General features: G+C 73.5%; 192 protein-coding genes, 1 tRNA gene and 1 pseudogene (2 of these 194 only partly in view). 100 read left to right on the top strand and 94 right to left on the bottom strand.

The window, feature by feature from the left end; translation table 11 throughout:
* The 3 genes from AB0Q96_RS24275 to AB0Q96_RS24265 form a co-directional block, all read right to left on the bottom strand.
* Nucleotides 1-181, bottom strand: the 5' portion of a protein-coding gene (locus tag AB0Q96_RS24275) for a hypothetical protein (protein WP_365328785.1). It extends 230 nt beyond the left edge of the window; 181 of the gene's 411 nt are visible here — the first part of the coding sequence; the start codon lies at nt 179-181; its stop codon lies beyond the left edge, outside the window.
* 101 nt (nt 182-282) lie between these two features.
* Nucleotides 283-666, bottom strand: coding sequence for a VOC family protein (locus tag AB0Q96_RS24270; RefSeq protein ID WP_365328784.1), 384 nt, complete (start codon nt 664-666; stop codon nt 283-285).
* Nucleotides 667-777: 111 nt separating this feature from the next.
* Nucleotides 778-1,746: an SMP-30/gluconolactonase/LRE family protein gene (locus AB0Q96_RS24265; protein WP_365328782.1), complete on the bottom strand. Its 969-nt coding sequence runs from the start codon at nt 1,744-1,746 to the stop codon at nt 778-780.
* A 101-nt stretch (nt 1,747-1,847) separates the two neighbouring features.
* On the opposite strand from AB0Q96_RS24265, the gene AB0Q96_RS24260 reads away from it, so the two are divergent.
* Complete coding sequence (locus AB0Q96_RS24260) at nt 1,848-2,297, top strand: Lrp/AsnC family transcriptional regulator (RefSeq protein ID WP_365328780.1); 450 nt, start codon at nt 1,848-1,850, stop codon at nt 2,295-2,297.
* A 76-nt stretch (nt 2,298-2,373) separates the two neighbouring features.
* On the opposite strand, the gene AB0Q96_RS24255 is transcribed toward AB0Q96_RS24260, so the two are convergent.
* The gene (locus AB0Q96_RS24255) at nt 2,374-3,699 is read right to left on the bottom strand and encodes a nitric oxide synthase oxygenase (RefSeq protein WP_365328778.1); all 1,326 of its coding nucleotides are present in this window, start codon (nt 3,697-3,699) and stop codon (nt 2,374-2,376) included.
* A 213-nt stretch (nt 3,700-3,912) separates the two neighbouring features.
* On the opposite strand from AB0Q96_RS24255, the gene AB0Q96_RS24250 reads away from it, so the two are divergent.
* Together AB0Q96_RS24250 and AB0Q96_RS24245 are read left to right on the top strand one after the other, a co-directional pair.
* Complete coding sequence (locus AB0Q96_RS24250) at nt 3,913-5,181, top strand: phospholipase D-like domain-containing protein (RefSeq protein ID WP_365328776.1); 1,269 nt, start codon at nt 3,913-3,915, stop codon at nt 5,179-5,181.
* 79 nt (nt 5,182-5,260) lie between these two features.
* A complete protein-coding gene (locus AB0Q96_RS24245; protein WP_365328774.1) occupies nt 5,261-5,665 on the top strand; it encodes a type II toxin-antitoxin system PemK/MazF family toxin in 405 nt (134 codons plus the stop codon).
* On the opposite strand, the gene AB0Q96_RS24240 is transcribed toward AB0Q96_RS24245, so the two are convergent.
* The 6 genes from AB0Q96_RS24240 to AB0Q96_RS24215 all read right to left on the bottom strand — a co-directional run bounded on the left by AB0Q96_RS24240 (nt 5,662) and on the right by AB0Q96_RS24215 (nt 14,142).
* Nucleotides 5,662-7,641: an ABC transporter ATP-binding protein gene (locus AB0Q96_RS24240; protein ID WP_365328772.1), complete on the bottom strand. Its 1,980-nt coding sequence runs from the start codon at nt 7,639-7,641 to the stop codon at nt 5,662-5,664. The genes AB0Q96_RS24245 and AB0Q96_RS24240 overlap by 4 nt on opposite strands.
* Nucleotides 7,642-7,797: 156 nt before the next feature.
* Entirely contained in the window at nt 7,798-9,537 is a 1,740-nt protein-coding gene (locus AB0Q96_RS24235; RefSeq protein ID WP_365328770.1) for an alpha/beta hydrolase, read from the bottom strand.
* Nucleotides 9,538-9,661: 124 nt separating this feature from the next.
* Nucleotides 9,662-10,912, bottom strand: coding sequence for a HAMP domain-containing sensor histidine kinase (locus tag AB0Q96_RS24230; RefSeq protein ID WP_365328768.1), 1,251 nt, complete (start codon nt 10,910-10,912; stop codon nt 9,662-9,664).
* A gap of 113 nt (nt 10,913-11,025) precedes the next feature.
* Nucleotides 11,026-11,700, bottom strand: coding sequence for a response regulator transcription factor (locus AB0Q96_RS24225; RefSeq protein WP_365328766.1), 675 nt, complete (start codon nt 11,698-11,700; stop codon nt 11,026-11,028).
* Between the two features lie 10 nt (nt 11,701-11,710).
* Nucleotides 11,711-12,259 (bottom strand): NUDIX domain-containing protein, encoded by a 549-nt coding sequence (locus AB0Q96_RS24220; RefSeq protein ID WP_365328764.1) that lies wholly within the window; start codon nt 12,257-12,259, stop codon nt 11,711-11,713.
* Nucleotides 12,256-14,142, bottom strand: coding sequence for an ABC transporter ATP-binding protein (locus tag AB0Q96_RS24215; protein WP_365328864.1), 1,887 nt, complete (start codon nt 14,140-14,142; stop codon nt 12,256-12,258). The genes AB0Q96_RS24220 and AB0Q96_RS24215 overlap by 4 nt, the downstream gene beginning before the upstream one ends.
* A 436-nt stretch (nt 14,143-14,578) precedes the next feature.
* Between AB0Q96_RS24215 and AB0Q96_RS24210 the strand changes: the two genes are divergently transcribed.
* Nucleotides 14,579-15,997: an amidase gene (locus AB0Q96_RS24210; RefSeq protein WP_365328762.1), complete on the top strand. Its 1,419-nt coding sequence runs from the start codon at nt 14,579-14,581 to the stop codon at nt 15,995-15,997.
* Nucleotides 15,998-16,158: 161 nt separating this feature from the next.
* Entirely contained in the window at nt 16,159-17,241 is a 1,083-nt protein-coding gene (locus AB0Q96_RS24205; RefSeq protein ID WP_365328760.1) for a chitinase, read from the top strand.
* 269 nt (nt 17,242-17,510) lie between these two features.
* Here AB0Q96_RS24205 and AB0Q96_RS24200 read toward each other — a convergent pair whose 3' ends face one another.
* Both AB0Q96_RS24200 and AB0Q96_RS24195 read right to left on the bottom strand, forming a co-directional pair.
* Complete coding sequence (locus AB0Q96_RS24200) at nt 17,511-19,091, bottom strand: glycerol-3-phosphate dehydrogenase/oxidase (RefSeq protein WP_365328758.1); 1,581 nt, start codon at nt 19,089-19,091, stop codon at nt 17,511-17,513.
* The gene (locus tag AB0Q96_RS24195; RefSeq protein WP_365328756.1) at nt 19,088-19,687 is read right to left on the bottom strand and encodes a TetR/AcrR family transcriptional regulator; all 600 of its coding nucleotides are present in this window, start codon (nt 19,685-19,687) and stop codon (nt 19,088-19,090) included. The genes AB0Q96_RS24200 and AB0Q96_RS24195 overlap by 4 nt, the downstream gene beginning before the upstream one ends.
* 74 nt (nt 19,688-19,761) lie before the next feature.
* Between AB0Q96_RS24195 and AB0Q96_RS24190 the strand changes: the two genes are divergently transcribed.
* On the top strand, nt 19,762-21,357 hold the full coding sequence (locus AB0Q96_RS24190) for an FAD-binding oxidoreductase (protein ID WP_365328754.1): 1,596 nt from the start codon (nt 19,762-19,764) through the stop codon (nt 21,355-21,357).
* 72 nt (nt 21,358-21,429) lie between these two features.
* A complete protein-coding gene (locus AB0Q96_RS24185; RefSeq protein WP_365328752.1) occupies nt 21,430-22,311 on the top strand; it encodes a YegS/Rv2252/BmrU family lipid kinase in 882 nt (293 codons plus the stop codon).
* A 100-nt stretch (nt 22,312-22,411) separates the two neighbouring features.
* On the opposite strand, the gene AB0Q96_RS24180 is transcribed toward AB0Q96_RS24185, so the two are convergent.
* Nucleotides 22,412-23,587, bottom strand: a complete 1,176-nt coding sequence (locus AB0Q96_RS24180) for an acetylhydrolase (protein WP_365328750.1) — start codon at nt 23,585-23,587, stop codon at nt 22,412-22,414.
* An 85-nt stretch (nt 23,588-23,672) separates the two neighbouring features.
* Between AB0Q96_RS24180 and AB0Q96_RS24175 the strand changes: the two genes are divergently transcribed.
* The 3 genes from AB0Q96_RS24175 (at nt 23,673) to AB0Q96_RS24165 (ending at nt 27,129) form a co-directional block, all read left to right on the top strand.
* Nucleotides 23,673-24,641 carry a helix-turn-helix domain-containing protein gene (locus AB0Q96_RS24175; RefSeq protein WP_365328747.1) on the top strand — a complete coding sequence of 323 codons (969 nt, stop codon included), beginning with the start codon at nt 23,673-23,675 and terminating at the stop codon, nt 24,639-24,641.
* Between the two features lie 212 nt (nt 24,642-24,853).
* The gene (locus tag AB0Q96_RS24170; protein ID WP_365328745.1) at nt 24,854-26,005 is read left to right on the top strand and encodes a tetratricopeptide repeat protein; all 1,152 of its coding nucleotides are present in this window, start codon (nt 24,854-24,856) and stop codon (nt 26,003-26,005) included.
* 68 nt (nt 26,006-26,073) lie between these two features.
* The gene (locus tag AB0Q96_RS24165; RefSeq protein WP_365328862.1) at nt 26,074-27,129 is read left to right on the top strand and encodes a polyprenyl synthetase family protein; all 1,056 of its coding nucleotides are present in this window, start codon (nt 26,074-26,076) and stop codon (nt 27,127-27,129) included.
* 339 nt (nt 27,130-27,468) lie between these two features.
* Here AB0Q96_RS24165 and AB0Q96_RS24160 read toward each other — a convergent pair whose 3' ends face one another.
* Complete coding sequence (locus AB0Q96_RS24160; RefSeq protein WP_365328743.1) at nt 27,469-27,939, bottom strand: Lrp/AsnC family transcriptional regulator; 471 nt, start codon at nt 27,937-27,939, stop codon at nt 27,469-27,471.
* A gap of 162 nt (nt 27,940-28,101) precedes the next feature.
* Between AB0Q96_RS24160 and AB0Q96_RS24155 the strand changes: the two genes are divergently transcribed.
* Together AB0Q96_RS24155 and AB0Q96_RS24150 are read left to right on the top strand one after the other, a co-directional pair.
* A complete protein-coding gene (locus AB0Q96_RS24155) occupies nt 28,102-29,055 on the top strand; it encodes a DMT family transporter (RefSeq protein WP_365328741.1) in 954 nt (317 codons plus the stop codon).
* Nucleotides 29,048-30,223 (top strand): amino acid aminotransferase, encoded by a 1,176-nt coding sequence (locus AB0Q96_RS24150; protein WP_365328739.1) that lies wholly within the window; start codon nt 29,048-29,050, stop codon nt 30,221-30,223. The genes AB0Q96_RS24155 and AB0Q96_RS24150 overlap by 8 nt, the downstream gene beginning before the upstream one ends.
* 39 nt (nt 30,224-30,262) lie before the next feature.
* Here the strand turns inward: AB0Q96_RS24150 and AB0Q96_RS24145 are convergent, their stop codons facing one another.
* The 3 genes from AB0Q96_RS24145 to AB0Q96_RS24135 all read right to left on the bottom strand — a co-directional run bounded on the left by AB0Q96_RS24145 (nt 30,263) and on the right by AB0Q96_RS24135 (nt 33,116).
* Nucleotides 30,263-31,792, bottom strand: a complete 1,530-nt coding sequence (locus tag AB0Q96_RS24145) for a carboxylesterase family protein (RefSeq protein ID WP_365328737.1) — start codon at nt 31,790-31,792, stop codon at nt 30,263-30,265.
* 150 nt (nt 31,793-31,942) lie between these two features.
* Nucleotides 31,943-32,413 (bottom strand): hypothetical protein, encoded by a 471-nt coding sequence (locus AB0Q96_RS24140; protein ID WP_365328735.1) that lies wholly within the window; start codon nt 32,411-32,413, stop codon nt 31,943-31,945.
* Nucleotides 32,414-32,498: 85 nt separating this feature from the next.
* Nucleotides 32,499-33,116 (bottom strand): hypothetical protein, encoded by a 618-nt coding sequence (locus AB0Q96_RS24135; RefSeq protein WP_365328733.1) that lies wholly within the window; start codon nt 33,114-33,116, stop codon nt 32,499-32,501.
* Nucleotides 33,117-33,189: 73 nt separating this feature from the next.
* Here AB0Q96_RS24135 and AB0Q96_RS24130 point away from each other — a divergent pair, with 73 nt between their 5' ends.
* Nucleotides 33,190-33,756, top strand: coding sequence for a GNAT family N-acetyltransferase (locus tag AB0Q96_RS24130; protein ID WP_365328731.1), 567 nt, complete (start codon nt 33,190-33,192; stop codon nt 33,754-33,756).
* A gap of 18 nt (nt 33,757-33,774) precedes the next feature.
* Here the strand turns inward: AB0Q96_RS24130 and AB0Q96_RS24125 are convergent, their stop codons facing one another.
* From AB0Q96_RS24125 to AB0Q96_RS24115, 3 genes are read right to left on the bottom strand one after another with little or no spacing between them, the layout of a single operon-like run.
* Nucleotides 33,775-34,092 (bottom strand): hypothetical protein, encoded by a 318-nt coding sequence (locus AB0Q96_RS24125; protein WP_365328730.1) that lies wholly within the window; start codon nt 34,090-34,092, stop codon nt 33,775-33,777.
* Nucleotides 34,093-34,095: 3 nt separating this feature from the next.
* On the bottom strand, nt 34,096-34,860 hold the full coding sequence (locus AB0Q96_RS24120; protein WP_365328728.1) for an SDR family oxidoreductase: 765 nt from the start codon (nt 34,858-34,860) through the stop codon (nt 34,096-34,098).
* A gap of 60 nt (nt 34,861-34,920) precedes the next feature.
* The gene (locus AB0Q96_RS24115) at nt 34,921-35,514 is read right to left on the bottom strand and encodes a TetR/AcrR family transcriptional regulator (RefSeq protein WP_365328726.1); all 594 of its coding nucleotides are present in this window, start codon (nt 35,512-35,514) and stop codon (nt 34,921-34,923) included.
* Between the two features lie 87 nt (nt 35,515-35,601).
* Here AB0Q96_RS24115 and AB0Q96_RS24110 point away from each other — a divergent pair, with 87 nt between their 5' ends.
* Nucleotides 35,602-35,952, top strand: coding sequence for a hypothetical protein (locus AB0Q96_RS24110; RefSeq protein ID WP_365328724.1), 351 nt, complete (start codon nt 35,602-35,604; stop codon nt 35,950-35,952).
* A 114-nt stretch (nt 35,953-36,066) separates the two neighbouring features.
* Complete coding sequence (locus tag AB0Q96_RS24105) at nt 36,067-38,655, top strand: hypothetical protein (protein ID WP_365328722.1); 2,589 nt, start codon at nt 36,067-36,069, stop codon at nt 38,653-38,655.
* A gap of 197 nt (nt 38,656-38,852) precedes the next feature.
* Here AB0Q96_RS24105 and AB0Q96_RS24100 read toward each other — a convergent pair whose 3' ends face one another.
* Entirely contained in the window at nt 38,853-39,647 is a 795-nt protein-coding gene (locus AB0Q96_RS24100) for an SGNH/GDSL hydrolase family protein (protein WP_365328720.1), read from the bottom strand.
* Between the two features lie 493 nt (nt 39,648-40,140).
* On the opposite strand from AB0Q96_RS24100, the gene AB0Q96_RS24095 reads away from it, so the two are divergent.
* The 6 genes from AB0Q96_RS24095 (at nt 40,141) to AB0Q96_RS24070 (ending at nt 47,694) form a co-directional block, all read left to right on the top strand.
* Nucleotides 40,141-41,532, top strand: coding sequence for an aminotransferase class V-fold PLP-dependent enzyme (locus tag AB0Q96_RS24095; protein ID WP_365328718.1), 1,392 nt, complete (start codon nt 40,141-40,143; stop codon nt 41,530-41,532).
* Nucleotides 41,508-42,851: a sugar ABC transporter substrate-binding protein gene (locus AB0Q96_RS24090; protein WP_365328716.1), complete on the top strand. Its 1,344-nt coding sequence runs from the start codon at nt 41,508-41,510 to the stop codon at nt 42,849-42,851. The genes AB0Q96_RS24095 and AB0Q96_RS24090 overlap by 25 nt, the downstream gene beginning before the upstream one ends.
* 2 nt (nt 42,852-42,853) lie before the next feature.
* On the top strand, nt 42,854-43,852 hold the full coding sequence (locus AB0Q96_RS24085) for a sugar ABC transporter permease (protein ID WP_365328714.1): 999 nt from the start codon (nt 42,854-42,856) through the stop codon (nt 43,850-43,852).
* A complete protein-coding gene (locus AB0Q96_RS24080; RefSeq protein ID WP_365328712.1) occupies nt 43,849-44,664 on the top strand; it encodes a carbohydrate ABC transporter permease in 816 nt (271 codons plus the stop codon). The genes AB0Q96_RS24085 and AB0Q96_RS24080 overlap by 4 nt, the downstream gene beginning before the upstream one ends.
* Nucleotides 44,665-44,669: 5 nt before the next feature.
* Nucleotides 44,670-46,595 (top strand): alpha-galactosidase, encoded by a 1,926-nt coding sequence (locus AB0Q96_RS24075; protein ID WP_365328709.1) that lies wholly within the window; start codon nt 44,670-44,672, stop codon nt 46,593-46,595.
* A gap of 70 nt (nt 46,596-46,665) precedes the next feature.
* Complete coding sequence (locus AB0Q96_RS24070; protein ID WP_365328706.1) at nt 46,666-47,694, top strand: LacI family DNA-binding transcriptional regulator; 1,029 nt, start codon at nt 46,666-46,668, stop codon at nt 47,692-47,694.
* Nucleotides 47,695-47,716: 22 nt separating this feature from the next.
* Here AB0Q96_RS24070 and AB0Q96_RS24065 read toward each other — a convergent pair whose 3' ends face one another.
* Nucleotides 47,717-48,142: a MarR family transcriptional regulator gene (locus AB0Q96_RS24065; protein ID WP_365328704.1), complete on the bottom strand. Its 426-nt coding sequence runs from the start codon at nt 48,140-48,142 to the stop codon at nt 47,717-47,719.
* Between the two features lie 136 nt (nt 48,143-48,278).
* On the opposite strand from AB0Q96_RS24065, the gene AB0Q96_RS24060 reads away from it, so the two are divergent.
* The 4 genes from AB0Q96_RS24060 to AB0Q96_RS24045 are packed head-to-tail and all read left to right on the top strand — an operon-like array spanning nt 48,279 to nt 52,877.
* Nucleotides 48,279-49,112 (top strand): crotonase/enoyl-CoA hydratase family protein, encoded by an 834-nt coding sequence (locus AB0Q96_RS24060; protein ID WP_365328702.1) that lies wholly within the window; start codon nt 48,279-48,281, stop codon nt 49,110-49,112.
* Nucleotides 49,109-51,127 carry an acetoacetate--CoA ligase gene (locus AB0Q96_RS24055; RefSeq protein WP_365328700.1) on the top strand — a complete coding sequence of 673 codons (2,019 nt, stop codon included), beginning with the start codon at nt 49,109-49,111 and terminating at the stop codon, nt 51,125-51,127. The genes AB0Q96_RS24060 and AB0Q96_RS24055 overlap by 4 nt, the downstream gene beginning before the upstream one ends.
* The gene (locus tag AB0Q96_RS24050; protein ID WP_365328698.1) at nt 51,124-52,008 is read left to right on the top strand and encodes a 3-hydroxyacyl-CoA dehydrogenase NAD-binding domain-containing protein; all 885 of its coding nucleotides are present in this window, start codon (nt 51,124-51,126) and stop codon (nt 52,006-52,008) included. Before AB0Q96_RS24055 ends, AB0Q96_RS24050 begins: the two co-directional genes overlap by 4 nt.
* A gap of 8 nt (nt 52,009-52,016) precedes the next feature.
* The gene (locus tag AB0Q96_RS24045) at nt 52,017-52,877 is read left to right on the top strand and encodes an amidohydrolase family protein (protein ID WP_365328860.1); all 861 of its coding nucleotides are present in this window, start codon (nt 52,017-52,019) and stop codon (nt 52,875-52,877) included.
* 72 nt (nt 52,878-52,949) lie between these two features.
* On the opposite strand, the gene AB0Q96_RS24040 is transcribed toward AB0Q96_RS24045, so the two are convergent.
* A complete protein-coding gene (locus tag AB0Q96_RS24040; RefSeq protein ID WP_365328858.1) occupies nt 52,950-53,195 on the bottom strand; it encodes a hypothetical protein in 246 nt (81 codons plus the stop codon).
* Nucleotides 53,196-53,290: 95 nt separating this feature from the next.
* Complete coding sequence (locus AB0Q96_RS24035; RefSeq protein WP_365328696.1) at nt 53,291-53,923, bottom strand: RNA polymerase sigma factor; 633 nt, start codon at nt 53,921-53,923, stop codon at nt 53,291-53,293.
* A 356-nt stretch (nt 53,924-54,279) separates the two neighbouring features.
* Between AB0Q96_RS24035 and AB0Q96_RS24030 the strand changes: the two genes are divergently transcribed.
* The gene (locus AB0Q96_RS24030) at nt 54,280-56,001 is read left to right on the top strand and encodes an FAD-dependent oxidoreductase (protein WP_365328694.1); all 1,722 of its coding nucleotides are present in this window, start codon (nt 54,280-54,282) and stop codon (nt 55,999-56,001) included.
* Between the two features lie 16 nt (nt 56,002-56,017).
* Here AB0Q96_RS24030 and AB0Q96_RS24025 read toward each other — a convergent pair whose 3' ends face one another.
* Nucleotides 56,018-56,797: an NAD(P)H-dependent oxidoreductase gene (locus tag AB0Q96_RS24025; RefSeq protein WP_365328692.1), complete on the bottom strand. Its 780-nt coding sequence runs from the start codon at nt 56,795-56,797 to the stop codon at nt 56,018-56,020.
* Between the two features lie 137 nt (nt 56,798-56,934).
* Here AB0Q96_RS24025 and AB0Q96_RS24020 point away from each other — a divergent pair, with 137 nt between their 5' ends.
* Entirely contained in the window at nt 56,935-57,798 is an 864-nt protein-coding gene (locus tag AB0Q96_RS24020; RefSeq protein ID WP_365328690.1) for a helix-turn-helix transcriptional regulator, read from the top strand.
* A 118-nt stretch (nt 57,799-57,916) separates the two neighbouring features.
* Complete coding sequence (locus AB0Q96_RS24015; protein WP_365328688.1) at nt 57,917-58,594, top strand: DUF998 domain-containing protein; 678 nt, start codon at nt 57,917-57,919, stop codon at nt 58,592-58,594.
* 9 nt (nt 58,595-58,603) lie between these two features.
* Here the strand turns inward: AB0Q96_RS24015 and lanL are convergent, their stop codons facing one another.
* From lanL to AB0Q96_RS24000, 3 genes are all read right to left on the bottom strand, one after another.
* Complete coding sequence (gene lanL / locus AB0Q96_RS24010) at nt 58,604-61,189, bottom strand: class IV lanthionine synthetase LanL (protein ID WP_365328686.1); 2,586 nt, start codon at nt 61,187-61,189, stop codon at nt 58,604-58,606.
* A gap of 2 nt (nt 61,190-61,191) precedes the next feature.
* The gene (locus AB0Q96_RS24005) at nt 61,192-61,374 is read right to left on the bottom strand and encodes an SflA family class IV lanthipeptide (protein ID WP_365328684.1); all 183 of its coding nucleotides are present in this window, start codon (nt 61,372-61,374) and stop codon (nt 61,192-61,194) included.
* 209 nt (nt 61,375-61,583) lie between these two features.
* Nucleotides 61,584-62,321 (bottom strand): SOS response-associated peptidase, encoded by a 738-nt coding sequence (locus AB0Q96_RS24000; RefSeq protein WP_365328682.1) that lies wholly within the window; start codon nt 62,319-62,321, stop codon nt 61,584-61,586.
* A 241-nt stretch (nt 62,322-62,562) separates the two neighbouring features.
* Between AB0Q96_RS24000 and AB0Q96_RS23995 the strand changes: the two genes are divergently transcribed.
* On the top strand, nt 62,563-63,405 hold the full coding sequence (locus AB0Q96_RS23995; protein WP_365328680.1) for an isocitrate lyase/PEP mutase family protein: 843 nt from the start codon (nt 62,563-62,565) through the stop codon (nt 63,403-63,405).
* Between the two features lie 59 nt (nt 63,406-63,464).
* Here the strand turns inward: AB0Q96_RS23995 and abc-f are convergent, their stop codons facing one another.
* Nucleotides 63,465-65,141, bottom strand: coding sequence for a ribosomal protection-like ABC-F family protein (abc-f, locus tag AB0Q96_RS23990; protein WP_365328678.1), 1,677 nt, complete (start codon nt 65,139-65,141; stop codon nt 63,465-63,467).
* A gap of 412 nt (nt 65,142-65,553) precedes the next feature.
* On the opposite strand from abc-f, the gene AB0Q96_RS23985 reads away from it, so the two are divergent.
* The 3 genes from AB0Q96_RS23985 (at nt 65,554) to AB0Q96_RS23975 (ending at nt 68,610) form a co-directional block, all read left to right on the top strand.
* The gene (locus AB0Q96_RS23985; protein WP_365328676.1) at nt 65,554-66,540 is read left to right on the top strand and encodes a peptidoglycan-binding domain-containing protein; all 987 of its coding nucleotides are present in this window, start codon (nt 65,554-65,556) and stop codon (nt 66,538-66,540) included.
* A 129-nt stretch (nt 66,541-66,669) separates the two neighbouring features.
* Entirely contained in the window at nt 66,670-68,073 is a 1,404-nt protein-coding gene (locus tag AB0Q96_RS23980) for a choice-of-anchor A family protein (RefSeq protein ID WP_365328674.1), read from the top strand.
* Nucleotides 68,074-68,130: 57 nt separating this feature from the next.
* Complete coding sequence (locus AB0Q96_RS23975) at nt 68,131-68,610, top strand: hypothetical protein (RefSeq protein WP_365328672.1); 480 nt, start codon at nt 68,131-68,133, stop codon at nt 68,608-68,610.
* Between the two features lie 128 nt (nt 68,611-68,738).
* Here AB0Q96_RS23975 and bla read toward each other — a convergent pair whose 3' ends face one another.
* A complete protein-coding gene (gene bla, locus AB0Q96_RS23970) occupies nt 68,739-69,695 on the bottom strand; it encodes a class A beta-lactamase (RefSeq protein WP_365328670.1) in 957 nt (318 codons plus the stop codon).
* A 32-nt stretch (nt 69,696-69,727) separates the two neighbouring features.
* Nucleotides 69,728-70,879 (bottom strand): hypothetical protein, encoded by a 1,152-nt coding sequence (locus AB0Q96_RS23965; RefSeq protein ID WP_365328669.1) that lies wholly within the window; start codon nt 70,877-70,879, stop codon nt 69,728-69,730.
* Nucleotides 70,880-71,576: 697 nt separating this feature from the next.
* Between AB0Q96_RS23965 and AB0Q96_RS23960 the strand changes: the two genes are divergently transcribed.
* A complete protein-coding gene (locus tag AB0Q96_RS23960) occupies nt 71,577-73,163 on the top strand; it encodes a hypothetical protein (protein WP_365328667.1) in 1,587 nt (528 codons plus the stop codon).
* Nucleotides 73,164-73,366: 203 nt separating this feature from the next.
* On the opposite strand, the gene AB0Q96_RS23955 is transcribed toward AB0Q96_RS23960, so the two are convergent.
* Genes AB0Q96_RS23955 through AB0Q96_RS23945 form a run of 3 tightly spaced genes read right to left on the bottom strand, consistent with a single transcriptional unit; the run spans nt 73,367 to nt 76,540 of the window.
* Complete coding sequence (locus tag AB0Q96_RS23955; protein WP_365328665.1) at nt 73,367-75,007, bottom strand: hypothetical protein; 1,641 nt, start codon at nt 75,005-75,007, stop codon at nt 73,367-73,369.
* Nucleotides 74,982-75,752 (bottom strand): hypothetical protein, encoded by a 771-nt coding sequence (locus AB0Q96_RS23950; protein ID WP_365328664.1) that lies wholly within the window; start codon nt 75,750-75,752, stop codon nt 74,982-74,984. The genes AB0Q96_RS23955 and AB0Q96_RS23950 overlap by 26 nt, the downstream gene beginning before the upstream one ends.
* Nucleotides 75,749-76,540 carry a hypothetical protein gene (locus tag AB0Q96_RS23945; protein ID WP_365328662.1) on the bottom strand — a complete coding sequence of 264 codons (792 nt, stop codon included), beginning with the start codon at nt 76,538-76,540 and terminating at the stop codon, nt 75,749-75,751. Before AB0Q96_RS23945 ends, AB0Q96_RS23950 begins: the two co-directional genes overlap by 4 nt.
* Before the next feature lie 223 nt (nt 76,541-76,763).
* Here AB0Q96_RS23945 and AB0Q96_RS23940 point away from each other — a divergent pair, with 223 nt between their 5' ends.
* Nucleotides 76,764-77,597, top strand: coding sequence for a 4Fe-4S single cluster domain-containing protein (locus AB0Q96_RS23940; RefSeq protein WP_365328660.1), 834 nt, complete (start codon nt 76,764-76,766; stop codon nt 77,595-77,597).
* On the opposite strand, the gene AB0Q96_RS23935 is transcribed toward AB0Q96_RS23940, so the two are convergent.
* Complete coding sequence (locus AB0Q96_RS23935) at nt 77,572-78,801, bottom strand: Appr-1-p processing protein (protein WP_365328658.1); 1,230 nt, start codon at nt 78,799-78,801, stop codon at nt 77,572-77,574. The two genes, AB0Q96_RS23940 and AB0Q96_RS23935, sit on opposite strands and share 26 nt — an antisense overlap.
* Nucleotides 78,802-78,997: 196 nt before the next feature.
* On the opposite strand from AB0Q96_RS23935, the gene AB0Q96_RS23930 reads away from it, so the two are divergent.
* The 4 genes from AB0Q96_RS23930 to AB0Q96_RS23915 are packed head-to-tail and all read left to right on the top strand — an operon-like array spanning nt 78,998 to nt 85,814.
* On the top strand, nt 78,998-81,334 hold the full coding sequence (locus tag AB0Q96_RS23930) for a protein kinase (protein WP_365328656.1): 2,337 nt from the start codon (nt 78,998-79,000) through the stop codon (nt 81,332-81,334).
* Nucleotides 81,331-83,133, top strand: a complete 1,803-nt coding sequence (locus tag AB0Q96_RS23925; RefSeq protein ID WP_365328654.1) for a hypothetical protein — start codon at nt 81,331-81,333, stop codon at nt 83,131-83,133. The genes AB0Q96_RS23930 and AB0Q96_RS23925 overlap by 4 nt, the downstream gene beginning before the upstream one ends.
* Nucleotides 83,130-85,274 (top strand): AAA family ATPase, encoded by a 2,145-nt coding sequence (locus AB0Q96_RS23920; RefSeq protein ID WP_365328652.1) that lies wholly within the window; start codon nt 83,130-83,132, stop codon nt 85,272-85,274. The genes AB0Q96_RS23925 and AB0Q96_RS23920 overlap by 4 nt, the downstream gene beginning before the upstream one ends.
* Nucleotides 85,275-85,325: 51 nt before the next feature.
* The gene (locus tag AB0Q96_RS23915; RefSeq protein ID WP_365328650.1) at nt 85,326-85,814 is read left to right on the top strand and encodes an FHA domain-containing protein; all 489 of its coding nucleotides are present in this window, start codon (nt 85,326-85,328) and stop codon (nt 85,812-85,814) included.
* 30 nt (nt 85,815-85,844) lie between these two features.
* Here the strand turns inward: AB0Q96_RS23915 and AB0Q96_RS23910 are convergent, their stop codons facing one another.
* Genes AB0Q96_RS23910 through AB0Q96_RS23900 form a run of 3 tightly spaced genes read right to left on the bottom strand, consistent with a single transcriptional unit; the run spans nt 85,845 to nt 90,828 of the window.
* Entirely contained in the window at nt 85,845-86,510 is a 666-nt protein-coding gene (locus tag AB0Q96_RS23910; RefSeq protein ID WP_365328648.1) for an RES family NAD+ phosphorylase, read from the bottom strand.
* Entirely contained in the window at nt 86,510-87,148 is a 639-nt protein-coding gene (locus tag AB0Q96_RS23905; protein WP_365328646.1) for a hypothetical protein, read from the bottom strand. The genes AB0Q96_RS23910 and AB0Q96_RS23905 overlap by 1 nt, the downstream gene beginning before the upstream one ends.
* The gene (locus tag AB0Q96_RS23900; protein WP_365328644.1) at nt 87,145-90,828 is read right to left on the bottom strand and encodes a CHAT domain-containing protein; all 3,684 of its coding nucleotides are present in this window, start codon (nt 90,826-90,828) and stop codon (nt 87,145-87,147) included. Before AB0Q96_RS23900 ends, AB0Q96_RS23905 begins: the two co-directional genes overlap by 4 nt.
* Before the next feature lie 299 nt (nt 90,829-91,127).
* Between AB0Q96_RS23900 and AB0Q96_RS23895 the strand changes: the two genes are divergently transcribed.
* Both AB0Q96_RS23895 and AB0Q96_RS23890 read left to right on the top strand, forming a co-directional pair.
* Nucleotides 91,128-91,430 (top strand): hypothetical protein, encoded by a 303-nt coding sequence (locus tag AB0Q96_RS23895; RefSeq protein WP_365328642.1) that lies wholly within the window; start codon nt 91,128-91,130, stop codon nt 91,428-91,430.
* Nucleotides 91,427-92,080, top strand: a complete 654-nt coding sequence (locus AB0Q96_RS23890) for a hypothetical protein (protein WP_365328640.1) — start codon at nt 91,427-91,429, stop codon at nt 92,078-92,080. The genes AB0Q96_RS23895 and AB0Q96_RS23890 overlap by 4 nt, the downstream gene beginning before the upstream one ends.
* Nucleotides 92,081-92,332: 252 nt before the next feature.
* Here AB0Q96_RS23890 and AB0Q96_RS23885 read toward each other — a convergent pair whose 3' ends face one another.
* From AB0Q96_RS23885 to AB0Q96_RS23875, 3 genes are all read right to left on the bottom strand, one after another.
* Nucleotides 92,333-92,914, bottom strand: a complete 582-nt coding sequence (locus AB0Q96_RS23885) for a hypothetical protein (protein WP_365328638.1) — start codon at nt 92,912-92,914, stop codon at nt 92,333-92,335.
* 158 nt (nt 92,915-93,072) lie between these two features.
* Nucleotides 93,073-94,059, bottom strand: a complete 987-nt coding sequence (locus AB0Q96_RS23880) for an aldo/keto reductase (protein ID WP_365328636.1) — start codon at nt 94,057-94,059, stop codon at nt 93,073-93,075.
* Nucleotides 94,060-94,181: 122 nt separating this feature from the next.
* A complete protein-coding gene (locus AB0Q96_RS23875; RefSeq protein ID WP_365328634.1) occupies nt 94,182-95,084 on the bottom strand; it encodes a hypothetical protein in 903 nt (300 codons plus the stop codon).
* Between the two features lie 282 nt (nt 95,085-95,366).
* Here AB0Q96_RS23875 and AB0Q96_RS23870 point away from each other — a divergent pair, with 282 nt between their 5' ends.
* The 5 genes from AB0Q96_RS23870 (at nt 95,367) to AB0Q96_RS23850 (ending at nt 108,520) form a co-directional block, all read left to right on the top strand.
* The gene (locus AB0Q96_RS23870; protein WP_365328632.1) at nt 95,367-96,233 is read left to right on the top strand and encodes a DUF4132 domain-containing protein; all 867 of its coding nucleotides are present in this window, start codon (nt 95,367-95,369) and stop codon (nt 96,231-96,233) included.
* Nucleotides 96,230-101,143: a DNA-binding protein gene (locus tag AB0Q96_RS23865; protein WP_365328630.1), complete on the top strand. Its 4,914-nt coding sequence runs from the start codon at nt 96,230-96,232 to the stop codon at nt 101,141-101,143. Before AB0Q96_RS23870 ends, AB0Q96_RS23865 begins: the two co-directional genes overlap by 4 nt.
* Before the next feature lie 185 nt (nt 101,144-101,328).
* Nucleotides 101,329-102,483, top strand: coding sequence for an AAA family ATPase (locus tag AB0Q96_RS23860; RefSeq protein WP_365328628.1), 1,155 nt, complete (start codon nt 101,329-101,331; stop codon nt 102,481-102,483).
* Nucleotides 102,480-106,556, top strand: coding sequence for a DUF5682 family protein (locus AB0Q96_RS23855; protein WP_365328626.1), 4,077 nt, complete (start codon nt 102,480-102,482; stop codon nt 106,554-106,556). The genes AB0Q96_RS23860 and AB0Q96_RS23855 overlap by 4 nt, the downstream gene beginning before the upstream one ends.
* Nucleotides 106,553-108,520 carry a hypothetical protein gene (locus AB0Q96_RS23850; protein ID WP_365328624.1) on the top strand — a complete coding sequence of 656 codons (1,968 nt, stop codon included), beginning with the start codon at nt 106,553-106,555 and terminating at the stop codon, nt 108,518-108,520. The genes AB0Q96_RS23855 and AB0Q96_RS23850 overlap by 4 nt, the downstream gene beginning before the upstream one ends.
* Before the next feature lie 131 nt (nt 108,521-108,651).
* On the opposite strand, the gene AB0Q96_RS23845 is transcribed toward AB0Q96_RS23850, so the two are convergent.
* Nucleotides 108,652-109,215, bottom strand: a complete 564-nt coding sequence (locus tag AB0Q96_RS23845; protein ID WP_365328621.1) for a hypothetical protein — start codon at nt 109,213-109,215, stop codon at nt 108,652-108,654.
* Nucleotides 109,216-109,276: 61 nt separating this feature from the next.
* Between AB0Q96_RS23845 and ligA the strand changes: the two genes are divergently transcribed.
* Nucleotides 109,277-111,346, top strand: coding sequence for an NAD-dependent DNA ligase LigA (gene ligA / locus AB0Q96_RS23840; RefSeq protein ID WP_365328619.1), 2,070 nt, complete (start codon nt 109,277-109,279; stop codon nt 111,344-111,346).
* A gap of 161 nt (nt 111,347-111,507) precedes the next feature.
* Here ligA and AB0Q96_RS23835 read toward each other — a convergent pair whose 3' ends face one another.
* Nucleotides 111,508-113,046 (bottom strand): adenosine deaminase, encoded by a 1,539-nt coding sequence (locus AB0Q96_RS23835; RefSeq protein ID WP_365328856.1) that lies wholly within the window; start codon nt 113,044-113,046, stop codon nt 111,508-111,510.
* A gap of 1,050 nt (nt 113,047-114,096) precedes the next feature.
* On the opposite strand from AB0Q96_RS23835, the gene AB0Q96_RS23830 reads away from it, so the two are divergent.
* Nucleotides 114,097-114,249 carry a hypothetical protein gene (locus tag AB0Q96_RS23830; RefSeq protein ID WP_365328617.1) on the top strand — a complete coding sequence of 51 codons (153 nt, stop codon included), beginning with the start codon at nt 114,097-114,099 and terminating at the stop codon, nt 114,247-114,249.
* Here AB0Q96_RS23830 and AB0Q96_RS23825 read toward each other — a convergent pair.
* The 4 genes and pseudogenes from AB0Q96_RS23825 to AB0Q96_RS23810 form a co-directional block, all read right to left on the bottom strand.
* Nucleotides 114,231-115,124 (bottom strand): alpha/beta hydrolase, encoded by an 894-nt coding sequence (locus AB0Q96_RS23825; RefSeq protein ID WP_365328615.1) that lies wholly within the window; start codon nt 115,122-115,124, stop codon nt 114,231-114,233. The genes AB0Q96_RS23830 and AB0Q96_RS23825 overlap by 19 nt on opposite strands.
* Before the next feature lie 107 nt (nt 115,125-115,231).
* Nucleotides 115,232-115,402, bottom strand: a pseudogene (locus tag AB0Q96_RS23820) (VOC family protein); the annotation flags it as partial.
* A gap of 29 nt (nt 115,403-115,431) precedes the next feature.
* A complete protein-coding gene (locus tag AB0Q96_RS23815; RefSeq protein WP_365328613.1) occupies nt 115,432-116,469 on the bottom strand; it encodes a sulfotransferase in 1,038 nt (345 codons plus the stop codon).
* Nucleotides 116,470-116,654: 185 nt separating this feature from the next.
* Nucleotides 116,655-117,260 (bottom strand): EF-Tu/IF-2/RF-3 family GTPase, encoded by a 606-nt coding sequence (locus AB0Q96_RS23810; RefSeq protein ID WP_365328611.1) that lies wholly within the window; start codon nt 117,258-117,260, stop codon nt 116,655-116,657.
* A 363-nt stretch (nt 117,261-117,623) separates the two neighbouring features.
* Between AB0Q96_RS23810 and AB0Q96_RS23805 the strand changes: the two genes are divergently transcribed.
* Nucleotides 117,624-119,213 carry an alpha/beta fold hydrolase gene (locus AB0Q96_RS23805; protein WP_365328609.1) on the top strand — a complete coding sequence of 530 codons (1,590 nt, stop codon included), beginning with the start codon at nt 117,624-117,626 and terminating at the stop codon, nt 119,211-119,213.
* Between the two features lie 125 nt (nt 119,214-119,338).
* Here the strand turns inward: AB0Q96_RS23805 and AB0Q96_RS23800 are convergent, their stop codons facing one another.
* The 4 genes from AB0Q96_RS23800 to AB0Q96_RS23785 form a co-directional block, all read right to left on the bottom strand.
* Nucleotides 119,339-120,076 carry a hypothetical protein gene (locus AB0Q96_RS23800; protein ID WP_365328607.1) on the bottom strand — a complete coding sequence of 246 codons (738 nt, stop codon included), beginning with the start codon at nt 120,074-120,076 and terminating at the stop codon, nt 119,339-119,341.
* Nucleotides 120,077-120,337: 261 nt separating this feature from the next.
* The gene (locus tag AB0Q96_RS23795; RefSeq protein WP_365328605.1) at nt 120,338-120,766 is read right to left on the bottom strand and encodes a peptidase M23; all 429 of its coding nucleotides are present in this window, start codon (nt 120,764-120,766) and stop codon (nt 120,338-120,340) included.
* A gap of 76 nt (nt 120,767-120,842) precedes the next feature.
* On the bottom strand, nt 120,843-121,181 hold the full coding sequence (locus AB0Q96_RS23790; protein WP_365328603.1) for a hypothetical protein: 339 nt from the start codon (nt 121,179-121,181) through the stop codon (nt 120,843-120,845).
* Nucleotides 121,182-121,194: 13 nt separating this feature from the next.
* Nucleotides 121,195-121,350, bottom strand: coding sequence for a hypothetical protein (locus AB0Q96_RS23785; RefSeq protein WP_365328602.1), 156 nt, complete (start codon nt 121,348-121,350; stop codon nt 121,195-121,197).
* 404 nt (nt 121,351-121,754) lie between these two features.
* Between AB0Q96_RS23785 and AB0Q96_RS23780 the strand changes: the two genes are divergently transcribed.
* Both AB0Q96_RS23780 and AB0Q96_RS23775 read left to right on the top strand, forming a co-directional pair.
* On the top strand, nt 121,755-122,756 hold the full coding sequence (locus AB0Q96_RS23780; RefSeq protein ID WP_365328600.1) for a helix-turn-helix transcriptional regulator: 1,002 nt from the start codon (nt 121,755-121,757) through the stop codon (nt 122,754-122,756).
* Between the two features lie 25 nt (nt 122,757-122,781).
* Nucleotides 122,782-123,432 (top strand): HAD family hydrolase, encoded by a 651-nt coding sequence (locus tag AB0Q96_RS23775; protein WP_365328598.1) that lies wholly within the window; start codon nt 122,782-122,784, stop codon nt 123,430-123,432.
* Between the two features lie 140 nt (nt 123,433-123,572).
* Here AB0Q96_RS23775 and AB0Q96_RS23770 read toward each other — a convergent pair whose 3' ends face one another.
* From AB0Q96_RS23770 to AB0Q96_RS23755, 4 genes are read right to left on the bottom strand one after another with little or no spacing between them, the layout of a single operon-like run.
* Nucleotides 123,573-124,643, bottom strand: coding sequence for an acyl-CoA dehydrogenase family protein (locus AB0Q96_RS23770; protein ID WP_365328596.1), 1,071 nt, complete (start codon nt 124,641-124,643; stop codon nt 123,573-123,575).
* 52 nt (nt 124,644-124,695) lie between these two features.
* Entirely contained in the window at nt 124,696-125,814 is a 1,119-nt protein-coding gene (locus tag AB0Q96_RS23765; protein WP_365328594.1) for an acyl-CoA dehydrogenase, read from the bottom strand.
* A complete protein-coding gene (locus AB0Q96_RS23760) occupies nt 125,814-126,983 on the bottom strand; it encodes an acyl-CoA dehydrogenase family protein (RefSeq protein ID WP_365328591.1) in 1,170 nt (389 codons plus the stop codon). Before AB0Q96_RS23760 ends, AB0Q96_RS23765 begins: the two co-directional genes overlap by 1 nt.
* On the bottom strand, nt 126,983-127,858 hold the full coding sequence (locus AB0Q96_RS23755) for an enoyl-CoA hydratase (protein ID WP_365328589.1): 876 nt from the start codon (nt 127,856-127,858) through the stop codon (nt 126,983-126,985). The genes AB0Q96_RS23760 and AB0Q96_RS23755 overlap by 1 nt, the downstream gene beginning before the upstream one ends.
* Nucleotides 127,859-127,903: 45 nt before the next feature.
* Here AB0Q96_RS23755 and AB0Q96_RS23750 point away from each other — a divergent pair, with 45 nt between their 5' ends.
* From AB0Q96_RS23750 to AB0Q96_RS23735, 4 genes are read left to right on the top strand one after another with little or no spacing between them, the layout of a single operon-like run.
* The gene (locus AB0Q96_RS23750) at nt 127,904-129,115 is read left to right on the top strand and encodes an acyl-CoA dehydrogenase family protein (protein WP_365328587.1); all 1,212 of its coding nucleotides are present in this window, start codon (nt 127,904-127,906) and stop codon (nt 129,113-129,115) included.
* Nucleotides 129,112-129,900 carry an SDR family oxidoreductase gene (locus AB0Q96_RS23745; protein ID WP_365328585.1) on the top strand — a complete coding sequence of 263 codons (789 nt, stop codon included), beginning with the start codon at nt 129,112-129,114 and terminating at the stop codon, nt 129,898-129,900. Before AB0Q96_RS23750 ends, AB0Q96_RS23745 begins: the two co-directional genes overlap by 4 nt.
* Nucleotides 129,897-130,502, top strand: coding sequence for a TetR/AcrR family transcriptional regulator (locus AB0Q96_RS23740; RefSeq protein WP_365328582.1), 606 nt, complete (start codon nt 129,897-129,899; stop codon nt 130,500-130,502). The genes AB0Q96_RS23745 and AB0Q96_RS23740 overlap by 4 nt, the downstream gene beginning before the upstream one ends.
* 20 nt (nt 130,503-130,522) lie before the next feature.
* Complete coding sequence (locus AB0Q96_RS23735) at nt 130,523-131,680, top strand: acetyl-CoA C-acetyltransferase (RefSeq protein ID WP_365328580.1); 1,158 nt, start codon at nt 130,523-130,525, stop codon at nt 131,678-131,680.
* On the opposite strand, the gene AB0Q96_RS23730 is transcribed toward AB0Q96_RS23735, so the two are convergent.
* From AB0Q96_RS23730 to AB0Q96_RS23710, 5 genes are all read right to left on the bottom strand, one after another.
* Nucleotides 131,664-132,209: a VOC family protein gene (locus AB0Q96_RS23730; RefSeq protein ID WP_365328578.1), complete on the bottom strand. Its 546-nt coding sequence runs from the start codon at nt 132,207-132,209 to the stop codon at nt 131,664-131,666. The two genes, AB0Q96_RS23735 and AB0Q96_RS23730, sit on opposite strands and share 17 nt — an antisense overlap.
* A gap of 127 nt (nt 132,210-132,336) precedes the next feature.
* Nucleotides 132,337-133,401 (bottom strand): nitronate monooxygenase, encoded by a 1,065-nt coding sequence (locus AB0Q96_RS23725; protein WP_365328576.1) that lies wholly within the window; start codon nt 133,399-133,401, stop codon nt 132,337-132,339.
* Nucleotides 133,398-134,192 (bottom strand): CoA-transferase, encoded by a 795-nt coding sequence (locus AB0Q96_RS23720; RefSeq protein ID WP_365328574.1) that lies wholly within the window; start codon nt 134,190-134,192, stop codon nt 133,398-133,400. Before AB0Q96_RS23720 ends, AB0Q96_RS23725 begins: the two co-directional genes overlap by 4 nt.
* On the bottom strand, nt 134,189-135,055 hold the full coding sequence (locus AB0Q96_RS23715) for a CoA-transferase (protein ID WP_365328572.1): 867 nt from the start codon (nt 135,053-135,055) through the stop codon (nt 134,189-134,191). The genes AB0Q96_RS23720 and AB0Q96_RS23715 overlap by 4 nt, the downstream gene beginning before the upstream one ends.
* Nucleotides 135,052-135,831: an enoyl-CoA hydratase family protein gene (locus AB0Q96_RS23710; protein WP_365328570.1), complete on the bottom strand. Its 780-nt coding sequence runs from the start codon at nt 135,829-135,831 to the stop codon at nt 135,052-135,054. Before AB0Q96_RS23710 ends, AB0Q96_RS23715 begins: the two co-directional genes overlap by 4 nt.
* 78 nt (nt 135,832-135,909) lie before the next feature.
* Between AB0Q96_RS23710 and AB0Q96_RS23705 the strand changes: the two genes are divergently transcribed.
* The 8 genes from AB0Q96_RS23705 to AB0Q96_RS23670 all read left to right on the top strand — a co-directional run bounded on the left by AB0Q96_RS23705 (nt 135,910) and on the right by AB0Q96_RS23670 (nt 143,928).
* A complete protein-coding gene (locus AB0Q96_RS23705) occupies nt 135,910-136,686 on the top strand; it encodes an SDR family oxidoreductase (protein ID WP_365328568.1) in 777 nt (258 codons plus the stop codon).
* A 34-nt stretch (nt 136,687-136,720) separates the two neighbouring features.
* A complete protein-coding gene (locus tag AB0Q96_RS23700) occupies nt 136,721-137,632 on the top strand; it encodes an SDR family oxidoreductase (protein ID WP_365328566.1) in 912 nt (303 codons plus the stop codon).
* A gap of 987 nt (nt 137,633-138,619) precedes the next feature.
* Nucleotides 138,620-139,402 carry a 2-keto-4-pentenoate hydratase gene (locus AB0Q96_RS23695; RefSeq protein ID WP_365328564.1) on the top strand — a complete coding sequence of 261 codons (783 nt, stop codon included), beginning with the start codon at nt 138,620-138,622 and terminating at the stop codon, nt 139,400-139,402.
* A gap of 7 nt (nt 139,403-139,409) precedes the next feature.
* Nucleotides 139,410-140,321, top strand: a complete 912-nt coding sequence (locus tag AB0Q96_RS23690; RefSeq protein WP_365328562.1) for an acetaldehyde dehydrogenase (acetylating) — start codon at nt 139,410-139,412, stop codon at nt 140,319-140,321.
* Between the two features lie 12 nt (nt 140,322-140,333).
* Nucleotides 140,334-141,356, top strand: coding sequence for a 4-hydroxy-2-oxovalerate aldolase (gene dmpG / locus AB0Q96_RS23685; RefSeq protein ID WP_365328560.1), 1,023 nt, complete (start codon nt 140,334-140,336; stop codon nt 141,354-141,356).
* A 38-nt stretch (nt 141,357-141,394) separates the two neighbouring features.
* Nucleotides 141,395-142,549, top strand: a complete 1,155-nt coding sequence (locus AB0Q96_RS23680) for a Rieske 2Fe-2S domain-containing protein (RefSeq protein WP_365328558.1) — start codon at nt 141,395-141,397, stop codon at nt 142,547-142,549.
* 1 nt (nt 142,550) lies between these two features.
* The gene (locus tag AB0Q96_RS23675) at nt 142,551-142,883 is read left to right on the top strand and encodes a hypothetical protein (RefSeq protein ID WP_365328556.1); all 333 of its coding nucleotides are present in this window, start codon (nt 142,551-142,553) and stop codon (nt 142,881-142,883) included.
* Entirely contained in the window at nt 142,876-143,928 is a 1,053-nt protein-coding gene (locus AB0Q96_RS23670) for a ferredoxin--NADP reductase (protein WP_365328554.1), read from the top strand. The genes AB0Q96_RS23675 and AB0Q96_RS23670 overlap by 8 nt, the downstream gene beginning before the upstream one ends.
* Before the next feature lie 67 nt (nt 143,929-143,995).
* On the opposite strand, the gene AB0Q96_RS23665 is transcribed toward AB0Q96_RS23670, so the two are convergent.
* Nucleotides 143,996-144,877 carry an IclR family transcriptional regulator gene (locus AB0Q96_RS23665; RefSeq protein ID WP_365328552.1) on the bottom strand — a complete coding sequence of 294 codons (882 nt, stop codon included), beginning with the start codon at nt 144,875-144,877 and terminating at the stop codon, nt 143,996-143,998.
* Nucleotides 144,878-145,058: 181 nt separating this feature from the next.
* Between AB0Q96_RS23665 and hsaA (AB0Q96_RS23660) the strand changes: the two genes are divergently transcribed.
* The 9 genes from hsaA (AB0Q96_RS23660) to AB0Q96_RS23620 all read left to right on the top strand — a co-directional run bounded on the left by hsaA (AB0Q96_RS23660) (nt 145,059) and on the right by AB0Q96_RS23620 (nt 154,414).
* On the top strand, nt 145,059-146,228 hold the full coding sequence (gene hsaA, locus AB0Q96_RS23660; protein ID WP_365328550.1) for a 3-hydroxy-9,10-secoandrosta-1,3,5(10)-triene-9,17-dione monooxygenase oxygenase subunit: 1,170 nt from the start codon (nt 145,059-145,061) through the stop codon (nt 146,226-146,228).
* A gap of 292 nt (nt 146,229-146,520) precedes the next feature.
* Nucleotides 146,521-147,690, top strand: coding sequence for a 3-hydroxy-9,10-secoandrosta-1,3,5(10)-triene-9,17-dione monooxygenase oxygenase subunit (hsaA, locus tag AB0Q96_RS23655; protein WP_365328548.1), 1,170 nt, complete (start codon nt 146,521-146,523; stop codon nt 147,688-147,690).
* Between the two features lie 12 nt (nt 147,691-147,702).
* Nucleotides 147,703-148,575, top strand: coding sequence for a 4,5:9,10-diseco-3-hydroxy-5,9,17-trioxoandrosta-1(10),2-diene-4-oate hydrolase (gene hsaD / locus AB0Q96_RS23650; protein WP_365328546.1), 873 nt, complete (start codon nt 147,703-147,705; stop codon nt 148,573-148,575).
* Between the two features lie 103 nt (nt 148,576-148,678).
* On the top strand, nt 148,679-149,572 hold the full coding sequence (locus tag AB0Q96_RS23645) for a VOC family protein (protein WP_365328544.1): 894 nt from the start codon (nt 148,679-148,681) through the stop codon (nt 149,570-149,572).
* On the top strand, nt 149,560-150,048 hold the full coding sequence (locus AB0Q96_RS23640; protein ID WP_365328542.1) for a flavin reductase family protein: 489 nt from the start codon (nt 149,560-149,562) through the stop codon (nt 150,046-150,048). The genes AB0Q96_RS23645 and AB0Q96_RS23640 overlap by 13 nt, the downstream gene beginning before the upstream one ends.
* On the top strand, nt 150,048-150,917 hold the full coding sequence (locus AB0Q96_RS23635) for a MaoC/PaaZ C-terminal domain-containing protein (protein WP_365328539.1): 870 nt from the start codon (nt 150,048-150,050) through the stop codon (nt 150,915-150,917). Before AB0Q96_RS23640 ends, AB0Q96_RS23635 begins: the two co-directional genes overlap by 1 nt.
* Nucleotides 150,918-150,985: 68 nt before the next feature.
* The gene (locus AB0Q96_RS23630) at nt 150,986-152,665 is read left to right on the top strand and encodes an FAD-dependent oxidoreductase (protein WP_365328537.1); all 1,680 of its coding nucleotides are present in this window, start codon (nt 150,986-150,988) and stop codon (nt 152,663-152,665) included.
* Between the two features lie 73 nt (nt 152,666-152,738).
* Nucleotides 152,739-153,503: a glucose 1-dehydrogenase gene (locus tag AB0Q96_RS23625; RefSeq protein WP_365328535.1), complete on the top strand. Its 765-nt coding sequence runs from the start codon at nt 152,739-152,741 to the stop codon at nt 153,501-153,503.
* Nucleotides 153,500-154,414 (top strand): alpha/beta hydrolase, encoded by a 915-nt coding sequence (locus AB0Q96_RS23620; protein WP_365328533.1) that lies wholly within the window; start codon nt 153,500-153,502, stop codon nt 154,412-154,414. Before AB0Q96_RS23625 ends, AB0Q96_RS23620 begins: the two co-directional genes overlap by 4 nt.
* Nucleotides 154,415-154,497: 83 nt before the next feature.
* On the opposite strand, the gene AB0Q96_RS23615 is transcribed toward AB0Q96_RS23620, so the two are convergent.
* From AB0Q96_RS23615 to AB0Q96_RS23600, 4 genes are all read right to left on the bottom strand, one after another.
* A complete protein-coding gene (locus AB0Q96_RS23615; protein ID WP_365328531.1) occupies nt 154,498-156,120 on the bottom strand; it encodes an NAD(P)/FAD-dependent oxidoreductase in 1,623 nt (540 codons plus the stop codon).
* 13 nt (nt 156,121-156,133) lie between these two features.
* Nucleotides 156,134-157,681, bottom strand: coding sequence for a FadD3 family acyl-CoA ligase (locus AB0Q96_RS23610; RefSeq protein WP_365328529.1), 1,548 nt, complete (start codon nt 157,679-157,681; stop codon nt 156,134-156,136).
* A gap of 163 nt (nt 157,682-157,844) precedes the next feature.
* Complete coding sequence (locus tag AB0Q96_RS23605; RefSeq protein ID WP_365328527.1) at nt 157,845-159,113, bottom strand: FAD-dependent monooxygenase; 1,269 nt, start codon at nt 159,111-159,113, stop codon at nt 157,845-157,847.
* Between the two features lies 1 nt (nt 159,114).
* The gene (locus AB0Q96_RS23600; protein WP_365328853.1) at nt 159,115-159,882 is read right to left on the bottom strand and encodes an alpha/beta fold hydrolase; all 768 of its coding nucleotides are present in this window, start codon (nt 159,880-159,882) and stop codon (nt 159,115-159,117) included.
* A gap of 217 nt (nt 159,883-160,099) precedes the next feature.
* Here AB0Q96_RS23600 and AB0Q96_RS23595 point away from each other — a divergent pair, with 217 nt between their 5' ends.
* A complete protein-coding gene (locus AB0Q96_RS23595; RefSeq protein WP_365328525.1) occupies nt 160,100-160,945 on the top strand; it encodes a helix-turn-helix domain-containing protein in 846 nt (281 codons plus the stop codon).
* Between the two features lie 31 nt (nt 160,946-160,976).
* Here AB0Q96_RS23595 and AB0Q96_RS23590 read toward each other — a convergent pair whose 3' ends face one another.
* Nucleotides 160,977-161,381 (bottom strand): DUF4345 domain-containing protein, encoded by a 405-nt coding sequence (locus AB0Q96_RS23590; protein WP_365328524.1) that lies wholly within the window; start codon nt 161,379-161,381, stop codon nt 160,977-160,979.
* An 84-nt stretch (nt 161,382-161,465) separates the two neighbouring features.
* On the opposite strand from AB0Q96_RS23590, the gene AB0Q96_RS23585 reads away from it, so the two are divergent.
* Nucleotides 161,466-162,086 carry a TetR/AcrR family transcriptional regulator gene (locus AB0Q96_RS23585; RefSeq protein WP_365328522.1) on the top strand — a complete coding sequence of 207 codons (621 nt, stop codon included), beginning with the start codon at nt 161,466-161,468 and terminating at the stop codon, nt 162,084-162,086.
* Between the two features lie 43 nt (nt 162,087-162,129).
* Here the strand turns inward: AB0Q96_RS23585 and AB0Q96_RS23580 are convergent, their stop codons facing one another.
* Nucleotides 162,130-162,888 carry a DeoR/GlpR family DNA-binding transcription regulator gene (locus tag AB0Q96_RS23580; protein ID WP_365328520.1) on the bottom strand — a complete coding sequence of 253 codons (759 nt, stop codon included), beginning with the start codon at nt 162,886-162,888 and terminating at the stop codon, nt 162,130-162,132.
* A 138-nt stretch (nt 162,889-163,026) separates the two neighbouring features.
* Between AB0Q96_RS23580 and AB0Q96_RS23575 the strand changes: the two genes are divergently transcribed.
* The 4 genes from AB0Q96_RS23575 to AB0Q96_RS23560 all read left to right on the top strand — a co-directional run bounded on the left by AB0Q96_RS23575 (nt 163,027) and on the right by AB0Q96_RS23560 (nt 166,553).
* Nucleotides 163,027-163,701, top strand: a complete 675-nt coding sequence (locus AB0Q96_RS23575; protein ID WP_365328518.1) for an NUDIX domain-containing protein — start codon at nt 163,027-163,029, stop codon at nt 163,699-163,701.
* A gap of 122 nt (nt 163,702-163,823) precedes the next feature.
* Nucleotides 163,824-164,666, top strand: coding sequence for a CPBP family intramembrane glutamic endopeptidase (locus AB0Q96_RS23570; protein WP_365328516.1), 843 nt, complete (start codon nt 163,824-163,826; stop codon nt 164,664-164,666).
* A 16-nt stretch (nt 164,667-164,682) separates the two neighbouring features.
* A complete protein-coding gene (locus AB0Q96_RS23565; protein ID WP_365328514.1) occupies nt 164,683-165,957 on the top strand; it encodes a sensor domain-containing protein in 1,275 nt (424 codons plus the stop codon).
* Nucleotides 165,909-166,553, top strand: coding sequence for a response regulator transcription factor (locus tag AB0Q96_RS23560; RefSeq protein ID WP_365328512.1), 645 nt, complete (start codon nt 165,909-165,911; stop codon nt 166,551-166,553). The genes AB0Q96_RS23565 and AB0Q96_RS23560 overlap by 49 nt, the downstream gene beginning before the upstream one ends.
* A gap of 75 nt (nt 166,554-166,628) precedes the next feature.
* On the opposite strand, the gene AB0Q96_RS23555 is transcribed toward AB0Q96_RS23560, so the two are convergent.
* From AB0Q96_RS23555 to AB0Q96_RS23530, 6 genes are all read right to left on the bottom strand, one after another.
* On the bottom strand, nt 166,629-167,711 hold the full coding sequence (locus tag AB0Q96_RS23555; protein ID WP_365328510.1) for a Rieske 2Fe-2S domain-containing protein: 1,083 nt from the start codon (nt 167,709-167,711) through the stop codon (nt 166,629-166,631).
* Nucleotides 167,708-168,763, bottom strand: a complete 1,056-nt coding sequence (locus AB0Q96_RS23550) for an NADP-dependent oxidoreductase (protein ID WP_365328508.1) — start codon at nt 168,761-168,763, stop codon at nt 167,708-167,710. The genes AB0Q96_RS23555 and AB0Q96_RS23550 overlap by 4 nt, the downstream gene beginning before the upstream one ends.
* Entirely contained in the window at nt 168,760-170,403 is a 1,644-nt protein-coding gene (locus AB0Q96_RS23545; RefSeq protein ID WP_365328851.1) for an NAD(P)/FAD-dependent oxidoreductase, read from the bottom strand. Before AB0Q96_RS23545 ends, AB0Q96_RS23550 begins: the two co-directional genes overlap by 4 nt.
* A gap of 11 nt (nt 170,404-170,414) precedes the next feature.
* Entirely contained in the window at nt 170,415-172,100 is a 1,686-nt protein-coding gene (locus AB0Q96_RS23540) for an NAD(P)/FAD-dependent oxidoreductase (RefSeq protein WP_365328507.1), read from the bottom strand.
* Nucleotides 172,087-181,542: an amino acid adenylation domain-containing protein gene (locus AB0Q96_RS23535; protein ID WP_365328505.1), complete on the bottom strand. Its 9,456-nt coding sequence runs from the start codon at nt 181,540-181,542 to the stop codon at nt 172,087-172,089. The genes AB0Q96_RS23540 and AB0Q96_RS23535 overlap by 14 nt, the downstream gene beginning before the upstream one ends.
* An 87-nt stretch (nt 181,543-181,629) precedes the next feature.
* Nucleotides 181,630-182,535 (bottom strand): sterol desaturase family protein, encoded by a 906-nt coding sequence (locus tag AB0Q96_RS23530; RefSeq protein ID WP_365328503.1) that lies wholly within the window; start codon nt 182,533-182,535, stop codon nt 181,630-181,632.
* Between the two features lie 520 nt (nt 182,536-183,055).
* Between AB0Q96_RS23530 and AB0Q96_RS23525 the strand changes: the two genes are divergently transcribed.
* The gene (locus AB0Q96_RS23525) at nt 183,056-184,453 is read left to right on the top strand and encodes a M48 family metallopeptidase (protein WP_365328500.1); all 1,398 of its coding nucleotides are present in this window, start codon (nt 183,056-183,058) and stop codon (nt 184,451-184,453) included.
* Between the two features lie 15 nt (nt 184,454-184,468).
* On the opposite strand, the gene AB0Q96_RS23520 is transcribed toward AB0Q96_RS23525, so the two are convergent.
* The gene (locus tag AB0Q96_RS23520; protein WP_365328498.1) at nt 184,469-186,064 is read right to left on the bottom strand and encodes a multicopper oxidase domain-containing protein; all 1,596 of its coding nucleotides are present in this window, start codon (nt 186,062-186,064) and stop codon (nt 184,469-184,471) included.
* Nucleotides 186,065-186,269: 205 nt separating this feature from the next.
* On the opposite strand from AB0Q96_RS23520, the gene AB0Q96_RS23515 reads away from it, so the two are divergent.
* The 5 genes from AB0Q96_RS23515 to AB0Q96_RS23495 all read left to right on the top strand — a co-directional run bounded on the left by AB0Q96_RS23515 (nt 186,270) and on the right by AB0Q96_RS23495 (nt 190,074).
* Entirely contained in the window at nt 186,270-186,857 is a 588-nt protein-coding gene (locus AB0Q96_RS23515) for a 3'-5' exonuclease (RefSeq protein WP_365328496.1), read from the top strand.
* A gap of 156 nt (nt 186,858-187,013) precedes the next feature.
* Nucleotides 187,014-187,565 (top strand): hypothetical protein, encoded by a 552-nt coding sequence (locus AB0Q96_RS23510; RefSeq protein WP_365328493.1) that lies wholly within the window; start codon nt 187,014-187,016, stop codon nt 187,563-187,565.
* 161 nt (nt 187,566-187,726) lie between these two features.
* Nucleotides 187,727-188,068, top strand: coding sequence for a PadR family transcriptional regulator (locus tag AB0Q96_RS23505; RefSeq protein WP_365328491.1), 342 nt, complete (start codon nt 187,727-187,729; stop codon nt 188,066-188,068).
* Nucleotides 188,065-189,024: a hypothetical protein gene (locus tag AB0Q96_RS23500; RefSeq protein ID WP_365328489.1), complete on the top strand. Its 960-nt coding sequence runs from the start codon at nt 188,065-188,067 to the stop codon at nt 189,022-189,024. The genes AB0Q96_RS23505 and AB0Q96_RS23500 overlap by 4 nt, the downstream gene beginning before the upstream one ends.
* A gap of 96 nt (nt 189,025-189,120) precedes the next feature.
* Nucleotides 189,121-190,074, top strand: a complete 954-nt coding sequence (locus AB0Q96_RS23495; RefSeq protein WP_365328486.1) for a phosphatase PAP2 family protein — start codon at nt 189,121-189,123, stop codon at nt 190,072-190,074.
* 40 nt (nt 190,075-190,114) lie between these two features.
* Here AB0Q96_RS23495 and AB0Q96_RS23490 read toward each other — a convergent pair whose 3' ends face one another.
* Both AB0Q96_RS23490 and AB0Q96_RS23485 read right to left on the bottom strand, forming a co-directional pair.
* Nucleotides 190,115-190,852: a VOC family protein gene (locus tag AB0Q96_RS23490; protein WP_365328484.1), complete on the bottom strand. Its 738-nt coding sequence runs from the start codon at nt 190,850-190,852 to the stop codon at nt 190,115-190,117.
* 10 nt (nt 190,853-190,862) lie between these two features.
* Entirely contained in the window at nt 190,863-191,333 is a 471-nt protein-coding gene (locus AB0Q96_RS23485) for an SRPBCC family protein (protein ID WP_365328482.1), read from the bottom strand.
* 372 nt (nt 191,334-191,705) lie between these two features.
* Here AB0Q96_RS23485 and AB0Q96_RS23480 point away from each other — a divergent pair, with 372 nt between their 5' ends.
* Together AB0Q96_RS23480 and AB0Q96_RS23475 are read left to right on the top strand one after the other, a co-directional pair.
* Entirely contained in the window at nt 191,706-193,400 is a 1,695-nt protein-coding gene (locus AB0Q96_RS23480) for a CAP domain-containing protein (RefSeq protein ID WP_365328480.1), read from the top strand.
* Between the two features lie 234 nt (nt 193,401-193,634).
* Nucleotides 193,635-194,021, top strand: a complete 387-nt coding sequence (locus AB0Q96_RS23475) for a hypothetical protein (RefSeq protein ID WP_365328478.1) — start codon at nt 193,635-193,637, stop codon at nt 194,019-194,021.
* A 9-nt stretch (nt 194,022-194,030) separates the two neighbouring features.
* Here the strand turns inward: AB0Q96_RS23475 and AB0Q96_RS23470 are convergent, their stop codons facing one another.
* The 4 genes from AB0Q96_RS23470 to AB0Q96_RS23455 form a co-directional block, all read right to left on the bottom strand.
* Nucleotides 194,031-195,302, bottom strand: a complete 1,272-nt coding sequence (locus AB0Q96_RS23470; RefSeq protein ID WP_365328849.1) for an MFS transporter — start codon at nt 195,300-195,302, stop codon at nt 194,031-194,033.
* A gap of 17 nt (nt 195,303-195,319) precedes the next feature.
* Nucleotides 195,320-195,859, bottom strand: coding sequence for a helix-turn-helix domain-containing protein (locus AB0Q96_RS23465; RefSeq protein WP_365328476.1), 540 nt, complete (start codon nt 195,857-195,859; stop codon nt 195,320-195,322).
* Between the two features lie 145 nt (nt 195,860-196,004).
* Nucleotides 196,005-197,240, bottom strand: coding sequence for an SGNH/GDSL hydrolase family protein (locus AB0Q96_RS23460; protein WP_365328474.1), 1,236 nt, complete (start codon nt 197,238-197,240; stop codon nt 196,005-196,007).
* Nucleotides 197,241-197,325: 85 nt separating this feature from the next.
* Complete coding sequence (locus tag AB0Q96_RS23455; protein WP_365328472.1) at nt 197,326-197,922, bottom strand: WHG domain-containing protein; 597 nt, start codon at nt 197,920-197,922, stop codon at nt 197,326-197,328.
* 356 nt (nt 197,923-198,278) lie between these two features.
* Here AB0Q96_RS23455 and AB0Q96_RS23450 point away from each other — a divergent pair, with 356 nt between their 5' ends.
* Complete coding sequence (locus AB0Q96_RS23450; protein WP_365328470.1) at nt 198,279-200,609, top strand: phospholipase D-like domain-containing protein; 2,331 nt, start codon at nt 198,279-198,281, stop codon at nt 200,607-200,609.
* A gap of 68 nt (nt 200,610-200,677) precedes the next feature.
* Here the strand turns inward: AB0Q96_RS23450 and AB0Q96_RS23445 are convergent, their stop codons facing one another.
* On the bottom strand, nt 200,678-201,805 hold the full coding sequence (locus AB0Q96_RS23445) for an NADH:flavin oxidoreductase (protein WP_365328468.1): 1,128 nt from the start codon (nt 201,803-201,805) through the stop codon (nt 200,678-200,680).
* Nucleotides 201,806-201,923: 118 nt separating this feature from the next.
* Between AB0Q96_RS23445 and AB0Q96_RS23440 the strand changes: the two genes are divergently transcribed.
* The 3 genes from AB0Q96_RS23440 (at nt 201,924) to AB0Q96_RS23430 (ending at nt 204,007) form a co-directional block, all read left to right on the top strand.
* A complete protein-coding gene (locus AB0Q96_RS23440; protein ID WP_365328466.1) occupies nt 201,924-202,370 on the top strand; it encodes a MarR family transcriptional regulator in 447 nt (148 codons plus the stop codon).
* A 142-nt stretch (nt 202,371-202,512) separates the two neighbouring features.
* On the top strand, nt 202,513-202,734 hold the full coding sequence (locus AB0Q96_RS23435) for a hypothetical protein (protein WP_365328464.1): 222 nt from the start codon (nt 202,513-202,515) through the stop codon (nt 202,732-202,734).
* A 253-nt stretch (nt 202,735-202,987) separates the two neighbouring features.
* Nucleotides 202,988-204,007 (top strand): DUF4073 domain-containing protein, encoded by a 1,020-nt coding sequence (locus AB0Q96_RS23430; RefSeq protein WP_365328462.1) that lies wholly within the window; start codon nt 202,988-202,990, stop codon nt 204,005-204,007.
* 115 nt (nt 204,008-204,122) lie between these two features.
* Here AB0Q96_RS23430 and AB0Q96_RS23425 read toward each other — a convergent pair whose 3' ends face one another.
* The 3 genes from AB0Q96_RS23425 to AB0Q96_RS23415 all read right to left on the bottom strand — a co-directional run bounded on the left by AB0Q96_RS23425 (nt 204,123) and on the right by AB0Q96_RS23415 (nt 207,921).
* The gene (locus AB0Q96_RS23425) at nt 204,123-204,935 is read right to left on the bottom strand and encodes a DUF817 domain-containing protein (RefSeq protein WP_365328460.1); all 813 of its coding nucleotides are present in this window, start codon (nt 204,933-204,935) and stop codon (nt 204,123-204,125) included.
* Between the two features lie 67 nt (nt 204,936-205,002).
* Nucleotides 205,003-205,554 carry an EF-hand domain-containing protein gene (locus tag AB0Q96_RS23420; RefSeq protein WP_365328458.1) on the bottom strand — a complete coding sequence of 184 codons (552 nt, stop codon included), beginning with the start codon at nt 205,552-205,554 and terminating at the stop codon, nt 205,003-205,005.
* A 66-nt stretch (nt 205,555-205,620) separates the two neighbouring features.
* The gene (locus tag AB0Q96_RS23415) at nt 205,621-207,921 is read right to left on the bottom strand and encodes a molybdopterin-dependent oxidoreductase (protein ID WP_365328456.1); all 2,301 of its coding nucleotides are present in this window, start codon (nt 207,919-207,921) and stop codon (nt 205,621-205,623) included.
* A 385-nt stretch (nt 207,922-208,306) separates the two neighbouring features.
* Here AB0Q96_RS23415 and AB0Q96_RS23410 point away from each other — a divergent pair.
* Nucleotides 208,307-208,381, top strand: a tRNA-Val gene (locus tag AB0Q96_RS23410).
* 80 nt (nt 208,382-208,461) lie between these two features.
* Here the strand turns inward: AB0Q96_RS23410 and AB0Q96_RS23405 are convergent.
* Complete coding sequence (locus tag AB0Q96_RS23405) at nt 208,462-209,736, bottom strand: family 16 glycosylhydrolase (RefSeq protein ID WP_365328454.1); 1,275 nt, start codon at nt 209,734-209,736, stop codon at nt 208,462-208,464.
* Nucleotides 209,737-210,111: 375 nt separating this feature from the next.
* On the opposite strand from AB0Q96_RS23405, the gene AB0Q96_RS23400 reads away from it, so the two are divergent.
* Nucleotides 210,112-211,050 carry a hypothetical protein gene (locus AB0Q96_RS23400; protein ID WP_365328452.1) on the top strand — a complete coding sequence of 313 codons (939 nt, stop codon included), beginning with the start codon at nt 210,112-210,114 and terminating at the stop codon, nt 211,048-211,050.
* Between the two features lie 71 nt (nt 211,051-211,121).
* On the opposite strand, the gene AB0Q96_RS23395 is transcribed toward AB0Q96_RS23400, so the two are convergent.
* A complete protein-coding gene (locus tag AB0Q96_RS23395; RefSeq protein WP_365328847.1) occupies nt 211,122-211,694 on the bottom strand; it encodes a DUF2238 domain-containing protein in 573 nt (190 codons plus the stop codon).
* A gap of 307 nt (nt 211,695-212,001) precedes the next feature.
* Between AB0Q96_RS23395 and AB0Q96_RS23390 the strand changes: the two genes are divergently transcribed.
* The 6 genes from AB0Q96_RS23390 (at nt 212,002) to rph (ending at nt 219,518) form a co-directional block, all read left to right on the top strand.
* Nucleotides 212,002-212,337 (top strand): hypothetical protein, encoded by a 336-nt coding sequence (locus AB0Q96_RS23390; protein WP_365328450.1) that lies wholly within the window; start codon nt 212,002-212,004, stop codon nt 212,335-212,337.
* A 271-nt stretch (nt 212,338-212,608) separates the two neighbouring features.
* Nucleotides 212,609-214,345 carry an immunity 49 family protein gene (locus tag AB0Q96_RS23385; protein ID WP_365328844.1) on the top strand — a complete coding sequence of 579 codons (1,737 nt, stop codon included), beginning with the start codon at nt 212,609-212,611 and terminating at the stop codon, nt 214,343-214,345.
* 120 nt (nt 214,346-214,465) lie between these two features.
* Nucleotides 214,466-214,957 (top strand): GyrI-like domain-containing protein, encoded by a 492-nt coding sequence (locus tag AB0Q96_RS23380; RefSeq protein WP_365328448.1) that lies wholly within the window; start codon nt 214,466-214,468, stop codon nt 214,955-214,957.
* 162 nt (nt 214,958-215,119) lie between these two features.
* Complete coding sequence (locus AB0Q96_RS23375; RefSeq protein WP_365328446.1) at nt 215,120-215,845, top strand: hypothetical protein; 726 nt, start codon at nt 215,120-215,122, stop codon at nt 215,843-215,845.
* Between the two features lie 134 nt (nt 215,846-215,979).
* Nucleotides 215,980-216,561 carry a dihydrofolate reductase family protein gene (locus tag AB0Q96_RS23370; protein ID WP_365328444.1) on the top strand — a complete coding sequence of 194 codons (582 nt, stop codon included), beginning with the start codon at nt 215,980-215,982 and terminating at the stop codon, nt 216,559-216,561.
* Between the two features lie 272 nt (nt 216,562-216,833).
* Nucleotides 216,834-219,518: a rifamycin-inactivating phosphotransferase gene (rph, locus tag AB0Q96_RS23365; RefSeq protein WP_365328442.1), complete on the top strand. Its 2,685-nt coding sequence runs from the start codon at nt 216,834-216,836 to the stop codon at nt 219,516-219,518.
* Nucleotides 219,519-219,691: 173 nt separating this feature from the next.
* On the opposite strand, the gene AB0Q96_RS23360 is transcribed toward rph, so the two are convergent.
* The 5 genes from AB0Q96_RS23360 to AB0Q96_RS23340 form a co-directional block, all read right to left on the bottom strand.
* Entirely contained in the window at nt 219,692-220,114 is a 423-nt protein-coding gene (locus AB0Q96_RS23360; protein ID WP_365328440.1) for a universal stress protein, read from the bottom strand.
* Nucleotide 220,115: 1 nt separating this feature from the next.
* Complete coding sequence (locus AB0Q96_RS23355; RefSeq protein ID WP_365328438.1) at nt 220,116-221,624, bottom strand: APC family permease; 1,509 nt, start codon at nt 221,622-221,624, stop codon at nt 220,116-220,118.
* 293 nt (nt 221,625-221,917) lie between these two features.
* On the bottom strand, nt 221,918-222,361 hold the full coding sequence (locus tag AB0Q96_RS23350; protein ID WP_365328436.1) for a hypothetical protein: 444 nt from the start codon (nt 222,359-222,361) through the stop codon (nt 221,918-221,920).
* A gap of 233 nt (nt 222,362-222,594) precedes the next feature.
* Nucleotides 222,595-223,107, bottom strand: coding sequence for a thioredoxin family protein (locus AB0Q96_RS23345; RefSeq protein WP_365328434.1), 513 nt, complete (start codon nt 223,105-223,107; stop codon nt 222,595-222,597).
* A gap of 950 nt (nt 223,108-224,057) precedes the next feature.
* Nucleotides 224,058-224,699, bottom strand: coding sequence for a DUF1326 domain-containing protein (locus AB0Q96_RS23340; RefSeq protein ID WP_365328432.1), 642 nt, complete (start codon nt 224,697-224,699; stop codon nt 224,058-224,060).
* 255 nt (nt 224,700-224,954) lie between these two features.
* Here AB0Q96_RS23340 and AB0Q96_RS23335 point away from each other — a divergent pair, with 255 nt between their 5' ends.
* Nucleotides 224,955-225,482 carry a hypothetical protein gene (locus tag AB0Q96_RS23335; RefSeq protein ID WP_365328430.1) on the top strand — a complete coding sequence of 176 codons (528 nt, stop codon included), beginning with the start codon at nt 224,955-224,957 and terminating at the stop codon, nt 225,480-225,482.
* Between the two features lie 306 nt (nt 225,483-225,788).
* On the opposite strand, the gene AB0Q96_RS23330 is transcribed toward AB0Q96_RS23335, so the two are convergent.
* Both AB0Q96_RS23330 and AB0Q96_RS23325 read right to left on the bottom strand, forming a co-directional pair.
* On the bottom strand, nt 225,789-226,475 hold the full coding sequence (locus AB0Q96_RS23330) for a hypothetical protein (RefSeq protein WP_365328428.1): 687 nt from the start codon (nt 226,473-226,475) through the stop codon (nt 225,789-225,791).
* A 616-nt stretch (nt 226,476-227,091) separates the two neighbouring features.
* A complete protein-coding gene (locus AB0Q96_RS23325; protein ID WP_365328426.1) occupies nt 227,092-227,679 on the bottom strand; it encodes a TetR family transcriptional regulator in 588 nt (195 codons plus the stop codon).
* Nucleotides 227,680-227,786: 107 nt separating this feature from the next.
* Here AB0Q96_RS23325 and AB0Q96_RS23320 point away from each other — a divergent pair, with 107 nt between their 5' ends.
* Nucleotides 227,787-228,632 carry a methyltransferase domain-containing protein gene (locus AB0Q96_RS23320; RefSeq protein WP_365328424.1) on the top strand — a complete coding sequence of 282 codons (846 nt, stop codon included), beginning with the start codon at nt 227,787-227,789 and terminating at the stop codon, nt 228,630-228,632.
* A gap of 373 nt (nt 228,633-229,005) precedes the next feature.
* Here AB0Q96_RS23320 and AB0Q96_RS23315 read toward each other — a convergent pair whose 3' ends face one another.
* Nucleotides 229,006-229,491, bottom strand: coding sequence for a hypothetical protein (locus AB0Q96_RS23315; protein ID WP_365328421.1), 486 nt, complete (start codon nt 229,489-229,491; stop codon nt 229,006-229,008).
* Between the two features lie 130 nt (nt 229,492-229,621).
* Between AB0Q96_RS23315 and AB0Q96_RS23310 the strand changes: the two genes are divergently transcribed.
* Nucleotides 229,622-229,699: the beginning of a hypothetical protein gene (locus tag AB0Q96_RS23310; RefSeq protein ID WP_365328419.1), read on the top strand. The gene runs 375 nt beyond the window's last position; the window shows 78 of its 453 coding nt (coding positions 1-78); the start codon lies at nt 229,622-229,624; its stop codon lies beyond the right edge, outside the window.

The following is a 229,699-nucleotide window of genomic DNA, read 5'->3' as shown; positions in this document are numbered from 1 at the left end:
TGGGCACTACAGCTCGCAGTGTGCTCGCGACGCCCGTCAGCTGAGCTTCCCACCTCCCCACTGCGTCATCCAGGTAGATGCCGTCGCACGGCACGGCCGGGAAGTCGTGACTGCTGTGGGGGCCCACCCGCAGGGCGGACTCATCGTCCCTTGCGAGGAAGAACTCACCTACGTGCACCATGCGCCGATCCTCACCACCAAGGTCCCTCTGAGTGCGGGACTCAAGCATGCCTGATCGGCCGGACAGGCTCCAGCGCCGCGACGACGGGTGACGCCCGCGGCTCAGACCGGCCGGATCCGTGTGCGGAGGAGGCAGAACTCGTTGCCCTCGGGGTCGGCGAGGACGTGCCAGGTCTCGGTGCCGGTCTGGCCGACGTCGGCGGGCTCGGCGCCCAGTGTGAGCAGGCGCTCCAGTTCGGCGTCCTGGTCCCGGTCGGTGGGGTTGACGTCGATGTGCAGGCGGAGTTTCGTCGGCCGAGGGTCGCTGCTGGGGCTGAGGACGAGCGTCGGCTGTGGGCCCCCGAAGCCCGTTCCGGGCGGTCCGATCTCGATGCTTCCGTCTTCCTCGCGGCCGAGCTCGACGTAGCCGAGCACCTCGCTCCAGAACGAGGCGAGTCGTTCGGGATCGACGCAGTCGATGACCAGCTCACTGATGCGGCATGCCATGCGGGTGAGTGTAGGGGCGGGTGGCGCGACCGGGTGCCTCTTCCTCGTCGCCCCGCTCGCCGAGGTGCGCCACGGGGACGCCACGGGGACGCCACGGGGACGACGAGTTCGTCAGCCGGCGTTCCGGGTGTCCCGCCAGGGGCGACGTCCCGGCCCCGTCGGGTGGGTGCCGGTGACGGACATGACGGTGGAGTAGAGGCTGGTCTCTGCGGTGATGAAGAGACGGTTGCGCTTGGCGCCGCCCCAGGAGATGTTGGCGACCGACTCGGGGACGTTCAGACGCCCGATGAGGGTGCCGTCGGGGTCGTAGCAGTGCACGCCGTCGTCCATCGCCGCCACCCAGAGCCGGCCCTCGTCGTCGAAGCGCAGGTTGTCGAAACGGGCCCGGGGTCGGGCCGAGGCGTCGGCGAAGACCTTGCCGTCCGAGAGCGTGCCGTCCTCGCGGACGTCGAAGACCCGGACGCATCCGGCGCGCGTGTCGGAGACGAACAGCTGCCGCTCGTCGGCGGAGAAGACCAGGCCGTTCGGCGCGCCGAAGCCGTCGGCGACCAGGCGCACCGCACCGGTCTGGGGGTCGACGCGGTAGACGTTGTTCGAGCCGATCTCGCTCTCCGCGCGGTAGCCCTCGTAGTCGCTGGTGATCCCGAAGTCCGGGTCGGAGAACCAGATCGAGCCGTCGGACTTCACCGTCGCGTCGTTCGGGCTGTTGAGCCGCTTGCCCTGCCAGCGGTCCGCCAGCACGGTGACCGTGCCGTCGTGCTCGGTCCTGGTCACCCGGCGATCGCCCTGCTCACAGGTGATCAGGCGGCCCTCGCGGTCGAGGGTGTTGCCGTTGGTGTGCCCGGCGGTGCGGCGGAAGACGCCGACGGACCCCGTCTCCTCGTCCCAGCGCAGCATCCGGTCGTTGGGGATGTCGCTCCAGATCACCTGCCGCCAGGCGGGCAGGTAGACGGGCCCCTCGGCCCAGCGGCAGCCCGTGTACAGGACCTCCAGGTTCGCGTCGCCGTTCATGCACCTGCCGGTACGGAACCGCTCGTCGAACATCTCGTACAAGGCCGGGCGTTCGCTGGGCGTGGGCATGCAGTTCTCCTCGCGATGTGATCTGCCGAATCACCTTCGGTTCATGGGTGACATTGCTGGATGGGATACGGTCTCGGCAAGACGGCACCGAACGGAGAGTTGTGGATCACATAGATCGCGCGTTGCTGGAGCAGCTCCAGCAGGACGCCACCCAGTCGTACGCCGCGCTCGGCCGGGCCGTGGGCCTCTCCGCCGGCGCCGCCCACGAACGCGTACGCAAACTGCGGGAGTCCGGCGTCATCCGGCGCACCACCGTCGACGTGGACCCGGCGGCGCTGGGCCGTGGTGTCCTGGCGTACGTGATGGTCGACTCGACCGCCTGGATGGGCGATTCGGCGCGGCACTTCGCCGCCCTCCCCGAACTCGTGGAAGCGCATGTCATAGCCGGCAGCGCCTCCGTGCTGGTGAAGGTCCGCACGGCGACCACCGAGCGGCTCCAGGACGTGCTGCGCCGGATCTACGCGATCGACGGGGTCAGCGGGACGCAGGCCACGGTCGTCCTGGAGACCTTCTTCGAGCGGCCGGTGTCGCCGGGAGAGGGAGAGGGGTAGGGGGGGTGTAGGGCGGGGGAGCGGGTCAGTTGCCTCGCCCTGAGGGCCGCGCGCGGGATGCTTCGCGCACGGCCGGCTACGCCTCGCGGGGCAGGAACGCCGGGCGGAGGTTCGGGTCCACGGGGTCGTAGTAGCGGTGGAAGACGGACGTGGCGGAGCCGGAGATCGGGGGGACGATCCAGCTCCAGTCGGCCGGGGTCGAGCGGCCGAGGCGGGTCTCCTGGGCGATGTGGCGCAGGAACCGGTCGGACTCGGTGTGGTGGTCGGCCATCGTCACCCCTGCCTCGTGGTAGGAGTGCAGCACGGCCACGTTGAGCTCGACCAGTGCCCGGTCCCGCCAGAGGGTGCGTTCCGACGAGCGGTCGAGGCCCAGTCGGTCCGCCACCACCGGCAGGAGGTCGTAGCGCTCGGGGTCGGCGAGGTTGCGGGCCCCTATCTCCGTGCCCATGTACCAGCCGTTGAACGGCGCCGCCGGATACCGTACGCCGCCGATCTCCAGCGTCATGTCGCTGATCGCGGGCACCGCGTACCAGCGCAGCCCGAGCTCCGCGAACCACGCGTGATCGGGGTGCCGCAGCGGGACCTCCAGCACGGTGTCGTCCGGCAGCTCGTACCAGTCCGGTCGCCGGCCGGGACGTTCCTGCACCATCAACGGGAGGGTCTGGAAGGGCTCTTCGTCGCGCTTCCAGCCCAAGTGGCGGGCGCGGGCGGTCAGCAGGGAGCTGCGGGGGTCGCCGATCCAGTCGCCGCCGGTGGCGCGGTGTCCGGCGTACCGCACCAGTTGGTCGTTGACGATCCGGGGCGCCGGCCGGTCGGGCCGGTCGGGCGGGAAGACGGACAGCACGGGCCGGACGCGGCCGTCGTTCCCGGCGAGCCGCAGGTGGTCGAAGCACGCGGCGGCGATGTCGTCCGCGTCGGTCAGGTGCCGCAGGTCCCGCACCACCATGCTGCGCCAGTACAGGCGCCCGATGCACCGCGCCGCGTTGCGCCAGGCGACCCGGGCGCCGAAGGCGAGCTCGTCGGGGGTGTGCTCGTAGGTGCCGGTCCGGTCGATCTCGTCCAGGACCGCCCGGACCCTGCGCCCCGCGTCGCCCTGGTCCGGTTGTTCCTGATGGAACTGCCGGACGAAGCTCTCCGCCTGCCGCCGGTCGACGAAACCGGACGCGCTGTCCGGCCCGGACCGGACGCGGGCCACTGCGGTTGCCGCGTCGCGTCCCAGGGCGGCCGACGTAAAGGGGCAGGCGGCGCCGGCCGGTACGGGCGCGGGCGCTGCCGTGGAAACGGACACGGCGACGGGCGCGGTGACGGGCGCGGACGCCGGTACGGGCGCGGGCGCGGATATCGGTGCGGACTTGCGGCGGCGGCTCAGGCTGAAGACCAAGGTGTTCCCTCCCGCGCTCATGATTACCCCATGGAGCCACGCGAGTGTGGAGAGTAGTCAAACCGGTCCGAGGGTGCGGTGTCGCTGATAAGGTGCCCGGTTTGTGCTACGCCATGGCTCGACGGCCGCACCTGACGCGCCCGCCGGCCCCGACGCACCCCACGCGCCCCATGGGCCCGTCCCGGTGATCCACTAAGGTCGTTGCCTCAACTGGCAGCAGATCGAGGGGGATTCATGCTCTCCACCATCCGCCGACGCGTCGGCGTGGCCGGACTGGCTCTCATGCTCGCGACCGGTGTGCTCGGCCCCGCGCAGGCGGCGAGCGCCCGGGAAGGGGAGGTACCGGCCGGGGCGGCGGCCGAGGGCGTGGCCGCCGTGCCGCAGACGGGCCCCGTGTTCAACGACCCGACGTCCGCCGACCCGGCGCGGCAGAACGCAGTCCGGGACCGCGCGCGCGAGTTCATCGCCGCCGCCGACACCGGGTCGACCATCCGGATGGCGATGTACCACCTGTGGGACACCACCGTCGCCCGGGAGCTGTCCGACGCGCACACCGCCCGCGGCGTGAACGTCCAGGTCGTCCTCGACGAGACGACCGTCAGCGACCCCGCCGGGAGCCCCGCCTCGTACGACACGCTCAAGGCGGCGCTCGGCACCGACCTCACCAAGAGCTCGTACGTCACCCTGTGCGCGAAGGGCCGGTCCTGTCTGGGGGCCGGCACGGGAGGGATCAACCACAACAAGTTCCTGCTGTTCAGCAGCGTCGGCGGCGGCGCGGTGACGCAGGCGGTGCTGCAGATGACGTCCAACCTGACGCCGTCGAACTACTCCCGCTACTGGAACAGCGCCGTCGCCTTCGCCGGCAACCCCACCCTGTACTCCGCCTACACCTCCTACTTCGCCGCGCTCGGCAAGCAGGACCGCGCCGCCTGGACGTACACGTACGCCGGAGCGGGCGACTACAAGGCGTACTTCTTCCCGCGCGCCGGGGCCACCGACGACACGGACACCGTCGTCAACGCCCTCGACAACGTCGGCTGCACCTGGACCGACGCCGCCGGAACCCACCGCACCGCCATCCGTGCCGCCATGCTGAAGATCACCCGGCAGGCCGTCGCCGACAAGCTGCGGGCCCTCGCCGCCGCCGGGTGCACCGTCGACCTCGTCTACAGCGAGACCGACAGCGGCACCTGGACCGCCCTGCACGGCCAGACCCGCCTCACCACCCGCTGCTACCAGCACGACCAGGACGCCGACCCGGCCACCCCGAACCGCATCGTGCACTCCAAGAACCTCATGATCGACGGCATGTACGCCGGGGCGCGCGACCAGCTGGTCTTCACCGGCAGCCACAACTGGAGCGGCCCGGCGCTCCGCGACAACGACGAGACGATGCTCCGCATCACCACGCCGTCGGTGTACGACGCCTTCGTCACCAACTTCGGGCAGGCCCGCGCCGCCGCCTACCCTGGCACCGCGGACGACACGGCCGCCTGCCGCTGAGCGACCGGCCCGCCGTCCGAGCATCAACCGCCCGACCCGGCATCGGGGTTCGGCCGGCCGTCATGTGTCTGGAGGACTTGTGCGACGTGGCGAGGTCTGGTGGGTCCAGTTCGACGAGCGGAGGCTGGTCGTCCTGCTGTCGGGAGACGACCCGTCCGGAATCCGGGTGATGCAGGTCGTCGCTCCGGCGGGCGTCGACATCAGCGGTCTGGGCATAGAGGTGACGGTCGGCGCCGGTGAGGGACTGCCGTTCGAAGGCGTGCTGCGGCTCGCGTTCCCGCGTCCTGGCCTCACCCCGTGCACGTGGCTGACCACCGTGTCCCGGGACGACCTGATGGAGCGGGCGGCCGTCCTGTCCTCCGAGAAGCTCAGCGAGATCGACGACGCCCTCCGGCTCGCTGAACAGGCGCAGGAGCGGACCCCGGCCACGACCGCGAAGCTCAGCGAGCTGAGGGATGCCCTCCGTCTCGGTCAACTCGGCTAGCCGGTCTCCGCGCCGGACTCGGCGTCCGCCGTGCGCTGCGCGGGGATCCCCCGGTCGTTCTGGAGCTCCAGCAGCTCCCGGAACAGGCCGGGGACCTCGGCGAGCCGGGCGTACGTGCCCTCCTGGATGATCCGGCCGTGGCTGAGCACGACGACGCGGTCGGCCACGGCGACGTTGGCGAGGCGGTGGGTGACGAGGACGACCGGCCGGTCCTTCGCGATCTCGCGGAGACCGGCGAAGATGCGGTGCTCGGCGCGGGCGTCGAGGGCGCTGGTCGGCTCGTCGAGGACGAGGAGGCCCGGCCGGTAGAAGGCGCGGGCGATCGCGAGGCGCTGCCACTGGCCGCCCGACAGCTCGACGCCGCCGAACCACTCGCGCGCGAGCAGCGTGTGCCAGCCGCTGCGCAGGCCCTGGACGACCTCCCCGGCGCCGGAGCGCTCGGCGGCCCGGCGGAGCGATTCCCGGGCGTCGGCGCGCGGCTGCCCGAGGGTGATGTTCTCCTCGGCGGTGAGCGGCCAGTGGGCGAAGACCTGCGGGACGACGGCGGTGTGCTTCCACATCGCGTACGGGTCGAGCGTACGGACGTCCCGGGCGTCCCAGGTGACCGTGCCCCCGGTGGGCAGGTAGAGGCCGGCGAGCAGCTTGGACAGCGTCGTCTTGCCCGAACCGTTCTCCCCGACCAGCGCGATGACCTCCCCGGCCCGCACCTCCAGGGTGATCCCGTCGAGCGCCGGCTCGTCCGCCTCGGGATAGGTGTACGTCAGGGCCTCCGCGCGCACCGTCGTCGGCGGGCCGGGCACGATGTCGCCGCGGTCGAGACGGTGGCCGCCGGCCTCGGTGATGAAGTCGACCCAGTCGTCGACGTACAGGCCGGTGCGGAAGATCTGGGTGCCGTAGCCGACGATCCCGTACAGGTTGTTGCTCACCGTCTGGAGCGCGAAGACGGCCGTTCCGGCGGTCGCGAGCGTCATGCGGCCGGTGGCCAACAGGCCGACCAGAGCGCCCCACATGACCGCCGACGCGAGCCCGCCGGCGAGCGACCCGGCGAACGCCCACCGCGCGCCCCGGTGGATGGCCCGGTCCGTGACGGCGTCGACGCGGGCGCCGATCTCGCGGTACCGGCCCAGGAGGAAACCGAACATCGTGCCCGCGCGCAGCTGGTCGGCGATCTGCCGGTCGGCGATGTACCAGCGCAGATGCCCGAGTGTGCGCCGCTCCGCCGACACGGCCCGGCTGCTCTCCCAGTGCAGATGGGCGCCCTTCATCCGGGCGAGCGCCTGCGGGAGCACGGCCAGCACCAACAGGGGCAGCAGCACGGGGTGCAGGACGGTGACGACGCCGGCCGCCGCGACGATCGAGGCGAGACAGGACATCAGCATCTGCGACTCGGTGATCAGGTCCTTCGCCACGTCCGCACCCCGGTCGGCGTGGTCCCACTTGTCGTTGAAGCCAGGGTGGTCGTACGCGGTGAGCTCGGCGTTCGCGGCGGCGTGCAGCATCTCCAGCTCGGCCTCGCGGGAGATCCGCGGCGACAGGCGCGAGGAGACGTTCGAGATGACGATGCCGAGCACGGCGCGCACCGCGACGGCGGCGCCGATGAGCACGATGGACGGCAGCGCCTCCGCCAGCCGCTCCCGGATGTCGCCGGCGGAGACGAGCGAGGTGATGGTGCTGCCGGTGGCGACGAGCCCCGCGGCCTCCAGGACCGCCGACACCGCCTGGCAGGAGAGCAGGACCGTCACGGCCCGGCGGTCGACCCGCCAGCCGAGCGCGAGCCCTTTGCGGACGAGTTGGGGCAGGCGGCGCACCATCACCCACGGGGAGGTCGGTTTGCCGTCGAGCGCGGCCAGCTTCGGCTGGACGTAGCGGTACTGCTCGCCGGGAGGGGAGGAGTCGGAGCCGGGAACGGAGTCCGCGTCGTGGACGGAGTCGTCGACGCTCGCGCTCTCGCTGTCACTGTCGCTTACGGAAGGCAAGGAACCGGTCCCTTCGGTGGAGTGGCGACGGAAGGAACGGGCTACCCGGCCCGGACGCCCCGCGCACCCACGCCCGGCCGGATCACTCCAGGGGGTGAGGGGCGGCGGCCCCGGCCGGGGTGCGCCGCGCGCGGCCCCGGCCGGTGGGCACCGCCGTCACGGAGCGCAGCTCGTGCCGGGCGCGACCTTCGTGAGGGACACCAGGTAGTCCTCGACCTTCCGGTCGACGCAGGCGTTGCGGCCGTACCCGGTGTGGCCCGCCGCCTCGAAGGACAGCAGCATCCCGCCGGGGAACTGCCGCGCCAGGCTGACTGCCTCGGCGTACGGGGTGGCCGGGTCGCCCGCCGTGCCCACGACGAGCACCGGCGGGACCCCCGCCGCGTCCACCCGGTGCGGCCGCTGCCGGCCGGCCGGCCAGTCCTCGCAGACCAGCTCGCCCGTCAGACCGGACGTACCGTAGACGCCCGCCGCCTTGTCGGCGGGGGCCAGCGCGTCCCAGTAGGCCCGTTCGTCGCGGGGGTGGGGGACGTCGAGGCAGTTGACGGCGATGAGGGCGGCGTCGCTGTTGTCCTCGGGGACGGAGGGCGTCCCGGAGGGGCTCGCCCCACCCGGCGAACCCGGCTCGGACGGCCGTTCCGACCCCGACTCGGACCCCGACTCGGACCCCGATCCGGACCCCGATTCGGACTCCTCGCTCCCCTCGTCCTCGTCCTCCCCCTCGGTCCCCAAAGCCGCCAGCTTCGTCCCGTTCCCGCCGTCCGCCGCCCGCAGCGCCTCGGACAGGTCCTGCCACTGCGCCTCCGGTGTGTACATGGACAGGCTGAGCGCGGAGACCAGACCCGCCGCGTCCAGGCCCTCCTCGGAACCGTCCACCCGCAGCGCCTCGGCCTGCGTCCGCCGGAGCAGCCGGTCGATCAGCGTGCGTATCTCGTCGGGCGTGGCGCCGGGGCAGGCGTCGCCGACCGTGGCGGCGCAGGAGTCCGCGTAGTCGGCGACGGCGTCCCGGAAACCCTTCGCCTGGCCCAGCATCCGCTCCCGCCAGTCCAGCGACGGGTCGACCGCCCCGTCCAGGACCATCGCGCGGACCCGGTGCGGGAACTGCTCGGCGTACGAGGTGCCCAGGCTCGTGCCGTACGACCAGCCGACGTACGTCAGCTTCCGGTCGCCGAGCGCCGCCCGCAGCACGTCCATGTCCCGGGCCGCGTCCTCCGTCCCCACGTGCGGGAGCAACGGCCCGCTGGCCTTGCGGCAGGCGTCGGCCGTGGCCCGCGCGCCCGCCAGGGCCTCGGCGCGTTCGGATGCGGTACGGGGGTAGAGCGGCGTGTCGGCGGCGGCCGGGGACGCACCGTCCGCCTCCGCCCCGGCCTCCGTTCCGGCGAGGCAGGTCAGGGCGGGCCTGCTCTCGCCGACCCCGCGTGGATCGAAGGCCACGATGTCGAAGCGGTCGCGCACCCCGCGCCCGAGGTCGTCGGCGAGGCCGTCCTTGAGGGCCTGCACGCCGCGCTCTCCCGGACCGCCCGGGTTGTAGAGGAGGGAGCCGATCCGCTGGCCGGCGGTCGAGGTGGCGGCCTTCGCCACGGGGAGGACGAAGGTCTTGCCGTCGCCGGGCCGGGCGTAGTCCCTCGGCACCGTGAGATCGGCGCACTGGTAGGAGTCGCCGCAGGCCCGCCAGGCCAGCCGCTGACCGTAGAAGCGCCGCAGGTCGGGACGGTCGACGGGGTCGGCGGAGGCGGTCGTGCCGCCCGGGCGGCCCGGTGTGGCGGGGCTCCCGGCCGTACAGGCCGCCAGGGACGTGGTGCCGAGGACGGCGAGGGCGATGACGAAGGCCTGACGGCGGCGTGCGGCGGCGCGGATCACGAGGTACTCCCGTAGCTGGTCGGTCCAGGGAATGATCACGCGCGGATGCTGAGGATTTGCTGAGGCGGTCGCGGCGGTACCGGAGGTGGATGCCGGTGGACGGCTGCCGCCCGACGAAGGCTCCCCAGATCCCGGGCGCCGGTACCGCCGGCACTCCCGGTCGTCAGCCCGGCGTGGGCAACCGCAGCACGAACCGGGCTCCGCCCCGCGCGCCCGGCCCCACGGTCAGTGTGCCGCCGTGCGCGTGGGCGACCCAGGCCGCGATGGACAGACCGAGTCCGGTGGACCCGGATCCGCTCCGGAAGCGTTCGAACATCGCCCCCGCGACCTCCGGGGGCAGCCCGGGACCGGCGTCCTCGACGGTCAGCTTCCCGTCCCGCGTCACCGTCACGAGCACGTCCGCGGGAACGCCCGGAGCGTGCCCGTGCGCGAGCGCGTTGCCGAGGAGGTTGCCGACGGCCCGGCGTACGAGGTCGGGGTCGGCCACCACGACGGTCTCCTCGGCCTCGACGCGGACCCGGTGACCGGCGACGGGCGCCTCGTCGACGACGGCCTCCGCCACCTGGTCGAGCCGCAGCGGCTGGCGGGCGACCGTGGCCGTCCCCGACATGAGCCGGGCCCGGGTCAGCAGTCCGTCGACGAGCCGGCCCATGCCCTCCGCCAGGCGCAGGGTGCGCCGGTGCACCTCCGTGCCGTCCGTCTCGCCGCGCAACGCCGTCTCGGCGAGCGTCCGGAGCGAGGCGGCCGGGGTGCGCAGATCGTGCGCCGCGTCCGCGAGGAACGCCTCCTGCCGGCCCAGGGCGGCGAGCGCGGGCCGTACGGCCCACCCGGAGAGGACGTGCCCGACGGCCGCCGACAGCAGCACGAGCACCGCGCAGCCGGCCGTCACGATCCAGACGAGACGGGCGTGGTCGGAGCGCGGGCCGGCCGCGTCGGCCAGGGTGACCAGCACGCCCTGAGGGCCTTCGTCGTCGGCCGCTTCGGGCGCGTAGAAGGGCTGCGCGAAGACCCGTACCGGCTCGCCGTCCCGGGTACGCCGGTCGAAGGCCAGCGTGTCGTCGGCGCGGGCCGCCGCCCGCCCGGCGTCCAGGACCACGGCGGGACTCACGGCCAGACAGGCCCTGGCGGGCGCATGCCGGACGGTCAGGCCGTCCGGGGCGTCGGGGTTCACGAGGAGCACGGTCAGGGGCGGGCAGTCGGTGGGGACGGTCTCGGCGAGGACGCCGGTGTCCAGCCGCCCGTCCTCGTCGGTCTCCAGGAGCCCGAGGGCCCAGCTGGTGTCCGCGTCCATCGCGTGGTCGAGCTGTTCCCGCCACCGCGCGCTGTCGCTGCGCACGGCCAGCACGCCCATCGCGACCAGCCCGATGGCGCTGGTCAGCGCGAACAGCAGGCTGATCCGCCGTCGCAGCCGCATCACCCGGGCGGTCGGTGTGAGCGCGCGGGCCCGGCCGCCGCCCCGCGCGCGCCGGCCGGCGGCCGTGCGCCCGCTACCCCGCGTACGTGCGGGAAGTCCGGGAACGCCTGGGCTCATCGGGCGTCGTCGCCCGGAGCGAGCCGGTACCCGACCCCGCGCATGGTGTGGATCGGCGTCGGCGCGCCGAGCTTCCGGCGCAGCTGCGAGACGAGTACTTCGAGGACGTTGGACTGCGGCTCCGCCATCTCGTCCCAGCAGCTCTCGATCAGCTCGGCGCGGGAGACCGCCTGGTCGGCGCGGGCGGCGAGGATTTCGAGGACCGCGAACTCCCGGCTCGTCAGCATCAGCAGCACCCCGCCCCGCCGCACCTGCCGGCGCGCCGTGTCGACCTCCAGGTCTCCGACGAGGTGCACCGGCGGGCGCACGGTCGCCGCCCGCCGGCACAGGCTGCGCACCCGCGCGACGAGCTCGGGCACGGCGAACGGCTTGACGAGGTAGTCGTCGCCCCCGCTGGCGAACCCCTCCACGCGGTCCGCCACCGTGTCCCGGGCGGTCAGGAACAGCACGGGCACGGCCCGGCCGCCGCGCCGCAGCCCGTCGACGAAGGCCGCGGCGTCCCCGGACGGCAGCATCCGGTCGAACACCGCGCAGTCGTACGCGGTGACGAACAGCGCCTCGTCCGCCTGCGGCAGATCGGCGACCTCGTCGACGGCGAGGCCCGCCGCCCGCAAGGCGGCGGCCACACCGAACCGGAGGTCTTCGTCGTCCTCGACGAGCAGTACGCGCACGCCGTTCACCCTAACCGGGGCCCGGGGGGCCGGCCTCCAAGCCAGGGACCAGGCACAACCGGTCGAAAGCGGGGTCGTACGCGACGGGGTCGCCCGGCTCCTGGAAGTGGACCGCGATCCGGCTTCCGGCACGGTAGGCGTCGAGCCCGGCCCGGCAGTAGGCGACGATCGGCTCCGGCAGCGCGTCGAGCGGGAACCAGCCCATGCCGTCGCACACCTCGGGCTCCATGACCCGTGGCGTCCCCCGCCACCGGCGCACCTCGAAGAAGAACCCGACCCGTGCCCGCCCGGCCGGCGCGCGGTGATGCACGGTGAGCGCCGCGCGCACCTCGGCCGGGTCCACCACGAGGCCCGTCTCCTCGCGCGCCTCGCGCACGACGGCGGTGACGACGTCCTCGTGCGGCCCGTCGAGGTGCCCGGACGGGAGGTGCCACATCCCCGCCGCGTACACCCCGCCGGCCCGCCGCGACAGCAGCACCTCGACGCCCGCCGTACCCGCGCCTTCCCGGACGGCCATCAGGTGCACGTCGAGCGGTTCGGTGTGCCGAGGGGCGGTCACGGGGACACCGTCCCCTGCGTTCCCGCGCCGGTCCCCGCGCCCCCGGAGCGCGGCGTCCGGCCGCCCCCGCCGCCCTGCGCCGGCACGGACGCCCGCAGGAACTGGTCGGCCTGGAGCCGGTACGCCTCGCGGAACGCGCCCGTCCCGGTGGCCGGGTCCATCAGGTCGGCGAAGGTGCCGTGTTCCACGACGCGGCCCTCGTCCAGGACGTAGATGAGGTCGGCGTGGGCCACGCTGTGCAGGCGGTGGGTGATGAGGACGGTGGTCTGGCCGGTGCCGGCGAGGCGGTGGATCTGGTCGAAGACGCGCTGTTCGGCCGCCGGGTCCAGGGCACTGGTCGGTTCGTCGACGATGAGGACCTGGCCGTCTCGGAAGCGCGCCCGGGCCAGGCCGACCTTCTGCCACTGGCCGCCCGAGATCTCCTGGCCGCCCTGGTAGCCGCGGGCCAGGAGCGTGTCCAGGCCGCGGGGGAGCCCCGCCACCACCTCGTCGGCTCCCGCGTACGCGGCGGCCGGTGTGACGGCGGCGTCGTCGATCGGGCTGCCGGGGCGCCCGATGCCGATGTTGACGCGGGCGGTGAAGGGCCACCGCTGGAAGTCCTGGGCGACCATCGCCACCTTGGCGAAGAGCTGGTCGCGGCGTGCCTCGGCGGCGTCCACCCCGCCCCACAGGACGCGCCCGGAGTCCGCCAGGTGGAGTCCGCACAGCAGCTTGGACACCGTGGTCTTGCCCGAGCCGTTCCTGCCCACCAGGGCGACGGTCTTGCCGCGCGGGATGACCAGGTCCACCTCCCTCAGGGACGGCCGCTCGGCACCCTGGTAGGAGAAGGTCACCTTCTCGAAACGGATCGCGTCGAAGTCGTCCGGCAGGTCGACCCCCGTGGTGGGGATCGCCCGCCGTGCCGCCTCGACGCACAGGCGTTCCAGGTCGGCGACGAACAGCGACTCCTCCTGGACGTCGGTGACCCGCAGGACCAGGTCGGTGATGCTCGCCGAGCCGGCCCGGATCGCGAGCACGGCGGTGCCGCCGACGGCGAGCGCCATCTGCCCGTTCCACAACAGCAGGCCGAGCACCCCGTACGCGGCGACCGTGGCGAGCCCGCGGACCCCGTCGGCGGCCAGTCCGGTGCGCGCCCCGATCCATGCCAGCCGGGTCTGCTCGCGTTCGCTGGTCTCCGCCATGCCCCGGAAGTGTTCGAGCAGGAACGGCCCCACGTCGTGGACGCGCACCTCGCTCGCCGCCTGCTGGTCGATCAGCAGCCGGCTGAGCAACTGGGCGGCCCGCGCGTGCTGGACGAACCGGTGCCAGCTCACGTACCGGGCCCGCGCCATCGTCAGGGAGCCCCAGGCGCTGGGCAGCGCCATCGAGACCAGCAGCGGAAGCAGCAGCGGGTGGAGGACGGTGAGGACGCTCGCCGCCGCGATCAGCGAGATCGCCGACCCGACGACGGCCGTGCAGTAGCCCACCATCCGCCGGGCGCCGTCGGCGCCCCACTGCGCCGAGTCCATCAGCTTGTGGAAGGCGTCGTCCTCGATCGCCTCCATCTCGACCCGCGCGACCAGGCCGAGGTACCGCTCGGTCGCGACGCGCTGGACCTTCGGCTCCAGAATGCCGGTGGAGGCCGTCGACGCGGACTTCAGCAAGGAGGCGACCACCCCCATCACCGACACGAACACCAGCGCGGGCACGGCCGCCCGCAGGCGTTCGACGATGGTTCCGGCCGCGAGGAGTTCGCTCAGCAGCGTGTTCACCGCCACCAGGGAGAACGCCTGTGCCACGCCCCGCGCGATCTCGCTGACCGCCACCGTGGTCAGCGCCCGAGGATCGGCCTGCCGGGCCAGCCGCACCGCGATCGCGACCTGCCGCGGAAAGCTCACGGCCATGCGCCACATGCCCAGCTTCAGCCAGGTCCCCCGGTGCTGGCTCCAGCCCTGGTCGAAGGCGAGTTCGCCGCCGAACAGCAACTGCTCCGAAGCCGACGTCCCGCCCTCGGCGGCCCGCTCGGTTCTCTGGGTCGTCTCGTTCACCTTGGCCTCCTCCGTGTCGCCGGGCTCAACGAGGCGGCCGGGTTCCTCGAACACATGTATTTCGGACGTGGCGCGAACCCCATGACGGAGCGAAAGCACGTTCGTGTCGGATGCATCGACCCTTGCGGCGCGAGGGCCCCGTTCTTTCGTCCAAGTGGCCGAATCGCCGACACTCGCCCCCTGTTCGAGGGAAGAGGGCGGGGCGGCGCGGGGCGCGGACCCTCGCCTGTTACTCGGCGGTAAGTCATGATGTCCGTCAACATCCACACGGCGCCCGGGGACTGAGGTAACGGTGACGACTTTCGAGGACAAGGCCACGGTGCACGCATTCCGGGACGACGCCCTGGGCGAGCACGACGCCGTCGGGCTGGCGGCGGCGATCCGGCGCGGCGAGGTCGGCGCGGCGGAGGCCGCCCGGGACGCGGCGGCGCGCGTACGGGCGGTCGAGGCGCGGCTGAACGCGGTCCAGGTGCACCTCGACCGCCCCGTGCCGCAGCCGGCGACCGCCGGCGGCGCCCTCGCCGGGGTGCCGACCTTCGTCAAGGACAACACGGACTACCTGGGCCTGCCGACCGGGCACGGCAGCGCGTCCTTCGCGCCCCGCCCGGCGCGTCGGCACGCCCCGTTCACCGGCCAGTTCCTCAGCAGCGGCGTCACCGTGCTCGGCAAGACCCGGCTGCCCGAGTTCGGCTTCAGCCCGAGCACGGAGTACGAGGGCGCCGAGCCGGTCCGCAATCCGTGGCACACGGGATTCTCGGCGGGCGGCTCCTCGGGCGGCAGTGCGGCGCTCGTCGCGGCGGGAGCGGTCCCCCTCGCGCACGCCAACGACGGCGGCGGTTCGATCAGGATCCCCGCCGCCTGCTGCGGCCTGGTCGGCCTCAAGCCGACCCGCGGCCGGGTCGTGACCAACGCCCAGAGCCGTCAACTGCCGCTGGACATCGTCTCCGACGGCGTCGTGAGCCGTTCCGTACGGGACACGGCGGCGTTCCTCGCCGCCGCCGAGACCCACTGGCGCAACCCCGCGCTGCCGCCCGTGGGCCTCGTCGAGGGCCCCGCGGAGCGCCGGCTGCGCGTCGGGTTCCTGGTGGACTCGCCGAACGGCGTCCCCACCGACGCCGCCACCCGCGCGGCGGTCACGGAGACGGTGGCGCGGCTCGAACGCCTCGGCCACACCGTGACGCCGGTGGAGCTGTCGCTCGACCCGCGCTTCACCGACGACTTCCTCACCTACTGGGGCCTGTTGTCGTTCCTCCTGGGCGTCACCGGCCGCACGCTCGGTGCGGACTTCGACCGGCGCCGCATGGACGGCCTCAGCCGGGGCCTGCGCGAGGCGTACCTGAAGGACTGGCGGCGCACACCCGGCGTCCTGCGCCGGCTGAAGCGCACCAAGGAGGCGTACGCGGCGTCCTTCCGCGGCCTGGACCTCGTGCTCTCGCCCGTACTCGCTCACACCACGCCGCCGATCGGGCACCTCAGCCCGGCCGTTCCGTACCCGACGCTGATCGAACGGATCCTCGCGTACGTCGCGTTCACCCCGGTCAACAACGTCGTCGGCACCCCGTCGCTCTCCCTCCCCGCCACCGGGACGACGGACGACGGGCTGCCCATCGGGGTCATGTTCTCGGGCCGCCCGGGCGCCGAACGCACCCTGCTGGAGCTCGCGTTCGAGCTGGAGGCGGACCGCCCGTTCCGCCGGATCCAGGACGTGTGACGCGCGGAGGCGCTGAATCGGAGGCCGTACGGCCTCGCGTCCATCGAAGTCCCAACTACCCGCCCTCCCAGACCTGTTGACGAATGGTCTGGACCAACCTACCGTCGGCTTGAGTGCACGCCCCGGACCTTCTCCATCCCCCCACGTCCCAAGGAGCACGCATGCCAGTCCGCCGGATCGCCCGCGCCCTCGGCGCGGGCCTCGCCGCCCTGTTGGCCACCACCGCGCTCGCCGCCACCGCCGCGCAGGCGGCGCCCACGCCCGCCCCGTCCGCCGCCCCCACGGCGGACACCTGCGCCCTCAAGCCCAGGCCCACCGGCAAGGTGCTCCAGGGCTACTGGGAGAACTGGGACGGCTCCGCGAACGGCGTGCATCCGCCGTTCGGCTGGGCGCCCATCGACGACCCGCGCTTCGCCGCCCACGGGTACAACGTCATCAACGCCGCCTTCCCGGTGATCCGTTCGGACGGGACCGTGCTGTGGGAGGACGGCATGGACGCCACCGTCCGGGTCTCCACCCCGGCGCAGATGTGCAACGCCAAGGCCGCCGGCGCCACCATCCTGATGTCGATCGGCGGAGCGGCGGCGGGCATCGACCTGAACTCCCGCGCGGTCGCCGACCGGTTCATCGCGACCATCGTCCCGATCCTACAGAAGTACAACTTCGACGGGATCGACATCGACATCGAGACCGGCCTGGTCGGCAGCGGCAGCATCGGCACCCTCTCCGCCTCGCAGGCCAACCTGACGTACATCATCGACGGAGTCCTGTCCCGGATGCCCGCCGGATTCGGCCTCACGATGGCCCCGGAGACGGCGTACGTCACGGGCGGCAGCGTCGCCTACGGCTCGATCTGGGGCGCGTACCTCCCGATCGTCAAGAAGTACGCCGACAACGGGCGCCTGTGGTGGCTCAACATGCAGTACTACAACGGCAGCATGTACGGCTGCTCCGGCGACTCCTACTCGGCGGGCACCGTCGCCGGCTTTGTCGCGCAGACCGACTGCCTGAACAAGGGCCTGGTGATCCAGGGCACCACGATCCGGGTCCCGTACGACAAGCAGGTCCCCGGTCTGCCCGCGCAGCCGGGCGCGGGCGGCGGCTACATGTCCCCGTCCCTGGTCGCCCAGGCGTGGAACCGCTACGGCGGTCAGCTCAAGGGCCTGATGACCTGGTCGGCCAACTGGGACGGCTCGAAGGGCTGGACCTTCGGCGACAACGTCAAGGCCCTCCAGGGCCGCTGACCCGCTGACGCGCCGACCTGCTGACTCGCCGCCCCGCTGACCCGCCGACCTGCTGACTCGCCGCCCCGCTGATCCGCCGGACCGGTCGGATCGGTCTGACCGGTCCGACCGGTCCGACCCCGTCCGACCCGTCCCACCCCGACCCCCCACGGGAAAGCGGGCGTTCCTCCCGCGCACGGCGCCGCCGTGCCGGAGGAGCGCCCGCGCGGACGCGCCACCGCGCCGACCGCCATCGGCCGCCGGTGCGACGGGCGCACGTCCGTCGGTGGTCAGGCCACCCGCTCGCCCCGGGCCAGCGCGTCCCGGGCCGCCTCCTCGGCGACCGCGCGGTCCTCCGGCACCAGGCCGACGCGGGTACGCCGGTCGAGGAGGTCGGAGGTGTCCAGGGCGCCTTCGTGGCGGACCGCCCACAGGAGTTCGGCGCCGGTGACGGGGTGGCCGGGCACGACCGGCCGGGCGAGGGCGGGGTCCTCGACGCCGAGCGCGTGGACGCCCGCCGCCTCGGTGCCGTAGCGCTGCACCAGCCGCGGCGGGAGGTCGAGACCGGCGAGGGTCCGCGGGGCCGCGGCGCCGGCCAGGGGGAGCGACGAGGTACGGCACGGGCCGGCCGTCAGACCGCGGGCGGCCACGGCGGCGTCGACGGCGTCCTCGGCCATGCGGCGGTACGTGGTCAGCTTGCCGCCGACGACGGTGACGACGCCGTCGGGCGAGGTCAGCACGGCGTGCTTGCGCGAGATGTCGGCGGTGCGGCCGCCCTCGTCCCGGACGTCGAGCAGGGGCCGCAGGCCCGCGAACGCCCCGACCACGTCGGAGCGCTCGACCGACACGTCCAGCGCGGAGCCGAGCACGTCGAGCAGGAAGCCGATGTCCGTCTCCGGCACCTCCGGCACGTCCGGGATCTCGCCGTCGACGGGCTCGTCGGTGAGGCCGACGTACACGCGCCCGTCGCCCTGCGGCAGGACCAGTACGAAGCGGTTCGTCTCGCCCGGGATCGGGATGTGCAGACCGGCGGAGAGCTGCCCGAGGGTCTCGGAGCGCAGCACGAGGTGCGTCCCGCGCGACGGGCGCAGGCGGATGTCCGGGACGAGGCCGCCCGCCCACACGCCGGCCGCGTTGACCACCGTACGGGCGCGGATGCGCAGCTCCTGGCCGGTGGTCTCGTCGCGGACCAGGGCCCCGTCGCCGTGGAGTTCCAGGGCCCGGGTGCGGGTGAGGACACGAGCGCCGTACGCGGCGGCGGTGCGGGCGATCGCGGTGACCAGGCGGGCGTCGTCGGTGAGCCGCCCGTCCCAGGAGAGCAGCCCGCCGCGCAGCCCCACCGGGCGCAGGGCCGGGGCGAGGTGGCGGGTCTCGACGGCGGAGAGCGTACGGGGGCGCGGCAGCGTACGGCGCGAGGTGCGGGCGCCGACGCGCAGCATGTCGCCGGCGACGAACCCGGCGCGCGCGAGGGCGGCCTGGCCGCGGCTGACGAGCGGGGTGAGGGGCAGCACGAACGGCTGGGCGCGCACGAGGTGGGGCGCGGTGCGCTCCATGAGGATGCCGCGTTCGACGGCGCTCTCGTGGGCGACGTCGAGCTGGCCGGAGGCGAGGTAGCGCAGCCCGCCGTGGATCAGCTTGGAGCTCCAGCGGGAGGTGCCGAAGGCGAGGTCGTGCGCGTCGATCGCGGCGACGCTGAGCCCTCGGGCGGCCGCGTCGAGCGCCGCTCCGGCCCCGGTGGCACCGAGCCCGACGACGAGGACGTCGACGACGGCGCCGGGGTCGCCCCCGGCGAGCCGGTCCAGTTCGCGGCGGCGCCGTTCGGCGTTCAGGGAGGAGGAACCGGGGCGGGCGGTGCTGCTCGTGGGGGTCATGGGGTGAGGGTCCTCTCCAGCAGGGTGCGCAGCTCGCCGAGGAAGGCGGCCTCGCTCAGTTCGGGATCGGTCTCGTCGGTCATGGTGCGCATCGACAGCGTGAAGGACTGGACGACGAGCAGCAGGGAGCGGGCCTGGAGGTCCGGCCGCACCCGCCGGACGGAGCCGTCGTCGTGCCCGTCCTCCAGCGCCGTGTGGAGGAGCCCGAGCAGCGCGTCCTGGCTGGCGCCCCGGCGGTCGAGGACGTACGGCAGCAGCAGTTCGGGGTCGACGTCGAGGATCTTGTGGAACAGCGGGTGGGCCCGGAAGGCGGCGGCCCCCTCGACCAGTCCCTCGACGATCCGTTCCCGCTCGGGCCGGTCCTCGTCGGAGGGCGGCATGGCCTCCGCGGCGACGGCGATCCACTCACGGGTCATCAGGTCGCCGACGAGGCTGCGCACATCGGGCCAGCGCCGGTAGAGCGTCATCCGGGACACGCCGGCGCGCCGGGCGACATCGGTGAGGGTCGTCCGGCGTACGCCGACGGCGAGCACGCAGTCGCGTGCGGCGTCGAGCACGGGATCTGCGTCCGCATGGTTGTGACGAATGGGCGTCATCTGTCACAGTGTAATGCCAGCGCAGGCCGATTGGCAGCGCCGTCCGTGAAACAGACCGTGAGGAACCTCTCGAAGTGGACATGTTGTGGAGCGGCTGGGGCGACCCGGCCAAGGCGGCGCCCCTGCCCGAGTCGGTCACCGGCCTCCTGCGGGACCTGCTCGGCGTCACCCCGCGCGAGAGCGGCCCGTCCGCCCTCGCCCAGATCGAGGCGCCCGCCCCGGGCCTGACCGACGAGGCCAACGGCGCGCTGCGCGCCGCCGTCGCCGCACCGGACGGCGTACGGGACGACGCCGAGAGCCGCATCCGGCACACCCGCGGCAAGTCCACCCCCGACCTGCTGCGCATCCGCGCCGGCGAGGTCGAGGACATCCCGGCCGCCGTGGTGCTCCCCGGCAGCCACGACGAGGTCCTCGCCGTGCTGCGCGCCTGCGCCGAACACGGCCTGTCCGCCGTCCCGTTCGGCGGCGGCACCTCCGTCGTCGGCGGCCTCGCGCCCACCACCGAGCGGCCCTTCGTCGCCCTGGACCTGCGCCGGCTCGACCGGCTCCTCGCCGTGGACGAGGTGTCGCGCACCGCGACCCTGGAGCCCGGCCTGCGCGGCCCCCGGTGCGAGGAGCTGCTCAACGAGCAGGGCTGGACGCTCGGTCACTTCCCGCAGTCCTTCGAGTGGGCGTCCGTCGGCGGCTTCGCCGCGGCCCGCTCCAGCGGCCAGGCCTCGTCCGGCTACGGCCGCTTCGACGAGATGGTCCTCGGCCTGACCGTCGCCACCCCCGAAGGCACCCTGGAGACCGGCCGGGCCCCCCGCTCGGCCGCCGGCCCCGACCTGCGCCAGCTGGTCCTCGGCTCCGAGGGCGCCCTCGGCGTGATCACCGCCGTCACCGTGCGCATCCGGCCGCTGCCGGGCACGCGGGTCTACGAGGGCTGGCGCTTCGCCTCCTTCGAGGCGGGCGCGGCGGCCCTGCGCCGCGTCGCCCAGGACGGCCCGCGCCCCACGGTGCTGCGCCTGTCCGACGAGTCGGAGACCTTCATCGGCCTCGCGCAGCCCGACGCCATCGGCAGCGCCGCGCTCCCGGAGAACCCGGGCTGCATGGCCGTCGTCGGCTTCGAGGGCACGGCCGAGGACACCGCCGCCCGCCGCGCCGCCGTCCGTGAGGTCCTCCTCGCCTGCGACGGCGAGTACGTCGGCGAGGAACCCGGCGACAAGTGGCAGCACGGCCGCTACGACGCGCCCTACCTGCGGGACGCGCTGCTCGACGCCGGCGCCTTCGCCGAGACCCTGGAGACCGCCGCCTTCTGGTCCGCGATCCCTGGTCTGTACGCGGCGGTCCGCGACGCCCTGACCCGGACCCTCACCGAGGCCGGCACCCCGCCGCTCGTCATGTGCCACATCTCGCACACCTACGAGAACGGCGCCTCGCTCTACTTCACGGTCGTCTCCGCGCAGGGCGAGGACCCCGTCGCGCACTGGGCGCCGGTGAAGCGGGCGGCCAACGACGCGATCCTGGCGGCGGGCGGCACCATCAGCCACCACCACGGCGTCGGCACCGACCACCGCGACTGGTACGCCCAGGAGATCGGTCCCCTCGGCATCCGCATGCTCCAGGCGGTCAAGGCCGAGATCGACCCGTCCGGCGTGCTCAGCCCCGGGGTCCTGATCCCGATCCGCTGAGCCGCCCGCTCCACCCCCGCTCCTTCTGTTCCCTCCTCCCGACCCTTCTCCTGCCGCCCGGAGGCCAGATCCATGCGACAGTTCACCGCCGTCGTCAACCCCACCGCAGGGGGTTCCAGCGGCACGGCGGGCCTCCTCCCGCTCGCCCGGCTGCTGAGGGAGGCGGGTGCCGGACTCGACACCGTCTACAGCCGCAGCCTGGAACACGCGCGGGAAGTCGCCAGGGAGGTGGGCGCGAAGGGGCACGTCGTGCTCGCCGTCGGCGGTGACGGCATGGCCGGCACCGTCGGCGGCGCGCTCAGCGGCACCGACACGGTCTTCGGCCTCGTCCCGGCGGGCCGCGGCAACGACTTCGCCCGCGCCCTGGAACTCCCCACGGACGCCCCGGGCCTCGCGAAGGTCCTGCTCCATGGCGAGCCGCGGGCCGTCGACACCATCGAGGTCGAGTCGGCCCGGCACACCAGGACCTGCGTCCTCGGCAGCGTGTACGCGGGCGTCGACGCGGTGGCCAATCGCCACGCCAACGCCTCCCGCGTCCTGCGCGGCGCCGCGTCGTACTACGCGGGCGGCCTGCGGGCGGTCCTCGCCTGGAAGCCCGCCACGTACCGGATCACCGTCGACGGCATACGCCACGAACGCACCGGCTACACGGTCGTCGCGGCCAACTCCGGCTTCTACGGCTTCGGCCGCAAGGTCGCGCCGGGCGCCCGCGTCGACGACGGTCTGCTCGACGTCGTCGTCATCAAGCACGCGCCGAAGCACCTCTTCTTCACCCTGATGAACGAGCTCAAGACCGGCGCGCACGTCCAGCGCCCCGAGGTCGAGATCCTGCGGGGCGAGGAGATCCGCATCGAGGCCGACCGCCCCCTCCCGTACGGCGCCGACGGCGAGGTCGACGCGACCCTGCCCGTCACCCTCCGGGTCCGCCCGGCGGCCCTCAAGGTGCTGGCCTGACCGACGGGACCGGCCGGACGGCCCCACGGCGGATCCGGGGGGACGGCCCGACGACCGTCACCGTCCCCCCGGGGCCGTGTCACCGTCCCCCGGGACCGCGTCACCGAGCCCCCGGGAGCAGGTGCCGCTCGAAGAAGTCCCCGACCCGGCGCCGGAGAACCGCCCCGGTCCGCGCCGGGTCGCCCGGGCCGACCAGCGCGGTCCGGGCGGCGTCCGACACCAGACCGGCGGCGTGGAGTCGGGGGACGAGCGTCCCGTAGTCCGTGAACGCACCGTGACCGCCGCGGCGGAGCAGCGCGCGGTGGGCGTGCAGACCGGCCCACGAGCTGTCGATGCGGGCGGCCCCCTCGAAGCCGTCGGAGCGGAAGAGCAGCAGGGGCCGGTCGAAGCGGGCCGGGGCGTCGAGGGGGCGCAGGTCGAGATAGCCCTCCAGGTTCGCCACCGCGCGGATCCGCCGGTCGTCGTGCGCCGCGTACACGGCGGCGGTGCCGCCGGCCGAGTGCCCGAAGGCCCCGATCCGCGCCGGGTCCGTCACCGCGGCCGTCGGCAGCTCGCCGAGCCGGTCGAGGACGAGGCGCAGGTCCGCGACGCGGGTGTCGACCATCGTGCGGAAGGTCGCGGGGTCCGGCGGCCCGAAGAGGACGGTGGTCCGCATCCCGCCCGGCAGCTCCACCTGGGTCGCGTCCCCGGGATGGTCGACCAGGACGACGACCCGGCCGCGGCTCGCGAGGTCCTCGGCGAGACCCGTGCCGAGGGTGCGGGAGTCCCCGCCGCCCGGGCTGTACAGCAGCACCGGCCGACGCCCCGGCAGCGGCGGCGCGCCGACGTGCCCGTGGGTGAGGACCGCGCCCCAGTCGACCGCTCCCGGGCCCGGCAGTCCGGGGTGCACGAGCGGGGCGTAGTCGGCGAAGACCCGGGCGGCGGCGGGGGACAGCTGCGGGGCGCGCGGACAGCCCCGTACGGTACGGGCCGGATACAGGACCGTCAGCATCACCTCCCGCACCCCGCCCACCCACGGGTCGGTGCGGGAGGGGTCGGTGAGGTGCACGGTGCGCAGGCCGACCGGGTACGGCCCGGTCGGAGCCGGCAGGCGGAGCGGACCCCCGGAGCCTCCGGCGGCGGCCGGGGTCCGAGCGGGCCGGGCCCTGGCAGCCGGGGACCCGGAGAGCGCGGCCCCGGCGGGAGTCGTGCCCGCCGCGGCGAGGAGGGCGGTCGCGGAGCCGAGGAGTGCGCCCCTGACCAGGGAGCGGCGGCCGATGGCGTGGTTCGTCGTCATGACGGCATCCTGGGAGTGGGACGGGGGTCCGCGCGAAGGTTCAGGCCCTCGCCGAAAGGCTGGTGTCGAGCGAGGAGTTGTGCGGGTGCTGCGGATCCATTTCACGGCGGACGACATCGCGGCACTCCGCTTCGCGCCCCGCCCGGCGCCGCTGCAGGAGCTGCACGCGGCCCTGACGACGGCCGTCGCGCCGCGCGCCGCACCGCTCTTCGGACCGTGGCGGGGCAGGGTGCTCCGCGCCCTGCCGGCCGCCTCCACGCCGCTCGCCGACCTCGCCCCGTCGGGCCGCCCGCCCACGTTCCTCGACGTCGACGTCGAGGGCGACACGCTCGCCGCCGGGTTCGCCCACATCCGTTCGACGAGCCCCGGCACCGTCCGCTCGGAACTGGAGCGGGTGTACGGCACGGCGCCCGCGCCCCCGTGGATCCAGGGTCTGTACGCGGGGGACGCGACGGCGTGGCGCACCGTGCGCCGGGCGCAGCACGCCGCGTACGAGACGGTGCTCGCCCCGGTCTGGTCCGTCGTGCAGGACCTGCACCGCGACGAGTTCACCCGCCACGCCCTGGCCGTCGCCGCGCACGGACCGGCCGCCGCGCTGACCGCCCTGGCCCCGGGCAGCCGCTTCCACGAGGGCGTGTGGGAGTGGCCGGGCGCCCGGGCCCGCGACGTACGCCTCGCCCGCCGCGGCCTCGTCCTGCTGCCGACCTTCCACCACCCGGCGGGCCCGCTCCTCCAGGACCTCCCGGGCCGCCCGGTGCTCCTCACCTACCCGGCGGGCCCCGGCCTCCCGCCCGTACCGCAGGGGCCCGGGCCGCGGGACGAGGCCCTGGCGCCCGTCCTCGGCCGCACCCGCGCCGAACTGCTCCGCCTCCTCGCCGCACCCCACACCACGACCGACCTGGCCCGCGCCCTGCGCGTCAGCAACGCGACGGCGTCGGCCCACGCGGCGGCGCTGCGCGCCGCGGGCCTGGTGACGACCCGGCGCACGGGACGGTCGGTGACGCACGAACGGACTTCGCTCGGGGCGCTGCTGGCCGGGGACACGGGCCCGTGACGCGGCCCGGAGCCCGGCCGCGCCCCCTGACACCTCCCACCGGGCCCCGGCGTCCCTCTCGTTGAGGACCGGCGGGCGCTCGCGTAGCACTTGAGGATGACCCGGTGCCCCCACCGAGAGGGATCTTTACGGGCGAGCGGGAACCCCCGGGCGTGAGCGCCGTCTTGAACCTCGTGCCGGCTTGATCGTCGAGCCGGCCGGAGGAGGGTCTGATGGCAGGTCAGGTGGGTGCGGCGACGCGGGAGAAGGCGTCCGCGCCGGAGTATCAGGGGGCGCTCGGGTCGCTGTCGGTGAACGCCTCCCTGCCCGAGGTGCTCGCCAAGGGCGTCGAGGAACTCCGGTCCGCGGAACGGTCCGGCGACCTGGGCGAGGTGGCGCGCTGCGGCCTCGCCGTGGCCGAGGCCTGCCGCAGGCTCGGGCGGATCGAGGAGGCCGACCGGGCGTGGAAGGCGAGCTTCCGGGCGGCCCGGGCCGCCGGGCACGAAGGGGCCATGGCCTGGGCCCTGTGGAGCGGCGGAACGCTGGCCCGGCAGCGCGGCGCGCTCCGGCTCGCCTACCGGCTGCTCGGACTGGCGGCCGAGGCCGGCGAACGGGGCGGGGACGTCGTCGTGCGCGGCTACTCGCTGGCCGGGCTCGCCGAGACCGGGCGCATCCAGGGCGACTACGAGGCCGTCGGGCGGCTGCACGAGCAGCTGCTCGCCGAGGCCCGCCGCCGAGGCGAGGCCCGGCACACGGTGTGGGCGCTGGAGGGCATCGCCCAGATGCACCGCAACACCGGCTCCTACGACAAGGCCCTCGCCCTGTTCGAGGAGGCGGCCGAGACGGCGTCCGCCGCCGAGGACCGGCGCGGCTGGGCGTGGGCCCTGCGCGGCATAGCCGACGTGGTGTCCGTACGGGACGGGGACGTGGACAGTGCCCTGTCCCTGCTGTCACGGGCGGAGGAGGCATGCCGGGAGATCGAGCTGGCCGGCGCCCTCGCGTACAACCACAAGATGCGCGGCAACGTGCTCTACCGGGCGGGCCGGTACGCGGAGGCCCGCGACCTGTACGCGCGGGCGCTGGAGGAGTTCCGCGGCATGGAGGAGCCGCGCGGCACGGCGCTCTCGCGGCTGGGACTGGTCAAGTCCGAGGCCCGCCTCGGCCGCGACACCGCGCGCACCGCCGCGGACCTCGCCGAACTGCGCACGACCCTGGACCGCATCGGGCTGCGGCACGCCCGCGACATGGTCGACAAGGCCGCCGCCGAACTCGGGGTCGGCCCGCTCCCGGACCCCGCCGCCGACGGACGGGGACCCACCGAACCGGTGCTGCCGGCCGTCGGCGCCGAGGCCCTGCGCGCGGCCGACGTGGCGGCGCTGCGGTGAACGCCCTCCCGACACCGCCCGCGCCGCTCCGCGCGCCCGCCGCACCGCCGGGCGCGCCGGCCCCGACCGTGCCCCGCGCCGCCCGCCGACCCGCCCCCGCCGCGCCCGCGGTCCTGGAACGCGCCCGCGAACTGACCCGGCCCGCCCTGGCCGAGGCCGTGGGCGGCCTGCATCCGTGGATCGCGGAGATGGCGGCGTACGGCCTCGGCTGGGCCGACCCGGCCGGCACCCCGGACCCCGGCGGGTCCGAGGGCAAGGGCGTCCGGCAGGCCCTCGCCGTGCTCGGCGCGGAGGCCGTCGGAGCCGACGCCCGCGACGCCGTCCCGGGAGCCGTGGCGGTCGAACTCGTCCACACCTTCTCCCTCCTCCACGACGACATCATGGACGCCGACGCGTTACGGCGACAGCGCCCGGCCGTCTGGAAGGCGTACGGGACGGGCCCGGCCGTCCTGGCGGGCGACGCGCTCCACGCCCAGGCCGTGTCCGTGCTGGCCGAGGCCCCGGGCCGGCACACGGGGGCCGCGGTCCGACACCTCTGCGGGACCCTCAACGCCCTCGTGTCCGGGCAGGCGGAGGACCTGCGCTTCGAGCAGCGCCCCTGGCACGGGCCCGGCGCCGTCGCACCGGAGGAGTACCGGGCGATGGCCGAGCGCAAGACCGGGAGCCTGCTGGGCTGCGCGCTCGCGCTCGGCGCGGTGCTCGGCGGTGCCCCCGAGCGGACCGTGACCGCGCTCGACCGGGCCGGGCGCCATCTCGGCCTGGCCTTCCAGGCGGTGGACGACATCCTCGGCATCTGGGGCGACCCCGCGGTCACCGGCAAACCCGTCCACGCCGACCTGCGCCGGTCCAAGAAGACCTACCCGGTCCTCGTCGCCCTGGCCGGCGGCGGGGAGACCGCCCGCGCGCTCGCCCCGCTGCTCTCGTCGTCCCGGCCGGTCGACGCCGCCTCCGCCGAACTCGTCGCGGCCCTCGTGGAGGAGTCCGGCGGGCGCGCCGCCACCCGCGACGAGGCGCGCCGGCACCTGGACACCGCGCGCCGCGCCCTGCGCGACACCCCGCTCGCGCACCCGGCCGCGCGGGAACTGGACGCGCTGTTCACGTACCTGCTCGACCGCACCTGGTGACCGGGGGCGGCCGGCGGCGTCCCGCCGGCCGCCCCCAACGACCGAACGGCGCCACCACCCGAGGGCGGTGGCGCCGTCTCGGGCCGTGTCGGCGGCCCGGTCGGTCAGCGCGTGCGGCGATCCTTGTGCGACGGCGGGACCCGCCGACCCGTCGGATCGACGTCAGGGCTGCCCTCCACGCGTTTTTCACGGACAGGCCCGCCGGTGGCCGGAGCAGATGACTCCGATCGGCTGTAATCGAACGGAACCGAGGACGCGCCCCGTTCGAGGCGCAGGGGGCTTCCGTTCCCGGCCGGTGGCGCGCTCTCCGGGCCGTGTTCCCCGCGGCGCCGGCCCCTGTCAGCGGGACGGCTGCTGCGGGCGCGGGTAGACCCTGGACTGCTTGACGCTGCCGAAGGCGAAGCTGGACTCGATCGACGCGATGCCCGGGATGGCGTGGATCCGGGTCCGGACGAGGGCTTCGTACGCCTCCAGGCTCTCGATGACGACCCGCAGCAGGTAGTCGCTGCTGCCCGCCATCAGGTAGCAGTCCTGGATGTGGTCGATGAGCCCGACGTGCTCCTCGAACACGTTCACCGCCTCCGCGGTGTGCCGCTCCAGCCGGATCCGGACGAAGACCGTGATCGGCAGGCCGAAGGCGACCTGGTCCACGGTGGCCGTGTAGCCGCTGATCAGGCCCGCTTCCTCCAGGCGCCGCACCCGGCGCAGACAGGGGGAGGGCGAGAGCCGGATCCGGTCGGCGAGGTCCTGGTTCGACAGGCGCCCGTCGGCCTGCAACTCGTGGATGATCTGGAAGTCCACGGCGTCCATCGTCACTCCTTGGCAGATTCTGCCCCCAGGCTATGTCTGGAGGGCAGAACTAGCAATCATCTGCCTGCAGGAAAGCTCTACGGTTGCTCATCGGGGGAGCCAGGGGGCGGGGAAGTCGACTGCCGGTTCCGCCCGTACGGCTCCGAGCGGAAGGGATCTTTGGTGGCGGCGACGCGAACGACGGAGGTGCGGCCGGTGCAGCCGCCGCCCGCCCGGGGGCTCTCCCCACGGGCGGTGGGCATGGGCGCCCTGCTGCTCACCGTGATGATCTGGGCCGCCTTCGCGCTCAGCGCCCGCGCCCTGGGCACCTCCACCCTGCTGCCCGCCGACGCCGCCCTGCTGCGCTTCGGCGTGCCGCTGGTGGTCCTGGCGCCCGCCCTGTGGCGGCGCAGGCGCCGACTGGCCGCGGTGCGCCCGGGCCCCGCCCTGAAGATCGTCTGCGGCGCCGGGGTCCCGTTCTTCCTCGCCGCCATGTACGGCGGCTCCCTGACCTCGGCCGCGTTCGTCGGCGCGATCGTGCCCGGCATGGTCCCGCTGTTCGTCTCCGCGCTCGTCGTCGCCGGCGGGAAGAGCGCTCCGCGCGGCACGCAGGCGGCCGGCCTGGCCCTCATCGTGGCGGGCGTCGCCGCCCTGGTCTGGCGCCACCTGACGGACTTCGACGCGGACGCCCTGCTCGGCACGGGAACCCTGCTCGTCGCCAGCGGCCTGTGGGCGCTCTACACGGTGGGCCTGCGCGAAGTGGACCTGGACCCCGTCGGCTCCATCGGCCTGCTCTGCCTCCCCTCCCTCGCGGTCGTCGCGCTGCTGACCCTGACCGGCGTCCTGCCGTCCGGACTCGCCCACGCCACCGGCTCCGACATCGCGCTGTTCCTCGTCGTCCAGGGCCTGGGCGTCGGACTCTGCGCGGGACTGCTGTACGCCTTCGCCATCCGCCGGCTCGGCCCGGAACGCAGCGCCGTCGTCGGCAGCCTGAGCCCGGCCGTCGTCGTCCTGCTCGCGACGTTCCTCCTGGACGAGACGCCGACCCTGCCCGTCGTGGTCGGCGTCCCCCTCATCACCCTCGGCGTCGTCCTCGCCAACCGACGCCCCCGAACCGAGGTTTCACCCGATGCTTGAGCTCCTCCCCGCCCCGCCCGTCGACCCGCTGTGGGACCTCACCGCCGAGTACGCGGACGACCCGCGCCCCGAGCGGCTCAACCTCGTCCTCGGCGTCTACCGCGACCAGACCGGGATCACCCCCGTCATGACCGCCGTCAAGGAAGCCGAGATACGCCTGGCGGAACGTTCCGGCTCCAAGGAGTACCTCGGCCTCTCCGGCAACGCCGCCTTCAACCGCGCCATGCTCACCATGGTCCTCGGCGACGGGGACCTCACCGGCCGTGCGACCGCCGTCCAGACCGTCGCGGGCACCGGCGCCCTGCGCCTCCTCGCCGACCTCGTACGGCAGACCCGCCCGGGCGCCACCGCGTGGATCAGCGACCCCGCGTACGTCAACCACCGCCCCATCCTGGAAGGAGCGGGCCTCAGGGTCCGCACGTACGACTGGGTGGACCCCGCGCGCATGCTCGCGGACCTGCGGGAGGCCGGGCCCGGTGACGTCGTCCTGCTCCAGGGCTGCTGCCACAACCCCACCGGGGTGACCCCCTCCGCCGAGGCATGGGAGGAGCTCGCCGGCCTCGCCGCGGCCAACGGCTGGGTCCCCTTCGTCGACCTCGCCTACCACGGGCTCGGCGAGGGCCTCGACGCCGACCTGGCCCCGACCCGCCTGCTCGCCGCCCGCCTCCCCGAGGTCCTGATCGCGGTCAGCTGCTCCAAGAACTTCGGCCTCTACAGCGACCGCACCGGCTGCGCCATCGTCCTCGGCGGCTCGGCCCGGACGCTCCGGCACGTCGAGACCACCCTGCAGAACGCCGCCCGCACCCTGTACTCGATGCCGCCCGACCACGGCGCCGCCGTGGTCGCCACCGTCCTCGCGGACGACCGGCTCCGGGCCGCCTGGCACACGGAACTCGAGACGATGCGCCTGCGCATCACGGCCAACCGCACCGACCTCGTCGCCCACCTGGGCGCCCTCGGCCACGAGCAGCGGGCGAACGCCCTAGCCCGGCAGCGGGGCATGTTCTCGATGCTCCCGCTCCGGCCGGACCAGATGGCCCGGATGCGGCGCCGCTCCGGCATCTACGGCACGAGCTCCGGCCGCATCAACATCGCGGGCGTCCCCGCCCACCGCGTCCCCTTCCTGGCCCAGGGCATCGCCGAGGCCCTGGCGACCGGCGAGGTCTGACGGGCGGCCCGCCCACCCGCGGCGGCGGGCGGCGGTCCGTCAGGCGCGCAGCAGCGGGAACGCGGCCCCGGCCCACAGGGCCCGGCTGCCGGCGGGCCGCTCCCGGACGGAGGGGGTGTCGCCGGTGCGCCACGTCATCTCCCGGGGCGGCCCGTCGGCGGTGCCGCCGTCGGCGGCCGGCCAGCCGGGATCCCCGGTGCGGGCGAAGTCGGCCCAGGCGCGGACCATGCGGTCGGCGAGGTCGTGGTCCTCGGGGGTGGGGCTGCCGCCGATGAGGAAGGCGAGGGCCTCGTCGTGGAGATTGCCGAAGGCGAACGGGATGTCCGCGCAGTGCCAGGCCCGCACGGCTTCGCCGGTCCCGCCGGGGCCGCCGCGGCGCCGGTCGAAGCGGGCCGCGTGGGTCCGGCCGCCCGCCCGGGCGTGGTGTGCGGCGAGCCGGTCGGCGTACGCGCCGAAGAGCAGGTCGCCGAAGACCGCGAGGTAGACGTCGCGGACCGGGGCCTGGGGCGCGGCCTCGCGATAGGAGTCGACCAGGCCGTCGGGAAGCCCGAAGTCCCGGGCGAACGCGGCGAGTCGCTCCTCGGTGTCGACCTCGGCGCAGCTGCCGACGGCGTCGAGGAGCCAGTACTCCTCGGTCGTGTGGCAGACCAGCAGGTCGACGTCCCGGCTCAGTCCCCGGTCCATCCCGGTGAGCGGGTCGACGGGCAGGGTGTCGCCGTCGAGCACGGGGGCGTAGAGCGAGGGGTCGTAGTGGCGCGACCCCGAGCCGGGGTCGCGCCGGTACTCCTCGACGACCCGGTCGCCGGCGCGGACCAGGACCTCGGGGGCGGTGGCCGCCAGCCCCTCGGGCGTGGCGGGGCAGCCCGCCGCGGCGGCGATCTCGCGGGTGGTTGCGTCGGCGATCTCAGGCGGGTAGCAGGGGCTGGCCGGGCTGTGCGCGATCGCGCGCCGGAACAGGCCGCGGGCCCGCTCCATCACCATCAGGCAGGCCACGGAGGCCGCACCGGAGGACTGGCCGGCGACGGTGACGGCGGCGGGATCGCCACCGAACGCGGCGATGTTCCCGCGGACCCAGCGCAGTGCCGCGATCTGGTCGAGCAGCCCCCGGTTGTCCGGGTACGCGCCCCCGTCGGCCGCCGGTACGCGGCCGAAGCCCTCGAAGCCGATCCGGTAGTTGAGGGTGACCACCACCAGACCGGCGCGGGCGAGTGCCGTGCCGTCGAAGTCGGGCTGGGCCGAGGAGCCGAAGGTGTACGCGCCGCCGTGGATCCACACGAGCACGGGCAGCCCGGCGCCGCCCTCAGGATCCGGAGTCCACACGTTCACGGTGAGGATGTCCTCGTCGCCGGGCGACCAGGCGGGCGCACCGGGCAGCTCCGCCGACTGCGGGGCGACGACGCCGAAGCGCGTGCAGTCCCGTACCCCGGCCCAAGGTGCCGCGGGGCGGGGCTCCTTGAACCGGTCGGCGCCGAACGGCGGTGCGGCATAAGGAATGCCGAGCACCGCGACGACCTCCTCGGAAGCCCGAAAGCCCCGCACCCGGCCGCTGCCCGTCTCGAAGAACACCACGTGGACTGCCTCTCGCTCGACGCCGGACCGCCCGGAAGGGGCGGGGCGCCCGCCCAGCTTCACACCGCAGGCCCGCCGCACACCAACACGGGGACAACGAGGATCGGCGCACCCGCGAGGAGAATCCCTCCTTCCCGCCGGCTCGGGGCCCTACTTGATCAACGCGTTGGCCACCGCGATGGCCAAGCCGATCGTCGCGTCCGCCAGTCCCACGAGCACGGCGGAGCGGCGCCGGTAGCCGGACTTCAGCGCGGCGAAGGTGCCCCAGCCGCCGAGCAGCAGGGTGTTGAGGGTCAGGCCGACCGTCGTGACCGGCCCCTCGTCCCAGTCCGCCGCCCCGGCGAGGAACAGCAGCGCCACGGTGGGCAGGACGGCGACCACGAGGGGCCATTCCTCTCCCAGCGCGGTGAGCAGACGCCGCCATCGGACGGCGGCGCTGCCGGTGTGATGGGTGGCCATGTGGTGCGCGTATCCGTGCACCAGGCCGGCGGCGATCGCGGTGACGAGGATCCAGAGGGCGTCGTAGACGGGCGTGAAGCGCTGGCCCTCGCTCTGCAACGCCGCGAGCAGGGCACTTGCCAGGACTGTCCCGTAAATTCCACCAAACATCCAATTTCGCATGATTCCCCACCGTACGGGACACCGCTCCGGCCCCGGAACCGGCCGTTACCCGGGCCTTATACGCGGACGTCGTACGGTGAGGGCCTCAGCGCCGGGAGAGCGGGGCCCCGGCGCCCAGCAGGCGGTCGACGCGCCGCGGGAGGTCGGACCACGGCCGCGGGGCGACCACCGGCACCCCGGCCGCGCGGGCCTGGTCGGCGAGCCACCGCCCGTACCGGACGCTGACCCGCGCGCGATGCCGCTGCGGTCCCTCCTCGGGCTCGCGGGCGAGGTAGTGGGAGACCACCCGCGCCTCGTCGTCCTCGTGGACGACGACACCCCGCACCGGGCCGTCCGCCGTCGCGAGTCCGGGAAGGACGTAGTCCCCTTCGAGGATCACCGGGGTGTCCGTGTCCACGTGGTTGGCGACGACCGCCTCGACGGCCGGTGCGAGGGCCCGCGCGATCGCGATCTGCCGCTCGACCACGAACTCCGGTTCCCGGTGCGCGGCTTCCGGATGCGTACGCCAGTAATGGACCTCGGGCAGGTGCTCGGGCCGGGTCACCGCCAGCAGCGCCTCCACGATGTCGTCGAGCTCGACGACGGGCACGCCGTACCGCGGCGCCAGGTCCCGGGCGAGCCGGGTCTTGCCCATGCCCGACGCGCCGCCGACGATGAGCACCCGCCATCCGGGCCTGTTCCGTACGCACTTGTCACTGTCCACGCGGGAACTGTAATGACCTCCCGTGATCGCCCGGAACCCGATCCGGGCCGAGCCCGCCGCATAGGATCGGCCGATGAACGCCACCGCACTCCTGCGCGCGGACGCCTCGCCGTCCGCGCCCCCGCTCGTCCTGCGTCCCTGGTCCATGGCGGACGTCGCCGCGCTCGTCGAGGCGTACCGGGACCCCGCCATGCGGCGCTGGATCACCACGGTCGTGGACGACGAGGCCGACGCCGAGCGATGGGTCGAAACCCAGGAGGCCGGATGGGCGTCCGGCACCCGGTTCAGCTTCGCGGTCCTCGAAGCGGGAGCCGGCGAGGACCCCGGCCGACTGGTCGGCAACGTGGCCCTCAAGGGCGTGGCGGCCGGGAAGCCGACGGCCGAGGTCGGCTACTGGACGGCCGCGCCCGCCCGTGGACGGGGGGTGGCGCAGCGGGCCCTGGAAGCCGTCACCGACTGGGCGTTCCGCACCTTCGGCGACGCCGGTCTGGACACCCTCGAACTGCTCCACCAGGTGGACAACGAGGCGTCCTGCCGCGTGGCCGAGAAGAGCGGCTACCCCCTCGACCGACTCCTGTCCGCGACGCCGCCGGCCTTCCCGCGCGACGGCCACCTGCACGTACGGCACAGGAAGGTCTGACGCCCCGGCCGTCGGCGGCTACGGCTCGTACAACGGGAGGAAATGGATGACCGCCTCCTCGTAGGGGTGGGCAGCGCGGACGGCCCGCTGGACGGCGCGGGCCTGATCCGTGTCGCAGAACGACTCGACCCGGCACTCCTCGCTGCGCTGAACGGCGCCCACCGCGCCGTCGTACGGCCGCGCGCCGGACTCGGCCTGCCAGCTGCCGGTCACCTTCCAGACGCTGGAGCACCGCGCGTACGCGCCCACGCGCCCCGCACCGGCCGTGTGGAGGGCCTCGATCACGGCCTCCGCGTGACTCTCGGGGACGGATATCTCGATCTTCAGACGCGCCATGCCCTACACCTGCTCGAAGTGGAAGGAGCGGATGAAGCAGTCCCGTGGCTGGCCGATCGCGAAGAGGACGCAGTCGAGGACGGACCGGGCGGTCAGCGGGTCGTCCGCCGTGCGGGAGTCCCGCTCCCAGCCGGGGCCGAGCGGGTCGCCGTCCGTGAAGTCCGGCGGATAGAGCGAGATGACCCGGATCCCCTCGGGGCGGAGCCGGTGCGAGAGGACGTCGGCGAAGCCGGCCTGGGCGGCCTTCGCCGCGTAGAACGCGGGATGCGCCTGCGACCGGTGGTTCCGGGCCTCCGCGGCGGCGGAGACCAGGTTGACGACGTCCGCGCCCGCGGAGGCGCGCAGCAAGGGCAGGAAGTGCTTGACCACCAACAGGGTCCCGGTGGCTCCGGAGGCGACGGTGTCGCTGATCGCCTCGTCGTCGGCGTCCCACAGGTCCGGGCCCGCCAGGTAGCGGGCGCCGTTGTTGACCAGCACGTCCACCCGGTCCGTGTGCGCGGCGACCCCTTCCGCGAAGCCCCGTACGGTGGCCGGGTCGGCAAGGTCGCACGCGAACGCGTCCACGCGCGCCCCGCTGTCGGCCGCCACCTCCTCGGCCACCTTCCGGGCGCCGGCCTGCGTACGAGCGGAGAGGAACACGCGCGCCCCCCGCTGCCCCGCCTGCAACGCGAACGCCCTCCCGAACCCACGCCCGGCCCCCGTGACCACCACCGTCTTTCCGGTGAGATCCATCCGCGCACCCCCTTCGACCTTCTGGTTCTCGATCATGGTGAGCGTAACCGCGGCGGCGACGCGCCGAGCCCCGGGCCTCCGGCACACGCGGACGTCCTAGTCGGCCCGCACCGAAGCCCAGATGCGGTCGGACAGGATCCGGGCCGCCCGGTCGAGGTCGAGTTCCTCCGGGGTGGCCAGCCAGCGGTGCGCGGCGACCGCGACCGGGCCGACGACCAGGACCTCCAGGAGGGGGCCCGGGAGCGCGGCGAGCTCGCCCGTGTCGGTCCAGCGCTTCAGGTGGTCGGCGACGCGGGGGAAGTGGTCCGGCGGGACGCCGCGGGCGCGGTCGGCGTCGACGGCCAGGTAGCTGGAGTACGCCGAGCCGTGCAGGTAGCGGGCCACGGCCGGGTTCTCCGCGATGAAGCGCAGGTACGTCGTCACGAACGCCCGGATGCCGGTGCGGGCCGTCCGGGCGCGGTCGACGGCGCCGAGGGCCGCCGCGTACGTCTGCTGGAGGCAGTGCCCGTACAGGGCCGCCGCCAGACCGTCGAAGCTGCCGAAGTGGTGGTACAGGCTGCCGAGGCTGACCCCGCTCGCCCGGGTCACCGCGTGGACGGTGAACCCGGCCTGCCCGGAGGTGGAGAACACCTCCAGCGCCGCCGTCAGGAGGCGTTCGACGGTGGCCTCGCCACGGGACTGCTTTGCCATGGGGGGAGTATAGACAGACGTGAAGATCTCGAATATTTTTCTAGAACTAAACTCTAGAAGTGGCGTCGGCGGGGCCATACTGCGGCCATGGACGATCTGATGATGAAACTGGTCTCCGCCGCCCTCACCGGCGGCCTCGTGGCCCTGGTCGGATACGCGGGCGCCGCGCGCCGCCGCCGGCGGGCCACCCGCGCCGAGGCCGTGCTGACCGCGACCGAGGACCCCACCCAGGCCCTGCTCCGGCACGCCGAGGAAGCCGACCGCAACCGGGACGAACTGGTCGCCCAGGGCCGCCTGTCCGAGGCCCTCGACCACGCCCGCGACGCCGTCGACCACTGGACCGCCCTCACCCAGACCCGCGTCGGCCGGTTCCAGGGCGAACGGCAGTCCGCGCTGCGCCGCTTCGAGGAGCTGCGCAGCCGCACCGGGTCCGCCTGAGCACGGAAGGGCCCCCATGGCCCTCGCCGACTGGTCCGGCCGCAGAGAAGTAAATATGGACTAAATAGTAGCATTATGTGATAGATCGCTACGCTCGGTGTCCATAGTCTTGTCATGACGAGAAGCAACTGCGGACCCCCGAGGTCGCGTACCCGGACGCCCCGCTTCGTGGCGGCCGCGGCGATCCTCGGGCTGCTGGGCAGCGGACTGGCCGGCTCCCTCGCTCACGCCGCGGGCCCCGCCGACCGCCCCGCGGCCCCCACACCCCGTGCGGGTGCCCCGCTGCTCGACGAGACCTTCACCGGCGCCACCGCCGACTCCCGGTTCACCGCCGTCGGCGCGGCCTGCCTCACCGGCGCCGCCCCCGCCCCCGGTGGCTCCGGCAACCATCCGCTCACCGGCTGTCCCACCCCCGGCACCGGCCCGGTGCCCCCACAGAACGGCGCCCCCCACGGCTATCTGCGGCTGACCGACTCCGGGAACGACCAGAGCGGGGCCGTCCTCTTCGACCAGGCGCTCCCTGCCGGCAACGGCCTCGACGTCACCTTCGACCAGTGGCAGTACGGCAGCACCACGCCCAACACCCCGGCCGACGGCATCTCCTTCTTCCTGGTGAACGGCGACGTCTCGCTCGCCCACCCCGGAGCCTTCGGCGGCAGCCTCGGCTACGCCCAGAAGCTCCCCGACGACAACCCCAACCTCGACTTCCTGCCCGGCGTCGACCGCGGCTACCTCGGCGTCGGCCTCGACGTCCTCGGGAACTACTTCGGCGACTGGGAGCAGCGGGGCAACGGCTGTCCGACCCGCTCCCCGGCCGGCACCGGCTTCCGCGTCCCCGGGCCCGGCCGGAACATGGTCACCGTCCGCGGCCCCGGTGACGGCACCGTCGGATACTGCTTCCTGACCGCGACGACCAGTAACTTCACCACCACCGCGCCGTGGCCGTCCACTCTGCCCGGCTCCCTCCAGGGCCCGCTCACCACCCTGCCGGCCGATGTGACGCCGCAGCAGGCGGAGACCCTGCTCGAACCCTCGCGGCGCCGGGTGAACGTGCACCTCACCCCGGCCCCCTCCCCGGTCCTCACCGTCTCGGTCGACTTCAACGACGGCCAGGGCATGCGCCAGGTCCTCCAGACCCAGGCCCCCGAGCCGGTGCCGTCGACCTACAAGTTCGGCTTCGCCGCCTCGACGGGCCTGTTCACCGACGTGCACCTGATCCGCAACGTCTCGGTCAGCACCGAACAGCCGCTGCCCGAACTCAACCTGGTCAAGCAGGTCCACGAGCCGAGGCCGGGCGAACTCGTCGTCGGCACCCCCGTCGCGTACGACTTCGTCGTCACCAACGCCGGCAACACACCGGTCAACGACATCGCGGTCCACGATCCGACGGTCGGCGACATCGACTGCCCGGTCACCGTCCTCGAACCGGGTCGGACGATCACCTGCACCGGCACCTACCTGATCACCGCGGCGGACGTGGCCCGGGGCCACGTCACCAACACCGCGCGCGCCACCGGCACCTCCGGCGGCGACCCGGTCACCTCCCCCGACTCCACCGTCAAGGTGCCCATCGAGGCGCCCCCCGGCATGACCATCGTCAAGAGCGTCGACGCCGCCGGACCCTTCGACATCGGCGACACCGTGCCGTACGGCTACGTGGTCACCAACGAGGGCGGCACCGAGATCACCGGCCTCGCCATCACCGACAACCGCGTCACGGGCATCACCTGCGACTCCACCACCCTGGCCCCGGCCGGCAGCCCCGGCGACAGCACCACCTGCCGCGGCACCTACACGGTGACCGCCGCCGATGCCCAGACCGGACACGTCACCAACACGGCCAAGGCCACCGGTACCTCCGACGGCCGGCCGATCGAGTCCCCGCCGACCGAGGCCACCGTCACCGTCGTCGGCACCTCCTCCCTCGGTCTCACCAAGAAGGCCGACACGGCGGGACCGGTCCGTGTCGGACAGACCGTCAGCTACACGTACACCGTGACCAACACCGGCCGGACGACCCTGGACCACCTCGCCGTCCAGGACGACCACGCCCCCGACGTCACCTGTGAAGCCACCACCCTGGCCGCCGGCGAGCACACCACCTGTCGGGCCACCTACCGGGTGACCGAGGCCGACCTCGCGCTCGGCCACCTCACCAACCAGGCCCGGGCCACCGCGACCGACCCGCGCGACGAGACCGTCGTCAGCCCGTTCGCGGAGGTCACCCTGAACGTCGTCGGCGTCTCGAAGCTGACCGTGACCAAGAAGGCCGACACGGCCGGACCGGTCGAGCCCGGTGACCGGATCACCTACACGTACAACGTGGTCAACGAGGGCTCGACCTCCCTCGAAGGCATCGCCGTCACCGACGACCGTGCCGCGGACGTCGTCTGTGAGCCGACGACGCTGGCACCCGGCGCCCACGCCACCTGCCGCGCCACGTACACGGTCACCGAGGAGGACGCCGTCGCCGGCCACGTCACCAATACCGCCAAGGCCACCGGCACCGATCCCGACGGCGCCACCGTCGAGAGCCCCCCGGTCCGGCTCCGCATCCCCGCCGCCTGCCCGCCCAAGGGCTACGGCGACGCCGGCTGCGAGGCGGGCGAACACGAGGGCGGCTACGGCGAGGGCTACGGCGAGGGCTACGGCGAGGGCCGCGACAAGACCGCGAAGCGGCCCGGGAAGGAGACCGCGCGCTGATCCGACCTCGACGTGACACGGGACCGGACCGAGCCGCAGAGCGGCCGGTCCGGTCCCTTCGCGCAGGGCACTACCGGGCCGGTCCGCCTCGGCGACGTCGCGTCGCGTCGCGTCGCACGGATCGTCCCGGTCCCCGAGTCGCCGGGCTTTCTGCCGCGGCCTGGTCCAGGGTGCCGGTCGGCAACCGCGGGCAGGGGTCAGACGGCGGAACGGAAGGCGGGCAGGTATCCGCCCGACTGTCCGGCGGCCTTGGGGTGGTAGGAGTCGTAGACTGGAATGGACAGGCTGTGCAGCCAGGAGTCCGCGGAACAGATCTCGTGGCCGGTGAACTCGTCGACGACACTGGAGAAGGTGAATCCCGCGTTCGCCGCCTGCTTCGCCAGCACACCGTTCAGGGTGTCGGAACCCCGGTTGATCGCCGCTCGCTCGGTCTCGCTGAGTCCGGCGATGCAGCTTCCGGACAGCTTGTAGAACCTGGGGTACCCGAGGACCACCACGCGCGCCTGGGGTGCGCGGCTGCGGATGTCCCCGTAGAGGGCGGAGAGGCCCCCGGGAAGCGAGCCGTTCATCTTCGTGATGGCGGTGTTGACGGCCGCGACGCAGGTGGCCTCGCTGTTGAGCACGCATGTCTGCATGATGTCCGCGAACCCGACGTCGTTGCCGCCCGCTGTGACGCTGACGAGGGTCGTGGTCGAGTTCAGGGGGCCGAGCTGGCCGCTGCGGACGGTTCCGGTGGTCGCGCCGGAGCACGCGGTGGAGGAGAACGAGGCGGGGGAGTTGGCCGCTGCCCACAGGTAGGGGTACGAGTTGGTGCTGCGACGGCAGCCGCCGCTGTCCGAGAGGTAGCTGCCGGCGCCCACGCCGGAGGAGTACGAGTCGCCGAGAGCCACGTAGCGGTGGCCGGCGGCGCTGGCCGGCTGGGCGATTCCGAGGGCCGTGGCGGCCATGGCGAGCGCGGTGGACGCGGACAGCGCGATTCTTCGCCAGAGCATGGCGATCAGCCTCAAATCCAGAGTGTGGGGGGTGAGTTGGTTGAACGCGACACTTCTAGCAGGGCGGAGATACCGGCGGGTAGCCCCTGGCGCGGATGTCGTCCGCTTTGGGCGCATGTTTAATTCTCCGCGCGTAGACTCGTCCTGATTGCGCCCCGTACGCGCGGCGTCGGCCCGCGGGCGGGTGCGGCTGCAACAGGCCGCTCGCCGGGGGCGCTTCGGCATCGGTGGCGCACGGCACGCCCTCGGGACCCGCGACCGCTGCGGCCCTCGTCGGCCGGCTTCGCGCATGATCGGCCGGACGGGCCCTGGCCGCCGCGCGGGGCCGGACACGGGGGGTTCGGCCCCGCGCGCGTCGCACGGGCGGCGCGCGGGCATTCCGCGCTCTCGCCGAAACCTGTCGCCCGACCTCTTGTCGGGGCGCCTTCGTCTCTCTAATGTGAACCTTCAAATTCCAGGGATGCCATGACCCTGGCTTCTTGAGGGGCAAATTTTGAACGATCAAATTCGTCGGCCACGAGGCGGCCCGCCGGTCGGCTACCTCGACTACGCGCGGGTCGGCCCCCTCACCCCCGAGTCCGCCTCCGCGCTCGCCGACGCCGTCGCGGTGGCCGGCCGATGCGGGCCCGGCGACATCGACGGGCTCTTCGCCCTCAGCGACGCCGCCCGCGCCTCGGCGGCCCGGCTCCTCGACGCCCGCCCCCACGAGATCGCCCTCGCCCCGTCCACCAGCAACGGCCTCTTCACCGCCGCCGCCGCCCTGCGCGGACCCGGAACCGTGCTGGTGCCCCGGGACGAGTTCCCCGCGAACGTCTATCCCTGGCTCCGCTTCGCCGGCCGCGGCGGCCTCGGCGTGCGGTTCGTCGACCCGGACGGGCAGCGGCACATCACGCCCGACCTCCTGCGCCGGAACCTCACCCCCGACGTCACCGCCCTCGCCGTCAGTGCTGTCGACTCGCTCACCGGACACCTGGCGCCGCTCGCCGCCCTCAAGGAGGTCCTCGGGCCGGACCGCCTGCTGATCGTCGACGCGATCCAGGGACTCGGCGCCGTGCCCCTCGACGCGGACGCCGCCGACATCCTCGTCGGCGGCGGTCAGAAGTGGCTGCGGGCCGGCTGGGGAGCCGCCCTGCTGATGATCCGCGACCGGTGCGCCGAGCGGCTCACGCCCGGGCTCGGCGGCTGGGCCGGCGTCACGGAGCCCTTCGCGGACCGTCATCCGGCACCGCCGCTGCCCGGGGCCGCCGCGCACCTCGCCACCAACCCGGACTTCCCGGCCGCCGCCGCCCTCGGCGCCGCCGTGGACACGCTGCTCGCCCAGGGCGGTCCCGCGGTGCTCGGCGCCCGGATCCGCGCCACCCTCGCCGAACTCCTCGACCGTGCGCGGAGGGCGGGCGCGGATGTCCTGCTGGACGGACTGGGGGAGCGGGAGCGGGCCGGCATCGGCACCTTCCGTCTCCCCGGCCACGACCCCGCCGCCGTCCACCTCGCCCTCGAAACGGCGGGCGTGACCACCACGCGCCGCGGCGAGTGGATCCGGCTGTCGCCCCACGCCACCACGACACCCGCCGCGACGAAGCTGTTCGCCGACGCGCTGGGCGCCCTCACCCGGCGCGGGAGCCACATCCCCGCGAGCGACGTCCCCACGGGCCATGTGGCCACGGGCCATGTGGCCACGGGCCATGTGCCCGCGAGCCACATCCCCGCCAGCCACATCTCCACGAGCGATGTCCCCACGGGCCATGTCCCCGCGAACCACGTGCCCACGGGCCATGTGCCCACGAGCCATGTCCCCGCAAATCACGTGCCCACGAGCCACATCCCCACCACCCACACCCACCCCCGTAGCCAGGAGCCGACATGTCCCACCACGCCCACCCCCTGACCCGCCGCCGGATACTCCAGCTCGCCACCGCATCCGCCGCCGGACTCGGCCTGACCGCCTGTGGCAGCGGCGGTTCGGGCGGTGGCGCCGGTGGGGCCGACGGGGACAGCGGGCCGATCACGGTCTGGAGCTGGACCACCGCGGCCGAGGCGCTGCGCGGCGTCGTCCCGTCCTTCGAGCGCGACAACCCCGGCATCAAGGTCGACGTCCAGGACCTCGGCAACCCCGCCATCTGGGACAAGATCACCGTCGGTCTCGCCTCGGGCGGCAAGGGCCTCGCCGACGTCCTGCACATCGGCGTCGACTACCTGCCCGGCTACCTGGAGAAGTTCCCGCAGGGTCTCGCCGACCTGTCCCGGCTGGGGGCCGACCGGCACAAGGACGCCTTCGCCGAGGGCCTGTGGCCGACCGTCGTGGGCAAGGACAGAGCCGCCCACGCCCTCCCCTGGGAGGTCAACCCGCTCGGTCTCTTCTACCGGCACGACTACTTCGAGAAGGCCGGCGTCGACCCCGCCTCGATCACCAGCTGGGACGACCTGATCGCCGCCGGGCCGAAGATCCGCGCCGCCACCGGCGCCCGGCTGCTCGGGCTCGACAAGCCCGGCTCCAACCAGGACGTGGACTTCTTCCAGAACCTGATGCAGCTCCAGGGCGCCTTCTACTTCGACGCCGAAGGCCGGGTCACCCTCGCCTCCCGGCCCGCGGTCGAGGCCCTCACGGTCATCAAGCGGCTCAACGACGCCGGCCTCGTCTCCGACATCGCCGGCGAGGGCACCTGGAAGCGGCTGGTCGGCCAGGGGAAGCTGGCCACCGCGCCCGATCCCGCCTGGGCCGTCGAGTACCTGGCCGGCAAGTTCCCCGCGCAGAGCGGCAAGTGGCGCGTGATGCAGCCGCCCGCCGCCGTCCCCGGGGGAGGGCGCAGCGCCATCGTCAACTCCACCTACCTGGCCGTCTCCGCCACCAGCAAGCGCCGCAAGGCCGCCTGGCGGTTCATCGAGTACGCGCTCACCAAGCCGGTCGAGATCAACCGCATGTTCACCTCGGGCGGCGTCTTCCCGGCCCTCAAGAAGGCGTACGACGACCCGAGGTTCAGCGCCCCGCACCCCTTCTACGGCGGCCAGCAGGTGCTGCGCTCCTTCGTCACCTCGCTCGACTCGGGGGCGGCGCCCACCAACTTCACCGGCGACTACAGCCGGGCCATGAAGTTCGCCACCGACGCCCAGACGCAGGTGCTGCTCAAGGGCGCCGACCCGGCCACCGTGCTGAAGGCGGCGGCCGAGCAGCTCGCCCGCCAGACCGGCCGGAAGCTGGCGGCCTGACCATGTCCCTCGCCCCGCCCGAACGCCTCCGAGCCACCGGGGACGCCGCTGCCGAAGGCCCCGACGGCCGACGGCGCGCGGCACCCGCCCCCACCCGCCGACGCCCGCGCGCCGGCTCCGCCCGGCCCGCCGGCCGGCGCCGGCTGCTGACCCGCGGCTCCATCCCGTACGTCCTGGTCATGCCCGCCGTCCTGGGCTTCGCCGTCTTCAAGGCGTACCCGATCGCCGCCTCGTTCTGGATCAGTCTCACCACCGGCAACGGCGACTCCCAGCGCTTCGCCGGACTCGCCAACTACCGGCGCCTCCTGGAGGATCCGCTCTTCTGGACGGCGCTCAGGAACACCGCGCTGATCCTCGTCGTCCAGGTCCCGCTGATGCTCGGCCTCGCCCTGCTCGTCGCGCTCGGCCTCAACCACTCCAAGGTGTGGCTGCGCCCGCTGTGGCGGCTCGGCGTCTTCATCCCGTCCCTGACCGGCCTGGTCGCCACCGGCGTGATGTTCTCCGTGATCCTCAACCGCGACGCCGGACTGCTGAACTGGGTCCTCTCCCTGTTCGGCATCGACCCGGTCGACTGGCTCGGCAGCTCCTTCTGGGCCCGCATCGGCGTCGTCCTCGTCCTCAGCTGGCACTACACCGGCTACAACGCGGTGCTGTACCTCGCCGGCCTCCAGGGCATCCCCAAGGAGCTGTACGAGGCGGCCATGGTCGACGGCGCCGGACCGGTCCGGCGTTTCCTCTCCATCACCCTTCCCCAGCTGCGGCCGATCCTCCTGCTCACGGTCGTGCTCTCGACCATCGGCACCCTCCAGCTCTTCGACGAGCCGTACGTCCTCACCGGCGGCGGCCCCGACAACGCCACCCTGACGGTCACCATGTACCTCTACGACAACGGCTTCAAGTACTTCGACTTCGGCTACGCCTCGGCCCTCGCCTACGCCCTCGCGCTGATCGTGTCCGTGCTCGGCGTCCTCCAGGTCCGCCTGATGGGAGAACGCCGATGAAGTCGCGCGCCCCGCTGCTCACCGTCCTCCTCGCGGGCGCCTTCGGGCTCTGCGTCGGCCCGTTCTACTGGCTCGCCATGGCCGCCACCCAGGACGACAGGGACGTGTTCTCCTGGCCGCCCAAGCTGCTGCCCGGCGGCCACCTCCTGGACAACCTCCAGGGCCTCCAGGACTCCATCGGCCTGACCCGCGTCCTGATCAACAGCCTCGTCGTGGCGGGGCTCCAGACCGTCGGCGCGGTCGTCGTGTCGGTACTGGCCGGCTACGCCTTCGCTAAGTTCGAGTTCCGGGGACGGAACCTGTTCTTCGTCCTGCTGCTCAGCACCCTGGTCATCCCCGACACGGTGATGCTGATCCCGATCTTCCAGATGATGATGGACCTGGGCCTGATCGACTCGTACCCGTCCGTCATCCTGCCCGGCCTGGTCACCCCCTTCGGCATCTTCCTGATGCGGCAGGCGCTGCGCTCCATGCCCGACGAACTCCTCGACGCGGCCCGAGTCGACGGGGCGGGCGAGCTGCGGGTGCTGTGGCGGATCGTCATCCCGGTCAACCGGCCGGTCATCGCGGCGCTCGCGCTGTTCGTCTTCCTCGGCGGCTGGAACCAGTTCGTCTGGCCGCTGATCGCGCTGCGCAGCCCCGAGATGCACACGCTGCCCGTGGCCACCGCCACCCTGCAGGGCCTCTCGACCACGAACTACGCGCAGGTCCTGCTCGCCGGCGCCCTCGCCGCCATCCCCGTGATGGCCCTCTTCCTCGTCCTGCAGCGCCAGTTCATCTCCGGCCTGCTGGCCGGCGCGACCAAGGAGTGACCACCGTGACCACCACCCCGGACGCCGCCACCCCGGATCCCGTCACCCCGGCCGGCACCGCCCCGGCCACCGCCTCGCCGGACGCCGCCACCGCCCAGCCCGTGCCGGCCTGGCGGCCGAACACGCCCGCGGAGGACGCCTCCGGCACCGCCCGCCCCGCCGTCCACCGCAACCTCCCCACCGCCCTGCTCCACTCCACCGGCGCCCCGCTCACCGTCCACCTCACCGGACTCGGCGGCGACGGCTGGCAGGCGGCCGTCAGCCCGGTCGCCGACGGTGTGGCGCTCGTCGAGGTCACCGCGACGGAAGCGGTCACCGTCCGCGCCGAATGGCGGGTGCCCTGCGTCGGAGCCGTCGCCTACTGGACCCCCGACACGAGCGCCACCCGCTGGCTCCCGCCCTCCTGGAGCGCCCCGCGCACCGTCTCGCTCGCCCTGGGCGCTCCGGTCGCCAGCCTGGTCGGCACCGAGGACCGCGCCCTGTGCACCGCCGCGGCGGGCGAGACGACCGCGCCCGTACGGGTCGGGGCCGGCGTGGTGGAGGAGAGCGGTGAGTTCGCGTTCACCTTCGAGCAGGAACTCACCCCGGACGGGCCCCCGTTGCGCGTCCGGATCGACCTCAGCGGCCGGCACTTCGCCGGCACCCTGCGGGCCGTCACCGACTGGTGGGCGGCCGAGGGCCCGGACCACCCCGGGGTCGCGCCCGCCGCGCGGACGCCCGCGTACTCCACCTGGTACAGCCTCCACCAGAACGTCGACGCCGGCACCGTCGAGCGGCAGGCGGCGCTGGCGGCGGCCGTCGGCTGCGGCAGCGTCATCGTCGACGACGGCTGGCAGACCGCCGACCGTACCCGCGGCTACGGGCACTGCGGCGACTGGGACATGAACACGACCGCCTTCCCCGACCCGGCCGGCCACGTCGCCGGGGTGCGGCGCCTCGGCCTCGCCTACCTCCTCTGGTACGCGGTGCCGTTCATCGGGCGCCACAACGAGGCATGGGACCGGTTCAAGGGCCTGATCCTCCGGGAGACGCCCCGGCTGGACGCGGCCGTCCTCGACCCCCGGCACCCCGAGGTCCGCGGCTACCTGATCGACAAGATCGCCCGTGCCGTCGAGGAGTGGGACATGGACGGCGTGAAGCTGGACTTCCTCGACCTCTTCGCCGTCGCCGAACCCCCGCCCGCCCCCGCCGGCGCCGATCACGACACCGTCCACGACGGCGTACGCCGGCTCGTCGCCGATCTCGACGCCCGGCTGCGCCGCGCCAAGCCCGACGTGATCGTCGAGCACCGCCAGCCGTACGTGGGCCCCGGCCTCTGGCCGTACGCCACCATGGTCCGGGCCACCGACTGCCCGCTGAGCCCCGCCGAGAACCGCCAGCGGACCGTCGACTGCCGGCTCGTGGCGGGTCCGCTCGCCGTCCACGCCGACATGATCATGTGGCATTCCGCGGAGACGCCCGAGGCGGTGGCGGTGCACCTCGTCAACGCGCTGTTCTCGGTCCCGCAGATCTCCGTCGACCTCGGCGCCCAGACCCCGGACCAGCTCGCCGCCCTGCGCTTCTGGCTCGGCGTCTTCCGCCGGTACGCCGACGTGCTTCAGCTGGGTGCCCTGGAACCGGCCCGACCCGACCTGGGCTACCCCCTGATCCGCGCCCACGACCCCCGCACGACCGTGGTCGCGCGCTACGCGCCGCTGCCCGTGACGCTCCCGGACCGGGGCGCGGGGGAGGCCCCGGCGACGCTGCTCGTCGCCAACGCCGACAGCGATCCCGTGGTGCTCCTCACCGCCGCCCGGCCGGAACGGGCCCTCGTCCTCGTCCAGGACTGCCGTGGTGAGATCCTGTCCGAGACGGCGCTCGACCTCGTCGCCGGGGTGAACCCGGTGACCGTGCCGACCGGCGGACTGCTCACCCTGACCCGCGAGGACTGAACGACGGTGGTCCGGGGCGGCGCCCGGCGCCGCCCCGGACCACCGGCCACCCTGCCCCCACAGAGGAACGATGACCGCTCCACAGGTGACCATCGAGGACGTCGCCCGCACGGCGGGCGTCTCCCGCCAGACCGTCTCGAACGCCCTCAACGCCCCCCACCGGCTGCGCGCGACCACGCTCGCGCGGGTCACCGCCGCCATCGAGGAACTCGGCTACCAGCCCGACCAGTCGGCCCGCAGCCTGCGCACCGGCACCCGCAAGGTCATCGGCTATCCCGCGCCCGCCGACAACCCGGCCGACCCCAACCCGCTGATGGGCGGCTTCCTCCAGGCCCTCGTCAGCGCCGCCGACGCCGTCGGGCACCGCGTCCTGCTGTTCCGCTGCGACCCCCAACAGGGCGCCGGGGCCGTCGCCAAGTCCTTCCACGGGCTGATCGCCGCCCGCCAGGTCGACGGGTTCGTCCTCTCCGACGTCGTCCACGACGACCCTCGGGTCGACGTGCTCGCCGAGGCCGGCTTCCCGTTCGTCGCCTTCGGCCGCACGGCGCCCGGACGCCCGCAGAACTGGGTGGACATCGACTCCGCCGCCGCCACCGCGGACCTGGTGGGCCTCCTCCTCGGCCAGGGCCACCGCAGGATCTGCTACGTGAACTCCGCGGCGTCCCTGCCCTGGCTGGCCGACCGCCGGGCCGGCCTGCTCCAGGCCGCGGCGGCCGCCCCCGACGGCGCCTTCGAGGTCGGCGTCCCGGACGACGACCCGGCCGCCCTCTCCCAGGCGCTCCAGCGGCTGCTGGCCGGCCCGGACCGTCCCACCGCCCTGGTCTGCGCGAGCGACTGGCTGGCCCTGCCCGCCTATCAGGCCATCCGCGCCGCCGGCCTGACCGTCGGCACCGACGTCGCCGTCACCGGCTTCAACGACATGCCGCTGTGCACCCTGCTCCAGCCCACCCTCACCAGCGTCCGGCTGCCGCTGCCCGCCATCGCTCAGGCCCTCCTCGACCGCCTGATCAACGCCGTCGAGGACCGCGGCACGACCGCGACCCGGGGGCTGCTGCTCCCGGCGGAACGCGTGGTCCGCGACAGCACGCCGAGCCGGTAGGCGGTGGGCTCCGCGCGGCGTGCTACCCGAGCGCCGCGCGGGCCCGGTTGAGGTAGTCCCGGAAGGCCGTGCGCTCGCGGGTGGTGAAGCCCTTCAGCATCGCGTCCTCCAACGCGCGGACGGCCGGGGCGTGGAGGGCGAGGAGGGCGCGTCCCGCGTCGGTGAGGCCGATGACGTGGCGGCGGCGGCTCACCGGGTCGGGGGACCGGGTGATGAGGCCGCGCCGCTCCAGCGCACCGACCAGGTCGGACATGGACTGGGGTGTGACGAAGGAGTTGCGGGCGAGCTCGGCCGCGGACATGCCGTCCCGGCGTTCGAGCACGGTCAGCGCCGTGTACTGCAGGGCGGTGACGCCGGAGGGCTTGAGCAGCTCGTCGAGCCGGGCCCGGGTGGCCAGCTCGACCTGCTTCACCGAGTACAGCAGCGACGGCGGAGCGACGTCCTCCACTCACCCTCCCCAGTATCAGGAATCCTGTCGAATCCCCATCGTCAGGAATCCTGTCGAAAATTCTAGCTCACCCCCCTTGCTCGGCGGCGGCTCGTCCTTCGATACTCAGGATTCCTGATGATTGAGGAGCCTTCCCTTGAGCACGCTTTCCATTGACCGGCGCGACGGAGTGGCGCTCCTGACGCTCCGCCGTCCGGCCAAGCGCAACGCCCTCGACGACGCCACGGTGCTGCGCATCGAGGAGTTCTTCCGCAAGCCCGGCCCCGACGTGCGGGCCGTCGTCCTGGACGCCGAGGGCGACCACTTCTCGGCCGGACTCGACCTCGGCGAGCTGACCGAGCGCTCCACCGAGGAGGCCCTGGAGCACTCGCTCATGTGGCACCGCGTCTTCGACACCCTGGAAGGCGGCCGGGTCCCCGTGGTCGCCGCCCTCAAGGGCGCGGTCATCGGCGGCGGCCTGGAGCTGGCCGCCGCCGCGCACCTCCGCGTGGCCGACCCGACCACCTTCTACGCCCTCCCCGAAGGGCAGCGCGGACTCTTCGTCGGCGGCGGCGGCTCGGTCCGCCTCCCGCGCCTGATCGGCGCGCACCGGATGGCCGACATGATGCTCACCGGCCGCGTCCTCGACGCCGCCGAGGGCCAGGCCGCCGGCCTCTCGCAGTACCTGACCGCCGAGGGCGGGGCCCGCGCCAAGGCCCTGGAACTCGCCGCGCGCATCGCGGCCAACGCGCCCCTGACCAACTTCGCCGTCCTCCAGGCGCTCCCCAGGATCGCCGAGGCCGCACCGGCCGGCGGCCTGCTGCTCGAATCCCTCATGTCGGCCGTCGCGGCCGGCAGCGCCGACGCCCAGGCGAGGATGCGGGCGTTCCTGGACGGCCGCGCCGCCAAGGTGGCCGCCACCCGTGGCGACGCCGACGCGCCGGCCGAGACCTCCGCCGCACAGGCCGCCGCCGGAAGGGCCGCCCGATGAACGAGATCCTCAGCACCCCCGGCCCCACCGTCCGGGACGACACGGAGATCGGGCGCTTCCTCCGCTGGCTGGAGTCCGAGCGGCAGCTGGACTTCCCGGACTACGCGAGCCTGTGGCAGTGGTCCGTCACCGACCTCGCCGGGTTCTGGTCGTCGGTCTGGGAGTTCTTCGACGTCCGCCCGCACACCCCGCCCACGGCCCCCCTCGGCCGCAGGTCCATGCCGGACACCGAGTGGTTCCCCGGCGCGACCCTCAACTACGCCGAGCACGCCCTCGGCCGCGACGAGGACCTCGACGCCGTCGCGGTCGTCGCCCGCTCCCAGACCCGGGCGCCGGTCGAGCTGACCTTCGGCGAACTCCGCGAGCAGGTCGCCCGGGCCCGCGCCGGACTGCTGCGCCTCGGCGTCGGCAAGGGCGACCGGGTCGTCGCGTACCTGCCGAACATCCCCGAGACCCTGGTGGCCTTCCTCGCCACCGCGAGCATCGGCGCCGTCTGGGCGGCCTGCGCACCGGAGTTCGGCTCCCGCAGCGTCGTCGACCGCTTCGCCCAGCTCGAACCCAAGGTGCTGCTCACCGTCGCCGGCTACCGCTACGGGGAGCGCGACATCGACCGCCGCACCGAGGTCGCGGAGATCGCCGCGAAACTCCCCACCGTGGAACACGTCGTCCACGTCCCGTACGGCGGGAACACCCTGCCCGACGCGCTCTCCTGGACGGACCTGCTCGCGGCACCGGAGGGGGCGAAGGACCGGCCCGAACTCGCCTTCGAGGCCGTGCCGTTCGACCACCCCCTGTTCGTGCTCTTCTCCTCCGGCACCACCGGCGTCCCCAAGGCGATCGTGCACCGGCACGGCGGCATCCTCCTGGAGCACCTGAAGAACAACGCGCTCAGCTGGGACCTGAAGCCCGGCGACCGGATGCTCTGGTTCAGCACCACCGCCTGGATGCTGTGGAACACCCTCGTCTCCGCGCTGCTCGTCCGCGCCTCCGTCGTCATGATCGACGGCAACCCGGTCCACCCGGACCTGCGGGAACAGTGGCGGATCGCGGCGGACACCGGGGCGACCCTGATGGGCGTGAGCCCCGGCTACCTGATGGCCTGCCGCAAGGCCGGGATCGGTCCCGCCGAGGAGTTCGACCTGTCCCGGCTGCGGCAGCTCGGCGCGGCGGGCAGCCCCCTCGCCGCCGACGGATTCCGCTGGGTGGCCGAGCAGTTCGGCGACCGGGTGCTCCTCAACGTCGGCTGCGGAGGCACCGACGTGTGCACCGGCATCCTCCAGGGCGGCCCGCTCCAGACCGTGCGCGCCGGCGAGATCTCCGGCCCCTGCCTGGGCGTCGCCGCCTACGCGTACGACAGCGAGGGCCGGCAGGTGGTCGGCGAACTGGGCGATCTGGTGATCACCGAGCCGATGCCGTCGATGCCCGTCGGCTTCTGGGGCGACACCGACGGCTCCCGCTACCGGGCCGCGTACTTCGAGGAGTACCCCGGCGTGTGGCGGCACGGCGACTGGGTGCGCTTCGCGCCCGAGGGCCACTGCGTCGTCGCCGGCCGCTCCGACGCCACCCTCAACCGCGGCGGGGTCCGGCTCGGCACCGCCGAGTTCTACGCGGTCGTCGAGGACCTGCCGGAGGTCGACGACAGCCTCGTCGTCCACCTCGAGGACCCCGAGGGCGGCAACGGGGAACTGCTGCTCTTCGTCGCCGGACCCGAGGAGCTGGACGACGCCCTCCGCACGCGCATCGCGCGCACGCTGCGCTCGGCGCTGTCGCCGCGGCACGTCCCGGACGTCATCGAGCGGGTGCCCGCCATCCCGCGCAACCGGACCGGCAAGAAACTGGAGGTCCCGGTCAAACGGATCCTCCTCGGCGCCCGCCCCGACGCGGTCGCCAGCACCGACGTCCTCGCCGACCCGCACTCCCTGGACCCCTTCGTCACCTACGCGGCGGACCGCGCGGCCGACGCCGCCGCCGAGCGGGCCGACGACGCCGCACCGGGCGAGAGGAGCGGGTCATGAAGGTCGCCGTCGTAGGGACCGGAGTCATCGGCGCCTCCTGGACGACCCTCTTCCTGGAGTACGGGCACGAGGTCGTCGCGACCGACCCCGCACCCGGCGCGGAGGCACGGCTGCGCGCCGCGGTCACCGGCCCGCAGGAGCGCCTGTCCTTCACCCCGGACCCCGCCGAGGCCGTCGCGGACGCCGGCTTCGTCCAGGAGAACGGCCCCGAGCGCCCCGAGCTGAAGGACGAGGTCTTCGCCGTCCTCGACGCCGCCGCCCCGCCCGGGACCGTCCTGGCGAGCAGTTCGTCCGGCCTGCTGCCGTCCCGGATCCAGCGGGCCTGCGCGGCCCACCCCGAACGGGTCCTCGTCGGCCACCCGTTCAACCCGCCCCACCTGATCCCGCTGGTCGAGGTCGTCCCGGGCGAGCGGACCTCCGAGGCCGCCGTCGACACGGCCATGGCCTTCTACCGCACCCTCGGACGCCACCCCATCCGGCTCCGCCAGGAGCTCCCCGGCCACGTCGCGAACCGGCTCCAGGCCGCGCTGTGGCGCGAGGCGTACTCGCTGGTCGAACGGGGCGCGGCGAGCGTCGCCGACATCGACGCGGCCATCGCCCACGGCCCCGGACTGCGCTGGGCACTGCTCGGCCCGTTCCTCAACCAGCACCTGTCGGGCGGCCCCGGCGGCATCGCGCACGTACTGGAGCACCTCGGCCCGCCCATGGAGGAGTGGTGGGCCGACCTCGGCGCACCGCGCCTCACGCCCGAACTGACGCGCGCGATCACCGAGGGCGTGGCCGACGAGCTCGCCGGCACGCCCGAGGCCGAGCTGGTCGCCGCCCGCGACACCCTCCTGACCCTCCTCCTCGACGCGAAGAAGCGGACCGACCACCTGTGAGCACCCCGATGAACCCCGCCGACCTGACCGCGATCGACTTCCACGTCCACGTGGAGCAGGACGCCCACGGCCACCTCGCACTCGACGCCGAGCTGATGGACGCCTCGGCCGCCTACTTCAAGGCGGGTCAGGACCGCACCCCGACCGTGGAGGCGATCGCCGCCCACTACCGGGAGCGCCGGATGGCCGCCGTGATCTTCACGGTGGACGCCACCACGGGCCTGGGCCACCCGGCCCTGTCCAGCGAGGAGATCGCGGAGGCGGCGGCCGCCCACCCGGACGTCCTCGTCCCGTTCGGCTCGGTCGACCCGCACCGCCCGGACGCCGTCGCCCGCGCCCGCGCGCTCGTCCGGGACCACGGGGTCCGCGGCTTCAAGTTCCACCCCAGCCTCCAGGCGTTCGCGCCGAACGCCCCCGAGCACTACCCCCTCTACGAGGCCCTCCAGGAACTCGGCGTCCCCGCCCTCTTCCACACCGGGCAGACCGGCATCGGCGCGGGCCTGCCCGGCGGCCGGGGCATCAAGCTGCGCTACTCCGACCCGATGCTCCTGGACGACGTCGCCGCCGACTTCCCCGGCCTGACGATCGTCCTGGCGCATCCGTCGGTGCCCTGGCAGGACGAGGCGATCTCCATCGCCACCCACAAGTCCAACGTGTACATCGACCTGTCGGGCTGGTCCCCGAAGTACTTCCCGCCGCAGCTCGTCAAGGCGGCCGGCTCCTTCCTCCGGCACAAGGTCCTCTTCGGCTCGGACTTCCCGGTCGTCACCCCCGACCGCTGGCTCGCCGACTTCGACGCCCTCGCCCTCAAGCCGGAGGCCCGCTCCCTGATCCTCAAGGAGAACGCCGTCCGCGTCCTGGGCCTGTGACCGGGGCACGGAACACACGAAGCGCACGGAGCGGGCGGGGTGCCCCTGTGCTCCGTGCGCTCCGCGCGTCCGTCACGAGCCGGCGGCTCCCTTCCCGGCCTCCGCCCGTGGCCGGGCGAGGGTGCAGACGCCGTCCGCGCACCGGCGTTCCAGACGCCCCCGGGAGATGGTCTGGGCGAGTCCGACGGCCCAGCAGGTCGGGCAGCCGCGGAAGGCGATCAGGGCCAGCGGGGCCGCGAGCAGAGCCACCGGTCCGACGGCCGGCACCGCGGCGATCGAGCCGATGATCAGCCCGAAGCCGACGGCGCCGCGCGCCAGGTGGCGGGGGACGGACGCACTGGCGAAGTCCGTCGGACGCGGCGGGGGCGCTGCGGGGACACCGGCCTCGGTGGTGTGCGGGGGAGGGGCGGTCTTCACGACGGGTCTCCTTCGGCTGGGGCTGGTCCGGTGGTCTCATCGGGGGCGGGCCGGGCGTCCCCGCCAGGCGTCTCCAGGGCGTCACGCAGTGCGGTACGGGCCCGGTGCAGCCGCGACTTCATCGCGGCGGTGCTCAGGCCGAGCGCGTCGGCGACCGTCCTGCCCGGCAGGCCCTGGACGTCGCGCATGACGAGGACCTGCCGCTGGTCGCGGGGGAGCGCGCTGACGGCGGCCGCGATCCGTTCGGCCTCCAGCCGGCGCAGCACCGCCTCCTCGGCCGACGGCTCCGCGTCCGTGCCCCCGTCCTCCTCGGTGCCGGGCTCGTCCGGCCGGCCGGCGCGCCGGGTCGCCGCCAGCAGCCGGACCTGCCGGAGGCATTCGTTGCGCACGATCCGGAACATCCACGAGGCGAGCGCCCCGGTCGCCCGCAGGGTGCCGATCTTCCGGTACAGGATGATCAGCGCCTCCTGCGCCGCGTCCTCGGCGTCCTGCGGGGAGGCGCACAGCGACAGGGCGAACCTGCGCACATGCGGCTGCGACCGCAGCACGACGGTGGTCAGCGACGGGACGTCGCCGTCCTGGGCGGCCCGGATCAGGCGTTCGTCGGGCCAGCTGAGGCGATGGTTCATGGGCGGGCTACTCGCAATCACAAGGCGTTCCGTGCGGTGGGCGCTGATCAGCCGCGGCTCTTGTAGCGCCGCAGCAGGTGCCAGCCGCACGCGCCCACGAGCAGGGCCGCGACCGCGACGAGACCGATGACCATCATGGGTGTTCCTCCTGGTTCCGCCGGCCCCTTCGGCCGGTGCACCCACAAGAGGCGGCGGGGGCGGAAAAGGATTCACCGGCTTGCGCGGGGTCCCACCGGCGGCGCGGAGGGGCCGTTCGGCCGCGTGGGCGAGGACCTTGGACTCTGCGCCGACCCACCCACCCCTCCATACCCTGGGGGGTATAAGGAACGGGTGTTGTCGAGCATGAGGAGGACGACGTGAAGGTCGTCATCGTTGGTGGGGTCGCGGGCGGTATGTCGACGGCGGCACGGTTGCGGCGGCTGGACGAGCGGGCCGAGATCGTGGTCCTGGAGAAGGGCCCGCACGTCTCGTACGCGAACTGCGGCCTCCCGTACCACCTCGGCGGCGTCATCGAGGACCGCGACGCGCTCCTCCTCCAGACCCCCGCGTCCCTGCACGCCCGCTTCGCCCTCGACGTACGGACCGGCCACGAGGTGCTCGCCGTGGACCCGGCCGCCCGGACCGTGACGGTACGGGACGGCGGCGGCACCTACGTCGAGGGCTACGACCACCTGGTCCTGAGCCCCGGTGCGTGCCCCGTCGTCCCGGACGTACCGGGGATCGAACGGGCGATGACCCTGCGGGACGTCACCGACACGGACCGGATCAACGCCGCCGTCGCGGCAACGGCCCCGGGCCCCCGCGACGGCGCGGACGCCGCGAGCTCCCCGGACGCCGCGAGCTCCCCGGACGCCGCGAGCTCCCCGGACGCCGCGAGCGCCCCGGGTGCCCGTACGGCCGTCGTCATCGGGGGCGGCTTCATCGGCGTCGAGGTCGCCGAGAACCTGCGCCTGCGTGGCCTGGACGTGGCCCTCGTCGAACTCGGCCGCCAGATCCTGCCGCCCCTCGACCCCGAGATGGCCGGACCGCTCGCCGCCGAGCTCACCGCCCACGGCGTCGACGTCCGCCTCGGCACCCAGGTCACCAAGGTGCTGCCGCACGACGTCGAACTCTCCGACGGCACCACCCTGCCCGCCGACCTCGTCGTCCTCGCCATCGGCGTCCGCCCCGACACCACCCTCGCCCGCGCCGCCGGCCTGACCATCGGAGCGCGCGGCGGCATCGCCGTCGACGCCCGCCAGCGCACCAGCGACCCCCGCGTCCACGCCGTCGGCGACGCCGCCGAGAAGCCCGACCACCTCACCGGCGACGCCACCCTCGTCCCGCTCGCCAACCTGGCCAACCGCCACGGCCGCCTCGTCGCCGACGCCCTCACCGGCCGCCCCGTCCGCAGCGCCCCCGCGATCGGCACCGCCGTCGCCAAGGTCTTCGGCCTGACGGCGGCCTCCACCGGCTGGAACGAGAAGCGCCTCGCCGCCGCCGGGCGCCCCCACCGGGCCCTCCACATCCACCCGGCCTCCCACGCCGGCTACTACCCCGGCGCCCGCCCGCTGGCCCTCAAGCTCCTCGTCGACCCCGGCACCCAGCGCATCCTCGGCGCCCAGGCCGTCGGCGCCGAAGGGGCCGACAAGCGCATCGACGTCCTGGCCACCGCCATCCGGGGCGGGCTGACCGCCCCCGAACTCGCCGACCTCGAACTCGCCTACGCGCCCCCGTACGGATCGGCCAAGGACCCCGTCAACATGCTCGGCCACGTCGCCGACAACCTGGCCACCGGCACCACCGACACCGTCCAGTGGCACCAGCTCGACGCGGCCCTGACCGAAGGGGCCGTCCTCGTCGACGTCCGCACCCCCGCCGAACACGAGGCCGGCGCCGTGCCCGGCGCCCGCAACATCCCCGTCGACGAACTCCGCGCCCGCGCGCACGAACTCCCCACGGACCGCCCGGTGATCGTCTACTGCCAGGTCGGCGTCCGCGGCCACACCGCCGCCCGCCTCCTGACCCAGCACGGCCACCGGGTCCGCAACCTCGACGGCGGATACCTCACCTGGCACGCCGCCCACGCCGCCCGGTGAGGTCCGGCGTCCGCGGTCAGCCGCGCACGTGCAGCCCGAAACCCGTACGGCCCGCGGGCTCCAGACCCTCCTTCAGGCGCAGCGAGGGAATCTCGTAGTCGCCGAAGTTCTGCCGGCGGAACGCGATCGGCTCGGTGGACTCCAGCGTGAGCAGGCGCTCCCGCCACGCCTCGGCGACCGCCGGGTACTCCTCGACGCCCAGCCGGTCGACGGCGTGCAGCACGAACGGCGGCAGCACCTCGATGCCCGGGTAGTAGAGGACACCGTGATGGATCGGGAACAGCAGGTCGTCGATGGGCCCGTTGATCCCACGGGCGGAGTAGTGCGAGTCGGGTCCGCCCACGGTCACCGACAGCAGGGCCCGCCTGCCCGCGAGCGTGCCCTCGCCGAAGCGCTCGCCGTACCGGGTGTCGCTGTGCTCGCCCACGCCGTACGCGAAGCGGTAGGTGAACACCCGGTCCACCCAGCCCTTGAGGATCGCGGGCATCGAGTACCACCACAGCGGGAACTGGAAGATGATCGTGTCGGCCCACAGCAGCTTCTCCTGCTCGGCGCGGACGTCCTCGGTGAGCGCCCCGGCCTCGAAGGCCCGGCCCGAGTCCAGGGCGACCCGCAGCGGACTGGAGGCGTGCGAGCCGTAGTCCTCGGCGTCCACGACCGCCTTCCACCTCATCGCGTACAGATCACTCACCCGCACCTCGTGCCCGGCGGCCTCCAGTGTGGACACCGCGAGGTCCTTCAGCGAGCCGTTGAGCGACTCGGGCTCCGGGTGGGCGTGGACGATCAGCGTCTTCACGGGAACTCCTTCGTATCGGATGCCCCGATCCTGGCCGCCGCGGCGCCCGCCGTTCAGGGGCTCCTCTTCCGTAGGACGGGACTTCCTGGTACTGGCAGGGCCACCCTCGACGCCGACGTCGAAGCCATACTGGGGAGATGGACGATCTGGCAGGCTTCCTCCGCACCCGTCGCTCCCGCGTTGCTCCGGCGTCCGTCGGCATCCCCACCGACAGCCGCCGCCGGGTCGAGGGGCTGCGCCGCGAAGAGGTCGCGCACCTGTCCGGAGTCAGCGTCGACTACTACGTGCGCCTCGAACAGGGCCGCGCGACCCAGCCGTCCGCGCAGGTCCTCGACGCGCTCGCCCGGGTCCTCGGCCTCGACGAGACCGAGCGCGGACACCTCGACCGGCTCGCCCGCCAGCCCCGCCGCCCCGCCAGGACACCGGGCGAGCGGATCCGGCCCGAACTGCTGCGCGTCCTCGACCTGGTCGCCGGCGCACCCGCGCTGATCATGAACCACCGCCTGGACGTCCTCGCCAGGAACCGCCTCGCCGGACTCCTCTTCGGCCGCGCGACGCCGGGCCTCAACATCGCCCGGAACCTCTTCCTGGAGGAGGCCGAACACGGCCTGTACGTGGAGTGGGAGGTCTGCACCCTCGACGTGGTCGGGCACCTGCGGCTGGCCGCCGGCACGTACCCCGACGACCCCCGGCTCGCCTCCCTCATCGGCGAACTGGCCATGGGCAGCGAACGCTTCCGCCGCCTCTGGGCCCGCGCCGACGTACGCGCCCGCACCCACGGACGCAAGGTGTACCGGCACCCGCTCGTCGGGCTCCTGGAACTCCACCAGGAGAACTTCGCCCTCCCGGACGAGTCCGGCACGGAACTCCTCGTGCTGTCCGCCGCCCCCGGCACCCCCGCCGAGGACGGACTGCGCCTGCTCGCGAGCCTGGGCACCGCCGACGGCGCCGCGCATCCCCAACAGGGCACGCGGGCGCCCGAGTCGGCCGACCCCAGGTAGGGCCCTCCCCACCCCGCTCCAGGGGGCCCGTCGGCGTGTCCGGGCCCACCGCCGGATGATCAGCTGTCCGTACGGGATCAACGCGATCATCGGGATCGACGGAGCGGAAGGTGGACAGATGCGAGTCCGGATCGGGTACGCGGCGTGGACGGTGGGCGTCGTGCAGTTCTTCGCAGCCCACGTGTGGACGGAGTCGGCCTGGGCGAGGCCGTACAGCTGGGCACGGAACAACATCAGCGACCTGGGAAACGCCCACTGCGCCCTGCAGGCGGAGCCCGAGCCGCGCTACGTCTGCTCCCCGGAACACGCCCTGATGAACGGCTCGTTCGTCACCCTGGGGGTCCTGCTCGTCGTCGGCACGCTGCTGACCGGTGGTGCCCTGTGGCGCGGGGGCCGGACCGCCGCCGTGGCCCGCCTGCTCCTCGCGGGCGCCGGGCTGGGATTCGTGCTGGTCGGGCTCGCTCCCGCGGACGTCGACGAGAACCTGCACGTCCTGGGCGCCCTCCTCATCATGGCGACCGGCAACCTCGGCCTGGTCCTGGCGGGAGCCGCCCTCGCGGACCGCACACCGGCCGCCCTGCGATGGGGCACCGGCCTGCTGGGAGTCGTGGCGATCACGGCCCTCGGGCTGTTCCTCTCCCACCACTACCTCGGACTCGGCATGGGCGGCATGGAACGGGTCGCCGCGTTCCCGGTCCTGCTCTGGGCGCTGGCCGCGGGCGTGCGCGGCCTCGTCCCCCGGGCGGTGCGCCCGCACGGGGCGACCCCGAGGGAGCGCCTCGGCCGCGCCGCTTGAGGGCGCGGGTCAGACGAGGAGGCCGAGCCGCGGGCCGCCCCCGGCGTGCAGCCGCCTGAAGAAGGCCAGCACGCCCGCGGAGCCACCGGCCCAGGTGGCGCTCGCCCGGGCGAGACCGGTGTCCGGGAACACGGGCCGCGACCACGTGCCGCCGCTGCGGCTCAGGACGAGCACGGCGACGGTCTCGGCCGCCTCCCGGAACTCCTCGGCCCCGGTCGCCTCCGCGACGTCCACCATCAGGTCGCCGACTCCGGCCAGTCCGCAGCACTGCGTGACCAACGGCATCCGCGGCGCCAGTGCGGCGCAGGCGCGCGCGGACCGCTGGGCCAGGTCGAGGTACCGGGGCTCGTCGAGCCGTTCGGCGGCCCGAAGGAGCACGCTCCCGATGCCGGCCAGGCCCCGGCACCACGAGCCGTACCGGCGGGTCGCCCCCGGCGCGGCGGCCGCCGCGATGAGGTCCGGGGTCACGCCGGCCAGGCGGGCGGCGGCCTTCTCGGCGCGGCCGATCGCGTCGGGATCCCCGGTCACGGCGCCGTATTCGAGCAGGAAGCAGACCACCCCCGCCTCACCGTGCGCGAGGCCCTCGCGGAGCGCGGCGCTGCCGGCCGTGTCCGGACCGGCCGGTGTGAGGCGGGCCGTTCCCGACGCCAGCATCCGCTCGCAGGCGGCGGCGACGGCGAGGTGCCGGTCCGCCGCGGGCCGGTCACCGGACCGGAGCGCGAGCCGGGCGAGCAGTAGCCGCCCGAGACCGATACCGGCGGCGCCCGCTATCAGGTCCGCCTCAGGGGGGCCGCCGTCCGGCGCGCGGTCCGGGAGACCGGGATCCCCGGCCCGCACCGGGGAGCCGGCGCCCACGCCCGCCCCCGCACCGGAGGACGACACCGCCCCCGTCCCCGCGTCCAACCCCGCCTCCGCGAGGAAGAGTTCGACGCCGGTACGCCCCGTGTAGAAGGCGGGCGACAGGCTCCTGGACTGGTCCGCCGTCCACCGCGCCAAGGCGGTGACGGCCGCCCGCACCGGGGGCCGGTCCGCGTGCCGGAGGAGTTCCAGTCCGAGCCCCGAGCCGCCGCCGTACACGTCGAGCGAGGTGGGGACGTTCAGCCGCGCGGCCCGTTCCGGGTCCACGATCGCCTGGGCTTCGCCGACGCAGTACGTGGTGGTGTGCTCGATGACCTCGGCCAGCAGGTCGCCGTCGATCCGCGGGCGCGCGGGCCGGTGCGCGGTGCCGTCGGCGCCGGTGCGCAGACGGTCGGCGGCGGCGGTCCGTACGGCCGGGTCGCCGTCGAGGAGACCGGTGATCGTCGCCCGGATCCGCCGGTGGGCGGGCCCGGGCAGCGCCCAGGCCAGGCAGGCCAGGGTCCGGTCCCGGTTGACCTCGTGGTCGGTGTCGACGATCACCGGGTCCATGCCGGTGGCGGCGAAGAACAGGGTCGCGCCGAGGGAGTAGTGGTCGTCGGCCGGCGTGGCCGGTCCGGCCGCGCGCAGCATCGGTTCGCTGTATCCGGGGGTCGCGCCTCCCGGACCGTCACCGTTCCACTCGCTGATGCCGAAGTCGATCAGGTGGCAGTGGCCGGCGCCCGCGTCGTCGAGCACGACGTTGTCGGGCTTGAGGTCGCGGACGACCACCTTCCGGCGGTGGATCGCGTCCAGGACCCGCAGGAGCCGGGCGGCGAGGACGGACAGGGCGCGCGCCGGCCGGGCGCCGTCGTCCCGAAAGGGGCCGTCGCGCAGCACCTCCCTGCGCAGGTCCCGGTCGCCGCAACTGCTCATCACCAGGTACTCGTCCGTCTGGTGGGCGAAGTAGTCCAGCGCGCGGGGCACCCCCGCGACGCCGTCGAGCGCGGTGAGGACCACGCGCTCGTTGCGGAGCCGGTGACGGCCGTCCGTACCGGCCTCGTCCTCCCCGACGAAGGCCCGCGCCTGCTTGACGACCACGGGGAGCCCGTGCGTGCGGTCGACGGCGCGGTAGACGTTGCCCCGGGCCGAACGGGCGATGCCGGCGGTGACCGTGTAGCGTCCGCCGCCGAAGCCGGACGCGGACGTCTCCGCGGCGCGTCCGTCGCCGACGGGGAAGGGATCCTCCGCCCACGGCGGGCACCGGTAGCGGCCGACGGCCAGGCCGTCGAAGATCCGGCCGTCCGGCCCGGTCATGACGGATTCGAGCCGCCCGCTCCGGCCGGTCCGGTACTCGCCCGTGAACGGGCCGTAGCGGTAGTAGACCGGAGCCCTCGGGTCGACCCGCCGGTCGCTGACGACCCGCGGACCTTCCCGGTCCCGCAGGACGGCGGCGAGTTCCCGGGCGACCTCGACCACGGTCCCGTCCATGGGGTACACGGTGATCGCCTTGCCGACGGCTCCGGCGCTCACCACCCCGGAGTTGAGCCGGCGCAGCGTCTCGGGGTCACGCGCGAACTTCGCGTGACAGACGTGCCGCTCCAGCACCGGCAGGACGAGCCGGACCACGGCGTCGAGGTCGCCGGGACGCGCCGAGACGTGCAGTTTCCAGCCGTGTTCCATCGCCGGCATCCGCGGATCGGTCAGATACGTCCACGTGTCATCGGCCCCACCGATGCGGCCGGCGATGGAAACGGCCACCGTTACGAGTTCAGATCACAGGCGAAGCGGGTGGTGGCGGTCACCCAGGGGTCGGCGAGACACGCCGAGTACTCGCGGTCGCTGCGGTCGTCGTCCTCGAACGCGAGCGTCTCGTCGTCGATCTCCAACGGACCCGCGTCGCGGAATCCGTCGACTTCCAGAACGTCCGGCACGGCTACGGGCATGTGACGCCTCCATATGTCTGTCGTGCGCTGAGGAACAGGAACATGGCCGGCACGGGCCGGTGGACCCGGTGGGCCAAGGACTCGCTGGACCAAGGTAGGGAGGGGCGTACGTGCTGACAAGAGGGCATCGTCACTGCCCTTGGGTGGGGCCGCCGAGGGCAGCGCCGCCCCGCGCCGTGGCCGGTGGGTCGCCCCCGCGCGCCGGCCGGTCAGGGGGCCGCGTGGACCAGGTGGGGGCCGTTGTTGCGGACGTTGTTGACGGCGGGGGAGACCGCCAGGGCGGTGAGCCGGCCGTCGCCGGGCTGGGTGAGCAGGGCGCGGAGACCGGCCGTGTCGGTGTGGTGGGGATCGAGCCACGCGTCGTAGTGGTCGGGGGAGAGGGCGAGCGGCATACGGGGGTGCACGCGGCCCGCCGCGTCGGTGGCCTCGGTGGTGATGATCGTGCAGGTCGTCAGCCAGGCGGCCGGGTCGTCGCCGTCGGCGACCTCGGGGTCGCGCCAGAACTCGTACAGACCCGCCATCGCCAGCACCTCGCCGTCGGCGGGCCGGATGAAGTACGGCTGCTTGCGAACCTTGCCGGTCGTCTCGTCCGTGACGGGGTCCCATTCGTAGAAGCCGTCGGCCGGGAGCAGACAGCGCCGCTTGGCGAAGGCGCGCCGGTAGGCGGGCTTCTCGTGCACGGTCTCCACCCGCGCGTTGATCATCCGCGCCCCGGCCTTCGGGTCCTTCGCCCACGACGGCACCAGGCCCCACTTCAGCGCCCGCAGCTCCCGCCGGACCTCCCCGCCGTCCTCCTCGCGCGCGGCGCGTTCGAGGACCGCGTAGACGGGGTCGGTGGGGGCGACGTTCCAACTGGGCGCGAGCGTCTCCTCGGGGCGCCACTCGGTGACGTCGAAGAGCCGGGTCAGGTCCTGAGGACCACGGGAGGAGGCGTAACGACCGCACATGGCGGCAACTCTGCCACGCCGGACCGCCCCGCCGCTCGATGTGTGCCGTGAGGCGCTTCCGGGTAGCAGGGTGAGGGCCGGCGAGGGCCGGCGAGGGCGAGGGCTGAGCAGGACTGGACAGGTCCGAGCAGGGCCGGACAGGGCCGGACCGGGCCGGACCGGGTCGAGTCGGGCCCGGTCGGGGAGATCCGCCCGCGAGCCGGGCGTCGGGGAGGTCGCGTTGTCGTCCGCAGGCACATCCTTGAAGGGCCTCCTGGCAGCCGGGGAGATCGTCCTGGCGCCGGGAGCCGCCGACGCGGTCACCGCGCGGCTAGTGCAGGCGGCGGGTTTCCCCGCGGTGTACATGACGGGGTTCGGGGCGACGGCCAGTCGGCTCGGCATGCCGGACGTCGGTCTGCTCAGCCAGACCGAGATGACCGAGCACGCCCGGAACATGACGCGGGCGGTGTCGATCCCGGTCGTCGCGGACGCCGACACCGGCTACGGCGGACCGAGCAACATCGACCGCACCGTGCGCGAGTACCTGCAGGCCGGGGTGGCGGCGATCCACCTGGAGGACCAGGCCATGCCCAAGCGCTGCGGGCAGACCAGCGGGGTGCGCCTGGTGGACGCGGAGAGCGGCGTCAAACGCCTCCGATGCGCGGTGGAAGCGCGCGGGTCGGCCGACCTGCTCATCATCGGCCGCACCGACGCGCTGCCCGTGGCGGGCGTCGAGGAGGCGGTCCGGCGGGCCCGGCTGTACCGGGACGCGGGCGCCGACCTGGTCTTCGTCGACGGGATCAAGAGGATCAAGGACCTGGAGGCGGTGGCCGCCGCGGTCGAGGGCCCGAAAGTGGTGTCCCTCGTCGACGGCAACGAGACGGCCGGCCTGACCGCCGCCGATCTTCAGGAACTGGGCTTCTCGCTGGCCTTCTACGCGCTGACCGCCCTGTTCGCCGCCACCCGCGCCGTCGCCGACGCCCTGGCCCACCTCAGGGCGGCCGGCACCCCCGAGGGCGGGCCGCCGCGCCACAGCTACGAGGAGTTCTCCCGGATCGTCGGCACCGGTGTGCACCAGGACCTGGACGACCGATTCGGCGACTGATCCGGGCGAGGCCGGCGCACGATTCTGGGCAGCGCCCCCCCGCGCACGGCATCGTGAGCTCAGCGCCGCCGACCGCCGCGCAACTCCAGCGACTCCCCTCCGAACCCCGCGCGGAAGTGCCGGTCGTGCGAGACCACGACGACGGCCCCCGGGTACGCGGTGAGCGCGGCCTGGAGTTCCTCGGCCAGGTCGAGGGTGATGTGGTTGGTCGGTTCGTCGAGGATCAGGAGCTCGGCCGGCCGGGTCACGAGCCGGGCGAGCTGGAGCCTCCGCCGCTGCCCCGCGGACAGGGTGTCGACCGGTACGTGGAGGTCCTCCGCGCGGAACAGGCCCAGGGCCAGGAGCTGTTCGGCGTACTCGTCCGGCGGCCCCGGCCGTCCGGCGGCGAACGCGTCGAGCAGCGGGAGGTGCGGGGCGCGGCGGGGCAGCTCCTGCGCGAGGTAGCCGATCCGGGCCGCGCGCCGTACCGTACCCGCGTCCGGCTCCAGGTCACCGGCCAGGACGCGCAGGAGCGTCGTCTTGCCCGCGCCGTTCTTTCCGGTGACCAGCAACCGCTGCCCGGGCGCGACCGCGAGCGTCCCGTCCAGGCGCAGCCGCCCGCCGACCCGTACGCCGTCGAGCTCGGCGAGCGGCCCCGGCGCGGCCTCGTCCGCCGCCGTGAGCGTGGCCGTGAAGCGCAGCGGCGGCGGCGGTTCCGCGACCGGTTCACGACGCAGGTGGGCCAGCCGCTCGCGGGCGGCGCGCACCTGCCCGCCCAGCTTCGCCTCGCTGGAGCGGCGGTGCTTGCCGAACCCCTGCTTGGGGTCCCGGCCGGTGGTGGCGAGCCGCCGCCCCGCGCTGTCGAGCAGTTCCTCCACGCGGGCGACCTCCTCGGCCCACTCCACGTGCCGCTGCTCGGCGCGGCGCCGGGCGGCGGCCTTGGCGGCCCGATATCCGGCCCAGCCGTCGCCGTACCGGTACACCGTGCGGGTGTCCCGGTCGACCTCGAGGATCGTGGTGGCGACGCGTTCGAGGAAGGCGCGGTCGTGGGTGACCGCGACGACGGTGCCGCGATGGGCGCGCAGGTGCTCCTCCAGCCAGCGGACGGCCGCCGCGTCGAGGTGGTTCGTCGGCTCGTCGAGGAGCAGCAGTTCGGGGGCGGCGGCCAGGACGCAGGCGAGCGCGAGCCGCGACTGCTCACCACCGGACAGCGAGCCGAGCACCCGATCGCGGGCGATCCCCGCGAGCCCGAGCCCGTGCAGGGCGGCGTCGACACGGACGTCGGCCTCGTACCCGCCGCGCTCCTCGTAGGCGATCAACAGCTCGCCGTACGCGTCGAGTTGCTCCTCATCCGCCTCGCCGAGCCGCTGCTCCGCCGCACGCAGCCGGCGCTCCATGGCGCGCAGGTCGCAGAGCGCGAGATCGACGAGGTCCCGCACGGTCCGGTCGGGGGCGAGGGGGAGCGTCTGCGGCAGGTGGCCGGTGCCGCCGGGAAACCGGACGGTGACCTCCCCGCCGTCGGGCGTCTCGGTCGCGGCGAGCAACCGCAGCAGGGTCGACTTGCCGGATCCGTTCTCGCCGACGACGGCGGCCTTCTCGCCCGGCCGGACGGAGAAGGAGACCTGATCGAGCACGGTCCGGATGCCGTACGACTTGCTGACGTCCCTGACGGACAGCTGTGCCACGGCGGCGGGACCGGAGGCGGAGACGGTGGTCGGGGCGGTGGTGGGGTCGGTGGGGTGGGCGCGATCGCGCATAGGGCTTCCTGGCGTACGAAGGGTCGACGGGCAGCACGAACGGCTGGGGCAGCCGTGCCCGGACTCAGACGAAGAAGAAGGCCATGCCCCCACCATAACAAGACGAGCCGTCTCGCCTCGACGGATTTATGGACAGGGCGCCGGGGAGGGTCGGTGTCATGGCACCGGCTGTTCAACTGTTCTTAAGCCAGGGGCAACTTGCGTGCTGATGATCCACTTCGCAAGGCGAGTACGTGACGTGTGTCACTTATTAAGGGTTGTTTAAGAACCAACGTCGTGAGTGCCCGGATTTGCGGGTTCATGTGCACAGTTGACGCTTACTTTGAACGCCGGTCAGAGTCTCCTCGGCATCCCGCGTACCTCCGCGTTCTCGCCACATCGACCACAGCTTCGCCACTTCTGGAGCACATGCATGCGCAACAGGACTGCCCTGACCCCAGCAGTCACGTCCAGCGCCCCTGAGCCGCAGTCACATCCCGGGCGGGACGGCCTCGTCTTCGGGATGGTCGCGGGGCCCGGTGCCGACGGTCCGGGTGCCCGGGATCAGGACGTCGAGCTCTTCGACACGACGCCGACGCTGCCGCGCGCCCCCAGGGAAGGCCGGTCCCGTGGACGCCATGTGGCGGAGAAGTCGCGGCACGGGCGCAACGCGTCGCGGACGCGGAAGCCGGTCAGGAAGCAGGTGGAGAAGCAGGCGACGAAGCAGGCGACGAAGCAGGAGCGCGAGCAAGGGGCCGGGCTGGCGCTCCCGCTGCTCATCGCGGGCGCCCTCGCCGCGGGGATCGGGCTGACGGTGGGGTTCACCTCCGGGCTGGAACAGCAGACTCCGGACGACCGGTCGCTCATGATGCCCGATCTCCTGCCGCCCAGCTCACCCGCGGCATCCGAACCACCGGTGGTCACCCATGTGTCCACCCCACCGAGGGCGCCGGCCACCCGGGCCGCCGCCACCGCCACTGGACCCGGCCCGACGCCGTCGCACGCGTCCGCCACACCCCGCACTCCGGCGCGTACGACCGCGCCGCCGCCCCCGGTCACCCCCCCCACGTCCTCGCCGAACCGCCCCTCGCCCCCGCCCCAGCGGCCGGACGGGGACGTTCTGAGGCGCGGCAGTACCGGGCCAGAGGTCAAGGAGCTCCAGCGCTGTCTCGGGCGGCTCCACCTCTACCTCGGATCCGTCGACGGGTCGTTCGGCGCGTACCTGGAGGCGGCACTGATCCGCTTCCAGGCCTCCCGCAGCATCACGGAGGAACTGGGCGTCTACGGCCCGGTGACGCGCGCGGCCCTGCGGTCCGAGGCCGACCGCGAGGCCGGATCGGACCGGGACCCCTGGGGCGGCTGGGACGACGTGGACCGGGGCGGCTGGGGCGGCGTGGGCCGCGACGGCTGGGGCGACTGACCCCTGTACGGCGGCCCCTTCCCGTCAGCGCTTCCTTTCGACCCGATCCTCATCTTCGCCCCCATCCCCATTCCCATCCTCGATTCTCCTTCTCATTTCTCACCCTCCCCTCAAGAGAACGGCACAGCCATGTCCCAGACAGTCACCCCCGGAATGCGCGCGGGAACGCGAAGCGCCGTGGCGCTCGCCTTCGTCCTCGGCCTTTCGGTCCCTTGCGTTGCCCAGGCCGCGCCGCTCGCCCCCGCGGCCGGCCAGCTCCCCGCGTGCCCGGCCGCCGGCAAGGAGCCGGGAATCGGCCACGAGCCCCGGTTCACCGATGCCAACGTCGCCCTCTTCGCGGGCGGCGACTACACCGCGGACGGCGGGACGGCCGAGGCCGAGGGCCTGCTGGTCGTCAACGGGAACGCCACCTTCGCCAAGACGTCCGGCGGCGTCTTCAACGTCGGCCGGGTGGGCGCCGGATCCGGCATCCTGCCCCCGTCGGGCTCGGTCATGCTCGCGGTCGGCGGCGACCTGAAGATCGCCTCGGGGACGACGGTCGACGTCGGCCACGGCCTGACGGCGGGCCCCCGCTACGGCGGCTCCGTCCAGGTGGGCGGTGCCATCGACGGGAAGGGCGACCTGGTCACGAACGGAGGCTCCCGCGCCTCCGGCATGGGCGCGAGTGCGGCACTGAGCCCCTACGCGTCGTTCGGCGACACGGTCCGCCGCGAGTCGGCCTCGCTCGCCAAGCTCAAGCCCACCGGGACGACCACCGTGTCGGGCGACACGGTCACCTTCAAGGGAGGCGCCGGAGCGGGCAGCGGCCCGCAGGTCTTCGAGATCACGGCGGCGGAGCTCGACGGCACGTCGACGTTCCTGTTCACGTCGATCCCCGCCGGGGACGCGGTCGTCGTCAACGTGACCGGCGGCCGGCCGGTGGGCATCTCGCCCATGTCCGTCGGCTTCAACGGGGACCGCGCGGACACCTACGACTCCGCGCACTTCGGCGAAGCGGCGTCGCGGATCCTCTACAACTTCGAGGACTCCACCTCGATCCGCCTCGGTGGCGGAGGCAACTTCATGGGCTCCATCCTCGCGCCCAAGGCGACCGCGGACCTGACCGCCAGCACCAACGGCCGCGTGTACGTCGGCGGGGCCATCCGCACCCACGGCTCGGGCAACGAGAGCCACAACTACCCGTGGACCGGCTCGTCGACGTTCGACTGCAAGCCCACGCCGCCGGCCCCGGAAACCCCGGGAACGCCCCCGACCGCCCCGCCGGCCACCTCCCGGCCGACCCCCACGCCGAGCCGGCCCGGCGAGGAGACCACGAGCCCCACGCAGCCGGGCACCTCCACCCCGACGCCGGGCACTCCCGACCAGCCGACCCCCTCGTCGTCCACGACCCCGCCCGCCGGCGGCGGCAAGGGCGGCGGCTCGCTCGCGACGACCGGTGGCCAGGTCGCGCCCTACCTCGTCGGGGCCGCGGCGCTGGGCGCGGCCGGCGCGGCCGTCCTGCTGGTCACGAAGCGTCGCCGCACGCGGATCTGACGCGGCGGGAGAGAAGGGCACTGGTGCGTGCGTGGCGGTTCGGTCAAGCTGCCACGCATGGACTGGACGCCCTTGCTCTCCACGTTGACCGGTGCCGTGATCGGCATCGCCGCCACACTGATCGCCGACCGGAACCGGTGGCGGCGGGAGGAGGCCAGGCACGGTCTGGAAGTGCGGCGCGCGGTGTACACCGAGTACGTCTCCGCCCTCAAAGCCGCCGGTGAGGAGATACGCGCCGTCGCCCTCGGCGACCACAGGTCGGAGGCGGTGCGCGACGCGGCGGTACGGGAGGCCGTGCGCGGCACGGGCATCTACACGGCGAGCGAGCGCCTCTGGCTCGTGGGCCCGCCGCAGGTCGTCGCGGCGGGCAACGAGGCGTTCCACTGCCTGCGCGCGATCCGCGACGCCTACGCCCGTGGCGCGGCCGTCGGCTCGGCCGACGACGCGCCCCTGATCGAGCGGCGGCGCAAGGCCATGGCGCAGATGCGTCGGCTCATGCGCGAGGATCTGGGCATCGGGCCCCTCGGGTTCGAGTGACGGGGCCGGCCACCGGGCCCCGACGGACCGGCCGGGCACCCGTCCCCCGGCCGGGCACCCGTCCCCCGGCCGGGTGCCCGACGTGCGCGGCCCGGCCCTCCGCCCGCCCCGCCCCGGGCCGGGCGCTGTCAGGACAGTGCCTCCACGGCGACGGAAGCGGCTTCCGCGATCAGCTTGTTGTCGTAGGCGGCGTCCTTCGTACCCCGATTCGACATGATCGCCATGACGATGGGCGCGGCGTCGGGCGGCCACACCACGGCGATGTCGTTGCGGACGCCGTAGTCACCGCCTCCGCCCGTCTTGTCGCCGACCACCCAGCCCTTCGGCACTCCGGCCCTGATGAGCTCGTCGCCGGTGGTGTTGGTCCGCAGCCATGTCGTGAGCTGCGCGCGCCCGTCCGCGCCGAGCGCGTCCCCGAGGACGTAGGCCCGCAGCGCGCCCGCGAAGGCGCGGGGCGTGGTGGTGTCCCGCGTGGCGCCCGGGGCCCATCGGTTGAGCTCCGGTTCGCGGCGCTCCACGAGGGTCGTGGTGTCGCCGACCTCCCTCAGGGCGGCTTGCAGGCCCTTCGGCCCGCCGAGCGCGTCGAAGAGGAGATTCGCCGCGGTGTTGTCGCTGTAGCGGACGGCGGCGTCGCAGAGCGCGCGGAGCGTCATCCCGGTACCGACGTGCCGCTCGGTCACCGGGGAGTGGTCCACCAGGTCCTCCTTCGCGTACCTGACCACCTTCTCCATGCCGCCCGGTGAGTACTTGCGTAGGACGGCGGCGGCGGCCGGCGCCTTGAACGTCGAGGCGTAGGCGAAGCGTTCGGTGGCGTTGTGCACGACCTCTCGCCCGCTGCCGGTGTCGATCGCGTAGACCCCGAGCCGTGCGCCGTAGACACGCTCAAGCCTCTTGAACCCGCCCGCGTACGGCGTCGTGGACGGCGTACTCCGCGAAGCCGGGGTGTCGGACCGGCCGTCCGGCCGGCCGTCGTCCGGTGCGCCGGCCTGGGGCGCGGAGGTGCCGCAGGCCGCGAGAGGGAGTACGGCCAGCGCGGCGACGCCTCCGAGCACGAGACGCCGCGCAGCCGCGCGGGGCTTCCGCATGGCCGGTCCTCCCTCCCCCCGGCCTTCGTCCGTCATCTGTTCGGGCCCCGGAAAAGGCCGAACGATTTCGTGAAGGTCTTCAGCGGCGAGGTCTCCGGTTTCGCCGCCGCCGGTGCGGAGGGCCGGGCGCCGCCGTCGCTCCCGGTCGCGTCGGCGAGCGCCGCCAACGCGGACTCGGCGGCCTCCCGGTACAGGTCGCAGGACGAGGTCATGGCCTCCAGCGCCTTGGCGTACCGGGTGACCATGGCTCGCGCGTGGACCAGCTCCTCGTCCGGCGTGAGCAGGTGCCAGCCCTGACGCAGGCGGGTCAGGGCCTGCTCGGCCTCGGCCGGCATCGGCTGCGGGAGTGCGGCGAACTCCTTGATCTTGTCGAGGAGTTCGGTCGGCTCCGTGCCGTCCAGGAAGACGTTCCGTACCGTGAAGCGCTGCGCGTCGTGGTCGGGTGCCTGCCCTGCCGCGGGCAGTACGACGGCCCCACCGCGCGGTATCCCCACACCCAGCTCGCGCTTGAGCACGAAGTCGGCGGACAGCGCCTGCTCCGGGGTGGCCCGGTGCTCCACCACCCGGTGCCGCAGGCTCGGGGGCAGGAACGCCGTGATCGGTCGCCGCCCCAAGGTGTCCGGCGTCATCGCCTCGTGCACCAGGACATGGACGAACCAGCTCTGCCGGGTGCAGTCCCGCAGCAGGCGACGCACCTCGTCGTCGTCCTTCGGCAGGTGGTTCGTCGCCCGCAGGCGCACGCCCGGCGCCTTGTCGTGATCCCAGGGGACCTGATCACTGTCGGGCCAGAACACGGTCGCGGGCGAAAGCCAGCCCGGCTCCCACGCCCGCTCCGCCTCGGCGGCGAGGACCCAGGTGACACCCTCGCCCTCCGCGCGCCGGGACTCGGGGTCGTACGTGGTCAGTTGCGCACGCACCGTGACGCCCTCGGCCGCCTGCCAGCGGGCCTCGAAGAGGCGGCGGGCCAGCGGTCCGGGGTCGGCGGACTCGTCCCGGGGATACAGGTCGGTGGATCGGGCCGCTTCGACGGGGTCGAGGTCCAGGAAGTCGTCGATCACCCGGGCCGCCTTGAGCGCGATCAGGTTGCGCCGGACGTCCCGCTCGGGCTCGGGCCCGAGGTGACGCCCACGCCCGAGCCAGGCGGTGTCGGGGACGGTGGTCGAAGAAGTGCTGTTCTTGGCCATGGAACCGTTCAGTCGGTGATGCGGGCCCGACCAGTATGGTCCGTGGCCCCGGCGAAGGGAGCGGTACCCCGCCCATGCCGTCTCGATTCCTACGCCACAGCAAGCTGCAACAAGCCACGTCACGCCGGGTCACGTCAGGTCGCGCGGCGTCACGCTCGCGCGGCCACGCGGTCCCGGGCGGGACCCGGTCACAGGTCCGAGGTGACGTTGCCCCCACCGGGTCGTTCCCCCTTGTATGCAGTCCCCTCAGGCGAACGCCCCACTCGACCGCACGCCCTCGATACCCTCCCCGTCCTCCCCGCGACCGCCTTCCCGCGAAGCGGCCGAGGCCGCCCTGGTGGAGCACTACCCCGCCCTCGTCCGGCTGGCGCACCTCATCCTGCCGCCGCACCTCGGCCGCCACCGCAGGGTGCTCGCCGCCCACGCCCTGGTGCAACGCGGCCTCGGCCGGTCCGGCGCCGGCGCGTACCCCGGAGCGGGCGGGCCACGGAGCACGGCAAGGGACACGGCCGGGGACACAGCGCGGGACACGGAAGGGTCCACAGCAGGGTCCAAGGCAGCGCCCACAGCAGGGATCCCTCGATCCCGCACCGGCGAGGAACCCGCGCGTTCCGCCCACGACTGGCTCCGCGCCCGTGTCGTCCGCGATGCCCTCCGGCCGCCGGTCCGTGTGACGTACGGGGCGACCCTGCCCAAGATGCTCGGCCTGCGGGTCTTTCCCCGGGCCGGCGGAACGGACGAACTCGCGCTCGACCGCGCGCTCGCCGCGGCGGAGCCCGCGACCCGCGCGGCCCTCGCCCTCACGGCCCTGGAGGGCCTTGCCCCCGCCGCTGTGTCCTCCCTGCTCCGTGGGGCGGGCGTGGCCGCGCCGGAGCGGGCCGTGGGCGAGGCCGAGCGGCTGCGCGCGGCCTGCGCTCCCGACCTGGCCGAACTGCTGAGACGCCCGGAATTCGATCCCTGCACGGTCCATCTGCGGCCGACCGATCTGCTGCGCCGGGGCAGGCGCGTCCGATGGGCCACTCTCGCCGCCGCAGTGGTGCTTCTCGCCGGCACCGGCGCCGCGGTCCTGGGCGGGTCACCCGCGTCCCCGGCGCGCCCCGCCGGCTCGGCGGTCCGCGAAGGGACGGCTCCGGTACGCACGGTCCGCGTCCCGCCCGACCGGTGGGCCGACACGTCGCGGGTCGACTTCACGGCCTGGCCCGCCCGAGGCGACCGGACCGGCGACCAGGCCCTCCTGGGGCGGGCGTTGACGGAGGGGACGGGAGGCGCGGCCCTCGTGGCCGGCTCCGAGCCTCCCTCGCTGCTCTACGCGGGCACCGTGGACGGGACGGCCGTCGTCCTGCTGCACACCGGCCGGACGCTCCTCCGCTACACCGAGCCCGGAGCCGGGAACGGCCGCCCGTCCCTGGCGAAGACCCCGGCCGACGCAGGCGACGTGACCACGGCGGCGGCCGTCGTACTCGCCCGGGCGGGGAACCGGACGGGGAACCGGACCCGCTATCTCCTCGCCCCCTGGGTCGCGGAGGCGGGGACGCGGGACCTCCGTACTCCAGGTTCCGCCGCGCGGGCCCTGCGCGTGGCGGCGGACGGCGTCACCGAGCCCGTGACGTCGCCCGAGCCGCGCACCGCCCCCGCCGCCTGCGGCGAGGTGCCCGTCCTCCAGCTCCGTTCCTCCCGACGGATCGTCGAGGACCACGCCTTCCTCCTCGCCGACCTGGGCGGCCTCGTCGCCGCCCATCTGACCTGGACGCCCCTGCCGGTAGCCGGCGAACCGGCGCGTCGGCCGCGCGAGGCCACGGGACCTCTCGGACTCGCCGCCTGGGCGCACTCGGCGTGTTCCCTGACCCGCCTCCGGGACGGTGGCGTCCGCTCGGTGAACCGCTGGGAGTTCGCCGCGCAGCCTCTCCCGGAGAACGCGGGACGTGCCCTCTGGATCTGCTCACGGGCCGACACCTGGGACGGGCGGGGCACGGCGGACGTCACGCTGGAGGTGCCCGGACGCTCCCTCCCCGTCACGACCGTGCGCGACACCGCCGCCTGTGGGCGGTTCGGGCAGGACGTCCTCGCGGGCTCGTACTGGACCGGGCCCGCCGGGTCGCGCTACGTGCTGGCGGCGGCCAGTCGCCGGGTCGTGGGCGTCACCGCCGGAGGCGCCGCGAGCGTCGCCGCGCAGGGGCGGCTGCTCGCCGCGCGCGTCACCGGGACAGCACCGCTCCGGCTCGTGGGACGGCTGCCGGACGGCTCCTCGCTGACCGGATGGAGCGGATGGAACGGAGGGACCTGAGGGACCTGAGGGACCTGAGGGATCTGAGGGACCTGAGGGATCTGAGGGGCTGGCGGGACTGGCAGGACTGGAAGGGCTGGAAGGACTGGGTCGGCGGTACGACGTGAGCGCCGCCGCCCTTGTACGGCGCCGGCGCTCACGGCCGGGCGGTCCCGCCGCCCGGCCGTGCGGAGAGGGCCCGGGTCCCTCCGGGCCCGGACACGTCAGCCGTCCGCGCGTTCCCGTACCGCCGAGAACGGAACCAAGGGCCACGTGTTCGACAGCTTCATCGCCGCCTCCGTGACCGCCGGGTCGGACGAGCCCTCGGCCACTCCCATGAGGTAGGCGTGGGCCACCGATTCGTAGAGGCTCGTCGTCGCCCGCTGCCGCTGCCGGCTCGCGTCGGCCCGCAGTTCGGCACCTTCGTGCACCGAAGCCGCTGTCGCCCGGGCGTGCTGGGCGCGGACGGTGGCGGCGTCTCGTTCCATCTGGAGGCGGCGGGACTCCTCCAGATGGGAGCGGTACGTGTCGAGGGCGGGGTGTTCCCGCAGCAGGCCGGTCAGGAGGCCGATGCCGCCGGACAGGACGAGGAGCGCGACGAACATCCAGGTCACGGTGGTCTGTTCGAGATGGAGACTGCCCAACAGGCTGGTGGGGCGGGACGATTCGAGATCGGTGACGCCGGGGAGATTCGAACCGGTGGGGCTGCTGCGGAACACCAGCTTGGTCCGCAGGTGCGCCAGGGCCCAGGTGGAGAAGGCCCACGTGCCGAGCAGCGCGAGGGCGGGCAGGTTCGTCCACTTCGACGCGCCGGTGCCCGAGCTGCCGCGCAGGGCCCGGCCCACCAGGTGCGGGACGACGACCATGACGAGCGCCGCCGACACGGCGAGGGTGCCGGTCAGGGTGTCGGCGCCCTTGCTGCCGACGCCGTGGAAGGGCTGGAACGCCATCCAGTAGATCGGCACCTCCACCGCGGCGACGACGACGAGCAGGGCGGCGACGATCCAGTCGGGCAGACCCGGGCGGCTCTGCAGACCTGGCCACCGTTCGATGTCCGTCCAGGTGGTGGACACGGCCGCGGTCAGGTCCGGCGGCGCGAGCGGGTCCGATCCGGGCGGACGTCCGGTGTCGCCGTCCGAGGGCGGCGGGGCGGCGGGCCCACCGTTCTCGTCCAGGTTCTGGTAGTCCTCCTCGTCGCCCTCGGACGGGCCCTCCGACACCGCCTCGGACCGTCCCGTGGGTCGGGGCTCCGGCGCACCGGAGCGCCCGTCCGCCGCCGCGCCCCCGCCCGTGTCGGCGTCGTCGGCCGCCTCGTCGAAACGGTCCTGGAGCCGGCGGGTCTCGACCAGCTCCCGTACGCGGTCCCGGTACCGCTCCCAGCGCACGGACCGGGCGGCGAGCCGGTCGAGCTGGTCGCGGTTGGTCCGCAGCCACTCCGCGTTCTCGGCGCGCTGCCGGTCCAGCCGGGCGATGTCGTGGTCCGCGTTCTCGGCGGCCCCCTGCGCCAGTGCGCGCCGACTGCCCAGCCGGTGCTCCTCGCGCGCGTGCTCTTCGGCAATCCGGGCGTGCAGGAGGTCGCGTACGGAGGCCAGTTCCGCGAAGTAGGGGACCCGGTCCCCGCTGCCGAGGATCCACGGGTTCAGGTGGCGGCGCCTTGCGGCCTTGCGGCCCCGGCGGTTGGCGCGGCGGCGGAGGCGTGCCTCGTGCCGGGTCTCCGTGGCGGGCGCGACCCTGCGCTGCACGGTGAGGTCCTCCGCCGGGCGGATCCGGCCGCCCCTGCGGCCGGAACCGCGCGGGAAGGGAACGCCGAACCGGGCCCTGCGCGGCGTCCGTCCGGGGTCAGCGCCGGTAGTCGTCGTGGACACGTGCCTTGCCCCTCTTCGTCAGGATCTCCGTCCAGAACGCGTCGAACGGCTCGAACTCGCTGGGCTTGGCCTTGCGGTTCATGCCGTAGCCGACCGGGAAGACGTCCATGCCGGTGAGCGGCGGGACACCCCGGGAGGCCATCAGCTTGTCCACGGACTTCGCGCGGGCCTCCGGGGTGGCTATCGACTTCGCGGTGAGGCCGAACTCCGGGTCGTACTGCTCGAAGTCGCTGACCACCAGCAGGGCCTTGCGGCCGTCGCCCGAGCCCAGGGTCTCCGCAGCGCGCGCGATGCCGCCGAGGACGTCGGAGCCGCCGTTGGTGCTGCTCGCGCAGACGAGCATGGTGTGGGCGGCGCGCACGGCCTGGACCCTGGCCTCGTGGCGGATGGCCTCGACGTCGTCCGTGTTCTCCGTGGCCGGGTCGAGGTTCACGTCGTTGGCGTGGCACGGGGACGCCTTGGACGAGGACGTGATGGGCGCGTACGCGAGCGAGCGGCAGCGCTGTTGCTTCATGAAGGGCACGATCGTCGCGTTGAGCTTGGCCTTCGCGTCGAAGCCGTTGGCCGCCGATCCGGAGCCCGACCCGTCCAGGACGACGGCGCACGCGGCGTCCAAGGTGTCGGCCTGCGGGCTGGAGCAGCCGGTCGCGGCGATCAGGAGGGCCGCCAGGGGCAGGATTGCCGCCAGCGGCCGGGCCGGGCGCCGGGCGCGCGGCGGGCGCGGGTGCGCAGGGTGGGACGTCATCGGGTTCCCCTCCTGGGGGCGTCGGTGGTTTCGTGGTGGGGCTGGACGTCGAGGATCCGGAGCGCCCGCGCGACGGCGTGGGTGCGGTCCGGGTCGACGGCGGCCGGGGCGGGGACCGGCCCGGAGTACAGCCAGGCATCGAGGTCCTCCCAGGTCTCGTCGAGCGTGACCTGCCCGGGCAGCCACCGCTCGGGGCGCACCGCGAAGGCCGGATGGGCGGGGAGGCCGGCCTCGGGGACCGGCCCCCGAGGCCGCGCCCCGCTCGCCTCCTCGGCCCGCATCTGGTGGACCGTCAGCCAGACCGCGTCCCAGTAGCAGGCGAGCCGCTGGTTGGCCTCGTGGGTGAGCGCGACGGCCCGGGCGCGGCACAGTTCGGCGTCCGCCCGCCAGGCCCCGATCCACTCCCCGTACCGCGCGAGGGCGGCCGGCAGGGGCGCGCCCCGCTTGTCGTACTGGGTCACCACGCGCACCGATTCGGCGTGGAGGCGGGCGATCGTCCTCCTCCGGTCCTTGAGCAGGCGGGAGCGCAGCTGGCCCACGGCGCGCAGCGTGTCCGTGCGGGTCTCCATCACGAAGGGGGTCACGAGCTCCGGGAGTTCAGGGAGTTCAGGGAGTTCAGGGAAGTCCCGGTGGCCAGGGGCGGCGGCGCCGGGCTCCGGCGGGTACGCGGGCAGCAGCGGGCGCAGTCCGGGGGCGTCACGGCGGCCCCGCCGGCGGGCCCGCAGCGCGGTCACCCCTCCGAGCCGGGCCCGGCGGGCCGGTCCTCTGATCTGGTCCGTGGTGATCATGACGACGGATTCCCCCTTCTCCGCTGCCCTCGTTCCGGATGGAGGGCTACGCGAAGGAAAGCAGAAAGGGGCCTTTCGTTCGAGACGCATTCCGGGTTCCCACCGGCCCGTCCCGAATCCGTCCGGGTGCCGCCCGGAAAACGACCGGAACATTCTCCGGAATTGTTTGCCGTTCCCCGTCGAATACGTTGATACTCGATTTCGGTCCAAGGGGGAGGGCGTGATGCGCATCAGGATCGGCGGGACGCATTTCCCGCTGGAGACACTCGGCCCCGGCCGGCGCCTCGGCGTCTGGTTCCAGGGGTGTCCGCTGGCCTGCGCCGGGTGCATGTCCCGGCACACCTGGGACGCCGAGGGTGGCCGGGACGCGTCGGTCGGGGAACTCCTCGGCCTGTGGCGGGACGCGCTCGCCCAGGGCGCGGAGGGGCTGACGGTCAGCGGCGGGGAACCCCTCGAACAGGCCTCGGGACTCGCCGAGTTCCTGGCCGGGGCCGACGCGGCGCGCGGCGCGGCGGGGCGCGAACCGCCCGCCGACATCCTCGTCTACACCGGGTACGAGCAGGACGAGTGGGACCCGGACCGGCTGCGGGCCCTGCGGCACGCGGACGCCGTGATCGCCGGACGGTTCAGGATCGCCGAGCCGACCGGGCTGGTCTGGCGCGGCTCGGCCAATCAGCGACTGCTGCCGCGCACCGCGCTCGGACGGGCCCGCTACGAACCCCACCTGCACCGGCGGACCACGGGGCCGTCGGTGCAGGTGGTCGTGGAACAGGCCGTGGAACCGGCCGTGGAACCGGCCGCGCAACGCGCCGTCCGAACGGCACTGGAAAACGCAGACGAGCCCGCCGGAAAGCCCGCCGATGGATCAACGGAAGCGCTCACGGAAGCGCTCACGCAAGCGCCCACGGAAGCACCCACGGGAACACCCGCCGGAGCACCCGGAAGGCCGCCGGCGGCCCGCCTCCTCGGCGTACCGGCCCGTGGAGAACTCGCTTTCTACGAGAGGTGGTTGGGGGAACGTGGTCTGCGACTCAGGGAGCGGAGCTGGCGCCCGTGAGGAGTGGGGCGAGCTCGGGATCGCGGGTCACGAAGTGCACCGCCCAGCCCGGATGGCGGCTCAGCTCCTCCTGGACGGCCCAGCTGAGCCAGCGGGCGGCCTTGACGGGGGTGAGGCCGCCCTGCCCGGAGCCGAGCAACGGGAAGCAGAGGGACCGCAGGGGCGGGTCGTAGGCGTCCCGTTCGGCCTCGGCCAGGGCGAAGACGGCGGCGACGGCGTGGACGAGCGTCTCGGGGTCGGTCCGGTACCCGCCGCCGTCGTCGACCGGCCGGACGACGGCCGCGTGGTAGACGCGCCGCACGCCCCGGCCCGCCAGGGCGCCGGCCGAGGTCGGGGCGACCGTTCCGGGCCGTACGGGCAGACCGGTGCGGCCGTGCGACCGCATCCACGCGCCGAGTTCCCTGGCGAGCACGTCGTCGGTGATCTCACCGACCTCGTTGCGCACGGCGGCGGCCCTGCGCAGGGCGCCCGAGACGGTGGGCCGGAAGGTCTTCGACATCTCCATGTGCGTGTTCTCCGACGACACCAGGATGTCGATGTCCCGGAGCAGTTCCAGGGCGGAGAGGTGCACCGTGACCCGGTGCGGGGCGGCGGGCGCCGGTCCGGGTCCGCCCGCCCGGCGCGGCGGGTCGGGCACCGGGTCGGGGGTCGCGCGCCGCTGCCCCGCCCCGTCGCCCCCGGCACCGGACCGGGGCCCGCCCGAGGCGGCGTCACGGGCCAACGCCAGTGCGGCCGAGGCGAGTTCCGCGATCACCTGCTGCTCCTGGCCCCGGCGGAAGCGCTCGGGCGTGACGCCGTACACGGCCGCTGCCGCCTTGCGGCGTTCCTGGGCGGGGGCTCCGCGCCGGCCGGGCAGCAGGCCGAACGTGTGGGCGGCGGCCCGGGCGAGCGGATCGACCGTCCGGTCGTCCGCCAACTCGGAGACGGACGGGGTCTCGTCGGCCTCCTGTCGGGGGCGGGCGAGCCGTCGCACGGCGGCTTCGAGGAGGGCCTCGACGCCGGTGGCCCCGTCGGTCTCGGCCGTCGTGTGTCCGGTGGCGAGGGCGACGCGGCCCAGGGCCTGCGGACGCAGACCGCGGAGCGCGGCGAGGCCGGGGCGGCGCAGGGCGGCCAGTTCCCCGGCCAGGGTGGCGTGCGACGGCAGTCCCGGGCCGTCCGGGGCGGAGCGCCCCTCCGGCTCCGAGGGACGATTCTGCGGGCTCATGGCGGCCACCATAATCCCGGCTGCCGGATGCCGTGGAGGGCGTCATGAGAACTGGCCGGAACGATCTTCTTCCGTCGTGCGGTGCCCCATCGGGAAAAAGGGCGTCCGTGTGGGATCGAAAAGGGCCGGGAATGCGGAAAGGTCCGGAAATGCAGCCCCTTCCTCGCACGCTCCCGTCCGGAGAAAGGTGGAGACCATGACGACCGTGCCGCCGACGGAATGGGACCGCGAGGGATTCACCGGACGTACCGGTTTCCGCCCCACGGATCACCGTCCCGAGCTCGGTCCCGTCCCCGCCGAACTCCGCGGGCGCTTCGACCTCACCCAGGTCCTCCGCGAGGCCACGACCCCCGCACAGGCGGTCGTGCTGCGCGTCAAGGACCGCGAGGCCCGGCACGACGACGCCGCCGTGCCCCTGGTCCTCAAGTGGTACCACCGCGCCTACGCGCCCGACGCGGACGTGAGCCGGGTCCTCACGGGGGAGCTCGGGCACGTCGTCCGCGTCCTGGAACGGGGGACCGCCGACGGGCACCCGTACGAACTGATGCCGTCCTACGGCGAGACCACCCTCGCCCAGTACCGCACCCTGCACCCCGGGCCGCTCCGCCCGGAACTCGTCCACACCGTCGTCGCGCAGCTGCACGAGGCGCTGACCGCCCTGCACGAGGAGGAACTGGCCCACCGGGACGTCGCCCCCGACAACATCGTCGTGCGCACGCAGAACGAGGACCGCCTCGACCTGGTCCTCATCGACCACGGCGCGGCCGTCCACCTCGGCCGCGACGAGGACTCCCCGAAGCTCCAGGACTGGCTGGGCAAACCCCACTACGTGGCTCCCGAGGCCGCCACCGCCGAGCAGGTCGTCACCCCCGACGGCGACTGGTGGTCCCTCGGGATGGTCGTCGCCGAACTCGCCGCCGGACAGCACCCCATCGAGTTCTTCAGCAAGAGGGAGACGCTCCGCGAGATCGTCACCCACGATCCCGACCTCGCGCGCGTCACCGACGCACGCCTGCGGATGCTCTGCGAGGGCCTGCTGACCCGGGCACCCGAAGACCGCTGGGGCAGCGAGGAGGTGTACGGCTGGCTCTCGGGCGGCTCCCCGCCGGTCGCCCCGCGCACCTACGGCGGGTACGCCCCGCTGCCGCCCACCGTGGAACCGTTCGCCTTCCAGGGCCGCGACTTCGTCGGTACCGAGGCGCTGGCGGGACAGTTCGACGCCCAGTGGCGGGCCGCCGGACGCCTGCTGTCCCGCCGCCGCGACCGCGAGCGACTCGCCGCCTGGCTCGGCCAGTTCACCGACGCACCGGGCCGCACCGAGGAGGACGCCGCCGAACTGGCGCAGCTGCGGGAACGGCTCACCGACGCCCTGGACCCCCCGGCCATGCTGCGCCTGCTCAACTGGATGGGGCCCACCCGGTTCGCCTCGTGGCACGGCACCGGACTGGACCCTTACCACCTGGCGGAACTCGCCGAGGCGGCCGAGGCGGGCGACCAGCCGGCCCGGGAGCTGGTGGAGGCCCTGACCCGCCACGAACTGCTGCCCCTGCTCGTCTCCCGCCCCGGCGGCGAGGGACTCGACGACGTCCAGAGCCGCTGGCGGAGCCACCGGGCCGGCTGGGACGCGGCGGTCGCGGACCTGCGGGTGCGGGGCGGCCCCGCCGAGCGCGGAGACGCGGCCCGGCTGCTCCGCCACACCGTGGAGCTCGACGCGCGGCTGCTGCGCCTCGCCCAGGAACCCGAGCTCGTCCGGAACCGCCTGCTGGCCGAGGGCACCTGGAACGCGGCCTCAGGCGCCGAGCCGCCCTGGTACCGCGCACTCCGCGCCGACGAGGACAACCCGCTGCGGCTCCTCGCGGCGACCCTGCTCAGGAGGGTCGCCGAGGTCGAGGCGGACCAGCAGCGGAGCCGTGAGCTGGATCAGGAATGGACGCGGCGGATCCTCAGGGAGAGGAGCGCGCGCAAGGAGGTGCTGCGCCGCCTGGACCGGCAGCCCACCCTGGGCTGGGCCCTGCTCGGCGCGACCCTGGTCACCGCGCCCTGGACCTTCCTCATCGGCCTCGCCGACCTGCTGGACGGCGCCGACCAGCGCCAGGTCGTACTCGCCTGGATGATCGCCCTGCCCGCGGCGGCCGTCGTCCACGCCCTGGAGCTGTGGATCGCCCTCGTCATCGGCGCGCACTTCTACCATCCGGCCCGCTCCCTCGCCGGGCTGCTGATCCCCGCCGCCGACCGGCCACTCGCCGCCGCCCGCTCCCGCGGCCGGATCGGCATCGCGGCGGCCGCCGCCTGCCTGACCGCCCTCGGGGCGCTGGGCGTCTGGGCCGTCGTCATGGCGCCCTGGGCCTGGCCCGTCGCGACCGTCCTGGGCCTCGCGGCCTGGACCGTCCACCGTCGGCTGGAATGGCGGCGGACCGAACGGGAGGCCCGCCTGGACCCGGCGGCCCCTCCCGAGATCCGGAACCGGCGGCGCCCCGCGCCGTCCTGGCCGCTCGCCTCGCGGGGGCCCGCATCCTCCAGGAGGAACACATGAGCCAGGGCCTGGTCTTCCCCTCGATCGCCGAGATCGTGCCGACCGTCGGCTACCCGGCCTCCGCCACGCCCGGCACCGCCGACGCCCTCGGCCAGGGGTTCGGGCACGCGACGGACGGCCTGGGGCAGGGCCTCGGGCACGCCGCCGACGGCCTCGGGCAAGGGGTCGGCCACGCCGTCGACGGCGCCCAGGCGGCGGCCGGGCACGCCCTCGACGCGGCCGGGCACGCCCTCGACGCGGCCGGGCACGCCCTCCAGGAACTCCTGGAACCCGCCGCCGTCGCCCTCGGCGCCCTCAGCGGGGCCCTCCTCGTCTGCCGGGCCGCCATGGCCGGCACCCGGCTCCTCGCCGCCGCGGCGGGCCGGGCCGCCGAGGAACAGCGCTGCCTCGAACGCGTCCAGCGCGCCGCGACGGCCGCCGCCGCCCAATGGGAGTCGGCCGCCTTCGCCGCCGTACGGGCCAACGCCCGCCGCGCCGCACTCCTGGGCCGCGTACGCCGGGCCACCGCCGGCACCCCACCGGACACGCCCCCGCCCCCGCCGCCCGACCTGCCGCCCCCGCTCACCTGCGTCGGCACCCGGCTCGACGTCCTGCGCCGCGAACTCGCCGTCCTGGAAGAGGCCCTGGCCAGGGCGGAGGCGGCCCAGGACCGGTGGACGCTGGACCGGGCCCTGCGCCTCACCGGCGGACCGCAGGACGAGGCGTGGCGGCGGCGCACAAGGGAACGCCGCGAGACCCTCGTACGGGCCCTTCAGGACCCGTCGACGGCGGACGGGCCGGTGCTCCCCCCGGCGCCGGCGGTCGAGGGACTCGGCCGGGAACGGGCCGAGGAGTCCGGTGCCGAGCTCCTCGCCCGGCTGGTGCCCGGGACGGACGCCAAGGACGCCGAACTGGCGGTGGTCGCTGTACGGCTCGCCGTCGCCTGCGCGGACGACCGGCCCGCCAAGGCCCGCAACCACCTGCGGGAGGCACGCCGGTTCGTCAGTGACTCCAACCGGGCCGTACGGGCCCGGCTCGCCGTACAGGAGAAGGCCGCCGTGCAGCTCGACTGCCTCCTCACCGAGGCGCCGCCCGGCGAACCCCCGCTGGCCCCGGCAGGCGAGGAGATCGCCCTCCTGCGGGCCGCCCTGGAGAAGGGCCGCGCGCCGACCCCCGAAGAGCAGCGCAGAGTGGACCAGCGCATCCGGGAGCGGACCGCCGACCTGGAGTGCCGCTACACCAGCGAGCTGATCGGGCTCGCCGTCGCCCGGCTCGCCGACCCGCACGCCGCGGCCCTGCCGACGGCCCGGCGAGGCACGGCGGCGAACGCCGACGCCATGACGGCCGCAGCATCCGGCACTTCCGGTACTTCCGGTGGTTCGAGCGGTTCCGGCGGTTCCGAAGGGTCCGACGGGCCCTTGTGCTTCGACCTGACCCCGGCCGGGTGGTGGCCCGACCACTGGCTGCGCATCACCGTGCACGACGACGCCACCGAGATGGTCACGATGCACGCGGAGCGCCCCGGACCCGCGAGCGTCGCACAGCGGGCGCTGGACGCCCGCCGCTGCCACGAGGCCCGCGCGCACCTGGACGCGCTCCGCGAGGCCGGGCGCCGCTGGGGCATCGACCTGCCGGTGTCGTTCCGGGAGAGCGGCGCGGCCGTGCCCGGCGTCCGGGGCGGAGACGGGGCGATCGTGCTCGAACTCGCCGACGCCGAGGAGCACACGGCACCCGGCACCGGGACCCGCGACGACCTCCGCACCACCGATCGGCCCAAGGCACGGCGCGTCGACGACGACAGGAGGAGCACCGGACGATGAGCGTCCACGACATGACCAAGGCACCCCGGCAGGCCCCCGGCCACCAGGGTCGGGACCCGCGCCCGGCGCACCCCCGGGACCGGCGGGTCCCGCTGTTCGTCGAGGAACTGACCGGGACGCTCAGCGTCCACGCGCAGTACGTCCTCCACGGCAACGTCGACGACCTGCACCTGGTGCGGCCCCGCGGCACCGACAGCCACCACGAGCTGGTCACCGTCCTGTGGAACTCGCTGCGCGCGCAGGGCTACCGGGCCCTCGTCCGCTACGACCAGATCGACGGCTTCCGCGTCGCCGGACCCCGGTCCGGCCCCGACCTCGACATGGTCCGGCACCTGCTGGCCGAAAGCGGCCCCACCGCACTCCCGAGGGCCGGCCGCTCCCCCCGTACCTCGCCGCTCCTGGAGGTCGTACCGCAGTTCCAGGAGCTGGTACGGGGGTGGGCGCAGCGGCGGGCGGTGAGCGCGTCCACGCAGGAGGCGGGACCCCTGCGGGTGGCCCTGCTCGTCGACCACGCCGGGCGGCTGCCCACCGATCCGGGGCGGCTCAGCGAGGCCGAGCGGGACTTCTTCCTCGCCTGCCTGAAGCTGGCCGGCTCCGCCGAGCCGCACGCCCCGGACCCGGCCGCCGCCCTGGCGATGCCCGCGCACCCGGCCCCGCCCGCGCTGTTCAACCCGATCATCTGGCTGACCCCGGGCGAACGGGACCTGCCGTCCTGGTTCGTCTCCGGCAGCAACCGGATCCGCCGGATCGCCGTACCCGAGCCCGACGCCGACGAACGGCGCCGCATGGCCCGGCTCCTGGAACGCGAACACGCCCGGGAGACGGGCCGCCTGCGCCGCGCGGACATACCGGGCATGAACACCGGGACAGGCGACGGGGCCGGGGCCGGGTCCGAAGCCGAGGCCGGGGCTGAAGGCGCGGAGGAGCGGGGGAGCGTCCGCGCGGACGACTTCGCGCGGGCCGCGCAGGGCATGAACCTGCGGGCCATGCGGGAGAGCGTCACCCTGGCGGTGGCACGCGGGATGCCGTTCGCGGCGATGCCCGACGCCGTGCGCGTCTACCGGCTCGGGGTGGAGAAGAACCCGTGGCGCCGGGAGGAGATCCGGCAGCGGATCAAGGAGGGCGAGGAACGGATCCCGGCCCGCGTCCTCGGCCAGGACACCGCCGTCGGGATGACCCTGGCCATCCTCAAGCGCGCCGCCCTCGGCCTCTCCGGCGCCCAGGCGAGCACCCCGGGCCACCGGCCGCGCGGCACCCTGTTCTTCGCCGGGCCGACCGGCACCGGGAAGACCGAACTGGCCAAGGCCGTCGCCTCGGTGCTGTTCGACAGCGACCAGGCGTATCTGCGCTTCGACATGAGCGAGTTCTCCGCCCCGCACTCCGCCGACCGGCTCGTCGGCGCGCCACCCGGGTACGTCGGCTTCGAGGCCGGGGGAGAGCTGACCACGGCGGTACGGGCCAACCCGTTCCGCGTGATCCTCTTCGACGAGATCGACAAGGCGGACAAGGGCGTCCTGGACAAGTTCCTCCAGGTCCTGGAGGACGGCCGCCTCACCGACGGGCAGGGCGTCACCACGTACTTCAGCGAGTGCGTCCTGATCTTCACCTCGAACCTGGGGGTGCAGCGCACGGACCCGGTGACCGAGGAACGCGAGTGGATCGTCGAACCCGGCACGCCCTACCGGGAACTGGCGCACCAGGTGAAGCGCAACGTGAAGCACCACTTCGAGGCCGTCGTGGGGCGGCCCGAGCTGATGAACCGCATCGGCGGCAACGTCGTGGTCTTCGGGTTCATCACCGAGGAGACCGCCGGGCGGATCCTGGACCTCCAGATCGGCAACATCCGGCGCCAACTGGCCGCCGAGCACCAGCTCCGGCTGGAGCTGTCCCCCGGGGCGCGGGCCCAGCTCGCGACGTACTGCACCCGGGACCTGTGGAACGGCGGCCGGGGCATCGGGATGATCCTGGAGACACACCTGCTGAACCCGCTGGCCGGCGCGCTGTTCGACCGCCCGGGGATCGGCCCGGGCGAGACCGTCCTGGTGCACGGGGTCCACGAGACCGAGGACGGACAGGTGGAGATCGACGTCGAGACGCTGCCCGGGAGAGCGGTGAGGGGGAGCGGGGCCGGCGAACGGTGAGGCGAGCGGGGCTGGAGAGCGGGACCGGGGAGCGGTGAGGGGAGTGGTGAGGTGAGCGCGGTGGGCGACGAGGACTGGGAGGACCTGGACGCGGGACTGCCGGCGGACGAACCGGTGCCGATGCCCGCCGCACCGGTTCGGGTCGCCCCGGCGCCCGCGACGCCGGGACCGCCGGCGGCCCCGGCCCGGCTGCGGTTCGAGGAGGTCGCGCTGACGGTGACGGTCCTTCCCGGCACCGTGACCGGGCTGGGCCGCGACCCGGAATGGGCGCCCGGCACCGCCGCCGCGCTCGCCGCGCACCCGACCGTCTCCCGTCGGCACGCGAGCGTCGCGGTGGCCCAGGACGGCACCGCCACCGTCACGGAGGAGCCGTCGACCGCCGCCAACGGCACGCGCCTCAACGGCGTCGACCTGATCCCCGGACGGCCCTACCCGCTCACCGACGGCGACCGCCTGCAGCTCGGCGCGCGGATCGGCTGCGTGATCACCCTCGGGCGCGGCCAGGGGCGTCCGGGCCGCGCGGAGGCGGTGCAGGGCTGACGGACGGAGGAGCCGTCGGCCCGCCCCGGGTCAGGCCAGGTCGTCCGGGACCGAGATCCGGGCGCGCAACGGCTCCAGGAGGGCGTTCACCTCGCGGACGTCCACCGGGTCGTCGAGGCGCAGGGTCTCGTCGGGTTCCGGGCGCAGCGACTTCCCTTCGCAGCGGTCGCCGAACAGCTGGAGGGCGGGGCGGGGACGGCAGCGCTTCGACTGCCACAGCAGGCCCGCCGGTTCGGGACAGTGCTCGCGGATCAGCCGCGCCCAGTAGCGGGTCTTCGCGTAGTCCTGCTCCTCGCAGTCCACCAGCCAGCCGTCCTGCCAGACCCCGGCGAGGCCCTCGGCCGTAGTGAGGTCGACCAGCTCCAGGTCCTCGGTGGTGCTCAGGACGGACAGACGGTAGCGGGAGGCCTGCGCCCAGGGCACCAGCCGGGTCCCGGTCGCGTCGTCGAAGTCGAGCGACCGCAGCAGGACCTCGGAGAGGGCGGTCACCGGGTCGAGGCCCGCGTAGAGGTACGCGTAGGGGTCCTGCTCGGTGGCGTCGAAGCGGCTTCCCCGGAAGAACGCGTGGGCGAGCCGGGGATTGAACTCCCGCGCCTCGTACTGGTGCAGGTGCAGCCGCCACAGCCGGGTGCCGGCGGCGAGCCGGTGGACGACGGGCCGCATGGGGGTTCCGGTGGGCGGGATCTGTTCCGACATCAGAGGTCGCCCTCCACCAGTTCGCGCGCGGCCAGGGTCAGGTGCTCGTCGGGGACGGAGCCGAGGAGCTCCGCCGGTACGCCGCCGAGCCAACGGTTCCCGCCCAGCCACCAGTCGGCGGCACCCCAGGGATCACGGTCCGCCATGAGCAGGCGGTTGATGACGCCGACCACGGCAAGCGGCCGTCCCGTGCCCGCCTCGAACTGGAACAGCGGGTAACGGTCGCCGCGTTCGGGATCGCGCAGCCGGATCAGTCCGGGGTCGCCGGTGGCCGCCCCGACGGCGGCGGCCGGCAGGGAGGGCGCGGCCAGGAGCCGTGCGCGGACCGGGTCCCGCGGCGGCGGGCCGTGCAGGGAGCCGAGCAGCGCGAGGAGCGCCTGCCGGTCGAGGACGGGGGCTTCGGCGGTGCCGGCGAAGCGGACGCCGTCGCGCAGGGCCCGGGTCACCGGGTGCTCGTCGGGCAGGCCCCGCAGGACCCTCCGCAGGCCGCGCACCGCCGCCTGGACGGCCTGCGGCTCCGTGCTGTCGGCCAGCTTCCGCAGGGCCGCCGCCAGCTCCTCGCGGGCGGGCGGGTCCAGCTCCGCGAGCGTCCGCGCCCAGTGGGCGCGGAGCAGCGCCACGAACTCGTCGGGTGTCATGCGGCCGGCTCTCCTTCCCGGTGGGGGTGCCCGGTGCCGGGCGGGGGCGTGCCGTCGGCACGGGGCGCGGGATTGCCCTGGTGGATGAAGGCCCCCCAGTAGGCGGGCCCGGTCAGCTCCGGCCGGCCGGCGGTACGGCGCAGCGGCGGCGTCAGGCCCCGCACCTCGGGCCGGAGCCCGTCGGGCGCCAGCATCCAGCGCTGCGCGGCGCGCAGGGCGTCGGGCGGCGCGAGACCGGCGGCCACGTGGTGGTGGAAGACGGTCATCAGGACGGCCGAGGCGTCGTCACTGACCTTCCAGCGCGAGCCGACGGCATCCGCCGCGAGCGCGTGCACGAAGGCGGTGGTCACCGTGAGCGCCTCGTCGTGGTCGTGGGTGCTCAGGTCGGTCTCGCAGGCGCTGAGGACGACCAACGGCCGCCCCGCGCCCTCCGGCCCCGGGCGCGTGTCGAGGAGCCGGGTCACGGACAGGCGACCCGCCCCGGGCTCCGCGCCCACGGGGCGGCCCAGTTCGAGGACGGACGAGCCGGGATCGGCCCCGGCCGTGCCGTGGCAGACGAGGTGGACGACGGCGACCGGCCGCGCGCCGGGGGCCTGGGCACCGAGCAGCCCGAGGACCTCGGCCGGGGTGCCCGCGGGCGGCGGCGACACGAACGCGCGGGTGTCGTACGCGCCGTAGAGCGTCGCCCCCGGGTAGTAGGCGTCGTGGACGGCGAGGATCTCGTCCTCGGCCATGTCCAGGTCGGCCGGTACGCAGACCAGCGCCTGGCCCTGGACGAGCGGCAGCCGCCGGGCGCGTACCGCCCGGAGGAACTCCCGCCCGGAGGCGGCGTATGTGAGGACGACCGGCTCGCAGGCCCGTACCGTCTCCGGTGCGCCGGCCGCCCGCCACCGGTCGGGGACCGGGAGCCTGGCCGCCTGCCACGGCACCACGCCCAGGTTCCCGCAGGCGACGACGGCCAGCCGCACCGGCGGGGCGGTGGCCGCCGCACCGTCGAGCAGACCGGCCTCGCCCAGGCCCCGTTCCCACAGGCCGAGCGCGTCCAGGACGGGGCCCATGACGCCGGCGCCCGCCCAGTCGCACAGGGCGTCGAGCGCCGTCTCCCACCGTTCGGCGCCGCGGCGGGCGGTGAAACGGCCGGCGGTGGCCTCCAGATAGGCGGCGACCGGCGCACGCCCCGCCCCCGACAAGGCAGGCAGGGACAACGCCCACGGCTCCCGGCCCGGGGCCACGACGAGGGCCCAGCCCTCGTCGGCGGCCTCGCCCGGCAGCAGGTAGACGAGGGCCTCGGCACCCGACCGGGCGACCGCGTCCCGCAGTGCGGCGGCCTCGGGCTCCCGGCCTTCGCGGGCGTCGCGTCCGTCATCCGCTCCGCGCAGCAGGGCCAGGACCTCGCGGCGCAGTCCGCTCGGCAGCAGCCGGGTGTCCGGCCCGCCGTCGAGCAGCGTCGCCAGCAGCCGTTCCGGGTCCTGCTCGGGCGCCGTCACCGTGCCGTCCGGCCGTGCCTCCCGCCACTGCCGGGCCAGCTCCTCCTCGCCGAGCTCCGACAGCCGCTCCGGCACCGTGGCGGAGACCGCCGCGGCCCCGAGAACCAGCGCCCGCCCGGCCTCCAGACACGCGACCGCCTCGTCGGGACGCCCGGCCCGGACGGCCCACACGGCGGCCCGCAGCCCCCGGGCGGCGCCGCCGCGAGCGACGTCCAGACCGTGCTGGACGCCCTCCTGGAGCAGGACGCTGTCGGCGGTCGCCCGCAACGAGGTGCGGGCGTCGGCGACAGCGCGGACCAGATCGGGTCCCGCGCCGCTCCCGGCACGCATGGCGTACGCCTCGGCGAGATCCCAGTGCAGCGAGGCGGCCACCTGGGTGGTGCCGGTGTCCAGTTCGGCACGGGCACGCTCGAGCTCGTCTACGACCTCGTCGAGGACTGTCGGGTCCTTCTCCGTGCCCCCTTGGAGGGAGAGCGCCATGGCGATGCCCATCCGGGTACGGATCCGCTGGTCGGCGACGATGGGGTGGGCGTCGAGGGAGGCCCTCGCCCGCGCCACCGCCTCGGCGACCCGCTCGGGGTCCGGGTCCAGGTAGGAGGTGAGGGCCAGCAGCGGAGCGGCGAGGGCGTCCATGAGCCGCCGCGCGAACGGCACGGTCTCGGCCGCCTCGTACGCCTGGTCCAGGTAGTGCCCCGCGCGACGCAGGGGCTCGATGTCGGAGGTGGCCCGCGCGAGCGCGATGTGGCCGTAGCAGAGGAGGAAGAGCGGCATGAACCGCTCGGCGTCGGCTGTGCCCGAACCGTTGGTCCGGTCGGTGCCGCTCGTGCCGCTGTTCCCGCCGGTCCAGTCGGTCCCGCGGTTCTCGTCGGCCTCGTCGAGTTCGTCGAGGATGTCGAGCACTTGCCCCATCAGCTCGTCGAGCGCCGGGGCGTCCCGCGTGTCGGCGGCCTCGTTCAAGCGCCTCATCAGCAGCAGGTTGCGGTTGGCCCGCAGCAGGTCCTCGGAGCCGGGCAGGGTCCCGTACGGCAGTGGCGCCGGCAGCTGCCCGTCCCCGGGCGCGAGGACGCTCTCCGCCAGCTTCCCCGCCATGCCGAGTTCGACGTTGCTGCCGCCGAACTGCGAGACCCCGGCGAGCAGCCCGGGCAGCACGCCGCGTACGAGCCCGGCGAGGTCGTGATCGGATCGGTCCTGGATCGCCGCGGACTGCAACAGGCCGAGCGCCGCCTCCACCTGACCGGTGTCGCCGGTGCCCAGACCGAGCATCGCGCGGACCATGGCGAGCATCGGGCCGGGGATTCTGCTTTCCGCGAGCGGACCGGGGGCACCGGCGTCGCCGAGCAGGGAGGCGATCTGGTCGGCAGAGACGGCGCCGGGCTCCGCCGCCATGGTGAGCACCCCGAGCAGCGTCCGGAGCTGCTGTTGTTCCTCGCGCGTGGGGAGACGCATGGTTTCCGGCGACGCTGCTTCCGTCCCGGGCGGCAGCATGTCCCGCAGCATCCCCACCAGCGGAGCGACGGGCCCCAGCAGACGCTGGTCGAGGCCGTCCACCCGGTCCAGGATGCCGTGCAGAGCCGCCGGGTCGCCGGAGACGAGCGCGGCCTGGAGGTCCGTCTGGAAGGCGAGGAAGTCCGCCGCGCCCTCGGGCAGCCCGCCGGGTGTGGCGGCGCCGATCTCGTGGACGAGCTGCTCGATCTCGGGGGCGGCCTCGATGACGCCGAGTCCGCCGTTGGCCAGCGGAATGGAGGCGTCGATGATGGACTGCACCATGTCCATCCCGAGCGGCCGGCGCTCGCTGAACGGGCCCACGAGCAGCACGAGCAGGTTCCGCGCCGCCTCGGTGTGCGTCCCGACGTCGAGCAGCCGCCCTTCCCGGGCCCTGCGCAACAGGTGGATGGCCTCCTCGCGGTCCGCCTCCTCGCGGCGGTCGTTCCAGCGGGTGCCGATCAGCGCGCCGAGGCGTTCGCAGCAGGAGGGGAGCAGCGTCGGTTCGTCCGGAGGGCCGTCACCCAACTCCCGTATCAGCAGACGGAACTCCGCGACCAGCGCGTCCCGTTCATCCGGCGACGGCGCCGCCGTAGGGGGCTCGTGCCCGATCGGGACGACCTTGGCCCCCGCGGAACGCCGCACCAGGTCGGCCACCCGGCTGCCGATCATCTCGCCGGAGGACTCCACCGCTTCGCCTTCGATCCCCAACACCCCTCCTCAGCAAGCCGATACGGCCCATCATGGCCCGCTCGTCCGGCGTGCGGCACGCGCTCGGGGGAGTCAGCGGAAACCGTCCGGCGATCGACCGGATCATGGCCGGAACAGCCCGGCCCGTCGGCGGTCCGCGTGACACGATCGAGGAAGGCACAGCGCCCGCACGGCCGGGGCGCGCACCGACGCGGGGCGGACCACCACCTGCCTGCCCACGCGCCGGTTGCGGACCCCGTCCCACCCCGCCGCGTCCCGCCGCGCCCCGCTCCCTCCTCCGCTTCGGAAGGTGACCGCCCTTGACCCTCCTTCCCTACCTTGAGGTCACCGCCGCGTCCTACGCCGCCGCGTACACCGCCGGGCTCCGGGTGACGGGCACCCGGGACGGCGCGGTGCTCAGCGGCACGTGCCCGCGCTGCGCCTGCCCGTTCGACTTCACGTACACCCGCCGGGTCTTCCGGCATCCGCGCCCGGGAGGCCGCTCCGCGCGGACGGTCGACGTGCCGGTCCTGTGCGTGTGCGAGACGCCCCACGAGGGACGTCCGGCGGGCGAGGAGGGCTGCGGGGCGTACTGGAACGTCGTCCTGGAGCGGACGCCGTGACGCCGTGGCGGGCCCGCTCCGGTCCGGCCGGGACGCCCGCCGACCTGCTGGCGGCGCGTGGTGGCCGACGGCTGCTGCGCGAGGAACTGCCCCGGGTCCGCGAGACGGCGCTGGCCTGGCGCAACGGCCTGGGCGCGCTGCTGCTCGGGCTGATCGGCTTCGGGCTGCTGAAGGGGCGTACGGACGTGGGGGCGCTCGCGGCGCCCTACGGTGCGCTGGTCGGTGCGCTGTTGCTGGGTGCGCTGCTCAGCGGGGCGACGGGCGGGATGCTGCTGCTGCGCGCCGCGCACGGGCGGCCGGCGGCGTCCACGGTGCCCGACCCGGCGCCGGGCGTCCTGCCCGCCGGGCCGGTGGCCGCCGGGCACGAGGAGGCGCTGAGCGCGGCGCGGGCCCTGACCCGCGGGGTGGTGGCCACGCTCGGCTGTGCGGCGCTGCTCACGGCCGCCGTCGCCCTGACCTGGTACGGCCCGGCCGCCGAGGGTCCACGGCTGACCGTGACCACCCCGTCCGGGACCTTCTGCGGGGAGCCGCTCCGCACGACGGGCGGTCGCCTCGCCCTGCGGACCTCGGAAGGTGAGGTGAGCGTCGACCTGTCGACCGTGCTGGCCCTCCGCCCGACCCCTTCCTGCGCCCCGCCGGGCGCCCCGTGAACGACCCGCCGACGGCGCGCGCCCGTGCCCGCCCCCTGCTGGACCTCCTCGACGACCTCGCTCCGCCCGGCGTGGCTCACTGGATCAGCTCGGTGTGCGGATGGTCCGGGGAGTCCGGGCAGACGTAGAGCTGCAGGTCCTCGTACGGGGTCCAGCCGTGACCGACAGCAAGCGCTCGCGGGCACCGGGGCTTCGGGATCCGGCGACGGCCGGAGGCCCAGGTGCCGGGTCGGAGGAGGTCCGGGTACCCGGTCAGAAGTCCAGGTACCGATAACGCCGCAGGAGGGTTCCGGCGGCCTTCTCGGTCGTGCCGAGGGCCGCGGCGACCCGGGGCACGGCACCGTCCTTCTCGCCGCTGACGTACCGGGCGGCCACAAGGGCGAAGGAGTCGACCGTCGTCTCCAGCTCGCCCACGGCCCTCAGCACGGTGAGCGGGTGGTCGTCGACGAGCTCGTCCAGACGCTTGTGCAACCGCTTCAGTAAGTCGGCGACGTCCAGGGGCAGCGGCACCGAACGGGCCTCGACCTCGTCCAGGTGGACCTCCCAGTCCCGCTGCGGCCCGGACACGTCGAAGGCGGCGAGGTCGGCGCGGTCGACCTTGGCCCAGTCGATGGGGAACTCCCGCTCGCCGCGCCACCCGCACGCACACCTTCCGCGCATCGACGTGGCGGTGGGCCTGCGCAGCTCGCCCGTGTACACCCACCAGTCGGTCGACTCGTGGAAGTACGTGCCGCTGCCCATGTCGAAGGAGACCGGACCGGGTTCGGTGCCGTCCGCGAGCAGCACCCCGACCGCGCCCTCGTGCGACTCGTACCGCTCACGCTTCCAGCTCATCCGGAATCCCTCCTCATGGGCGTGGACCGGCGGTCCGAGCGGGCCACCCACTCCACGATGAGGGAGCGGGAAGCCGCGGCGCAGCCAATACGGCATATTCCACCGGCAATCGGTTGCGTGAGCCGTGGTGTGCGCCCCCCCGGGACCCGGGGTTCGGATCAGTCGTCGACGAAGGTGAGGCTGGTCGCGTCGTAGCGCGTGCCCGCCACCTGCTCGGGCGGGACGGCGGCCTCGATGGCGGCGAGCTCGTCGGGGGACAGCTCGACGGCGAGGGCCGCCAGGTTCTCCTCCAGGTAGCGCGGACGCCGGGTGCCGGGGATCGGCACCACGTCGTCGCCACGGTGCTGCACCCACGCCAGGGCCAGTTGGCCGGTGGTGACGCCCTTCGCCCGGGCCAGCTCGTCCAGCTTCGCTACGATCGCCAGGTTCCGTTCCAGGTTGCCGTCGGCGAACCGCGGCTGGCCGCGCCGCATGTCCGTCTCGTCCATCGCCTCGACCGACGCGTACCGGCCGGTCAGGAAGCCCCGCCCGAGCGGGGAGAACGGCACGAGACCGATGCCGAGTTCGCGGCAGACCGGGGCGATCTCGGCCTCCAGGCCACGGGTCCACAGGGACCATTCGCTCTGGAGCGCGGTGATTGGGTGCACGGCATGCGCCTGACGGATCGTCCGCGCACCGGCTTCGGACAGCCCCAGGTACCGGACCTTCCCCGCCCGCACGAGCTCGGCCATCGCGCCGACGGTCTCCTCGATCGGCACGTGCGGATCGACCCGGTGCTGGTAGTAGAGGTCGATGTGGTCGACCCCGAGCCGGCGCAGCGACGCCTCGCACGCCTGCCGCACGTAGGCGGCGTCGCCGCGGACCCGGGTGGGCTCGCCCAGGCGGTTGACGAAGCCGAACTTCGTCGCCAGCACGACCCGGTCCCGCCGCCCGGCGACGGCCCGCCCGATCAGCTCCTCGTTGTGCCCGGCGCCGTAGAAGTCGGCGGTGTCCAGGAGTGTCACCCCGAGGTCGAGCGCGCGGTGCAGGGTCGTGACGGACTGCGCGTCGTCCGCGGCCCCGTACGCGTGACTCATGCCCATGCACCCCAGGCCCTGCGCGGACACCGCGAGTCCGCCGAGATGCCGGGTGGGAACGTCGGTCATGCTGCTGCCTCCTGCACTCGTATCCATGACCGGGACGCTAGGCATTGGAGCGCACTCCAAGTCAACCCGGCGTCATCTCCCGCCCGCGCCCTCCCTGTTCCGGCGTCCGGGCCGGCGGTGAGCTAGTCCCGCCGGACGGTGTAGACGTTCCAGGAGTCCGGGTCGCCGATGTAGACGTACAGCTTGGGGTGTTCGCGGGTCCCGTAGATACTCCAGCTGTCCATACCGTGGCGACAGCCGTCGATGGTGACGGACACCTGTTGGGAGTAGGGGCCGTCGGCCGGGTCGTAGGTCCAGGTGCCCGTGCCGGTGCAGGAGTGGACCTGGGGTTCGAAGGAATCGACGGAGTCGTCGAAGGCGAAGGTGTCGACGCGGGTCGCGGTGGCTGTGCCGTCCGGGGCGAGGACGAGGGTGCCGCCCTTCGCGTCGGCGTACGTGCCGGCGACCAGTACCCTGCTCAGCTGCGGGGGTTCGTAACCGATCCCGGAGTACAGCGCGATGCCGGCGAGGGTGAAGGCGGTGACGGCGGCGAGCGTCCCGTACAGGGCGACCGACCCGAACATCGCGCCTCCGGAGACCGGTGGGCGGTCGGGCAGCAGCAGTCTCCGGGCGACGAGAGCGGGGGCGGCGAGCGCGATCGTCACCACGAGCCACGCGCCCGGCCAGGCCAGGTGCCCGGCCTCGGCCAGGACCGCCACGGCCAGGACGGGCGGGGCGGTCACGGCGGCGGCCGTGGCCGGGATCCACCACCACGCCTCGCGACCGGAGACGGCGCGGCCGAGCCAGGCCGCCACGGCCAGGAGCGGCATGATCACGATGATGGTCAGGAGGACTCCGAGGGCGGCCCCGACGGCGGCCAGGAACGGCGCGGCGATCACCATCACCCCGAGCCCCAGCCCGTTGGAGGGCAAGAACGGGGCTTCCTGGGTCTGCCCCCGCACGTACTCCGCGATCACCCCGATCACGGCCTCGACGAACAGCACCGAGAGCGAAGCCGTCAGGACGGCCCCGAACCTTTCCCCCACGCGCGCCTGAGCCTGCGGCAGCACCGGATGCCGAAAATCTGAACACATTCAAATCCCCTCCGGTGCTCATCATGCACCAAGGCGCCCCGTCCACACCCGGCACCCCCACGACGATCCACAGGCGGGACCGCCGGAGCCGTCGGGGCAGGGCCGGCTCGGCGGTGCGGGCGGCGTTGTCAGTGCCTCTCGTTAGTCTCGCCACACACCGCAGTTCAGGGGCTTCGTAGCCCCATGTCCGGGCTGCGCTGACACAAGTGACGGACAGGCGGAGGGGCACGGCTGATGGCGTGGCTGGCAGCGGGTGAGGGGTACGAGATCACCCTCGAGGACGGGCGTGTGATCGCACGGCGCGTCGGGGGACGGCAGTTGAAGACACTGCCGAAGGCGTTGCGGGACAGTCCCGAGGCCGACCGGCTTCGGCAGCTCGCCGCATGGCTGGACCGGCACGCGGACTCGTGCGTGGCACAGGTGGACGCGTGGATGGTGTCGTCGCTCCCGGTGCCGACCGCACTGATCGCGCGGGTGTGGCCGGACGAGGCATGGCGGTCGGCGCTGCGGGACCTGGCCGTCGTGGGCGACGACCCGGACGAGGTCGGCTTCCTGCGGGACGTCACCGCCGACGGGGAGCTCAAGGCGGTCGACCTCGACGGCGAGACCGTCCGGCTGTCCCCGCGCACGGTGACGCTGCCCCACCCGGTGCTCCTGCCGGACCTGGACGACGTACGGGACTTCGCGGCCGACCTCGGCATCACCCAGAAGGTGGAGCAGATCCACCGGGCCACCTGGGAGAAGCCGGACGGGCCGGCCGCAGGACGCCCGGAGACCGCGACGGAGGTACGGGACTACGCGGGCGGCAAGTTCGCCTCGCGGTTCGGCCTCGCCGCACGCGCCACGGGCCTCGGCTACCGGGTGTCCGGCGGCTACGCCACCTGCAAGGTGCGCGACGGGGGCCGCGGCACGGAGGCGTCGGTGTGGATCGGCGAACCGTACTGGGAGGGCGAGTCGGAGACCGGCGCACTGAGCTGGCACGACGAGGACGGCCGCGCGGTGCGGCTGAGCGAGGTCGGGCCGGTGGCCTGGTCCGAGGGGATGCGCATGGCAGCCGCGCTGTACGCCGGCCGCACGATCGAAGAGGGTGGGGACGCGTGACCGGCACGGACATCGACGACAACAAGGCACTGCTCGCGGCAGGAGCCGTGCTCCCGGCCGACGCGCGGGACGCGGGCCCCTCGGCGGTCGAACTGACCGCACGGGCCTACCGCCACGCGGTGCTCGGCGAGGACCGGGTCGTCGTGCGGCTGGCCGCGGCCGAACTCGGCCCCGCCGAGGACCTCGCCGCCGGCTTCCTCGGACTCGAACCCGAGGGGACACCGGCCGTGGTCGGTCTCGGACGCCGCCAGGAGCTCGGCTTCCCCGAGTGGGTCCTGGTGCACCACCCGGAGGACGGACACCACGCCCTGGCCGTCGTGCCGGAGCTCGACCGGCTGGCACGGCAGGCCAGGACCAAGCCCAAGGCCGCCCTCGACGCCTGCCACGAGCTGGCCGGGCGGCTCGCCTCGGCCGTCCCGCACTTCCTGCCCGTCTTCTACGAGCAGGCCGCCCGGGTCTTCCTCGGCGTCGAGAACGCCACGTACGCCGGTCAGTTGTTCGGCCGCGCCCGCACGAGCGAGGCGCAGCACGGGCTGACCGTCGACGAGGACCGGCTCGACGCCGTGTTCCTGGAGTTCGCCCTCGCCGGCGCCCTGCCCGTCAAGGTGCTCACCGGCTACGGCAAGGAGCTGTCGGCACGGCTCGCGCCCGCCGAGGCGTACGAGCGGTTCCGGCGCCTGTGCGTGCGCCGCACGGCCGGCGGGCTCGCGCCGTCGGCACAGGCCGCGACGGAGCTGAAGCGGCTCGCCCGCGCCGCGTCCCTGCCGGGGAACGAGGCGGAGCAGGACTACCTCGCCGAACTCCTGCCGCTGCCGGCGACCTTGCGGGCCGCGGCCGGCTGGTGGAAGTCGCACCGCGCCGCGCTCGTCGCGCTGGCCCGGCGCGTACCGTCCGTACGGGGCACGCTCCTGACGATGACCCCGCCCGGGGACAACGGGGAGATGTCCGGCCTGTGGCTCGGGATCCTGGCGGACTCCGGGGCCGAAGCCGGGCTCGTGGACGCGGACCTGCCGCAGGAGCAGCAGTGCTCCGACGGCGCCGCGGGCTGGCTGGAGCGCTACCACGGCGCCCGGCACCGAGGCTGGGGGCCGCGCCCCACCCCGCCCGCGCTCCTGGACCTGGTGACCCGGGCCGGCGCCCGGCTGCGCGCCGACCTGGCCGCCCGCGCCGAGGGCCGGCGGTTCCTGCGGATCGGCGTCGAGGACGCGAACCTGCTGGACCTCCTGCTCGCGCTGGACGTCGCCGTCGCCGACCCCGAGGAGAAGGAGGAGCGCCGCATCCGGCGCGGCGACGCGCTGAACCTGTCGGACTGGGCACGCGGCGAGGACCCGCGGGACCTGGCCGCGCTGGCGGCCGACCCGCGCTTCCACCCCGCCTTCCGGCGCGGCGCCGACAGCTACAACAGCGCCTCCTCCGGCACCGACGTGATGTGCCGGCTCGCCGGCTCCGCCGGTGGGCGCCCGATGCTCGCCGCATGGATGCGAGAGGTCGCCGCCTCCTCGGTGGCCGCCGGACTGCCCGGACTCCCGAACGCCATCGAGCGCCTGTCCTGGCTGCCCTCCGAGGCCCTCGCCCTCGCCCCGCGTGAGGTCGCGGCCGCGGCCGGTGCCGACCTCGGCGAGACCGTGGCCCGCACCCTGCGCGGCGGCCTGTGGGAGGAACTGAGCTGGCCCGCCTGGGAGGAGGCGCTGAAGGAGCTGGCGCCCGGGCGGCACAGCACCGAGGGCCTGACCGTCGTCGAGGCCTGGCCGCACCTGATCGTCGCCAACGCGACGCAGGCGCGCGTCATCGACGCCGACTCCACCGTCCTCGTGCACGACCTGCGGCTGCCGTCCACCAACCTGTGGCGGCGGGGCTTCCACTACGTCGACGGCGCCCTCCTGGTGTTCTGGAGCACGTACGGCGACCGCGCGCCGCGAGGCTACTGGCACACCGCGCCCGACACGGTGTTCGACCTCGCCGGCGCCGACACCTGGACCGTGCGCTCCCCGCACCCGAGCCTGCCGCTGCCCGGCGGCGGCCGCACCACCGGCGGCGGCGTCCTGCACCGCGGCGACACCAAGCTCCCGGCGGAACGCTCCCTGCTGTCCGACGGCACCTCGTACTGGGTCTGGGAGCGGGGCGAGGGCGAGGACCACGGCGGCTGGCTCGAATACGACCCCGAAGGAGGCGCCTACGGCCGCCGTTCGCAGCCCGGCTTCCTGGCCGACGCACTCCTGCGGCACGCCCCCGGCACCGAGCCGGCCGCCGCCACGTCCTGGCTGCGCCCCGCCCCCGCCGTCGAGGGCTCCGTCCAGGGACGGTCCGCCGACGGGCTCCTCGGCTGGCGCGTCGTGCGCCTGCCGGACGGCCGCCACCACGGCGAGGACACCACCGGACGCGCCGTCACCCTCCCCAAGGGCGCCGACCGGCCGGTCGCCGCGCTCACGTTCCCCGGCGACGACCGGCCGCGGGCGCTCACCCAGGAGTGGCGCGAACTGTCCCTCCACGACCCCGAGGGCGTGGTCACGACCACGGCCCACTGCGACCACCGCGACGAGCTGTACCGGACCGCCGGGCCCGCCCTGCCTCCACTGCCGTACCTGTACATGCTGCGCGCACGCGACCCGCGGGCCTCGGCGGCGCTGCGGGCCGCCGACCCCGAGACGGCCGGTGTCCTGCTGAAGGCCGCCATGGCGGCCGAGCGGGCGGCCGACCTGCCCGAGCTGGTCAGCGCCGCGCTGCCCCGGCTCTCGGCACCCGAACTCATCGCCGGTGTGGTGAAGGTGCTGCGCTTCGCCGTGGACCAGCAGAAGGCCCTGGACGGCGTCGCCGCACGCCTCGACCCGACGAACCGGCCCGCCCCGGCCCGCGTCCAGGGACCGAGCGACCAGCAGATCATCAAGGCCCTCAGCGGCATCATCGGCGGCCACTCCCGCTACGGCGCCGACTCCGACGTGACGCACCGCTTCCTGGAGACGCTGGCGACCGTCCGGGCGGACACCGCCGCCCGGCCGCAGCCGGGACGCCTGCACTTCGACCTGCCGCCGCTGCCGTACTCCGGGCTGCCCTTCGTCCCCCTCCTGGACGACCCGGCCGCGATCGCCTACCGGGCCGTCGCCCCCGGCAGCGAACCCGAGCACCGCACCACCCTGCTCGGGCTCCTCGACCAGGTCGACACGCTCGGGCTCGGCTCGACGGCCACGTCGGCCGGACACTGGCGCCGGGTCCTGGTCCACCTCACCCCGCCCCACCTGCACACCCCGGACGGGCAGGCACGCAACGTGTCCCACCGCAGCGTGCTGCCCCTGGGCGGCGGCGCGGCGCTCGGCATCACCGAACACACCGAGAGCGTCGCCGACGGGCGCGAGTTCGGCGCGCTGCTCCACGACCCCGACGGCCGCTTCGAGGTGCCCGGCCCCTACACGGCGCGCGGTGCCGCGCAGGTGGGCGACCGGACACGGAGCGCCGCGTGGCTGGCCGACTTCCTCCGGGAGGCGCGGACCCGTGGGGAGGCCCCGTACGTGCCGGCCGCCGCCGACGAGTTCAGCCGCCTCACCGGCGCGTCCGGGGCGCTCGCCCGGATCGTGCTCGCCGGCATGCCCGAGGTCGACAAGTGGGAGAACAACTTCCTGCCGCCCGAGCTGCGCAAGACCCTCGGCCTGAAGGTCGCCGAGGCAGGACACGCACGCGACGAACTGCGCACGCTCACCGCCGAGGTGCGCCGCGCGGTGCTCGCCGCGCTCCTCCCCGAGGACCCGGCCCGGCTGTGGAGCGAAGGCCCCGACGTGGCGGCGGCCGCCACGGTGTGGAACGAGAAGGTCGGGCGCCGCCGCCCGGTGCCCGACTGGCTGTCGGCGGAGGCCGCGCGCGGCACCCGCAGCGGCTGGTCCGTCCACCGGGCCCTCCCCGCGCTCCTCGACCCCGAGCCGTCCTCGGAACTCGGCACCGACGTGCCGTGGCACATCGAGGGCGACCGCCCGACGCCGATGACCCCGGCCGAAGAGCCGTTCACGTCGACGGTGCTGACCGGCGCGACGAGCCTGACGGCCTGGCTGGCCCACCGGCTGCCCGCCGGCGATCCCGTACGTGCGGCGCTGCCCAGCGCCCTGACCGCCGTACGACAGCGGCTCGCGGCACCCGGACTGCTCCTCTCCGTCGGCCACTACACGAGCCTTCCGGCCTTCCGGAAGGTGGCCGGCGCCCCGACGGAGACGGCACCGGACCACGAGCGGTACGGCGCGGTGCTCATGGCCACGCAGGACGACCAGCCGCAGCCCGCGCTACGGCCCGCGCTGCTCGACTCCACCGGCTCCGACCCCTACCTGGTGGCCCTGCGCGGCGACGACCAGCAGCCGACGGCGGTCGAGACGGCCCTGCGCCGCGTGCACGACCCGGCGTTCGCCCGCCTGCTGGCCGACCCGGGCGCCCCGGCGGCCGGCGAGACGGACGACGAGGGCCGGTGGTGGCCGCAGGACCCGTCGCGTTCGGTGCCCGAGCTGGTGGCCGAGGTCGCCGGGGCGCGCGAGCTGAGCACCGACGCGGCGACGCTGTACCTGACACTGCTGGCCATGCCCGACCCCACGGACCGCAACACCGCCCGCTGGACCGGCTGGAAGCCCGCCCGCCTCAAGGCGGCGCGCGCCGAACTGGCCGCCACCGACCTGGTCGTGTCGGCGGTACGGGCCAGGGCCGGACGCTCGCTGTTCCTGCCGGGCGCCTGGACGGAGCAGTCGGCACCCGTGCTGCCGGTCGAGCAGTGGAAGCTGCCGATGTACGGGGTGACCACGGGCACCCGGCCGACCCTGGGCGCCCTCCTGCCGACCGAACCCGCCGCCGAGCTGTTCGCCCGCGCGTGGCGGCGGATCCTCGACGGCGACGTCCCGCGCTTCGAGGAGCTGAAGGTCCGGCGGACGAGGAGGCGACGCTGAGGAACGGCCGCTGACCGGCCGCCCCTCGTCGACCCGGCCGGCGCGGCGCATCCGCACAGGGCGCGCCGCGCCGGCCCCACCCGCATCCCCATCAGCCGACCACGATCCCGCCCCGCCCCGCCGCCCCGCCCCGCCTGTACGCACGCGGGCACCCGAGCGTCCCGAACCACGAACAAGGATCCCGAATGACCGTCACCGAACAGACCGCCCCCGCCCGGCAGGGCCGGCCGGCCGAGGAACGGCACGCCGCCGAGCTCGCCTTCCTCGCCGCCCAGGACCCCGGCCCGCGACCGCCCGGCTGGGCACTCACCCCGCGCGCGGTCGTCACGTTCGTCTGCGGCAGCGACGGCGTGGCGCTGTCCCTGCCCGAGCGCCACCCGGACCTGCCGTCGAAACTGACGATCGCACCGAAGTTCGTCGGCGAACGCGCACTGGTCGAACGCTGTGTGGTCACCCTCGCCGGAGAGCGCGGACTGCTGCTCACCGGCGAACCCGGAACGGCCAAGTCGATGCTGTCGGAGCTCCTCGCCGCAGCCGTCAGCGGCAGCAGCGCCCTCACCGTGCAGGGCACCGCCGGCACCACCGAGGACGCGTTCCGCTACGGCTGGAACTACGCCCTGCTGCTCGCCCAGGGGCCCACCCCGCAGGCCCTCGTCGACTCGCCCGTCCTCGCCGCCATGCGGGCCGGACGGGTGGTACGGGTCGAGGAGATCACCCGCTGCCTGCCCGAGGTACAGGACGCCCTCGTCTCCCTCCTGTCCGACCGCCGGATCAGCGTGCCCGAACTGACCGCCACCGAGGACGCGGTCGTCCGCGCCGCACCCGGCTTCACCGTCATCGCGACGGCCAACCTGCGGGACCGGGGCGTCTCCGAGATGTCGGCCGCGCTCAAGCGCCGCTTCAACTTCGAGACCGTGGACCCGATCGCCGACGCCGACGCCGAGGCGGACCTGATCCGCCGCCAGGCCGTCGCCGCCGTACGGCGCGCGGGCGCGGCCTTCGCCGTCGACGACGCCGTCCTGGACGCCCTCGTCACCGTTTTCCGCGACCTGCGCTCCGGCCGCTCCACCGAGGGCTGGGACGTCGAACGCCCAGGCACCGTCATGTCCACCGCCGAAGCCGTGCAGGTGGCGGCGTCGCTGGGAGTCGCCGCGGCCTACCTGCCCGGCGGAGACGTGCTCGACCTGCTGCCGGGCCACCTGCTGGGCGTGGTCCGCAAGGACGACCCCGCCGACCACGCACGGCTCCTCGGCTACTGGGACGGCCCGGTACGCCGCCGCGCCGAGAACGGCTCCGCGATGTGGCGCCGGCTCTGGGACCTGCGCGGGAGCCTGCGTTGACACCCCTCGATCCACGAGCGGCCGTGGACGCGCTGGCCGCGTCCCGTACGCCGTACCTGCTGGGCGTCCGCCACCACAGCCCGGCACTCGCCGCGGTCGTCCCCGCCCTGCTCGACCAGGCGCGGGCCGAGGTGGTCTGCGTGGAGCTGCCGGCCGACTTCCGGCCCTGGCTGGAGCACCTGGCGGACCCCGAGACCATCGCCCCGGTCGCCCTGGCCGGTACGGGGGAGGGCGGCGCGCTGTCCTTCTACCCGTTCGCGGACTTCTCGCCGGAGCTCGCCGCGGTGCGCTGGGCGCGGAGCCGCGGCGTGGAGGTGCTGTGCTGCGACCTTCCCCTCGGCGACCCCGGCTGGTCGGCGGGGGCCGCCGGACCGGAAGACAGGCATGACGCGGCGGGGGAGGAGGACCGGGCCGAGGCCGGGTCCGCACGACCGGACGACGCCCCGCCCACGCGGACGGGTGCGCCGGCGGGCGGGGACGCGGACACGGACACGGGCGTCGAGACGGACGCCGCGGATCCGCTCGACGCCGCTCCTGACGACCGGGCCGCCCGGCGGCGGCACACCTACGCCCGAGCGCTCGCCGCCGCCGGAACCGGCCGCGACGGCGACGACCTGTGGGACCGCGTCGTCGAGGTGCTGGCCCCGGGGTGCACCCCGGACGCGGTACGCCGAGCCGCGCTGGGCGTCGGCTGGGCCCTGCGCGCCGACGCCGAGGTGCCCGCCACCGACCTGGCGCGGGAGGAACGCATGCGGCAGGTGATCGCCTCCGCCTCGGCGGACGGGCGCCGGGTGGCAGCCGTGATCGGCGCCTTCCACGCGCCCGCACTGCTCCTGTCCGCCGAGGGCGGAGCGGCCACGACGCCCGGCACCGCGGCGGTGGATTCGGACGGTTTGCCCCCAGGCGTACGCGACGGCTCCGGCCCGGAGGCGCGGGACGGATCCCGTACGGGCGTACCCCACGGTTCCCGTGCGGATGCCGGCCGGCCCGACGGCGCGCACGGCGCGGTCGGCGCGGTCGGCGGGAGCGGCGCGGTCGGCGGGAGCGGCGGGAGCTGCGGGACCCGTGGGAGCGGAGACGGCGGGAAGGACGAGGACGAGGGTTCGGGAGGGGGCGGCGGTGCGACGGTGACCTCGCTCGTTCCGTACTCCTTCGACCTGCTCGACTCCCGGTCCGGCTACCCCGCCGGAATCCGCGACCCGTTGTGGCAGCAGTCCGTGCTCGTCGCGGCCGGCGATCCGGAACGGATCCGGGAGGCGGCTTCCGCCGCGCTGACCGGCCTGTGCCGGGAACTGCGCCGGGCCGGTCACACCGCGGGGACCGGCGAGGCCGCCGAGACCCTGCGCCTGGCCTGCGACCTGGCCGCGCTGCGCGGACTGCCCGCACCGGGGCGCGGCGAGCTGCTGGAGGCCGTCACCACCGTGCTCGGCCAGGGCGAACCTCTCGGCCGTGGCCGGGCCCTGGCCCGCGCGCTGGAGGCCGTGTTCGTCGGCACCTCGCGCGGCCGGATCAGCCCGCACGCGCCGCGGTCCGGGCTCGGCCCCTCGGTCGAGGCCGAGCTCGCGGACCTGCGGCTGCCCCGCCCGGACGACGCCGACCGGCGCGACCTGCGGCTCGACCCGCTCCGTTCGCCCCTGGACGCCCGCCGCGAGGTGCTGCTTCAGCGCCTGCTGGTGATCGGCGCGGCGTACGGCGAACCCGTCGCCGTCGCGAGCACCGGCGACGGCACGGCACTCGGCACCAAGTGGCGTGCGGCGTGGACGCCGTCCGTGCCGGCGCGGCTCGACCTGGCGGGAGTGCGCGGGGTGACGGCGGCCCAGGCCGCCGCCGGCACGCTCGCCGCGACCGCCCGCCGGGAGGCCGCCGAAGGCGGCCCCACTCCGGACCAGATCCTCACCGGCCTCGCCGCGGCCGCGCGCTGCGACCTGCCCGAGCTCGTCGAAGGCCGCCTCCACGAGGCCGCCGCCCTGCTGCCGCACAGCGCCGACCTGCCCCAACTCCTCCAGGCCCTCGACCTGTTGGAGGGCCTGCGGCGCGGCCACTACCCCGGCACCGAGCCCGAGGCCCGCGCGGCGGCCGGCACGCTCACCGAGGAGCTGCTGGAAGCCGCCGTACGGTCCCTGCCCGGCCTCGCCGGGAGCGACAGCGCCGCCGACGCCGGGGCTCTGGTGGCGTTGGCGGACCGGACGGCCGCACGCCACCTGGGCCTCCGACTGGACCGGGCCCTCGCCGAGCTGGCCGCCGACGGCTCCCCGCTCATGCAGGGCGCCGCCCCGGCCGTACGCGTCCTGCTCGACCTGGACGACGCGGCCGGACTGGGCGAGCGTACGGCCGGCTGGATCGACGGAGCCACGACTCCCGACACGCGCCGGGCGCTGACGAGGCGCCTCTGCGGGCTGCTCACGGCCGCCGGCCCGCTGCTCCAGACCTCACCGGACGCCCTCGACCCGCTCCTGGACCGGGTCGACGAACTGTCCGACCAGGAGTTCCTCGACCGGCTCCCGGCCCTGCGGGGCGGATTCGACGCCCTGACACCGGCCGCGCGCGACCGGCTGCTCACCACCGTGACAGAACGGCTCGGTGACCGGCTCGACCTCTCGCTGGAAGCCCCGGCCGAACTGCTCGCCCTGTGGGCGGCGGCCGACGCGGCCGGATCGGCCGCGCTGAAGGCCCTGGGCCTGGACCCGAGTACGACGGACGCCGCCGGCGGCCCCCGAATCGTGCCAGCCGAGGAATCGGCAGCGAGTCCCGCTCCCGGGTCCGCCACCGAAAGCCCCGAGTCCGGCCCGGAATCCGGCGGAGGCCACGTCCCGCGCACCGGCTCCGCAGCCGAGGCCACCGCGGCGACCGCCACGACCGACCCGCCCGCACCGGCATCAGCATCCGCACCGGCACCCGCATCGGCACTCGCACCCGCGACCGGCGCCCCCGTCCTGGCCGACGCGGACCGGCGGCTCGGGCGTGCCGACCGCTGGCGCCTGTTGCTCGGCCGCCACAAGGAGCGGCTCACCGGCGACGCGCGACGATACGCCCACGCCCTCGACGAGCTCTACGGCCGTGGGCGCGGCGAGGGCGCCGAGGACCTGGACGGCGGCGCGGCGGGCCAGGGCGGCGGTCAGGACCCGTCCTTCCCGACCGCCCGGGAGTGGGCGCAGGAGCTGGAGGCCCTCTTCGGCGCGGACGTACGGGAGGAGGTCCTCGCCGAGGCCGCCGACGCCGGACGCGCGGACGTCCTCGCGCAGCTCGACCCGGCGGCGGTACGCCCGTCGGTGGAGCTGCTGAGTTCCGTGCTGTCGCTGGCCGGCGGCATGCCCGAGGCCCAACTCGCCCGACTGCGGCCGCTGGTGAAGCGGCTCGTCGACGAGCTGGCGCGGGAGCTGGCCACCCGCCTGCGCCCGGCGCTCTCCGGACTGGCCACCCCGCGACCCACCAGGCGTCCCGGTGGCCGCCTCGACCTCCCCCGTACCCTGCGGGCCAACCTCGCCCACACCCGGCGCGCCGAGGACGGCCGGCTCGTCGTCGTGCCGGAGCGCCCGGTGTTCAGCACGCGGGCGAGCAAGGAGGCCGACTGGCGCCTGATCCTCGTCGTGGACGTCTCCGGCTCGATGGAGGTATCGGTGATCTGGTCGGCGCTGACGGCCGCGGTCCTGGGCGGGGTGCCGACCCTGTCCACGCACTTCCTGGCCTTCTCCACGCAGGTGATCGACCTGACGGACCGGGTCGAGGACCCGCTGTCGCTGCTGCTGGAGGTCCGGGTCGGCGGTGGTACGCACATCGCGGCCGGCCTCGCGCACGCGCGTTCGCTGATCACCGTCCCGAGCCGCACGCTCGTCGTCGTGGTCAGCGACTTCGAGGAGGGCGCCCCGCTCGGCGGCCTGCTGGGCGAGGTGCGCGCCCTGGCGTCCTCCGGCGCCCACCTGCTGGGCTGCGCGGCACTCGACGACACCGGCGCACCGCGCTACTCGGTGCCGGTGGCGCGCCAACTCGTCGCGGCCGGTATGCCGGTGGCCGCCCTCAGCCCGCTCGCCCTCGCCCGCTGGGTGGGCGACCGCCTCCGTGGAGAACCCCGTTGAGCACCGAACTCCTGCCGCCCGTCGCCCCCGACGTCCTCGCCGCCGCCGTGGAGCAGCTCAGCGCCCGCCTGCGCAAGAAGCTGGACGCGGCGATCACGGGCTGCGCCGACCGGGCCTCCGCCACGACCGACGGTTCGGTCGAGGTCCGCTTCGGCGAGGACGCCACGGTCACCCTGCGCCCGGGCCCGTCGGGCGTGGTCGCGCACGCCGAACAGGTCGTGTGCTCCTGCCTGTTGGCCCCGCGCTGTCTGCACCGAGCCGCCGCCCTCGGAGCGGCCCCCCTCGCGGACGGGCAGGGCGACGAGCCGGACGTCGGCGAGGGCGCCGACCCGGGTACGGGCGGAGCCGACCATCCGGGCACGGGCGAGGCCGATGGCCCGGGCGCGGGCGCACGCGGGGAAGCAGGCGCGGGCGACGCTCACGGCCCGGGCGCGGGCGCACGCGGGGAGGCGGGCACGGGGGAGGCCCCGGTCGGTGCCGCGCCCGACGCGGCGCCCGGCCTGACCGGACCCCACGCCGGGCCCGCGCCCGCCCCCCTCACCCCCGCTCAACTCCACGCCGCCACCGCCCTGTGGAGCGCCGCCGCCGAAGCGCTGTCGGCCGGCGTCACCGCGGGCGGCGCGGTGGTGCAGGCCGAGCTGCTCCGCGCCGCCCACACCGCGCGGCTGGCGGCGCTGCCGCGGGCCGAGGCCGCCGCGCTGCGGGTCGTACGGGGCCTGCGGGCGGCGCGGGAGCGAAGCGAGGGGCAGCGGCTCGGCGACCTCGCGGACGCGTTCCGCGAGCTGCTGGCCGGGGCCGCCCTGCTCTGCTCCGGCTCGGCCGGCGCGGGTGCGGCGGGTTCCGTGCGCCGGGCGTACGAACAGGGCGGCAGCCTGCGGGTGTACGGCCTGTGCCGGGAGCCGGTGCTCTCGGCGACGGGGTACGGCGGCGTGACCACGCACCTCGTCGGCGCGGACGGCGCCGGATACACGGTGTCCGACGTACGCCCCGGCGGCCTCGCCCGAGCGAAGGGCGCGGGCGCCGCGTCCGTGGCGCTCGGGGGCGCCACCCTCGACCACGCCGGGCTGGCACGCGGCGGCCTTCGGATCGTCGGCGCCACGGTCTCCGCGGACGGGCGGCTCGGGGCGGGCCGGGGAGTCAGCGCGACGCCGCTGCGGGGGGTGGACTGGTCCGAGGAGCCGGTCGCCGCTCTCTTCGCCCGGCCGGTGCGCGAGGCCATGGCCGCGGCGCTCGCCGACGGCGGCCCCGGGTCCGCCGAGCCGGGAAGAGCGCCGGCGAGTCTGCTGGGCTGCGACGTGGAGGTGATCGGTGCGGCTGGCGACGCCGTCGTCGTCCGCGTCGCCGCCGAGGGCCCGCTGCTGCGGCTCCGCCCGGCGCACCCGCACCCGGAGCTGCCGCACGCCGCGAACCTGCGCCGGATCGCCCAGCACCCGGGCCTCGTACTGAGGGTGCTAGGGCGCCCCGACCTGGACCGGGCGGCGACGCTCCGGCCGTTGGCGGTCGGGCCGGTGCCCGGGGCGGCGGCGACGCTGCGACTGCCGGACGAGTGGAAGGGGCATGCGGACCTGGGCTACGACCGGCTGCAGGGCGAGCACTTCCCCCGCGGGACCGCCGGGGGTGCGCCCGTCGGGCCGGTGCCGTCGGGTCCCGAACCGCTGGCGGACGCACCCCTGTGGCGGGTGCGACGGCTGCTGGAGACGGGTGTCGCGGGTGGCCGCCGTGCCGTCGCGGAGGCGGGCCGGGGGACGGACACGGCCGCGCTCGTCGCCCGGCTGACCCGGGCGGGCCTCGGCGGAGCGGGGCACCTCGCGCGGGCGCTGACGACGGAGGCGGACCGCCGGCCGCGTGACGCCTTCGGCCGCCTCACCGACGCCTCGGCCGACGGCTACGCGCGCGCCTGGCTCGCCTCGGCCGTCCATCTCGCCGCTGCGGAGCGGACGTTGGTGGCCGCGTCCTGGTCCTGACCGCCCGTGCCCACCGGTCCGTCGCGCAGGCCCGGTGGGTAGCAGGGGTGGACCGGCAGGGGGCGCGGACTGCGAAGCCGCTCCGTTTCAGCGGCATCCTCAGGTCGCCGACCGGCCGTTCGGCGCTGCCCTCAGCCGACGGTCGGCGACGGTTCCACCGGTGGCGGCTCGGGGGAGTAGCGAGCCCCACGGGCGTTGAAATGGGCCAGGTGGTACGTGACACCGTCGAGATGCAACTCCATGGGCGGAGGGTCGGTGACCAGGTGGGCGGGCCAACGGGGAAGGCCCTCCACCCGGGCCTCCATGACCGGCGTGTTCCAGGACCGGGCGCAGTGCTCGGCCTGTTCGGGGGCCCACAGGAAGCCGGCGCCGTACTCTTCCTCGCCGGGCTCCAGTTCCAGCAGCGCGCGGACCAACGCCGCGCTGTAGACGGCGCGGACGCGGAAGTTCGTCAGGAACCGGCGTTCGATCACGATCCGCATGTAGCGGCGATGGTTGCGCCGGTGGCGTCCGGCCACGATGACGCGTTCGCCTCCGTCGCCCCAGGCCGGCGGCGCGATCCACACCTTCGCCCCCGGCGCGAAGTGCCGCAGCCCCCTGCGTATCTCCACACCGCCCTCGCCGTGGCTGGTCTCCTGCGCGACATTGGCCACGAGGCAGAGGCCCAGAGACTCGGGGCCGGTCGTATCCGTCATGGACGCCATGATCGCCCACTCGTCGGCGGGCGTTGTCAGACCCCCACGACATGATGCGTGTATGACCGCTCTTCCCGCCGTTGAGGCGTCTTCCGCCCTGCTCACCGCCGTCGACTACGCGTCCGCGCTGGACCTGCTCCGTGAGGCGTCGCGCGCCTACTACGGCGGCGGGAACAGCCCGATGGACGACGCGTCCTTCGACGCACTGCGCCGCGCCGTGCTGGACTGGGAGGCCGCGCACCCCGCCGAGACGGCCGGTTCGCCGACCGGGCTGGTCGCCGACGGCGCCGCCCCGGAGGGCGACGTCCCGCATACCTCGCGACTGCTCAGCCTGGACAACGTGTTCAGCCCCGAGGAGCTGGCCGGATGGGAGGCGTCGCTGGAGCGCAGGCTCGGGCGCGCCGCCGAAGGGGGCTTCACGGTCGAGCCGAAGCTGGACGGCGCCGCCGTCGCCGTCCGGTATCGCGGCGGCCGGCTGGTGCAGATCGTCACCCGAGGCGACGGCAGCCACGGCGAGGACGTCAGCCATGTCATCGGCGCCATCGTCGGTCTGCCGGAGCGGCTGGCCGAGCCGGTGACCTTCGAGGCGCGCGGCGAGGTCCTGTTCACGCAGGCGCAGTTCGAAGCGGCGAACGAGGTGCGCGCCGCGCACGGGGCAGCGCTGTTCGCGAACCCGCGCAACGGGGCGGCCGGCACGCTGCGGGCGAAGGACCGGCCCTACCGACTGGAGATGACCTTCTGGGCGTACGGAGCGGTCGACCTGGACGGAGAATCGTTCCTGCCCGCAGGGGCGACGCACGCCGAGACACTGGCCGCGGTCGCCGCGGCCGGGGTGCGCACCACGGCGGAGACGCCCGCCGGACTGCACGTCGTCGGCAGCATCGCCGAGGCCCAGGCCCGGGTCGACGCCATCGCCGCCCTGCGCGCCGGGCTGCCCTTCGGCATCGACGGCGTGGTCATCAAGGCCAACAGCGCCGCCGAACAGGACGCCGCCGGGCTGGGCAGCCGGTTCCCGCACTGGGCGATCGCCTACAAGCTCCCGGCCGTCGAGCGGCAGACCGTGCTGGAGGACGTGGTCTGGGAGGTCGGCCGCACCGGCGTGCTCGCCCCGACGGCCCTCCTCACCCCCGTCGACCTCGACGGCTCGACGGTCTCCCGCGCCACCCTGCACAACCCGGCCGACATCGCCCGGCGCGGGCTGCACCTCGGGGACACCGTGACCGTCTACAAGGCGGGCGACATCATCCCCCGCGTCCAGGCCCCGGTCGTCGAGCTCCGCCCCGAGGGCGCGCTGCCGGTCCCGCTGCCCGAGGCGTGCCCGCACTGCGGCGGAGCCATCGACAAGAGCCAGGAGCGGTGGCGGTGCGCGAAGGGCACGGCGTGCGCGCTCGCGCCCCTGATCGAGTACGCCGCCGGGCGCGACATCCTCGACATCGACGGCCTCGGCAAGACCTACGTCAAGGCCCTCATCGAGTCCGGTCTCGTCGGCGACGTGGCGGATCTGTTCGTCCTGACCGAGGAGCAGCTGGCCACGGCCTCGGGCAGCGCCAAGCGCGGTGCGAAGCTGGCCGAACAGCTCGCCCTGGCCAAGGGCCGCCCGCTCAGCCGCGTCTTCTGCGCCCTCGGCATCCCCGGTACGGGGCGCAGCATGTCGCGGCGGATCGCCGCGCACTTCGGCACCATGGACGCGATCCGGGCGGCGACCGCGGAGGACATCCAGACCGTGGAGGGCATGGGCCCCGAGAAGGCGCCCGTCGTCGTCGCGGAGCTCCTCGCCCTCGCGCCGGTCCTCGACAAACTGATCGCGGCGGGCGTGAACATGTCCGAACCGCAGCGGGCCGCCGACGCCGCCGGGCCGGTGGGCGAGGGGCCGCTGGCGGGCCGGACCGTCGTCGTCACCGGCAAGATGACGGGCCGCCTGGAGGGCCTCGGCCGTAAGCAGATGAACGAGCTCATCGAGCGCGCGGGCGGGCGCGCCGGGAGCGGCGTGAACGCGAAGACCTCCTGCCTGGTCGCCGCGTCCACAGCGGGCGGCAAGCCCAGCTCGAAGGCGGTCGCCGCCGAGAAGCTGGGCGTCGAGGTCCTCACCCCGGAGCAGTTCGCCGACCTCGTGGCCGACTACCTGACCTGATCCCGGCCGACTGACGCCGGCTGATTGACCGCCGGCCAGCGGAACACCGGCCACGGAAGCACCGGTGGCACCGGAGCACCGGCCCGCCGCCCGCCCCGACACAGCCCGACGGCGCCCGGCAGCTGAGCGAGCCGGACGCCGTCGGGGTGAAGGGCAGCGGGTCAGTCGGTGGTGCGGGAGGCCGGGAGGCGGTGCTCGAAGGCGGTGAAGGCGGCCTCCTGGCGCCACTCGGCCGACGCCTTGGGGCTGGCGTCGAGGACGCGACGACAGGCCGGGCCCGGGGTGGCCGTACCGGGGCGCTCGCCGCGGCAGGGCCCGGCCAGGCGGTAGCCGTCACGGGTGGGGTTGCCCCGCCAGAGGCTCGCGCCGGGCAGGAAGGCGTACTCCAGGGAGGCTCGCGCCAGGTCCTTCAGGTCGCGGTAGCCGAGCCCGTACGTCGTGCTCGCGTACTGGTACTCGTGGGTGATGTCGATCCGCGAGACACCCGGGTCGTCGGTGGCGAGGACGACCGGGACGCCGAAGGCGCGGTACGTCTCGAAGGGGTGGTCGGCGCCCTTGACGCCGAGGATCTGCGCGTTGCTGGTGAACGGCACCTCGACGGCGATCTCACGGTCGGCCATCGTGGCGGCCGTGTTCCGCCACGCGTCCTCCTGGCGCAGGTCGACACCGTGGCCGATGCGCTCGGCGCCCGCCACGTTCACGGCGTCGGCGATGTGGAAGGTCAGGTCCTCGGGCTTGACGAGGCCGGGCCACAGCTCGCCGGAGTGCAGGGTGAGGTGGGCCTTCGGGTAGACGCCGCGCAGGTACTGCAGCATCCGCATCTGGAGGCGGTAGTTGGCGAGGGAGGTGTCCCAGTCCTCGGGCTGGACGAGGTTGACCGCGACGAAGCGGGGGTCGCGCTCGGCCAGGCGCATGCCGACGGCCATCTGGGTGAAGACCCGCTCGTTGGAACTGCCCCGGTTCACCTGGGAGATCCAGCGCACGGCGAGACCGCAGCCGGGGCGGGCCTGCGCGGTGCCGCAGCGCGCCTCGGTGCGGAACTCGGCGTCTCCGCCGTCCGCCTCCTTGACCGCCGCGTCGACGACCTTGTCCAGCTTGCCGCCGGCGACCAGCTTGCCGTGCAGTCGGGCGAGGTCAGCGTCCCAACCGACCTCGCCGGCCAGCTTCTTCGCCTCCTCGGAGGCCGGGGAGACCATGGTCTCCAGATAGAACTGGTTCTGCGCGGCCACGCTGTCGGCGACCTCGGCGAGCAGCTTGCCGCGGTTGCGCCAGGTCACCTCGCCGAACTTGCCGAAGGTGTCGAAGAAGTGGTCGTGGCCGTTGCCGCCCGGCGGGAAGTCCTGCATGGACCACTCGCGGACGATCTTGTCGTGGAAGGCGCTGTCGGTGAGGGCGTCGGAGGCGGGTCGGGTACCGGGGCCGCACGGCGGCACGACGGCCGTCGTCGTCGCGGTGGCGATGCACAGCCCGTCCTCGGCGGCCAGCTCGATGAGGTACTCGGTGCTGACCGCGCCGGACAGGTGGTTGTGCAGCTCCCCGCCCTTGGGCAGGGCACGGAAGAAGGCGCGGAGCGCCGCCGGGTCGTCACGGACGGCGGAGAGACGGGCCGAGGCCAGGGACTCGCCCGCCGTGGCGGGCGGCCGGTGCCCACCGGGCCCGGCCGGTGCGGCGGGGGCGGCCGACGGCGCGGCGACGGCCATGGTCGGGAGCAGGCAGAGCGCGGCCAGCGCGGCGACGCCGGTCGCGGCGGGACGCAGGCGCGACGCCCGCTTCGTGCCCTGGGCGCGCGAAGTGCGCGCGGCTGACTCCTGGTTGGCTTGGGATGAAATCACCCGTGCATGATCGCCAAGGGAACAGACCGTGCGTGCGGTTTCGGTGCTGTTCGATGCCCTATTCACTCACACGGGTGAACTTGGTGCGCCGGTCCGCTACCCGCGAAGGCATCCACGCCGCCGCCTTGGCCCGACCGGGAGGCGATCGCGCGCCCACGGTGGCCGCCGGCCGCTGACCCGATAGACGGAGACGGGCGGCCCGCCGCAGGCCGCGCCCGCCGCAGGCCGGACCGGCCCGCCCGACCTGCGCGCGGGCCGTCGAAGTGTGGCCGCGCCCGCTTCGGGCACCATCACCCCAGTCGAGCCCCCTCGGCCGTCCATGCGGTCGAGGGACTCATGTTCGCAAGCCGGGGGAGGGCCAGTGGGCAGGTTCAGGAATGGGCGGCCGGCAGCCGGGACGGACGCCCAACGGCGGGTGCGGCACAGCCCGTTGCTCTTCACGGTCCCGATCATGCTGCTCGTCCTGCTGACAGCGGTGCTCGGCTGGGAGCTCGTCCGGGCGAACATGACGCCGACAGTGCGGGCCGCGTGGCCGTGGCGGCTGCAACTGCTCGACATGGAGCCGCTCAGCAGCCTGCTCGCGGTGGCGGCCGGCGCGGTCCTCGCCAGGGCGCAGTACGCCCGTACCGTACGCCCGTTGCTCGGCTGGCGCGCCGACTGGGCGACGGGGCACCTGCGGGACGGCGTGCCCGAATGGCAGGTCGGGCTGCTCAACGGCGGCTCGCACACCGCGGTCGTCGAGGCGTACGAGTGCCGGGTCGTCCTCCGGCGGGAGGAGCCGCCGGCCGCCGCCCCGTGGACGGACGTCAAGGGCGCGGCGGCACTGCTGTCCGGCGCCGGGCTGGCGGTCGGCGTGGACTTCCAGCTGGTCACCTGGGCGACTTCCCGCTGGTGGGCGGCGGTTCATACGAGACGACGATGCTCGGGGCCTTCTCACGGCGCTTCGTCGACGAGGTCGAGGCGCTCCACCTCAGGGTCCGCGTCGTCGACGTCGTCGGGAACAGCCACGAGCGGATCCTCGACGCTCTCAAGGGCGCCCGCTCGACCGCGTATCAACGTCCGATGCCCTGACCGTCCAGCCGGCGCAGCACCTGGGGCAGCGCGTACTGGGCGGCGAAATGACCGGCGTCGGGGACGAGGACGGGTTCGGCGCTCGGGATGTGTTCGGCGAGCCAACGGGTGTGCGCCACGGGCGAGAAGGCGTCGTCGAGGCCGTGCCACAGCAGGACGGGCGCGGCCACGGCGGACACGTCGAAGCCCCAGGGCCGCACGAAGGCCAGACAGTCGTCGAGCCAGCCGTGGTGCGAGACCCGCAGCGCCTCCTCGTAGGTGCGCAGCAGTACGGTGCGGACCCGGGGGTCCTCGACGACCCGCCGGTCATGGGGGGACAGCTCGGCGCCCAGGTCGTCGAGGAGCCGCGCCGGGTCCCGCCGGATGGCGTGGGCGCGGGCGGCGAGGTCGCGTGCGAGGGCGCCGGGGTCCCGCCCGTCCAACTGGGCGCGCGCCAGCCCGTACGCGTAGACGTTGAACGGCGTCATGCCCGCGTACCAGTCCAGGCCGGCCGCGTCCGGCGGAGCGAGCCCCACCAGCACGGCGGCCGCCCGGACCCGATCGGGCAGCAGCGCCGCACAGGCCAGCGCGTGCGGCCCCCCACCGGACCGACCGACCACCGCGAACCGCTCCACTCCGAAGGCGTCGGCGACCGCGACCGCGTCCCCGGCCGCATCGGCGACCCGGCGGCCCTCCGCGCGCTCGGAATCCCCGTAACCGGGGCGGTCGTAGGAGAGGAAGCGGTACTCGGGATGCTCATCGACGAGACCGGGGAGCAGGGTGCCGAGGCGGGTACCGGGAGTCCCATGAAGGAGGAGCACCGGGGTCCCCGAAGGGTCCCCCCACTCCTCGGCCATCAGAAGCCGCCCGTCTTCGGTGCGCACAGGGAGTCCCATGGGGTGAGCCTAGGACGTCGCGTTGGCGTGTCGTTCGTCGCGCGTAGGTGTGAACTGATGACCGATTGAAGGTCGTTGCCGAGCCACGTGACTCGGCACGCGATGCCTCAGCCGATCTGCTCGGCCGGCGCGAGGAGGATGCCCGAGGGGCCGCGGAGGTAGCAGAGGCGGTGGACGTCCTCGTACCGTGCGGCCTCGCCGATGAGTTCGGCGCCGTGGAGGCGCAGGCGGGCGAGGGTGTCGTCGATCTCCTCGACGGCGAACATGACCCGGTGCAGGCTCAGGGGTGTCGGGCGAAGGGAGACGGCTATGCGTCGGACGAGAGGAGTTGGACCTGTCGTTCCAGTGCGAGGGTTCCGGGGGTGCAGGCGGCGAGGGTGTCCGGGTCGGTGACCGGCGGGCGGTCGGTGCGGACGACCGACGCCGAGGCGTCGCGCAGCCACGCGGGATGGGGGGTGGCCTCGGCGAAGGTGGCGAGGCGCTCCAGGTGGTGCTCGGGCCGGTCGAGGATGTCCTCGTAGGAGAGGGACATCCTCCGGTCGGGCGGCAGCTGGAGGAACTCCTCCACTCCCTGTGTGATGAGGTGCGACCAGAACCGGCCGAACGCCGCCAGGGGAAGCGGGGCGTCCATGACGAGCCCGCAGTCCACGTCCCCGGCCAGATGGGCCAGGTGATCCGGCAGGAGCGCGGCATGCTCGGGCCCGATCTGGAAAGGCGAGGCCAGCCCGAGCAGGCCCGTGGCCTCGGCCCTCAGCAGGAGCGTGCGGAACCCGATGTGCCGGCTCATCGACAGGGCGCAGGCGGGCCCGGAGCGGCTCAGGTGTACGAAACGGGCGTCCGGGAACAGGGCGCGCAGCGCCGGGAGAAACGCGAGCGACGCACCGGACCGCTCCACCACCACCGTCCGCCCGAGGCGGCGGCCGAGCTCGGCGAAGAGCTCACGGTACTGGTCGGCGACCGGCCTTGTGGGCCAGTGGGGGATCGTCGCGGCCAGGTCGTCGTGGAGGGTGTCGGGGTCGGCCGTCAGCGCGGGCAGGGACATGTGTGAGATCGCCGGCACACCGGCGCCGGGCTCGGGGCGGAACCGGCCGCTCGCGTAGGGGTAGAGCAGTTCCGGCATGGGGAAGCCGGAGGCCGCGATCGCGTCGAGCGGCCGGGCCGGTCCGCTCAGCAGGGACCAGAAGTCCGGTCCGTCGAGAGCCCGGTCCAGGAAGGCGCTGTCCCCCTTTGAGGCCAGGGACGTGAAGAACTCGTTCATGCTCAGCACGTCAGGATGGGCCTGCAGGACGCGGGACAGCATGGTCGACCCGCAGCGGCCGGTCCCCACGATGAAGGTGATGCTCACAGATCCTCCGGTCACGAGATCGCCGTATGCAACCTTGATGTGACGCGACGTTACACTCCGTTCGTGCCTGTCACGGACCGTGGAGAGAACCCGCGGTCGCGGGCCGTCGCCGCAACTCTCATGCTCCGGCTCCGGCTTGTGCTTCGGCTCGCGCTCTGGCTTCGGCTCGCCCCCGCTCGTGGGGGTCAGCGCAGGAGCCGTGTCACGGAGCCGGTGCCCGAGGCGCGACCGTGGTGCCGGAAGGTGAACGGGCCGCCTGTCTCCAGCGCGACAGGCGCGTCGAGTGTCACGGTCACCTCGGCCCCGTGAAGCGGCCGGACCATGGCGGAGCCTTCGGGCAGCGTGACGGTGCCCCACACCGCGGCCGTGCGCACGTAGAAGCAGAGGCGATCGCCCGAGACGACGTCCGCACCGCCCTGCTCCTCGGACAGCACGGAGATGTCGGCGGTGAAGCCGGCGCGTGCGCTCATCGAGCCCGGGGTCACGAGGACCTGGCCACGTCGGTAGGCGTCGGCGGGTAGGGCGCCCAGCAGCAGCCCCACGTTCATACCCGCACCGGCACCCGCCTCCGCGACGCGCACCTGGGACTGCTCGACGTCCTCGACGCGTGCGGTCGCACCGCCGCCCGGCCCCACGAGCTCCACCGTGTCGCCCTTGCGGACCCGGCCGCGTTCGACCAGGCCCGTCACCATGACCGCCCTGCCCTGTCGCAGATGGAAGACGTCCTCCACGGGCATCAGGAACGGCTCGACCAGCGCGCCCGCCGCTGGCTGACCAGCTGGTTCACCCATGAGTGCCCGATTCCCCTCGTGACCGTGCGCGGCAGCCGTGGAACGGCAACCCTGAGCCTCACAACGTACGTCAGTCCGGGTATCCCTCCCCTGACCCCTAGGGGGCGAGGTGCCGGTCCGCCGCCCCGCTGCTGGCCGGGGGGTCGACGGTGTGGCGGTCGGCAGGTCGCGGGACGCCTGGGCACCCTGACTGACGCATGCTCACGAGCAGGTCTCCAGCAGGACGTCGGGGTGGTGTCGTACACCGCAAGTTGGATCATGAGCCCATCCCCGGGCCGTACGGGGTGTGAGTGCGGCGGAACAGAGACTGGAGGCGATCCGAGGCACGAGGCACGAGACACAGATTCTGTACAGGGGACTGGCATGGTTCTACGAGGCGCCCGAACGATTTCCGCGCTGACGGTCGGCGCGGTGACGGCCGCGATGGCGGCGCTCACCCCGGTGACGGCGTTCGCGGCGGGGGATCCGCTCCAGCGGTACGCGCAGCAGGAACTCCGTTGGGAGCGCTGCGACGCAGACCTGTCGGCGGCGTTCGAATGCGCGAAGGTCGAGGTGCCGCTGGACTACGGCGACCCCAGGGGGCGGACGATCGACCTCGCGATATCGCGGATCAAGGCGGGCAGTGCGAAGGAGCGGCGCGGCGCGCTGCTGATCAATCCCGGGGGCCCGGGCGTCCCCGGGCTGAGCATGCCCGTCGACATGCAGCCACTGTTGCCGGCCGAGGTGCGGGAGCGGTTCGACCTGGTCGGCTTCGATCCGCGTGGGGTCGGGCAGAGCTCGCCGATCGGCTGCGGCCTCACCGGCGACGAACAGACCGTCTACCACCCCTACTCCGCGTCGGCGTTCGCGACGGACGTGGCCAGGGCCAGGGCCGTGGCCGACAAGTGCTGGGCCAAGGCGGGCGACGTGCTGCCGCACCTCACCACCCGGAACACGGCACGGGACATGGATCTCGTCCGAGCCGCGCTGGGGGAGCGGCGGATCTCCTACTTCGGCTACTCGTACGGCACCTACCTGGGCGCCGTCTACACGCAGATGTTCCCCCGGCGCACGGACCGGATCGTGCTCGACAGCGCCCTCGATCCGGCGCTCGCGTGGCGGGGGACGCTCCGCGGGGCGGCGGCCGGGGCCGAACTCGCCTTCACCCGGTGGACCGAGTGGGCCGCCGCGCGCGACACCACGTACGGACTGGGATCCACTCCGGCGAAGGTCAGGGCGACGTACGGGGAGCTCATCGCCCGCGCCGACCGCACCCCCGTCCCGACGAGCGGCGGGGCGCTGAGCGGCGGTGAGATCCGTTCCGCGTACGCCGCGTTCGTCCACGTCGAGAGCGTCACCCCGTGGATCGTCGCGCTGAAGGCGGCGGCCGCCGGCGGACCGCCCGCCCCTGCCACGCCTGCCATGCCGACCACGTCGGCGGAGCGGGCCGGAGCGACGGACACCGGCCCCGCCCCGGTCCGGTCCGCCGACGCGGGGGCGGGGGCGGGGGCGGGGACGCGGGCAGAGGCAGGGGTGTTCGGTGTCGACGTACCGCCGGACAACCAGTCCGCCGTCACGTGGGCCGTCTTCTGCGGCGACGCCCGCGACTGGCCGCGCGACCCCGAGCAGTACCGCCGGGACGCGATCCGCGACCGCGCCACGTACCCGCTCGCCGGCGACCTGGGGGCCACCATCCAGCCGTGCGCGTTCTGGAAGTCGGCGCCGAGGGAGCCGGCCACCGTGGTGAGCAACGACGTCGACGCGCTGATCGTGCAGAACCAGTGGGACCCGCAGGCGACGCTGGCCATGGCGCACGGCATGCGGCGTGCGCTGCACGGCGCGCGGATGGTGACGGTGGCCGGTGGTGAGGGCCACGGCGTGGTGGTGGCCGGCCCGTCCTGCGCCGACGCCGGCGTCTGGCGGTACCTGACCACGGGCCGGCTGCCCGCCAAGGACCTGACCTGCGGCGGATAGCCCTCAGCGGGTGAGGGGGCCGACCCGGTCGCAGCGGGCGGCGACTCCCGAAGCCTGGCGGCGGCGTCGGGGGCGTCGCGGGCGACTCACCGGGCACCACGGGGAATCTGGCATCGCCCCTCGCCTCACCGGCTCGCGAGGTTCGGCGAGGCGAGTACGGCGGAGGCGCGCTCGCGCATCCGGCGTCGTTCCTTCCGGGACTCGTCGAGTTCAGAAAGGTTTCCGGCGATGAGTTCGCGCTGGTACGAGGACTCGACGGAGTTCCAGAGACGGACGAGGCCGGTCTTGTTCTTGCAGGAGACATCGGCGAGCGCGGTGCGGCGCTCGTCCGGGGACACCTCGGTGGTGCGGAACGAGGGCTCCAGGGGGCTGGCGTAGCTGTATCCGGACGCCTTCATGCAGCGGGACCACCGCGCGAAGGCGCCCCGGACCTCGGGCGAGTCGAGCGACTGCTCGAAGGACTCGACATTGATGCGGCGGACGACTTCGGCGTCGGCCGGATAGCTGTCGGACCCGGTGATCTGGCGGGCAGCCGTCACGATGCAGCCCTCGGCCGGCGCGCCGCCGGGACCGGAGGTCTTCTTGTCCGGAGTGCCGCTGAGCGCCTCCAACTGGGCCGCCGTCAACGGGGCGTCGGTGCCCGGCCGGTCTGCGGGAAGGTGGTAGCCGATCGTCCGCGCGGTGCCGGCGCCCACGATGCCGTACCGGCGTGCGTAACGCGGCGGCGGAGCGGGCTGCGGCCGAGCCTCGGGAGCGTGGAGTCCGGCCGAGCGCATGCACGACGCCACGAGAGCGGTGAGTGCCCGGTGGGTGAGCGCGTTCTCGTCCGTGGAAAGGAAATAGGGGTCCAGGGGCAGTGACACCCCCGGGTCCTCCTGCTGATGCGCCTGGGTGGCGCGCGGGGCGGGCGCGATCGGCGGCGCTCCGGGGGACGGAGGGGCGCTCCGAGGGGCGGCGCAGGAGGAGAGGAAGCAGCTCGCGACGGCGGCGGCCACGACAGCCACAGGAACGCGGAACCGGAGCACAGGGGGGACCTCGCGATCTCCAGAAGGGGCCGAGAAGGAGGGGTGAGCGAGCGACGGCCGGGCCGCCTGGAACGGGCGGCCCGGCGGAGTGGTCGGCGATCAGCCGTTCACGAGGAACGAGGCGTCGTTGTTCTTCGTCTTCACCAGGTTGATGTTGCCGCAGGCCGGAACGGTGTCGTAGGCACCCATCCAGTTGCTGTTGAAGAACACCTGGACATTGCCGGTGCAGTTGTTGGGGTACTGGTACGTCGCCGACGCGGCGTGGTTCTTCACCGCGATGCCCTGGCCCGCACCGGCCGTCAGGAAGGCGCCCGCGTTGCCGAGGTCGGAGAAGCCAGGGAAGCCCGTGCTGAGGTCCCAACCAGCCACCGAGCCGCTCTGGTTGCTGTTGTACCAGAGGCAGAAGGCCCTCGCGCCAAGGCAGTTGGGGTTGTTCGGGGCGGCCTGGGCCGCCGGAGCCATGGCGAGCGTGGAGAGGGTCGCGGCACCGGCGAGCGCGGCGGCGGTGAGGGCATGCTTGAGGTTCATGTGTCTCCTTCTGAGGGACAGTTGGGGTAGTGGGAAGGGTGAGGACGGGCGTGTGAAGAGTGGTGTGCGGGGCTGGCTACGGAGCGTCGCCAGGGAACGCTTGCGCGTCGATCCGCCAGTCGGCGAGGGCCTCACAGGACGCCAGTGCCCGTTCGACCAGGACGGCCATCGTGTGGCGGGCGGTGGCGGCGTCCGCCGCGCCCCGGCTGTACAGGCCGAGGAAGATGTACCGGCGGCCGATGCTGGCGCTCACGTGTTCCAGAACCACGTCAGCGTCGTCCCGGAGGACGCCCGCCGAGCGGGGCCGTGTGCCGGCTTCGGCCGCCGCGAGGAGCGACGCGACGACCTGCACCCGCGAGGGCGGCCGGCGCTGCGGGGGACCGTCGTACGTGATCGCGAGCAACGTCAGACGCATGGACGGAGTGCGGTCAGTCCCAGATGAGGCTGCCGGGGTCGTCCGAGGCGACGGTCGAGGCCGTGGTGCCGTGCGTCCCCTCGGCGGCAGTGGCTCCGGCGGCCGGAGCCAGACCGGTGACAACCAGCGCGGAGAGGGCCAGAACCGCGATGCGACCGACGACCGACATGATGAATCCCCTTGTCAGGACAACTCACGAAAGACTGAGCAGACGACACCGGCAGAGCAGCGTGGCCGGCCGGCGGCCGACCGGCTGACCCGGTGACCACAGCTTGGCCCCGCCGAACCGGCCGCGGACAGGGGTCCGAGCGGGGCGGAACAGTCCTGGACGCTTCCGTCCACGCTTCCGTCCACGCTTCCGTCCGCGCCCCCGTCCGCGCCTCCGTCCACGCCTGCGTCCACGGGTCCCGTTCACCCCTTCCGGCCCGCCGGCCGGCCGTCATCCGGAGGGGTATTCGGCCACTGTTCAGCACGGCTGAACACGCATCGTGCAATCTTCATCCGGCCCGTGCAGAATGCAGCCGATCAAGGGAACACACCTGTTCTGCACGTGTAAATTCCGAGGGGTCGCGAGTGAGTGGGGGATCGGTGCTCGGCATGCTCGGGCTGCAGACAGTCCATGAGTCCGTGTTCCGGGCGATGGCCCAGCACGACGCGTGGGGAGTGAGCGACCTCGCCCCCCATCTGGGTCTCACCGAAGCCGAAGTGCGGTCGGCGCTGGACGATCTGTTCGAGCTGCGTCTGATACGCAACTCCTACGACCGCCCGGGCCAGGTCAAGGCGGTCGGGCGGGACGAGGCGCTCCGCATCGTCCTCCAGCACCAGCAGGACGACCTCGTCCGGCACCAGGCGCGGATGGCGGAGCAGCATGCCGCCGTCACCCGGATGATCAACCAGATCGCCCTCGCGCCCCCGCGCTCCCGGTCGGTGGCCGAGGTCGAGGAACTGTCCGGCATGGATGCCGTACAGCAGCGCCTGGAACTCCTCGCCGAGCAGGCGTCGTCGGAGATCCTCACCCTCATGCCCGGCGGCGCGCACTCCAGCGCGGCCCTTGAGGCGGCCCGCCGGAACGACGCGCGGGTCCTGGTCCGGGGAGTCCCCATGCGTACGATCGCGCTGGACAGCATCCGCCAGGACGGACCCACGCTGGACCACGCCCGATGGCTGACCGACCACGGCGGAGAGTTCCGTACCGCCCCCACGCTCCCTCCCCGCATGATCGTGGTGGATGGGAAGGCCGCCCTCGTCCCCCTGGACCCCGCGAACACGAGAGCCGGAATCCTCTATCTGACCAGCGCCGGCGTGGTGGCCTCACTGCGGTCCCTGTTCGAGCAGGTGTGGAGCTACTCGACCCCCCTCGGCGTCGACTCCGAGCCTGCCCAGTCGGGGCTCTCCGACCTGGAACGCAAGGTGCTCCAGCTCGCCGGGGAGGGGCTCACCGACGAAGCGGTCGCGTCCCGCCTGCACATCTCGGCACGCAGCGCCCGGCGCACCATGGCGGCGCTCATGGAGCGACTCGATGCCCACAGCCGGTTCGCGGCCGGTGTGAAGGCCGCCCAGCGCGGATGGCTCTGACACCCCGAGGCCCTATCCTGCGGGAATGATCAAGCCCATCGAACTCGTGATCTTCGACTGTGACGGCGTGCTGGTCGACAGCGAGCGCATCGCCGCCCGCGTACAGGTCGCCCTCGGAGCCGAACTGGGCTGGCCGCTGACCGAGGACGAGGTCGTGGACCGGTTCATCGGGCGCTCGCACGCCGCCATCCAGGAGCAGGTCGCCGACCGGCTCGGCGAGGAGACCGCCGCGATCTGGGCGGCGCGGTTCGAGGAACTCCACCGCGAGGCCGTGGACGCCGATCTCGCCCCGGTCGACGGGCTGCCGGAGGCACTCGACGCACTCACCCTGCCGACCTGCGTCGCCTCCAGCGGCTCCCACGACAAGATGCGGCACACCCTCGGCAGGACCGGGCTCTACGAGCGCTTCGCAGGCCGCATCTACAGCTCATCCGAAGTCAGCCGGGGCAAGCCCGCCCCCGACCTGTTCCTGCACGCGGCCCGCCGGATGGGTGTCGACCCCGCCGCCTGCGTCGTGGTCGAGGACAGCCGGCCCGGAGTCCACGCCGCCCGCGCGGCCGGCATGCGCTCCCTCGGCTACGCCGGCGGGCTGACCCCGGCCGAACGCCTCGAAGGCCAGGACACCACCGTCTTCCACGACATGCGTGAACTGCCCGTCCTCATCGCGCGTATGTAGACGACATCGCGCGTATCGCGTATGCGGACGACCGAAGCCTCCGTCCCGCCCCGACACCCTGCCCGCGGTGGCAGAGTGTCCGGGCGACGGGCGACGGGCGACGGGCGACGGGCCCTGGGCCGCCCCGGGCCACAGCCCGGTCAGGTCGCGACCAACCCCAGGTCGGCCGCCAGGCGGGCGCGGTGCGAGGCGGGGGTGCCGAAGAGCTGGGACGAGCCGTGCGCCCGCTTGAAGTAGCGGTGGGCGTCGTGCTCCCAGGTGATCCCGATCCCGCCGTGCAGCTGGATCATCTCGCCCGCCACCGCCGAGAACGCCTCCGAGCAGGCGGACTTGGCGGCGGCCGCCAGCCGGGGCAGCTCCGGGTCGCCCGAGGCGGCGAACGCGGCGCCGAGCGCCGCCGAGCGGGCCGACTCGACCAGGACGTACGCGTCCGCGAGCCGGTGCTTGACCGCCTGGAACGAGCCGATGGGACGGCCGAACTGGACCCGCTCCCCGGCGTACGCGAGGGTGAGTTCGAGACAGCGCGAGGCCGCGCCGACCTGCTCGGCGGCGAGCGCCGTACACGCCAGGTCCCGTACGCGCGCGAGGACACCCTCGCCCTCCCCTTCCGCTCCGACGAGCCGGCCCTCCGCCTCCGCGAGGACCACACACGCCTGCGCCCGGGTGGAGTCCATCGTCACAGCCGCCTCGCGGTGGACGCCGCTGCCGTGTACCGGCACCTCGAAGAGCGAGACCCCTGCCCCGGAGCGGGCCGCGACGAGCAGGACCCCGGCCTGCGCCCCGTCCAGCACGTGTTCCTTGCTCCCGGTGATCCGCCACGTCCCCCCGGGCCCCGGGCGGGCCTCGGCCCGTACGTCCGACGGGTCCCAGGAGCCGTGCTCGGCCCAGGCCAGCGCGCCCACCACCATGCCCGAGGCCAGGTCGGGCAGCAGCCGCGCGCATGCCTCCGTGTCGCCCGAGGCGAGCAGCGCCTGCACCGCGAGCACCGCGGAGCCGAGGAACGGGACGGGGCTGAGTTCCCGCCCCAGCTCCTCCAGCACCACGTGGACCTCCCGCGCCCCGTAGCCGGCGCCGCCGTACTCCTCGGGGACGGCGAGCCCCGCGACGCCGATCTGCTCGGTCAGCGGACGCCAGGCCGCGTCCCCGGCATGGCGTCCGAGCACGGCCCGTACGGCGGACCGCAGTTCTTCCTGTTCCTCCGTCAGCCTCACGCCTCTGTTCCTCTCGATGGGGGACGGGTACGGCGGCGCCTTGCGCCCGGCGTCAGGAGCCGAGCACACGGGCGCGGCAGGCCGCCGGGGTGCCCCAGGCGTCGCGGAGGGGACGGGCCTTGCGGATCCACAGGGCGAGGTCCAGCTCCTCCGTGTAGCCGACGGCTCCGTGGAGTTGCAGCGCGGTGCGGGCGGCGGCGTACGCGGCCTCGCCCGCCGTGACCTTCGCCGCGGCGACCTCGGCGGCGCCGTGCTCCGCACCCTCCGCCAGGGCCAGGGCGGCGGAGTGCAGCAGCGGCTGCGCGAACTCCAGGGCGATGAGCGTGTCGGCGAGACGGTGCTTCACCGCCTGGAAGGAGCCGATGGCGACCCCGAACTGGGTGCGCTGGCCGACGTACGCGACGGTCCGGTCCAGCAGGGCGCGCCCGAGGCCGAGGCACTGGGCCGCGGTGGCCAGGGCGGCGACCTCGGCGGCGTACATGGCGGCGGCGGTCACGGCCGGGCCCCGCGCCAGGACGGATCCGCCGAGGGGGCGCGCGAGTCGGCGCGCGGGGTCGGCGGAGGGCTGGACCGGACCGGACGCCGCCGCCAGGCGCACGGTGTCGCCCTCGACGACGAGCACGGCGTCGGCGGCGTCCGCGTCCAGGGCATAGGGGCTGCCGGCGGCCGGCACGCACAGCGAGACGACGGCCTTGCCGGCGGCGATCTGCGGCAACCACGCGACGGCGGCCTCGTCCAGGCCGGAGCCGCCCACGCCCGGTCCGTCCACACTCGTGCCACCCACGCCGGAGCCGCCCACACGCGCCCCCTCCGAGCCGCCCCCGACCGCACGGCCCTCGTCCACTGCGCCCTCGTCCCCCCCGCCCCCGGCCAGCCGGCCGAGCAGCGCCGCCGCCGCGACCGTCTCGACGAGCGGCCCGGGTACGGCGTGGCGGCCCAGTTCGGTGAAGGCCACGGCCAGTTCGAGGGGGAGGAGGCCGAGCCCGTCGTGCCGCTCGGGTACGGCGAGGGCGAAGACGCCCGCCTCCGCGAGCCGCGTCCAGAGCGCGCGGCCGGGCGCGGTGTCCCCGGCCGCCCAGGCCCGTACGGCTCCGGGGGTGTCGGCCGCCGTGAGCATGCCGTCGAGGGAGCGGGCGAACTCCCGCTGCTCGTCGTCGAGGAGGAACCGCATCACCGGCGTCCCTTCGGGAGGCCGAGCAGCCGCTCGGCGATGATGTCGCGCTGGATCTCGTTGGTGCCGGCGTAGACGGGTCCGGCCAGGGAGAAGGTGTGGCCCTCGGCCCAGGCGCCGTGCGCGGGCGCCTCCCCGGCGGCGTCGGCCAGTTCGCCGTACGGACCGAGCAGGTCGAGCGCGGCCTCGTGGAGCGCGATGTCGAGCTCGGACCAGAAGACCTTGTTGAGGCTGGACTCGGCTCCGATCGAGCCGCCGGCGGCGAGGCGCGAGGCGCCCGCGTAGGCGGACAGCCGGTAGGCGCGGGCGCCGATGACCGCGTCGGCGACCCGGTCGCGCAGGGCCGTGTCGGACGGGTCGGCGGTCTCCCGCCACAGCGCCGTCAGCCGCTCGGCGGCGCTCGTGAAGCGGCCGGGGCTGCGCAGGGTCAGCCCCCGCTCGTTGCCCGCGGTGCTCATCGCGACCCGCCAGCCCTGCCCCGGGGCGCCGATCACGTCCTGGTCGGGCACGAAGACGTCGTCGAGGAAGAGCTCGGCGAAGGCGGGTTTGCCGTCGAGGCGCCCGATGGGCCGTACGGTCACTCCGGCGGCGTCCAGCGGGAACATCAGGTACGTCAGGCCCTGGTGCGGCTTCGCGGCGTGGGGGTCGCTGCGGAAGAGGCCGAAGGCGCGGTCGGCGAACGCAGCCCGGGAGGACCAGGTCTTCTGGCCGTTGAGGAGCCAGCCGCCGTCGGTCCGTTCGGCCGTGGAGCGCAGCGAGGCGAGGTCGGAGCCGGACTCCGGCTCGGACCAGGCCTGGGCCCAGATGACCTCGCCGCTCGCCATGGAGGGCAGGACGCGGGCGCGCTGCTCGTCGGTGCCGTGCTCGAAGAGGGTGGGGGCGAGCAGGTTGATGCCGTTCTGGCTGACCCGGCCGGGGGCCCCGGCCGCGTAGTACTCCTCCTCGAAGATCAGCCACCGGAGGAGGGAGGCGCCCCGGCCGCCGTACTCCTCGGGCCAGGAGACCACCGACCAGCGGTCGGCGGACAGGGTCCGCTCCCAGCTCCGGTGGGCCGCGAAGCCCCGCTCCGTCTCCAGGGAGGGCAGGGGGGTCTCGGGTACGTGGGCGGTGAGCCAGGCGCGGGCCTCGGCCCGGAAGGCGTCCTCCGCCGTGGAGAAGTCGAGGTCCATCAGGCTCCCGCCGCCTTCATCGAGCGTATGTCCATGCCGCCCAGCGCGTCGGGGGCGGTCTCGGCGTTGTGCGCGTGCGCGAGGTGGTGCAGTCCGAAGACCGAGTCCACGCCGGTGTGCAGGCCCTGGAGGTCCTCGGCCTGGTTGACCGCGCGCTTGGTCAGGGCCAGGCCCATGCGGGGCATCTCGGCGATCCTGGAGGCCAGCTCCATCGTCCGCTCGGCCAGTTCCGCGGTCGGGACGACCCGGTTGACCATGCCGACCTCGTAGGCGCGCCGGGCGCCCATCCGGTCGCCGGTGTAGAGGAACTCCTTCGCGATCCGCGGCGGCATCACCCAGGGGTGGGCGAAGTACTCGACGCCGGGGATGCCCATGCGGACCACCGGGTCGGCGAAGAACGCGTCCTCGGCGGCGACGATGAGGTCGCACACCCAGGCCAGCATCAGACCGCCCGCGACGCAGGCGCCCTGTACGGACGCCACCATCGGCTTGGGCAGTTCGCGCCAGCGGCGGCACATGCCCAGGTAGACCTCGGACTCGCGGGCGAAGCGGCTCTCGGCGCCGCTCTTGTCCGAGTGGTCCCACCAGAGCCCGGCCCTGCGGTCGAACGGCAGATGGGCGTCCCGCTCGGGGGTGCCGATGTCGTGGCCGGCGGAGAAGTGCCTCCCCGCTCCGGCGAGCACCACGACCTTGACCTCGTCGTCGGCGGCCGCGCGGTAGAAGGCGCGGTCGAGGGCGTAGGTCATCGCGGAGTTCTGGGCGTTGCGGTACGCGGGCCGGTCCATCGTGACCACGGCCACGGGCCCCTGGCGTGCGTAGTGGACAGGCGAGACAGGTTCGACAGGTCCCGTGGATGCGGTGCGGGCAGCGGACATCCGCCCTCCTTCCCTAACAAGTGTTTGGTAGGTTAACGTACCGCCATGAGCGACGTCGAGGAGTTCCGCAGAGAGGCACGCAGCTGGCTGCGCTCCCACCTCACGGGCGAGTTCGCCGCCCTGCGCGGACGCGGCGGCCCCGGACGGGAACACGAGGCACATGCCGAACGCCTCGCCTGGGAGCGGCACATGGCCGCCCACGGATGGACCTGCGTCGGGTGGCCCAAGGAGTACGGCGGACGGGGCGCGACCCTCGAACAGCAGGTCGCCTTCCACGAGGAGTACGCCCTCGCCGACGCCCCCGCCCGCGTCAACCACATCGGCGAGCAGCTCCTCGGACCCACCCTCATCGCCTTCGGCACCCCCGCGCAGCGCGAGCGCTTCCTCCCGCCGATCGTGGCCGCCCAAGAGCTGTGGTGCCAGGGCTACTCGGAGCCGGACGCCGGCTCCGACCTGGCCAACGTGCGGACCCGCGCCGAGCTCGACGACGCCGCCGCCCGCCCGGGCGGGGACGGGGACGGGGACGGGAGCGGCGGAGCGTGGGTGGTCACCGGGCAGAAGGTGTGGACCTCGCTCGCGCACGAGGCCGACTGGTGCTTCGTCATCGCCCGCACCGAGCCCGGATCCACCCGCCACCAGGGCCTGTCCTACCTCCTCGTCCCGCTGGACCAGCCCGGCGTGGAGATCAGGCCGATCGTCCAGCTCACCGGGACCTCCGAGTTCAACGAGGTGTTCTTCGACGGGGCCCGCACCGACGCCTCCCACATCGTCGGCGCCCCCGGCGACGGCTGGCGGGTGGCCATGGCCACCCTCGGCTTCGAACGCGGCGTGTCCACCCTCGGCCAGCAGGTCGGCTTCCGCCGCGAGCTGGAGGCCGTCATCGACCTCGCCAAGCGCAACGGAGCGGCGGCCGACCCGCTGATCCGCGACCGGATCGCACGGGCCTGGATCGGCCTGGAGACCATCCGCTTCAACGCCCTCCGCATGCTCGGCGGAGTCGCCGCCGGGGCCCCGGGCCCCGAGGCGTCCATCGGGAAGATCTTCTGGGCCACCTGGCACCGGGAGCTCGGCGAACTCGCCATGGACGTCTGCGGCGCCGACGGCATGCTGGCCGCCGGAGCGCCGTACGACCTCACCGACTGGCAGCGGCTGTACCTCTTCTCCCGCTCCGACACCCTCTACGCCGGCTCCAACGAGATCCAGCGGAACATCATCGCCGAGCGCGTCCTCGGCCTGCCCAAGGAGGTCCGCCCATGACCGGCACACCACCCCCCTACGTGCCGGGCCACGGTCTGCTCGCCGGCCGAGGCGCCGTCGTCACCGCCGCCGCGGGCGCCGGCATCGGGGGCGCGACCGCTCGACGGCTCCTGGAGGAAGGCGCCCGGGTCGTCATCTCCGACGCCCACGCCCGCAGACTGAAGGAGTCCGAGGCCCAGCTGGCCGCGGAGTTCGGCCCGGACCGGGTCGCCGCCCTGCCCTGCGACGTCACCGACGAGACCCAGGTCGCCGCGCTCTTCGACCTCGCCGAGGAGCGCCACGGCCGGCTCGACGTCGTCGTCAACAACGCGGGCCTCGGCGGCACCGCCGACCTCGTCGACATGGCCGACGAGCAGTGGGACAAGGTCCTCGACGTCACCCTGAACGGCACCTTCCGCTGCACCCGCGCCGCGCTGCGCCGGATGAGGGCCGCGGGCGCAGGGGGCGTCGTCGTCAACAACGCCTCGGTCGTCGGCTGGCGGGCCCAGAAGGGCCAGGCCCACTACGCCGCCGCCAAGGCCGGCGTGATGGCCCTCACCCGCTGCGCCGCCCTGGAGGCCGCCGAGTACGGCGTCCGGGTCAACGCCGTCTCCCCGAGCCTGGCCATGCACCCGCACCTCGTGAAGGTCACCACGCCCGAACTCCTGGCCGAACTGACCGCCCGCGAGGCCTTCGGGCGCTACGCCGAGCCGTGGGAGGTCGCCAACGTGATCGTCTTCCTGGCCAGCGGGTACTCCTCGTACCTGACGGGGGAGGTCCTCTCCGTGAGCAGCCAGCACCCGTGAGACCGGCGCCGGAGCGGCGCCGCGAGATCCTGGACACGGCGGCCGAGGTGTTCGCCGCCCAGGGGTACGACGCCACCACCGTCCGCCGCATCGCCGACGCGGCCGGCCTGCTCGCGGGCAGCCTCTACTACCACTTCGACTCCAAGGAGTCGATGCTCGACGAGATCCTCCGCGCCTTCCTCGACGACCTGTGGGCCCGGTACGACGCCGTGCTCGCCGCCGCGGCCGGACCCCGGGAGACCCTGGAGGACCTCGTCACCGAATCGTTCCGGGAGATCGACCGGCACCGCGCCGCCGTCGCCATCTACCAGAAGGAGTCCAGGCACCTGCGGGAACAGCCGCGCTTCGGCTATCTCGCGGGCTCCCAGCGCAGGTTCGAGGAGGCCTGGCTCAGGACCCTGGAACGCGGCGTCGCCGCCGGGGTCTTCCGCGCGGACCTCGACGTCCGGCTCACCTACCGCTTCGTGCGCGACACCGTCTGGGTCGCCGCGTCCTGGTACCGGCCGGGCGGACAGCACAGCCCGGAGGAGATCGCCCGCCAGTACCTGTCGATGGTGCTGGAGGGCGTCGCTCTCCGTGACGGACATCGGACCGACGAATGACGTACGAACAAGGAGCGACCATGGCCGAGGCATACATCGTCGAAGCGGTACGCACCCCGGTCGGCCGGCGGAAGGGCGGACTGTCCGCCGTCCACCCGGCCGATCTCGGAGCACACGTGCTCAAGGCACTGATGGAACGCGCGGGCGCCGACCCGGCCGCCGTCGAGGACGTCGTCTTCGGCTGCCTGGACACCGTCGGCCCGCAGGCCGGCGACATAGCCCGCACCAGCTGGCTGGCCGCCGGACTGCCCGAGGAGGTCCCCGGGACGACCGTGGACCGGCAGTGCGGCTCCTCCCAGCAGGCCCTGCACTTCGCCGCGCAGGGCGTCCTGTCCGGCACCCAGGACCTGGTGGTCGCCGGCGGCGTGCAGAACATGTCGCAGATCCCCATCGCCTTCGCCAGCCGGCAGGCCGCCGAACCGCTCGGCCTCACCGAAGGCCCGTACGCCGGATCCGCGGGCTGGCGCGCCCGCTACGGCGACCAGCCCGTCAACCAGTTCCACGGCGCCGAACTGATCGCCACCAAGTGGGGCATCTCCCGCCGCGACATGGAGGAGTTCGCCCTGCGCTCCCACCGGCGGGCCGCCCGCGCCATCGACGAGGGCCGCTTCGACCGGGAGATCGTCCCGTACGGGAACGTCACCACCGACGAGGGCCCGCGCCGCGACACCACCCTGGAGAAGATGGCCGGCCTGAACCCGGTGGTCGAGGGCGGCCGGCTGACCGCCGCGGTCTCCTCCCAGGTCTCCGACGGGGCCTCCGCGATGCTGATCGCCTCGGAACGCGCCGTACGGGAACACGGACTGACCCCGCGCGCCCGCGTCCACCACCTGTCCGTGCGGGGCGAGGACCCCATCCGCATGCTGTCCGCACCCATCCCGGCGACGGCGTACGCGCTGAAGAAGGCCGGGATGACACTCGACGACATCGACCTGGTGGAGATCAACGAGGCATTCGCCTCCGTCGTCCTGGCCTGGCTGAAGGAGACCGGTGCCGACCCGGAGAAGGTCAACGTCAACGGCGGCGCCATCGCCCTCGGCCACCCGCTCGGCGCGACCGGCACCAAGCTGATGACGACCCTGCTGCACGAACTGGAGCGGACGGGGGGCCGCTACGGCCTCCAGACCATGTGCGAGGGCGGTGGACAGGCGAACGTGACGATCATCGAGCGGCTGTGACGCCACCGGCGCGCAGCGCGCGCCACACGGCGTGATCGGTGCGGGGACCGCTCGGGGTCTCCGCACCGTACACGGCGATCTCGGCCTCGATGTCGAGCGGACGGGTGGGCGAGGTCATCGCGGACAGCTCCCCGGCGACCGCCGCGTCCGGGACCAGCCAGCACACCTCGAACTCGATGCCGTCCGGGTCGCGGGCGTAGAGGGCCTTGGTGGAGGCGTGGTTGCTCGCCCCGGTCAGTGCCCCCGCGTCGGCCAGCCGGCCCCGCAGGCGCCGCAGTTCGGACAGGGTGTCCACCTCCCAGGCCAGGTGGTACAGGCCGACCCGCCCGGTGACGTGCCCGGTGGAGGGCTCGGGGGACTGGAAGAGTCCGAGGTCGTGGTCGTTGGCGGAGCCCGCCGCCTGGAGGAAGGCCGCCCCCGGGAAGGCCTGCGGCAGCGGCCGGAACTCGAGGACATCGCGGTAGAAGGCGAGGCTTCGCTCCAGGTCGGAGACGAAGAGGACGGCGTGGTTCAGCCGCTGGACGGGCATGGCGGTTCCGTTCGGGTCAGGTGCGGGTGGTTCAGGTACGGGGGAGTGGGGGGTCCGGACAGGTGTCCGCCGGGGTGAAGGTACCCCGGCGGACACCCGCGTGAGGGGGGTGGGTGGCCCGGGCCCGTCAGGCCGGGGCGGGCAGGGCCCGGAGCGCGGCCTGTGCCTCGGCCATGAGGCGGTCGAGGAGTTCGGCGCAGGACGGCAGGTCGTCGATCAGTCCCGCGACCTGCCCGGAGGCCATCACCCCCAGGTCGGTACGCCCGTCGACCATGGACGCCTTCAACAGCATCGGCGTGTTGGCGGCCAGCAGGATCTGGCTCCACGCCAGGTCCTTGCCGTGCTTCATCGTCAGGCCGTCGCGGACCATCTGGGGCCAGCTCATGCCGGTCTCGCGCCGGAAGGCCGCGGCGTGCCGGACGGCCCGCAGCAGCGAGGCCGCCCGGCCCGAGCGTTCCAGCGCGTCGACGAGCTCCGTGCGCAGCATCCGGTGCGGCATGCCGTCCACCTTCGTGGTGACGGTGACGTCCGTGACCGCCGCGGCCAGGTACCGGGCCTTCACCGCGTCGGGGACCGTGCTGTCCGAGGTGAGCAGGAAGCGCGTGCCCATGGCGATCCCGGCCGCGCCGTAGGCCAGCGCCGCGACCAGGCCGCGCCCGTCGTGGAAGCCGCCGGCCGCGACGACCGGGATGTCCACGGCGTCCACGACCTGCGGGAGCAGGACGGAGGTGGCGACGCTGCCGGTGTGGCCGCCGCCCTCCCCGCCCTGCACGATCACCGCGTCGGCGCCCCAGGCCGCGACCTTCTCGGCGTGCCGTCTGGCCCCGATGGAGGGGATGACGACGACCCCCGCGTCCTTGAGCCGTGCGATCAGCTCACGGGACGGGGCGAGCGCGAACGAGGCGACCCGTACGCCCTCGTCGATGATCAGGCGCACCCGCTCGGCCGCGTCCCCGGCGTCGGCCCGCAGATTCACGCCGAAGGGCGCGTCCGTACGGGACTTGACCTCCCGCACCGCCGAGCGGAGCCGGTCGACGCTCATCGTCGCCGAGGCCAGGACGCCGAGCGCGCCGGCCTCGGCGGTCGCCGACACCAGCCGGGGTCCCGCCACCCATCCCATGCCGGTCTGTACGACCGGGTGCCGCACCCCGACGAGTGCGGTGAGGGGGGTCGTGATCGTGAGGTCGCTCATGCCGGGACCTCACGGTCGCGCAGCCCCTTCGGGTCGATCTCCTCACGGATCAGGCGCAGTTCCTCGGCGGTGGGCTCGCGGGTGTACGGCACCTCGTCGGGGACGACCAGCGCGAAACCGGTGGCCGCCTGGACCTCCTCGACGGTGACGCCGGGGTGCAGCGAGCGCAGCCGCATGGTGCGGTCCGGCGTCTCGAAGTCGAAGGCGCCCAGGTCGCTGATGACGTCCGCGACGCGGTGGTAGCGGGTCGCGGTGGGACCGGCCGCGGCGGCCCGGTCGTAGCCGACGCCGCAGACCAGGTCGACCCGCTCGACGAAGACCCGTGTCGAGTGCTTGGGCACCCAGTAACTGGTCGGGTTGTTGAGGGAGTTGACCGGAGCGCCGCGCACGCCGAGGAGCTGCCGCTTCGGCCGCGCCCAGTCGCCGATGCAGCTGATGTTCTGGTTGCCGTGCCGGTCGATCTGGCTCGCGCCCATCATGACGTGCCGGCGCCCGGTGGTGACCATGGCCAGGTGCTGGCGGTACGGGAGCCAGCCCTCCACGACCCGGGGCGCGCCGCCGAGGGCGGGGACGTCGCCCATGAGCAGCGCCTCGCCGTCGGTCAGCAGCAGGTCGGGGGCGAAGGTGAGCCGGGCCAGGCGGGCGCCGATCATCGGGACCGTGCCCATCGGGCTGGCCAGGACCTCGCCCGCGTCCCGCCATGCCTCGGCGCAGGCGAGGACGCAGTACTCCGCCCGCGTCACCGCCGCCGTGACGACCGTGGCGGGGGTGCCGGTTCCGGTGCCGCTCATGCTTCCTCCTCGTGGAACGCCGCGACGGCGGCCTGGTAGGCGTCCTCGTCGCCGGACAGGAACCGGGCGGTGAAGTCCCGCCAGGCCTCCGGGTCCCGGGCCGCCTTGACGTAGGCGCGCTGGAAGGCCTCGTCGCGGGCGTAGTCGGGGGCGCAGGAGGTGAAGTGGGCGCCGTTCGGGGTCTCGACGACACCGTCGACGTACGCGCGCTTGACCAGCAGCGACTGGGGACCCGCGTCCTTGAGCAGCTCCGAGGTCTCCACGATCCGCTCGCAGGAGACGTACGCGGCGTCGGCGGCCTCGCAGAACAGGTCGTCGAAGTACGGGTCGGGGCCCAGGTACTGGCCGTTGCCGTGCGCGTCGGCACGGTTGACGTGGACCAGCGCGGCGTCCAGGCGCAGGGCCGGGACGGCGACGAGCTCCTCGCGGTCGCCGTACGGGGACGTGACCGTCCGCAGCCCGGGGTTGACGGTCATCACGTCCGAGGCGAGCCCGGCCCGGATGGGCATGAAGGGCAGCCGGTGCACGGCGGCGGTCAGCCCCCACATGACCATGGCCTCGTCCAGCTCCACCATCTCGAAGTCGCCGCGCTGCCGGGCCGCGCCGAAGTGTGGCTCCAGGGGGATCGAGTCGAGCGTGGCGAAGGCCGCGACCAGTTTGCGGATCTTCCCGGCGGCGGCCAGCAGCCCGACGTCGGGTCCGCCGTACGCGACCACGGTCAGGTCGGTGAGCTCGGACCTCAGTAGCGCCCGGACCAGCGCCATCGGCTTGCGCCGGGAACCCCAGCCGCCGATGCCGATCGTCATCCCGCTCCGGAGCCGGCTCACCACCTCGTCGGCGGTCGTCGTCTTGTCCCTGCTCACGACTGACGCTCCTGTTCCGTGTCGACGGCCGTGCCCTTGTCGTTGCCGAACGAGTCGCGGACCCGGTCCGCGACCCCGCTGAGATTGGCCTCGAAGGTGAAACCCTGCTCGAAGCGGTAGCTACGGTGGACGTCCACCGGGTCGATGCCGTTGATCGCGGCCTTGGCGAGCCGGATCAGCTGTCCGTCCTTGGCGGCGATCTCCCGCGCGAGTTCGAGCGCGGCGTCCAGGAGCCCTTCGCGCGGGACGACCCGCCAGACCGAGCCGTGCCGGTGCAGCTCCTCGGCGGTGACCGTGCGCGAGGTGTAGTACAGGGCCCGCATCAGCTGCTGCGGGACGAGCCGGGCCAGGTGCGTGGCCGCGCCGAGGGCGCCCCGGTCCAGCTCAGGCAGGCCGAAGGTCGCGTCCTCGGAGGCGACGATCACGTCGGCGTTGCCGACCAGGCCGATGCCGCCGCCGAGACAGAAGCCGTGCACAGCGGCGACCACGGGCACCTCGCAGTCGTAGACGGCGGCGAAGGCCGCGTAGCAGCCGCGGTTGGCGCCCAGGAGGGCGTCGTGCCCGGCCGTGCGCTGGATCTCCTTGATGTCGACGCCCGCGTTGAAGCCGCGCCCCGCCGCAGTGAGCACGACGCAGCGCACCTCGGGATCGGCCCCGGCGGCGCGCACTGCGGTGGCCAGGTCGTACCAGCCCTGTACGGGAAGGGCGTTGACCGGTGGGAAATCGACGGTGACGACGGCGATGCCCTTGTCCGGGGCGGAGGTGGAGACACCCATGAGCAGATCAGCTACCTTTCCACCAAACGTTTGTTAGGTGGAAGATAGCAGCGGTTCGCGCGCTGCGGGAGGTGCACCTTGTCCGTCACCATCGACCTGTCGGGATCCGTCGCCGTCGTCACCGGCGGCACCCGGGGCGTCGGCGCCGGGATCGCCGCAGCCCTGCTCGAAGCCGGGGCGGAGGTCGTGACCTGCGCGCGACGGCCCCCCGACAAGCCCGTGGAGGCCGCCGGGCGCACCGCCCGCTTCCTCCCCGTCGACCTGCGCGACCCGCCCGCCGTCACGGACTTCTTCCGCCGGGTGCGCGACGACCACGGACGGCTGGACGTCCTGGTCAACAACGCCGGAGGAACCCCGTTCCGCCTGCTCGGCGACGGTGCCGCCGAACAGCACGCCCGGGTCGTCGAACTGAACCTCGTCGCACCCCTGACCGCCTCCCTCGCCGCGTACGAGGTGATGCGGCATCAGCGCGGGGGCGGAGCCATCATCATGATCGGCAGCGTCAGCGGCACCCGGCCCTCACCCGGCAGCGCGGCCTACGGAGCCGCCAAGGCGGGCCTGGGCAACCTCGCCCGGTCCATGGCGGTGGAATGGGCCCCGCTGGTACGGGTCAACACCCTCGTCCCCGGCATGGTGCGCACCGAACTGTCCCACCTGCACTACGGCGACGAGGACGGCATCGCCGCCGTCGGCCGCACCGTGCCGCTCGGCCGGCTCGCCGAGCCCGCCGACCTCGGCGACGCCTGCGTGTTCCTCGCCTCCGACCGGGCCGCGTACATCAGCGGCGCCGAGCTGCTCGTACACGGAGGCGGCGAACGTCCCGCCTTCCTCGACGCGGCGACAGCCAACCACTGACCCCTCCCTCGCCCCTCACCGAAAGGCACCCGCCATGACAGGACTCTGCAACGGACGCGTCGTGATCGTCACCGGCGCCGGCCGCGGTCTCGGCCGCGCGCACGCGCTCGCCTTCGCCGCCGAGGGCGCCCGGGTCGTCGTCAACGACCTCGGCGTCGGCCTGGACGGCACCGGAGGCGGTGCCGGGCCCGCCCAGCAGGTCGTCGACGAGATCACGGCCTCGGGCGGCGAGGCGGTCGCCCACGGCGGCGACATCGCCACCGCCGACGGCGCCGCCTCGCTCGTCGCCACCGCGCTGGACGCGTTCGGCCGCCTCGACACCCTCGTCAACAACGCCGGATTCCTGCGCGACCGCATGCTGGTCAACCTCGACGAGGACGACTGGGACGCCGTCATGCGCGTCCACCTCAAGGGCCACTTCCTGCCGCTCAAGCACGCCGCCGCGTACTGGCGGGCCGAGGCCAAGGCCGGGCGTACGCCCGAGGCGCGGGTGGTCAACACCAGCTCCGGAGCCGGGCTCCTCGGCAGCGTCGGGCAGGGCAACTACGCCGCCGCCAAGGCGGGGATCGTCGGCCTCACCCTCGTCGCGTCGGCCGAGATGGCCCGCTACGGCGTCCAGGTCAACGCGATCGCCCCGGCCGCCCGGACCCGGATGACCGAGCAGACCTTCGCCGAGACGATGGCCGCGCCCGGAGGCACGGCCTTCGACGCCATGGCCCCGGAGAACGTCTCCCCCCTCGTCGTCTGGCTGGGCTCCACCGCCTCGACCGGGGTCACCGGCCGCGTCTTCGAGGCCGAGGCGGGCCGCATCACCGTCATGGAGGGCTGGCGCCCCGGCCCGACAGCCGACAAGGCCGCCCGCTGGACCCCGACAGAAGCCGGCGAAACCACCCTCAAACTCCTCGCGGAATCCCAACCCCCGCACCCGGTATACGGCAGCCACTGACGGCGCCCGCGTCCGGACCGGGGCGACTGGGGCCGGCCCCGGCCCTGGCGCCCCCCGCGCCGCCGTGGTGACCCCGCCCCGCCGGGGGCGGTGCCCACCCCGCGTGGCGCCCGCCCCGTTGTGGCCCTGCGTTCCGCCGACGGGGGGCGATCCGGGTCCGCCGCCCACCCCGTTGTGGGCATTCGTTCCGCTGGGGCGGAACGGGTGGGCACAACGGGACGGCGCCCCTTGCCGGGCCTAGGCTTCCGCGCCTGTAGCCCCGCCCCCTGGTGCGGCTCGCTGGTGGTGCGGGCCGAGGCACTGGGAGCGGAGGCGCCGCAATGGGCGCCGTCCCGTGTGCCCACCCGTCCCGCCCTGCGGGACGATTGCCCACACGGGGGGCGGGTCCGCATGGCGCAGCGGCGCCACAGGGGTGGGAGTGCGCACGGGCGCGGGCCAACACCGGCGTGGTGGTGCCCACGCGGGAGGGCGGGCTCGGAGAGGCATGGGTGACCCACGCGAGCGGGCACGGGCCCCACGCCGGGGCGGGCGGAGGTCCCCGTACGGGCGCTGGCGAGGCCACGCGTGCTGTCTGGCGGGTGCGGGCCCGGATTCAGGCACCGGCCACTGGCGACGATCCCGCGGCGGAGGCTCCTGGGGGGAGCCCCGCGGCGAGCCTGGGGAGCCCGGCGGCACCGGCTGCGAGCGCCGCGGGCTTCCGCAGCGGCCCTGGGCAGCGAGGCGGCTCCAGGGGTGGGCCTCCGTAGCGGGTCCACATGCCACAGGTGGCGGCTCCCGAAGCGGGCCACGAGGCGAGCCCCGGCCCCCGCGACGGAGGCTCATGGCAGAGCGGCCCCGCGGCCGCCCGGGCCCCAACGCCGCGCCGCCAGCCGCCAGGCCCGCGCCCCCTTTCCCGCTCACCGGGAACCGGCGCTCCCCGCCCCCCACACCCCCGCCCTAGCCTCGGCCTCGCCGCACAGCCCCCAACCGCCCCCAGGAGGACCCGTCATGCTCACGGACCGCCAGAGACACGCGGCGGCCGAGCTGCTGCGCTCCGCCGAACACGGTGTCAGCCCGATCGCGCCGCTGACCGACGCCTTCCCCGGCATCGACGCGGAGGACGCGTACGAGATCCAGCTCGTCAACATCCGGCACCGCCTCGCGGCCGGGGCGGAGGTGCGCGGGCACAAGGTCGGTCTGTCGTCGCCGGTCATGCAGCGGATGATGGGCGTCGACGAGCCGGATTACGGCCACCTGCTCCAGGACATGGAGCTCCGCCCCGAGGTCCCCGTCCCCACCGCCGGCTACTGCCACCCCCGCGTCGAGGTCGAGGTCGGCTTCGTCCTCGGCGACGACCTGCCGGGCGGCACCTGCACCCCGGCCGACGTCCTCGCCGCCACCGAACGCGTCGTACCCGCCCTGGAGTTGATCGACAGCAGGATCCGGGACTGGCGGATCACGATCGCCGACACCATCGCGGACAACGCCTCCTCCGCCGGATACGTCATCGGCGAGGGCCGCGACCCCCGCGAGCTCGACCTCACGGCGATCGACGCCCGCCTCACGAGCGGCGGCGAGCTCCTCGCCGAGGGCCGCAGCGACGCCGTCCTCGGCGACCCGGCCCGCTCCGTCGCCTGGCTCGCCCGTACCGTCGCCCGCTTCGGCGTACCCCTGAAGAAGGGGCACCTCGTACTGCCCGGCTCGTGCACCCGGGCCGTGGACGTGGCCGCCGGGGCGACCTTCACCGCCGAATTCACCGGCCTCGGCTCCGTCTCCCTCTCGTTCATCTGAGGTGATCATGACCATCAAGACCAAGGCGACCGCCGCCATCGTCGGCTCCGGCAACATCGGCACCGACCTGCTGTACAAGCTCCTGCGCTCCGCACACGTCGAACCCCGCTGGATGATCGGCGTCGACCCCGGGAGCGAGGGCCTCGCCCGCGCCGCCCGGGCCGGCCTGGAGGCCAGCCCCGAAGGCGTCGACTGGCTGCTCGCCCAGGACGAGCGCCCCGACATCGTCTTCGAGGCCACCAGCGCCTCCGTCCACCGGGCCAACGCCCCCCGCTACGCGGAACTCGGCATCAAGGCCGTCGACCTGACACCGGCCGCCGTCGGCCCCGCCGTCGTCCCGCCCGCCAACCTCCGCGCACACCTCGACCAGCCCAACGTCAACATGATCACCTGCGGCGGACAGGCCACCATCCCCATGGTGTACGCGGTCTCCCGCGTCGTCCCCGTGGCGTACGCGGAGATCGTCGCCTCGGTGGCCTCCGTCTCGGCCGGCCCCGGCACCCGCGCGAACATCGACGAGTTCACCCGCACCACCGCCCGCGGCATCGAGACCATCGGCGGCGCCGGGCGCGGCAAGGCCATCATCATCCTCAACCCGGCCGACCCGCCCGTCATCATGCGCGACACCGTCTTCTGCGCCATCCCCGAGGACGCCGACCGCTCCGCCATCGCGCTCTCCGTCAAGGAGATCGCGGACCAGGTCGCCGCCTACGTCCCCGGCTACCGGCTGCGCGCCGAGCCGCAGTTCGACGACCCGAGCCAGGAGAACGGCGGGACGGCCCGCGTCGCGATCTTCCTGGAGGTGGAGGGCGCGGGCGACTACCTGCCGCCCTACGCCGGAAACCTCGACATCATGACCGCCGCCGCCACCAAGGTCGGCGAGGAGTTCGCCCGGGCGCTCCTCGCCCCGGGCGCGTAAGGAGCGCATCGCATGCCCTACTCGGACACCCTCGACATCCGCATCACCGACTCCTCGCTGCGCGACGGCTCGCACGCCAAGCGGCACCAGTTCACCGCCGAGGACGTACGGTCGGTCGTCGCCGCCCTCGACGAGGCCGGCGTCCCGGTCGTCGAGGTGACCCACGGCGACGGGCTCGGCGGATCCTCGTTCAACTACGGCTTCTCCAAGACCCCCGAACAGGAACTCATCAAGGTCGCGGTGGACACCGCGCGCCGGGCGAGGATCGCCTTCCTCATGCTCCCCGGACTGGGCGTCAAGGACGACATCCGGGCCGCCCAGGGGAACGGCGCCAGCATCTGCCGCATCGCCACCCACTGCACCGAGGCCGACATCGCCGAGCAGCACTTCCGGCTCGCCCGGGACATGGGCCTGGAGACCGTCGGCTTCCTGATGATGGCCCACTCCACGAGCCCCGAGAACCTGGCGCGGCAGGGCAGGATCATGGCCGACGCGGGCTGCCAGTGCGTGTACGTGGTCGACTCGGCCGGCGCGATGGTCATGGACGACGTCACCGCCCGGGTCGAGGCCCTGGTGGCGGAGCTCGGCGACGACGCCCAGGTCGGCTTCCACGGGCACGAGAACCTGGCCCTCGGCACCGGCAACTCCATCGCCGCGATCAAGGCCGGAGCCCTGCAGATCGACGGCTCCACCCGCCGGCTCGGCGCAGGCGCGGGCAACACCGCCGTCGAGGCCCTGGTCGCGGTCTGCGCCAAGATGCGGATCCGTACCGGCATCGACGTGCTGAAGATCATCGACGCCGCCGAGGACGTGGTCCGGCCCGTCATGGACGAGGAGTGCCGGCTCGACCGGCTCGCCCTCCTGATGGGCCACGCCGGCGTCTACTCCAGCTTCCTCAAGCACGCCTACCGGCAGGCCGAGCGGTACGGCGTCTCTAGCGCCGAGATCCTCCTGCGCGCCGGCGAACGCCGCCTGGTCGGCGGCCAGGAGGACCAGCTCATCGACATCGCCGTGGAACTCGCCGCACAGAAGTGACAGCCGGAAGTGACACCACAGAAACCAGGAGGGACGAGATGACTGCTCTCAACGACGAGGTCCGGGTCATCGACACGGGCAGGCCGCCGGCCCGCTTCGCCCGGGGCTGGCACTGCCTCGGCCTCGCCGAGGGCTTCAAGGACGGGAAGCCCCACGAGATCGAGGCGTTCGGCACCAAGCTGGTGGTCTTCCAGGGCCAGGACGACGGACAGCTCCACGTCCTGAACGCCTACTGCCCGCACATGGGCGGCAACCTCGCCCAGGGCACCCTCAAGGGCGACGCCGTCGCCTGCCCCTTCCACGACTGGCGCTGGTCGGGCGACGGCCGCTGCGCCGGCATCCCGTACGCCCGCCGGGTCCCGCCACGCGCCCGGACCCGCGCCTGGCTCGCCCTGGAGCGCAACGGACAGCTCTTCGTCTGGAACGACCCGGAGGGCAACCCGCCGCCCCCCGAGGTGACCGTCCCCGAGATCGCGGGCGTCCACGGCCCGGACGCCGACCAGTGGAGCGACTGGACCTGGAAGACCCTCCGGGTCGAGGGCGCCAACTGCCGCGAGATCGTCGACAACGTGGTCGACATGGCGCACTTCTACTACGTGCACTACGCCTTCCCCGAGTACTTCAAGAACATCTTCGACGGCCACGTCGCCACCCAGTACATGGAGAGCAGCCCCCGCGCGGACATGGAACTGGGCACCCTCAGCTCCGGCCGGCTGCGCTCCGACGCCTCCTACCACGGCCCCTCCTACATGATCGACCACCTCTACAGCGACGTCGGCGGCGGCGCGGAGATGGAGATCGTCCTGATCAACTGCCACTACCCGATCGACGCGAACAGCTTCCTACTCCAGTACGGGGCGATCGTGAAGCGGCTGCCCGGCATGACGGACGAACAGGCCGCCGACGCCGCACGGCTCACCGCCGAGGGCGCCACCGTCGGTTTCGAGCAGGACGTGGAGATCTGGCGGAACAAGACCCGGATCGACAACCCCCTCCTCACCGAGGAGGACGGTCCCGTCTACCAACTGCGCCGCTGGTACGAGCAGTTCTACGTCGACGTCGCCGACGTCAAGGACGAGATGACCCGCCGCTTCGAGTTCGAGATCGACACCAGGCGCGCCAACACGGCCTGGCGCGCCGAGGTCGAGGAGAACCTCGCGCGCCGCGCGGCGGAGACGGGAACCGGAGCCTGACATGCGAGCGGTGGAGTGCGCGGCCTGCGGCAACCAGGTCCTGTGCGAGAAGTTCAGCGTCGCCCACACCTCCGTCCAGTGGACGGCCGACGCCGCCGTCGCCTGCGCGGAGTTCCGCGACCGGGTACGCCCCGGCGTGACCACCGCCCGGATGCGCACCTGCGCGGCCCTGCGGGCGAGCATCGACCGCGCGGCCGAGGACGGCACCTTGACGATCGGCAGCCTCGATGCGGGCCTTGCGGTTTCCGGCCGCCTCGATCCCGGCTCCCCGGGGTCGGGCACCCATGATCCGGGTTTCCCGGGCCCCGGCTCCCCGGAGGCCCCCCATGCCTGAGCCCACGACCGGGACCCGTACCCACCGGCTGCGCGTCGTCGAGGTCATCGTCGAGACGGCGGACGCGCGCTCCCTGGTGCTCCGGCCGGCACCCGAGAGCGCGGAGCGATTCACGTACCGCCCCGGGCAGTTCCTCACCCTGAAACTGCCCGGCGCGGACGGGCGCCCGGCCGCCCGCTGCTACTCCCTCGCCAGCTCGCCGCACACCGGCGAGCCCCTGAAGATCACCGTCAAACGCGTCGCCGGCGGGTACGGGTCGAACTGGGTCTGCGACCGGCTGGCGGCCGGCGACGAGCTGGAGGCGCTGCCCCCGGCCGGCACCTTCACGCCGGACTCCCTCGACGGCGACCTGCTGCTCGTCGCCGGGGGGAGCGGCATCACCCCGGTCCTGTCGATCGCCAAATCCGCCCTGGCCGCCGGCCGGGGCCGGGTGGTGCTGCTGTACGCCAACCGCGACGAGGCATCGGTCGTCTTCCGCGACGAACTGCGGGCGCTGGCCCAGGCCCATCCGCACCGGCTGCTCGTGCTCCACTGGCTGGAGTCGCTCCAGGGCCTGCCCGCCGTGGACCGGCTCGCCGCCGCGCTCGCGCCGTACGCCGGCCGTGAGGCGGAGGCGTTCGTGTGCGGCCCGCAGCCGCTCATGGACGCCGTCGAGCAGGCCCTGCGCACGCTCGGCGTACCCGGAGCCCGGATCCACCGGGAACGCTTCTTCTCCCTCGGCGCGGACGTCTTCGACGCTCCGGCGGTGCCGCCGGGCACCGCGGCCGAGGGCGGCGGCACGGCCGAGGTCGAACTCGACGGCGCGACCCACACGGTCGCCTGGCCCGCGAAGGCCACGCTGCTCGGCGCGCTCCTGGCCGCGGGCGTGGACGCCCCGTACTCCTGCCGCGAGGGCGCCTGCAGCGCCTGCACCTGCCGGGTCGTGAAGGGAGAGGTCACGATGGTCCGCAACGACGTCCTGGACGAGCGGGACCTCGCCGACGGGTACGTCCTGGCCTGCCAGGCGCTCCCGCTCACCGACCGGGTCGAGATCACCTACTCCTGACGGCGAGAGCCGGGCACCCCCCGGCCGTCCCCGGCGGACCCGTACCGGTCCGCCGGGGACGGCCGCGTCACATCCAGTCGCTGAACCGCAGCCAGGTCATCATGTTGTCCATCGACGGCTGCGAGAGCCCCGCCGCGGCCTCCGAACCGGCCGGCCGGGCGCGCCGCTCCGACGCCCGCCCCGGCCCGAACATGGCCTGCCACACCGCCCGCGCGCAGCCGCGCACGGCCGGGGCGAGCCGTTCCATCTCCCGGTGCACACCGTGACCGCTCACCGAGATCGCGGCGATGGCCCGGCCGGCGCCGCGCAGCGGAGCGGCCACGCAGAAGACGCCCCGGTACCCCTCCTCGTGGTCGAAGGCCACGCCGCGCTCCCGCGTGATCGCCAGCTCGCGGCGGAAGGACTCGGGGCGGGTGAGGGTGCGCGGGGTGCGCGGCCGCAGTCCGTCGCGTATCACCCGGTCCACCGGCGCGCCGTCGCCGAAGGCGAGGATCGCCTTGCCGGAGGCCGTGCAGTACGCCGGCTGCCGGCCGCCCGTGCGCGAGGGCACGACGGAGTCGTCCGACCCGCCGATCCGCTCCAGATAGACCACCTCGGAGCCGTCGAGCACCGTGAGGTGCACCAGATGCCCGGTGGACTCGTGCAGCGCGTGCAGATGCGGCAGGGCGGCCCGGCGGAGCCGGTTGTGGTGCGAGGCCATCGCCCCGAGCTCCAGCATGCCCATGCCCAGCCGGTAGTCGCGGCCCTCGCGCTCCAGCCAGCGCAACTGCACCAGCTGGTCGAGGATGCGGTGCGCGGAGGACCGGCGGATGCCCGAGCGCTGCACGACCTCGGTCAGGGTGAGCCGGGGCCCCGCGCTCTCGAAGGCGCTCAGCACCTTCGCCGCCTTCTCCAGCAGGGACAGCGGCGGCATCCCGGCCTCGACAGGCTCGACCGCACTCGTCGTCATCGGCACCTCCCACACGGACGGCACAGCCGAAGGGCCCTCGCCGAGTCCGTAATCTCCGGTATTGCGTGGAGATTGCCAGAGGATGACAGGCACTGGGAAGGGGGAGTTCCGTCTCGGAACAGTAACGCGTAGGTTGCCTCTCGTCACGGCGGAACCGGACCGGAACCCGAGAGGGGCGCCCATGCGCGACGACGAGGTGCTCGCGGCGGTCCGCGCCCTCGCCCCCGCCCTGCGCGAGCGCGCGCCCGAGGCGGAGGCGCTGCGCCGGGTGCCCGGCGGCTCCGTCGAGGAACTGGAGGGCGCCGGCTTCTTCCGGCTGCTGCGGCCCAGGACGTACGGCGGACTCGCCGCCGACCCCGCCGTCTTCTACGCCGCCGTGCACGAGATCGCCAAGGCCTGCGGATCGATCGGCTGGGCGGCGGCGTTCCTCGGCGTCCACCCCTGGTACGTGGCCCAGTTCGACCCCAGGGCGCAGGAGGAGGTCTGGGGCGCGGACGGCTCCGCCCGGATCTGCTCCTCCCACGCCCCCACCGGCAAGGTCACGCCCGTCGACGGCGGTTACCGGCTCTCCGGCCGGTGGCAATTCTCGGCCGGCTGCGACCACGCCCGATGGGCACTGCTCGGCGGCCTCGTCACCGACGGCGAGGACCGGCCGGTGGACATGCTCACCTTCCTCGTACCGTCCGCCGACTACCGCGTCGACGACGTGTGGGACACGGTCGGCCTGCGCGGCAGCGGCAGCAACGACCTCGTCGTCGAGGACGCCTTCGTCCCCGCCCACCGGACGCTCGGCTACGGCCCGGTGACCGCGCTGCGCTGCCCCGGGCACGAGGTCCACCCCGACCCGCTGTACCGGCTGCCGTACGCGGCCGTCTTCACCACCGCCGTCTCCACCGCGATGGTCGGCATCGCCGAGGGCGCCCAGGAGGACCAGGTCGCCGCCGCCCGCGCGCGCCTGCGGGCCGCGCCCGGCGGGCGGGTCGCCGAGGACCCCTTCGCCCAGGTGCGCCTCGCCCGGGCGGCCGGCGAGATCGACGCCGCCCGGCTCCCGCTCGCCCGCAACATCGCGGAGCTGTACGCGCTCGCCCGGAGCGGCACGGAGATCCCGAAGCAGCTGCGCGCCCGCACCCGCCGCGACCAGGTGCTCGCCACCGAACGCGCGCTGACCGCCGTCGACCTGCTCATGGAGAACGCCGGCCGCGGACCGCTGAACGTCGGCGACGACGTCCTTCAGCGGGCCTGGCGCGACCTGCACACCGGCCGCCGCCAGGCGGCCAACGACGTGGACCGGGCGCTGGTCCTGTACGCCCAGGACGCCCTCGGCATGGACGTCCACGACCCCATGCTCTGACCCGGCGACCGCCGCCCCGGCGGCGACCGGCAGACCCCTGGCGGGCGGGCAGGGCCACCGCTCCGGACGCCGGGTTCTGCCGCCCGTGTCGAGTCGTGCCGCCCACCTCGGGCACTGCTGACCGCGCCGCGCTCTGCCGACTCCGGCGGACCAGCCCCGCCGCCCTGCCCCCTCCGCCCCGCCCCGCCCCCCGCTGACCCTTCCCGCTCAGTGGGAGCAGCGCATTTCGCCGCCGGACGGCACCCCGTACGGTCCTGGCATTCCCCCACCACGACCCGAAAGGGGATGCCCCATGGCCGATGACGTCCTGGCAGCCATCCGTGACCTGGCCCCCGCCCTGCGCGAGCGCGCGGCCGAGGCCGAGGCGCTGCGCCGGGTGCCCGACCTCTCCGTCAAGGAGCTGGAGGACACCGGCTTCTTCCAGCTGCTCCAGCCGCGGGCCTTCGGCGGCCGAGCGGCCGACCCGGTGCTCTTCTACACGGCGGTCAAGGAGATCGCCAAGGCGTGCGGTTCCACCGGCTGGGTCGCCTCCGTGGTCGGCGTCCACCCCTGGCACGTCGCCCTGTTCGACCCCCGCGCCCAGCAGGAGGTGTGGGGGCAGGACCCCAAGACCCGGATCGCCTCCTCGTACGCCCCCACCGGCAAGGCCACCGCCGTCGACGGCGGCGGTTTCCGGCTCTCCGGCCGGTGGCACTTCTCCTCCGGCTGCGACCACGCCCAGTGGGCCCTCCTCGGCTGCCTCGTCACCGACGGCGAGGGCAACCCGGTCGACATGCGGGCCTTCCTGATCCCCCGGACCGCCTACCGCGTGGACGACGTGTGGGACACCGTCGGCCTGCGCGGCACCGGCAGCAACGACGTCGTCGTCGAGGACGCCTTCGTCCCCGAGCACCGCGCCCTGAGCTTCGGCCCGGTCACCGCCCTGGAGGTGCCCGGCCACGAGATCAACCCCGAGCCGCTGTACCGGCTGCCGTACGCGGGCGTGTTCACCACCACCATCAGCACCCCCATCGTGGGTATCGCCGAGGGCGCCTACGAGTCGTACGCCGAGGCCACCCGGCAGCGGATCCGCGTCTCGTACGGGCAGAAGGTCGCCGAGGACCCCTTCGCGCAGGTCCGCATCGCCCGCGCCGCCAGTGACATCGACGCGAGCTGGCTGCAACTGACCCGCAACATGGGCGAGATGTACGCGCTCGCCACGCGCGGCGAGGCGATCCCCATGGAGCTGCGCACGCGCACCCGCCGCGACCAGGTGCTCGCCACCGAACGCGCCGTCGCGGCGGTCGACCTGCTGATGGAGAACTCCGGCGGCAGCGCGATGCGCACCGGACCCGGCCTCCTCCAGCGCGCCTGGCGCGACGCCCACACCGGCCGCGGTCACGCCGCCAACGACCCCGAGCGCGCCCTCGTCATGTACGGGCAGTCCGCGCTCGGCCTCGACATCCACGACACCATGGCCTGAGAGGCGCCGACGATGACAGAGCTCACGTACGAGTCGACCTCCCGCACCGCCAAGGCGGCCGGGCTCACCCTCCACTACCACGAGGCCGCCCCCGCAGGCGGGCACGCCGACACCCCGGTCGTGATCATGCTGCACGGCGGCGGTCCCGGCGCCTCCGCCTGGAGCAACTTCGGCCGCAACCTCCCCGTCTTCGCGGCGCACTTCCGCACGCTCCTGGTCGACCAGCCCTGCTTCGGCCGCTCGGACAAGCCGGCACCCGACCGGGACTACTTCAGCTTCAGCGCGCACGCCGTCGCCGCCCTGATGGACGAACTGGGCATCGATCGGGCGCACTTCATCGGCAACTCGCTCGGCGGCGGCACCGCCGTGCGCATGGCCCTGAACCACCCGGACAAGGTCGGCAAGCTGCTCCTCATGGGCCCCGGCGGCGTCTCCGTCAACCTCTTCGCCCCCGACCCGACCGAGGGCATCAAGCGGCTCTTCGAGTTCAACACCACGCCCGAGCCGACCAGGGAACGGCTCCGCGCCTTCCTGGGCGTCATGGCCTACGACCAGTCGATCGTCACCGACGAACTCGTCGAGGAACGCTGGGCCTCGGCCACCGACCCCGACACCCGGCTCGGCAGCGCCCGCATGGCGGCCTCGTTCGCCGACCCCGCCTGGGCCGAGGACGTCATGCTCTGGCGCGAGGCCCACCGGATCACCCACCCGGTGCTCCTCACCTGGGGCCGCGAGGACCGCGTCAACCCCCTCGACGGCGCGCTGGTCGCCCTCAAGACCATCCCCGACGCCCGCCTGCACGTCTTCCCGCACTGCGGCCACTGGGCCCAGACCGAGCGGGCCGACGAGTTCAACCGCCTCGCCGTCGACTTCTTCTCCCACTGAGCATCCTGCTGCCCCCGGCGCCGCCCCCCGCTGAACCACCCGGCGCCCCACCCCATCAGACCCGCCCCACCCCACCGAACCTTCCACAGAACAGGTGCGCACCATGGACATCCGTGCTCTCGGCTACCTGCGCCTGGAGACCGCCACCCTGGACGAGTGGCGCCGCTACGCCCTCGACGTCCTCGGCATGGTCGAGGCATCCGGCACCACCGAGGACACCCTCTGCCTCCGCCTGGACGACCGCGCCTACCGCATCGTCATCCAGGCGGGCGAGCACGACCGGCTCCTCGCGGCCGGCTGGGAGGTGGCGAACGCCGCCGCGCTCGCCCGCGCCGCCGAGGAACTGGAGGCGGCCGGGATCGCCGTCAAGGCGGCCGACCCCGCCGAACTGGCCGAGCGCCGCGTCCAGGGCCTGATCCACGTGACGGACCCCGGCGGCAACCCCCTGGAGATCTACTGGGGCCAGGCGGAGGACCACACCGCGCTCGGTACCCCGTACGGCAATCGCTTCGTCACCGGAGACCTGGGCCTCGGCCACGTCGTGCTCCCCGTGCCGGACATCGAGGCGGCGCTCGACTTCTACGAGAACCTGCTCGGCTTCCAGCTGCGCGACTCGATGAAGCTGCCCCCGCAGGCCGTCCCGACCGCCGTCGAGCAGCGGGACTTCCACTGGATGCACTTCCTCAGCCCGAACCGCCGCCACCACAGCCTCGGCCTCTACCCGGGCGCGCTGCCCCCCGGCATCGTGCACTTCATGGTCGAGCTGGAGACCCTCGACGACGTGGGCCGCTGTCTCGACCGTACGCACGCCGCGGGCATCCCCATCGCGTCCAGCCTCGGCCGCCACACCAACGACCGCATGGTGTCCTTCTACGCCCAGGCGCCCGGCGGCTTCCAGGTCGAGTACGGCTGGGACGGCCTCCTCGTCGACCCGGCCACCTGGGTCGCGAAGGAGATCACCGCCGACAGCTTCTGGGGCCACCAGTGGAACGGCTGATCGCACCCTCCGAGTTCCGGGACGTCCTCGGCCGTTTCGCCAGCGGCATCACGGTGGTGGCGACGCTGGACGCCGACACCATGGAGCCCGTCGGCTTCGCCTGCCAGTCCTTCGCCTCGCTCTCCCTCGACCCGCCGCTGGTCATGCTGGCCGTCGGCCGGAACTCCACCAGCTGGCCCAGGATCGAGCGGACCGGCCGCTTCTGCGTCAACATCCTCGCCGAGGACCAGCAGGCCACCTGCGCGGCGCTCGGCCGTAGCGGCCCCGACAAGTTCGCCGGGATCCCGTGGACCGCCGGCGAGCACGGCACCGTGCGCGTCGACGGAGCACTGGCCCACGTGGAGTGCGAGCTCCAGGCCGTGTACGAGGCGGGGGACCACCATCTGGTCACCGCGCACGTGGTGGCGCTCGACGTCGGCGAGGACGCCCGGCCGCTGCTGTTCTTCCGCAGCCGCTACGCCGTGGGCGCGTTCTGATGCCCCTCGACGTGGAGAAGGCGCTCGCCGCACCGCCGGTGCGCACCGAGGTCAGGTGGGACGAGCACGACGTACGGCTCTACCACCTGGCGCTCGGCGCGGGCGTGCCCGAGAACGACCCGCGCGAACTGCGGTACACCTACGAAGGACACGAGCGGGGCCTCCAGGTCCTGCCCACCTTCGGCCTCGTCGCTGGCGGCACCGGCGGCGTCGGCTTCCAGGTCTTCGACCTGCCGGGCGTCGACATCGACCTGGCGCAGGTCCTGCACGGCGGCCAGGAGGTCACGGTGCACCGCCCGCTGCCCGCCGCCGCCCGGGCGACCGCCGTCACCCGGGCGGTGGCCGTCCACGACAAGGGCAAGGCCGCTGTCCTCGTCCAGGAATCCACCCTCCTCGGCCCGGACGGCGAGCCGCTGATCACCCAGCGCAACCAGATCTTCGTGCACGGGGAGGGCGGCTTCGGCGGCGACCGCGGCCCCTCCGAGCGCCTGCCCGCCCCCGACCGGGCGCCCGATCTGGTGGCCGAGATCCCGACGCTCCGTCAGCAGGCCCTGCTCTACCGGCTCACCGGCGACCGGAACCCGCTGCACGCGGACCCCGCCGCCGCCCGGCGCGCGGGCCACGACCGCCCCATCCTGCACGGGCTCTGCTCCTTCGGGATGGCGCTCAAGGCCGTCACCGACCGCCTGCTCGACGCCGACGCGAGCGCGGTCGCCGCCTGCCGCACCCGTTTCGCCGGAGTCTTCTTCCCCGGCGAGACCCTGCGGCTGCGCGTCTGGGACACCCCCGACGGATACCGCCTGACGGCCACCGCGGCCGAGCGCGCGGACGCGCCGGTCCTCACCGACGCGCGGATCACCGCGCGCTGACCCGGCGGCCGGGGCGGGGGACGGCCCGCCCCGGCCGCCGACCCACCCCACACGACCAGGAGGACGCGATGAACGACCAGTGGGACCGCACCTACGACGTGGTGGTCGTCGGCTCCGGCGCCGCCGGCCTGGCCGCGGCCATCACCGCCCGGCTGCGCGGACTGACCGCCCTGGTGGTGGAGAAGACCGAGGTCTACGGCGGCTCGACCGCCCTGTCCGGCGGCGCGATCTGGGTCCCGGGCAACTTCCACCTGGACGCCGCCGGGCTCGGCGACACCCCCGAGAAGGCCCGCGCCTACCTCGACGCCACGGTCGGCGACCGGGTCCCCGCCGAGCGCAAGGACGCCTACCTCACCCACGGACCCCGGATGGTGCGGGAGTTCCACGACCGCACGGCCGTCCGGTTCGTCTACACGCCCGGCTACTCCGACTACTACCCGGAGCGGCTCGGCGGCTACCCGCAGGGCCGCTCCGTCGAACCGCAGGTCTTCGACTTCAGGAAGCTGGGCCCCGAACAGCGCGCCACCATGCGCCGCGCCGGGCTGCCCACCTACGGCCTCACCATCACCTCCAAGGACTTCCGGCAGCTGAACATGGTCGGACGCACCTGGGCCGGCCGCCGCACCGCCCTCAAGGTCGGCGCCCAGGCGGTCGGGGCCCGCCTCACCGGCCGCGAGCCGCTCTCCCTCGGCGAGGCGCTCATCGCCCGCATGCGGCACTCCCTGGACACCCTCGGCGCCGACCTGTGGCTCTCCGCCCCGTTGACCGGACTCGTCACGGAGGACGGCCGGGTCACCGGCGTTCGGATCACCAGGGGCGGCCGCCCGCTCGCCGTCCGGGCGACCGGCGGCGTCGTCCTCGCCTCCGGAGGCTTCTCGCACGACCAGCGGCTCCGCGAGAAGCACCTGCCGGCGCCCACCTCCACCGAGTGGAGCTCCGCCTCCGACGGGCAGACCGGCGACGCCCTGGAGCCGGCCGAGGCCCTCGGTGCCGCGACCGACCTGATGGACCGGGTCTGGGGCGCCCCCTCCGTGGTGCCTCCCGACGGGAAGCCGTTCTTCCTCGTCGCCGACCGCGGCATCCCCGGCATGGTGATCGTCGACGCGGCGGGGGAGCGCTACGCCAACGAGGCGGCCCCGTACCACGAGTTCGTCGACGCCATGTACGCCCACGACCGGCCGGGCGCGACCACCGTGCCGTCCTGGCTGATCCTGGACGCCACCGCCAAGTCCCGCTACCTCTTCATGGGCCTCTTCCCGGGACGGCCGTTCCCCAAGGCGTGGCTGGAGAGCGGCTTCGTCAAGAAGGCCCCGACCGTCGAGGAGCTCGCCGGGCTCATCGGCGTCGCCCCGGGGCGGCTGCGCGCCACCGTGGACCGGTTCAACGGCTTCGCCCGCGCCGGCCGCGACGAGGACTTCCACCGCGGCGACAGCGTCTACGACCGCTACTACGGCGACCCGACGCTCCCCAACCCCAACCTCGCGCCGCTGGAGAAGGGCCCGTTCCACGCGATCCCCGTCCGCCCGGGCGACATCGGCACCAAGGGCGGACTGGTCACCGACGCCACCGCCCGCGTGCTGCGCGAGGACGGCACGCCCATCGAGGGCCTCTATGCCTCCGGCAACGTCGCGTCCGCCGTCATGGGGGAGACGTACCCGGGCCCCGGTGCGACGATCGGCCCGGCCATGACCTTCAGCTGGCTCGCGGCCGGCCACATCGCCCGTACGCGCCCCGCCGGAGCCCGGTGACCCGCCGTACGCCGGACCCGCGGGCAGCACGGGCGACCGGCCCGGCCCGCCGACCGAACGAGGAGAACTCCTGATGCCCGTCGACCTGACAGGAAAGGTCGCGCTGGTCACCGGCGCGGCACGCGGCATGGGCGAGGCCGAGGCCCGGCTGTTCACCGCCCTCGGCGCGAAGGTCGTCCTCACCGACGTCCTGGAACCGCAGGGGCGGGCGACGGCCGCCGCCCTCGGCGCCGCCGCCCGTTTCGTACGTCACGACGTGACCGACGCGGACTCCTGGGCCGCCGCCGTGGCCGCGACCCTGGACGCCTTCGGCCGGCTCGACGTCCTCGTCAACAACGCCGCGATCTACTCCACCTCGCTCATCACCGAGGAGGACCCGGACCGCCTCGAAGCGATCCTCCGGGTCAACCTGATCGGCCCGTTCCTCGGCGTCCGCGCCGTCGCCGCCGCGATGCGGGACGGCGGCGGCGGATCCATCGTCAACATCTCCTCGCAGGCCGGCCTCCAGGGCATCTGGGGGCACGGGGCGTACGGCGCCGCGAAGTGGGGACTGCGCGGGCTGACCAGGACGGCCGCACTGGAGCTCGGCGCCGACGGCATCCGGGTCAACTCCGTCCACCCGGGCGCCATCGCCACCGCCATGACCGCCCACCTCGGCACCAAGGAGCACCCCGGCACCCCGCTGGGACGCGTCGGGGAGCCCGAGGAGGTCGCCCGCCTCGTCGCCTTCCTCGCCTCCGACGACTCCTCCTACCTGTCCGGCGCCGAACTCGCCGTCGACGGCGGTGCGTCGGCCGGCCGCATGCCGGCCCTCCCCCCGAAAGGAGGCGGCGCGTGAACCGTCCCGACCCCGCGGTCCAGGCCGTCATCGACCTGGCCACCGCCGCCTTCCCGCCGCTCGCGACGGAGATGACCGACATCGCCGAGGTACGCGCCTTCTTCGCCGCCCGCCCCCGGCCCGAGGTGCCACCGCTCCCCGTCGCGCACGTCACGGACCGGGACGCCGACGGGGTTCCCGTACGCGTCTACGACCCGGACGTCCACGAGAGCGCCCCCGTGATCGTGTTCTGCCACGGGGGCGGCTTCGTCCTGTGCGACCTCGACAGCCACGACGACTTCTGCCGCTCCCTCGCCCGCGCGACCGGGGCCGTCGTCGTCTCCGTCGACTACCGGCGCGCCCCCGAGCACCCCTTCCCCGCCGCCCCCGAGGACGCGTACACCGCCCTGACCTGGACGGCGGCGAGCCACCCGGGCCGGCGGATCGGCGTCGCCGGGGACAGCGCGGGCGCCAACCTCGCCACCGTCCTCACCCTGCTGGCCCGCGACCGGGGCGGCCCCGAGATCGCCTGCCAGGCGCTCTACTACCCGATGCTCGACCCCACCCGCTCCCGCCCCTCGCACCGGGAGAACGCCCAGGGCCTCTTCCTCACCGCCGACCATCTGCGCTGGTACTGGGACGGCTACCTGCCCGACCCCGCGACCCGCACCAGCCCCTACGCGGCCCCGCTGGCCGGCGCCGACCTGTCCGGACTCCCGCCCGCCCAGCTCGTCACCGCAGGCTTCGACCCCCTGCGGGACGACGGCCTGGCCTACGCGGACGCCCTCACCGCCGCGGGCGTCCCCGTGACGGCCCACCACCACGCGGGGATGTTCCACGGCTTCCTCTCCATGGCGGGCGCGCTGCCCGCCGCCGCCGAAGCCCGCGAGACCGCCTTCGCCGCCCTGCGCGAAGCCCTCACCGCCCACTGACCGGCGCGCCCACGCCCGTGCGCCCCGCCCCCACCGGATCCGATGGGGGCGGGGCGCACGGGCGTTCTCGTACGGGGCGGGCGTCAGCCGCCGATCAGCGTGAACCCCTTGTAGCCCGAGGCGGCGACGTCCGCGAGGATCTCCCCGTACACCCCGAAACCACCGATGAACGGCATGAAGACCCGCGGCTTGCCCGGGATGTTGGCCCCCAGGTACCAGGAGTCCGCCGCCGGGTACAACGTGGCCGCCGCCCGGTCGCGGCACTGCGCGACCCACTCCTCGACGGCCTCCTCGCCGGCCTCGATCGCGCGGTGGCCGTGCTCGTCCAGATGGCCCAGGCAGTCGGCGAGCCAGTCGACGTGCTGCTCGGCGCAGAGCACCACGTTGGCCAGGACGGACGGGCTGCCCGCGCCGGTCAGCTGGAACAGGTTCGGGAACCCGTCGACGCCCAGGCCCAGATAGGTGCGGGGACCCTCGCCCCACACCTCCTTCAGACTCCGGCCGCCCCGCCCCCGCACGTCCACCCGGTCGATCGCCCCGGTCATCGCGTCGAAGCCGGTCGCGAACACGAGCGCGTCCAACTCGACCCGGGTGCCGTCGGCCAGGACGACCCCGGTGGCGTCGATCCTTGCGATCGGGTTCTCCCGCAGGCTCACGAGACGCACGTCCGCGCGGTTGAACGTCTCGTAGTAGTGCGAGTCGGTGACGATCCGCTTGGTGCCGATCGGATGGTCCGTCGGCACCAGCAGATCGGCGACGGCCGGGTCCTCGACGAGCGCGCGGACCTTCCCCTCCCAGAACGCGCGCGCCTCGTCGTTCGCCGCCCGGTCGGTGAGCTGGTCCGGGAAGGTCTTGGAGTACAGGACCCCACCGAGCGCCCACCGCTCCTCGTACGCGGCCCGTCGCTCCTCGGGCGGGACGGCGAACGTCGCCGACGGGTGCGCCGTGTGCGGCGAGCCGCCGCCGCTGAGCCGGGACAGCCGCCGCCGCTCGGCGTAGCCGGCCTTCTGCCCGCGGCGCGTCTCCTCGTCCAGGGGCGCGTTGCCCGCCGGGATGCTGAAGTTGGCGCTGCGCTGGAAGACGGTGAGGTGCGCCGCCCGCTCGGCGATCAGGGGGACGGCCTGGATGCCGGAGGACCCGGTGCCGATCACGCCCACCCGCAGCCCGTCGAAGTCCACGCCCTCGTGCGGCCAGGCCCCGGTGTGGCAGGTGACCCCGGCGAACTCCCCGGCTCCCGGGATGTCCGGCACGTGCGTACTGGACAGGCAGCCGACGGCGAACACGCAGTACCGCGCCGACACCACCTCGCCGCCGTCCGTGCGCACCGTCCAGCGCAGTGCGTCCTCGTCCAGCTCGGCGGAGGTCACCGAGGTGCCGAACGCGTAGCTGCGGCGCAGGTCGAAGCGGTCGGCGACATGCCCCAGATAGCGGATGATCTCCGGCTGGGCGGCGTACTTCTCGCTCCAGTCCCACTCCTGCTGGAGCTCCTCGTCGAAGGAGTACGAGTAGTCCACGGACTCCACGTCGCAGCGGGCGCCCGGGTAGCGGTTCCAGTACCAGACGCCGCCCACGTCGTCCCCGTGCTCGAAGCCGCGCACCCGGTACCCGAGACCGCGCAGCTTGTGCACGGCGTACAGCCCGGTGACGCCCGCACCGACGACGACGACATCGACGTACTCGGTGGACCCGGTGGTTCCATCGTTCACTTTCGTGCTCTCCTCATCCGGTGGTGATGTGCCCCGCCGAGCGCCGCAGCGCGTGCTTGTCGACCTTGCCCGCCGCGTTGTGCGGCAGCGCCGGTACGGAGCGGAAGGCCCGCGGGACCTTGAAGTTGGCCAGCCGCTCACGCGTGTACGCGGTCAGCTCCGCCGCGTCGATCGGAGCCCCGCCCGCTGGCCGGCAGTACGCGACGCCGACCTCCCCGAGCCGCGCGTCGGGCACGCCCACGACGGCCACGTCCAGGACGGCGGGGTGGCCGCGCAGCACCTGCTCCACCTCCGCCGGGTACACGTTGAAGCCGCCCACCACGAACATGTCCTTCAGCCGGTCGGTGATCCGCAGGAAGCCGCGTTCGTCGAGGACGCCCACGTCCCCCGTGTGCAGCCAGCCGTCCGCGTCGACCGCCTCGGCGGTGGCCCCGGGGTCGTCGAGATAGCCGCGCATCACGTGGTGGCCGCGGGTGAGGATCTCGCCCGGCTGCCCGGGCGGCGCGTCGACCCGCAGCTCCGTACCCTCCAGCGCCGTCCCGGAGGTGCCGGCCAGCGTCGCGGGGGACTCGTGCGGCGGGCAGATCGCGACCACGCCGGTCGCCTCGGTCAGCCCGTAGGCGGTGCTGACGCTCCGCGCGCCGAGGGCCGTCCTGATCTGCTCGATGAGCGCGGTGGGGATGTTCGCCGCGCCCGTCACCGCCATCCGCATCGAGCTCAGGTCGTACGCCGTCCGCTCGGGATGGTGGATCAGCGAGGTGAAGAGGGTGGGGGCGCCGGTCAGGACGGAGACGCGCTCGTCGCGGATCCGGCCCAGTACGGTCGCGGCGTCGAAGACCGGCTCGGGGAGGATCGTGGCCCCGTGCAGCAGGCAGGCGAGCACGCCCGCCTTGTAGCCGAAGGTGTGGAAGAACGGGTTGACGAGGAGGTGGCGGTCGCCGCGCCGGAGCGTGACCGTACGGGCCCAGGCCTCGTACACCCGCAGGTTCTGGCCGTGGGTGGTGGGCACGCCCTTGGGCCGGCCGGTGGTGCCGGAGGTGAAGAGGACGTCGGCCGTGTCGCCCGGGTCCACGGCGGCGGTACGGGCCAGCCGCTCCCGGCCGTCCACCCGGTCCGCACCCGACAGGAAGCGGGACCAGTCCGCGGAGTGCAGGGTCACCGTCCGTTCCAGGAACGGGACTTCCTCGCCCGAGTCCCGCAGCAGCGCCCGGTAGTCCGTCCCCAGGAAGTCGTGCTCGGTGAAGAGCAGCCGGGCACGGGAGCGGCGCAGGATGTCGGCGGCCTCGGCCGCCTTGTACCGGGTGTTCACCGGCACCAGCACCCCACCGGCCGCCACCGCGCCGAGCGCCGCCACGACCCAGCGCGCGCTGTTGGGCGCCCACACGGCGACCGCGTCACCGGGGCGCACCCCCTGGGCGATCACCGCGCGGGCCGCCCGGTCGACCCGGTCGCGGAGCTCCACGAACGTCCAGCGCTCCTCGCCGAAGACGAGGGCCTCCTCGTCCCCGTAGCGCTCCGCGGCCCAGTCCGCGAGCCGGGCGATGGTCTGCGCGCCCCTCATGATCGGTCACGTCCTCCCTGCTGCCGCGTCCCCCGGCGGGGCGCGGGCGGTGGATCCGCAGCGGATCGGAGCCTGTCAGGGAGAGGCCGCCCGGCGCAGGTGCCGGTTCCCGCTCAACGGGAAGGTGGTGCGGTCACTCCGTCACTCGGCCCCCTCCACCCCGTCACTCCGTCACTCCGTCCCCTGTCACCCCGTCACCCCGCGGCACTTCCGTCGACGCCGGATAGGTGTCGACGGACACGGAGTCGTGGAGGCGGGCGGTCCCCGTGGTGAGGCGGAGCAGGGCGCGGCGGGGGCGTGCGGGCAGGGCGGAGATCAGGCGGGCGCCGTGGGCAAGGCCCAGCACCCCGAGCTTCGAGGACGGGATCAGGGTCCGGGCCGCGCCGAGCGCCGCCGCGCGGCTGCCCCGCACGTACTCCGCCATCGCGCGCTCGTACGCGGGGAAGGCGCGCTCGTGGTCGCCGCCGGCCCGCGCCAGCTCGCCGGCGAGGACGTACGCGCCGACGACGGCCAGGCTGGTGCTGCCGCCGACGGCGGGGCCGGGGGAGTAGCCCGCGTCGCCGACGAGCGTCACCCTCCCCCGCGACCAGGTGTCCATGCGGATCTGGGTGATCGAGTCGAAGTAGAAGGACTGGGTGCGGTCGAGCTCGTCCAGCCGGCGGTCCACGTCCGGGTGCAGGCCGTCGAACGCGCGGCGCAGCAGCTCCCTCTGCCGGGGGACGTCGTGGTGGTGGTCGACCGCGCGCTCGCTCCTGAACAGGAACAACGCCCGTGCGTCGGCGAGATGGCGCGCGCCGTACAGGCCGGCGGTGCGGCCGACGCCGACGTGCAGGAGGAGTTCGCCGTCGAGCCCGGCCGTGTTCGGCAGGGTCATCACCCCGAGGTGGGCCCCGATGAAGGCGCTGAACCGGGACTCGTCGCCGAAGACCAGACGGCGCACGTTCGAGTGCAGCCCGTCCGCGCCGACGACGAGGTCGAAGCGGTCCGGCGCCGCGTGCTCGAAGCGCACGTCGCCGTCGGGCGAGAGCGCGGTGAGCGAGTCGCCGAAGAGGTACGCGACGTCGTCGCGCGTGGCGTCGTGGTAGATCGCGCTCAGGTCGTCGCGCATGATCTCGACGTGCCGGGCGGAGGCGGCGCCGAGGATCTTGGCGAGGTCCACCCGGACCGGACGCCGGGCCCGCTCCGGGTGGACGGTCATCCGGTGGGTGCCGACGGCCCGCTCCTCGATGCGCGGCAGCACCCCCATCCGCTCCGAGACGTCCATGGCGGGCCGGAACAGGTCGACGGCGTGGCCGCCGGTCCTCCGCGGCGCCGGCGCCCGCTCGACGACGGTCACGGAGAATCCGTGCCGGGTGAGCCAGTAGGCCAGCACCGGACCGGAGACGCCGGCACCCGAGACGAGGACGCGCGGGGCGTCGCCCCTCCTCGTCATGTCAGTCCGCCCGTACGGAGCGGGTCGTGGTGAAGGCCAGCAGGGGGACGGCGGTCCGTGCGGGGTCCTCCAGGAGGGGCGAGTGTCCGAGACCGGGCAGGAGCTCGACCCGCGCGCCCGGGACGACGCGGTACTCGGCGGCGGAGGAGGAGCGCCACCTGCGGTCGTCCTCGCCGAAGATCACCAGGAGCGGCTTGCGGAGGGCGGCCAGCCGCTCCGGGAGCGCCTGCCGCGTCAGGTAGTCGCGGGTGGCCCCCAGGGTGCTCGCCAGCGTGTGGGGGGTCATGCAGCGCACCTCGTCGAGGAGTGAGGAGGGAACCCGGTAGCCCGGCCGGCTGAACCCGGTGCTCGCGAACGCGCGGATCTGCTCGTCGGTCGGCGGCCACGGGGAGAGCCCGGCCGCGTCGGTCGGCGGCGCGATGAAGGCGTGCAGGCCGGGGCCGGTGTTGATGAGGACGAGGGCGCTCACCAGCTCGGGCCGCCGTTCGGCGAGGGCGGTGGCGACCGCCCCGCCGCTGGAGTGGCCGACGACCACGGCGGACGCGACGCCGAGCCGGTCCAGGACCGCGCCGGCCCGGCCCGCCTGGTCCGGCAGCGCGTAGCCGCGGTCCTCCGGCTTGGCCGACCGGCCGTGGCCGAGCAGGTCGAGGCGGATCACGCGGTGCGCTCCGGACAGCAGCGGCACCAGCGCGTCCCACGAGCGGGTCGAGGAGGCGGAGCCGTGGATCAGCAGGAGTGCGGGGGCGTCCCGAGGGCCGTCCTGGCACACGTGGATGTCGCCGTCGTCCAGCGACAGAAGCGAACGCTCGGTGGTCTCGGCGCCTTCATGGAGGGCATGGAGGGCATGGGCATGGGCATGGACGGCAGGGCGGTGCGGTCCGCCGCGGGAATCGGTCATGCGTCCACTGTCACCGTCGCCGCCCGCCGGCGGATTGGACGAATGTTCCCGGCCCGTGTTCTCCATCCGGCCCAAGTACCATGGAGAAATGGGCAGTTTCCTGCACGGTGAGGCCGTATGGGACGTCGCGTGCCCGCAGCGGCCCAGCCCGGTGCCCGGTCTCTCCATGGCCGGGTTCCGCGTCCGTGACCTGGACGCGCTCCGGATGGTCCCGCACCCGGCCGTGACCCTGCTCCTGGAGTTCGGCGCGGGCTCGCCCGTCCTCGACTGCGCCCCCGGGCGGCAGGAGCGGGGTTGTGTCGTCGCGGTCCCGGGGTTCGGGTCCGGAGGCGCGGTCCGGGCGCGGGGAGAGAACGTCGAATGCGTGCAGGTGCGCCTGTCCCCGGTGATCGCGCGCGCGGTGCTGGGAGCCTCGCTCGCCGAGTTGGACGGCGCCGCCGTCGTACCCCTGGATCGGCTGTGGGGCCGGGAGGCGTCCCGGATCCGCGAGCGGCTCGGGGACCTGGCTTCCTGGCAGGACCGCTTCGCGTGGACGCAGGCCCTTCTCGCCCGCCGGTACGAGGCGGGGCCGCCGGTGGACCCGGAGGTCGCCTGGGCCTGGCGGCGGATCGTCGGCAGCCGGGGCCTGACCCGGGTCGACGCGCTCGCCGCCGAGGTCGGATGGAGCCGCAAGCGGCTGTGGTCCCGGTTCGGCGGACAACTCGGCCTGCCGCCCAAGCAGGCCGTCAAGCTGGTCCGCTTCGACCACGCGGCCCACCGCCTGGTCGCGGGAGAGGCCGCGGCCCGAGTCGCCGCCGAGACCGGCTACGCCGACCAGTCCCACCTGCACCGGGACGTCATGACCTTCACGGGGGCGACGCCGGCGACCGTGGCCCGCGAGCCGTTCCTCGCCGTCGACGACCTCGCCTGGCCCGGCCGCGGAACAGCCCCGTGACACACCCCTCCGGGCCCTCCCCGGTGGGCGGCTAGGCGCCGGCGGGCCGGCGCGCGCGCAACGACCGCTCGTCGGCGTCCGCGAGGAGGAAGAGAACGGGCGGCAGCAGGAGCTCGATCACGGTCAGCGCCACCTGGAACCAGTGCGGCCACCCGTGCGCGGCCAGCGACAGCAGCCGGCCCACGGCACCCAGCAGGAACACCGCCGCGAGCCACCGGACCGCCCGCGCCGGAACCGGGTCCCGGCGGGCGGCCCACAGCCACGCCATGCCGTAACCGGCGAAGATCGCGCCGAAGAACCGGCCCAGACTGTCCACCGTCGGGCCGGCGTCGCCGGCTCCCGGAATCGCGGCGTTGCCGGCGACCACGTGGAACAGCCCGATCGCCGTGCACGCGAGGCCCATGGCCCACGCGAGGACCCGCAGCACCCTGGCCATGATCCCCACCCCCTTAGTTGACGTGTGTCTACTAACGTCCACGGTACGGCCCGTGGATAGACACCTGTCAAGTAGCCTGGCCGCGTGCCGCCCCGCAGACGCCTGACCCCCGCCGACCGCCGCGCCCAGCTCCTGACCGTGGGCGCCCTGCTCTTCTCCACCACCCCGTACGAGCAGGTGCTGATGGAGGAGATCGCCCAACAGGCGGGAGTCTCCCGGGCCCTGCTGTACCAGCACTTCCCGAGCAAGCACGCGCTCTTCGCGGCGGTCTATCAGCAGGCCGCCGACCGGCTCCTGGAGGCGACCCGCCTCGACCCCGACGCCACCCTCGCCGAGCAGCTGGAGCAGGGCCTGGACGCCCACCTCGACTACTTCGTCGCGAACCGCCATGCCGTGCTCGCCGCCAACCGCGTGCTCGCCGGCGACCCGGTCATCCAGACGATCATGACGAACGAACTCGACGCCCTGCGTTCGCGCCTGCTCGCGGTGCTCCCGCTCGCCGACGCCTCCACGCGGGCGGCCGTCTCCGCGACGTTGAAGGCATGGCTCGTCTTCGTCCAGGTCCTGTGCGTGGACTGGCTCACCCACGAGACCTGCACCCGCACCGTCCTCCGGGACACCTGCGTCGGCGCCGTACTGGGCGCCCTGCGGCCCCTGCTCCCCGCCGACCCGGCCCCCGACCGGCAGCCCGCCACGCCCCGTTGACCCACGGCCGCCGGGCGAGGCCGCGCGGGCTGGCTCCCGTACGTCAGCCGGCCGCCACGACCGTCACGCCCAGCGCCGCGATCCGCTCGACCACGGGGTGCCGGGGGCCGGCGTCGGTGATGATCCCGGTGACCTTCTCCCAGGGCAGCACGCGGAACCGCGAAGCGGTGCCGATCTTCTCGGACGAGGCGAGGACGTAGGTGTCGGCGGCCCGCGCGGACAGGGCGCGCTTCATCGCCGCTTCCTCGGCGTCCGCCGTGGTCAGCCCCGCTTCGGGGTGGACGCCCGTGACACCGAGCAGACACAGGTCGGCGGAGACGTTCTGCGCGGCCTCGACCGCGGCGGCGCCGCAGGTGACCGCCGAGTGCTTGAAGACGCGCCCGCCGAGCAGGTACAGCTCCGCCAGCGGGTGGTCGAGCAGGGCCGCCGCGATCGTCGGGCTGTGGGTGATCACCGTGCAGGAGAGGTCGCGGGGGAGCGCGCGGGCGACGGCGAGGGCGGTGGTGCCGCCGTCGAGGATCAGCGCGCTGCCCGGCCGGACCAGTCCGACGGCCGCCGCGGCGACCTTCCGTTTGCCGTCCGGGGCCACGGTCTGCCGGGCGTCGTAGTCGACCACCGCCGGGGACACCGGCAGCGCGCCGCCGTAGACCCGCTGGCACAGACCCTCGGCGGCGAGGTCGCGCAGATCCCGCCGCACGCTGTCCTCGGAGATGCCCAGTTCGGCGGCGATGTCCTTGGCGACGATCTTGCCCGTGTGGGCGAGCAGACCGAGCAGGTGGTCGCGTCGTTCAGCGGCCAGCATTCACGTTCCTTCCTGTTCTTGCACACTTCTGCATGTATCTTAGCGGCCGTGACGGACCCCGGCCCCGCCGTACCCGGCCCACATCCCCGCCCGACCCGCCTGACCTGCCCCATCCGCCCGAACCCCGCAGGAGACCGCATGACGAACCGTCCCGGCATCGACACCCCCGACCACCGCGGACGCACCGGTCTCGACCGGACGGGACGCGAGCTGGACCGCAACCCCGACGTCCGCGTCCGCGACGTCGAACTCACCTCCCAGGGCTGGCACGTCCTGCGCCGCACCACCTTCGACTACCGTCGCCGCGACGGACGCTGGGAGTCCCAGCAGCGCGAGACCTACGACCGGGGCAACGGCGCCGTCGTCCTGCCGTACGACACGGCCCGCGGACGCGTCCTGCTCACCCGCCAGTTCCGCTACCCGGCCTACGTCAACGACCACCCCGACGGCATGCTCGTCGAAGCGGCGGCGGGGCTGCTCGACGCCGACGACCCGCTCACCGCGATCCGTCGCGAGAGCACCGAGGAACTCGGCGTCACCCTCGGCCCGCTCACCCACGTCCTCGACGCCTACATGAGCCCCGGCTCCGTCACCGAACGCCTCCACTTCTTCGCCGGCCCCTACACCCCGGCCGACCGGACCGGCACCGGCGGCGGACTCGAAGAGGACGGCGAGGACATCGAAGTCCTCGAACTCCCCTTCGCCCAGGCCCTCGCCATGACCCGCGACGGACGCATCACCGACGGCAAGACCATCCTGCTCCTGCAATGGGCCGCCCTGGACGGCCCCTTCGCCCGGCAGCCCCACGCCTGAGGTCCGACGGGGGTGTACCTGGGTACACCCGGGTCCGGGATCCGCGTCCAGGGCCCGGGCCCGCGCGGGACGGCAGAGTCGGAGGTGACACGGACGGACCGAGCGGTGGGGTGGACAGAGGCATGAGGTCATGGGGCTGGAAGGCGGAGGCGGGGGTCTTCCTCGCCGTGGCGTTCGTCGCGGCGGGGGCGTTCGGCGCGATACAGCCGGCGACCGGGATACCGCCCGAGGTCGTGCAGTTGACACAGTTCGGACCCGCCCTGGCGGTGCTCGCGCTCGCGCTGCTGTGGCCCGCGCGGATCCGCCGCCGCCTGGCCGGGACGCTGCGAGCGGACACCCGGAGCGCGGACACCCGGAGCGCGGACACCCGGGCCGCGGACACCCGAGGCCCGGGGGTCAAGGTGCCGGCCATGTGGCTGCTGCTGACCGCGCCGCTGATCATCGCGCTGTCGGCGGGCGCCTACGCGCTGGTGCACGACGGACCGGTGTCCACCGACCCCCGCGCCCTCTCCCACCCCTTCCTCCTCATCGTGGTGGCGCAAGGGGTGGGCGCGTGCGGTGAGGAGATCGGCTGGCGCTGCCTGCTCCAGCCCCTGCTGCGGACACGCTTCGGCCCGCTCACCGCCTCCGTGCTCGTGGGTCTGGCGTGGGGCGTCTGGCACGTCGGCGTCTTCGCCCAGGCCCCCGCCTACGCGGCCGGGTTCCTGACCGCCACGGTCGCGATGTCCGTGGTCCTCGGGCTCGCCCTCGAACGGATCCGGTCCGGCCGGCTGCTGCTCGCGGGCGGCTTCCACGCCCTGGTCAACCTCGGGATGCTGCTGTTCATGGACGAGGAGTCGGGCGCCGTGCCGCCGATGCTCCTGCTCGGCGCGGCCTGCCTGACCGCGGCGGCCCTGTGGACGGCACGGGCGGGGACACGGACCCCGGGGGTTACGATCACGGCGGCGCGACGCAGCGCGCTCTGACACGGGGGAACAACCGGTGAGGACGGGACGGGGAGCCTGGACGAGCGGCGGGCGAGGGGCTCTGACGGCCCTCGTACGCTGCCAGCGGCACTCGCTGAACACCCTGCTCGTGCCCCTGTACGGCACGCTCGTCGTCGGCGCGCTGCTCCTGCTGCCCGTCGGCCTCGGCTTCCCGCTGCTGCCGCCAGCGGCGGCGGCCCTGCGCCGGTGCGCCGACCGGCAGCGGCAGCGCACCACCGACTGGACCGGCCTCCGGGTCCCGCCGCCCGCGCCGCTGCCGCGCACGGCCGGGGAACTGCCCGGCGACGAGGGCTTCCGGCGCGAGCTGCGCTGGGCCTGGCTGGAGCCGATCACCGGCGGCCTGATCGTGGCCGTGCCCCTCTGCCTGTTCTGGTACGGGGCGTTCGCCGTGCTCGTACAGCCCTTCGCGTGGCGGGAGTTCGGCGACGGGAACTGGTACGCGTTCGTGCCCGTCCGCTCCACCGCGACCATGACGGCCGCCCTGGCCCTCGGCCTCGCCTTCGTCGCCGCCGCCGTGGCGCTCGCGCCCCGGGCGCTCGCCCGACACGCCCGCTGGAGCGCCCGGGCCCTCTCCGCCCCGTACACCACCGAACTCGTCCGCAGGATCGACCACCTGACCGGCACCCGGGCCGACGCCCTGGACGTCCAGGCCGCCGAACTGCGCCGCATCGAGCGCGACCTGCACGACGGCGCCCAGGCCCGCCTGGTCGCCCTCGGCATGACGCTGGAGCGGGCGACCCTGCTCCTGGACACCGATCCGCCGGCCGCCCGCGCCCTGCTCGTCGAGGTCCGCGCGACCTCGGAACGCGCCCTGCAGGACCTGCGCGAGCTCGTGCACGGCATCCTGCCGCCGGTCCTCGCCGACCGGGGCCTGGGCGACGCGGTCCGCTCACTGGCCCTGGACAGCTTCCTCGACGTGCGCGTGGACAACGTCCTGCCCCCCGGACGCCTCCCGGCGGCCGTCGAGTCCGCCGCGTACTTCGCCGTCGCCGAACTGCTCGCCAACGCGGCCAAGCACTCCGGCGCCCAGGAGGTCCGCATCGGCCTCGGTCACACCGACGGCGTCCTGCGCGTGAGCGTCGCCGACACCGGCCGGGGCGGTGCGGACGCCGCCGACGGCGGCGGACTGCTCGGCGTGCACCGCCGGCTGCTCGCCTTCGACGGAACCCTCACCCTCCACAGCCCACCGGGCGGACCCACCCTCGCGACCCTGGAGATACCGTGCGCGTCGTCCTCGCCGAAGACCTCTTCCTCCTCCGCGACGGACTGACCAGGACCCTGCGAGAACACGGCTTCGACGTGGTCGCGGCCGTCGACAACGAGCCCGGACTGCGCCGCGCGCTCCACGAACAGCGGCCGGACGTCGCCGTCATCGACGTCCGCCTGCCGCCCGGCTTCACCGACGAAGGACTGCGCGCCGCACTCGACGCCCGCCGCGAACGGCCCGGCCTGCCGGTGCTCATCCTGTCCCAGTACGTCGACCAGCTCTACGCCCAGGAACTCCTGGCCGGTGGCGAGGGAGCCGTCGGCTACCTCCTGAAGGACCGGGTGACCCACACCGCCCAGTTCGTCGACGCGGTACGGACCGTCGCCGCCGGCGGCACCGTCCTCGACCCGCAGGTCGTGGCCCGGCTCCTCGCCCGCAGCGACGCCCGCGGCACCACCGCCGCGCTCACCCCACGCGAACACGACGTCCTCACGATGATGGCCGAGGGCCGCTCGAACGCGGCGATCGCCCACACCCTCCACATCAGCGAGAGCGCCATCGCGAAACACACGGCGGGCATCTTCGCGAAGCTGCGCATCGAACCCTCCGCCGACGACAACCGAAGGGTCCTCGCCGTCCTCGCCTACCTGCGCCGCTGACCGGCACCTCCGCCGACCGGCACCGCCGAGCCGCCGGCACCGGTCGGCGGCGGCACGACGCGTCCGACGCCCCCCTCAGGTCGCCCGGCTCCCCTCCGCCGCGCGCACCGACGACGGCACGTGCGCCCGCAGCGGGTCCGCCGGATAGAACTGGCGGGCCCAGTGCCGGAACGGGCCGATCGGACCGTCCCCCCGAGCCAGCCGGGGCGGGGACTGGTACCGCTTGGTCGCCCACACCGGGAAGTCCTGGGCGACGAACTCACAGTTCCCCCGGAACATCACCCCGGCCAGCAGACGCGCCGCCGACCGGCTCAGCCAGCGGGCCACCGGCGCCGGGAGCGCGCTCGGCTCGGCCACGTCCAGCCAACTGGCCTGCCGGAGCTGGAACGCGCCGGGCGTGATCATCGTGGTCGCGTACATGGCACAGGTGCGCACGCCGAACCCCGGCAGGGCGGTGCACACGTGCACCCGGCTGATGCCGCACCCCTCCAGCGTCACCTCCAGCGGGCTCTCGCCCAGCAGGGGCACCCGTTCCCGGGAGCGGACCGACACCCGGAAGCTGCGCCCCTCGAACGTGGCGGGTTCGGCGACCTCGGACTCGCCCCAGCCGTGCAGGGGCGTGAAATGCCCGAGGTCCACCGCGTTCTCGACCACGTCCTGACTGTGGCCCGCCATCTCCCAGGTGGCGAGACGGGGGGCCCGCGCACCGAGGGTGTGCCAGGCCGGGAGCTCCCAGTCCGGCGCCCGCCCGTCATGGTGCCGCCAGACGAAGACGGTGTCGTTGACCTCCCGCACCGGCAGCAGGGTCAGGTCGGACGACGGCGGGGGAGGCGTCCCGTACCCTGTACGCACACAGGAGCCGTCGGGGCCGAAGGCGAAACGGTGGAAGGGGCAGAGCAGGTCGTCGCCCTCCACCGAGCCGAGCCCGAGGTGGGCCCCCAGGTGCGGACAGTACGGGCGGACCGCCCGGACACCACCGTCGCGGAGCCGGTAGAGCACCACGTCCTCGCCCTGGAGCGGCCGGGTCAGCACCGTGCCCGGCACCAGCTCCGAGGAGAAGGCCACCGCGAACCAGCCGTCCGGGTACGGCAGGATCGGCTCGTGCGCGTCGGCCGGGCTCGGACCCTCGGTGAACGACCGGGTGTACCCGCGGCTCACAGCTCGACCAGCACCTTGCCGAAGGAACCGGCCCGGTCGGTGTACAGGCTCCGGTAGGCGGCGGGGATGCTGTCGAAGCCCCGGTGCACGGTCTGCTGGTACCGCACCTCGCCGCCCCGGACCAGCGGACCGAGATCCGCGTGCAGCGCGGCCCAGTTCTCGTCGGTGAACCACTCCAGCGCGAAGATCCCGCGGATCGTGGTGCGGGGGAACATGATGTACGGCAGCAGGCGCGGGCCCGTCCACTCGCCGCCGACCTGACTCGCCCACTGCCAGCAGACCGCGACCTGGCTGTCCACGTTGAGCATGGCGAACACCGAGTCGGTGATGACCCCGCCGAGGTTGTCGAAGTACTTGTCGACCCCGCCGGGAGCCGCCTTGGCGAGGTCCTCGCGCAGCTGGGCGGCGTCCCCGCCGTGCCGGTAGGCGACCACCGCGTCGAAGCCGAGCGCGGTCAGCCGGGCCGCCTTCTCCGGCGAACCCGTGGTGCCGACCACCCGCGCCCCGGACCGCTTGGCCAACTGGCCGACCAGCGTGCCGATCGCGCCGGACGCGCCGCTGATCAGCACCGTGTCGCCGGGCCGGACGGTCATGAACTTGTTGAGGGTGCCCCAGGCGGTCATGCCCGCACCGCCCAGGACGCCGAGCGCCGTGCTCAGCGGCAGCGCCTCGTCGTAGTGGGACGGGTCCAGCCGACGGTAGGCCGGGAAGACCATCGGGAAGGTCCCGGTCTGCCACAGCGCCTCGGCACCGGTGCTGACCAGATGCGTGCGCCAGCCGCCGAAGCCCTGGACCAGGTCCCCGACGGCGAACCGGGCGCGCGGTCCGGCCGCCAGCACCTCCATGATCGAGTCGGCGCCCATGTGGTCGCCGACCGGCGTGTCCAGGGCGATGCCCTGGAGGTACGGGTCGACGGAGACGTACCGGGTGCGCAGCAGCATCTCGTCCTCGGCCAGCTCCGTGTCGAGGTCCTCCACCACCTTCACGTACATCCGGTCCACGTCCGGGACGCCGTCGTTGTGCTCGCTGACGATCCACTTCTCGGTCTTCAAGGGGTTGCTCCTGCCGGGTCGATGATCTGGACGGGGAGGGGGGCGCTGGGGTCGACGGAGGCGGTGAACGGCCGGCCGTCGTCACGGCAGACGAACTGCATGACGTGCCGTCCGGACGCGGCGGCCCTGATCAGGCCGCCGGTGGTGGCCCAGACACCGGAGAGGTAGAAGTTCGCGAGCCCGGGCATACCCGGTCCGTGGCGCTTGACCTCCTGCTCCACGGTCTCGCCGCTCGTCACGAACGGCTGCCAGCCGAGCACCGTGCCGTCGTAGTTGCCGGTGTAACGGACCTGGGTGAGCGGGGTCGAGACGTCCCGGACCGCGATCGCGTCCCTGAGCCCCGGATGGCGCTCGTCGAGGAAGTCCGTGATCGTGTCCCGCACCTGCCGCTTGGCCCGCTGGTACTCCCGGCCACGCCCGACCGGCAGCGTGTGCAGCTCCTCGCCGCGCCGCGTGCGGGTGGCCTGCTCCGGACCGGTGCTCAGCTCCCGCCAGGGCGCGATGTCGCAGAAGTACGTGGCGTACACGACGGACGTCCCCGGGGGCGACAGCTCGGGGTAGTGGCGGCTGCGGAACTGGACGTTGATGCTGGGGTGCCGGATCCCGGTGAGCCGGGCCGCGACGTCCTCGTCCAGCAGGTGGGTGGTGCAGGGCTCGCCGTCCGGGAAGGCGCGGCGCAGACCGAGGAAGACGGTCAGGTATCCGGGGAAGACCATGTCCGGCTCGGTGATGGTCCTGGTGTACAGCTCGCGGTAGGTGTCGGTGAGGTACCGGCCCTTCAACAGCTCCAGGAGGGTGGTGCGGCCGTCGCAGGCGGAGACCACGATGTCGGCCCGCAGCTCGCTCCCGTCGCTGAGCAGGACACCGACCGCCCGGTCCTCCTCGACCAGGATCTCCACCACCTTGGCGTTGTACGTGACCTCGCCGCCGAGCCCGAGGTAGCGCTGCTCGACCGAACGGGCCAGACCCAGCGAGCCGCCCTCCGGCACGCCGGCCGACTGCCCGGCGTGCGCGGCGAGCTGGAAGTAGAACGGCAGGACGGGGAAGTTGGGGTGCTTCTCGTACAGGATGAAGTTGAACGCCTCGCGCAGCAGCGGGTCCCGGAACCGCTGCGAGTAGTCCCGCATCAGGACGCTGATGGACCGCCGGATCACGTTGAAGTACGGGACCAGGGAGGCCAGCATCCGCCACCGCTCGCGCCGCCCCATGAGCCCGACCGGGGTGAGGAAGGGGTAGCGGGCCAGGGCACGGCGGAAGGTGCGCAGCCCGTCGCAGAAGTCCCGGATCGGCCGGGCGTCGGCCGGGGAGAGGGTGAGCAGATGGGCTTGCAGACGGTCCGGGTCGGAGTAGAAGTGGACCGCCCGGCCGTCCCGGCCCCGCACCGTGTTGAACACGTCGAAGTTGCGCATCCGCTTGCCCTGGAGGGCGCCGAGCTCCAGCCAGATCTGATGCATCTCGTTACCGGGGCCGCTGCCGAGCAGCCAGCTCACACAGCAGTCCAGGGTGAAGTCGCCCCGGTCCCAGGCGGTACAGGAACCACCGGGGATCTCGTGCATCTCCAGCACCCGGCTGCGGTAGCCGTTCATCTGGGCGTAGCAGCCCGTGGACAGCCCGCCGAGACCCCCGCCGACGATCAGCATGGTCCTTCTGGTCATTCCGCCACCGCCGCCTTCCGGGCAGTCCGTCGGGGAGCGAGTTGCGGCACCCGGCCCAGCTTCCCGGGATGCCAGGGCTCGGTCCCCTCGCTCGGCCAGGCCCGGAAGTCCAGACCCAGCTCGTCGCAGAGGTACTGGACGGCGAACCGGCCGCTGGTGGCCGCCCGGATCAGGCCGCCCATGCCGGTCCACTGCCCGGCCATCGAGAAGCCGCTCAGGCCCGGCAGCCGCATCCGGTCCCGGTTGACCAGCGCCGTCGACACGTCGTCGGCCTCGGAGAACGCCTTCCAGGCGAGGATGCTCCCGTAGGTGTTGCCGGTGTACCGCTCCGTGGTGGCCGGCGTGGCCACGTCGACGAGCTCGATCCGCTCGTCGATGCCCGGGTGCCGCTCGGCCAGGAACCGGCGCACGAAGTCCACGACCTCCTGCTTCCGTGCCCGGTACGCCCGGCGGTCGGCGGCGCGCAGCTCCTGCCAGGACCGGTGGTCGGTGAAGTAGGTGCAGTGCAGCACCGACTTCCCCTCCGGCGCGAAACCGTTGCTGTACCCCGAACGCTGCTGGACGACCAGGCTGTTCTGCAGGCTGCCCGGCAGGGCGGCGCCCTCCTCCGCGCCGAGCAGGTATGTGGTGCTGTGCGGCTCGCCGGCGGGCAGCGGCCCGTCCAGGCCGACGAACGCGGACACCACCGCCGGGTACAGGTTGTCCGGGGTGTCCAGCAACTCGTTGTAGAGGCGGTCGGTGCGCGGGCTCGTCCACCGCCCCTCCAGCAGACGGTCCAGGACCGTCGGGCCGTCACAGGCGGCGATCACGTGGTCGGCGAAGTGCTCCTGCCCGTTGCGCAGCAGCACGCCGACGGCCCGCCCGTCCTCGACGAGGATGCGCTCCACCCGGGACCGGTAGCCGACGTGCCCGCCGAGCCCCAGGTACCGCTCCTCGACCGAACGGGCCAGCCCGAGCGAACCGCCCTCCGGGAAACCGGCGTTGCCGTTGGACGCGCAGGACATCGTGAAGAGGTAGGGCAGCAGCGGGAATCCGGTCAGCTCCTGGAGGAACATGTTCGGGAAGGCCCGGCGCAGCAGCGGGTCCTGGAAGCGGTCCGCGTAGCGGCGCATCGGGGTGGCCGCGGTGCGCCAGTACAGACGGAACGCGGGCAGGATGCCGAGCAGCGTCCTGGCCTTCTCCGACACGGACTTCAGCGCCGGCGGCTTCAGCTCCCAGCGCGGGTCGAGGGCCGCGAACCGCCGGAGGTCCCGGCAGAACGCCCGGATCAGCCGGGCGTCGCCGGGCGAGATCTCCAGCAGGTGGCGCTGGAGCCGGTCGGGGTCGTTGTAGAAGGTGACCGACCCGCCGTGCTCGTCCACCACCCGGTTGAACTGGTCGAACACGGTGATCCGCTTGCCGTCCAGCGCGCCGAGCTCCCGCCACACGTCGTTCGCCCCGGTGCCGGCGGCCGTGCCGATCAGCCAGTCGATGCAGTAGTCGAAGAGATAGCCCTCCCGGGCCCACGCGGTGCAGCACCCGCCGGGCAGCACGTGCTTCTCGAAGACCCGGCTCTCCAGGCCGCTCATCTGCGCGTAGCAGCCGGCGGCCAGACCCGACATGCCCGCCCCGATGACGATGACCCGCGGCCGCCCGCCGGAAGGCCGGGCGCTCCACTGGGGGCCGGTGTCACGCGCCGTCATGCGGGACACCTCCCGCCAGCAGGGTGCGGGCCAGCTCGGCGTTGCGGTCCAGGAACGCGCCGTCGAGCATCTCGGCGTGCCGCCCGTGCCCCTGGTGCAGCGTGCAGCCGGCGGCGGAGGCACTGTGCCAGCTGCCGGGCTCGCCCGCCGCGTAGTGGCGCAGCTTGTCCTGGTCCGAGACCACCAGGATCGGGGCGCGCAGCACGCCCGTGGACGGATGGGCACCGCAGTGCGCCAGGTACTCCCGGGCCTGTTCGACGGTCTCCCGGGCCACGATCTCGGACCCGGTGTGCCGGTGCAGATGCCCGGCCAGCTCCCGCTCGAACTCGGCCAGGTGCTCCTCGCCGAGGGTGACCGCCTCCGTGATCCGGTACGAGTCCATGATGACCACGCCGCGCACCGCGCGGCCCCGCCGCTCCAGCTCCTCGGCGATCTCGAAGGCCAGGTTGCCGCCGAGCGAGTAGCCGAACAGCGTGTACGGCCCGTCCGGGTGGAGCTCCTCGGCCAGATCCGCGTAACGGGCGGCCTTGTCCGTACCGGAGAGGTAGTTGAACGCGGCGAAGCGGTACTCGGGGAGCCGGGCCGCGAGCTGCCGGTACACCAGCCCGTGGCCGCCCGCCGGCGGCAGGCAGAACACCGTCCCGCCCGGATCCGCGCCCGGGTTGAACCACAGGTACGGCTCGGCGCCGGGGAGCCGGCCGGTGACGACGTCCTCCAGGGTGCGGGCCATGCCGTGCAGGGTGCTGGTCCGGAACAGCCGGCCGACCGGGACGGCGGCGTTGAACTCGGTCCGCAGGTGGTGGATCAGCTCGATCAGCTTGATCGAGCTGCCGCCCGCCTCGAAGAAGTCGTCCCGCAGTCCGGGCCGTTCGAGCCCGAGCAGGGCCTGCCAGTGTGCCGCCATCCGCTGCTCGTACAGCGTCACCGGCGGCTCGTGCCGGTCCGGCCCGGCCTCGGCGCGGGGTTCCGGCAGCGCGCCGAGGTCGACCTTGCCGTTCGCGGTGAGCGGCAGCGCGGGCAGCTCGGTGAAGTGCGCGGGGATCAGGTACGTGGGCAGCTGCTCCGCGAGGTGGCGGCGCAGCTCCCGGACGTCGAGCCCGGCGCCCTCCACCGGCACGCAGTACGCGCACAGCAGGTTCTCGCCGGTCCCGTCCCGCCGCACCGTGACGCAGACCTGGGCGAGCTCGGGCCGGGCGGCCAGCCGGGCCTCGATCTCGCCGGTCTCGATCCGGTGGCCGCGGACCTTGACCTGGCCGTCGGCCCGGCCCAGGAGGTGCAGCACGCCCTCGGCGTCCCAGTGGCCGAGGTCGCCCGTCCGGTACAGCCGGACGGGTTCGCCGTGCGGCGCGAGGGTAACGAACCGCTCCGCCGTGCGTTCCGGATCGCCGAGGTAGCCGGTGGCGACCCCGGAGCCGCCGATCCACAACTCGCCCGTCACACCCGGGGGCACGGGCTCGCCGTGCCGGTCGAGGACGTACAGCTCGCTGTTGGGCAGCGGCCGGCCGATCGGCACCATCCGGCCCGCCTCCAGATGGCCGGCCGGGCCCTCGAAGTACGCGCTGTCGATGGTGCCCTCGGTGAGGCCGTAGGAGTTCACCACCCGGGTGGCCGGACCGCACAGGGCCAGGAGCCGCTGGTGCTCGCCCGCCTTCCACGCGTCCGAGCCGACGATCAGCAGCCTCATGAACTCCAGGCCCAGCCCCTCCCGCTCGCAGTGCGCGAGCAGGCCGCGCGCCACGGACGGGACGAACTCCCCGCAGTCGACGCCCTCGGACCGCATCGTCCGGTACAGCCGCGCGGTGTCGAACAGCAGGTCGCGGCCGACCAGGACCAGGGTGCCGCCGGAGCAGAGCGCCCGGACCACGTCCCCGGTGAACACGTCGAAGGAGACGCCCGCCATCTGCAGGTGCACCCGGGCCTCGGTGTCCAGCCGGTACTCGGACTGCCAGGCCACGAACACCGAGGCGAGGTTGCGGTGGCTGACCTGGACGGCCTTGGGGCGCCCGGTGGAACCCGAGGTGTGGATCACGTACGCGGCCTGGTCGAGGCCCACCACGGGCTCCGGCCGGGCATCGGCCTCGGGCCGGTCCAGCTCGTCGAGGGTCACGGGCCTGCCGGGCAGCCGGGACGGACCGTCCCGGTGCTCGTCGGTCAGGACCAGCCGGGCCCCGGCATGGCTCATCAGCTCGGCCAGCCGCTCGGCCGGATGGTCCGGGTCCAGCGGCAGGTACGCGCCGCCGGCCCGGAGCACCGCGAGCAGGGCGATCACCAGCTCGGGGGACTTCTCCAGGCAGAGCGCCACCACCGTGCCCTCCCCGACGCCGAGTTCACGCAGCGAGGCCGCCACGCGCCGGGAGCGGTGCTCCAGCTCCCGGTAGCCGAGCCGGCGCCCGCCGGGGACGGACACGGCGACCGCCTCCGGGGACTGGGCGGCGATCTTGCCGATCAGCTCGTGCACCGGGACGCCGTGGTCGATCCTCCGGGCGCCGCCGCCGAACTCCGTGAGGATCCGCTCCCGCTCCCCGGCACCCAGCATCGGCAGCCGGCCGGCCGGCCGCTCGGCGGGCGCGCGGGTGAGCCCGTCGAGCAGCGTGCGGTAGTGCCCGGCCATCCGCCGGACCGTCTCCGCGTCGAACAGGTCGGTGTTGTACTTGAGCACGCAGTGGAAGCGCCCGTCCGAACGGTCCTCGTAGGCGGACAGCGTCACGTCGAACTGCCCTTCCTCCTCAGGGAGTTCGATGTACTCCAGCTCGTAGCCGATCCGCTCGGTGGCGACCTTGTGGGTGAGCAGGATGAACATGGCCTGGAACACCGCAGAGCGGCTCGGGTCGTGCTGCAGGCCCAGCTGCTCCACCAGCAGCACGAACGGGTACTCCTGGTTGTCCAGCCCGCCGAGGACGGTGTCCCGCACCCGCGTCAGCAGCTCCGACACCGTCGGCTCCCCGGCGAGGCTGACGTGGAGGGGCAGCGGATTGACGAAGTAGCCGTAGACGGAGGCGAACTCCTCCTCGGTACGGCCGGTGACGGGGCTGCCGACCACGATCTCGTCCTGACCCGACCACCGGTGCAGCAGCAGGTAGTACGCGGTCAGCAGCACCGTGTACACGGTGACGTTGTGCTCCCGGGACAGCGCGTGGACCCGGGCGCTGAGCTCCTCGTCCAGCAGGAAGAACTCGGAGGCGCCGTTGTCCGTCTGCACCGGCGGGCGCGGCCGGTCGGTGGGCAGATCGAGCGCCGGCACCTCCTCCGGCAGGTGACCGCGCCAGTAGTCCAGCATCCGCCGCGCCTCCGGCCCGGCCAGGAAGCGGTTCTGCCGGTTGAGGAAGTCCAGGTAGCGGGCCGGCACCGGCGCGAGTTCCACGGGCCGCCCCGTCCGCAGACCGTGGTAGACCTCGAACAGCTCCTCGATGAAGGTGAAGGTCGAGATCGCGTCCGACACGATGTGGTGGACCGCCTTCATGATGACCCAGCGGTCCGGCGCACACCGGAACAGCCGCAGCCGCACCAGCGGATCGCGCTCCAGGTCGTACGGCCTGCGGTACTCCCCGACCAGCAGGGCGCGGACCTCCTCCCACGGCCGGCCCTCGACGTCGAACAGGCCCGTGTCGGCGTGGACCTCGCTCCGGATGCGCTGCACCGGGCGGCCGGACTCGGTGGTGACGTTGGCCCGCAGGCTCGGGTGCCGCCCGATCAGGGTGCGGAAGGCCTCGAACAGCAGCTCCGGGTCGAGCTCGGCACGGACCTCCACCGCGCCGCCGATGTTGTAGGCGAAGCCGTCCGGGTTGAGCTGCCGGAGGAACCACAGGGCCTGCTGGTTGTGGGTGAGCGGGTGGCACTCCTCGTCGGTGAACAGCTCCACCGCCGACTCCTGCGGCACCCCGTCGGCCGACACCAGCTCGGCCAGCCCTTCGAGGAGCCGGCCGGTCAGCTCACCCACCGGCCCGTTGCTGAGCAGCGCCACCACCGGCAGCGAGACGCCCAGCTCGGTGTGGACCCGGGCCCGCAGCTCCATCGCGAGCAGCGAGTCGAGACCCAGCGAGCCGAGCCGGCTGTCCGCGTCGATCAGCTCCGGCGCCACCCGGAGCACGCCCGCCGCCAGTGCGCCGAAGCGCTCGGCGACCAGCCGCGCGCGGGCCGCCGCGTCGGAGCGGCGGAACGTGTCGAGGAGGCTGCCGTCCTGCCCGGCCGGGGTGGCCCGCGCGGCGTCGGCCGCGAGACCGGAGACCAGCCGCGGCGGCGTCGGGTACCAGGAGAGGAACACCGGCCAGTCCACGACCGTGGCGACGAGCAGCTGGGCCCGGTCCTGCCCGATCACCCGCTCCAGGACCGCCATCCCGGTCTCCGGCGCGAGCGAACTCATCCCCCGGGCGTCCCGGTAGTGGGCGACCAGCCCGAGCTCCTCGATCATGCCGGTGGCCCAGGGCCCCCAGTCCAGGCTCAGCGCCGGCAGACCCCGCGCGCGCCGGTGGTGGGCGAGCGCGTCCAGGAAGGCGTTGCCGGCCGCGTAGTTGACCTGGCCGGCCGTGGTCAGCAGCGAGGCGACCGAGGCGAACAGCACGAAGTGCTCCACCGGCTCCTCGGACAGCAGCCGGTGCAGGAGATACCCGCCGTGCACCTTCGGCCCGTAGCCGGCGTCGAAGGCCGCACGGTCCAGCGACGGCAGCAGGACGTCCCGTACCTGCCCCGCGAGGTGGAACACGCCCCGCACCGGCGGCAGCCCGCCCCGCCTCCGCCCGGCCAGCCAGCGCTCCATCGCCTCCGGGTCGGTCACGTCGACCGCCGCCACCAGCACCTCGGCACCCAGGGCCTCGAGCTCACGGACGAAGGCGACCCGCTGTCCGGCGGGGCTCCGCGGATCGAGCCCCTGCCACGCCCCGCGCTCGGGCACGGGGGTCCGCCCGAGCAGGATCAGGCGCCGGGCCCCGCGCCGGACGAGAGTGCGGCAGAGCAGCTGCCCCAGCGCCCCGAACGCGCCCGTGACCAGGTAACTCCCGTCCGCCCGCAGCCGCAGCGGCAGCGGACGGGTGAGCCCGGCGGGCCGCCGCAGCCGACTGACGTGACGACGCCCGCCACGCAGCGCGACCTCCCCTTCGCCGTCGTCGGCCACCAGCTCACGCAGCAGGGCTTCGGCTTCCGCCGTCGCCGTCGCCGTCGCCGTCGGCGACTGTCCGGTCAGGCTCGCGGACGCTCCCGTATCGGGGCCCGTATCCGGTCCCGTATCCGGTCCTTGATCCCGTCCCGCATTCGGATCGAGGTCGATCAACTTACCCGCGTGGGCCGTGAGTTCCTGTTGCCAGAGGACCCGGCCGATGCCCCAGGCGGGTGCGCCGAACGGCTCCACCGGATCGCCCGGCCGGACGGCCTGGGTGCCCCGGGTGACGACGTGCAGGCGCCCGTCAGGCCGGGCCTCGGGCAGCACCTGGGCGAGCGGGACCAGCGAGAAGGCGCCGACGGTGCCGATGCGGTGGAGGTCCTCCGCGCCGACGGAATGAAGCGCCGGCTGGTCGAGGTTCCACAGATGGACCACGGTCCGGAGGGACGGGTCGAGGTCCGTGAACAGCTCCCGCAGGTCGTCGGCCGAGTCCGGCCGGACGGTCGCGTACCCGTCGCCGCGCTCGTAGCCGCCGCCGGGACGTACGAGCCGGCACTGCCCGCCGCGGGCCCGCACGAGCGCGGCCAGGCGGTCGGCGACACCGCCCGCGTCGGCGAACAGCAGCAGGTCGGGAGCCGGCGTACCCGACGTGCCGACGGAGCCCCCACCCTCGGACAGCTCCGGCTCCGGCTGCGCCTCCTCCGACGCCGGCTCCTCCCAGCCGACCTCCGCCAGCCAGCCGTCGATGGTGCCCAGCTTGACGGCGGAGGCGACGCGATCCACCGCCGCCGCGCGGAAGCCCGTGATCCTTCCGAGCGGTGTTCCGTCCTCGGTGTACAGGGCGAGGTCGCCGACCAGTTCCGCGTCGTTCTGCTCGGTGACGGTGGCGTGCGCCCAGAGCGGCCGGTCCCCGATCGGGTCCAGGCGCACCTCCTCGATCGCGACGGGCAGGCGGATGCCACCGGCGGCGCCGCCGTCCGGGGACAGGGCGGTCAGCATGGTCTGGAAGCAGGCGTCCAGCAGTACGGGATGCGCGTGGCAGCCCGCCGCGTCGGCGCCGATCGAGGGGGTGGGACGGATCAGGGCCAGCGCCTCGCCGGGGCCGGTCCACACCTCGCCGATGGCCTGGAAGGCCGGGCCGTAGTGGTAGCCGAGCGCGGCCAGCTCCCCGTAGCACGCGGCCCCGTCCATGTGGCGCTCACTGCGGGCGCGGACGGAGGCGGCATCCAGCGGTCCCGTGACCCGGCGGGGCTGGCCGGCGCGGACGACTCCGCTCGCGTGGACGGTAGGTTCCGCGACTCCGGCTCCGGCTCCGGTGCCGGGTCCCGTGCCCGCCGCGGCTCCGGAGTCCGCCGGGGAGGCGATCGTGAACCGGGCGTCCTCCGGCGAGAAGGAGAGCTGCACGGTGGCGGACTCGCCCTCGGGCAGGAACAGGGCCCGGGAGAACTCCACGTCGGCCAGGGTGGCGAGACCGCCGCCCGTCATCGCGCGGACGGCTTGGGCGGCCATCTCCAGGTACCCGGCGGCCGGGAAGACCGTACTGCCCTCGATGCGGTGGTCGGCCAGGTACGCCAGGCGCTCGGTGTCCAGCCGGCTCTCCCAGGCCGGCTGGAGCGAGGCGGTGCGGCGGCCGAGCAGGGGGTGGTCGAGCCGGCCGAGGCGGATCTGCTCCACCGGGCGGGGCTCGACCCAGTACCGGTCCCGCTGCCACGGGTAGCAGGGCAGCGGCACGGGCCGCCCCTCGGGCTGGAGCGCCGTCCAGTCCACCTCGACGCCCAGGGTCTGGAGCTCGGCCAGGGAGCGGGCGAACCGCTCGGGCTCGTCCTCGCGACGCCGGATCGAGGGCAGGGTCAGCCCCTCCTCGCCCCGCCCGTCCAGGCACTCCCGGATGGAGTGGCCGAGGACGGGGTGCGGGCCGAGCTCGAGGAACAGGGAGTACCCGTCGTCGACGAGCCGGTCGACCGCCGAGCGGAACCGGACGGGCTGCCGGACGTTCTCCCACCAGTAGCCGGCGTCCAGTTCGGGCCCGGACGCGCGCCCGTCCCGCGCCGTCAGGTACAGCGGGAGCGTCGCCGGACGAGGTTCGAGCCCGGCCAGGGCCTTGTGCAGCTCGTCCCGGATCGGGTCCATCCGGACGCTGTGGTACGGCACTTCGACGTCGAGGAAGCGGGTGAAGACCTGTTCCCGGCCGAGTCGGTCGGCGAGCGCGCGGAGGGTGTCGTGGTCCCCGGAGAGCGTCACCGAGGCCGGGCTGTTGACGGCGGCCACGGACACCAGGTCCCGGTAGGGGTCGACGAGCCGTGCGGCCTCCTCCTCGGGCAGGTTCGCCGCGAGCATGGCGCCCGTGCCGGCGAGCCGGTGCTGGAGGCTGCTGCGCCCGAGGGCCACCCGGACCGCGTCCTCCAGGCCGTACACCCCCGCCTGGTGGAAGGCCGCGATCTCGCCGGTGCTGTGCCCGACCACCGCGTCGGGCCGTACCCCGTAGTGCTCCCAGAGCGCCGCCAGCCCCGCCTGGACCGCGAAGTTGGCCGGCTGGGCGAGCCAGGTCTCGGCCATCCGGGACTCGGACTCGGGCCTGTTCAGTTCGTCGAGCAGGGACCAGCCGGCCTGCCGGCGGATCTCCCGGTCGCAGCGCTCCACCGCCTCCCGGTAGACGGGTTCCGCGTCGAGGAGCTGACGTCCCATGCCCCACCACTGCGGCCCCATGCCGGTGAAGACCCACACCAGCCGCCGCCGCTCGGGCTCCCTCCGGCGGCCCCGTACCGCCCGGGGGTGCGGCTCACCGCGCTCGCAGGCGGCCAGCGCCTCGTCCAGGGACTCGGGGGAGGAGTGGACGATCGTCAGCCGCTCCTCGAACCGCTGGCGCCGGTGCGCGAGGGTGTGCCCGAGGTCCGCGGGCGACACCCCGGCGGCGAGCTCCCGCCGGATCCCGCCGGCCAGTTCGGCGAGCCCCGCCTCGTGGCGGGCGCTCAACGGAAGCAGGGCGTGGGGCGGTGCCTGGACCACCGGGTTCCGCTCGTCCCGAGCGAGCGGCGGCGCCTCCTCCAGGAGGACGTGCGCGTTGGTGCCGCCGAAGCCGAAGGAGTTGACGCCCGCCCGGGCGGGGCCGTCGTGCTCCGGCCAGTCGACGGGGACGGTCGGGATCTCGAAGGGCAGCGCGGCGAAGTCGATGGCGGGGTTGGGGCGTTCCAGGTTCAGGTGCGGCGGGATGCGGCGGTGCCGGAGGGCGAGCGCCGTCTTGATGAGCCCGGCCACTCCGGCGGCGGACTCCGTGTGCCCGATGTTGGTCTTGACCGAGCCGACGTAGCACCGGGCGCCCGGCTCCCGGCCGATCGCCAGCACCCGGCCCAGGGCCTCGGCCTCGATCGGGTCGCCGACGGGCGTCGAGGTGCCGTGCGCCTCGACGTACTGGAGGCTGCCCGGTACGACGCCCGCCTCGGCGCACACCCGCTCGATCAGCGTCGCCTGGGCGTCCGCGCTGGGCACGGTGATGCCGTTGGTCCGCCCGTCCTGGTTGACGCCGCTGCCGATCACCACCGCGTGGACCGGGTCGCCGTCGCGCAGCGCGTCCGACAGGCGCTTGAGGGCCACCACGCCGACGCCCTCGGCCCGTACGTACCCGTCGGCGGAGGCGTCGAAGGCCCGCGAGCGCCCGTCGGGGGAGAGGAAGCCGCCCTTGGTCTCGGCGATCGTGTACTGCGGCGCCAGGTGCAGCAGGGTGCCGCCGGCCAGGGCCAGTTCGCTCTCGCCGCGCAGCAGGCTCTGGCAGGCCAGGTGGACCGCCACCAGGGAGGAGCTGCACGCCGTGTCGATGGAGAGGCTGGGACCGCGGAGGTCGAGGCAGTGCGAGATGCGGTTCGACACCATCGTCATCATGGTGCCGGTGGCGGTGTGGGCGGCCAGCGTCTCGAAGCCGAGGTCGGCGAACTGCAGGATCTTGTAGTCGAGGGTGAAGGCGCCGACGAACACCCCGACGTTCCGCCCGGCCAGTTCGCCCGGCTTCTGCCCGCCGTCCTCCAGCGCCTCCCAGGACACCTCCAGCAGCTTCCGCTGCTGCGGGTCCATGTGCTCCGCCTCGCGCGGGCTGATGCCGAAGAAGTGCGGGTCGAACTCGTCGAAGCCGTCGATGTAGCCGCCCCGGCCACCGATGAGCCGGCCCGGCTTCGCCTTGTCGCGGCTGCCGAGCGTCGTGGTGTCGTACCGGTCCGCCGGGGTGGGGACGAGACAGTCCCGCCCCTCGATCAGGTTCCGCCAGAAGGCCCGGTGGTCACCCGCGTGTCCGGGGAGACGGCAGCCGATGCCGATGATGGCGACCTTGTCACGGAAGGCGGCGTTGGGTGAGTCGGTCATGATCCAATCCGGAAGTGATGGCGCCTCGGTACGGGCCAGGCGAGGGCGAAGGGCGGTTTCGGGCACGGGGCCCGTACGGCACGGGGGCTACGCGGTACGCGCGGCGCGGCGCCAGGGGTGGAGCAGGCTGGCGAGGACCGCCCCGGTCTCCGGGAACGCGGTCGGATCCTGGACGCCCGCCGAGGCCGGCCGACGGGCCGGCCGCCAGGTGAAGCTGCCGAACAGGCGGTCCCAGACCGACAGGTCGACACCGTAGTGACCGGCCTCGTCGACGTCGGTGCTGTGGTGCAGCCGATGCTGCTCGGGGCTGGCCAGGACGTGATTGAACGGCCCGAGCCGGACATCGATGTTTGCGTGCACAAAATAACCCTGGACGATGGTGAAGAGTGCCACCGCGAAGAGGCAGTCGGGCGAGAATCCAAGGAATCCGAGACTCAATTGGACGACACCCTGTTTGAACGCGACATCCAGCACGTGGTTGACGCCGTTGTTGGCGACGTTGACCTTCCCCGGAACATGGTGAATTCCATGGACCTTCCAAAGCCAGCGATTGGTGTGCGCGAAACGGTGCGCCAGGTAGCCGGCGAGGGAGGAGGCCAGCAGGGCCACGGGTGCCTGCACCCACAGCGCCAGCCCGAGCCCTCCTCCCGGCGCCGCCGCGACCACGAACGCGACGGCCGCCTGGGCGAGCACGGCTCCCGCCATGGTGAACCCGAAGTAGACCGCGTACCAGCAGAGTTCCCGAAGGCTGGGATGCCAGTCGGTGCGATGGGGGATCACCCGCTCCAGTGCCGCGAGATAGAGGATGACGCCGACCAGGAAGAACTGGACGGCCTCCCCGCGGTCCCAGCCGTAGCGCAGTGTCGAGGTGAAGAGCCAGGCGGCGGAGAGGGCCAGGACCGGATAGGCGATATGTCGGAGCACCTCGCGCGAGGCGGTTCCCATGGCCCATGACTTCGCCGAAATTGACCCCATCTCGGGTCGATTTTCCATGCGGAGAATCTCCCTCACGTCCGAATGAGGGACTGAACACTAGCAGCGGCCGAGAGGGCCTGTTCATTGCTCAACGACGCTTTTTGGCCAGCGGGCTTCGAGCTCTGTCGAACGGCGATTGATAGGAAGAAGTGCTTTACGTTCGTGATCACCGGAGCATTCGGTAGGACCACGCAGGCGGGCCGGCCCGTCGGCAGCAACGATTCAGCGCCGCTGTGAAGCGCCCCCCGACCCCCGGCCACCACCACCGACCCTCCCCGGCCGATGTCCGTCGGGCGCGGGGCCGCGCCGCCAGGTCACCCCCGACTACCACCGGCTCACGACGGCGCGGAGTGGATGAGGAGAGTGCCCCCGCAAAACGAAACGCCCGAAAACGCAGCCTCGGAACAGCCGCAGGAGGGCATCACCACACACGGCGCCGAGCCGCCCGGAGGTGGGGTGGTGGGCGGTGACGGGTAGGGGCGGATGGCATGATCCGGTCATGCTGTCGAGGGGTGCAAGGGGTGCAAGGGGTGGGGGAATGACGGAGGTGACCGGGACGGCCGGGACGGCCGGGACGGCCGGGACGGCCGGGACGATCGGGCAGCAGGGGCAGGGGCGCGGCGGCGATGAGGGCGGCCATGCGGGCGGCGAGGCGAAGGCGTGCCCCGCGTGCGGTGAACGGATGCCGGTCGACCGGCGGTTCGTGGTGTGGTGCTCCGCCTGCGGCTGGAACGCGGATCCGAGCGACGCCGCGCCTGCGGACGGCGGCACGGTCGACCGGATGCGGCGGCGCATGGCGCAACGGTACGGAGAGCAGCTCTTCGCGCAGCTCGCGCACGAGCCCGACGAGGCCGCCGCGCCCGGGCCCGGTGCCTCGGGCGCATGGGCGGTGGCCCTGGCCACGGCCGTGCACGGGTTCACCGTGGCGCTCTTGGCCCTCGGCCTCTGGCTCCTGATCGCGGGCTGGGGCGAGGGCCTCCAGCCCGTACTCGCGCTGCTCCCGCTCGGCCTCGCCGCCGTACTGCGGCCCCGCTTCGGCAGTCTGGCCCAGGTCAAGCGGGACGCGCCCGTCCTCGAACGGGCCGACGCTCCGGGGCTCTTCGCCCTGCTCGACGAGGTGGCGGGCGCGGTCGGGACCGTCGGCGTCGACGCCGTCGTGGTCGGCGCGGAGGCGAACGCGAGCGTGCGGACGTACGGCCTCCGCCAGCGGCGCGTACTGCGACTCGGGATGAGCCTGTGGGCCACCCTGGGACGCCAGGAGAAGATCGCGCTGCTGGGCCACGAGTTCGGCCACTACGCGCACGGCGACACGCGGCAGTCCCTGTGGGTCGGCAGTGCCCTGCGGTCGCTGGACACCTGGAGCTACCTGCTCGCGCCGAACGACGGCGACACCCTGATGGACCAGCTCGTGAACGTGGTCACGGCCCTGCCCCGCTGGGCCGTCCACGGACTGACGCTGCTGCTCGACCAGGTGACGCTGCGCGCCTCCCAGCGCGCCGAGTACCTGGCCGACAGCTCCGCCGCCCGCGCCGCCGGACCGGCGGCCGCCGCCGCTCTGATGGAGGGCCTGCTCGGCGCCGACGGCGCCGTGACCGCTCTGGAGCGTGAGGTCGTCGCCGCCCGGACCCGGCTCGGCGGGGCGGCAGCCCGGCGCGAGGACCCGGCCGACGGGTTGTGGGATCGGATCGCGACGCGGATGGCGGCGGTCCCCGACCACGAGCGCGCCCGCCTCCGCAAGGTCGCCGAACTACGCGGCCATTCCGTCGACGCCACTCACCCGCCCACCCACCTGCGCTACCGCCGTATCGCCGCGAGCGAACCCCGCACGGCCCGTGTGGTTCTGGACGAAGCGCGCGCGGCCACCGTGGAGAGCGAACTGGCCGGGGCGGCACAGGCCGTGGCGCGACAGATCATGCGAGACGGGCGCATGCAGTAGCCGAGCGGCGGTCGTTCACGCCCGGACGTACTCGACGGTCTGCATCATGCCGAGGTCCTCGTGCTGGAGCTGGTGGCAGTGGGCGATGGTACGTCCGGTGAAGTCCTCGTACGCGACGAGGAAGGTGACGGAGTCGCCGGGCTTCCCGCCGGCCAGGCCGATGGTGTCGTGCCAGACCGGCGGATCGAGCCGTTGGCCGTTGCGGTGGGTGACCAGCACCTGGTTGGTGTGAAGGTGGAACGGGTGGTGGTGCGGGGGCAGCGATTCGTCGGTGCGGACGGTCCATCGCTCGATCGCGCCGAGACGCAGGGTGTGGTTGGTGAAGCCTTCGTCGAACAGGCCGTAGGCCGGGTCGCGGGTGAGGTCGCCGCGGGGATCGGCCGCGGGGGTGGGGTTGCTGCCCAGGACGCGGAAGGCGTTGGGGAACGGCCCCTCGAACACGCCGGCGTCGGCGTGGAAGACGACCTCGCGGTCGGCGCCGGGGTTGGAGATGTCCTTCTCGTCGAGGAACGGCCTGCCGGGCGGTAGGGAGGCGGGGAGTTCCATCGGCGGCTGTACGGGGTCTCCCGCGACCTCGATCGTCATCAGCGGCCCGGCCGCCCGGTCGGTCCGCAGCTCGTAACGGCCGGGCGCACCGCCCCGGACCAGGACGTCGGCGCGGTTGCCCATGGCCAGGTCGATCCGGTCCAGGGAGACGGGCTTGGCGAACGTGACCCCGTCCTGGGCGATCTGGTGCAGCCGCAGGGTGCCGCCGTCCCCGCTGACCTTCAGTCCCAGCGCGGTGAACGCGGTCGCGGCGACCAGCCGCCACCGCTGCACCTCACCCGGGCGCAGCTGGAGGGTGGGATTGACGGCGCCGTTGACGGTGAAGGTGGAGGGGACGCCGGCCAGCCAGCCGCCCGAGGTGAAGGCGGGGATCCTGCCGTCCTTGACCTTGAGCTCGTTGACGCACACGACGAGATCGGCGGCGGCCCTGATCTCGGGGACCTCGTCGACGTCCCCCTCGACGATGACGACCCCCGCCATGCCGCCGGCGATCTGCTCGGCGATCGACCCGTGCAGGTGCGGGTGGTACCAGTAGGTGCCGGCTGGGTGATCCGCCGGCACGTGGATGGTCGTCTCGTATCGCGGCTCGACGGCGCCGGCGGCGACCTCGTCCGAGGTGCGCGGCGCGAACGTGCGCAGGACGTTGTCGGCGTCCCCGGACGGACAGACGTGCAGCCCGTGGGTGTGCACGTTGAAGCTGTTGGGGTGGTGCGGCGTGTTGCTGCGGCTCATGTGGGGCGGGTTGGGCGGCAGACCGTTGACGTGCGTCAACCGCATGGTGTGCCCCGCGCGCAGCCGCAGGGTCGGCCCAGGAACCGCCCCGTTGTACGCACGCGTGGTGACCCGCCCGAACCCCGGCACGGTGACCTCGGTCAACCGGACGTCCAACGTCTGCTCCAGCACTCCCGACTTCCCCCGAGAGGCCGCGACGGCAGGCTGCGGAAAGGCCGCAGCCGCGGCGACGGCCTGCTGCGAGGCCAGGATGTGGCCGGGCACCACCGCGAGCCCCACGGCGGGGATGGCCTTCAGCACCGAACGACGAGTGATCCCGTCACCATTTCCCATAGCGGGGCAATCTAGTTCAATTCGCCCACGTCGGCCTGGAGGGCACACCGGGGGCATCCGGCACGCCATGCGGCCGGGGGAGCGGGGCCGCGGCAGCCCCTCCCCGCATGCACGGGGTCGCCGTCACGGTGAGGGTGCGGGTGTGAGCGTGCGGGGGCGCGGTAATTCGAATGCTCCGGCTCGCGCGCCTGCCTAGCCTGCCGCCATGGACAGCGGATCAGCACTACTGAACGTCATCGACGTGGAGGCCACCTGCTGGGAAGGGCAGCCCCCGCCCGGGCAGGTCAGCGAGATCATCGAGATCGGGCTCACGGTCGTCGACCTGGCGGCCCGTCGCCGAGTCTCCCGGCACCGCGTCCTCGTGCGACCCGCCCGCTCCGACGTGAGCGCCTTCTGTACCGAGCTCACCGGACTGACCCCGGCCGAGGTGGCCTCGGGCGTCGGCTTCGCAGAGGCGTGCGCGACGCTCGCGGAGGCGTACGACGCCCGGCGGCGGCCGTGGGCGAGCTGGGGCGACTACGACCGCAACCAGTTCGACCGCCAGTGCCGGGCCACCGGCACGCCGTACCCCTTCGGGCGGCCGGTGGAGCGCGGACACACCAACGCCAAGGCCGTGTTCACGGAGGCGTACGGGCTGCGCAAGCGGCCCGGCATGGCGGGTGCGCTGACGATCGCGGGGCTGCCCCTGGAAGGGCGCCACCATCGGGGCGAGGACGACGCGTGGAACATCGCCGCCCTCGTCCTCGACCTCCTGGACCGCGAGGCATGGCCCGGTGCGAACGCGTCGGCATGAAGTCGGCGGGGCGGGGGGCGGGGGCGGGGGCAGTGACTCCCTCGATCGTCACCGTGGGTGGCGCACCCTCGCCAGAGGCCATTGAAAGGATGTCGGGGTGGAAAGGGTGGCCTTGCTCCTCGAAACGAGGTGCACAGCCGACGCTGGGAGAACCCCTTGAAGCGCGTTCCGTTCCGCCGATCCGCAGGACTGATGGTCGCCGCCGCGGCCCTGATGGCAGCTCCCGCCCTGTCCGCCCACGCCTCGACCCCGACAGCCCCGACCGAGCAGCCCTACTCCGAGCAGGCACGCGCCGCCGGCCTCACCGACGAGCAGGCCGGGCAGCTCCAGCGGCGGGTCGACGCCGTGCTCGCCCAGGACCCGCAGGCCCGCCAGACCTCGGCGAACACCCTCTCCATCCCCGGCGGCACCGCCACGATCCCGGCACCCGGGCAGCCCGGACTCCGCGACCTGGCGGCCCCCGAGGCACCCCGGGCCTGTAACGAGGGACACCTCTGCATCACCGACGGGCGCGGCGTCAACTACGACTACTACCGCTGCGGCTACTACGACTTCAACGGCATCGGCGACGGAACCTTCAACAACAACCAGACCCCCGGCACCCGCGCCCGCTTCTACAACAGTGACGGCAGCGAACGCTGGTCCCACGTAGCCAAGGGCTCGGGCACCGCGTCCTGGACCCCCGTCTTCCACATCCGCCCCTGCTGACCTCCATCCCAGCCCTCCGCCCCGCCCTCCCCGAGGGCGGGGCGGAGACGCACCTCGCGGCCTCGCCCGTACGACCCGCACCGCACGCCACTGCATCGCATCGCCCCCGGAAGGTGGGGTCGCCTGCCGATATACTTCGTAGCCCGATATATGCTCGGCTCATGACACGACAGAGCCCGTCCCTGACGGAACCGCAGTACTTCATCCTCGCCGCGCTCATGGACGGGCCGCTGCACGGCTACGGCATCATCAAGGCCGCCGAGCAGGCCACCGAAGGGCGGCTCCGGATCGCCGTCGGTACGCTCTACGGCGCCCTGGACCGCATGGAGCGGGCCGGGCTGGTGGCCGCCGGCGACGAGGAGATCGTGGACGGGCGGGCTCGCCGCTACTACCGGATCACCGAGGACGGCACCCAGGCCCTCGGCCGGGAGGCGCTGCGGATGCGGCAGGCCGCGGCCGTCGTCCTCGGCCGTACCCGCGATGTCGGGGCGGCCCCGGCATGAACCGCCTGCTGCTCGCCGCCTACCCCGAGCCCTACCGCTCCCGGCAGGGAAGGGAGTTGCTGGACTGCCTCTCCGACGCGTACCCCGGCCGTTCCTGGCCCCCGCCGCGGGAGGTCGTCGCCGTACTGCGGGCCGGGGCGCAGGCCCGCGCCCGCGCCGTCGCGGACGACCCGGCCCGGCCGTGGTGGCTGGACGGCATCCACCTCACCGCGCTCGTCCTGGCGGCGCTGGCACTCGTGCCGTACCTCCAGGACGTGTGGCACTGGGCCCTGCACATCGACCCCGGCCGGCACGCCATCGCCTTCGACTTCTCCGGCTGGTACCCGTGGGCCCAAGGCCCCGACACCCGGACGCGGCTCCTGCCCTACGGACTGCTTCCGCTGGTCTGCCTGGTCGCCCTGCTGCGCGGCAAGGCGTGGATCGCCCTGCCGGCCGCGGCGGCGATGATCTACGCCGGCGCCACGTACGACAGCAGTCCGTTCTTCGGTGACGAGGGGAAGGTGGGCCTCGGCTACTACGGTCTCGGCGCCCCGATCACCGCCCGGGACCTGGTGCTGTCCGCGGCACTGTGCACCGCGTGCGCCGTGCTGACGGCCTGCCGCCCCGGCCGGCTGCGCCGCCACTCGTACCGTCGGCTGCTCCCCGTCGTCCTTGCCATGTTCGTGGCCGGGTCCCTCCACGTCATCTCCGTCAGCCCGGCCTTCCAACGTGGTTTGTTCGCCGTCGAGGTCGCCGCGCTCATCGGCGCGTGGGTGGCCACGGCCGCCACCGGCGACCGCCGTTGGCTGATCCCGGTCGCCGCGTTCGCGTTCATCCGGATACAGGCGATCGTCGTCCAGCCGAACTGGTTCATGCAGTCCCTGCCGGACCTGGTCGTCCTCGTCCTCCTCGTCGCTCCCCTCCCGGTCCTGGCGATCACCGCCCAACGCCGGCAACACCGGGCGCTCCTCGGGTAGGAGCGGAACCCGGTGGTCCGACCGGGACCGACCCGCCCGAACCCGTGCCTGACGCGACGCGTGACTCCGCCGCTCGCCAACGAAGACAGAGAACCGATGACTCAGCAAGATCCCTCGACCACCGTCTCCACCCGACGGAACGGCCCCGGCCCCGGACCTGACCTCGGCCCTGGCCCTGGCCCCGGAGTCGGCCCCCGCCCTGCCCGGATACCCCGCCTGCACATCTCCGCTCCGCTCTGCCTCCTGGCGTTCCTGACGGTCTACCTGCTCGCCGTCTGCACCCCGTTCGGGCAACGCGCGGAGAACGGCCTGATCACCGGAGACGGCGCGGGCCCGGCGTGGATATACGACTGGTCCGGGGCGGCCTACCAGTCCTCGGCCCTGCCGCCCCTGGAGCACACAGCGATGCCCACCCTGCTCGTGGGCATCGCTGTGATCGCGGGCGTTGCTCTGGTGCGCAGACGGTGGTGGCAAGGAGCCGCGGCCGTCGGCGTCGTCGTCGGCACGATCGCGTCCAAGGAGCTCACCAGGCTGCTCCTGCCCCGTCCCGATCTCGTGGACGCGGAGGTCTCGCTGACCGAGGCCAGCTTCCCCAGCGGACACGTGGCGGTCCCCGCCGGGCTCGTCCTCGGCGCCACCCTCATCGCCTCTCCCCGCCTCCGCCCTTACGTCACCGCCGTCGGCGTGCTGTGGCTCGCCGTCACCGCCGCCGCCGTCCAGGCCACCTACCACCACCGGCCCAGCGACGTCCTGGGCTCCACACTGCTGGCCTGCGCCTGCTACGTCCTCGCGACCCGGCTGCTGCGCACGCCCGACGCCCCGAGCGCCGACCCGCACCCCCGCGTGCTGCCGGCGGTCGCCCTGGCACTGGCCGCGGCGGGCGCCCTCGTCGCCGGCGCGCGGGACGACTCGGTCACTCAGTCGCTGGTCTTCGCGGCAGCGGCCTTCCTGTGCGCCGGCCTGTGCTGGCTCACCACGGCACCGGGCCGGCGCGCACACCCCGGACACGGCGCACGCGCCTCACGCGGCACCCGCCCCGTACCGAGCTGATCTCCTGCCCGTGCCCCTGCGCGCCCGGCGCGCCGCTCGTTCAGCGGGGGGCGAGGAGGCAGAACTCGTTGCCTTCCGGGTCGGCCAGGACCGTCCAGGAGATGGCGGCCTGATCGATTCCGGGGTCGGTGGCGCCCAGGGCGCGCAGCCGGGCCTCTTCCGCTTCGAGGTCGTCGCCGGAGTAGGGGCGGACGTCGAGGTGGACGCGGTTCCACACGCTCTTGGCGTCAGGGGTACGCACGAACTCCAGGTAGGGGCCGACGCCCTTCGCGGATCGCATGGCCGCGTGGGTGTCGGTCACCTCGCGCAGCGTCCAGTCCATCGCCTGGTCCCAGAAGCCGGCCATCCCCCGTGGGTCGGCGCAGTCGACGACGACCGCGGCGATCGGCCCGGTGTCCTGGTAGACCGGGCGCGGCTCCAGGACGCAGAACTCGTTGCCCTCCGGGTCGGCCATCACCGTCCACGGGACGTCGCCCTGACCCACGTCGGCGAGCGTCGCGCCCAGATCCCGCAAGCGCGCGACGAGCTGTGCCTGATGGGCGGGGGAGGTGGTGGCCAGATCGAGGTGCACCCGGTTCTTCACCGTCTTGGGCTCGGGGTAGGCGACGATGTCGATGCAGACGGCCACGGGGTCGGGGTAGGCGAACCCGATGGGTTCGAGGTTGGTGACGCCGGGCGCCTCGCTGTCGATGCCCCAGCCGAGCACCTCCGCCCAGAACCGGCCGAGCGCGGCGTCGTCCTGGGCCTTCATGTTGATCTGGACAAGTCTTGTGGTCATGTCGCAGATCCTAGAAGCCGCCGATGGGGCCACCGCTGGCGCGGTGGTGGTGCTCGCGCACCGCGATCCGGGCCAGCTTCGTCAGCATCATGCCGTTGCGGATCGAGACGACGTAGTCCACGGGCATCCCGTGCATCCGGGTGCCGGGTCCCCGCAGGGGATGCCAGTCGAGAACGAAGAGGGTGTTCTCGCCCCAGGGGATCAGGTTCATCGCGATCCGCGCGGCCCCGAAGTGGCCCGCCTTCGCCTCCAGCTCCAAGCGGCGTCGCGGCTCACAGATGCGTACGACACAGATGTCGTCCAGGACCAGAGGGCCGACGCCGACCCGGACCTGCAGGCGCGCTCCTACCTCGGGCCAGTTTGAGTCCGTGGCGATGACCTCCTGCGTTCCGGTGACCCATTCCCCGTAGCGATGGCCGGCGGACAGCAGCCCCCACACTCTGGACGGCGAACTCAGGATCAGCCGACGATTCCGAGCCACACCGACCACGCTCCTTCTCGCTCGCCGTTGGGACCGGCGCTCATGACCACCCCGTCAGGTACGGAACGCCTGCTCAGCTGCTCGGAGCGCTCCTCGACACTAGCCGCGGTACGCACCCCCGGCACCTGCGGCAGCGGTCAGGCATCTCCCGGGAACGTCTCCGACACGGCATCGGCACGGCATCAAGGACGGAGGGCGGGGGGACGGCGCCGAGCCGTGCGCTCGGCCAAGCGGGTGAAGGTGGCCGTCAAGTGCGGGGACGCATGTGACCCAGGTCATAGTGATGGTTCGCGTCTTTCCGTTATCCAGGTCCCGTTGGTGGTTCTCCCGTGCACAGGGTTCTCCACAAGGGGCGAGGGAAGGGCGGTCGGCGTGCAGCGGACGACGGGTTTTGAGCGGCTGACGGATGCGGAGCTGATACAGGCGGCGCAGTACGGGGATGCCTGGGCGCGGGAGCAGCTGATCGGTGGTTGCCGGCCCCTTGTCCACGCGCTCGCGGCCCGTGCTCTGGAGGGCCGGCCCGGCTCGGACGCCGCGGTGCACGCGGTGGTGCGGGACACGCTGGGCCGTGCCGAGTTCGCGCTGGGCACCCTCCCGTCGCCGGACGCGTTCCGCTCCTGGATCGTCGGGATCGGCGTGGCGAGCACGCTCGCGCACGCGGCGGGCGTTCCGGTCCAGGCCGTCCCGGTCGGCGGTCCTTCCGCGGCTGCCTGCTGGCTCGACATCCAGGATGCCGTGCTGGCGGCCCTGTGGTCGCTGGAGCAGGAGGGCCTCCTGGGGCGCTTCGAGACGGCGGCGGCGCTGCACTGGTCCCCGCAGCAACTGGCGCTGCGCCTGGACGAGGTGCGGGTGCGCCTGGACGCGGCGCGTTCGGTCACGACCGCTCTGGCCCGCGCCCCGCGCTGTCCCGCCCTCGATGAGCGGGCTGCCGCGTGGGACGGGTATCCCGACGCCGGCTGGCGTGACGAGCTGGCCGGGCACACGGTCCGTTGCGGGCACTGCGCGACCGGGTTCTCCGTGGCGGGCGTCGTCGGCACACCCCCGGCGTACGCGGCGACCGGCGCGGGCGCGGGCGGGCCGGGTGGTGCCTACGCCGGTTTCGGCGCGTCCGGCGTGGCCGGGGCCGAAACCCTCGCCCCGACGGAGACGTTCACGGCCGTTCCCACCGGTGCCGCTGCCGGTGCGGCTGCCGGTACGCCCGGGTACCCCGCCCCCGAGGAGCGGACCGCCACCGTCGCCGCAGCTGGGCGACGTGGCACCCGGGCCGACCGTCGGCGTCGTCGTCAGACCGACGAGCGCAACCGCCGCCGCGTGGTCGTCGCGGCGGGCCTGGCGGTCGTCGCGGTCACCGGCGGTGCGTTCACGCTGAACGCCGGACGTGGCGGTGACGAGGACCTGCTGGAAGCCAACCGGGCCGCGGCCCCGGGCCTCGATCTCCCCCTGACGAACGACCCCGGCACCCTCACGGCCTCGCCGTCCAGCACCGCGACGTCCCCCTCCGCGTCCGCGTCCGCTTCCGCGACGCACACGCCCGGGGCACCGAAGTCGCCCACGGCGACCTCCAGCAAGGCCCCACGCCCCACCACGGCGGCGCCCGCCCCCAAGCGGACCACCGCACCCGCCGCCACCCCGCCCGCCAAGCGGCCGAAGACGACCCCCACCGGCGGCTCCCGGCAGAACACCGGCCAGTCCTCGGCGGCCGAGCAGGTCGTCGCCCTCGTCAACGCCGAGCGCGCCAAGGTCGGCTGTAGCCCGCTGACCTCCAACGCCACTCTCGCCAGGGCGGCCCAGGGGCACTCCGACGACATGGCGGCCCGCGACTTCTTCGATCACACCAACCCCGACGGCGCCGGTCCCGGCGAACGGGTGACTGCCGCGGGCTACCCCTGGTCCACGTACGGCGAGAACATCGCCATGGGCCAGAGCAGCCCGGAGCAGGTCATGGACTCCTGGATGAACAGCCCCGGCCACCGCGCGAACATCCTCAACTGCGACTTCAAGGAGATCGGCATCGGCATCCACGACGCCGGCGGTCCGTACTGGACCCAGGTCTTCGGCGCCCGCTGACCTTCAGGGCGGGGCGGATGCGGGGGTCTTGCCGCCCAGGAACGATCGCGGCGACCGGCAGGAGAATTCGAGGGTCCGTGTTCGAAGTGATCTTGCCCGGCGTGGGAGCGGCCGAGGGCCGAGGGACGACGGTCGAGAAGCGAAGGAGAAGTCATGAGGTGTGCATACTGCCGGCGTGAAGTCGTGTGCCGGCCGCCGGCGTTCGGCGGCCCGCCTTGCCTGGGGCAGGTCCACGTGCACAGCAACGAGGAGGCATGCTTCCCCGAGCAGGGGGCGGCGAGCTCGCGCGCCTGGCCGCCCGGTGGGTGCGGCTGCAAGGACCGGGACCTGAAGGCATTCATGAGCGACCGGCCTGCTCCTCCGCCCCCGCCGCCGAGGGACGGTACGGAACAACTGGCCGAGGTCGGCAAGGCGTTCCTCGGTCTCGCACCGGGTGCGGCGGTGAAGGTCGTCGAGCTGGTGGACGGCGCGGGCGTGTGCGTCGTACAGGCCGGGCGTGGGGGCGGCAAAGTGTACGTCGCACCGGACCGGACCGTCCTGTTCGTCTCGTCCGCCATGGACTTCGACAACGGGCTCGCGGCTTTCCTCGGCGGCGCCCGCACCCCCGCGAGGGGGCTGTGAAGACAGGCTTTATGCGGCTGGCTCCGCGATCCGGTCCGCGTCCGCGGATTCCGAGCGGTCCGGTTCCTCCGCCGGTGCGGCGGCGCGCAGGGCTGCTTCGACCCGGCGGTTGGTGGTCATGGTCGAGGTGACGGCCGTCATGGCGAGGAGGAGGCCGGCGGCGGCGTAGAGCGGGGTGCGAATGTCGTACGTGGTGGCCAGCCAGCCGCCGAGGAAGGCGCCGATGGGGGCGGCGCACATGGCGAGCATGCGGGAGGTGGAGGCCACCCGGCCCATGAGGTGGGCGGGGACGATGGCCTGGCGCAGCGAGGGGGCGAGCACCATCGTGGCGCCCATGCCCGCTCCGCAGACGGCGAGCGCGAAGCCGGCGACGTACGGGTCGGAGGCGTTGGCGAGGCCCAGGATGGCGAGTCCCTCGATGGCGGCTGTGCAGGTCAGCGCGGTGCCGGTGCCGAGTCGCCGGCCGAGGCGGGAAGCGATGCCCGCCCCGAGCAGGCCGCCGACCGCCTCCGCGGTCAGGAGCAGGCCGAAGCCGAAGGTGCCGATGCCGAGGCGGTCGTGCGCGAAGAGGGCGAGGACGGTCTCCACGGCGAGGAAGGCGATGTTGCCGACCGCCGGGCGGAGCGCGAGCCCGAGCAGCAACCGGTCCCGGAAGACGTACGAGGCGCCGGCCCGCGCCTGCCGGAGCAGCGACTCGCGGGCCTCCGGCGCGGGCCGGGGCATGGCGGGCAGCGACCGTACGAGCAGTGCGGAGACCGCGAACGACACCGCGTCGGCGATCAGCGGAACCGCTCTCCCGAGCGTCAGCAGGGCGCTGCCCGCAGGCGGCCCCGCGAAGCCGGACGCGGCGGTCTGGGCGCCGCGCAGACGGGAGTTGGCGCGCTCCAGGAGTGCCGGGTCGCGGCGGAGCAGGTCCGGCAGGTAGGCCGTGGCGGCCGTGTCGAAGAAGAGTCCGCCGACTCCGAGGAGGAAGGCGACGGCCGCGAGCAGCGGAATGCTCAGCATGTCGAGCACGGCCGCCGCCGCGGGTATCGCGAGCAGCAACGCGCGCGCCGCGTCGGTGACCCACATCGTGCGCCGGCGGTCCCAGCGGTCCACCAGCGCACCGCCGAGCACCCCGAACAGCAGCCACGGGAGCGTTCCGGCGGCGGTGACGACGGCGAGCGCCATCGGATCCCGCGTCAGCGTCAGCGCGAGCAACGGCAGCGCGGCGTGCGACACCCCGTCACCGAGCGCGGACACCGTCTGCGCGGTCCACAGCCGCCCGAAGCCGGCCGGCAACTTCTCGGTACCCTGCTTCACTTGGCGCCCCCTTCGGCCTGCCGGCCCTGAGTCGGGTGGAACAGTGCGAAGACGAACGACGCGTCCGGCAGCGACGGGTCGGACAGCTGCCGGTACTCGTTCGCGAGAGCCTCCAGTCGCGCCCCCAGCTGTGCGAACTGCTCCTCGGTGAGCCGCAGATGCGCCATCCCCACGTGCCGCTCGGCATCCACCGGCGACGCCTCCAGGTCCGCCACCGCATGCCGCATCAGCATGTCCGGGCCCCCCTCGCCCGGATCCGGCAGCGTGATCGACCGCGCGGCCATGGCGTAGTACCGCTCGGTGACCCCCCGGACCTTCCGGGTCCGTACGACCTTCACCAGCCCGGCACGCTCCAGCAGCCGCACGTGGTAGCTGGAACTTCCCTTCGCGAGGCCGACCCGCTCGGCGATCTGAGTGATCGTCGAGGGCTCGAAGCGCAGTACGGCCATGATCCGGTGGCGCGTGAGATTGGAGACGGCGCGCAGCTGCTCGTCCGTGGTGACGTGAAACGTCTCGGGAAGATCGTCGGTAGGCATGCCCCCAATGGTCAACAGTTCTTGACCATTGCGCAAGGGGTTTCCTCCATCAACCTTCCGCGGCGGGCTGCCGAGCACGTCAGGCCGTGTCCGAATGGCGGCAGTCTTCTTCCGGGGTCTCCGAAGTCTCCGGTGTCTCTGGGGTCTACGGAGCGAAGGGCCCCTCCTGCGCGAAGGCGTACCGCGCGAAGCGTTCGCCCATCAGACGGTGGGTGGGGGCGTCGGGATGCAGGTTGTCCGGGAGCGGGAGGGAGTCGGCGTCGGACGGGCCGTAGAGGTGTCTGCCGTCGAGGTGGAAGAGGTGGGGATCGTCGGCGGACCGCTGGGCGATGACGCGGGCCAGTTCCGTTCGTACGGTGTTCAGCGTGAGCTTGCCGGTGGCCGTCTCCGCTGGGTCGCCGGCCGCAAGGAAGGAGAGCCGGCCGGAGCTGAGCGCGGAGGTGTCCGGGAGGGTAGGGCCGGGAGTGTCCTCGTGGATCGGGCACTGGATGGGGGACACGACGAGCAGCGGCGTCGTCGGGTGGCCCTCGCGGATGGTGTCGAGGAAGCCGTGCACCGCGGGCCCGAAGGCGCGGAGCCGCAGCAGGTCGGTGTTGACGAGATTGATGCCGATCTTGAGGCTGATCAGGTCGGCGGGTGTGTCCCGGAGGGCACGGGCGGTGAAGGGATCGAGCAGCGCGCTGCCGCCGAAACCCAGGTTCACCAGGCTCACGCCACCGAGGCGGGAGGCGAGGGCGGGCCAGGTCGTGCTCGGGCCGGCGGCATCGGAACCGTGGCTGATCGAGCTGCCGTGGTGCAGCCATACACGGCGCCCTCCGGCGCCGAGCGGCGTGACGGGGGCGTCCGTCCGCAGGGCGACCAGCTCGGTGGTCTCGTTGTGCGGGAGCCAGATCTCCACGACCTTGTCGGCGTCCGGGAGATCCGCGAAGCGCAAGGTCGCCACCGGTCCGGGTTCGGTCCGCGACCGGCCGGTGGCCAGGTCGACGGTCATCACGTTGCCGCCGTGGGCGACGCCGCTCGCGACCGGCCGCCCGTCGACGTACAGCTCGTACAGGCCGTCGGGGCGCGGGGGAGCCCCGGGGTAGACGCGCTTGGTGGGCAGCGTGTCCAGCTCGACGCGGGTCGCCCGGGTGCGGAACGCCAGCCGGACGCCGGAGGGTTGTGCCTCGGCCATGGCCAGCTGGGGGTCGGTGTTCTGGGCGCGGGCCCGGGCGGGGAGCCGGTGCGGCAGCAGACCGTTCGCCGTACGCTCCAGCTCGATCGCTCCGAGCACGAGGTCGGCGATCGCGCTGGTGGCGATGGCAGCGGTGGCGCCGGCTGCGGCGCAGGCGCCTGTGTCGGTGGCAGTGGGCGCGGGCGTCGGGGTGTTCTCGGTGTCCATGTCTCGCTCGTCTTCGCCTTCGTCTCGCGTGTCTCGTGTCGTGCGTCGCGCGTGGCGCGTGGCGTCTCGCGCGTCTTCGTTCGTGTCAGGACGGCCGGAGGGGCTGGGAGCCGCCGGTCGGCCAGTGGCGGAGGGCGACGTCCAGGGCGTCGACGATCCGGGTCCAGCTCTCCCTGCTGTCCGGGGCGCTGTGGCTGAACGCCCCGCTGAGTTCCAGGTCCGCGTAGCCATGGAAGACGCTGCCGAGCAGGCGTACGGCATGCGTGGCCTCCGGCTCGGGCAGCTCGTACCCGTGCAGGATCGCCCGCATCATCCGCGCGTGCCGGGGCCCCGCGCTCGCGGCCGCGACCTCCGGGGCCAGCGGCAGCCGGGCGGCGGCGTAGCGGCCGGGGTGCGAGCGGGCGTAGTCGCGGTACACCTCGGCGAACGCCTCCAGCGCGTCCCGCCCCGCCCGTCCCGCCAGCGCGGCGGCCCCCTCGTCGGCCATCTCCGCCAGTGCCAGCAGGGCGATCCGGGTCCGGAGGTCCTCGGAGTTCCGCACGTGCGAGTACAGACTCGCGGGCTTCACTCCGACGTGCCGGGCCAGCACGGAGACGGTGACCTGGTCGAACCCCAGCTCGTCCGCGAGATCCGCCGCCGTCCGGACCAGCCCCTCCGCGGTGAGTCCTACCCGTGCGGCCACGATGCCTGCTCCCGTCCTCGTCGTCTCACAGCCCTCGATGCCTGATCTCCGATGGCCTGTGCCTACGCTTTTTCAATCTTTGCCTACGTCTATTAGGCAGCATCCTGATGGGTTGAGGCAAATGGGGGTGAGTAGTCTGCCGTGATCCATCGCACCCAGAAGAGAAGGGAAGGCGCATGCGGATATCACGAGCACGGCTCGTGCTCGCGGCCCTGATGACGGTGCTCGCGACCTTCAGCCCGGCGGCGGCCTCGGCTGACTCCGCGTCAACATCATTACAGGCACGCGTGAAGGCAGCCGCGCAGGCTCCCGCGCAGGCACTTGCGCCAGTGCCTACGGCGGGTGCGGAGTCACCCGTGGTCACCACGCCGACGGGGACGCTCCAGGCGTTCTTCAGCCGGCCGACGATCAACTCCTTCGACAACTCCATCGAAGTGAACGTCATCCGCATGATCGACGCCGCGAAGACCGGCTCGGTCGTGCGCGTCTCCATCTACGCGATCGACCGACAGCCCGTCGCCGACGCCCTCGTCGCCGCGAAGGGGCGTGACGTCGACGTCAAGGTGATCGGGGAACGATGCCACGACGGGGAGACCGGCTGGGTCTGCCCCACCGCGGACGCCGAACTGCTCCCCGTACAGAAGGACCTGACGAACCGTCTGGGCCTTGGACGGACGACGTGGTGCTGGAAGGGCTGCCTGCGCAACGACATCGAGAACCACGACAAGTTCTGGCTCTTCAGCTCCCTCGGCGACGGCCGCACCAACGTGGTCGCCCAGTCCTCCCACAACATGGGCACCGGCAGCTACGCGCTCCACAACGACCTGCTCGTCAGCGCCGGTGACCCCGCGATCTACGCCGCCTACCTCGGGGCCTGGAACCGCATGTGGACCGTCGAAGCGGCAGGCGGCGCCGAGACCTGGACCGACACGAACGGCGGTTACGGGATCGGGCACGGCGGGACCGTCGAGTCGTGGTTCTACCCGCGCGCGTCCGCCGACGACGACATGCTCGCGACCCGCATCGCCGCGGTCCCGTGTGCCTCGGGCGGACGCATGCGCATCGCGATGGCCAGCTGGAGGACCGACCGCCCGCTCGTCGAGGCGGCGTTGCGCAAGAGCGCCCAGAGCGGCTGCCGCATCGAGGCCGTGATCAGCGCGGGAGCCGAGGACGGCGCGAAGTTCCTGCCCCCGCTCGGGGTGCCGGTCTTCGTCCTGCCGGGCGGCGGTTGCAGCCGCGACCCGCAGGCTCCGAAGATGGACGGCAGCCCGGGCCGCCAGTGCTCGAACTACCTGCACTCGAAGTACGTCCTGCTGGAGTGGACGGGGGCCGGCGGCGTCCCCGAGCGACACGTCTACACCGGTTCTGCCAACCTCTACGGCCCCACGCTCACCAAGACCGACGAGTCCTCGCTGCACATCGCGAACGCGGCCATCTACGACGCCTACGCGGCCGACTGGCAGACGCTGCGCGACTCCACCGTCAAGTTCCTGCCCGAGCGCTTCCCCGACGCCGCCCTGACCGCTGGCGTCAACTCCGAGTCCGGCGGCGACCAGCGGGCCCCCGCGGTCGCGGCGCGCAACGGCTGGACGGCGGCCGTCTGGGAGAGCCAGGGCACGCTCGGGGCCGGTCACCCGATCCACGTGTGGCTGCGCGTCTTCAAGGACGGCGTCAGCCAGTTCGAGACGCGCGTGTCCATGGACACCACGAGCGCCGACGGCGCCCACGTCGACCCGGACGTCGACATCGACGCGAACGGCAACGCCGTCGTCGTCTGGACCGAGGACGCCGACGGCAACGGCCAGGGCAACATCGCCGTCCGCCGCTACGGACCCACCGGACAGCTCCAAGGCACCAGTTGGGCCAACGACGACGACTGGGCGGGAGCCCAGATCGAGCCCGCCGTCGCCACCCGAGACGACGGTTCCTTCGTCGTCGCATGGCAGAACGACCCGAACGGCACCACCGGAGTGCGCCTGCGCGAGTTCACCTCCATCACCCAGACCGCCCAGCCGGCCTCGCGCCGGGTCGGCGCGACCACCGGCGCCAACGGCGTCCCGGACCTCGCCGTGGACCCGACCGGCAACGTGTTCGTCGTCTGGCAGGAGGACGCCGACGGGAACGGCTCCTCCAACATCGCCGGCGCCGAGTACGCCCGCGCCGGGACGGTCCTGGTCGCCCCGCGCACGCTCAACACGAAGGTGGACGGACAGCAGGAGCGACCCGTGGTCTCCGTCGACGCACAGGGCCGCCCGGTGGCCGCCTGGCAGGGCAACGCCGGCGGGAAGTGGCAGATCAGCGTCGGCGGCTTCGACGCGTCCCTAGGCCAGCGCTTCACCGAACGCACCGTCGACGGCGGGGCGGGCAGCCAGACCGGTCAGGTCCAGGGCTCGCCGGCACTGGCCGTCGCCGCCGACGGGTCATTCCTGACGGCCTGGAACGACGTCTACGGAGGCGTGTACGGCACCGACATCTACGCCCGGGGCTTCAACGCCGACGGCACCACCACCGACCGCTTCCCCGACACGCGCGTCTCCCCGCTCGCCTTCGGCGACCAGAACCACCCGGGCCTCGGGATGCGACCGGACGGCACGGTCGACCTCTTCTACGCCGACGACTTCGACGACAACGGCTACCACGAGATCTACCGCCTGTCCGGCCTGAAGAACACCGGCATGGCCCCCTGACCCACCGGCACGGGCCCGCACGGGCCGCACGAACCCGCGCGGGTTCGTGCGGCCCGCGCGGGCTCGGCTCAGCTCAGGGTCTGGACCGCCGCCGCGTCGTACGCCTTCAGCTCGTCGGTCCGGCCCGCGAGGACCTTGGCCGCCCACTCCGGGTCCTGGAGCAGCGCGCGGCCGACGGCGACCATGTCGAACTCGTCCCGCTCCAGACGGTCGAGAAGCTCGTCGATGCCCTGGAGCGGCGCGCCCTCGCCCGCGAAGGCCTGGATGAAGTCGCCGTCGAGACCGACCGAGCCGACGGTGATGGTGGGCAGGCCGGTGAGCTTCTTGGTCCAGCCCGCCAGGTTGAGGTCCGAACCGTCGAATTCGGGGATCCAGTGGCGGCGGGTGGAGGCGTGGAACGCGTCCACACCGGCGGCGGCCAGCGGGGTCAGGATCGCCTCCAGCTCCTCCGGCGTCTCGGCGAGCCGGGCGTCGTAGGCGTCCTGCTTCCACTGCGAGTAGCGGAAGAGCACCGGGAAGTCGGCCGAGACGGACGCGCGGACCGCGGCCACGATCTCGGCGGCGAACTTCGTACGGGCCACGGGGTCGCCGCCGTACGCGTCGGTGCGCCGGTTCGTCCCCGCCCACAGGAACTGGTCGATCAGGTAACCGTGGGCACCGTGGAGCTCGACGCCGTCGAAGCCGATGCGCTCGGCCGCCGCGGCGGCCTCGGCGAAGGCGCCGATGACGTCGTCGAGGTCGCTCCGGGTCATCTCCTTGCCGGCGCCCTCCGTGCCGTCGGTGCGGATGCCGGAGGGGCCCATGGCCGGGGCGTCGGGGAAGGGCGCCTGGCCCTGCTGGCGCACCATGCCGATGTGCCAGAGCTGCGGCACGATCGTGCCGCCCGCCGCGTGCACGTCCTCGGCGACCTTCGCCCACCCCGCGAGCTGCTCCTCGCCGTGGAACCGCGGCACACGGTCGCTCTGTCCCGCCGACGCGTGGCCGACGTACGTTCCCTCGGTGACGATCAGGCCCACGCCGGCGGCGGCACGGCGGGCGTAGTACGAGCGGACGTCCTCGCCGGGCACGCCGCCGGGGGAGAACATGCGCGTCATCGGCGCCATCACGATGCGGTTCGGGACGGTAAGGCCGTTCAGGGCCACGGGCCGGGAGAGGATCTCGGCCGCGCGGGAGGCGGGGGACGCGTTGACGGTCACAGGGGCGCTCCTCATGGCGTTTACTTGACAACCTTGATGCTTGAGAACTTCATGCAATAGGAAGAAGGTAGAGCCATATATTTGAGATGGTCAAGTTTCTCGGGATAGGCTGGGTCCCATGGCAGAAGCCCCTCGTGCGGAAGCGCCCGTCGACACGGACCGGCTCATGGAGCAGCTCTCGATGTCCTGGGGCGTCTACCTCGGCGACTTCACCCTCGCGGCGGCGAGCGAGAACCTCACCGCGAGCCAGGCCAAGGCGCTGACCGTGCTCCGCCGCGGACCCGCCGCGATGCGCGCGCTGGCCGAGACCATGACCTGCGACGCCTCCAACATCACCGGCATCATCGACCGGCTGGAGAAGCGCGGCCTGGTCCGCCGCGAAGCCGACGCGTCCGACCGGCGCGTCAAGAACGTCATCCTCACCGCCGACGGCGAGCGCGTCACCGACGCGATCCGCGCGAAGATGCGCACCACGCAGGACGGCCTGGACGGACTCGGCGCCGAGGAGCGCGACGCCCTCTGCCTCCTCCTGGAACGCGTCTTCGGCTGCCGCCCCACGAGGTGACCGCGCGACCCGGCGCATCCGGGCGACCGCATCCGGGCGACTGAACAGGCCCGTGCGCGGCCGCGGCCAGGACATTTGTCATCGCCAGGAGGTGACTCCACGACCTGCCCGGTGGCCCCCGGGTCTTCGTAGACTCCAGACCATGATGAACTCACGTAAACCCGGACAGGACGACGCCTGGGAAGGTGTCGTCACGAGCAAGTCCCGAGGCATGCTCGACGGCTCGAACCTGTACCACTTCGCCGAAGTTCGCCTGACCGACGGCGAACTCATCAAGGTCAGGATCGGCCGCCGACTCTGGAAGTCGCTGGAGGTCGACGACCGGCTCGTCAAGCGGCCGGGAGCCGACCCGGTCAAGGGGTAGCCCCCCCCGCCAAGTCCGCGTGGCGGGTGACAGCCTCTGCTCCGCGGGCGAGGCGACCCCCGGCAGACCCCTCGTCGAGTCGCGTTCACGCGGCGGACACCTCGTAGCGGGCAGCGGGTCGATCAAGTTGCGTATTCATAACGGGTCTAGATCAAACAGCGGTGGCCCCGGGAGCGTGTGCGGGGGCTGAGCGGCCGGGCGCGCCAGGAGGCGCGCCCGTCGGCGGCTGCCGCCCGTCGGAAGGAAACTCCCCGTGGATCGCAGATCTCTGCTCACCGTCGCCACCGGAGCGGTGGGCGCGGTCGCCGCCTCCCAGATACCGGCGAGCGCGATGACCCCCGCACACGCCGGTCCGGGCCGCCCGCTCACCACGTTCAACGTCATCAGCGACATCCAGGGCGACCTCCGGGACCTCGGTGTGGCGCTGGAGGACATGCACCGCACCAACCCGCGCAGTTCGGGCCTCGCGATCGCGGGCGACATCACACCGCGCGGGTACGACGCCGAGTACGCGGCCGTCAGCGCCGAACTCGCCCACCACACCCACCCGAGGACGCTCGCCTGGGCCATCGGCAACCACGAGTTCTACGTCCCCAAGTGGCGCAACCCGGCGACTCTCGCGCAGGACACCTGGCCCAACGGCACCACCGAGGACTCGCTCTTCAAGAGCTTCTACAACTTCGCCGGCCGCAACACGGTGTACGCGGAGCACTCCTTCGGCGGCATCCCGGTGCTCAGCCTCGGCACCGAGAAGTACATGCACTACCACGACCCCAAGCTGTGGGACGAGGTGTGGATCAGCGAGGCGCAGTTCACCTGGCTCGAGCAGCGCCTCGCGCACTGGGCGCGCCGCCGCAAGCCCGTGATGGTCGTGACCCACCACCCGCTCCCCAACACCGTCTCCGGCAGCCACAACCAGCTCTACTCCCGCGACTACCTCCAGTCGGACCGGCTCCTCGGGATCCTGGGCCGGCACCGCGACGTCTTCCTCTTCTGCGGCCACACCCACTGGGACCTCGCCCTGTCGGACTGGTACGTCCGCAGGGTCGTGCCCGGCACCGCGAATCTGGACGGCTTCTCCGTCATCAACACGGGCGCGGTGCAGAGCGGATACACGGACGACGGCAAGGGCGGGGAGGTGTCCGTCCCCGGCACGTTCAACCAGGGCCTCCAGATCGAGGTCTTCCACGACCGCGTCGTCGTCAAGGCACGGGACTTCGCGACCGGCACCTGGCTGAAGCAGATCACCGTCCCGCTCTCGACGGGCATCTGAGCCACGCGTGACCGGCGGGTGACGGCCGGGGGGAGGGGCGCCGGGCCGTCACCGGCGGCCCCTCTCGTCACCGTACCGACCGGCCCGGTCACGACCGGCCCAGTCACGGCGGGCTTCACGGCCGGCGGGTTCCCGGGCGGCGGCTTCCCGGGCGGCGGGTGGCGGCCGTGAGGACGACGGTGATGCTGATCAGCAGGGACCAGGCGCCGAACTTCTCCACGCCGACGGGCTGCCACCCGTGCAGCTGGTACGGGTAGCGCCAGGCGCCGACGTACGTGGCCAGGTTCTCCGCCAGCCACAGGAAGAAGCCGATCAGAACGAACGACAGCGCCAGCGGCATGCTCAGGCGGACGCCGCGCACCGTGAACCGTGCGGAGCTGCCCGCCGTGACCACCAACAGGAGCGCCGCCAGCGGCCAGCGCGCGTCCGGCAGCCAGTGATGGGTGAAGAAGTTGACGTAGATCGCCGCGGCCACCACCGCCGTGGACCGGGGCCGGTAGCGGACCAGCTCCAGATCGAAGAGGTGCCAGGCCCGACAGATGTAGCTGCCGACCGCCGCGTACAGGAACCCTCCGTACAGCGGTACGCCGGCGAACTTCAGCACCGCCGGCTCGGGATAGCTCCATGAGCCGAGGGACACCTTCACCAGCTCGAAGGCCAGCCCGATGACGTGGCAGACGGCGATGACGGCCACGTCCCGCCCGGTCTCCCAGCCGCGCAGCCAGAAGAGCAGGGTCAACAGCACGCCGTACCCGACGAGCAGGTCGTAGCGAGCCACCGGGAGACCGGGCAGCAGGCCGGACGCCGCCACCCCCGCGAGCAGCGCGATCGCGAAGGCGCAGGCCCGGGTCTGCCCCCAGGCGAAGGCGAGGAGGCCGCGGTAGGAGGCGGTCAGATTGCCGCTGAAGGGCGCTTGGATGCTCGGCATGGTGCGCTGTAGGACGAGGCCGACGGTGGGCGTGGTTGCGCCGGACGCCCGGCCGGCCGTGGGGCGGCTAGTCGGAGAGCCTGCCGAACAGGTGGTTGGCGGGAGCGTGGGGGTCGTTGCCGTAGAAGAACTCCGTGACCGCCTGGTGGAACTCGGCGCGGTCCAGCGCGCCGGAGCCGTCCCGGTCCAGAGCGGCGAAGACCGCGGCGCAGTTCTCGTCGGGAACACCGGCCACCGCGTCGAACATGAGCCGGAACTCCGCCTGGTCGATCCTGCCGTCACCGTCGAGGTCGACGAGGTCGAAGAAGCGATCGGTCACCGGCTCGACCTGGTGCGGGTACAGGGCGGGGTCGGTCAGGGCTCGTCGGAAACCTTCGGTCATCTCCCGCAGGTCGACCTTCCCGTCACCGTCCTGGTCCATCGGGGCGATCACGTTCCTCCAGAACTCGTCCATGCCCTCGGTGAGGAGGCGGGCGGCTGCGGAGTCCGGCGGGGTGCCGCGGGCGGCGATGTAACGCTCGCTCATCATGCGGACGTCGTGCTGGGTGATGAACCCGTCGCCGTCGACGTCGGCGCCCCTGAACCACTGGGCGTACTTGAGGTCTTGAAGTGCAGTCACGGCTGCGCACAGTATTCACGACGTTACGCACACGCAAACCGAGGGGTGGAAGGACGTCCGGTCCCCCTATCCGTGTTCGAGTTCTGGGGGCGTGAACGCGAGCACTTCGGGAAGGGGCCCGTCGTAGGGCTCCACGTCGACCAGCGCGGTGAGCGCACTCGGCCCTTGGGAAAGGCGCGAGCACGGTCGGTCGGCCGTGAGGACGTTCGGATTGCCGTGGCGGTCCAAGGTTCCGCTCAGCCCCGGCCGTACGGGATCCCACCATGCTCCGGTGGACAGTTGGACGACGCCCGGCATGACGTCGGCCGACAGGACCGCGCCCGCGAGGCAGCTGCCCCGGTCGTTGTGGACGCGAACGATCATGCCGCTCTCGATGCCGCGTGACTCCGCGTCCGACGGGTTCATCGTCACGGGTTCACGGCCACGGATCTTCGAATCGAGGCTGTGTCCACCGTTGTCGTACTGGCTGTGCAGGCGCGAGGAGGGCTGGTTCGAGATCAGATGCAGCGGGAACCGGTCCGACAGATCGCCGTGGAGCCACTCGGACGGTTCGAACCACGTCGGATGCCCGGCGCAGTCGTCGTATCCGTACGAGTCGATCTCCTCGGAGAAGATCTCGATCCGGCCCGACGGCGTCGGCAGGGGGAACCGCTGCGGATCCGAGCGGAGCGCCTCGAAGCTGCCGGGAAACGGTCCCGTCACGGCCGGCAGCTCCACGGTGGAGCTTCGCCAGAACGCGTCGAAGCCCGGCAGGGCGGCTTCGTCGCGGAGTTCGGCTCTCGTCTGTTCGTAGAGGTGCCGGACCCATTCGATCTCGGAACGTGACTCCGTGAACTCCCGCTCGTATCCGAGCCGGGACGCCAGGGCGGCGAAGACGCGGTGATCGGTGCGCGACTCGCCCGCCGGCTCGCGGACCTTCGGCATCGCGGTGAGGTGGGGGTCGGAGAACCCGGCGGCGAAGTCGTCGCGCTCCAGGCTGGTGGCGACGGGCAGGACGATGTCCGCGAACTTGGCCATGGTGTTCCACCACGCTTCGTGAACCACCACCGTGTCAGGAGTCTGCCAGGCTCGACTCAGCCGGTGGAGATCCTGGTGGTGGTGGAACGGGTTCCCTCCGCACCAGTAGATCAGCCGCAGCTCGGGCAGTGTCAGCCGCTGACCGTCGTAGTCGATGGCCCTGCCCGGATGCATCAGGGTGTCGGCGATCCTCGCGACGGGGATGAAATCCGCGACGGGGTTGGGAACTCCGGGGAAGGCCGCCACGGAGGGTCGGCCCCGGGCGACGCCGGTCGCGTCCATCGTCGCGTAACCCGCCCCCCACCCGCAGCCGGGCCGGCCCATCGAGCCCGCCATGGCGGCCAGTACGACGGACATCCAGATCGGCTGTTCGCCGTGGTCCGCCCGCTGGACCGCGTAGTTGACCATGATGAGCGAGCGCTGCGTGGTGAGGCGGCGAGCGAGGTCGATGAGCGCGTCGCGGCCGATGCCCGTGATCCCCGCCGCCCAGGCGGCGTCCTTCGGAACGCCGTCGAGCTCGCCCACCAGGTAGGAGGCGAAGCGGTCCCACCCGACGCAGCACCGGCGCAGGAAGTCCTCGTCGTGCCAGCCGTTGACCAGCATCGTGTGGGCGATGCCCAGCATCGCGGCGGTGTCGGTGTTGGGGACGACGGGTAGCCACTCGGCGTCGAGGAAGCCGGCGACATCGCTGCGGAGGGGGCTGACGTTCACGAACCGCACCCCGGCCTCACGGCACCGGCGCTGCAGGTCCCGTGTCCGGTGCCGGGCCAGCCCGCCCGGGTTGATCTGGCTGTTCTTGAGGGCCAGCCCTCCGAACGCCACCACGAACTCGCAGTGCTCGGCGATCTCGTCCCACATCGGCATCCGGGACTGGTAGCTCCAGGGATGCCCGCCGATCACGTGGGGGAGGATGACCTCCAGGGCCGCGGTGCTGTACGTGTTGCGAGAGTCCGTGTACCCCCCGCCCAACGCCAGGAACCGCTGGAGCTGCCCCTGCGCGTTGTGGAAGCCGCCCGCACTCGCCCAGCCGTACGATCCGCCGAACACGGCGCTGTCCCCGTGCTGCGAACGGACCCGACGCAGCTCGTCGCTCACCAGCGTGATCGCGTCGTCCCAGCTCACCTCCACGAAGGAGTCCGCGCCTCTGGCCGTGCCGTGCACGCGCGGCAGCCCGTCCAGCCAGCCCTTGCGCACCGCGGGGCGCAGCACGCGAGCCGCATCGTCGGCGGCGGCGACCATGCCGGGCCCGATGGGCGACGGCGCGGGGTCGTCGCCCCTCGGCTCGATGCGTATCAACCGGCCGGCGTCGACCACCGCGACGAAGCTGCCCCAGTGCGTCGCCACCGGCATGCGTCGCTCCACCGTGCATCAACTCCGTCCCTGAAGTCTCCGCCGCTCTCGCGCAAGGGCCGTTCGACGACCCGAGGGACGGAGGCTTCCCCTACGGCCGAGGGCCCAACCCCTTCGCTCGTCCCGCCGGCCCGTGAACGGCGTGGACCCCCGGCACGGGGGAGCCGGGGGTCCAGGAGCGGCACCGTCGAACGGGAAGGCGCCACACCTGAATCGTAGCCCTCAGTCGCCGAACGCACCCGATGTGTGACGAAGTCCGTCAGGTGGAGATGTCTCCCGCCGGGGAGGTCGCTGGGGGCGCCGCCGCGGATGCTGCCGGGGATGCTGCTGGGGAGGCGCGCATTGTCGCTGGTCAGGGCATGTCGTGTAAGATTCGGAACGTCCCGCGCGATTAGCTCAGCGGGAGAGCGCTTCCCTGACACGGAAGAGGTCACTGGTTCAATCCCAGTATCGCGCACCACACGGAGAAGCCCCCGCCCGCAGCTCGCGGACGGGGGCTTCTCCGTGTACGCGCCTACCGGCCGTCGGGCCGGTTACCGGTCAGCCGACCGTCCACTTCTGGTTCGCGCCGCCGCCGCAGGTCCACAACTGGAGCCGGGTGCCGTTCGCCGAGCTGTTGCCGGTCGCGTCCAGGCACTTGTCCGCCTGGATGTTCACGATGTCCCGTGCTCCGCTGACGGCCCAGCGCTGGGCCCCCGTGCCGTTGCAGTCCCACAGCTGCACGAGGGTCCCGTCCGCCGTGCCCCCGGAAGCCGCGTCGAGGCACTTGCCGAGCGCGCGGATCGTACCGTCCGACCCGACCGTCCACTGCTGGGCGGCGGTTCCGTTGCAGTCGTAGAGCTGGACGGGGGTGCCGTTGGCCGGGTTCGCCGCGGCGACGTCCACGCACTTGCCGCCGATGCCCGCGATCCGGCCACCCGTGCCGGGGGTGTCCCCGGTGGTGACGCGGACGTGATCCACGACGAGTTGGTTCGGGAAGGCGGTGGAGCCGTCCGGGTCACCGGGCCAGTAGCCGCCGACCGCCAGGTTGAGGATCAGGAAGAACGGCTTGTCGAAGACCCAGCTGCGGCCGCCCAGGTCGGCGGGCGTACGGGTCTGGTAGACGGTCCCGTCCACGGACCAGGTGATCCGGCCGGGCGCCCAGTCGACGGCGAAGGTGTGGAACGCGTCGGCGAACGCCTGCCCGCCGGGCAGTGTGTAGCCGGCGCCGATGCCGCCGGAGCCCGAGTAGCCCGGACCGTGCAGGGTGCCGTGGACGGTGGAGGGCTCGAACCCGACGTTCTCCATGACGTCGATCTCGCCCGAACCGGGCCAGCCGACCTGGCCGATGTCGTTCCCGAGCATCCAGAACGCGGGCCACATGCCCTGGCCGCGGGGCACCTTCATCCGCGCCTCGACCCGCCCGTACTGGGCGGTGAACTTCCCGGAGGTGTTGAGCCGCGCCGAGGTGTACTCGCAACGCCCGTACCAGCACTGGTAGTTGCCGGGGTTCTCGCGCCGCGCGGTGATGACCAGATGGCCCTGCCCGTCGAGGGCGGCGTTGGCGGCGCCCGCGGTGTAGTACTGCCGCTCGTGGTTGTTGACGTTGTCGCCGGTCTCGATCTGCCAGCGACCGGCGTTGACGGCGGAGCCGGCGGGACCGTCGAAGCCCTCGTCGAAGGTGACGGCGGCGGCCTGCGCGGCCGGGGCGACGCGGGTGTCGACCTCTACGGCGGGTGCGGGGGCGGTCGCGGCGACGCCGAGCAGCAGCACGGCGCCGGTGAGGGTCGAAAGGGCCTTGCCGAGGCGACGGCGGGGTGGGCGGGAGGAGTGCATGCTCTCTCTTCCGTCAGGGGTGTGGGGGGAGGGTCGAACGTTCCCGAGGCCCGATCTGACGACATGGGAATGGAATGGGCATGCGCATGACATGTCGTCGCTGCCAAGGAGGGCTCGACTCCTTTATTACCTCCATGATTTAAGAAGTAAGTTAAAGGCCCGTCAAGAGGTGCGCCGTGAGCGGATCCTCCCGGGACACAGAGCTTCGGCGCGGTCCCCTCCGCGCACGGCGCGGCGAGGCTCGTGGCCCTGGGCCCGCGCATTGGAGTGGTACGGAGACGGGGAACGGCGTGGTCCCCGTCGCGGCCGGTGCCGGTCCCTAGGGTCGGCGGAGGCACGGCAGAGGGCCGGCAGCCCCGATGCGGTGGGTGAGCGATGAGACGTACGACGGGCGATTCCGACACGGTGACCGCACGGGCCGCCGGACGGCCCACGACAGGCCGATGGGCCCGCCGGCTGGCTGCGGCGGTGGGCCTCCTGGCCCTGTGCGCACTGCCCGCCGGCGCGGCGGGCGCGACCGGCACCGGCCCGGGCCGGCCGCACGAGCCGACGCGTCTGTACGTGTCCGACTACGGCAACAACCGGGTGGTCGTCCTGCCCACGGGCGGCGGCACCCAGACCACCGTCCCCTTCGAGGGCCTCGTACGCCCGACCGGCATGGCGTGGGACGCCGGCGGACACCTCTACGTGTCGGACACCGGGAACAATCGCGTGGTTGTCCTGGCCACTGACGGCGGCGGCCAGTCCACCGTCCCGACCGAGGGGCTCTCGCGGCCCCTCGGTCTCGCCGTCGCCCGTGACGGAGACCTGTTCGTCGCCGACAGCTTCAACGACAGGATCGTGAGGATCGACGCGTCCGGCGGCGGGCAGACCCCCGTCCCGACCTCCGGCCTGCTGCACCCCTGGGGCCTCGCCCTCGACGCCGCGGGGAACCTCTACATCGCCGACTTCGTGAACGACCGAGTGGTCAGAGTGGCCGCCGACGGCAGCGGCCAGTCCACCGTCCCCACCGTCGGCCTCTCCCAGCCCACCGGGCTCGCCCTGAACTCCGCCGGTGACCTGTACATCGCCGACAGCGGCAACAACCGCGTCGTGAAGGTGGCGGCCCACGACGGGCGCCAGACGACGGTGCCCACCGACGACCTCGCCGATCCGCTGGGCCTCGCACTCGACGGCTGCGGCGGCCTGTACATCGCGGACGGCTTCCACAACCGGGTGGTGCGCGTCCAGGAGACCGGCGGCGGTCAGACCACCGTCCCTTCGACCGGCCTCAACACCCCGACCGGCCTCGCGTTCCCGCCGGTACGGCGATGAGCGCCGGCCCCGGCCAGGTGGAGGGGAGGCGGGGCGCAGCGGTGAGTATCCCGAAGCGCTGATCCCGTGTCCTATGCCGCCCCACCGGCCCGCAACGCGCGGAGCTGGCGGTCGTGGAAGCGGCTCAGCAGGACGACCGAGAGCGTCGCCCCGATCAGTGCGCAGAACATGTCCCACTGGGTGTCCCACACATCGCCCTGGGTCGCCAGGAAGTCGTCCGCGGCGTGCCCTCCGATCAGCGCGGCCGCCCATTCGAACATCTCGAAGACGGCGCTGAACGCGAGGCAGGCGCAGACGACGAGTGGGGCGAGCCAGCGGCTGCCGCGCAGGGGTGAGGTCCGCACCAGCAACTCCCGTACCAGGACGGCGGGGACGAAGCCCTGCATGAAGTGGCCGAAGCGGTCGTACGGGTTGCGTGCCAGTCCCAGGCCGTCGCGCACCCAGTCGCCCAGCGGGACCTGCGCGTACGTGTAGTGGCCGCCCAGGGCCAGCACCAGGGCGTGCGCGGCGAGCAGGAAGCACAGCAGGCCGGTGAGCGGGAACCGGCGGCTGCACAGCACGACCACGGGCAGTCCGATCAGGACCCACACGGTCTCCAGGAGCCAGGTCGTCGGGTCGTAGGCGTGCCAGGCCGAAAGCGCCATGCCGACGACGACGCCCACGACGAGGGCGATCGCCGACGGCCGTCTCCGGGAACGGGGGTGGAGGCGCGTGGGCGAGGTGAGAAGGTACTCGGGCACGGGGAGGCTCCTTCGGTCCAGGTGCCCCCATCGTGGCCTCGCCCGGAGCCGTGGACATGAGCACGACTACTCATTCCCGGACCGGGATTCACCCCCGTCCCGAGTGCCGCACACGCCCCCGACGTACCGCGGGCCAAGCGGCGCACCGGTTACCTCAGCGGATCCTCAAATCCCTTGCCCGAAGCGGCCCGAGGGACCGAGCATGATCGTTATGAGTGGATTTCCGGGCTGGGACAAGAAGACCGACGCCGTTCTCGTGGTCCGCGAGGCGGACACGATCGCGGACGCCCTGAGAGATGCGCTGGCCGAAGCCGCCCCCGACGAGCGGCCGGGTCTGGAGCGTGCGCTCGCCCTGGCCGAGGCAGCCGCCGCGGTTCCCGACGCCGCGCGGCGAGCCGAGTGGGTGCGCGCCCGGTTCGCCGCGGTCGGATTCACCGGGGACGTCGCCTCGATCGCGGCGGTCAAGGCGCTGCGGCAGGCGGAGCCGAAGCTGAGCCTGCTGGCCGCGGCTCAGCTCCAGAAGGACGCGGTGGCGCATCCCGCCTGACGCTCCGGGACCGGGGCACGGCGGCCACGCTTCGTAGCCACGGATCTCTCACCGCATGGCGGAGTCGCCGGGCGTCACGACGATGCCCCGCCCGCCCGCCCGCCCGCCCGCCCGCCCGCCCGCCCGCCCGCCCGCGCGCCCGCCCGCCCGCGCGCCAGCCGCTCCCCGATCGGCGCAGAGGCCCGCTCTTCTCGCCGCCTGTCAGATCCCGCGCCTAGGCTGTCGCGGAAGTCGATCAGGGAGCAGAGCAGTGCGAATAGAGCGTCACCAGGTGGGCGAGGCCGTCGTGTCGGCGGCGCGCGAGGACTTCACGAACCGCGTCGGGCGTCACGTGCACTCCATGTCGCGGGCCGGCCGGATGGCCACCTACGAATGGCAGTCGATCGCGGACGAGTTCCTCGACTACCTGGGTGCCCTGTCCGTCACCGCACCCGACCTCGACGCCCCGGAGGCCAGGGCCGCCCTCAAGGACGCCTCCGAAGCCGCGGCCGGCGCCGTCGCCTACGCCGCGTACCACCCGCACTGCACGTTCGACGTGTTCCTGGAGTACGTCAACTTCGGCATGAGCTATGACCCGGGTGACGGCTCCCCCGAGGAGAGGGTCACACCGGGGGAGTGGACCGACGCGCTGTGCCTGTCGGTGCTCCGGGACAAGGCGGACTGGCACGGCGAGGCATTCCACCTCGCCCGCCAGAAGTTCGCCGAGCGGGCGCAGGGCACGCCTGCCGGCGAACTCGTCACGGGATGGACGGCCGTGGCCCTGGACTACACCGGCAACGACGAGGAGTACCCGCCGAGCGCGCGAGCCAAGCTCGCCGCCGTCGACGGAGCCCTGGACCGCATCCGGGCCCGTGCCGCGGAGACCGGTGAGCCCCTCCTGGACCGGCCGGACAGTATCGCCCTCCGTGCGTTGCGGGCGCTGGTCGCCGAGGACCGGGAGGCATTCGATGCCGCGCTCGCCGACCTTCTGACCGGGCACGCCGCCCGGCAGGGCCCGGCGGCCTCACCGAGCACCCTCCTCCCTCTGGTCCCCATCGCCCTCGCCGCCCTCGCGTACCGGACGCTGGGCTGGGCGCCGGCCGTCCGCACCGACTACCTCCCGCACGCGCTGGTCACCGGCTTCGAGACGCAGGGGCCGCGCGTCGCCGGGTTCGGCGGGGACCGGCGGCCCGACGCCGTCGCCGCGCTCGCCGCGGGCCCGCTGGTGGTGGAGCGGCCGGCCTGCGAGCGGGACGGGATCGAGCGGATCGAAGCCATGTACGAGGAGCACCTCCAGGAGGCGTTCACTCCCGACGGCGGCGAGCCCCTTGCCGTCTGGCGTCTGGGCAGCGTCATGGGCGACCAGAAGCGCCTGTTCCAGTGGCGGGCGGGGAATCCCGGCGACATCGCGGACGCCCAGCTCGCCACCCTTCGGCTGGCCTCTCAGCTGGGGGCGGCCCTGTTCCGCGTCGCGCTGGCGGATCCGGGCACCGAGGTCGACGTGTCCGTCGGCGGGCGCACCCTGCGCTGCCCGGCCAAGCGGGGCAACGAGGCCGGTGCCGGGTACTGGCAGACGGCCGTCGCCTTCGCCCTGATCACCGGCGTACGCGAGGACCTCGCCCCCCTGGTCCTCACCGGCCCCACCTTCGCCCGCCCGGACGGATCCGCGTTCACCGCCTACCGCGAAGCCCTCCACGCCTACCTGAGGGGCGCCGAGCCCGAAGCGGCCGCACAGCGGGCGCTGCAGGAGGCCGAGAAGGCCAAGGACTGGGGCTTCGCGATGCCGCCCGCAGTGCTGTTGTCACAGCTCGTGGAGGGTGACGAGGAGAGCTTCAACCTCGCCCTGGCCGACGCGCTCGAAGCCCATCGCGCCTACTACCAGGTCGCCGACCGCGCCGAAGGCCCCGAGGTCTCGGTCGACCTCGACGCCCTCGCCCTGGCCTGCCACGCCCGCCGCCGAGGCTGGGCCATCCGTGTGGAGTCCCCCTACCTGCCGCAGTACCTCCTGCGGGCCGCCGAACCCTTCTAGGAACCCCACGAGCACCCCGGAGCGGCCCGGAACCGCGGTGTACCAGGTGCCGACGACGAGTTGTCGGCGCGCGCCGGGTCTACACATCCTGAGAAGCGTCGCGAACAGGACGGGAGCAGTATGAACAGTCGTGAAGCCGCCGGGGCCGGTGCCGTTGAGCCGGAGCTCGTGGATCTCGAGGAGGCGACGACCGCGGTCGTCCGCGGGGCCGTGCCCGTGGCCGGTCTGCGGAACTTCTACGACTCCTCCTTCAGCGTCCTCGCCCGGACGATCGCGGGGCAGCGGATCACCGTGCTGAGCCCCGCTTTCGGTCTCTACCACGGCTCGCCGGGGGAGACCTGGGACCTGGAGGTCGGGTTCGTGACGGACCGGGCCGTACAGCCGGCGGACGGCGTCGTGGCCGGCACGCTTCCCGGAGGGCGGGTGGCCAGGCTCACCCACGTCGGATCCTTCGATGAGCTCGGGGCCTCCTGGGAACGCCTGCACTCCTGGATGCGGACGCGGGGGCTGACCGCAGGCGAGGACCGGTGGGAGACCTACGTGACCCAGCCCTCGCCCGACATGGACCCGCGCGACCTGCGTACCGAGCTCAACTGGCCGGTAGCCCCATGACCACGTGACCGTGCGCCGCCCTGGTCGCGCGCCGGGGCGGCCATGCCGAGCCCGCGGGCACGCCGTTGAGGCACCCGCGGCCCCGGCCCCGTCGCACCGCCATCTCCACGGCTTCGCCCAGGCGAGATCCCTTCATGCGGGCAGGAAGGCACTCAGACGCACATGGCAGCACTTCACGAGACAGAACAGGGCGGGCATCGCACCGGGCTCACCGTGACCGCAGCAGCGTTCGCCTTTCTCGTCCTACGGCTGTTCGCCGTGTCCGGCTACAACTGGCACACGGCCTTCGCCGTGCTCCACACCCTGGACCTGGACGACACCATCGGCCTGGTCCTCGGCACCGTCATGGCCGAGTCCCTCGCGGCGGTCCTGGTCCTCGCGCTCCTCGTACCCATCGCCGCCCTACGGATGATCACGGAACTGCGGAGGGTCCGGGAGGCCGGGAACCGCCCGGTGCCGGAGGGAGGACTGCCCGAGCGGCCGGACCTGACGGGCGCGCTGCTCCTCCTCGTCGCCGTCGTGGCCGTGATCGCGTACGTCGGGACGTACCGCACCTGGTGGCTGCCGGTCCTCGTGCTGGTGGTCGGCGGACTGGTCTTCGGGATCGGATACGGCCTCAGCGCCGGGGGTCGGGTCAAGCAGGCCGCCCTGTGGGCCAGCCGGCACCTCGTGGCGCTGATCGGTCTGGCCATGCTGATCGGGGCCGCGACGATCACCACCCCATGGCTGCCACTGGAACGGATCGAACTGCGCGACGGGACGCAGCTGCGGGGGTTCGTGCTGGAAGCCGAGCCCGGCTTCCTCAAGGTACTGACCGAGCAGGACCGGGAGTTCCACATCCTCACCGACCAGGACGTCACGTCGAGGGAGGAGATCGCAGCCCACTGAGGCTGGTCGACTCCCGCGCGAACATCCAGACCGGTCGCCGGGCGACCGGCCGCCCGGCGACCGGTTGTCGCCCTCCCGGACAGCCAGCCCACAACAGGCTAATTTGGGGCACCCCGAAGCGTGAGGAGAGCCCTGTGGGCAAGGTGGTCATGTACGGCTCGGTGTCGGTGGACGGCTTCGTCGCGGACGAGAACGACCAGCCCGGACCGCTGTTCGACTGGTTGTCCGGCGGCGAGGTCCCGTTGGACGAGAGCGGCGCGCTGAAGGTCTCGCAGGCGTCCTACGCCTACACCCGGCCGTACTGGGACCAGATCGGAGTCACGATCGTCGGCCGCCACGTCTTCGACCTGGCGGACGGCTGGGACGGCAAACCGCCGGGCGGGATCGACCACGTGGTCGTCGCGACGCACCGACCGGCGCCCGAGGGCTGGGACCCCGAGGCGCCGTTCCACTTCGTCGACGGTATCGAGGCGGCCGTGGCCAGGGCGCAGGAGCTTGCGGGTGATCGCGTCGTCGAGGTCTCCGCCGGCGATGTCGGTGGCCAGGCGCTTGCCGCGGGCCTGGTCGACGAGGTGCGCATGGACGTCGTGCCCGTCGTGTTCGGTTCCGGCAAGCGCTACTTCGGGTCGGTCCAGGCGCAGCACCTGTTGGAGGGACCTGAGGTGGTGATTCAGGGCGACCGGGTGCTCCACCTGCGCTATCGGACGCGCCGCTGACCTCGCAAGCCCGGTAAACCGGAACCGTGTCGATGCGGTGCCCGAGGGGCGCGGGAAGCGACAAGGGCAGGGAGAACGATCTCCTTGCCCTCTTCAACGTATAGCGCAGTGGGGGGCTTGCGGCAAGGCCCCGGTCGCGACGCACAATCGTCGACCTGAGGCCGACAGACCGAGGCCCGCAGCGATGCCGCACGGCGCGCGGCGGTCCGTCTTGGCCACAGCCACAGCACAGCCACAGGCATTTCAGCAGTCTTCTCAGAGGTGGGTAGCGAGTGATCGAGCGGTACGTGGTGGACCTGCGGGACGTCGACGAGGCACAGCTCGCGCGGGTCGGCGGGAAGGGCGCGCACCTGGGCGGCCTGTCGCGCATCGACGGCGTCAGCGTCCCGGACGGGTTCTGCGTGACGACGGACGCCTTCCAGAACATCGTGGCAGGCGAGCCGTCACTCAGCGGCCTGCTCGATCGGCTGGCCGGCCGCGACCCCGAGGACCTCGACGCCGTGTACCTGCTCAGCGCGCAGATCCGCCGGACCGTGGAGCACATCGAACTCCCGGAAGACCTCGTGGAGGCGGTCACCGACGCTCTCGCCCGGCTCGGCACGGACGTGCCCTGCGCCGTGCGTTCCAGCGCGACCGCGGAGGACCTCCCCACCGCCTCCTTCGCGGGCCAGCAGGACACCTACCTGAACGTCGCGGGGCCGGCGGACGTCCTGCGGCACATCAGCCGCTGCTGGGCCTCCCTGTTCACCGACAGGGCCGTCGTCTACCGCCGGCGCAACGGCATCGACGACCGTGCGGTCCACATGGCCGTGGTCGTCCAGCGCATGGTGTTCCCGAAGGCGTCCGGAATCCTGTTCACCGCCGACCCCGTCTCGGGCAACCGGAAGGTCGCCACCGTCGACGCCGGCTTCGGCCTCGGAGAGGCCCTGGTCTCCGGACTGGTCAACCCGGACGTCTTCACGGTGCGCGACGGCGAGGTGGTCTCCCGGACGATCGCCGCCAAGGAGCGTGCCGTGCGGCCCCTGCCCGGCGGCGGCACCGAAGTCGTTCCGGTCGACGTGCGCCGGCAGGAACTGCCCTCGCTGACGGACGCGCAGGTGGTGGAACTCGTACGGCTCGGACGGCACATCGAGACGCACTTCGGACGACCGCAGGACATCGAATGGTGCCTGGACACCGACGGCGTCTTCCGGATCGTCCAGGCCCGTCCGATCACGACCCTCTTCCCCGTCCCCGCGGCGGACGACCAGGACCACCACGTCTACGTCTCGGTCGGCCACGGCCAGATGATGACCGACGCCATGAAGCCCCTGGGCTACTCCATGTGGCAGGCCACGGCCATGGTGCCGATGCACGAGGCCGGCGGACGCCTGTTCGTCGACGTCACCGCGCGCCTGGCCGCGCCCGCGACCCGCGCCGGCCTCCTGGACGCCCTCGGGAAGGGCGACCCGCTGGTCAGGGACGCCCTCGAAACGGTCCTCGACCGCGGCTTCGTCCCGCTGCTCCCGGACCCGGGAGCAAAGGGCGGTCCGGTCGCCGAGGGCGGAGGCGGGGGCGGCGGCGGGCGGACCGGCGCGCCCAGCGCCGTCGACACCGACCCCGCCGTGGTCGGTGAGCTGATCGAGCGCAGCCGGACCTCCATCGCCGCGCTGGAGCGCGACATCCGCACCAAGCAGGGGCCGGAGCTCTTCGACTACCTGGAAGGGGCCTTCGAGGAACACAAGCGGGTGCTGGGCGACCCGCTGAACATCCAGGCGATCATGGCGGGCATGGAGGCCACCTGGTGGCTGAACGACAAGCTCCAGGAGTGGCTGGGCGAGAAGAACGCCGCCGACACGCTCACCCTGTCCGCCCCCGACAACATCACCTCGGAGATGGGGCTGGACCTGCTCGACGTCGCGGACGCGGTCCGCCCGCACCCGGACGTCGTCGCGTTCCTCCAGGACGTCCACGACCGGGGGGTGGAGGACGGCAGCTTCCTGGACGGACTCGACGGGCTCCCCGGTGGTCCCGCGGCCCGGAAGGCCGTCGAGGACTACCTCGCCCGGTACGGCATGCGCTGCGTCGGCGAGATCGACATCACCAGGGCACGCTGGCACGAGCGCCCCGGCGCCCTGGTCCCCGTGATCCTCGACAACGTCAGGAACTTCGAGGCCGGCGCCGCAGCACGCCGCTTCGAAGAGGGACGCGCCAAGGCCCACGCCAAGGCGCAGGAGATCCTGTCACGTCTGTGCGAACTGCCGGACGGGGACCGCAAGGCCGACGAGACCCGGCGGATGATCGACACGGTCCGCGCCTTCATCGGATACCGCGAATACCCGAAGTACGGCATCGTCAGCCGCTACTTCCTCTACAAGCAGGCCCTGCTGGAGGAAGCGGAGCGCCTCGTACGAGCCGGCGTCCTGCCCGATCGGGACGCAGTCTTCCACCTCACCTTCCAGGAGTTCCGCGACCTCGTCCGCCGCGAGGCGCAGGGGCCCGACGCCGAAGACCGCTCCACGCGGACCGACGGGCTCCGCGAACTGCTCCGGCAGCGAGCGGAGGACTTCAGGTCGTACGAAACGCTCACCCCGCCCCGGGTCCTCACCTCCGACGGCGAGGCCCTCACCGGGTCCTACCGGCGCGACGACGTGCCGCCCGGAGCCCTGACCGGCCTGCCGGTCTCCGCAGGAACCGTGGAAGGCCGGGCCCGTGTCGTCCTCGACATCGCGGACGCCGACCTCGAAGCGGGCGACATCCTCGTGACCACCTTCACCGACCCCAGCTGGTCACCCCTGTTCGTCGGCGTCGCCGGCCTCGTGACCGAGGTGGGCGGCCTGATGACCCACGGAGCGGTCATCGCCCGCGAGTACGGCCTCCCAGCGGTCGTGGGGGTGGACCGGGCCACCCGGCTGATCCAGGACGGCCAGCGGATCCGCGTACACGGCACCGGCGGGTACGTGGAGCTCCTGCCGTGAACCGGTCCGCACACACCACCGGTGCTGGTCCGGACCGGTCCACCCCGGCGGCCCCGCTGGCTTCGGGAGAGGGTGTTCCGTCAAGAGCAGGTGACGTCGAACCTGGATGCGTGGGAGGCGTCCACGTTGGTGTTCCAGCGGCCGATGCCGGAGAGCCGCAGAGCCGGCACGCCTCAGGCCGGTTCCTCGGGAGGGACGCACAGCACGGGGACCGTCGACAGGTGCAGGAGCTTGTGCGGGGTCGAGCCCAGCAGGGCTCCGCGCATCGGGCTCTCGCCCCAGCTGCCCACCACGATGACGCGCGCGGCGTGCCGGGTCGCCGCGTCGATGAGGGCCTGCGCGGGTTTGTCGTCGATCACCTCGACGACGGTCGGCACGCCCGCCCGGTCGGCCTCGGTGACCGCGTGTTCGAGCCCGGCGCGGCCGGCCTGGCGGATGGCCTCGTGGTGGGCCGTGTACTCCTCACCCACCGGGCCGGGCGCCGCCGCCCCGTAGACGAGGACGAGCCGCTCGTGGAAGGCCGCCGCGACCTCGACCGCGAGGCGCAGTGCCCGGGCCGCGCCGGGGGATTCGTCGTAGCCCAGGACGACCGACATCTCAGGGCTCCTTGCGAAGGCCGTGGGAGCGGACCAGGTCGGGGTCGGCGACGCTCGGGCGCTCCCGCCAGAACGCGGGTGACCGCAGACGCCACGCGATCATGATGATCACTCCGGCGAGGGTGATGCCGATGCCGATCACGAGCGGGGGACCGAGGCCCAGCCACGAGTCACCGCTGTACGAGTTCTCCGGATCGGACATGTCGGCGACCGACCGCACCAGGAGCCACCCGAGCAGCGCGGAACCGACCAGCGGGCCGAGCCCGATGAACAGGAGGTTGTGGACGCTCGCGAAGAGGTGGCGACGGTAGTAGACCACACAGGCGATTCCCGTGAGCGCGTAGTAGAACGAGATGAGCAGCGAGAGCGCGGTGAGCGAGTCGAACAGCGCGTTGGAGCTGATCCGGCTCACCACGAGGTACCAGACGATGGCGATCGCGGCGACCCACCACGTACTCACGTCAGGGGTACGGAAGCGCGGGCTGATGTGGCCGTACGAGGCGGGCAGCGCCCGGCGCCGGGCCATCGAGAGCGCCGTGCGCGAGGCCGGGATGATCGTCGTCTGGGTGGAGGCGATCGCGGAGGTGGCGACGGCCAGGAGCAGGATCCAGTCCCAGCCGCCGAGCACGTCCGTGGCCAGCTGTGCGAAGACGAACTCCTCCTCGCCCGCGTTCTCGGCGAGGAACGTCGGGCCGGCGTACGCCACGACGGCGAAGCCCACGGACACGTAGGTCACCAGCAGGATGACGGTCGACCAGAGCCCGGCCTTGCCGGGAGCGGTCGCCGAGTCCTCGACCTCTTCGGTGAGATTGACGGCCGACTCCCAGCCCCAGTAGATGAACACCCCGAGGAGCAGCCCACCCGTGAGCGCGGCACCACCGGCGCCGAACGGATTGAGCCAGCCGAGGGAAGGCTCCACGGAGTCGTACGCGCTCGTACCGTCGTAGACGCTGTACAGCGCCACGCCCACGAAGATCAGCAGGCAGGCGACCTGGGCCAGGATGAGCACGTTCTGCACCTTGGCCGACAGCTCGGTACCGATGACGCAGATGGCGGTCATGACGAGGATCAGCAGCACCGTGAGCAGCTGCCGGACGAACGTGTTGTCCACCAAGCCGTCCAGCCCGAAGGCGAGCAGGGCAAAACTGACCGCCACGTCGGCGAGGGAGCCTACGACGAGGACTCCGGTCATCGTGATGGCCCAGCCGCCGAGCCAGCCGGCCCACGGGCCCATGGCGCGGGTGACCCAGGAGAAGGTGGTCCCGCAGTCCTGGTCCACCTTGTTCAGGTAGTAGAACGCCGAAGCGATGAGCAGCATCGGGACGAAGGACGCGACCATGACGCCGGGCGCGTAGACCCCGACCAAGGCCACGACGGGCCCGATCACCGCCGCGAGGGAGTACGCGGGGGAAGTCGCGTTGAGCCCGATGACGAGGGCGTCGACGAACCCGATCGCGTTGGCCTTCAAACCCTGGGGGCGCCCGGCGGGCGCAGCGTCCTCTGCGGCCATGCTCCCTCGCTCCCGTCGAGCCGGACAGAACAGCGAGACCGACGCCCTCATCGTAGGGAGACCGGCGGGGGCCTGCATGCGCAGGCGGGAGCGACGTGTACGACGCCACCGCTCGTGGAGGGCGCTGAGCGGTACGCCGATCGGGTCGGGAGGATCCGACCGTCGGGCACCGGCGTAGGGCCGGGCCGGCTCCGTCCACCTGCTCTACGTGATCCACCTGTTCCACCTGTTCCTCCGGACGGGCGGGCGGACGAGGGACGGATGGACGGGCGGGCGGACGGGCGGACAGGCCGTCAAGGCGCGTCGAACGACACACCGTCCTCGCCCGTCCGCAGGCCCACGGCCCGGTCGGCCACGGGGATCGTGCAGCCCTCGGTCGAGCTGCAGCTCGCGTAGCCGATCAGGACCTTGGCCTCTCCCGCGGCGGTCGCCCGGATCGGCAGGGTGACGGTGACGGGGCCGTCGGGATAGACGGGCACCGCGCTGCGCACGCCGGGGACACGGATGGTCTTGACCGGCTTGTCCACCGTCATCTCGCCCGCGGTGGCGACCGCGCCGACGGGACGGACCTGGGTGGGCCGCCCCACCCCGTCGACGCCCTGGGCCGGGAGTGCGGTGCTGTAGAGGTGGAAGCCGGCGTCGTCCGGAGTGAACGTGGTGACCAGGGTGCCGGCGGCGGACTCCCAGTCGGTCACACTCAGCCGGACGGTCACGCCGTTCTCGTTGAACTCGGTCACCGGGGCAGGGCGCCGTGGAGCCGGGCCCTGTCCGCAGGCGGTCAACGACACGGCCGCGAGCAGGGCGGTGGCAGCCCCCCGGGCCAGGTGAGCGCGAAAGGGGTGGGAGGGGCGTGGGGATGCGTGCTGGAGTGTCATGTTCCAGGCCATGTCGTCGTTCTGTGTCTTTCTCGTGTCCAGGGGGAGGGCGGCGACCGTCGCGCCACCGCCGTGCCGACGCGGGCGGACCGTCATCAGGCCCATTTCCGCAGGAACGCGCCGAGGCCCGCGTCGGTCAGGTCGGGGTTGCCGGTGGAGTGCGTCTCGGTCAGAACCTTCCCGTTGCCGTCGAGGACGACCAGGACCGGCATCTTGTAAGCGCCCTCGCCGGTGCAGTAGCTGCCCAGAAGGCTCAAGGCGGCGGAGTCCGACCCGCCGATGTCCACCTTGACCACGTGGTACGAGGCGTCGAGCAGCGCGCCGACACCTCTCGTGGCGAAGACCTCGTCGGCGGCCTTGCAGTTGCCGCACCAGTTGGCGCCGAAGTCGATCAGCACCTTCTTGCCGTCGGCCTTGGCGGCGGCGAGCGCGGAGTTGACGGCTCCCCGGGCGTCGCGGCCGGTCGGGTAGCCGGAGGTGAAGCCCGACGACCCGGGTGCCGCACCGCGCTTCTGAGCAGTGGGCTTGGCCCGGGCGGCCGGCTTCGAGGCGGGCGTCGTTCTGGCGGCGCGCGGCACGACCTTGGGCGCGGCGGCCCGCTTGACCACGGGCGCCGGCGCGGAGGGAGTGGAGCTCGGACGCGCCGTCGGTGACGCCGGCGTCGGGGCGGGGGCGGGGGCGGAGGAGGCGGTAGCGGTCGGCGCGCCCGAGGGCGCCCTGTCCCCGTCATTCCCGTCATCCTGGTCGGTGGGCGTATCGAGGGCAGCGACCGTGGCCAGGTCCTGAGCCGAGTCGTTCTTCGGTCCGCCCAAGGCGGTGGCCACGGCAGCGGCGCCGACGGTGAGGGCGACGGCGGAGAATCGAACGAGGCCCTGTACGACCGTCGAGCGTGGTGTGCGCCGATGCGCGCCCATGGCGGATCAACCCCTTCTGTCGGTGAGATCTCCGGGGCCTGGAAGCGGCGTCGTCGGAGCGGGGCCAGAGTGATCGTTCTGACCGCTCGTGAGCCTAGGGGCCGAAATCGCCCGCGAAGCCGTCCTGAGGCCACCCATCAGGAAGCCTTAAGGAACTGATGAGGTCCGCGCCCGCCGAACGGCCCGAGGGGCTCCGTGCGGCCACGTCGATTCAGTGTGTTGCTCACGCAACCGGGCCGCGAGCGACGCAAGTACGAACGGCGAGCACCGCGCGGTCGTCAACCGGGCCCGAGCGCACGCTGGACAGGCCCAGTTCGTGGACACCGACACCGACACCGACACCGACGTGCCGCGGCCTGCCTGCACCCGGGCCGCCGCCCGCTCCTGGCTGTGGGCCGAGCACATGGCCGTCCACTTGACCGATGCACCCCCTCGCCATTCGCCAGTGTCGGCGAGGCACAGGACCGGCGGGCCAGAAGGAGACGGACAGCGCCACCACGCCGCTCCGCCCGTCCAGGTCGACGGCATCGAGACTCGAAGAGCCCTCCCGGATGACAACTCGGCATCCTGGTGCGGGAGCGTGAACGAGTGATCCCGAGGCGCGGGAGCGGTCCGTCGTCCGGGCCGGTCCCGCGCCCGCAGGCTCAGGCTTCGGGCCGCCAGTCGAAGGGGAAGTGCTTGCTCGACCCGCCGCGGTACGGGCGGGAGAACTCGAACCCCTCGGCCCGGTCCGCCTGCACGACGCCCCACGTCGCCACCTGTCCCGGCCCGACCTCCGCTCCCGGAGCGTTGATCAGCTGGACGCGCCGAGTCGGGTCGCCGGTGGGGCCGGTGAGTGCCTTCGCGCCCACGCTCACCTGGTCGGACACGGTCGCACGCCAGTACGCCAGGTCCTCGGCGGCGTCGAAGGTGATCGGGGCGTACCGCACCTCACGCACTTCCCCGATCAGCGAGCCGAAGGTGCCGGGCCATCCGCCGACGTTGCCCCGGAAGATCTCTTCCAGCGCGTCGCGCTGCGCACGGGTTCCCCCGGCGTCGATGTAGAACATCACGCTCATCCGCGCGTCCGTGTTCTCCTCCCACATGTTGCCGGCGAACTCGCCCAGCGCGACGACCGCGAGGCCGTCGAGGCGCACATCCTCGAAGTGCCCTTCGTGGACCTGCCACACAAGGGTGAACAGGCAGGCGCCGTTCGTGGGTGCCTGGGCGAAGGTGCAGGGGCAGGGCAGCGAGCAGCTGCAGACGTCGAACCACTCGCCTTGCAGGTGCCAGTTCATCTTGTCCATGTTCAAGCCGTTCCCCATACCTCCAGGGGGTATGCAAATGCGAACTTTCGTTCGCCTCTAATCGGCCACTGCGGGCACCGCCCCGCTGCGGAGCCTGCGCATGCGGTCGGACGAGCTCGGCGAAGGCTCTTTGGGCGTGGTGGCACCGGTCCATCGGCTGCGGATGCATCCGTCGGCCTGGTCGATCTGATCGATCTGCTCCGGGACGGCAGCGGGATACACTGCTCCGCCCCACCCCGACCGGAGGTCCTCTCGGTGTTCCCCGCACGGGTACTCGCCGGTGCCCCGTTGGTTCTGGTGGTTCTCGCCCTGTCCGGCTGCTCGCCCCTCTGGAGCTGTACCGATACGACGGCCAAGCGCGGTGAGGCCGGTGTCAGGGTGCAGGTCGAGAACGCGTCCGGGCGGCCTCTCGGCGTCACCGCCGAGGTCGTTGACTGGCGCCTTGAGCCCCACCCGCAGGTGCCCTCTGAAGGCGACAAGGTCCACTTCCGCTACCGCTTCGACGGTGCCGACGAGATATCCGGTCCCGCGGTGGATGCCTGCGCCGTCGACAAGAAGCGCATGGCGTTGGGGTGCCGGACGGTCTATTCGTCCCAGGCGTTCGGGCCGGATGGCCCCCTCGCAGGGGACGACTGGCTCTCCGTCGAGCACCCTGACCAGGTCGCCGAGGTGCTGTTGATCCCCAACGACCAGTCCTACGACAGGCGAACCTGCGATCAGGACATCAAGGATGGTGGCGGGACGCACCCTCCGGAACCGGCTGGCAGGGGAGACCAGCTGTAGGAGGTCAAGGCGGTTGAAGGCGGCGCACGGGTACGTCGACACCCCGGTGTTCGTGCCGCTTGGCGGTCTGGTTGTGCGCCCATCGAATATTGAATTCGAATACGGCAATCGATCGCAGTCCACTGTGCAGCGATTACGTGACCGACGCCGATGCCCGGGCGTCGTGTTCCTGCCGGGCCCTCTGGCCCTGTCGTCGTCCGTCCGCCGTGCCGAGGCTCGCCCGTGCCCGTCTTCCGCCGGCCGTAGCGCTGCCGTGTCGGCTCTGGCCGCGCGGCCGGGCCGAGAGCATGTGAAGGTGACCGCGAGTCAGGCGAGTACGTTGACGGCGCGGGCGACGACCAGCCCGAGGATCAGCAGGGAGACGAGGGACTGGACGCCCATGGCCATCTTGGCCCAAGGCGCCAGGGGCATCACGTCGGTCGGGCTGAACGCGGTGGCGTTGGTCAGGGCGAGGTAGAAGTAGTCGACGAAGCGGGGCCGCCAGCCGGCGCTCGCCACTTCGGGGTTGAGCTGCTGAGGGAAGGCGAGCGCGGGCGTGCGGGGCATGCGGTGGGCTCGGGCGGCGGCCCCGCCGCAGTCGAGCTCGAAGTACAGCAGCGAGAAGGCCAGAACGGTACACGCCCACACGGTGGTGCCCGACTGCAGCAGGCTGGTGGCGGAGGCGGTCTCCTTGCCGCCCTTGAGGATGTCGTCGACGAGCTGGACGGTGGACCAGACGGCGCTGAGCGCGAGGACGCCCACCAGGGCGATCGACATGGCGCGCAGTACCGTCGAGCGGCGGTCGATCCGGCCCGGGTCACCGGCGATGAGCGCGATCAGGAGCAGTCCCTCGACGGCCGGGATCACCCAGCGAGGCGCCAGACGGAGGTCGTCGGGAAGCAGGACGGTCAGCGCCATGGCGACGACGACGGCCGTGGCCATCGGCCAGCGTGCCTCGCCCACGGTCTCGTGCCGGTTCGGGCTCGCTGGGGGCTCGGTGATGCGTCCGGTCACGGTGGCGGCCCTTACGGTCGAGTGCGACGTGGTTGTCGCCGTCCTGCCCTCGGAAGATATAGCGATCCGGTGGGCGGTCGGCGGATCTCGGGCGTGGGCACGCCCCGCCGCGCGTCGGGTGCCGGCTGCGTCGGCCCCGCAGGCGGGGGAGGGGGCAGACGGCGGGAGGTCCGGACGGTCTGCACGCCACCGACGCTGCTGCTGGTCACCGGCGCTGCCGGGGCCGCTGTGCCGACGTCCTTCGTCAGCCCGGGGCTCGTCGCGGCGGAGCCGACGTCCGTTGCCCGCCTCCTCGCCCCGGGGGCGGCCCCGTCACGGTTCCAACTGCCGTGTCGTCGCCGCCGGCCCCGGCAGGTACCGCCCCCCGCCTTGCCGCTGCAGTGCCGTCCGCCGTCCGCCGTCCGCCGTCGGCCATCCGCCGTCCGGGGGAAGGTGTCTGCCGGGTGTACGGGCGCCGGGGGAGGGGCGGGCTGTCCGGGCCGCGCCGCCCACCTGCCCGACGTCCGTCTCCGGTACGGCGCGGGCCCAGGGTGCCGTCGCGCCGTGGGTCGCTGCCGTGGCCCGCCCGCCCGAACGGTGCCGCCCGGGCGCCGTCGGCCGCAGCGTCAGCCGGCTGTCACACCGTGAGGACCAGGGTACGGATGAGCCGCTCGACCTGGCCCCGAGAACCCGGCCCCGAGTCGGCGGTCCCGGTCATCAGGAGGTGGTGCAGCGTCCCGACGAGCGCGAGGGCCACGGCCTCCACGTCCAAGGGTCGCGCGACTCTCCCCATCTCCTGCTCCGCCCGGAGGTAGCCGCTGACCGCCTCCTGGATCGCGGTGAACCCCGGGGCGCCGGCCTGCCAGGCATCTCGGACGCGCTGGGCGGCCAGCGGCCGGGTCACCACGAGCCCGACCAGCCCGGGGTCCAGGGAAAGCACCGCCGCGGCCACCTGACCGAGGTTGTCCTCCACCGACCCGGCACCCGCTAGGGAGGGCAGGTCCTCCGACAGCGCGGCGGCCGCCGCGAACCGGTGCAGAACGAGCTCCGCGACGAACTCGTCCAATCCGGCGAAGTGCGTGTGCAGCACCCCTTTGGCGCACTCGGCTTCCTCGGTGACGGCCCTGCTGGTCAGAGCCGCGGCTCCGTCCCGGGCGAGGACACGCTCGGCAGCGGCGAACAAGCGCTCCCGCAAGCCTTCGATGGCGACTCCGCGCGGTGACATCAACTTCCTCCCAGGAAAAGGACATTGCAAGTATGGGCGCACGCCCATACTGTTTGGGCGTACGCCCATACTAGGGCCGACATCAACCGGACCGGAGGTCATCTCGCATGCAGCAGACCGCGAACACCGCCCAGGCGCAGGCTTGGAACGGCTACGAAGGCACGCACTGGGCCGCCCACCACGACCGATGGAACGCCGTCAACGCCGGTTTCAACGAGCCCCTGTTGGAGGCCGCCGCGATCCTTCCGACGGACCACGTCCTCGACATCGGCTGCGGCGCGGGCGCGACCACGCGCCTGGCCGCCCAGGCCGCGGCGCGGGGCCAGGCCACCGGCCTCGACCTCTCCGGCCCGATGCTTGAGCAGGCTCGCGCCGTCGCCGCCGCAGAAGGCACCACGAACATCGCCTTCACACACGGCGACGCCCAGGTCCATGACCTGCCCAAAGCCGCTTTCGACGTCGCGATCAGCCGCTTCGGCATCATGTTCTTCACCGACCCCGCCGCAGCGTTCGCCAACATCGCCTCCGCCCTCCGCCCGGGCGGACGCATCGCCTTCCTGAGTGCGGCGGAACCGGAAGCGAACGACTGGCTGACCGCGCTCACCGCGCTCAGGGACATCCTGCCGATCGGAGACTTCGGAGCCCCGGACGGACCAGGAATGTTCTCCCTGGCCGACCCCGACAAGGCCGCCAACCTGCTCCGCGCGGCAGGACTTCACGAGGTGAGTGCCGAACGCATCCAGGCGCACGGAACATGGGGCCGCACCGCCCAGCAGGCGGCGGACTTCCTCCTCGACTCCGGCCCCGGACGACACCTCCTGAGCGCGGTCGACCCCGACACCCAGGCCCACGCACGCCGCCGCCTCACCGAGAACCTCGCCGCTCACGAGACCGAGGGCGCGGTACGACTCCGCAGCACCGGTTGGCTCCTGACCGCCACTCTCCCCGCCTGAGCAGTCGAGCAGGGGCGAGCGAGCCGTCGACCGCCGGTACTCGGCAGCGGACGAACCTATGCCCGGCCCGCCGCGGCCGCGCGCACAGGTCCGGTGCTCTCAAGCCGGTGCTGGCCGAGCGCACTGCCGCCCGGCGCCGGGCCCTTGTCGCCCAGCCGCCGGGCATCCGCGTTCGCTCCCGCCGTGCTTGCCCTGCCCCGCTGCGGGGGCCCGGGTTCCGGGTTGTGCCCGTCCCGCACGCACCGTGGCTGCGGACCAGGATCCACCCCGCCCGGGCCCTCGCGGAACGGGGGGGAGAGCCGAGAGGCTTTGAGGGAGCATCCATGTCTCCCGCCACCCGGCGCCGGTCCGCAGGTCCGCCGCGTTCCGGTAATCAAGCCCATGCGTTGAAGAGCGTTCCGCCCAACGTGGTGATGCCGTAGGAGCGAATGAAGCGCCATTCAGTCTGTGTCAGTACTGAAGTGTCCATGTCGGACAGGGGTGTGGCGAGCTGCTCGCTACTCAGAACCGCGAAACCTGCTTCAACGAAGGCGGAGGCCCACGATGGAGGGGAGAGGAACTCTCCTGTGAACCAATCCAGGCGTTCTTCCGCGAAGGCGATCCAAGGATAGTGGGCGTGACACAGGATGACGCTCTCTCCAGTGCGATGGACGATTGACGCGGTATGGAAGCTCCGGGGGTACTCCTGAACTTCGATCTCACCCACGCGGCCCTCGACGGCTCGGGCAGCGGCATACAGAGCGGTTCGGAGCGCCCGCAGGTCGGTATCCGGAAGAGGACTGTCCTTCGCCACAAAGAACCCTGTTGCTCCCCGCAGGAGCGTGAAGCCCGTGTTCCCTTCGTTGATCACGCCGCCCATACTGCCTGGTGTGAGGCCCACTTGGTATCGTCGGCGTCGTCGGCTGCGGATTCATCCGGGGCTCAGTACTCCAGCCGTAGATCGCGATCTTCACGTCCATTCCGCGGCTTGTCGCCGGTAGCCTGCACGGGTGGGTGAGATCTGGGACGAACGGCAGCTGGTCGCCGACGGATTCGAGCACGTACACGCCGAGTTGGACTGGTATGAC

The organism is Streptomyces sp. NPDC093111 (genome assembly GCF_040683955.1).
Classification (GTDB): Bacteria; Actinomycetota; Actinomycetes; order Streptomycetales; family Streptomycetaceae; genus Streptomyces.
This window is presented reverse-complemented; position numbering and strand designations above follow the sequence as displayed.

Bases quoted from the DNA above. Each gene is read 5' to 3' on its own strand.
- AB0Q96_RS24055 (WP_365328700.1), top strand. From the start codon at position 49,109: ATGAACGAGATCCTCAGCACCCCCGGCCCCACCGTCCGGGACGACACG.
- AB0Q96_RS23380 (WP_365328448.1), top strand. From the start codon at position 214,466: ATGAACAGTCGTGAAGCCGCCGGGGCCGGTGCCGTTGAGCCGGAGCTC.
- AB0Q96_RS23575 (WP_365328518.1), top strand. From the start codon at position 163,027: ATGACGAACCGTCCCGGCATCGACACCCCCGACCACCGCGGACGCACC.
- AB0Q96_RS23675 (WP_365328556.1), top strand. From the start codon at position 142,551: ATGCGAGCGGTGGAGTGCGCGGCCTGCGGCAACCAGGTCCTGTGCGAG.
- AB0Q96_RS23630 (WP_365328537.1), top strand. From the start codon at position 150,986: ATGAACGACCAGTGGGACCGCACCTACGACGTGGTGGTCGTCGGCTCC.
- AB0Q96_RS23980 (WP_365328674.1), top strand. From the start codon at position 66,670: ATGTCCCAGACAGTCACCCCCGGAATGCGCGCGGGAACGCGAAGCGCC.
- AB0Q96_RS23835 (WP_365328856.1), bottom strand. From the start codon at position 113,046: ATGGCCGTCGCCGCGCCGTCGGCCGCCCCCGCCGCACCGGCCGGGCCC.
- AB0Q96_RS24035 (WP_365328696.1), bottom strand. From the start codon at position 53,923: ATGAACCATCGCCTCAGCTGGCCCGACGAACGCCTGATCCGGGCCGCC.
- AB0Q96_RS24100 (WP_365328720.1), bottom strand. From the start codon at position 39,647: ATGCTCTGGCGAAGAATCGCGCTGTCCGCGTCCACCGCGCTCGCCATG.
- AB0Q96_RS23425 (WP_365328460.1), bottom strand. From the start codon at position 204,935: ATGCCGAGCATCCAAGCGCCCTTCAGCGGCAATCTGACCGCCTCCTAC.
- AB0Q96_RS24020 (WP_365328690.1), top strand. From the start codon at position 56,935: ATGGACGATCTGGCAGGCTTCCTCCGCACCCGTCGCTCCCGCGTTGCT.
- AB0Q96_RS23625 (WP_365328535.1), top strand. From the start codon at position 152,739: ATGCCCGTCGACCTGACAGGAAAGGTCGCGCTGGTCACCGGCGCGGCA.
- AB0Q96_RS23960 (WP_365328667.1), top strand. From the start codon at position 71,577: ATGCTCGGCCTGCGGGTCTTTCCCCGGGCCGGCGGAACGGACGAACTC.
- AB0Q96_RS23570 (WP_365328516.1), top strand. From the start codon at position 163,824: ATGAGGTCATGGGGCTGGAAGGCGGAGGCGGGGGTCTTCCTCGCCGTG.
- hsaA (WP_365328548.1), top strand. From the start codon at position 146,521: ATGGCCGATGACGTCCTGGCAGCCATCCGTGACCTGGCCCCCGCCCTG.
- AB0Q96_RS23700 (WP_365328566.1), top strand. From the start codon at position 136,721: ATGACAGGACTCTGCAACGGACGCGTCGTGATCGTCACCGGCGCCGGC.
- AB0Q96_RS23845 (WP_365328621.1), bottom strand. From the start codon at position 109,215: ATGACGGATACGACCGGCCCCGAGTCTCTGGGCCTCTGCCTCGTGGCC.
- AB0Q96_RS24150 (WP_365328739.1), top strand. From the start codon at position 29,048: ATGCTTGAGCTCCTCCCCGCCCCGCCCGTCGACCCGCTGTGGGACCTC.
- abc-f (WP_365328678.1), bottom strand. From the start codon at position 65,141: ATGCGCGATCGCGCCCACCCCACCGACCCCACCACCGCCCCGACCACC.
- AB0Q96_RS23885 (WP_365328638.1), bottom strand. From the start codon at position 92,914: ATGAGCTGGAAGCGTGAGCGGTACGAGTCGCACGAGGGCGCGGTCGGG.
- AB0Q96_RS23435 (WP_365328464.1), top strand. From the start codon at position 202,513: ATGATGAACTCACGTAAACCCGGACAGGACGACGCCTGGGAAGGTGTC.
- AB0Q96_RS23540 (WP_365328507.1), bottom strand. From the start codon at position 172,100: ATGACGGCGCGTGACACCGGCCCCCAGTGGAGCGCCCGGCCTTCCGGC.
- AB0Q96_RS24005 (WP_365328684.1), bottom strand. From the start codon at position 61,374: ATGCCCGTAGCCGTGCCGGACGTTCTGGAAGTCGACGGATTCCGCGAC.
- AB0Q96_RS24255 (WP_365328778.1), bottom strand. From the start codon at position 3,699: ATGAGCGCGGGAGGGAACACCTTGGTCTTCAGCCTGAGCCGCCGCCGC.
- AB0Q96_RS24180 (WP_365328750.1), bottom strand. From the start codon at position 23,587: ATGACGACGAACCACGCCATCGGCCGCCGCTCCCTGGTCAGGGGCGCA.
- AB0Q96_RS23760 (WP_365328591.1), bottom strand. From the start codon at position 126,983: ATGGACCTCGACTTCTCCACGGCGGAGGACGCCTTCCGGGCCGAGGCC.
- AB0Q96_RS24105 (WP_365328722.1), top strand. From the start codon at position 36,067: ATGACGAGAAGCAACTGCGGACCCCCGAGGTCGCGTACCCGGACGCCC.
- AB0Q96_RS23610 (WP_365328529.1), bottom strand. From the start codon at position 157,681: ATGAGGGGCGCGCAGACCATCGCCCGGCTCGCGGACTGGGCCGCGGAG.
- AB0Q96_RS23755 (WP_365328589.1), bottom strand. From the start codon at position 127,858: ATGTCCGCTGCCCGCACCGCATCCACGGGACCTGTCGAACCTGTCTCG.
- AB0Q96_RS24195 (WP_365328756.1), bottom strand. From the start codon at position 19,687: ATGACGCCCATTCGTCACAACCATGCGGACGCAGATCCCGTGCTCGAC.
- AB0Q96_RS24270 (WP_365328784.1), bottom strand. From the start codon at position 666: ATGGCATGCCGCATCAGTGAGCTGGTCATCGACTGCGTCGATCCCGAA.
- AB0Q96_RS24265 (WP_365328782.1), bottom strand. From the start codon at position 1,746: ATGCCCACGCCCAGCGAACGCCCGGCCTTGTACGAGATGTTCGACGAG.
- AB0Q96_RS23965 (WP_365328669.1), bottom strand. From the start codon at position 70,879: ATGGCCAAGAACAGCACTTCTTCGACCACCGTCCCCGACACCGCCTGG.
- AB0Q96_RS23535 (WP_365328505.1), bottom strand. From the start codon at position 181,542: ATGACCGACTCACCCAACGCCGCCTTCCGTGACAAGGTCGCCATCATC.
- AB0Q96_RS23730 (WP_365328578.1), bottom strand. From the start codon at position 132,209: ATGCCCGTCCAGCGGCTGAACCACGCCGTCCTCTTCGTCTCCGACCTG.
- AB0Q96_RS23320 (WP_365328424.1), top strand. From the start codon at position 227,787: ATGCAGCAGACCGCGAACACCGCCCAGGCGCAGGCTTGGAACGGCTAC.
- AB0Q96_RS23975 (WP_365328672.1), top strand. From the start codon at position 68,131: ATGGACTGGACGCCCTTGCTCTCCACGTTGACCGGTGCCGTGATCGGC.
- AB0Q96_RS23395 (WP_365328847.1), bottom strand. From the start codon at position 211,694: ATGGCGCTTTCGGCCTGGCACGCCTACGACCCGACGACCTGGCTCCTG.
- AB0Q96_RS23460 (WP_365328474.1), bottom strand. From the start codon at position 197,240: ATGGACACCGAGAACACCCCGACGCCCGCGCCCACTGCCACCGACACA.
- AB0Q96_RS23325 (WP_365328426.1), bottom strand. From the start codon at position 227,679: ATGTCACCGCGCGGAGTCGCCATCGAAGGCTTGCGGGAGCGCTTGTTC.
- AB0Q96_RS23665 (WP_365328552.1), bottom strand. From the start codon at position 144,877: ATGACGACGAGTGCGGTCGAGCCTGTCGAGGCCGGGATGCCGCCGCTG.
- AB0Q96_RS23735 (WP_365328580.1), top strand. From the start codon at position 130,523: ATGGCCGAGGCATACATCGTCGAAGCGGTACGCACCCCGGTCGGCCGG.
- AB0Q96_RS23525 (WP_365328500.1), top strand. From the start codon at position 183,056: ATGACGGAGGTGACCGGGACGGCCGGGACGGCCGGGACGGCCGGGACG.
- AB0Q96_RS23710 (WP_365328570.1), bottom strand. From the start codon at position 135,831: ATGGGTGTCTCCACCTCCGCCCCGGACAAGGGCATCGCCGTCGTCACC.
- AB0Q96_RS23495 (WP_365328486.1), top strand. From the start codon at position 189,121: ATGACTCAGCAAGATCCCTCGACCACCGTCTCCACCCGACGGAACGGC.
- AB0Q96_RS24045 (WP_365328860.1), top strand. From the start codon at position 52,017: ATGAACCCCGCCGACCTGACCGCGATCGACTTCCACGTCCACGTGGAG.
- AB0Q96_RS23910 (WP_365328648.1), bottom strand. From the start codon at position 86,510: ATGTCGGAACAGATCCCGCCCACCGGAACCCCCATGCGGCCCGTCGTC.
- AB0Q96_RS24250 (WP_365328776.1), top strand. From the start codon at position 3,913: ATGCTCTCCACCATCCGCCGACGCGTCGGCGTGGCCGGACTGGCTCTC.
- AB0Q96_RS23505 (WP_365328491.1), top strand. From the start codon at position 187,727: ATGACACGACAGAGCCCGTCCCTGACGGAACCGCAGTACTTCATCCTC.
- AB0Q96_RS23765 (WP_365328594.1), bottom strand. From the start codon at position 125,814: ATGCGGTTCCTCCTCGACGACGAGCAGCGGGAGTTCGCCCGCTCCCTC.
- dmpG (WP_365328560.1), top strand. From the start codon at position 140,334: ATGCCCTACTCGGACACCCTCGACATCCGCATCACCGACTCCTCGCTG.
- AB0Q96_RS23670 (WP_365328554.1), top strand. From the start codon at position 142,876: ATGCCTGAGCCCACGACCGGGACCCGTACCCACCGGCTGCGCGTCGTC.
- AB0Q96_RS23375 (WP_365328446.1), top strand. From the start codon at position 215,120: ATGGCAGCACTTCACGAGACAGAACAGGGCGGGCATCGCACCGGGCTC.
- AB0Q96_RS23935 (WP_365328658.1), bottom strand. From the start codon at position 78,801: ATGAGCCCGCAGAATCGTCCCTCGGAGCCGGAGGGGCGCTCCGCCCCG.
- AB0Q96_RS23635 (WP_365328539.1), top strand. From the start codon at position 150,048: ATGCCCCTCGACGTGGAGAAGGCGCTCGCCGCACCGCCGGTGCGCACC.
- AB0Q96_RS23680 (WP_365328558.1), top strand. From the start codon at position 141,395: ATGACTGCTCTCAACGACGAGGTCCGGGTCATCGACACGGGCAGGCCG.
- AB0Q96_RS23830 (WP_365328617.1), top strand. From the start codon at position 114,097: ATGCTCGGGGCCTTCTCACGGCGCTTCGTCGACGAGGTCGAGGCGCTC.
- AB0Q96_RS23405 (WP_365328454.1), bottom strand. From the start codon at position 209,736: ATGCACTCCTCCCGCCCACCCCGCCGTCGCCTCGGCAAGGCCCTTTCG.
- AB0Q96_RS23870 (WP_365328632.1), top strand. From the start codon at position 95,367: ATGGCGTGGCTGGCAGCGGGTGAGGGGTACGAGATCACCCTCGAGGAC.
- AB0Q96_RS24000 (WP_365328682.1), bottom strand. From the start codon at position 62,321: ATGTGCGGTCGTTACGCCTCCTCCCGTGGTCCTCAGGACCTGACCCGG.
- AB0Q96_RS24130 (WP_365328731.1), top strand. From the start codon at position 33,190: ATGAACGCCACCGCACTCCTGCGCGCGGACGCCTCGCCGTCCGCGCCC.
- AB0Q96_RS24015 (WP_365328688.1), top strand. From the start codon at position 57,917: ATGCGAGTCCGGATCGGGTACGCGGCGTGGACGGTGGGCGTCGTGCAG.
- AB0Q96_RS23440 (WP_365328466.1), top strand. From the start codon at position 201,924: ATGGCAGAAGCCCCTCGTGCGGAAGCGCCCGTCGACACGGACCGGCTC.
- AB0Q96_RS23580 (WP_365328520.1), bottom strand. From the start codon at position 162,888: ATGCTGGCCGCTGAACGACGCGACCACCTGCTCGGTCTGCTCGCCCAC.
- AB0Q96_RS23360 (WP_365328440.1), bottom strand. From the start codon at position 220,114: ATGTCGGTCGTCCTGGGCTACGACGAATCCCCCGGCGCGGCCCGGGCA.
- AB0Q96_RS23950 (WP_365328664.1), bottom strand. From the start codon at position 75,752: ATGACGTCCCACCCTGCGCACCCGCGCCCGCCGCGCGCCCGGCGCCCG.
- AB0Q96_RS23415 (WP_365328456.1), bottom strand. From the start codon at position 207,921: ATGCCGGTGGCGACGCACTGGGGCAGCTTCGTCGCGGTGGTCGACGCC.
- AB0Q96_RS23920 (WP_365328652.1), top strand. From the start codon at position 83,130: ATGAGCGTCCACGACATGACCAAGGCACCCCGGCAGGCCCCCGGCCAC.
- AB0Q96_RS24080 (WP_365328712.1), top strand. From the start codon at position 43,849: ATGAAGTCGCGCGCCCCGCTGCTCACCGTCCTCCTCGCGGGCGCCTTC.
- AB0Q96_RS24090 (WP_365328716.1), top strand. From the start codon at position 41,508: ATGTCCCACCACGCCCACCCCCTGACCCGCCGCCGGATACTCCAGCTC.
- AB0Q96_RS23340 (WP_365328432.1), bottom strand. From the start codon at position 224,699: ATGGACAAGATGAACTGGCACCTGCAAGGCGAGTGGTTCGACGTCTGC.
- AB0Q96_RS24085 (WP_365328714.1), top strand. From the start codon at position 42,854: ATGTCCCTCGCCCCGCCCGAACGCCTCCGAGCCACCGGGGACGCCGCT.
- AB0Q96_RS24200 (WP_365328758.1), bottom strand. From the start codon at position 19,091: ATGACCCCCACGAGCAGCACCGCCCGCCCCGGTTCCTCCTCCCTGAAC.
- AB0Q96_RS23720 (WP_365328574.1), bottom strand. From the start codon at position 134,192: ATGAGCGGCACCGGAACCGGCACCCCCGCCACGGTCGTCACGGCGGCG.
- AB0Q96_RS23595 (WP_365328525.1), top strand. From the start codon at position 160,100: ATGGGCAGTTTCCTGCACGGTGAGGCCGTATGGGACGTCGCGTGCCCG.
- AB0Q96_RS24070 (WP_365328706.1), top strand. From the start codon at position 46,666: ATGACCGCTCCACAGGTGACCATCGAGGACGTCGCCCGCACGGCGGGC.
- AB0Q96_RS24160 (WP_365328743.1), bottom strand. From the start codon at position 27,939: ATGGACGCCGTGGACTTCCAGATCATCCACGAGTTGCAGGCCGACGGG.
- AB0Q96_RS23925 (WP_365328654.1), top strand. From the start codon at position 81,331: ATGAGCCAGGGCCTGGTCTTCCCCTCGATCGCCGAGATCGTGCCGACC.
- AB0Q96_RS24050 (WP_365328698.1), top strand. From the start codon at position 51,124: ATGAAGGTCGCCGTCGTAGGGACCGGAGTCATCGGCGCCTCCTGGACG.
- AB0Q96_RS23940 (WP_365328660.1), top strand. From the start codon at position 76,764: ATGCGCATCAGGATCGGCGGGACGCATTTCCCGCTGGAGACACTCGGC.
- AB0Q96_RS23520 (WP_365328498.1), bottom strand. From the start codon at position 186,064: ATGGGAAATGGTGACGGGATCACTCGTCGTTCGGTGCTGAAGGCCATC.
- AB0Q96_RS23905 (WP_365328646.1), bottom strand. From the start codon at position 87,148: ATGACACCCGACGAGTTCGTGGCGCTGCTCCGCGCCCACTGGGCGCGG.
- AB0Q96_RS24205 (WP_365328760.1), top strand. From the start codon at position 16,159: ATGCCAGTCCGCCGGATCGCCCGCGCCCTCGGCGCGGGCCTCGCCGCC.
- AB0Q96_RS24115 (WP_365328726.1), bottom strand. From the start codon at position 35,514: ATGGCAAAGCAGTCCCGTGGCGAGGCCACCGTCGAACGCCTCCTGACG.
- AB0Q96_RS23945 (WP_365328662.1), bottom strand. From the start codon at position 76,540: ATGATCACCACGGACCAGATCAGAGGACCGGCCCGCCGGGCCCGGCTC.
- AB0Q96_RS23500 (WP_365328489.1), top strand. From the start codon at position 188,065: ATGAACCGCCTGCTGCTCGCCGCCTACCCCGAGCCCTACCGCTCCCGG.
- AB0Q96_RS23745 (WP_365328585.1), top strand. From the start codon at position 129,112: ATGACCGGCACACCACCCCCCTACGTGCCGGGCCACGGTCTGCTCGCC.
- hsaD (WP_365328546.1), top strand. From the start codon at position 147,703: ATGACAGAGCTCACGTACGAGTCGACCTCCCGCACCGCCAAGGCGGCC.
- AB0Q96_RS23545 (WP_365328851.1), bottom strand. From the start codon at position 170,403: ATGCTGATCGTCGGCGGGGGTCTCGGCGGGCTGTCCACGGGCTGCTAC.
- AB0Q96_RS23860 (WP_365328628.1), top strand. From the start codon at position 101,329: ATGACCGTCACCGAACAGACCGCCCCCGCCCGGCAGGGCCGGCCGGCC.
- hsaA (WP_365328550.1), top strand. From the start codon at position 145,059: ATGCGCGACGACGAGGTGCTCGCGGCGGTCCGCGCCCTCGCCCCCGCC.
- AB0Q96_RS23390 (WP_365328450.1), top strand. From the start codon at position 212,002: ATGAGTGGATTTCCGGGCTGGGACAAGAAGACCGACGCCGTTCTCGTG.
- AB0Q96_RS24170 (WP_365328745.1), top strand. From the start codon at position 24,854: ATGGCAGGTCAGGTGGGTGCGGCGACGCGGGAGAAGGCGTCCGCGCCG.
- AB0Q96_RS23605 (WP_365328527.1), bottom strand. From the start codon at position 159,113: ATGACGAGGAGGGGCGACGCCCCGCGCGTCCTCGTCTCGGGTGCCGGC.
- AB0Q96_RS23400 (WP_365328452.1), top strand. From the start codon at position 210,112: ATGAGACGTACGACGGGCGATTCCGACACGGTGACCGCACGGGCCGCC.
- AB0Q96_RS24230 (WP_365328768.1), bottom strand. From the start codon at position 10,912: ATGCGGCTGCGACGGCGGATCAGCCTGCTGTTCGCGCTGACCAGCGCC.
- AB0Q96_RS24120 (WP_365328728.1), bottom strand. From the start codon at position 34,860: ATGATCGAGAACCAGAAGGTCGAAGGGGGTGCGCGGATGGATCTCACC.
- AB0Q96_RS23695 (WP_365328564.1), top strand. From the start codon at position 138,620: ATGCTCACGGACCGCCAGAGACACGCGGCGGCCGAGCTGCTGCGCTCC.
- AB0Q96_RS24125 (WP_365328730.1), bottom strand. From the start codon at position 34,092: ATGGCGCGTCTGAAGATCGAGATATCCGTCCCCGAGAGTCACGCGGAG.
- AB0Q96_RS24140 (WP_365328735.1), bottom strand. From the start codon at position 32,413: ATGCGAAATTGGATGTTTGGTGGAATTTACGGGACAGTCCTGGCAAGT.
- AB0Q96_RS24185 (WP_365328752.1), top strand. From the start codon at position 21,430: ATGCGACAGTTCACCGCCGTCGTCAACCCCACCGCAGGGGGTTCCAGC.
- AB0Q96_RS23315 (WP_365328421.1), bottom strand. From the start codon at position 229,491: ATGGGCGGCGTGATCAACGAAGGGAACACGGGCTTCACGCTCCTGCGG.
- AB0Q96_RS23795 (WP_365328605.1), bottom strand. From the start codon at position 120,766: ATGAACCTCAAGCATGCCCTCACCGCCGCCGCGCTCGCCGGTGCCGCG.
- AB0Q96_RS23515 (WP_365328496.1), top strand. From the start codon at position 186,270: ATGGACAGCGGATCAGCACTACTGAACGTCATCGACGTGGAGGCCACC.
- AB0Q96_RS23530 (WP_365328503.1), bottom strand. From the start codon at position 182,535: ATGGAAAATCGACCCGAGATGGGGTCAATTTCGGCGAAGTCATGGGCC.
- AB0Q96_RS24215 (WP_365328864.1), bottom strand. From the start codon at position 14,142: ATGGCCGTGAGCTTTCCGCGGCAGGTCGCGATCGCGGTGCGGCTGGCC.
- AB0Q96_RS23805 (WP_365328609.1), top strand. From the start codon at position 117,624: ATGGTTCTACGAGGCGCCCGAACGATTTCCGCGCTGACGGTCGGCGCG.
- AB0Q96_RS23750 (WP_365328587.1), top strand. From the start codon at position 127,904: ATGAGCGACGTCGAGGAGTTCCGCAGAGAGGCACGCAGCTGGCTGCGC.
- bla (WP_365328670.1), bottom strand. From the start codon at position 69,695: ATGCGGAAGCCCCGCGCGGCTGCGCGGCGTCTCGTGCTCGGAGGCGTC.
- AB0Q96_RS23985 (WP_365328676.1), top strand. From the start codon at position 65,554: ATGCGCAACAGGACTGCCCTGACCCCAGCAGTCACGTCCAGCGCCCCT.
- AB0Q96_RS23725 (WP_365328576.1), bottom strand. From the start codon at position 133,401: ATGAGCGACCTCACGATCACGACCCCCCTCACCGCACTCGTCGGGGTG.
- ligA (WP_365328619.1), top strand. From the start codon at position 109,277: ATGACCGCTCTTCCCGCCGTTGAGGCGTCTTCCGCCCTGCTCACCGCC.
- AB0Q96_RS23590 (WP_365328524.1), bottom strand. From the start codon at position 161,381: ATGGCCAGGGTGCTGCGGGTCCTCGCGTGGGCCATGGGCCTCGCGTGC.
- AB0Q96_RS23465 (WP_365328476.1), bottom strand. From the start codon at position 195,859: ATGCCTACCGACGATCTTCCCGAGACGTTTCACGTCACCACGGACGAG.
- AB0Q96_RS23490 (WP_365328484.1), bottom strand. From the start codon at position 190,852: ATGACCACAAGACTTGTCCAGATCAACATGAAGGCCCAGGACGACGCC.
- AB0Q96_RS23355 (WP_365328438.1), bottom strand. From the start codon at position 221,624: ATGGCCGCAGAGGACGCTGCGCCCGCCGGGCGCCCCCAGGGTTTGAAG.
- AB0Q96_RS23880 (WP_365328636.1), bottom strand. From the start codon at position 94,059: ATGACCGACGTTCCCACCCGGCATCTCGGCGGACTCGCGGTGTCCGCG.
- AB0Q96_RS23930 (WP_365328656.1), top strand. From the start codon at position 78,998: ATGACGACCGTGCCGCCGACGGAATGGGACCGCGAGGGATTCACCGGA.
- AB0Q96_RS23825 (WP_365328615.1), bottom strand. From the start codon at position 115,124: ATGGGACTCCCTGTGCGCACCGAAGACGGGCGGCTTCTGATGGCCGAG.
- AB0Q96_RS23810 (WP_365328611.1), bottom strand. From the start codon at position 117,260: ATGGGTGAACCAGCTGGTCAGCCAGCGGCGGGCGCGCTGGTCGAGCCG.
- AB0Q96_RS23645 (WP_365328544.1), top strand. From the start codon at position 148,679: ATGGACATCCGTGCTCTCGGCTACCTGCGCCTGGAGACCGCCACCCTG.
- AB0Q96_RS24110 (WP_365328724.1), top strand. From the start codon at position 35,602: ATGGACGATCTGATGATGAAACTGGTCTCCGCCGCCCTCACCGGCGGC.
- AB0Q96_RS23785 (WP_365328602.1), bottom strand. From the start codon at position 121,350: ATGTCGGTCGTCGGTCGCATCGCGGTTCTGGCCCTCTCCGCGCTGGTT.
- AB0Q96_RS23790 (WP_365328603.1), bottom strand. From the start codon at position 121,181: ATGCGTCTGACGTTGCTCGCGATCACGTACGACGGTCCCCCGCAGCGC.
- AB0Q96_RS23775 (WP_365328598.1), top strand. From the start codon at position 122,782: ATGATCAAGCCCATCGAACTCGTGATCTTCGACTGTGACGGCGTGCTG.
- AB0Q96_RS23690 (WP_365328562.1), top strand. From the start codon at position 139,410: ATGACCATCAAGACCAAGGCGACCGCCGCCATCGTCGGCTCCGGCAAC.